Genomic DNA, 230,686 nt, shown 5'->3' with positions numbered 1-230,686 from the left:
CGAAAGCCGGGTATGGCTGGCTCCGGCCTTTCCCGCCCAGGTTGCTCCTCACGGCAGCGGCATCGCGGTCCGGATCAGGGATGCAAAAATTCTTGAAGCATTGGTCGACGAAGCCAGTTCCTGGGAATAAACATTACGGCTCAATGGCCCGGCATTGGCTGCCCGCCTGCGCCTGACACAGATCAGTCCGAACAATGTAAATAGGGGTAAAGCGAGCCGTGCATCACTTGCCCTGACCGGCACCTTGCCTATCATGCTCACGCCCGCCCCTGTCATCGTTCTGCCGGATTCCGCCATGCCCGTCATTCATCGCCTGAGCCTGCTGTCCCTTCTTGTCCTGGCTGCACCGCATGCCGGCGCCGAGTCGCTCGCCGACTGCCGGCGCATCGCCGATGCCGGCCAGCGCCTCGCCTGTTACGACGGGCTGGACAAGGAAATACCGACGGAAATGGCGCCTGCCGCAACGTCGACCGTTGCGAACCTCAAGCCGCCAGCCGCCGCGCCGCAGGAAAGCGCCGACTCCCTGCTCGGCAAGGCCTGGGAGCTCGATCCCGGCGAGCGCGGCCACATCCTGCGCATCCGGCCGTACAAGCCGGTCTATGCCCTGCCGCTGTTCCACGCGACCAACGCCAACCGCAAACCGAGTTCACCGGCGACCGGCCACAGCAGCGAAGATGTCGATCTGAGCAGCAACGAGGCCAAGTTGCAGATCAGCCTGAAGAGCAAGCTTTACGAAGACATTTTCGGCAGCAATGGCGATCTGTGGTTCGGCTATACCCAGTCGTCGCGCTGGCAGGTTTACACCGGCGCCAGTTCGCGCCCCTTCCGCGAGACCAACCACGAGCCGGAAGCGATGCTGGTCTGGCGCACCGACTACAACCTGGCCGGCTGGCGGGCGCGCTATGTCTCGCTCGGCGTCAATCACCAGTCAAACGGCCGCTCGCTGCCGCTGTCACGCAGTTGGAACCGGGTGATTGCCGCGCTGGCGCTGGAAAGGGACGACTGGACGCTGACCCTGCGCCCGTGGTGGCGGATTCCGGAAAAAGCCGCCAACGACGACAATCCGGACATTTCCAGCTATCTCGGCCGGGCCGATGTGCAACTGGTCAAAAGCTGGGGCAAGCAGCAGTTTTCCGTGCTGCTGCGCCACAACCTGGAAGGCGGCCGCAACGGGCGCGGCGCCCTGCAACTCGACTACGCCTTCCCGATTGCCGGCGAACTGCGCGGTCATCTGCAATGGTTCTCCGGCTACGGCGAGAGCATGATCGACTACAACCACCGCGCCAACTACTACGGCGTCGGCGTCTCACTGCTCGAGTGGTACTGAGCCTGGTTGTGAGATAACTGCCGCTTCGGCGCCGGCAGCACGTCGCGCCTGCTTGTCGGCATACATCGCCAGATCGGCGGCATGCATCAGGTCGGAAGCGCGCAAACCGCTGTCCGGGAAGCTGCCGACGCCAATGCTGCAACGGGCCGTGACCTGATCGCTGCCAAAGCGAATCTGTGGCGTTTCGATGGCCAGGCGCACGCGCTCGGCCAGTTCCAGCGCCTCGGCATAGCTCGTCGTCAAGGCGATGATGGCAAACTCATCGCCCCCGATCCGCGCCGCCAGGTCGCTTTCCCTGACCACGCTGGTCAGCGACTTGCCGACGCTGATCAGCACGGCATCGCCGGCCGCGTGGCCATACACGTCATTGACCGACTTGAAACGATCGAGATCGATCAGCAGGACCGAAAACCCGGCCGCGCCCGCCTGCGCATCCTGACTGGCGCGCTCGATGGCGGCATCGAAATGGCGACGATTGAACAGTCCGGTCAGGGGATCGTGCAATGAGATCTCGCGCAATTGCGCCTGCGAATTGCGTACCTGCCCGAGCAGGCCGTTGAAGTTGTCGGCCAGGCCACGGATTTCCTTGGGCCAGTCGTCGCCCGGCACCACGTCACGCGAAAAATCAGCTGCGCCGGAAATTTCCGAAACATGCCCGGCCAGCTCGACAATCGGCTGACTGACCCGGCGGCGCAGGGCGAAAAAAATCACCAGCAACAGCGTCATCACCAGGCCCAGCGCCAGATACATCAGCGGATAGGCAAAGGCGGCCAGCGGCTTTTCCAGCGCAGCCAGCGGCACGCTGACCGAAATCACGCCATTGACTTCGCCAACCTCAGCCTGCGAATGGCAAGCGACACACTCGCCGGTGACCCGCACCGGGAACAGGTAGCGCAAATTGTTGCCGAGGAATCCCGAATATTCGTCGCCGCTTTTCAGGGCACTCTGCAGCGCCGGGTCATGGGCGCGCAGTTCGGTCTGTCCGGGACGGCCGCCGAACTGACGCACGACCGGTTCGCCGCGAATGATCGTCACTTCGTAATTGGGCAACTGGTTCTGGATGTGATGCACCAGATCGTCGATCTCGTCACGACTGGCACCCTTGCGCATCACCGAATAGAAGTGCTCGAAAACGAGGTGCGAAATGCGTTGACCGTCGGCCTTGGCCATTTCCCGGACTGCGCCGACGCGATAGGAAACGAAGGTCGAATACACCGCCAGCGAGGAGGTCAGCAAACCCACCAGGAAGATCACCAGTAACAAGTGGCTGATCGAAACCCGGCCGATGATCGAAACGTGGGGGTCGCTGGCTTTTTGCGGCATGCGGCAGATTCCATAGTCTGTTATTCAACTTCAAACTTTATCCTGTAAATTCCATGCCATGAGGTTTTGGTGCCTCCCGCTTTCCCCTATCATGCGCGGCATGACGGTAAAAACGATCAGCTCCCTCCTCATCGGCAAAGGAAACACCATGGCCGCCCGCATGCTCAGCCCCGCCCTCGCCATCCTGCTGTTCGCCGCTTCGCTCGGCGGCGCCGCAGCCCAGACCTACGCCCCGGCTTACCGCGCCGACAGCCTGGGACAACAGGCACTGCGCGGCGACAAGATCCTCGTTACCGGGAAGTCGCTACCGCCCTCCGGTGCTTACGAAGTCATCGAATCGATCTGGGCGTACTCCCGCTGGTTCGGCAACAAGGACGACGTGATCAGAATGCTGCGTGAGCAAGCCCGCAGCCTGGGCGCCAACGCCATCGTCGAAACCGGCACCTGGTACGCTCCGGCCTTCCCGAGGACACTTGCACCGCATGCCATGGGCACGGCCGTACGCATCCGCGAAATCGAACTGCTCGAAGCGATGACCGACAGCAGCAGCACCTGGGAATAAAGCCGGCTCCGGCCCGGGTCACCGGTCAGGCAAGATGACCCGGCGTCACAAGCGGATACCATAGCCGCCCGGCGAACATGGGAAAATCGCCGCCTGCCACTCACCACGCCCTCCCATGCCCGCTCAGATCATCTCCTCCCTCGCCGCAACACGCCGGCGCATCCTGCTCGCCGGCGCCCTGCTCTGTCTTGGCGCCTGCACCACGCTGCAGCCCGGCAAACCGCAGGCGACAGCGGTCGACCCGCCGCGCAAGCTGAAAATCGGCCTCGCCCTGGGCGGCGGTGCGGCGCGCGGCTTTGCCCATATCGGCGTGATCAAGATGCTGGAGTCGCAGGGCATCGTCGCCGACTACGTGGTCGGCACCAGCGCCGGCGCCGTCGTCGGCTCGCTCTACGCGGCCGGCAACGATGCCTTCGCGATGCAGAAAATCGCGCAGCAGCTCGACGAGAAAATCTTCGCCGACTGGACACTGGGCGGACGCGGCCTGCTCAAGGGCGAAGCGCTGCAGGATTTCATCAACCAGCACCTGCACAACCGGCCGCTGGAAAAACTCGGCAAGCCGTTTGCCACCGTCGCCACCGACCTGAAGACCGGCGAGCGCGTCGTCTTCCGCACCGGCGACACCGGCATGGCGGTACGCGCCTCGGCCGCCGTGCCCGGCGTCTTCCAGCCGACGCAATTCCGCGGCCACAGCTATGTCGATGGCGGCCTGACCAGCCCGGTACCGGTGCAGGCAGCACGCGAGATGGGCGCCGATTTCGTCATCGCCGTCGATATTTCGGCCCAGCCGGAAGGTCAACCGGTGGACAGCCTGAGCAGCATCCTGTGGCAGACGACGACCATCATGGGCGGCGTCATCGGCCGCAACGAAATGCGCGATGCCGACATCGTCATCCGCCCCAAGCTGCCCTACGTCAAATCCTGGGACTTCACCGCCCGCCACGACGCCATGCTCGAAGGCGAGCGCGCCGCGCTGGCGGCGCTGCCGGCGATCCGCCAGAAGCTCGGGCGCTAGGCGTAGCGGTCGACGCGCCGCCTAGCCTTATTTTGCGGCGCGCGAAGTTTCGGCGTAGTCGCGCACATACTGCGCGCTGGTCGCATCGAGCACCTGGGCGATGCGTTCGCTGCTCGTCGCGACATCGAGTACTGCCTTGCCGTCACGGCTGGCGTTGCCCATGCGGCTGATCGCGCTGTCGAAGAAAATCCACTGATTCCGGGCCAGCGCGATGTTCTCGCGGCTGACCGATGAATTCTCGCGCGCCGTATCAAGTTCGTGCAAGCCGGTCGCAAATTCCTTGCGCGCCTGCTCGATGTCGGTCAGCACGCCCTGCGAACGGTCGCCGCCCTGCGCCTGCAGGTAAAGCCGGGCGAGACGCTGGGCCAGCATGTTGAGGCGTGACGACTGGTCGAGCAGCCGGCCGACCGGCGTTTCCGCCTCGGCCTCGATCTGCATGGCGAGCTTGCCGGTGTGCAGCATCAATTCGTCGGCGAGTTGATTGACCCGCTCGGTCGACGCCGCATTCGGGGCCTTTTTCAGCACCGCGCGCAATTCCTGCCACAGTGCATCGCTGCGCGACCAGGTGCGCTGTATCGCAGGCTTCTTGCCGTAACGCGCGAGGCGGCCGAACTCGCTGTCGGCGTCGCCGACGGCCAGCGCGATCTGCTGCTGCGCCGGCGTGGCGTTGAGGCCCATCACCGCCTGCTGGTAGAGCTTGGCGAGACGCTGCGACTGCATGCGCAACCGCCCGGCGGCGGCGATATCCTGCGCCAGCGGGCTGCCATCGGCCGTGCGCACGGCAGGCACGGAGGCCACCGACGGCTGCGCGTGCGCAACGGTCAACAGGGAAAAAATGAGGAAAATGCTGCGGCAGGTCGTGCCGGCCAAACGAAATCGGGGCATCGTGAAACAGTATTAAGCGTGATCGGGGTGGGCATTGGAACACGCCAAGATGTCACGCGCTTTACAGCCCCTTGCTATCATTCGCCCCATGCCCGCCACCAACATCCGCGTCCTCGCCGTCATCCCGCCGATGACGCAACTCAACACCCCGTATCCGTCCACCGCCTACCTGACCGGCTTCCTGCGCTCGCGCGGCGTCGACGCGGTGCAGGAGGACATCGCGCTGCAACTGGTGCTCGAACTCTTTTCGCCCGCCGGCCTGCGCGCCATGCATGCAAAGGTGCTGGCCCTGCCGGCGAAGAAGCGCACGCCCAGCCTGCACTGCTTCGTCGACAATTTCGAACGCTATCTGGCCAGCGTCACGCCGGCCGTCGCTTTTTTGCAAGGGCGCGACCCGTCGATCGGGCATCGCATCTGCGGCCGACAATTCCTCCCCGAAGGGCCGCGCTTCGCCTCGCTCGACAACTACATCGACGACGAAGGCGGCGACCCGCTGGCCTGGGCCTTCGGCTCGCTCGGCGTGCAGGACCGGGCGCGGCATCTGGCAACGCTCTACCTCGACGACCTCGCCGACGTGCTGCGCGACGCCGTCGACTCGCGCTTCGAGTTCGTCCGCTACGCCGAATCGCTGGCCCGCAGCCAGCCGACTTTCGAGCCGCTGGCGCGCGCCCTGGCGGCGCCGAAAACCCTGGTCGATGCAACGCTGGAAAAACTCACTTTAGCGGCCGTCGACCGTCACAGCCCCGGCCTGGTGCTGGTTTCCGTGCCCTTCCCCGGTTCCGTCTATGCGGCTTTCCGCATGGCGCAGGCAATCAAGGCGCAGCACCCGGACATCGTCGTCGCGCTCGGCGGCGGCTGGGTCAATACCGAATTGCGCGAATTGAAGGAAGCACGCGTCTTCGATTATTTCGACTACGTCACGCTCGACGACGGCGAGCAGCCCATCATCGCGCTGCTTGAGCATCTCGCCGGCAAGCGGCCGCGCCTCAATCTGGTCCGCACCTTCACGCGCGTCGACGGCCAGGTCCGCTATTTCACCACCGGCGAACCGGACGTGCCCTTCGCCGAAGTCGGCACGCCGACCTGGGACGGCCTGCCGCTCGACCGCTACCTGTCGTTGCTCGACATGCTCAACCCCATGCACCGGCTGTGGTCGGACGGGCGCTGGAACAAGCTGACCGTGGCGCACGGCTGCTACTGGAAGAAATGCAGTTTCTGCGACGTCGGCCTCGACTACATCGGCCGTTACGACGGAATTGCCGCCACAACGCTGGTCGACCGTATCGAAACCATCATCGACGAAACCGGCCAGAGCGGCTTTCATTTCGTCGACGAAGCCGCGCCGCCCAAGGCACTCAAGGCCATGGCCGAGGAATTGCAGAAGCGCAACCGGGCGATTTCCTGGTGGGGCAATATCCGCTTCGAGAAATCCTTCACGCCGGAACTCTGCAACCAGTTGGCCGACAGCGGCTGCATCGCCGTCTCCGGCGGCCTTGAAGTCGCTTCCGACCGGCTGCTCAAGCTGATGAAAAAGGGCGTCTCGGTCGATCAGGTCGCCCGCGTCACGCGCGCTTTCAGCGAATCCGGCATTCTCGTGCACGCCTACCTGATGTACGGCTTCCCGACGCAAACCGTGCAGGACACGGTCGATGCGCTCGAATACGTGCGGCAGCTGTTCGCCGAGGGCTGCATCCAGTCCGGCTTCTTCCACCGCTTCGCGTGCACCGTGCATTCTCCCGTCGGCCTCAATCCGGCCGAGTACGGCATCAAGCTCAAGGCGCTGCCGCCGATCACTTTCGCCACCAACGACGTCGAATTCTTCGACCCGACCGGCGTCGACCACGACAGCCTCGGCCGCGCGCTGAACAAGGCGCTCTACAACTACATGCACGGCATCGGCCTGGATGAGGATGTGCGGGCGTGGTTCGACGAACGCGTGCCGAAACCGCGCGTCGGGCGCAATTTCATTGCAAAGGCGCTGAGCGACCGCTCGGCCTACTGAACGCCGGCATGGACGCGCTGCTCTCCCTGACCCAGACCGCCGGCCTCCTGCTAGCCGCGCTGCTGGTCACCCTCGCGCCGGGCCCCGACAACCTGCTCGTGCTCAGTCTCGGCATGGCGCGCGGCCGGCGCCAGGGCATCGCCTTCGGCCTGGGCTGCGCCGCCGGCTGCCTGAATCACACCCTGCTCGCCGCGCTCGGCATCAGCGCGCTGATCGCCGCCTCACCGTCGGCCTTTGCCGCGCTCAAGGCGGCCGGCGGCCTCTACCTCGTCTGGCTCGGCGTCCAGGCCATCCGCAACGCCCGCCCGAGCGGTGCGACGGCCCCGGCCGGCGCGCCGGAAAGCAACGTTCAGCTGTTCCGCAAGGGATTGATCGCCAATGCCATCAATCCCAAGGTCGTGCTGTTCTTTCTCGCCTTCCTGCCACAATTCGTCGATCACGCGCGCGCCGACGCCGGCCTGCAGATCGTCCAATTGGGCCTGCTGTTCACGCTGCAGGCGGCACTCGTCTTCGCCGGCATCGGCTGGTTTGCCGGCCGCATCGGCGAGCGCCTGGCGCGCAGCCCGCGCCTCGCGCTGTGGCTGGATCGTGTTGCCGGCGGCGTTTTCGTGCTGCTCGGGGCGCGCCTGCTCAGCGACGGCTGAACCTCAGGCCGCGGCCAGCGCGGCGGCGATTTCAGCGAACAATGGCCGCTGTTCGGGGATTGCATCGAGGCAACGGCGCTGCAAAACAGTGAGCATTTTTGCCGTTTTTTCCGCGTCGACCGCTGGCCGGCAGCGGGCAAGCAATTCCTCGAGCAGGCAGCCAAAGGCGCGCACCTCGATGCGTTCCAGCGCCAGCGCCTGAGCCGCATCGCCGCGGTCGACCGGCGACGCGGCACCAAAATCACCGAGCAGCGCCGTACCGTCGGCCAGATGCAGGATGTTGTGGGCGTAGAGATCGCCATGCGCGATGCCCTGCGCGTGCAGATGCGCCGCCGCGGCAGCGATGCCCAGTGCCAGGCGCAGCGCGGCATCCGGGCTGAAAGCGGCATCGGCGGCATAGACGTCGCGCGTGCAGGAATCGAGGCTGGGCGGCCCGGCCAGATTCCTGAAGCCGTGGCCGATCAGGGCCATGACCAGGCCGTCGACATTGCCCGGATGATCGGCAACCTGCCCGAGCACCGGGATCAGATTGGGATGTTCCCCGGCCGCCAGACAGGCGTGCATTTCGCTCTGCGGCAGGCCGTCGCTGGTCAGCGCGCCCTTGAACAGCTTGACCGCGACCGGCTGCGTCGTTTCACCGGCCTGCCAGTCGGCACGATGAATGACGCCGGAAGCACCCTCGCCCAGTTTTTCGCCGAGGGTCAATTTTGCCCAGTCCACACGGTCGACCGCCACAAAAGGCAGGTTTTCGCAGAAAGGATTGCCGGCATAGGCCAGCCATGACAGGCGCGGTAGAGAAAACAGCCAGTCCGGCAGTTGCGTCAGCCGGTTCGCCGCGATGCGCAGCAATTCGAGATTGCGACATTCGGCGAGTTCCGCCGGCAATGAGGTCAGCCGGTTGCCGGCCAGCATCAGTTTTTGCAGGCGCGTGCAGCGGCCGATTTCAGGCGGCAGTTCGGCAACCGCGTTATCGGTCAGGATCAGCCAGCGCAGCCTTTCCGGCAGCGCGGCGGCCGGCACCGACTCAATGCGGCAGGACTTGAAGCCGACCATTTCGAGCTGCGGGCATTGCCCGAGCACGGCCGGCAATTCGGTAAACGGGTTGTTCGAGCAGAAAATCACCCGCAGTTTGTGCAGGCGCGACAGGTCGTCGGGCAGCGCGGTCAGCGCATTGCCGGAGAGATCGAGGATTTCCAGCGAGTCGGCGAGCGTGAAGATCTCGCGCGGGAATTCCGTCAGGCCGCAGTTCAGTTGCAGGCGGCGGGCGCCGGCCAGTTCGCCATTCCTGAGTTGTTGCAGCGTATTCAAATCCAGCCCGTCCCATGAAAAAGGCCCGCACCGGGCGGGCCTTCGGAATCGGGCAACAAGCGCTCAGAGCAGATCGGCCGGGATATTACCGCCGTTTGCCGCGAGCTTCTGCAGCACCGTCTTGTGCAGCCACATGTTCATCTGCGCCGAATCGCCCATTTTCTCAGCCGGACAAGCCAGTTCGGCCGCCAGTTCCTTGCGCGCCGCGAGGCTGCTGTCGAGACCGAGCAGCTTCAACAGATCGACGATCGAGACCTTCCAGTTGAGCTTTTCGGCATGCGCCTTGGCCAGCGCTTCCAGCTTGGCCACGACATCGACCTCGCTGATCGCCACCGGTGCGGCAACTGCCGCTGCTTCGACAGCGGCCGGCGCTGCGGCAACGGCCGCTTCCTGCTTGTCTTCGCCAAAACCCAGTTTGGCCATGATGCTGCTGAAGATTCCCATAGTCTTTCCTTTGCGACAGATTGATCGAACAGATCCGGGAGACCCCGGACCGCTTCGATCCTAGCGAGACTTCAAGACAGACTCGGTGAATTTATATGAAGCGCGCTTTACAAATCCGCACACGGCGGCGGGCATTTTTGCCTTTTTTGGACGGTCGACCGCCCGCCGCAGCTCAAATCACCCGCAAGGCCTGCAGCGTCGCCAGATCGACGATCTCGGCGATGCGGTCACCCAGACCGGCAAGCACCCCGGCGTGCACCTGCGCCGCCGTGATCGTCATGCCGCCCGGCCCCGGCAGGTCGCGCGTGGCGCTGGCATCGACGACGACGCCGACCTTGTAGCCACGATGGAAGGCTTCGCGCGCCGTTGAGTCCACGCAGTTGTGGGTCATGTAGCCGGCGACGAGCAGGTTCTCAATGCCCTTCGCCTGCAGCACTTCGGCCAGTTCGGTGCCGCTGAAGGCCGAGGGTAGCTGCTTGTAAATCACCGTTTCGCCGGCCGCCGGGACCAGGCCGGCGAGCGGTTCGGCGCCGGGCGAGTCGGCGCCGAACAACAGCGCGCCGGCCGGGGCGCGGTGCAGGACGTGGATCACCACAATGCCCGATGCCTCGGCCCAGGCGCGCAGGCGGCAGGCGATGGGCGTGACGCTCGCCTCGTCGGGCAAGGCGAGCGGGCCGCTGCGGTATTCGTGCTGGTAGTCGATCAGCACGAGCGCGGTTTTCGCCGCCGGCAGCGTCGCGCCGGCCGTCAGGCTTGGCGCGAGGCCGACGATCTGGCGCAGGGTCCGGGCGCTCATGCGGCACCGCCGGCTTGTTGGGCAGCATCGCGCTTCACCTTGCGTGCCGCCTGCGTCCGGCCATCGTAGCCCCAGCTCGTCGCCGGCAGTTCGTGCAAGGCAACGTAGAGCGGCGCCGGCGACGCGGCAAAAGCCGCGGCCCATGGGCAGGCGGTGCGCGTAGCGGTCAACATCGCTTGCGCGGCAAAAATGAAATCCGCCTTTTCCGCGTCGCTGTTGCTGCCAGCGGTAATCAGCGCCTGCAAGCTGGCCGCCGCGGCGAGCGCGGCGCCGCCGACGGCATGGCTGCCGGCCGGCGCCTGCGTCACGCTGACCACGGTCAGCGCCGCTTCCTTGCGCAGGATGCGCGCCATCAGTTCGGTGGTTTCCTGCTGCAGGGCGTGGAGGGTGGCCGGCGCGGCGGCCGGGCCGCTGAGGACGATCTGGATCAAGGGCATGGGTTTCTCCTGGGGTATGCACGCCACCATCATTGCAGCCGGGCTTTGTGGATACAATCCATCTATCGAACAACAGTTTGTTGCTCCATGGAAACAATTAACCCGCTCGACCATCTCTCCGATCTCGCCGTTTTCGTGCGCGTTGTCGATACGCAGGGCTTTTCATCCGCGGCGCGCGCCATGGGGCTGACCAAGTCGGCGGTCAGCAAGCGCATCAATCGCCTGGAAAAGCAGCTCGGACTGCGCCTCTTGCAGCGCACGACGCGCGCCATGTCGCTGACCGAGGCCGGCCGCGTGCTTTACGAGCGCGCCGCGCAGGGCGTCGCCCTGCTCGACGAGAGCGCCCGCCTCGCTGCCGGCCTGATCGAGGCGCCGCGCGGCATCCTGCGCGTCACCGCCTCGGTGACTTTCGGCAAGCTCTGCCTGGCGCCGCTGATCCCCGAATTTCTCGCCCGCTATCCGGAAATCGAGCTGCAACTGACCCTGCTCGACCGCTTCGTCGATCTTGTCGAGGAAGGCTACGACGTCGCCCTGCGCCTGACCCGCACGCCGCCCGAACAGGTCGTCGCCAAGGCGCTGATGCCGGTGCGCTACCGCCTGTGCGCAGCGGTCGACTACCTGAAAAACCGCAAAATCGAGACACCGGCCGACCTCGCCGGCCACAACTGCCTGCATTACGGCCTGCGCGAGCTGGGCAGCGAATGGCGCTTCCAGCGCGCCGGCGAAGAGGCGCGCGTGCAGGTCAAAAGCAATGTCGTGGTCAATAACAGCGAAGTCGTGCGCGACCTGCTGCTGGCCGGCCTGGGCATCGGCCTGGTCTGGAACTACGCCGTGGACCGCGAGATCGCCGATGGCCGCCTCGTGCCACTGCTACCCGAGTGGTCGCCGGTCGGCCCCTTCGGCCAGACCGCCTACGCGCTTTGGCTGCCGCAAACCCACTTGCCGCCCAAGACGCGTGTCTTCATCGACTTCCTGGCGGAACGGCTGCGCGAGACGCCGGAGCGCGCCGGATGAACCACTTGCGCGCCTCTTCGGCCAGCCCGAGGAAGAGCGCGAAGGGCAAGGCGTAGAGGAACACCGCCAGCGGCAAAGGCGCCGTGCCGAACAGGCTGTTACCCCAGGGCGTGTAGAGAATCACCGCCATTAGCGCCACTTCGCTGGCCAGGCCGGCCAACAGCCAGCGGTTTTCGAAGAGCGGGAAATGCCAGGCCGGCAGGCGCGGGTGGCGGCAGACGAAGACATTGACCATCTGCGCCAGCACGATGGCCATCAGGCAGGCGGCGGTCGCCTGCAGGTAGCGCGGATCGCCGATTGCCAGCGTTTCGCCGTACTGCCAGCCGAAGCCGTGCAGCACGAAGAAGAAGGTGGCCAGCGCGCCGAGCGCTTCGAGCGGGCCGAGGAACAGGTAGGCGCGGACGAGCAGGCCGCCCGAAAGCAGGCGTTCGCCGCGCGGGCGTGGTGGGCGCTGCATGATGTCGGGCGACGGCTTTTCGGCGCCGAGCGCGATGGCCGGCAGCATGTCGGTGCCGAGATCGACGGCGAGGATCTGGATCACGGTCAACGGCAGCGGGATGCGGAAAAGCACGAAGGCCAGGTAGGGAATCAGCTCCGGGATGTTCGAGGTGAGGATGTAGGTGATGAACTTGCGGATGTTTTCATAGACCGCCCGCCCCTCCTCGATGGCATTGACGATGGTGCCGAAATGGTCGTCGAGCAGCACGATGTCGGCCGCCTCGCGCGCCACGTCGGTACCCGAGAGGCCCATGGCGATGCCGATGTCGGCCAGACGCAGCGCCGGCGCATCGTTCACGCCATCGCCGGTAACCGCGACGATCTCGCCCTTGGCCTGCAGGGCCTGCACGATCAGCATCTTCTGCTCGGCGCTGACGCGGGCGAAGAGGATTTCCGGCGCATCGAGCGCGATCTGCAATTCGGCGGCGCTCATCCGGCGCACCTCGTCGCCGGTCAGCACGCGCGGTGTCGCACCGCGGATCAGGTCGGCCTCACGGCCGAGCGCCAAGCCGGTCGTCGGATGATCACCAGTGACCATGATGACGCGCAGCCCGGCCGTGTGGCAGCGCCCGACCGCTTCGCGTACGTCGGGGCGCAGCGGGTCCTCGAGCGCGATCAGGCCGCACAGGGCGAGGTTTTCTTCGTCTGCAGCGGCGTCGACCGCCAGCGGCTTCCAGGCGCAGGCGAGCACGCGCAGGCCGCGGCTGGCCAAGTCTTCGTGCGCAACGCGGTAGGCCTCGCGCGCTTCGGCATCGAAGGGGCGCGAGGTATTGCCGGCCAGCCAGGTCGTGCACAGCGGCAACACGTTCTCCGGCGCGCCCTTGCAGAGCAGCACGCCACTGCCGTCGGCGGCACGGCTATAGACCGACATGCGGCGCCGCTCGGCGTCGAAGGCGATCTCGCCGGCAAATTTCCAGTCCATCGGCAATTCGCCGGCAAACTGCCAGAGCGCGACTTCCATCGGGTCACCGCTCGGCTGGCCGTCGGTAAACTTGAGGCTGTGGCAGAAACGGGCGACGGCGCGCAGATGCGGCTCGCGCGCTGCCGGCCAGTGTTCGGCTGCGAGATGGTGACGGCCACCGGCAAACCACTCGCGCACCGCCATGCGGTTCTGCGTCAGGGTGCCGGTCTTGTCGGTCAGGATCACCGTCGCGCAGCCCATGGTCTCGACCGCCGGCAGATGGCGGACCAGCGCATTGCGCTTCGCCATGCGCTGCGTCGCCAGCGCGAGCGACAGGGTCACCGTCGGCAGCAGGCCTTCCGGCACGTTGGCGACGATGATGCCGATCGCGAACATCAGATTGACCCAGAAATTGAGGCCGATCGCCTGACCAAGCGCAAAGAAGACGACACCGAGGCCGAGCGCGAGCAGCGCCAGCAGGCGCGAGACACGGCGGATCTCGGCCTGCAGCGGCGACTCGGTATCGCCTGTGCTTTGCGTCAGGTGCGCGATATGGCCGAATTCGGTACGCATGCCGGTGGCGTACACCACGGCGCTGCCCTCGCCGGAAACAACCAGCGTGCCGGCCAGCAGCAGGCAGTGGGCGGCCAGCGGATCGACGGCACCGGCCGGTTCGGCCGCTTCGCTGCGCGCCTTGGGATAGGTTTCGCCGGTCAGCGTCGCCAGGTTGACGCGCAGGCTCCAGCTTTCGATCAGCCGGCAATCAGCCGGCACCTTGGCGCCTTCGGCGAGCAGCAAAATGTCACCGGGCACCAGTTGGTCGGCGGCAATGTCCTGCTCGCGGCCGTCGCGCCGCACCTTGACCTGCTGCGGCAGCAGTTTTTCCAGCGCAGCCAGCGCCTGCTCGGCGCGATAGCTCTGCCAGAAGGAAAAACCGCCGTTGATCAGGATCACGCCGACGATGGCCAGGCCGAGCTCGAACATGCCTTCGCCCGGCTGCATCCAGGCGGCGGTGAAGGCCAGCCCGGCAGCCAGCCAGAGGATCAACGCGAAGAAATGGATGAACTCGCCGAGCAGGCTCAGCCAGGCCGGCTGGCGCGCCGCCGCGGCCACCCGGTTGGCGCCGAATTCGCCGAGGCGACGCGCCGCTTCCGCACCACCCAGCCCCGCCGCGCTGCTGTCCAGTGCTGCCAGCGCCTCGGCCGGTGCGAGGCGGGCGATCTGCATGCCGGTGTGTTCCATGATTCAACCTGACCAGGACATTCCGAAGGAATACTAATAGCAAGTCCGGGCGGGTCCGTCCAGCGGCTTGTTAACACAGAGGACAAATGCCGCCCCTGCCCTTGTCAAAGCACACCCGCCGATCAATTGACTGGCTCACGACATCTTCCTCCTGCAGCTAAACCTCTTTCGCCCACGCCGGCTGCAAGGCCGCGATCTTGCGGACTTCCGCCTCGGCCACACCAGCCGTTGCGGCGAACTCCGGCCAGCGGGCGACGGCCTCGCGGATCTGCTGCAAACGTTCGCGGGCGCGGCGGATGTCGTAGGTCTTGGCAAGCGCCAGCAGATCGTCGACGCCGATGTCCCAGGTCTTGCCACCGACCTGCATCTGGTGCTGGCGCGTCCATTTGCCGGCGCCCGGATTGTGTGCAAAGCAGGTGTCGTAGGCCGGGGCAAGCCGCCACTGGCCGGCGCTGTCCATCAGGAAACCGAAATTCTTGGTGTGGTCGTCGCAATTGACGATGGCGACGTTGAAGGCACAACGCGCCCAGGCCTGTTCCAGCGCATCGGCGCCAAGGCGCAGGCCAAGCACGCTGCGCAGGCATTGCTCGTAGCCATGCACGTAGGGCATGTTGAAATCGAGATGCAGCAGGCCGCACAGCGACTGGGCGTGCAGCTTGGCGTTGCCGTCGCGGTCGAAGCGTTTGGTCATGAAATGCGCCCGGCCGCCCTCTTCGAGCAGGCGGCATTCGCTCATCTCGATGCCGGCCGCCGCGGCCATCAGCGCGTGCGCGTATTCGATGCGGCCGAAACCGGCCGTGGTGCCGAGTTCGCCGTCGCCGCCGACATCAAACTTGAGCAACCAGTGCTCGAAGCCATCGGGTACGTCGAATTGTCCGGACACCACCTGGTTGGTCTGGCGGTTCCAGCCGATCACCGCCTTGGCGCGCGCCCCGCCGGCCGAACTGCCGATGTCGATGATGTCCTGGGCGATGCTGGAAAACTCGCCCTTGAGCGCCCGCCGCGCATCCTCGACCAGGTGCGCCATATCGAGCGGCAAGCTGGCCGCGGCGCCGCGCAAGGCCTTTTCGGCCGGCTCGAATTCGAGCGCGCCCATGCTGCGCCGCCCAACGTAAAGCAGGCGTTGCAGAGTAGTGATGTCACCGGGCAGGATGCCACGCCGGGCCAGGTATTCGTCGATCAGCGCATTGCCGAACTTGTCAGGCAGCGCATCGGCGAGCAGGCCGGGCAGACCGTGGAAAGTTTCCCGGGCCAGCGCCGGAAAGCTGAAACGCCGCTTCGCCTTGAGTGGCATCAGGATGGGCGACAGCTCCAGCCCGCGCTTGGCAAATTCCGGCGCGTAGCTGAATTCGTAATAGCCGGGCTTGTTGCGCAGCGGCGCGACGGCACCGGCGAACTGGCCCCATATATTGACCTGAACGGCACGGATGTCGTCCATATTTACGCCTTATGCGAGCGCGGCGCGCGCTGGCGGACCCGTGCCGATTTTTTCTGCGCCGCAGCCAGCACGTCGAGCGGGCTCGGACTGTCGGCGTCGGGCACGAGATTCTGCAGGCCGTCGAGCAGATCCAGCGCGCGCAGGATGGCGATCAGGTTGCGCAGCGTGATGGCGCCGGTTTTCTCGAAGCGCTTCAACGGCGTCAGGCCGATGCCGCTCTTCTGCGCCAGGTCGGCCTGGGTCAGCGCCGCACCGTTGGGCGAAACGCGCCAGGCCTTGAGGCTGGCGGCCAGTTGCGCGGCCAGCTCATCGTTGGTCATCCGATAGATATCCATAGCCTATTTTTAGATCATTAAATTCAATTAGACAGCCTTACGGACTAATTTTAGTTCACAAATCGAATACAAGAAACAATAGTCTTATTTTAGATCGTTAACCGCATATTCAAGATTTAAAAGACTAATTTTGGATCTTTAAACAACAAACAACATCGAAGCAGCTGAACAAGCGGAACGCCACCAAACCAATGCCGCCGTCGTCCAGCCGGCGGAATTGCCCTTGCCGCCCGCCACCCTATGATAAATTTGCGCCCGACTCGATTCAGGATTTGCCGCAACACCATGACCGACCAGCTCAATCTCTTCGATGCCAGCGCCAAAGCGGCGGCCGGCGAAACGCAAACCGTCGCCGCCGAGGCCGCAGCGCAACCCCTTGCCACGGCTGAGCCGGCGCCCGCCGATCTGCCCGATTTGCCGCCCGACAGCGGGTTGACCGTACCGCCGGCACTGCCACCGTCGGCCTCCGGCCCGGCCGACGACATTGCATCGCCCGCCGACTACGCCGCCCGCCGCTATCTCGAATACGCGATGAGCGTCGTCACCGGCCGCGCCCTGCCCTCCGCCGCCGACGGCCAGAAGCCGGTGCAGCGCCGCATTCTCTACGCCATGCACCGGATGGGCCTGTACAAGAGCCCGCGCCACGTCAAATCGGCGCGCGTCGTCGGCGACGTGATCGGTAAATATCACCCGCACGGCGATTCCTCGGTCTATGACGCGATGGTCCGCATGGCCCAGGACTGGAGCCTGCGCTACCCGATCGTCGACGGCCAGGGCAATTTCGGCTCGCGCGACGGCGACAACGCCGCCGCCATGCGCTACACCGAAGCCCGCCTGACACCGATTGCCGAACTGTTGCTCGCCGAACTCGACGAAGGCACGGTCGACTGGAAGCCCAACTACGACGGCGCCAACGACGAACCGGCGCTGTTGCCGGCGCGTTTGCCCTTCTGCCTGCTCAATGGCGCGTCCGGCATCGCGGTCGGCATGGCCACCGAAATCCCGGCGCACAACCTGCGCGAAGTCGCCGCCGCAGCGGTCAACCTCGTCAAAAACCCGGATTTCAGCGAAGACGAAGTCCTGGCGCTGATTCCCGGCCCCGATTACCCGGGCGGTGCCCAGATCATTTCCTCGCCCGAGGAAATCGCCGCCACCTACAAGAGCGGCCGCGGCAGCCTGCGCGTGCGCGCCAAGTGGAAAATCGAGAACCTGGCGCGCGGCCAGTGGAAGCTGGTCATCACCGAACTGCCGCCGGGCGTTTCCACCGCCGCGGTGATGTCGGAAATCGAAGCCTGCTCCAACCCGGTCGCCAAGGAAAAGGCCGGCAAAAAGGTATTCACGCCGGAACAGCTCAATCTCAAGGCCGCCTTCCTGTCGTCCATTTCCGAATCCGGCGTGCGCGACGAGTCGGGCAAGGAACACGCCGTGCGCCTGGTCATCGAGCCGGCCAGTTCGCGCCAGGGTCAGGACGACCTGATCCGCATGCTGCTCGCCCACACCAGCCTGGAAACCAACGCCTCGATCAATCTGACCGTCCTCGGCGTCACCGGCACGCCGCGCCAGGCCTCGCTGTACAGCATGATCGCCGAATGGTGCCGCTTCCGCCTGGCCACCGTCGAACGCCGCACGCGGCATCGCCTGACCGCCGCCGAAAAGCGCATCCACATCCTCGAAGGCCGGCTCGCGGTTCTGCTCGATATCGACAAGGTGATCAAGGTCATCCGCGAATCGGACGACCCCAAGGCCGACCTCATCGCGCATTTCAAGCTGTCCGAGATCCAGGCCGAAGACATCCTCGAAATCCGCCTGCGCCAACTGGCCCGGCTGGAAGGCATCAAGATCGGCGAGGAACTCGCCAAGCTGCGTGAAGAAGCCAAGGGCCTCAATCACCTGCTCGACTCCGAACCGGCGCTGCGCGCCTGCGTCGCCGCCGAGATCGAGGCCGACGCGAAGAAATACGGCGACGAGCGCCGCACCCTGATCGAGGCCGACGCCAAGGTCACCATGTCGGACGCCAAGACGGTCTCCATCGTCGACGAGCCGACCACGCTGATCGTCTCGAAACACGGCTGGCTGCGCTCGCGCCAGGGCCACAACATCGACCCGACGCAACTGACTTTCCGCTCCGGCGACAGCCTGCTCGCCTGTCTGCCCTGTCGTACGGTCGACCACCTGATTTTGCTCGATTCCAACGGCCGCGCTTACTCGATCCCCGCCTCCGACATTCCCGGCGGCAAGGGCGACGGCATCCCGGCCACCTCGCTGGCCGACTTCCAGGATGGCGGCAAGCCCTGCCTGGCGCTAGCCGTCAAGAACGAGGTGCTCTACCTGGTGGCTGCCGACGGCGGCTACGGCTTCCGCTGCAAGGGTGAGGATTTCATGTCGCGCGGCAAGGCCGGCAAGGCTTTCCTGACCCTGGGCGAAGGCGAAACTCCGGCCGTCTTCATGCCGGCCCCGAGTGAAGGCGAAATCGCCTGCACTACCAGGGATGGCCGCGCCCTCGTCTTCAACATCGAGGAAGTCCGCCTGCTCGCCAAGGGCCGCGGCCTCAAGCTGATTGACGCCGCGCCGGGCAAGACCGCGCTCGACGACATCATTCCGGTCGTCGATGGCGCCGCCGCCAAGCTCAAGGGCGAACGCCTGGAAATCTGCCGTGGCAATCGCGGCGGCAAAGGCAAGCTGGTACGCGCCGCGCGCAAGTAGGCTGCGCCCGCCGGTCAACGTAAAAAACAGGGCAAAAATGCCCTGTCCAGCTTGTTCCCCCCCCCTGAATCGGCGAAAATTCAGGGTTCCAGGCTTTTGCCCCGCAGCAACCTCATTTCCAAGGATTTTTCATGTCCAACGCCGAACAGCAAGCCCCGGTCCAGCAAGACGAAAACCAGCTCATCGCCGAGCGTCGCGCCAAACTGGCCGAATGGCGCAAGACGGGTGCCGCCTTCCCGAACGACTTCCAGCGCGAGAACACCGCGCAGAAGCTGCATGATGGCTACGGCGAAAAATCTGCCGAAGAACTCGAAGGCATGCCGGTCGAGGTCAAGGTTGCCGGTCGCATGATGTTGAAGCGCGTCATGGGCAAGGCCTCGTTTGCCACGGTGCAGGACCTGTCCGGCCGCATCCAGCTCTATGTCGCACGCGACAAGGTCGGCGAAGACGTCTATGCCGCCTTCAAGGGCTGGGACTTGGGCGACATCGTCGGTGTCGTCGGTACGCTGATGAAGACCAAGACCGGCGAACTGTCGATCCAGGCCAGCGAGATCCGTCTGCTGACCAAGTCGCTGCGCCCGCTGCCGGACAAGTTCCACGGCCTGGCCGACCAGGAAATGAAGTATCGCCAGCGCTACGTCGACCTGATCATGAACGAGGAAACGCGCTTCACCTTCCGCGCCCGTTCCGCCATCGTCTCGTCGATCCGCAATTACATGACCGGCCACGGCTTCATGGAAGTCGAAACGCCGATGATGCACCCGATCCCGGGCGGCGCTTCGGCCAAGCCCTTCATCACGCATCACAACGCGCTCGATATGCAGCAGTTCCTGCGCATCGCGCCGGAGCTTTACCTCAAGCGCCTGGTCGTCGGCGGCTTCGAGAAGGTCTTCGAAATCAACCGCAACTTCCGTAACGAAGGTCTCAGCCCGCGCCACAACCCCGAATTCACGATGATGGAGTTCTACGAGGCGTATGCGAACTACCACACGCTGATGGACTTCACCGAAGGCCTGCTCCGTCACGCCGCGCGCGAAGCGCTGGGCAAGGAAGTCTTCGTCTATCAGGGCCGCGAACTCGACCTGTCCAAGCCTTTCCATCGCCTGACCATCAACCAGGCGATCCAGCGCGAACATCCGGAATTCTCCGATGCCGAGCTGGCCGATGCCGAATTCCTCAAGACCAAGATCAACGCCTTCGGCGAGAAGGTCAAGCCGGGCGGTCTGGGCAGCCTGCAACTGCAGTTGTTCGAAGCCTGCGCCGAAGCCCAGTGCTGGGAACCGACCTTCATCATCGACTACCCGGTCGAAGTCTCGCCGCTGGCGCGTGCTTCCGATACCAATCCGGAAATTACCGAGCGCTTCGAGTTGTTCATCGTTGGGCGTGAGATTGCCAATGGCTTCTCCGAGTTGAATGATGCGGAAGACCAGGCAGCACGTTTCCATGAGCAGATGAAGGCCAAGGATGCGGGGGATGAGGAGGCGATGTATTACGACGCCGATTTCATCCGCGCGCTGGAATACGGGCTGCCCCCGACCGGCGGCTGCGGCATCGGGATTGACCGGTTGATCATGCTGCTGACGGATGCAGCGGCGATTCGCGATGTCATCCTTTTCCCCTCCATGCGCCCCGAGTGATACGTGGCTGCGCTTGTCATAACTGCGTTGCACGGCACCTTGCATAGCGCTGCTATGCGGCGGCGCCGTGCGCCTTGTTCTGACTGCGCTCGCGCACGTATCGGTTTGGAATCGGGCGAGGCAAAAGACTGATGTCTGTTCGCCAGCTGCAAATCGCCAACGACAGCGTGCAGGACCGGCTGGTTATGCGTATTGCGACGGATGACAACGAAGAAGTCCGCGTTTTTCTGACGCGGCGCTTCTTGCGCGAGATCTGGCCGCATCTGAGCCGGATGCTGGCCAAGCAGTTGGCAAATCCCGCGCCGCAGGCTGACACTACTTCCGAGCATGAGCCGTCCAGCTTTGAGCAACCGTTCCGGGAAGACAATCCGGTCTTTCCGCTCGGTTCGAAGCCGCTGCTCGCCTCCGAAGCGACCTTCGAAGGCAGCGAGGATGGTTTGGGCCGGATGATCCTGCGTGAAGGTCGGGAGCGCTATTTCAGCCTCAACCTGAACGGCGAGCTGTTGCAGGCCTTGTGTTCGATGCTGCGCGCCGCCAGCGAGCAGGCCAAGTGGGATCTCGGGCTCAGTTACGATGCTCCGGCCACGCTGACCACTCCTCCGGGCAAATCGCTGCTCCACTAGTGGCCAAACTCCAGCCCGCCCGCCTCGAATTTGCGCCGGACGGCACGCCCTTCTCGGTCGCCTACGGCGATGTCTATCACTCGCCGCACGGCGGCCCGGCGCAAGCCCGCCACGTTTTTCTCGCCGGCAACGATCTGCCCGCTCGCTGGCAGGGTCGCGACCGCTTCGTCATTCTTGAAACCGGCTTTGGTCTCGGCCTCAATTTCCTGACCACCTGGCAGGCCTGGCAGGACGACCCGCAACGCTGTCGCCGCCTGCATTTCGTTTCTTGCGAAAAACACCCGTTCACCGCCAGCGACCTGGCCGTCGCACAGCAGGCTTGGCCGGAGTTCGCCGAACTCGCCGCCGAACTGCAGGCGCAATGGCCGCTGCTGACGCCGGGCGTGCATCGTCTGCACCTGGACGGCGGCAATGTCATCCTGACCCTGTTCTTCGGCGATGCGACGCAACAGCTGCGTACGGTCAACGCCGCCGTCGATGCCTTTTTCCTCGACGGCTTCGCGCCGGCCAAGAACCCGGAGCTATGGACGCCGCAGCTGTGCAAGGCGCTCGCCCGGCTGTCGTCCGAAGGCACGACGCTGGCGACCTGGGCGGTGGCCGGACAGGTGCGTCAGGCCCTGAAAGAAGCCGAATTTGAGCTGAAGAAGCGGTCCGGCTTTGCCGGCAAATGGCAGATGCTGACCGGCCGTTTCCGCTCGCGCCGGCCGAACCGCCACCAGCCGCCGGCCGAACGGCGCGCCATCGTGATCGGCGCCGGCATCGCCGGTAGTGCGACAGCCTATGCGCTGGCTGCCGCCGGCTGGCAGGTCACGGTGCTGGAACAGGCGGCAACGCCGGCCACCGGCGCTTCCAGCAATCTGGCCGGGATGCTGCGGCCGCTGCCCAGCGTGGACGACAACCGCATCTCGCGCCTGACCCGGGCCGGCTTTTTCGCCACCCGCGCCCGCCTCGCCGCCCTGTCTGACGCACGCTGGTCGCCCTGCGGCGTGCTGCACCTCGGGCGAGATGCCGAGCATGCAGCACAGCAGCGCAAGGCCGTCGAAAATCTCGGCCTGCCGGACGAACTGCTGCAATTCGCCGAGCCGGCAAAAGCCTCGGTTTTGGCTGGTCGACCGGTGGAGATCGGCGGCTGGTGGTTTCCGCAAGGCGGCTGGGTGCAGCCGCCCTCGGTCTGCCGCGCCGCGCTGGCCGCCTTCCCGGAGCAGATTGATTTACGCTGCCGGACAACGGTCGACCGTCTGGAAAGGGCCGAAAACGAGTGGCGTGCTCTCGATGCAACGGGCGCCGTGATCGCCGCGGCGCCGGTGCTGATCATGGCAAGCGGTGCCGCTGCGACGCGTTTTGCCCAATTTTCCTGGCTGCCGCAACAGCCGGCACGCGGCCAGGTCAGTCATTTGCCAGCCGCCGCAACGCCACCGCTCGACATCGTCGTCTGCCGCCAGGGCGGCTACGCCATGCCGACAGTGGACGGCCTGCGCCTGATCGGCGCCACCAGCCAGCTCGACGACACCGACCCGGACGAGCACCTCGCCGATCATGTCGAGAATCTCGCCAAGCTTGAATTCAGCCTGCCCGGCTTCGGCACCGGCATCGATCCCGCGACACTGCACGGTCGCGTCGGTTTCCGCCCGATGTCGCCGGATCGCCTGCCCATTGTCGGCCCGGTGCCCGAACCCGGCTTTGCCGGTTCGCCACGCCTGCACGCCCTGCCTCGCCAGCCCGGCCTGTGGTGCATGCAGGGCTTCGGCGCGCGCGGCATCGTCTGGTCCATGCTGATGGCCGACCTGCTGCTCAGCCAGCTCGAGGGCGAACCGCTGCCGCTCGAAAGCGACCTGGTCGACGCCATCGATCCCGGCCGTTTCCTGCTCGGCGATGAGCCGAAAAAGCCGCGTTCATGAAGCAAATAAGCAAATTCGGTTTGCGTCTAAGCTGCGCCTTTTGCCAATGCTAAGATCATCCTGTTGACGTTAACGTAACCTTCCCGAGGAGAGAGACCAATGAAAATCGAAACCATCGCAGTCCATGGCGGCTACTCGCCGGATCCGACCACCAAGGCCGTCGCCGTGCCGATCTACCAGACGACGTCCTACGCCTTCGACAGCACGCAGCACGGCGCCGACCTGTTCGACCTCAAGGTCGCCGGCAACATCTACACGCGCATCATGAATCCGACCCAGGACGTCCTGGAAAAGCGCGTCGCCGAACTCGAAGGCGGTATCGCCGCGCTGGCCATGGCCTCGGGCATGGCAGCCATTACCGCCTCGATCCAGACCATCGCCGAAGCCGGCGACAACATCGTCACCTCGAGCACGCTGTACGGCGGCACCTACAACCTGTTTGCGCACACCCTGCCGCAATACGGCATCGAAGTCCGCTTCGCCGATTACCGCGATCCGGAAGCCTTCGAAAAACTGATCGACGCCAAGACCAAGGCCGTGTTCTGCGAATCGGTCGGCAATCCGCTCGGCAACGTCACCGATTTCGAAAAGCTCGCCGAAGTCGCCCACAAGCATGGCGTGCCAGTCATCGTCGACAACACGGTGCCCTCGCCCTACCTGTGCCGCCCGTTCGAGCACGGTGCCGACATCGTCGTGCATGCGCTGACCAAGTACCTCGGCGGCCATGGCAATTCGATCGGCGGCATCATCGTCGATAGCGGCAAGTTCCCGTGGGCCGAACACAAGCAGAAGTTCAAGCGCCTCAACGAGCCGGACGTTTCCTACCACGGCGTCGTCTATACCGAAGCGCTCGGTGCCGCCGCCTACATCGGCCGCGCCCGCGTCGTGCCGCTGCGCAACATGGGCGCCGCGATCAGCCCGTTCAATGCCTTCCTGATCCTGCAAGGCATCGAAACCCTGGCCCTGCGCATGGACCGTATCTGCGAAAACACCCTGGCCGTCGCCAAATTCCTGCAAAATCACCCGAAGGTCAATTGGGTCAATTATGCCGGCCTGCCGGATCACAAGGATCACGCGCTGGTCCAGAAGTACATGGGCGGCCGCGCTTCCGGCATCCTGACCTTTGGTGTCAAGGGCGGCCTCGCCGGTGGCGGCAAGTTCCAGGACGCACTGCAACTGTTCACCCGCCTGGTCAATATCGGCGATGCCAAGTCGCTGGCCTGCCACCCGGCCTCGACCACGCACCGCCAGCTGTCGCCGGAAGAACTGGCCAAGGCCGGCGTTTCCGAAGACATGATCCGCCTGTCGGTCGGCATCGAACATATCGACGACCTGATCGCCGATCTGGATCAGGCGCTGAACGCCGCCTGATCGAACCAGACCTTCAGGACAAGCCCGGCCAAGCGCCGGGCTTTTTTATGCCGAAAGCAAGGCTGAAATTAACCATTGATCAAACAATTTATTTAAACAAAACAACAATTTACCAAGACAAGATACGACCGGAAATAGCACACCAACTCTTGATCTGGATCATAAGAAAGCGCTTATCCGGCGCAGAGAATGGCCCCCTTGCAGACAAACGCTTGTATGCGGCACTGACAAAATCATTAAACCAAGAAGGGGAGAAGCCATGCAGCAACCAATCAACGAAACCAGAATCGTCATGTCCGACCCGACCGCCCTCGGCGTGTTCGGCCTTTCCATGGTCACCTTCGTCGCCGCCTCGGCCAAGATGGGCTGGACCAGCGGCGTCGTTTACCTGATTCCGTGGGCACTGTTCCTCGGCTCCATCGCCCAGATCTGGGCCTCGGCGGTCGACTTCAAGAAAAACAACTATTTCGGCGCTATCGTGCTCGGTGCCTACGGCCTGTTCTGGATTGCCGTCGCCATGCACTGGGCGATCAGCCTCGGCTGGCTGGGTGCCGTTGGCGACAAGGCCGATCCGAAGCAACTGGCTTTCGCCTGCATCGGCTATTTCATTTTCTCGCTGTTCATCATGGTCGCCGCTTTCGAAGCCAACAAGGTGTTTGCCGCCATCCTGGTATTGATCAACATCCTGCTGCCGTCGCTGGCGCTGTCGATTCTCGGCATCAATCACGAAGTCTTCGGGCCGCTCGCCGCCTGGTCGGAACTGGGCATTTCCCTGCTCGGCTTCTACGCCGCCGGCGCCAACTTCCTGAATAACTTCTTCGGGCGCACCGTGCTCTCGCTCGGCGCCCCGTTCGGCTGGATCAAGAAGGGACCACTCCCCATTACCAAGCCGCAAGTCGTCAAGGCCGCCGCCTGAAACATGGCAGGCAGTAAAACGAAGGCCGCCTCGAGGGCGGCCTTTTTCATTGGCGCTGGCCGGTCCTATTCGACTTCCTCGACCATCAGCCAGACCGCACGGTTGTCACGCGCCTCGCTGGTCGACAGGCTCATCGCCCCACCCTGGTTGCCGGCAGCCTGGCTGCCGCCGCCACCCAATTCGATCCATTCACCGAGTCGACCGCTGACCGTCGTCGACAGACGCTGCGTATTGATCGCACCGCGCCCGTAGGCATCGGTACTGTCGGCCTGCTGGCTGATTTCCAGGCTGACGCGCTTACCGTTCAGACGCGGCACGGCATAGAAGCCGCGCCCGACATCGCGATAGACCACCGTTTCATTGACTAGCGCCCCGCCCGGCCCGACCATCACCTGCCGCATCGGGATCGGCAGCGAGCGCCCGATCTGGATGAAGGCACGCCCGCCCTCGACGGTTTGCACCATCTGCGCCGCACTCTCGCCGCGCACGCTCTTCGTGTCCCACACCCGCGCCTCGGCCTGCGAGCGACGTCCCGTACCGAGCGCCAGTTGTCCGCTCGCCTCGACACCGCGCGCACTGTCTTCGCCCTGGCGATTCTGCGAGACACGGATGATCAGGCGCCGGGTCGGCGTATCGATGGCAGCCAGCACGCGCTTGATATCGGCCCGGTTTCGCGCCGAGCTGCGCAGGAAAAGCTGGTCGTTCATGCCGGTCAGCGTGCCACCCGGCTCGACCAGCGGCAACAGGGTCGGCAAAACTTCCTCGACCGTCTTGCTGCGCAGCTGGATGATTTCCATCTGCTGCGCCCAGAGCGGCGTAGTGAAGAAGAGAACCAGCAACAGAAAAACACGTGCCATGAAAAAGCTCCATTCCGGCCGGTCGACCGGTCAATCCATGCACAGGGCAACGCGGTGACAATTAGCCAGATCGGCCGCCACCAGTGCGACGATACCGGGATCGGCCTGCCCGCGGTCGGCCCTTTCCTGCAGCACGGCCATGATCTCGGCTGGCTGCATCGGCTTGCGGTAAGGCCGATCCTGCGCCAGCGCCTGGAAGACGTCGGCAACGTTGATGATGCGCGCTTCGAGCGGCAAGGATGTGCCGCCGATGTGGAAGGGATAGCCGTGACCATCCGGTGTTTCATGATGGAAGGCCGCCCAGTGCGCGATCTCCTCGATCGCTGGCAGGCGCTTCAGGACCTGCAGCGTGGCGTAGCTGTGGCTCTTCATGATGTCGAACTCATGCGGCGTCAGGGCGTTCGGGCCTTCGATGATTTCGTCGGGAATCTGCAGCTTGCCGATATCGTGCAGCAAGCCGGCAACCTCGATCTTCTCGCAGGTCACCGTGTCCAGCCCGAGACGCTCGGCCAGATGGCGTGCCAGGCGGGAAACCCCGCGTGAATGACGCTGCGTGTAGGGCGACTTGGCGTCGATGATGCGGGCGAATATTTCGGCGCACTGCTTGAACTGCGCCCAATCGATTACTTGCAGCGTGCCGTGCGTTTCCATCTCGCGCTGGTATTGCTGCACCCAGTCGGGCTGCAGCGCCAGCCAGAAGGCCTCGCCTTCGGAAAACTTCTCGAATGCCTCGACCAAGGCCGGCGAAAACAGGCAGCCGCGCTGGTCGGCGAGGCGCGAGCGGATCTCGTCGGCATGCGACAGCACCGTCTGGTCGGCGTGATAAGGCGCCGCCAGGACATCAACCCGGTCGGCCAGGTAGATCAGGTTGGCAAAACGCGCCGTATCACCAAGCTGCGTTTGCTGCGCCAGCCACTCCCAGCGGCTGTGGTGGTATCGGATGATCGGTGCCAGGTGCGCCAGCGGCGCAAAATCGGCAAGCAGGTCCTGGCCGGCGACACAGTGTTCTTCGGCACCCGACCATTCGAGATCGACCACCAGCCGGTGATGCACCCGCGTCGACGAAACACCGCAATCGTGCAGCAGGCCAGCATCGTAGAGCAGTTGCTGCTCGGCTTCGGGCCAGCCCATGAAGATGGCCAGTTCGCGTGCCAGCATGCCGACCCGGCGACCGTGCAGGACATCGTCCACACCGACCAGATCGACGGTATGGGCGATGGTGATGACCAGTTGCCGCAGGTCAATGGCAAGGTCGGCGGGTTGCATTGGCTGTAACATGATTTCAGCTCACCAGGTGCGGCAGGGTCAGATACTCCCGCGAATGCATTTCGGTCAGCCGGCTGACCGTACGGAAGAACTCGCTGGACTGGGTTCCTTCGGTGTAGAGGGCGTCGGGTTCACAATCGGCGGTAGCGATCAGCTTGACGCGATGGTCGTAGAAGACATCGACCAGCCAGGTGAAACGGCGGGCTTCGGAAGCCTGGTGTGCAGTCATTTTCGGAATGTGCGAGAGCAGCACCGTGTGGTAGCCGCGGGCGATTTCCAGATAATCGTTCTGCGAGCGCGGTCCACCGCACAAGGTACGGAAATCGAACCAGATCACGCCATGCCCGCGCCGGATGGTATCGACCTGACGCCCGAGCACTTCGATATGGCCGCCCTTCTTGCCCTCCTCGCCCGCCACCATGCGGAAGTAGTCGAGCATTTTCTTCTCGGCGGCGGCGTCGACCGGGTGGTGGTAGATCTCGACCTGCTCCAGGGCGCGCAGGCGGTAATCGACACCGGCATCAACCTCGAAGACATCGAGATGTTTGAGCAGCAGGGCGATGGTCGGCAGGAAGCTCTCGCGGTGCAGGCCGTTCGGGTAAAGCTTCTCCGGCGGGTAGTTCGAGGTCATGACGATGATCACGCCATTGGCGAACAGCCCGTCCATCAGGCGGCCGAGAATCATCGCATCGGCAATGTCGGAGACGTGGAATTCGTCGAAACAGAGCAGGCGCACTTCGCGCGCAATCTGCTCGGCCAGGCGCAGCATCGGATCGGGCTCGCCCTTGTATTTTTCCAGGTCGCGATGGATCTGCTGCATGAAGGCGTGGAAGTGGATGCGCTTCTTGCGGCGGTAAGGCACCGAGTCGTAGAAGCAATCCATCAGGAAGCTCTTGCCGCGCCCGACGCCGCCCCAGAAATACACGCCCTTGGGCGGCTTCGGCGGATTGAGCAGGCGCTTCAGGGTGCTGCCACGACCGACCTTGAACGACAGCAGGTTAGTGTACAGCTCCTGCAAGGCCGTCGCCGCGCGCATCTGGGCTTCGTCGGCGGAATAACCACGGGCATCGAGCAATGACTTGTACGCGTCGAGCATGCCCATGGCCGCGACGTTCAGTTTTTTATGTGGCATCTCTGTGAATCAGTGTTGGGTAGAAGGCTATTCTAGCCAAAATAAAAAAGGCGGGTGCGTTTCCGCAACCCGCCTTTGGCGCAACCAGTGCCGCTTAGAAGTGCAGCGAGCGCTTGTCGCAGGCCAGGGCTGCTTCGTGCACGATTTCCGACAGGGTCGGGTGAGCGTGGCAGATGCGGCCCAGATCTTCGGATGCGCCGGCAAATTCCATGGTGACGACGGCTTCGGCGATCAGCTCGGAAGCATTGTTGCCGATGATGTGTACGCCGAGGATACGGTCGGTCTTGGCATCAGCCAGAACCTTCACGAAGCCGCTGGCATCACCGTGACCCAGGGCACGACCGCTGGCCATGAACGGCACCTTGCCCGGCTTGTAGGCAATGCCTTCAGCCTTGAGCTGCTGCTCGTTCTTGCCAACCCAGGCAATTTCCGGATGGGTGTAGACGACGCCCGGAATGGTGTTGAAGTCGCAATGACCGGACTGACCGGAGATCAGCTCGGCAACCATGACGCCTTCTTCGGAAGCCTTGTGGGCCAGCATCGGGCCGCGCACGACGTCGCCGACCGCCCAGACGTTCGGCAGGTTGGTCTTGCAGTGACCGTCGACATCAATCTGACCGCGATCATTGATCTTCAGGCCGACGGCTTCACCGTTCAGACCGTCGGTGTTCGGGATGCGACCGACCGAAACGATCAGCTTGTCGCACTCGAGCTTCTTGGCGCCATCCTTGTCTTCGTAGTCGACCGTGACGCCCTTCTTGGCGACGGAGACCTTGTTGATCTTGATGCCGGTGGTGATCTTCAGACCCTGCTTGGTGAACAGCTTGAGGGCTTCCTTGGCGATGTCCTGGTCAGCGAACGGCATGAAGTCCGGCGCGGCTTCGAGCACGGTGACGTCCGTACCGAGGCGACGCCAGACCGAACCCATTTCGAGGCCGATGACACCAGCACCGATGACGCCGAGACGCTTCGGGGCAGCATCGAAATCGAGGGCACCGACGTTGTCGCAGATGACCTTGTTGTCGACCGGAATGCCATCGAGGTGACGCGGCTTGGAACCGGTCGCGATGATGACATGCTTGGCCAGCACTTCTTCTTCGCCAACCTTGACCTTGTACAGGTCGCCTTCCTTGCCGGCGAAGCTGCCGTGGCCGTTCAGGCTGGTGACCTTGTTCTTCTTGAACAGGCCCTTGATGCCACCGGTCAACTGCGTGACGATGGTGTTTTTGCGGCCGACCATGGTCGGCACGTCAATCGCCACGCCCTTGGCGGAAATGCCGTGCATGGCGAAGGAGTGATGAGCTTCTTCGAACAGTTCGGAAGAACGCAGCAGGGCCTTGGACGGGATGCAGCCCACATTCAGGCAGGTGCCGCCGAGGCGCGGTTCGCCCTTGGGGTCGGCATAGGCATTGGATTCGGCACAAGCCGTATTGAAACCGAGTTGGGCGGCACGAATGGCGGCCACATAGCCGCCGGGACCACCACCGATGACGAGTACGTCAAATTGCTTGGACATGAATATCCTTTCAAATCTCAGATGTGCAAAAGGCGCCAGTCCCCCGACAGGGAACTGGCGCCGGCGCAGAATGATTAGACGCCGAGCAGCAGGCGCGACGGATCTTCGAGCGCTTCCTTCATGGTCACCAGACCAAGGACGGCTTCGCGGCCGTCGATGATGCGGTGGTCGTAGGACATGGCCAGATAGTTCATCGGACGCACAACGACCTGACCATTTTCAACCATGGCGCGATCCTTGGTGGCATGGATGCCGAGGATTGCGGATTGCGGCGGGTTGATGATCGGGGTGGACATCATCGAACCGAAGATGCCGCCGTTGGAGATGGAGAACGTACCGCCGGTCAGGTCTTCGATGGTCAGCTTGCCATCCTTGGCCTTGGCACCGAATTCGGCAATCTTCTTTTCGATATCGGCGATCGACATCTGGTCGGCATTGCGGATGATCGGCACAACCAGGCCGCGCGGCGAACCGACGGCGATACCGATGTCGATATAGCCGTGATAGACGATGTCATTGCCGTCAACCGAAGCGTTCAGGACCGGGAACTTCTGCAGGGCGGCACAGGCAGCCTTGACGAAGAAACCCATGAAGCCGAGGCGAACGCCGTGGGCCTTTTCGAACTTCTCGCCATACTGCTTGCGCAGCGCCATCATCGGGCCCATGTTCACTTCGTTGAACGTGGTCAGGATGGCGTTGGTTTGCTGCGATTGCAGCAGGCGCTCAGCGATCCGGGCGCGCAAACGCGACATCGGCACGCGCTGTTCGGCACGATCGCCGAGAGCGACGGCAACCGGCGGCGTCGGCAGGGCTGCCTTGGCAGCGGCCGGGGCAGCAACCGGACCAGCCTTCGGCGCGGCGGCAACCGCATCTTCCTTGGTAACGCGACCACCACGGCCGGACCCGGCGACGTCGGCGGCAGCGATGCCCTTTTCGTCGAGGATCTTGCGGGCCGACGGGCTGGCCGTACCAGCCGGTGCAGCAGCGGCCGGTGCAGCAGCGGCCGGAGCCGGAGCGGCAGCAGGTGCAGCCGCCTTCGGTGCCTCGGCAGCCGGTGCAGCAGCGCCGGCCTTGGCTTCGGTGTCGATACGGGCAATCAGTTCGCCGGAGACGACGGTTTCACCGTCGGCCTTGACGATTTCGACCAGCACGCCGGCACCCGGTGACGGCACTTCGAGAACGACCTTGTCGGTTTCGATATCGATCAGGATTTCGTCACGGGCAACGGCGTCGCCGATTTTCTTTTTCCAGGATGCGAGCGTGCCTTCGGCGACCGACTCGGAGAGCTGGGGAACTTGGACTTCAATAATGCTCATAATGACTCCACTCTGCTTTAGTTATTAGTACTCGATTTTGCCCAGTGCGGACTCGATCAGTGCCTTTTGTTGCTCGTTGTGCTTGGCCAGATAACCGACGGCTGGCGAAGGCGAAGCCGGACGGGCAACCAGCAGCAACTTCTGCTTGGAATCCAGACCGGTATCCAGATGATGACGCGAGGCGAACCAGTACCAGGCGCCCTGGTTGCGCGGCTCTTCCTGCGTCCAGACGATCTCGGTAGCCTTCGGATACTTGGCCAGTTCCTTGGCGAGCGAGTCCTTCGGGAAAGGATAGAGCTGTTCGATACGCACGATGGCGATATCGGTGATCTTCTTCTCGCGACGGGCAGCGACCAGATCGTAATAGACCTTGCCCGAACACAGGATGACGCGCTTGACCTTCTTCGCATCGAGCTTGTCGACTTCACCGATGACGCGCTGGAACTCGCCATTCGCCAGTTCTTCCATGGAAGAAGCGGCATCCTTGTGGCGCAGCAGCGACTTCGGCGTCATGACCACGAGCGGCTTGCGCTGCATGCGGACCGCCTGACGGCGCAGCATGTGGAAAACCTGGGCGGCGTTGGACGGCACGCAGACTTCCATGTTCATTTCGGCACAAGCCTGCATGTAGCGTTCGAGGCGGGCGGAGGAGTGCTCCGGACCCTGACCTTCGTAACCGTGCGGCAGCAGCATGACCAGACCGCAGGCGCGGCCCCACTTGGCTTCACCGGAAGAGATGAACTGATCGATAACGACCTGGGCACCGTTGGCGAAGTCGCCAAACTGGCCTTCCCAGACCACCAGCTCGTACGGGTTGGCGGTGGCGTAGCCGTAATCGAAAGCCAGAACGGCCTCTTCCGACAGCACCGAGTCGTAGCACTGGAAGCCGGCCTGCTTTTCCTGCAGGTTCTTCAGCGGGTGATAGGTGCCCTCATCCCAGTTTTCACGATTCTGGTCGTGGAAAGCAGCATGACGGTGGAAGAAGGTACCGCGACCAACGTCTTCACCGGAAATACGCACGCCGTAGCCGGAAACCAGCATTGAGGCGTAGGCGAGATTCTCCGCCATACCCCAGTCGACCGGCAGCTTGCCCTCGCCCATGGCGGCGCGATCTTCGGCAATCTTCTTGACGCGCGAATGCAGCGTGAAACCTTCAGGGAAGGTGGTCAGGCGCTGCGACAGGCGCTGCAGTTCCTTCATCGGCACCGTCGTATCGCAGGTCTCGATGTAGTTCTTGGTCAGGAACGGCGTCCAGTCGATCATGTTCGGGTGCTTGTAGCCAGCCAGAACCGGGTTGTACAGCAACTCGCCCTTGTCCAGATGCTCGCGGTACTCCTTGATCATCGTGTCCGGACCATCAGCCGGCAGCACGCCTTCGGCGATCAGCTTGTCGCCGTAGACCTTGCGGGTACCCGGATGCTGGGCAACCTTCTTGTACATCAGCGGCTGGGTGACCATCGGCTCGTCCTGCTCGTTGTGACCGAGCTTGCGGAAGCAGATGACGTCGATCACGACATCCTTCTTGAATTGCTGGCGGAACTCGACGGCGAGCTGGGTGACCAGTGCAACGGCTTCCGGATCGTCACCATTGACGTGGAAGATCGGCGCATCGGCCATCTTGAAGATGTCGGTACAGTAGTGACCGGAACGGTAATCGCGCGGGTCGCTGGTAGTAAAACCGATCTGGTTGTTCACCACGATATGCAGCGTGCCGCCCGTGCCGTAGCCGCGGGTCTGCGCGAAATTGAGCATTTCCTGGTTGACGCCCTGACCGGCCACGGCGGAGTCGCCGTGAATGATGACCGGCAGTACCTTGGACTTGCTGCCTTCGCCACGGCGAACCTGGCGGGCATAGACCGAGCCTTCGACCACCGGGTTGACGATTTCAAGGTGCGACGGGTTGAAAGCCAGGGTCAGGTGGCACGGACCATTCGACGTCGAGACGTCGGAAGAGAAGCCCATGTGGTACTTGACGTCGCCAGCCGACAGGTCGCTCTTCTTCTTGCCTTCGAATTCGGAGAACAGCATGGACGGTGCTTTGCCCAGCGTGTTGACGAGCACGTTGAGACGGCCGCGGTGGGCCATGCCGATGACGATTTCGTCGATGCCGCAGTTACCGCCGGTGCGGATGGCTTCGTCCATGGCAACGATCAGCGATTCGCCGCCTTCGAGCGAGAAACGCTTCTGGCCGACATATTTGGTATGCAGGTAGCGTTCCAGGGTTTCTGCAGCGGTCAACCGCTCCAGAATGCGTTTTTTCTGATCGGCGTTGTAAGTCGGACGCGAACGGATGGTTTCCAGTCGATCCTGCAACCAGCGCTTCTCGGTGTACTCGGTCATGTACATGTATTCGACACCGACCGAGCCGCAGTAGGTCTGCTTCAGGGTTTCGAGAATATCGCCGAGCTTGGCAGTTTCCGGCAGCCCCTTCAGGGAGCCGACGCTGAAAGTCTGGTTCAGGTCGGCATCGGTGAAGCCGTAGAAGCCCAGTTCCAGCTCTTCAATCTTCGGACGAGCCAGACGCTTGAGCGGATCGAGATCGGCCCAACGCGTGCCCATCGAACGGTAGGCCGTAACCAGTTGGCCAACCGCCGATTGTTTCTTGTTGTCGCCGCCACTCGGGGCAGCCTGACGGAAACCACCGTCCTTGCCCAGTTCGGCGAAGGCAGCGATGACCGGGGCGTGCGCCACGTCACGAGCAACAAAGCCCGGCATCTGGGCCAGGCGGTCGAAATAGTCGCGCCATTCAGCCGGCACGGCAGTCGGATTATCGAGATAGTTTTCGTACAGCTCTTCAACGAACGGCGCGTTGCCGCCGAAGAACATCGTGCTGTCGAACAGGTTATTCATCGTAGTCATAGGCGTCCCCTTGAGGGTATTGTCTTTCTATGTAGCTGCGGGTCACCGGACATTCAGGTCCGGCGGGTAAAAAAAGGGCGGCCACACGGCCGCCCGTTCTTCAGCTTAGCCGCGTTGGGCAAGCGGCACAACGTCGCGACGAGCGGCACCGATGTACAGTTGACGCGGACGACCGATCTTGTATTCCGGATCGGTGATCATTTCTTCCCACTGCGTCATCCAGCCAACCGTACGGGCCAGCGCGAAGATGCAGGTGAACATTTCGGTCGGAATGCCGATGGCCTTCTGAACGATACCCGAGTAGAAGTCGACGTTCGGATAAAGCTTCTTCTCGACGAAGTACGGATCTTCCAGAGCAATACGCTCCAGTTCCATGGCCAGCTTGAACAGGCGATCGTTTTCGAGACCCAGTTCGGTCAGAACTTCGTTGCAGACCTTGCGCATCAGCTTGGCGCGCGGATCGAAGTTCTTGTAAACACGGTGACCGAAGCCCATGAGCTTGAAGGAATCGTTCTTGTCCTTGGCGCGGGCGATGAATTCGGGAACGCGCGAAACGTCGCCGATTTCTTCCAGCATCTGCAGACAGGCTTCGTTCGCACCACCGTGTGCCGGGCCCCACAGACAGGCGATACCGGCAGCGATACAGGCGAAGGGATTGGCACCGGAAGAACCAGCCAGACGCACCGTCGAGGTGGAGGCATTCTGTTCGTGATCGGCGTGCAGCGTGAAGATGACGTCGAGCGCGCGGACCAGCACCGGGTTCGGAACGTACTTTTCGCACGGATTGCCGAACATCATGCGCATGAAGTTGGCGGTGTAATCCAGTTCGTTGTCCGGATACATGAACGGCATGCCGGTGTTGTACTTGTAGGCCATCGCGACGATGGTCGGCAGCTTGGCAACCAGACGGTTGAAACTGACATTGCGATGCTCGGCGTCGGAAAAGTCCATCGCGTCGTGGTAGAAGGCGGAAAGCGCGCCAACCACACCGGTCATGACAGCCATCGGGTGAGCATCACGACGGAAACCGGAGAAGAACTTCGACAACTGCTCGTGCACCATCGTGTGCTTCTTGATGGTGGTTTCGAAATCAGCCTTCTGCTGGGCATTCGGCAGCTCGCCGTTCTTCAGCAGATAGGTGACTTCGAGGAAGTTGCAGTTTTCAGCCAGTTGTTCGATCGGGTAGCCGCGATACAGCAGTTCGCCCTTGTCACCATCGATGAAGGTAACCTTGGATTTGCAGCTGGCGGTAGAAAGAAAACCGGAGTCGTAGGTGAACAAGCCGGTCTTGGCGCCCAAAGTACGAATATCGACGCAGTCGTTGCCATGCGTCGGGGACATGATCGGGAAATCGACGGGAGCCTGTCCGTCAATTGTCAAAGTTGCCTTGCGTTCGGTCGTCATGGATTTTTTTCCCTGTTCAGGTGTTAGTTGTCACTGCACTGCCAAAAAAGCGGTAAACATTAGCAAGTTAATCTTCAAACCTTACTTAACTCTTACGAAGCAGCGCCACGATGTGCGCCAATCGAGGATCATCAATCTCTGCCTTGCCGGTCAGCAAGTCCCAGACATCATAATCCTCCATATCGGCAAGTTCCACGAACGCCTGCTGTTCCTCGTCGTTAAGCTTTTCGAAGCGACCATCATCGAGAAAACGCGTCAGCGTAATATCGAGCTCGAGAAGCGCACGACGGATACAGCGCCAACGCAGGCGTTCGTAGTCCTTTCTTTCCATCAGACGGCGCGACGAACCATCATGTCCTTGATCTTGCCGATGGCCTTGGTCGGATTCAGACCCTTCGGACATACGTCAACACAGTTCATGATGGTGTGGCAACGGAACAGGCGGTACGGGTCTTCGAGATTGTCGAGACGCTCGTTGGTTGCCTGGTCACGCGTATCCGCAATGAAACGGTAAGCAGCCAGCAGGCCGGCCGGGCCGACGAACTTGTCCGGGTTCCACCAGAACGACGGGCAGGACGTGGAGCAGCAGGCACACAGGATGCACTCGTAAAGGCCATTCAGCTCTTCACGATCTTCCGGCGACTGCAGACGTTCGCGTTCCGGCGGCGGATCGTTGTTGATCAGATACGGCTTGATCGAGTGATACTGCTTGAAGAACTGGGTCATATCGACGATCAGATCGCGGATGACCGGCAGACCCGGCAGCGGACGCAGCACGATCGGCTGCTTCAGGCTATCGATATCGGTCAGACAGGCCAGACCGTTCTTGCCGTTGATGTTCATCGCATCGGAACCGCACACACCCTCGCGGCAGGAACGACGATAGGAAATCGCGTCGTCCTTGGCCTTGAGCTTGGTCAGCGCGTCCAGCAGCTTGCGGTCAGTCGGTTCGAGTTCAACCGAGATGTCCTGCATGTACGGGGCGTCGTCCTTGTCCGGATCGTAGCGATAGATACTGAATTGAACCATGCGTTTGCTCATTCTGGACTCCTTTAGTACGAGCGCGTCTTGAGCGCTACGGCCTCGACGGTCAGGGGTTGCATGTTGACCGGCTTGTACGTGATCGAGTTATCCACCGGCGAGAACAGCGTGTGCTTCAGCCATTCCTTGTCGTTACGACCATTCGGGAACTCGGCCGTATCCGGGGCATCGTCGCGCACGTGGGCACCGCGGGATTCCTTGCGGGCTTCGGCGGAAATCATCGTGGCCTTGGCGACTTCGATCAGGTTTTCCATTTCGAGCGCTTCGGTGCGAGCCGTGTTCCAGGCCATCGACTTGTCCTTGATTTCGAGCTGGCGAGCCGCCTTTTCGACCTCAAGAATCTTTTCGACGCCCTGCTTCAGCATGTCGCCAAAACGGAATACACCGGCGTGATCCTGCATGGTGCGCTGCATGGCCAGACGGGTTTCGTGCACGTTGGCACCACCCTTGCGGTTGTCCAGAGCAGCGATGCGGGCCAGAGTCTTGTCGGCAACATCCTTCGGCAGTTCGCGATGTGCGCGGCCAGCCTTGAGATCTTCGACAGCGGAGTCACCAGCCGACTTGCCGAAGACCAGCAGGTCGAGCAGCGAGTTGGTACCGAGGCGGTTTGCGCCGTGCACCGAGGCACAAGCACATTCACCACCGGCGTAGAAGCCCGGCACAACCGAATTCACGTCGCCATCCTTGGGCATCACGACACGACCGGAGTAATGGGTCGGGATACCGCCCATCTGGTAGTGACAGGTCGGCACGACCGGCAGCGGCTCTTTCAGGCAATCGACACCGGCAAACTGAATGCCGATTTCGTGGATACCAGGCAGGCGCTTCATGATGGTGGCGGGATCGAGGTGGGTGATGTCGAGCAGGACGTAGTCCTTATTGACGCCACAGCCGCGACCTTCCTTGATTTCGGTTGCCATGGCGCGCGAAACCACGTCACGCGAAGCCAGATCCTTGGCGTTCGGCGCATAGCGTTCCATGAAGCGTTCCTTGCTGGAGTTACGCAGGATGCCGCCTTCGCCACGCACGCCTTCGGTAATCAGCACGCCGGCACCGGCCACGCCGGTCGGGTGGAACTGCCAGAATTCCATGTCTTCGAGCGGAATGCCGGCACGCGCCGCCATACCGAGACCGTCACCGGTATTGATGAAGGCATTGGTCGAAGAATAGAAGATACGGCCGGCACCGCCGGTCGCGAAAATCGTGGCGCGAGCGTGGAAAATCACGATCTGGCCGGTTTCCATTTCCATGGCGGTGACGCCGAGGACGTGACCTTCTTCGTCACGGATCAGGTCCAGCGCCATCCACTCAACGAAGAACTGGGTGTTGGCCTTGACGTTGCGCTGATACATCGCGTGCAGCATGGCGTGACCGGTACGGTCAGCAGCGGCACAGGAACGACGCACCGGCTTTTCGCCGAAGTTGGACATGTGACCACCGAACGGGCGCTGATAAATCTTGCCATCATCGGTACGGTCAAAAGGCATGCCGTAGTGCTCGAGCTCAACGACGACTTCGTTGGCCTTCTTGCACATGAATTCGATCGCGTCCTGGTCGCCGAGCCAGTCGGAACCCTTGACGGTATCGTACATGTGCCACGTCCAGTGATCTTCCTCGGAATTACCGAGGGACGCAGCAACACCGCCCTGCGCCGCAACGGTGTGCGAGCGGGTCGGAAAAACCTTGGAAAGCACAGCGGTCTTCAGGCCGGCTTCGGACAATTGGATTGCGGAACGCAGACCGGCGCCACCGGCACCGACAATGACCGCATCAAACTTGAGAACAGGAATACTCACGCTTACAGCCTCCAGAGAATCGCAGCAGCCCACGCCGTGTAACCCACCAGCGCAGCAATGGTCAGAACGTGCAAGGTCAGGCGAATGCCCGTCGGCTTGACGTAATCCATCCAGATATCACGCACGCCAATCCAGGCGTGGTAAAAAAGGCTGACAAAGAACAGGAAGGTCAGGAACTTGATGACACCGTTCGAGAAAACACCTTGCCAGGCCTCGAAAGTACCCGGACGAACAACCAGCAGGACAGCAGCAATCAGGACCGAATAAACAGCCATGATGACCGCCGTGGCACGCTGGGCAATCCAGTCTTTCAGACCGTAATGGGCACCGACAACAATACGGTTAATCACAGCAGAACCCCCCAGAGGATCAGGGTCAGCGGAATGCTGACCGCAAACACCACTGCTGCGGACTGACGCGCAGCCTCTTTCTCGATACCGACATGCAGATCAAGCAGCAGGAAACGAATACCTGCACAGAAGTGATGCACAAAGGCCCAGAGCAGACCCGCAACAATCACCTTGGCCGGCAAGGAGGCGAAAATCGCCTTGAAGTCAGCAAAGGTTTCTGCCGAAGTCAGGCTGGCGGAAAACAGCCAGAGCATTACCGGGAGAAACAGGAACAGACCGACACCGCTGACGCGATGGAGAATCGATACCTTGCCGGGTAAGGGCAACCTGATACTAGTCAAGTCCAAATTTTTTGGACGTTGTTTCTTGATGCTCATTTCTGCCATGAACGTCATCCCTCGCGAAAGTGTGCGGTTTTCCGCTTTTACGTGGTTCAAAAAGAACCATAATTATACATTCAAAATCGGCCGAAAGTCGCCGTCTTGGGCGACTTTGGAGCCAACTCCCCTGCCGGACAATCAGCCCAGATCGTTGCGGTAATAATGCGAACGCGTGCAATAAAGACCGCGTCGCCACTCCACTGGTTTATTGCCGTAGGTGTAGGCAGTACGCTCCACCAGAAGCAACGGATCTCCCGCCTGCACACCCAGCAAACCAGCACTGTAAGCATCTGCTGCAACAGCCCGCAGGTGCTCTTCGGCGTGAATCATGCGCACACCGAAATCGCTTTCAAAAAGACTGTACAGCGAACGCTCTCCGCCGCGCAGTCGCTCCAGCGACAAACCTTCAAAAAGTTCGGCCACCAGGTAAATCTGATCGAGAACTACCGGCTCGCCATTGAAATGCAACAAGCGCTCAACACAGACCACCTTCTCGCCAGCCGGAATACGCAGCACCGCTGCAACCTCAGGCGTAGCCGAGATAATCGAGCAAAGACGCGGGTCACTGACCGCATGCGCCACCAAACCATCATCAGGCACCAGGCGCAGGAAGCGATAGAAAGAGCGTGGGTCACTGTGCGTAGCGACGAACGTCCCCTTACCCTGACGCCGCACCAGCAGGTTCTCTGCCGCCATTTCGTCAATGGCCTTGCGCACGGTTCCCTGGCTGACATTGAAGCGCGTCGCAAGCTCGCCCTCACTGGGAATGGCATCACCCGGCCCCCACTCACCCGCCTCCAGGCTACGGATCAGAAAATCCTTGATCTGCCGGTAGAGCGGACTGAAAGTTGGCGACGGAGAGCGACTGGTCGAACGGAAGGCTTCTCGATTCATGGCGCAAATTTCAGCACATTTCGGCCACAGCGTCCACGAAAAGTTGTCTTATATAAGACACATGATGCAATTGACAGCCAGCGCCCGAACTTCTAACATCGTCGTCTTCTCGCGCCCGCTAGCGAATTCACCCGCGAGCACCCGAGCAAATCCGAACAATTTCAATCACGCTGTTTCAAACAGGAGCGACATATGTCCAAAGCCCCCATGCGCGTTGCCATTACCGGTGCCGCCGGTCAGATCGGTTATAGCCTGCTGTTCCGCATCGCCTCCGGCGAAATGCTCGGCAAAGACCAGCCGGTCATCCTTCAGTTGCTCGACCTGCCGCAAGCTCAGCAAGCCGTGAAGGGCGTGATGATGGAGCTGGAAGACTGCGCCTTCCCGCTGCTCGCCGGCATGGTTGCCACCGATGATCCGAACGTCGCCTTCAAGGATGCCGACGTCTGCCTGCTGGTTGGCGCCCGTCCGCGCACCAAGGGCATGGAACGTGCCGACCTGCTGACCGCCAACGGCGCCATCTTCACGGTGCAAGGCAAGGCCATCGCTGAAAACGCCAAGGAAGACGTCAAAGTCCTGGTCGTCGGCAACCCCTGCAACACCAATGCCTTTATCGCTGCTGCCGCCGCCAAGAAGGTTGGCCGCACCAACCCGAACAACTACCACGGCATGCTGCGCCTGGACCACAACCGCGCCCTGTCGCAACTGGCCACCAAGGCCGGCCGCGAAGTTTCTTCACTGAAGAAGCTGGTCGTCTGGGGTAACCACTCGCCGACGATGTACGCCGACTACCGTTACACCACCTCCAATGGTGACAGCGTCAAGACCCTGATCAACGATCACGCCTGGAACAACGACGTCTTCCTGCCGACCGTCGGCAAGCGCGGCGCCGCCATCATCGAAGCCCGTGGCCTGTCCTCGGCCGCTTCCGCTGCCAACGCTGCCATCGACCACGTGCGTGACTGGGTCCTCGGTTCCGACGAATGGGTCACCATGGGTGTTCCTTCCGACGGCTCCTACGGCATTCCGGCCGGCATCGTGTTCGGCTTCCCGTGCGAATGCAAGGGCGGCAAGTTCTCGATCATCCAGGGCCTGGAAATCGACGAATACAGCCGTGAAAAGATCAACTTCACGCTCAAGGAACTGACCGACGAAGCTGAAGCCGTCAAGGACATGCTGTAAGACAAGCTGTTAGCTGGTAGTTGTTAGCTACCAGAAAAACAAGCAAGGGCCGCGGTAAAATACCGCGGCCCTTTTCGTTTTTATTCCGCCACCACCATCTCGATCCTGATCGCTAAAAACATGCGCCATCCGAAAATCGTTCTCTTTGCCGGCGAAAAGCCTTTCCCTGTTCTCCCGGCGGTCGACCACTACGCCGGCTCGGAAAAGCTGATGCAGAAAGCGCTGTTGCTGCAAAAAGAACTCGGCCCGATCTTCGACATCACCTGCGACTGCGAGGATGGCGCACATGCCGGCGCCGAACGCGAGCACGCCGAAATGGCGGCTCGATTGATCATGTCTGACGACAACCTGTTCAATCGGGTTGGTGCGCGCATTCACGACATCACGCACGCCCACTGGCAGCAGGATCTGGAAATCCTGGTCCGCATCGCCGGCAACCGCCTCCCCTTCATCACGCTACCCAAGCCGTGCAGCGCCGAAGATGTGCAGATCCAGATCGAAGCCCTGCGGCAAATCGAGCGAAAATTCGGTGTCGACCGACGCATTCCCGTGCACGTACTGATCGAGACCCACGGCGCCCTGCGCGAAGTCTGGGAAATCGCCGCCCTGCCCGGCGTCGAATCGCTGGATTTCGGCCTGATGGATTTCGTCTCCGGTCACCACGGCGCCATTCCCGGCAGCGCCATGAAGAGCCCGGGCCAGTTCGAACACCCGCTGGTGACCCGCGCCAAGTGCGAGATCAGCGCCGCCGCGCTGGCCAACGGCATCGTGCCGGCACACAACGTCACCACCGAATTGAAAGACATCGAATACATCAGGAATGATGCCTTGCGCGCCCGTCGCGAATTCGGCTATCTGCGCATGTGGAGCATCCACCCGAACCAGATCCTGCCCATCGTCGAAGCCATGCGCCCCGATTTTTCCGAAGTACAGGCCGCGACGGAAATCCTGATCGCCGCCCAGGACACCGACTGGGGCCCGATCCAGCATGCCGGCAAACTGCATGATCGCGCTTCCTACCGCTACTACTGGGAATTGCTCGAACGCGCCCACATCACCGGCATGGAACTCCCTGCCGAGGCATCGAGCCGCTTCTTTGGCTGAAGACGACAACAACAGCGCAATCAGGGAAGAGCTGCCGATTCTCTACCGCGACGAATACATCGTCGTCGTGGACAAGCCCTCCGGCCTGCTCGTCCATCGCTCGGAAGTCGACCGTCACGAAACGCGCTTCGCGATCCAGATCCTGCGCGACCAGATCGGCCAGTGGGTGTGGCCAGCACATCGCCTCGACCGCGGCACCTCCGGCATCCTGCTCTTCGCGTTGTCGCAGGAAATTGCCGGCCAACTTGGCAGGCAATTCGAAGCGGGCAGCGTCAGCAAGCGCTATCTCGCCGTCGTGCGCGGCATTCCGCCGACTGCCGGCAGCATAGACCACCCGCTGACCCGCCAGCGCGAGCGCCACGAATTCGTTGGCGAGCAGAGCAGCCATGAAGCACAAAGCGCCCTCACCCACTATCGGCGACTCGCCGAAATCGAGCTACCTTTTGCCGTCGACCGCTACCCGAGCAGCCGCTACGCCTTGCTCGAACTCGATCCGCAAACCGGCCGCAAGCACCAGCTGCGCCGCCACCTCAAGCACATCGCCCATCCGATCATCGGCGATGCGACGCACGGCAAGGGTATCCACAACCGCTTCTTCGCCGAACACTTCGGCTGCCAGCGCATGCTACTCGCCTGCACGCAACTGGACTTCGACCACCCGATGGACGCCCGCCGCATGCAAATAAACGCGCCAGTGTCCGGCGAATTCGCCGCCACACTGGCGCAGTTGGGCTGGGCAACCCCGGATCAATAACCGATCGAGGTTTCCAGTTCTTCGAGGCGACGCATGTCGCGCTCGAGATCAACCAGATCCTGCCCCAGCGCATCGCGCGCCGAGACCATACCGACCGGCGCACCGTCGACATCGACCACCGGCACATGGCGGAAGCCACCTTCGGCCATCATGTGCAGCGCGTAAGCCAGCGGCTTGTCGGCGCGGATGGTTTGCGGATCACGCACCATGACCTGTGCGAGCAGGGTTTTATCGGGATCCAGACTGGCCGCCAGCACCTTGTTCAGTGCATCGCGCTCGGTAAAGATGCCGGCAATCCGACCCTGCTCGACGACCAGCAGCGCCCCGATCTTTTTCTCGGCCATCAGCCGACTGGCCGCCCTGACCGTGGTATTGCCGCTGGCCGTGACCAACGTGCGGCCAGCGAGGATATTGCCTATGATTCGTTTCGGCATGTTTGTCTCCTTTATTGATTTGAATGCAAGCACAAGGTGCTCGAGTCGGAGCTTACACGCCTACACCCCGACCGATCATGACCGGATGACGACAAACGCCATCTGCTCAATGCTAATGACCGGAGACCACCGGTAAATGTTCAACGCCAATTGAAAAAATGCTCAGGGCGCCAGTTCGTAGACGACCCGCACCCGCGCGTCCGCCTTGGCCAGATCGACGAAACCGATGCCACCGGGGTGGGAGCTGACCCATTTCAGCACCTCTTCCGTGCTGTTCACGCGCGGCGGCGCCTGCATGCGCCCGGAAAACACCTGACGCGACCAATAGGCATTGACGTCGGAAATATCCTTGCCGACGAGCGCCGCATAAAAGCGCGCCCGATCAGGATGACTGTCGATCAGATCGACCGGCTGCGCCTCGACGCCATTGAAGAACTGACGGTAGCGCCCGAAGAAGATATTGGTCACCTCGTTGCGCGTCATCACGGCAACACCGTTACGGGCATTGACCACAACCACCAGATCGGCCACAGCCTCCCGCACCGGCAGGAACGCCAGCCAGAAAAGCAAAACGAGGGAATAAGGACGGGACGACTTCATGATTTCAGAAGACGAAATCCATGGTCAGACTGAAGACGTCCATCTTGCCCGACCAGCCCGCCTGCTCATTGCGGAACGGAAAAATCGACTGCGCTTCGCCACGAATGCCGTCCCACTGCGCCTTGAGCGCCACATTGCGCGCCACATCCCAGCGCGCACCAAGAATGGTCGTATTCTGGTGCGCATGCGCATCCGCCATGATCACGTCTATCACCGGATTCAGCGTTGCAGCGCGCGACTCGGAACGAATCCAGGAAAAACCGGCATAGGGCGTCACCGAACCGATCCGGTAACCCGCCAGCAGATAACCCGCCGATGAACTCTGAAAAATGCGACTGCCCTGGGTAATCTTGTTGAGCATGATCTGCAACTGCCAGGGACCGTTGTCGTAAATCGCCCCCACCGAATAATAGTGGCTGCGGGTATTGTCTGCCGCCAGATAGTCACGCGCCTGCGCAGCCTCGACCGACGTCATCGCGCCAGCCAGAACAGCTGATGCCAGATCCCCCTCAATCGGCATGTTGTGATTGAAGCGGATATTCGCGTAGCTGGCACGCAACAGCCAGGAGCCCAACTGGTAATCGAGGTAACCACCGACCATGGCCGAGCCATCCAGACTCCACTGCTTGTCGGCCAGCGGGATATTGCCCTCGGAAATCCCGTAATAGAGCTTGCCGCGCAGCACATCTTCACCCACCGGCACGGTCAACGCCGCATCCACCCCGTTAATGCTGGAAAACGGCAGGTACCAGAAGAAATCGCCCGGCGGCCGCACCGGCAGATAGGAATAACCGACCTGACGCGAATCGGCCATCATGAAGAATTCGGTACCGAGACGCCCGGCCCGCAGGCTCACTTGCGGCGTCGGATCGTACTTGACGTAGGCCCAGGAAACCTCGGGCTTGAAGCTGCGATCGTAGCGATAATGACTGATCGCCTGGACGACCGCCTCCAGATCCGGCGTCAGGCGCCAGCTGGCCTGCAGACCGAGAATGCTGTCCACCTTGCCATCCCAGCGGTTGCTCGCTCCCTTGGGCTGGGAAAGATCACGGACAAACTCCGCATCGGCCGTCGAGGTTCTCGTTGCACCAAGCGTGCCAAACCCGTGCAGGGCAAAAGCCGATTCCTCTTCCGCCCCCGCCTGGCCGACGAAAACCAGGGCTGCCAGCGCGGCAAGGAGACGCAACCCCCTGGCCGCTGCGAGAAAAATATCCGTTGATTGGTTTTGCGACATGTTTGCACCAGAAATGATGACGTCCTGCCCGGAAAGGCCAGAACTATATCGCATCATCATTAACTCCCGGTATGACTGTCTCATCAAAAACACTTTTCCCGACTCGGGCAAGCGGCAAAATCAAATGACCAAGCAGAAAAAAACCCGGCCAGAAATGCGCCGGGTTCCCTTTACGCACTCGGCAAGCGAGGATCAGGCCGTCTGCTCCTGCGGCAGCGGCAGCGCCACCTTGTTGTCGGTACTGAACTGGTAATCCTTGAAAACATGCTCGGCCGACAGGATCTGGTAGCTGCCATCAGCCAGCTTGTTGGTCGTATCCTTGAGACGGTAGGTCAGGTGACCGCAGGTCCACAGATCGAAGTTGCGCATCTGCGTGCACAGACAGGTCTTGTCCATCACCGAGACCTTGCGCGCGCCCGGATGAGCCGCCACTTCGCGGTTGTAGGCGGTCACGTAGGAACACTTGCCGTTGGCGTCGAGCAGGTAACCATAGGCCTCGCAATTCGGGCGAATGCCATCGCCGATCGCCGGGCTGCCCTTGAGCATGCGCATCGGGTAGCCGGTCGGGGAAATCTGGTTGACCTCGATATCGTCTTCGCTGGCCTTGAAGTATTCCTGCTGCACCTTCTCGGGCAGGCCACATTCCTTGGCGACAGTAAAGCGGGTAGCAACCTGGACGGCGGCAGCGCCGGCCTCGAGGAATTGCGCCGCGTCGGTGCCGGTAAAGATGCCACCGGCCGGAATGACCGGAATCTCGAGATGCTCGTTCTTCAGGAACTGCATGACTTCGGCAACGATGGTCGCCAGGTCGTACTGCGCCCAGTCCATGCCGAAACCCAGGTGACCGCCGGCAAGCGGACCTTCGACAACGACGTAGTCGGGCAGGCGGTTGGTGCGGGCAACCTTTTTCAGGAACAGTTGCAAAGCGCGCACCGAGGAAACGATGATGCCGAGCTTGGCATCGCGAAAACGCGGGTGATCCTCGATCAGCCCGAAGGAGCCGAGATGCAGGCCGGCAGCCAGCGTAATGCCGTCGATGCCGGCATCGAGCGCCGCGGTCATGCGGACCTTGAGCGTCTCTTTCGGCGCATTCATGGTCAGCTTTTCCATGCAGTTCACGAAAACCAGGCCGGAGCCCTGCTTGCGTTCCATGGTGCCGGCGACGTGCAGCTTGGTCGCCTCGGCAATCTTGCCGAGGTCGAACTTGACGTCCGACTTGTCTTCGTTTTCGGCGTTGTACTTGTAAAGCGCGAGCTTTTCCTTGACGAACTTGGTCTTGTAGCGACGGTCCGTGACCGTCTTGATCATCGCATCCGAGATATGGCCGACGCCACCCAGACGGGCAACCTCCAGGGCCAGGTCGGCCGTCGAAATATCGACGCCCATGCCGCCAATCATGATTGGTACAAGTTCATGCTTGCCCAACTGCAAGCGGAAATCATCCACGCGCTTCATTGCTATCCTTCAGAAAAGCAGCCCGGCCCGATCGCGATATCGCGCGCCTGACTAAGCCCGGAATTTTACGCGAATGTGAAGCCTCTTGCTCGACGAGCACGGGATAAATCAAAGTTGTGATGTGCGTCTGTGGCTAAACTCAATACAACAGGCACTCGCCATCCCGAAAGGTTCAACATGCAACTCGCGAAACATCCCCTCTGGCTGGCCGGCTTTCGTCCGTTCTTCACCCTTGCCTGCCTCGCCGGCATGATCCTGCCGGTCGCCTGGGCGCTGATATTCAGCGGTCGCCTGCCGGCCCCGGCAAACACTTTCACCCCGACGCAGTGGCACGCCCACGAAATGTTCTTCGGCTTCGGCTGGGCGGTGCTTGGCGGTTTTCTGCTGACCTCGACCAAGAACTGGGTGAATATCCGCGGCTATCACGGCCCGGCCCTGATGCTGCTCGCCGCCGCCTGGCTGTTCGAGCGTCTCGGCATGAGCGCTGGTGGCGACTGGCCGCGCGCCCTCTTCCTGCTCTCGAACAACGCTTTCCTCGGCTGCATCAGCGCCATGCTGATGTGGACGCTGATCCGCCACCGGGCGCGCGACAGCTACCGCGACAACGCTTTTTTCCTGGTCATCCTGCCCGCCTTCCTGGTCGCCAAGTACCTGATGCTCAACGGCGACAACTTCACCGCCGGCTACAGCATGAGCATGGGGCTCTTCCGCCTCGCCTTTCTCGTCATGCTCGAACGCACGCTGACCGGGTTCATGAAGGCTGCCTTCCAGATCCAGATCCTGCGCCACCCAAAACTCGACATGGCGATCAAGCTGCTCGGCCTGATCCTCGTCATGGAAATGGCCCTGCCGCGACCGTTGACCGCTGCGCTCTCGTTGGCGCTGGCCGTACTCCTCGGCATCCGTTTCGTGTTCTGGAAACCGCAGCTCGCCGCGCGCCGGATCGACATCGGCATCATGTACGTCGGCTACCTCGCCATCGTCGGCCAGTTGCTGATCGAAGCGCTCGGCCATGTCGTCGATTTCGTCTGGATCGGCAGCGTTTCGGTGCACCTGTTCACCTTCGGCGCCATGGGCTGCGTCATTCCGGGCATGCTGATCCGCATCAGCAAGGGCCACACCGGGCGCAAGGTCGTCTTTGATACGCTCGACAAGGCAACGCTGTACATCATGCTCGGCGCGCTCGCACTGCGCATCGTGCTGCCGCAGCTTTATCCGGCGCTCTACCTGCTGTGGATCCAGCTTGCCGCCGCCTGCTGGTTTGCCTGCTACGCCATCCTCGCTATTCACCACGTTCCCGCCCTGCTGCAGCCGCGCATCGACGGCAAGGAACATTGACGGTTTTCGGCCGAAAAAGGCCGTCGACCGCTCAGAGCACGGCTTCGAACAATTCGAGCTGCGGCGGCCCGAGATAGAAATCGCGCGGCGAATTGCCGGCCGCCATGTGCGCCTTGCGGAAGGCCTCGGACTGCGTCCAGTCGGCAAACGCCTGCTCGGATTCCCAGACCGTGTGCGAGGCGAACAGCGTGCGCTCCTCGGTGGTGTCGCCGCGCAGCAGATTGAAGCTGATGAAACCCGGCACTTCGCTCAGGTAGCTGTTGCGATTGCGCCAGTGCTCGACAAACGCATCCTCCTTGCCGGGCGCGATGCGAAAACGGTTCATGGCGAGAAACATGCGGACCTCCCGGATTGAGTCGAAACGATCATGTCAGGCCACCACTTCCATGCCGCGGAACATCGAGCAGCGCCGAAAAACATCGAGTCCTGGCGCCACCTGCTTCTGGTTGCAGTATTTGGCGACCAGCTTGGCCAGGCCCTTGATGTCGCGCCCGGTCGCTTCCGGAAAGATGTCGGGCAGGCGCTCGAGCAGCTCCGGCGCGACGGGCAAGCCGAACTGCTCGCTCATGACGCCCCAGATCTTGCGCCGATCGGCGCGCGTCGGCGGGTGGAACTTGATCAGCGCGATGCAGCGCGAGACGATGGCTTCGTCGATGTCGTCCACCCGGTTGGTGGTCAGGAACAAGAGCCCGTTGAAGTACTCCAGCACACGCAGGAAGACGCCAACCACGGCATTCATCGTGATGTTGTCGTCGCGCTTCTTGATGTACACGTCGGCCTCGTCGATGAGCATCACCGCCCCCCAGCGCTGGGCGCGGGTCAGTACCTCCTTGAGCGCCACTTCCATGGCCGCGACATTGAGCCCCAATTGCCCGGAATGCACGCGATAGAGCGGGCGCTTGATGATTTCCGAATACACCTCTGCCGTCAGCGTCTTGCCGACGCCGGCCGGCCCGGCGCAGAGCACCGTCGTGCCGCCCGACTTGCCGGCGACGATGTCGTCCATCAGCACGTCCATCTCGGCGGTCAGGATGTCGATCAGGTCCGTCTGCTCGGGCGGCAGCACCAGCTTGTCCTTGAGTTCCGGCTGGTAGACATAAGGTTCCATGTCGTCCACATGCACCCAGACGTAATGGTGCAGTTCGAGGTGGAACATCAGGATGTAGAAATGCACCGGCAGTTCGGTAAACATCCCTTTCGGCATGCTGGCCTGGGTTTCCTCGACTTCCGCCTCTTCCTTGTTGGAAAGCCGCGAATTGCGCGCCACCCGGCGCACGAACTTGGCCATGATGTCGCCCGTCGCATCGAGCGCCAGCACGCGCTCGCCGAGGATGCTTTCATCGTTGACCAGGCGCGACGGGCTGCCGGTCGAGGACAGGATGATCATGTCCTTGCGCGTGTAGTCGGTATCGCGATGCGTCGCCGTCGGGTTCTCGGCGAAATAGCCGACGCCGGTGCCGGCGAACTGCGCGCCGTACTGCGCCCGCCAGTCGAAGTAGCGCGCCGCGCCCTCGTCGTAGCTTTGCAGCAATTCCGGCGTCTCCTTGACGAAGCCCTTGGCGGCGAGGATTTCGGCGATATTGCGGCCGGCGATGTCCGGCCCGGTGATGCGCACCGTCGCCGTCGCCATGCGGGCGCGGGCATTGGCTTTGAGTTCGACGAAAATCTTGCCGGTTTCCTCTTCCGACGGCGGCGTGTAGTCGAGGCGCGTCACCACGTAAGCCAGCGGCTTACCGGTGATGGTCGCCGAAAACACCCAGCCGCGCGTCGAGCCTTCGGCCAGATAGCGGGCAATGGCCGGCACTGCCATTTCCAGCTCCTCCGGCGCGAAACGCCGGCCGCCCTCGCGCATCGCCTTCTGCAAGGTGGCAATCTGCGCGCCGCGCGCCCGCAGCTCCGGCCCGCCCTTGGCATACAAGTCTTCGAGGAAGGCGAGTTCCGCGTCGGCCAACTGGCTGAAGGAAAGTTCGACCTTGTTGCCGAAGCGCAGTTGCTCCCGGACAAAATCGAGACGCGGAAAAGCCTGGATCATCGCCTCGATATGCGGGCGTTCGATTTGCAGTTTCATGGGGGAAGACTCCGTTGGGGACGAATTTGCGAACATCAGCGAATTTCGTGCCCAGCGGTCGACGTGCAAAAACAGCCAAAAAACAATTGCTTGCCCGCAAAACCACCTTGTCGTTCTTGCAACAATGATCCTTGAAACCTTGGTTGGACGCGGCTGTTGGTGCGTTTGGGCGGGATGACCAGCGCGAAGCGACGACGCGGCAGGCTCATGCCTGCAAGGAGGAGCGACAAAGCTGGGCGCCCGCCCAGATGTGCCAGCAGCCACGTAGCGCTCACACCCATTGGATCAATTGTATCGAAGGCACTCAAATCAGCGCTTATGAGATTTCCCTGGGATGGACAAGCGGTCAACTGAGGTTTCAAGGATCGTTCCATGGGATACTCCGCCCCCAGCAAAATGATCGGAACGCGCATGACCACACCCGCCCAGAAACCCGGACTGCACCCGCGCAACAAGAATGCGGCCGGCTACGATTTCGCCGCGCTGACTGCCGTCGCGCCCGGTCTGGTCAAGTTCGTGATCACCACCAAGGCGGGCACGCCGGGCATCGATTTCGCCAACCCGAGCGCCGTCAAGGCCTTCAACCGCGCCCTGCTCGCCCTGCATTACGGCATCAAGGGCTGGGAAATCCCGGCCGGCTACCTCTGTCCGCCGATTCCCGGTCGCGCCGACTACATCCACCACGCCGCCGACCTGCTCGCCACCTGCAACAAGAAAACGATCCCGACCGGTGCCGGCGTGCGCGTGCTCGACATCGGCGTCGGCGCCAACTGCGTCTATCCGCTGATCGGTGCCGCCGAATACGGCTGGCACTTCCTCGGCGTCGATATCGACGAAACGGCGCTGGCCAATGCGCAGATGATTTTGGGCAAAAACGAGCAGTTGACCGGTATGGTCGAACTGCGCCACCAGCCGGTCTGGGAAAACATCTTCACCGGCCTGCTGCGCTCCGGCGAAAACTTCGAACTGAGCATCTGCAACCCGCCCTTCCACAATTCGCCGGACGACGTGCATGCGGTCAGCCAGCGCAAGTGGAACAACCTCAACAAGCCGGGCGCGAAAAAGGGCGCGGTACAGCAGCCGCGCCTCAATTTCGGCGGCGGCGGCACCGAACTGTGGTGCAACGGCGGCGAACGCGCCTTCGTCAAGAACATGATCGAACAGAGCGCCAACATCCCGAAGCGCGTCATGTGGTTCACCAGCCTGGTCTCGCAGGCCGACAACCTCGTGCATATCGAAGCCGCGCTGAAAAAGGCCAAGGTCGTCGAATCGCGCACCATCGCCATGGCCCAGGGCCAGAAGCAGAGCCGCTTCGTCGCGTGGACCTTCTGCGGCAACGGCGAACGCGAGAAGTGGCGCAAGGAGCGCTGGTCGGTGATGGCACCGACGCCCAACCAGGCACCACGCTTCCCGGTCAGCGCCGAGTCGGTCGCGTCGGAGCCGGCGACAGAACAGCCGCCGGCCGGCAACAGCGACTAGGCTTCGCCCTCGCCGCGCGCCGTCGCCAGGTAGTCGCGCCAGAGATGGCCGTAACGGTCGTCAAAAGTTGCGGCTATCAGCTCAACCGTCAAAATACGATCGACGCGGAAGGTCCGGAAGGACTGGCGCAACTCGCACCAGGCACCAAGCGTCCAGCAATGTCCCCAGAACACCAGGCCAAGAGGCCAGAGCGTGCGCTGCGAGACTTCGCCGTCGGCCCGCCGGTAACTCACCGCCACCTTGCGGCCGCTTTCCATGCCGGCCCGCAACAAGGCCATCGGTTCGCGCAGCGGCGCCGGTTGCAGGCAATCGAGCGCCAGGAAACGCCGGCTCGACGCGCCGACCCGCTCTTCCAGCGCGCGCGGCAAAACCGCCTCGATGCGCGCCATGGCCTGCGCCGCCGCCTTGCCCAAGGCCGAATCGCCCCAGGCGCTGACCAGCTTGGCGCCAACCACCAGCGCTTCGATTTCGTCGCCGGTGAACATCAGCGGCGGCACCTGGTAACCGCGACGCAGGCGATAGCCGACGCCGGCCTCGCCATCGATCGGCGCCCCGGATTTCACCAAGTCGGCGATGTCGCGGTAGATGGTGCGCTCGGAAACCTCGAGTGCCTCGGCCAGCGCGGCGGCGGTGACGACGCGGCCGTTGCGCAGCAAAAGGATGATCTGGAACAGTCGGTCGGCCGGGCGCATGTCATGACGGGGAATACGGGAATTTCAGCATAACACGCCGTTTTGCCGGGCACGCCAAGCCTCCTGACACCATGCTGTCAGGAGCCCCCGGCCAGAATGCGCTGCATCAACGGCATCCCGCCGCTGAACTTTCCGGAGATAAACATCATGGACAATCCGCTGCGCTGGTTTGAAATTGCCACCACCAACCTCGACCGGGCCGTCGCCTTCTACCAGGACATTCTCGCCATCGAATTGCGCCGCGAAACCTGCGGCGACATCGCCATGGCCATTTTCCCTTACGCCGAGCCCTACCCGAGCGGCGCGCTGGTCGCCATGCCGCAACTGCAACCGCGCGACAACGGCACGCTCGTCTATCTCGACGGCGGCGCCGACCTCAACACCGTGCTGGCCCGCATTCCGGCAGCGGGCGGCCACGTCGTCATGGCAAAAACGGACATCGGCAAGGACATCGGCCATATCGCGCTCTTCATCGACAGCGAAGGCAACCGCGTCGGGCTGTATTCGAAGGACTGAGTCCGGCACCGATTGAGGATGGCAGGGACATAGGAGGCAAAGCGGCGAACCCGTATAATCGCGGGTCGCCAATTTACCGGTTTCCATCGTGTCCGACCGCCTCGCCGTACTGCCCCAATACCTGATCCCGAAACAGGCGCTGACCATCCTCGCCGGCAAGCTCGCCAGCAAGGAGGCCGGCACGCTGACCACCCGCGTCATCCGCTGGTTCGTCGGCCGCTACAAGGTCAACATGGCCGAAGCGGCCAATCCGGACATCACCAGCTACAAGAGTTTCAACGAGTTCTTCACGCGGCCGCTCCAGCCCGCTGCCCGGCCGCTCGCCGAGGCCGCATTTCTCAGCCCGGTCGACGGCGCGATCAGCCAGTTCGGACCGATCGAGCGCGACCAGATTTTCCAGGCCAAGGGCCACAGCTACTCGACCACCGCGCTGGTCGGCGGCGATCGCGAACTGGCGAAAAAATTCGAGAATGGCAGTTTCGCGACACTCTATCTCAGCCCGCGCGACTACCACCGCATCCACATGCCCTGCGACGGCAAGCTGAGCCGCATGATCTACGTGCCCGGCGCGCTGTTCTCGGTCAATCCGACCACGGCGCGCGGCGTGCCCGGGCTGTTCGCGCGCAACGAGCGCGTCGTCTGCGTCTTCGAGACGGCCAGCGGCCCCTTCGTGCTGACCCTGGTCGGCGCCACCATCGTCGGCAGCATGGCGACCGTCTGGCATGGCCAGGTCAATCCGCCGCGCCCGGGGGTCGTGCGCGAATGGCGTTATGACGACCGCAACATCGTGCTGAAAAAGGGCGAGGAAATGGGCCGCTTCCTGCTCGGCTCGACCGTCGTCATGCTCTTCCCCAAGGACACGCTGACCTTCAACCCGGAGTGGACGCCGACGCGCGCCATCCGCATGGGCGAGGCAATGGGAGCAGCCGCATGAGCCGGCGCCGCCTGCCGCTGCTGATCATCCGCGCCGTGACCGGCCTGGCGCTGATCCTGCCGGCCGCCTGGCTGGCGTGGACGCAAACGCCGGTGCCGCTGCTGCTCCTGGTCGCGGTCGCCGCCTCCCTGGTTTCGATCCGCATCGGCCAGCAGGGCGAGGCGCGTTACGGTCGACGCGTCCCGGTCACCGAAATGTTCAGTCTCGGCCGCAAGGAAAACGACCGCCAGATGCAACTCGGCGGCCTCGCCGGTTACTTGATGCTGGCCTGCCTCGGGCTGGCCCTCTGGGCGGCGCTTTAAGCCGCCCCGATCAGGCCGGCATTTGCCGGCCTGTCATCAAATCGAATTCCACTCCGCATTGTCATCGGCGGGCGCCGAGAGTACGGCCTTGCTGCCCGGCCCGGGCTTGGCCGTCCGCCGCGGCGCAGCCAGTCTGGCCCGCCCGGACAGGACCTTGTCCAGTTTGAAGCGGGCAACCTGTTCCTGCAACTGCTGCGCCTGATCTTCCAGCGACTCGGCTGCCGCAGCGGCCTCCTCGACGAGAGCGGCATTTTGTTGCGTCACTTCGTCCATCTGGGCGACGGCCCGGTTGACCTGCTCGATACCGGCCGTCTGCTCAACGGAAGCCCGGCTGATTGCGGCCACAATGGCCGTGACCTTGCCGATCGACTCGACGATCTGCTCCATGCGCACACCGGCTTCGCGCGCCTGCGTCGAACCGCGTTCGATCTTGCTCCCGGAATCCGAAATCAGGGCCCCGATTTCCTTGGCCGCCATTGCGGAGCGCTGCGCCAGGGCACGCACTTCCGTTGCCACCACGGCAAAGCCCTTGCCCTGATCGCCGGCGCGTGCCGCCTCGACCGCCGCGTTCAGCGCCAGGATATTGGTCTGGAAGGCGATCCCTTCGATGACGCTGATGATATCGCCCACCTTTTTCGAACTGCTCTGAATGTCGATCATCGTCACCGCCGAGGCCTTGACCACTTCACCGCCCTTGATCGCCATCTCCGATGCCGCCAGCGCCAGCTCGTTCGCAGCCCTGGCACTGGCCGTGTTCTGCTGTGCGGTCGCCGTGAATTGCTCGATGCTGGCGGCCGTCTCCTCAAGACTGGAGGCCTGCTCTTCGGTACGTGCCGAGAGATCGGCATTGCCGGCTGAAATTTCCTTGGCGGCGGTGGTGATCGCGTCAACCGCAGCAACCACGTTGCCGATCACTTCCTTCAGGTTATCGACCGTCGTATTGATGCCCTGTGCCGTTTCGCCGAACAGGCCCGGATACTGTCTTTCGATGCGTTGCCGCAAGTCGCCGTCCCCCAGCGTTCCGGCAACCAGGGAAATATCCGAGAGCGCCTGGTGCGCCGTGATGCCCAGGCTGTTGAGCAGTTCGGCCAGGGTTCGGGCGTAACCGCGTTTGCTGGCGACATCGATCTGCCGGCTGAAATCGCCCTGTGCGGCGGCATTGACGATTTCGCGAACCTCTTCGACCACCTGCGTCAGGGCCTGCACCGTGGCATTGATCGCCCCGGCGGTCTGGCCGAAGGCACCGGGATAAACGGCCACCACCTTCTGCGACAGATCGCCCGCCGCCAACGCACCGGCCACCCGGGAAACATCCTGCAGGCTGGTATCGGTCACCACCATCAATTGATTCAGTGCCTCTCCGATTTCCCTGCCAAAGCCCTGCTTGTCGGCAAGCTCGATCCGCCGCCCGAGATCGCCGTGCTCGGCAGCCCGCACCATGTCACGAATTTCGCCGACCAGGCTGGCCAGGGAATCCTGCATCGATTTCATCGCTGCCAGCATGCTCGATGAGTCACCCTGCGCCAGTTCGATCCGGCCGCCCAGATCGCCACCGGCAATCCGGCTGACCACCGCCACGGCTGCCGCCGGTTCGCCGCCAATCCGGCGAAACAGCGTGGACGACAGCGAACGCATGGCCAGCACGATGAGCAGGCAACCTATAACGATCGCCGCCGACATCGCCAGGCTATCTATCCAGCTGGTATCGGTCAGGTTCTTCAAGGTCGATTCGGCAAACTGGTTGGCGACGACAACGGTCGCCTCAACGCCCACGCGATGCGCCTCGTAACGCTCGCGCATCTGGCGCAGCGAACTTTCCATGCGCACCGTGTCGTTTGCCGCCAGCGCCGGCAGGAAGACATTCTCCAGTTCGGCCCAGAACAGTTCGCCCTGCGTCTTCTGCTCACCCAGCAATTTTGCTTTCAGACCGGCATCGAGTTCCGAATCGCTCCAGAACTGGTTGCGGGCAACATAGTCCTTCTTGAGCTGCTGCAATTTCTCCAGCAATTTCGGACGCTGCGCATCCGTTGCCACAGCAATGTCGTAGGCGGTCAACTGCGCCTCGATGACAAAAAGCGGCGGCGGCAGGATATCGGCCACGACATCCTTGCCCTCGCCCATTTTGGTGGCCGACGAGGAGATTCCCTGCAGGGCGGCAATACCCACCGCGCCAACCACCACCAGGATCGCGAAAACCATTGCGGAAACGAGGTTCAGATATTTTTTCAATGACAGGTTTTCGAGGGAGATCATGATCGTCCAGGTACTCTGTTGTGAATGAAGCGCCATGAGACGCACGCCAGGGCGCAAGAGTATCAAACAAACAGAGCGCCCCGACAGTCGGCAAGAGCCGCCGAGACCGGCAAAATCTGGAGTGCATGCCCGGCAACAAGCCGCCATCGCGCTCGGCAATGCATGCGGCAAGCTCGCTGGCCGTTCCCTGCCACCATGGAAGCGCTTTTGCATGCGCCGGCGGACAGCATTTTCTGCTCTTCGAGAGGGTCGACCGCCAGACGGTCGCCCCTCTCGAAATCGCCAAAATCAGCCGCCGCTCACTCGCCGCGCGCCACCGACCAGACCAGGGCAGCCGGCGCCAGGTGGCGGCGCAGCGCGGCCGTCACTTCCGCTGCCGTAAGCGCTGCGATGCGCCGATCGAACTCGGCCTGCCAGGCAAAATCGCGCCCGCTCTGCATACCCTGCAGCAACTGCCCGACCAAGGCACCTTCGCTGGCCAGCGATCTGGCCCGCGCTTCCTGCCAGGCGGCCTGGGCGCGCTCGACCTCGGCCGCCGTGAAACCTTCGGCCAGGGCCTGCGCCACTTCCTCCTGGAGCAGCGCCAGCGCGGCCGCAGCCTGGACGCTGGCGACGCTGCTGCTTACCGCCAAGCGGCTGCGCGGCCCGAAATCACCACCGCTCAGCGTCGCGCCGGCCGTGTAGGCGAGGCCTGCGCGCTCGCGCAGGCGCTGCCGGATGCGACTGTCGCTGCCGCCGCCGAGCAGGCTGACGGCGATTTTCAGGGCCGGGTAATCGGCGGCGTCGGGCGAGATCGGCAACAAGGCAAGGCCGCGCACTTCGGCATTCGGGCGTTCGACCGCCACGAACTCGAGCGGCGTGCGATCGACTGTCGGCGGCGGCGCCGCTTCGCCGATGCGCTGGTAGGGCTGGCTGGCCGCGGGCAGCTCGCGCAAGCGCGCCCAGGTTGCCGCGACATCGGCTTCGGAAAAATCGCCGACCATGGCCAGGCGAATCTGCGAACGCCCGCCAAAATCAGCCAGGCAGGCCCGCACGTCGTCCATTTCGACCTTTTCCACGGCGTCGACCGCCTGCGCCAGCGAGCGCGTCTGGTAGGGATGGCCGGCCGGGTAATTGTCGAAACGGCGGGCGACGGCATTCGCCGCGAGTTGCACCGGGTCCTTCTGCGCGGCCCGTAGTTGGGCCAGGCGCGCCCGCTTCTGACTTTCGAATTCGGCGGCCGGCAGCAGCGGCGACTTCCAGGCGTCGAGCAGCAAATCGAGTGCCGCCTCGATATTGGCGCGCGGCGCTTCCAGGGAAAGACCGCCGAGACCGAGCGTCCACCGCGCCTGCAAGGCTTCCAGGCGACGCTCGAACTGGTTGCGACCGAGGCCGCCACCACCCTGGGCGAGCAGGCTGCCGGCCAGGGCACAGGCATCCCGGCGCCCGGTCAACGCCGGCAAATTGCCGTAATCGTTGGCGATGCTCAGCCAGGCCTGGTTGCCGCGCGTCTGGCGGGCAAGCAGCGCGGCTTGTCCGGCATCGGGGAGCGGCAGGCTGACCACCTGTTCGGCCAGTTCGTCGAACGAGGCCGGCAAGGCGGCGCCGCTCACGGCGATGGCCGGCCAGTCGCGCCCCGCCAGTTCGGCGAGCGCCGGGGCGGGCGGCGATGGCGGCAACTTGCGACCGTCACACTGGCGAAGCAGGACATCGCTGCGGTTGATGTCGATCAGCCAGGTGCGCAGGGCCGTATTGACCTCGTCCAGCGTCAGTTCGGCAAGAATCTCGCGGCGCCGGAAAAACAGCCGCCAGTCGCCGGCCACTTCCGCTTCGGCCAGTTGCGCCGCCAGCGCCTCGTGCGACTGGCCGAGCCGCGCCAGGGCGGCGAGCGCCTTGCTGCGGGCGCGTTCGAGTTGCGCTTCGCCAAGCCCGCTCCGGACGACTCTTTCCAACTGCCCGTGCATGCGCCGCATCAGTCCATCGGCATCGGCCTGCTCGCCGGCGCTGGCCCGCGCCACAAAGAGGCTGTAGTCGGGCCAGGCATCGACATGACACGTCATGCCGAGCGCGGCCTGCGGCACCTCGACCGCTTCGCGACGCAGTTTTCCCCAGGCGGCGGCGCACAGGGCCGGACTCGCCAGATCGATGGCGAGCGTCTGGCGCAGCTTGCCGCCCGGCAGTTTCCAGGCCGAGGCGGCGATCACCTTGCCGGCATCGCCGAACAGTTCGCTGCGATTGGTCTGCGGCCGCGCCTCCTCGCGCGTCCAGTTGCCGGGGAGCGGATCTGCCGGCCGCGCGGCATGACCGAATTCGGCCTCGGCCAGGGCGAGCACGCGGGCCGCGTCGATCTGGCCGGAAACGACCAGCAGCGCGTTGTCGGGCCGGTAATACCTGCGCTGAAAGGCCTGCAGCGCCGCGAAAGGCGCCCCTTCGATGTCGCTGCGGGCGCCGATGGTCGGTCGTCCGTAGCCGTGCCAGAAATAGCTCTGGCGCCGCAGGGCACGCGTCACCAGGCTGTCCGGATCGCTGTCCCTGCGCTCCAGCTCGTTGCGCACCACGGTCATCTCGCTGGCCAGGTCGGCCGGCGCGAAGTTCGGCCGCAGGAAGCGGTCGGCCTCGAGCCGGATCAGCGCGTCGACCTTGGCGGGATCGGCTCGCACCGTCGCGAAGAAATTGGTCCGCTCGGCCGTCGTCGTGCCGTTCCAGGTCGCGCCGAGCGCGTTCAGCGCGCTCTTCAGGTCGGCATGCCGGCCGGCACCCTTGAACAGCATGTGTTCGAGCAGGTGCGCCATGCCCGTTTCGCCGTAGCCTTCCTGCTTGCTGCCGACCTTGACCAGCAGTTCGACGCGGGCCGTGGCGGCATTGGCAACCGGCAGCAGGATGATCTTGAAGCCGTTGTCGAGCACATGTGCGCTGACGCCCGCCGCCTGCGCCTCGAGCCGCGCGGCGGCGCGCGCCGGGCCGGACAGCAGGCCGGCCGCGCCCAGCAGCACGACGGCAAGGCGAAATGCCTTACAGGACATTGAGGAAAGCCTCGAGGGCCCGGATTTCTTCTTCGTTCAATTCGAGCGGTTTGAGCAACTCGGAATTGACCGGAAAACGCGGGTCGACCGCCTGGGCTTCGTTGGCCGGCTTGGGCCGCGGCATGCCGGCGTTGTACATGTTGAGAATGCCGCGCAAGGCCGGGAACAGGCCGTTGTGCATCCACGGTCCGCTCTGCGCCACGTTGCGCAGGGTCGGCGTCTTGAACTTGCCGACATCCCTGACGTCGCCGCTCACCTTGTAGCACCCGAGATCCTCGTACTTGCGCCCGAACCAGGTCAGGCCGAGATTGTGGAACTTGTTGTCGCTGAGCGCCGGGCCGTGGTGGCAGGTCATGCAGCCGGCCTTCGTGCGGAACAGGTACAGACCGAGCAGTTCCTTGTCGTCGAGCGCCTGCGCCTGACCCTTGAGGAAGGCGTCGAAGCGGGTCGGCGTCGGCACCAGCGTACGTTCGTAGGCGGCCAGCGCCGACTGGATACGCGGCAGCGTCACCGCGTCGTCGCCGTAGGCGCGGCGGAAGTCCTCGCGGTAACCGGCAATGGCGGCAAGCTTGGCAGGCAGCTTGTCGAGCGCCATCGCCATTTCGGCCGGATCGGCCACCGGGCCGAGCGCCTGGTGCTCCAGCGTCGGCGAGCGGCCGTCCCAGAACAGGCTGGTCGCGTGACTGACGCCGACCAGCGCCGGCGCATTGCGCATGCCCTTGCGCCCGGCATGGCCGGGCGTCACCGGCAGCGTGTCGGCAAAGGCATGCTCGGGCCGGTGACAGGAAGCGCAGGCGATTTCCCCCGAGTCGGAAAGCGCCTTGTCGTAAAACAGCCGGATGCCCAGGCGAAGCAGCGCATAGGGCACGGTTTTGGGCAAATCGGGCGGGTTGACCGCTGCCATTTCCCGCCACTCGCCGCCGCCCTCTATACGCGGCGCCGGCCAGGCCTTGAGCGGCACGGCGTAGCGCTGGCGCAGGCAGGCGACGTCCCAGGCCGCCTCCTGGCGGCAGGGCTCGGCGGAAAAGGCCGCCGCCGAACACAGGCAGGCGGCGGCCAGGAAAAACAGTTTGCTTGCTCGATGCATCATCACCTCAGAATTTGAGACCAACTTCCAGCCAGAACTGGCGGCCTTTTTCGTAAATCAGATAGGAACCGGAGTTTTCGATCGCGTTGGTCGCGTTGAGCACGTTCTCGATGCTCAGCATGACGAAGGGCTTTTCCCGGGTCGCCACCGGCACGTCCCAGTTGATGCGCATGTCCCAGGTCAGCGCCGGGTCGAAGGATTTGCGGTCGTAATTGGTATAGGTCACGCCGCCGACATCCTTGGTGCCGTTCTGGACCACCTTCTGGTAACCGGCGCGATAGCGGAAGAAATTGCCGATGCTCAGGTTGGCGGCGGGGATTTCGGTCATGAACAGCAAGCGGCCCGTCCACGGCCGGTTGTAGTTGTCGGCCGGCTTGTCGAGCGGGCTGATCAGCTTGCCTTCGTAGACGATGTAATCGAGACCGCGGTTGTCGTTGTAATCCTGGTCGCTGGTGTAGTAATCGGTGTGCGAGGTGTGCGACTTGATCTGTTCGATCCCGGCCATGACCGAAGTTCGCGTCCCCCAGGCCGCAAACGGGCGCTGCGTTTCGAGCGTCATCGACAGGGTCTGCGCATTGCTGCTGCCGGTGTTCTCGAACCAGTAATCGCCGGCCGCGCGCAGCACGCGCACGACCTGGTCGCGACTGCGCCGGTCGACGTACTTGATGCCGAGCAGCGTGCTGCCGATGCACTGCTTGAAGGCGAGCATGGCTTCGTCGTCGTAGGGCACCTTGAGATCCTCGAAGTGGTACATCGAGGACGTCGTGCTCATCACCAGCGGCCCCCAGTCGGTCAGACTGTTCCGGGTCAGCACGGCCGACTGCAGCGACAGGCGGTTGGCCGTCATGTAGTAGGTCATGAAATTGCGCCCGTAGTAGCGGTTGGCGCCGGCCTCGAAGCGCGTACGGCCGTCGCCGAACAGGTCGTAGAAAAAGGCGGCGCGCGGCGCCAGGGTGTCATCCTTGGCCAGGCTGCTCGAGTCGAAGCGCAGGCCGAGCCGGGCCATGAAATTGCCCTTGCGGATCTCGTCCTGCAGGAAGAGGCTCTGCATGTCTTCCTTGACCGTGAACTTGCCGGCCAGATAGACAACCTTGCTCTTCAGGTACTGGCCGGCCCAGCCGTTCGAGGTATCGGCCGTCGAGCAGTAGGGATCGACCGTACCGTCGCTGCGCAGGCAGTTGCCGCTGTAGGAAGCCGGCGTGTAGTAGGACTCGTACTGCGTCTTGCGGTTGTAATAGGACTCCTTGTGGCCGAGTTCGAAGCCGGCCTGCAGGCGGTGCTCGGTGCCGAACAGCGCGAGCGGCTCCCAGTCGATCCTGGCGCTGTAGTTCTGCGCCGTCTGTTTCTGTTCGACATCGCCGTAACCGCCTTCGTTGCTCAGGGTGCTCGTCCCCCAGTTCTTGTCATCGGCCGAATAACGCCAGGTCTTGTAGAGGCTGGAGTCGCCGTCGCGCGAGCTTTGCATCTCGGTCATCGTCAGGCGCTGGCTGAGCACGAAATGGTCGAAGCGGCTGGCAATGCCGCCGTTGAGACCGAGACCGCCGGCGTTATAGGTGTAGTGACTGTCCTTGATTGCCGAAATGAAACGATCGTCGGCAGTCGGCGCGTACTGGACGGAGAAGTCGACATTGTTGTCGGGAGTCGCCTTCCAGAAAGCCTTGACGAAGAAATTGTCGGTACGTCGGGTTTCTTCCGGCGTGCCGCCGACGCCGTTCTTATAGGCTGAGTCACCGTTGAGCGGGATGGTCGAGGTGCGCCGGATGAAACTGCCGATCAGGCCGAGATTCTCGGTCGGCTTGCCCTGCAGCGACAGCTTGTAGGTCCATTTCTCGAAGGCGCGTGCATAGTTCGAACTGGTCGTGTTGTCGTAAGTCCCCTGCTGTTCGGGCGCAATCTTGTATTCCATCCATTCCGAGCGGGTCGTGCCGATAGAGGCCTGGCCGGAAAAGGTCCTGGTCGGGGCGCAGGTGTCGGCGGAGACGACGCCGCCGGTGAAGGCGCCGTACTCGACCGGCACGTTCGAATCGCGCACGGTGATCTTGCACAGCAGGCTGCTGTCGATCGCCATGCCCTGGCTGGCCGAGGTCACTTCGGTGATTGACGAAGACTTGTCGCCGCTCGCCGGGTCGATGTCGTTGTTGAAGGACATGCCGTCGAGCTGGTAGAGATTCTGGTAGAACTTGGCGCCGTTGATGCTGATGTCGGCCGGCGAGATTTCGCCCTGGCGACCGGTGTGCAACTGGTTATTGTCGAACTGCACATTCGGCATGACGCGCAGGATGCTGGTGATGTCGCCGTTGCCGCCGGTCAGCGCATCCATCACGCGACGATCGATGACCGTGGTACCCGAGGACTCTCGCTGCTCGACGACCACGGTTTCGGCCAGCATCGGATCGTCGCGCTCTCCCTCCGGCGCAGCCGTAACCGACTTGGGCAAGGGAACGAGCAGGTAACCGGCCGCCGTCTTGCTGATCCCGTAGCCGCTATGGCGCAGCAACGCGCTAAAGCCCGCCTCGACGTCGTAACGCCCGTGCAGACCGGGGCTCTGCAAACCACGCAGTTTTTCCGCATCGAGCACGATGGCGACCCCGGCCTGCAGCGCGAAACGATTGAGCGCCTCGCCGAGCGGCCCGGCCGGAATATCGTACACGGCGGCCTGGCTCGCCGACTGGGCGAGCGCCGGACTGGCGGCAATGCCACACAGCGCCAGGTGCAGGGCAAAAACAAGGGGTTTGAGGGTTCCGCCGGCAATGCCGGCGTACGGGCCTGGTTTGATGTTGAGCATGAGCGTCGGCTTCCTGTTGGCAATTGATCCCCAAGCGGGGCGAAGGACGCGACGCGAAACTGGCTAACGCACCTGTCCAACAGGAAATGCCTGGCGGCCGATCGTGTCCTTCATCTGACTTGACGCACGAGACGGCGCAAGCGGAACCAGAAAAGCAAAAAAATTTACCGGCCCGTGGTTTTCGGGCTTTTCGGCATGTCGACCGTCACCAGATAAGGCGAGTAGCTGCGGATGCTCAATTCCGGGAAATTGTTGACCAGCAGTTGCAGGGCGCGGTCGGTGTCGGTCAGCGGCAGAACGGCCGTCACCTTGAGCCCGGCCAGCGCCGCCCGGTCGAAAACGATGCGCCCCGGGCGTTGCCGGTCGAGTTCATCGAGCACGTCGGGCAGCGGCATTTCCTGGGCGACGAACTGGCGCTGCGCCCAGGCGCGCCCGACGCTGGGCGGATCGACCGGCTCGGGCGACAACAGGCGGTCGGCATTGAAGCGGACGCGTTCGCCGGCCTGCACGACAAGCACGCCGGCACTCCCTGCATCAGCCTCGGCCGGGCGCACTTCGACGCGCGAAGCAAGCATGGTGACGACCGTCACCTCGGCCTCGCGCCGCACCGTGAAGCGCGTGCCGAGCGCCCTTACGCTGCCATGTTCGGTCTCGACAATGAAGGGCCGCGTTGCGTCGTGCGCGACATCGACCAGGATCTCGCCCTGGACCAGTTCGATGCGCCGCGTTTTGCCATCAAAAGCAAGGTTGACCGCACTGAGCCCGGCCAGCGCGATGATGCTGCCGTCAGCCAGGCGGGTCGTCGGCCACTCGCCGGCGGCCGAGTGCAGATCGGTCAGCCAGTAGCCCGGTGTCTGGCCGGCCAGACCGAACCAGGCGGGAAGAAAACTCAGGCCAGCGAGCAGCAGCACGAGCGCGACACCGCGCCGGGCACCGCCGCGCCCCTTACCGCCCAGCGCGGCACGCAGCGCCCGCCCGGCCGGGCGGGCGGCACCGCTGCGGCGCACCGCCTGCAACTCGCCGAGCATCGCCTCCATGCGCCCGGCGGCCGCCTCGTGCCGGGGATCGGCAGCGCGCCAGGCGGCGAAATGCTGCGCCAACTCGGCCTGCTCGCCGGCCTCGTCGGCACTCAGGCGGACTATCCACTCGGCGGCCTGGGCGGCGACCGGGTCGGCTCCGGCATGCATGCCCGGGCTCAATCCGGGCGCGCCGCAGCGCACTGGACCAGGCATTGCACCAGGTATTTGTGCACCATGCGGGTGGAGACCTGCAATTGCGCGGCAATCTCGGCATGCGAGCGCTCTTCCAGGTAATGCAGCAAGAAGGCCTCGCGCGCCTTGGTCGAGACGCCGGCCAGGAGATCGGCAATCTGCCCGAGCGCTTCCAGGGTGAGCAGGATCTGTTCGGGCGACGGGTGCGTCGGCGCGTTTTCCATGACGATGGCCAGCTCGGCGAGATAGGTGCGCTCGATCACTTCGCGCCGGATGCGATCGACCATCAGCCGCTGCGCCGTCGTCGTCAGGTAGGCGCGCGGCTCGCGCATGCCGCACAGAGCGTCGCGCGAGGCGAGAATGCGCACAAACACGTCCTGCGCCAGATCGGCAGCGCCGTGCCCACAGCCGAGCTTGCGGCGTAACCAGGCATGCAGCCAGGCGTGGTGACTCGCATAGAGCTGACCGATGGCATCGGTGGGATTGGCCGCGATATTCACGAATACACCCTGTCGGAAAAATTCATTTTATTGAGAATCGTTCTCATTATCTCAATCAAAGCCAGGCGCGTCAATCCAACGATGTCTCAGCCATGGGATACTTACCCTCCCCCAACCAGGAGAACGCCATGATCCACAAGCCCCAAGCGCTGGCCCGCCTGCTCCTTGCCGGCCTCGGCATCCTCGTCGCCGGCATGCACCTGGCCTTCTCCCGCATCGGCCATGCCCGCAAGGAACAAAAGAGCGGCTATGCCTGGGTGCCGGCCGAATTTGCCCCGCTGGCGACATCGACCGCAGGGAAATAAGCATGCAGATCTGGGTCGATGCCGACGCCTGCCCCGGCGTGATCAAGGAAATCATCTTCCGCGCTGCCGAGCGCCGGCAGATCCAGACGACGCTGGTTGCCAACCAGATGCTGCGCACACCGCCGTCGAAGTTCATTCGCGCCATCCAGGTGCCGAGCGGCTTCGACGTCGCCGATGCGCACATCGTCGAACAGGTGCAGCCGGGCGATCTCGTCATCACCGCCGACATCCCGCTCGCCTCTCTGGTCATCGGGCGCGGCGGCCACGCCCTCAACCCGCGCGGCGAGATGTACACCACCGCCAACATCCGCGAACGCCTCGCCATGCGCAACTTCATGGAAGAACTGCGCAGCGCCGGCGTCGACACCGGCGGCCCCGCCGCCTTCGGACAGGCTGACCGACAGGCCTTCGCCAATCAGCTTGATCGCTTCCTGGCGAGAATTCCGGCCGCCTGAAAAACGGCGGTCCGTACCGGTCGACCGGTAAAAACCGGCGAATTTTCCGGACATGACGAAACGGAGCAGCCTCCTTGAGCAGCACATATCCGCCAGATAGCGTGCGCCACAAATTCACAAAAACACGAATAAATGAAATTTTATGGAGACATAAGTTTCATATTATCGATTAAATATCATTTTTTGCTCAATAATATTGTCTGGTCACCAAACCATTCAACAATCATAGGGAGCAGAAATGGCTAACGACAAAACAGGACAAGGCATCAAGCTGGCCGCCATCTCGATCGGCGTCGGCATGTTCGCACTCAGCCTGAGCAGCATCTTTTCCGACTTTTCCGGCGCACAGGCTATGCCGGCAGCCCCGGATGCATTGCTCCAGGCCCTGCCGCCGGCGGCAGGCACCCCGGCGCCGGCCGGCGAACGCCTCGCCACACCCTCCGAAAAAGCCGAAGGCGAACTGCGCAACCTGCTGCAAGCCTGGAGCAAGGCCTGGTCGGAACAGGACACCGCGACCTACCTCGCCTTCTATGTGCCGGGTTATGCCGGCAACAGCGGCAGCCCGGAAGAATGGCGCGCCACCCGCAAGCGCATCATCGGCCAGGCCAGGTTCATCGATCTCAAGATCGGCGAAACCGCCATCGAACTCGGCAACAACGACCGCGCCACACTGAGTTTCGCCCTCGACTACACCTCCGACCGTCTCGAAGACCACGGCACCAAAACCCTGGAGGTGCGCCGCAACAACGGCCGCTGGCTGATCGAAAACGAAGCCTTCGCCGCCAACTGAGCGCCGCCATGGCGTAAAACAAAAAGCCCCCGCCGCTCAGTTGCCACTGAGCCGACGGAGGCTTTTTAGCGGTCGACGCTGCAAAAGCGTCGATTTTCGCGATTTACATCTCGACCGTAGCCGCCTGTTCCACAAACTCCGGACACGCTCAGAACCTGTTCACGATTTTCTGAAAATCATGAAACAGGCTACGGTATTAACTGATACGTCTGTAAAGCCCCTCCCAACCTCCCCTTAACAGGGGAGGAGCCCCCCAAATCGCGCTCGGACAGGCTCCCTCCCCTGTTAAGGGGAGGGCTGGGGATAAGCAGAGACTTAGCCGCCGTAGTTTGGCGGCTAAGTCGGTTGCTTAGTAGTTTCGTCAGGGGTTTGAATGACAAGCGAAAAATCATGAACAGCTTCTCAGGAAAAGGGCTACTTACTATCTAACCATTCGATTAATTCCTTTGCCGCTACATCGATAAATACACGCAGCTTTGGAGTAATGAAACGTTGTCGCGGGTATGTGGCCAGGATCTGCGCTTGCAAGCTGGCCAGCGCATCACCTTCGACCTTCCGGAAGGGCATACCACGGCGCTCTTCCTGACGCGGGGGACGATCCGTCTCGACAAGCGTCACAACGTAGGGGCGGCCGAACTGGCGGTATTCGAACGCGACGGTAATCGGCTGGAATTCGACGTCCTCGAAGACACCACTTTGCTGCTTCTCAATGGCGAGCCGCTCAACGAACCGGTGGTCGGCTACGGCCCTTTTGTAATGAACAGCGAAGCGGAGATCCGCCAGGCAATCAACGATTTCAACAGCGGCCATTTGGGACAGATCGGCCATTAACCCGCAGTGCCACACCACCTGCGAAGGAGAGAAACCATGAGCAAGCCCTACGTCAAACTCGACAAGAACAACGCCGCAGTCCTGCTGGTCGATCATCAGGCCGGGTTGTCTTCGTTGGTTCGCGACATCGATCCAGACAAGTTCCGCAACAACGTCTTGGCCCTGGCCGATCTGGCCAAGTATTTCAATCTGCCGACCAGCTTCGAGAACGCCCCGAACAGCCCCTTGATGACCGAGTTGAAGGAAACCTTTCCGGATGCGCCGTACATCGCCCGCCCAGGACAGATCAACGCTTGGAACAACGAAGATTTCGTCAAGGCGAAGGCCACCGACAAGACATCGCCGGCATCGTCACCGAAGTCTGTGTGGCCTTCCCGACGCTGTCGGCACTGGAAGAGGGTTACGAGGTCTTCGTCATTACCGACGCCTCCGGCACCTTCAACGAAGTGACCCGTCACTCGGCCTGGGATCGCATGTCAGCCGCCGGCGCCCAACTGATGACCTGGTTCGGGGCCGCCGGCGAACTGCATCGCAACTGGCGTAACGATGTCGAGGGGCTGGGTGCATTGTTCGCCAATCACATTCCTGACTATCGCAATCTGATTAATAGCTATACCACCGTTCCGAATAGCAAGTAATCTGCAACCATCCGCTGGGCAGACAGGTAGTGACTGTCGAGCGGATTTGCACAGACTTAAGCCCCCCAAAACTTCTCGGGATCAAACTAATACCTATCAACAGGAAGAAAAATGTCTGTCATCCCCACCGTCAAAGCCACGCTTGAAGAAACTCCATATATCGTTTCGTTCATCGACGACCTCGGCCACACCTGGACAGCAGATGAGCCTAGCGAGGTTGGCGGTGGCAATACCGCCCCGACACCGGATCGGTTGATTCTGGCCAGCCTCGGCGCCTGTACGGCAATCACACTGAAAATGGTCGCCACTCGGCGACAACTGCCCGTAACTGGCATCCAGGTAGAGCTACAACTCAATCCGGATGGCAAACCGGCCAACGGAAACGACATCGTTCGCCAAATTACGTTACACGGCAACCTGAACGATGAGCAGCAGGGACAATTGCTCAAGGCCGCGAATGCTTGTCCGATGCACAAATTGCTCACAGGTGAGATTCGTGTTCAGACCCAGATCAAGGTCTAAACACCATTCATTGAATAGGCGACAAAATGGGAAAGAATCGGCTGGAAGCATTCAGTGATGGGGTTTTAGCGATCATCATCACCATCATGGTTTTGGAGATGAAGGTTCCGCACGGCGAAGCTTTCAGCGATCTATCGTCCGTGGTGCCGGTTTTTCTCAGCTACATACTCAGTTTCGTATACGTTGGCATCTACTGGAACAATCATCACCATCTACTCCACACCGTAAAGCGGGTTTCGGGCCCTGTCTTATGGGCTAATCTGCATTTGCTGTTCTGGCTGTCTTTGTTCCCGTTCGCTACTGGCTGGATGGGAGAAAACCATTTCGCGCCGTCCCCCTCCGCACTCTATGGCGTAGTCCTGTTAATGGCCGCATTCGCCTATTTGCTATTGCAATGGGCAATCATTGCCTGCGATCCCGAAAACTCCCTCCTCAAGCAGATACTGGGATCTGATTGGAAGGGGAAGACATCCGTCATTTTCTACATTGCGGGCATTTGTACAGCGATGCTCTGGGAATCCTGGATCGCCCAAGCACTCTACGTCATCGTTGCGTTCATGTGGCTCATTCCGGATCGTCGTATTGAGCGAACTTTTCAAAACGCCAACAATTAGAAGGAGCATATCGATGTCCTCCATTGCTCGCATCACCGCCCGCAATGCCGACTTAGGCGACGGCATGATGGTTCGCCGCGTTCTGCCCAGCCGCCAGCAGCGCATGGTCGGCGCCTGGTGCTTCCTCGACCACGCCGGCCCGGTGGATTTTGCGTCAGAGCGCGGGATGCATGTCGGCGCCCATCCACATATCGGCCTGCAAACCTTCACCTGGCTGATCGAAGGCGAAGTGTTGCACCGCGACAGCCTGGGCAATGCACAGATCATCCGTCCTGGCCAGGTCAACCTGATGACCGCCGGACATGGCGTCGTCCACACCGAGGACTCTCTGGTAGACGGCAGCCGCCTGCACGCTGCCCAATTGTGGATTGCACTACCGCCAGAGGCCCAGGACTGCCCGCCTGATTTTGCCCACCACCCCGAACTGCCCCAATGGTCATCGGATGGCACAACACTGACCCTGCTGGCCGGGAACTACGCCGGCCATGCCGCCCCTACCCAACTGTACTCGCCGCTGCTGGGCCTCGATATCGCCAGCGCAACAACGGCAGCGGTTGACCTCGATTTACGGGCCGATTTCGAATATGCGCTGCTGCCGCTCACCGGTTCGGTCAGCTTGGATAGTGAGAACTTCCGGGCCGACGAATTCGCCTATCTCGGCCACGGTCGGGAAACGCTGCGGCTGGAGCTAGCTGCCGACAGCAAAGTCTTATTGCTCGGCGGCGAACCCTTCGCCGAACCCGTATTGATGTGGTGGAATTTCGTCGGCTTCGACAAGGCGACAATTGCCGCGGCGCAACGCCAGTGGGAAAGCGGCGACGCACGTTTCGGTGTGGTTGGTGATGGCCTGGCACCTCGCCTGAAAGCACCTCCCCTGCCCTGGTCCCAATATTGATGTCGACATGAAAAATTCTTGCGATTCGCACCAGCTTTGGCACTGCTCGTTCTTTCGTTGACTTGGGGTTACAACTGGGTGCTAGCAAAGCAAGGCTTGGCCTATGCCTCTCCATTCGCCCTCTCCATTCGCCCTCTCCGTCCAGCGTTGCGTCGGCGGTGCCATCGCCTTGCTGCTTGCGCTGAAATGGCTAAAACACCCGCTAACCTGCCGGCTCCCGGCACGATTTTGGCAATCGGAATCATCCAGGGCGGAGGGTTCATAATTTTCCAGACTTGGGCACTAGCCTTCGAGGACCTTGCCGGCAGCACGGAAGTGGCCGATGTGGGTCATGCAGGAGTCGATGAAGACTTCGTCGATCTTGGCGCCGGCGACTTCGGACAGGATCTTGACGTCGTCCGGATCGTTCGGGCAGGCCAGGATCGGCTCGGTGACTTCGGCCAGGTCGATTTCGATGACTGCGGCGTACTGGGCGTTGGCATCAGCCTTGAGCAGTTTGCCGTCGGCAGCGGCAAAGGCGAGCAGACCGGAACCGGCCGGGAAGGAAAAGCCGATCGGGTAACAGGTGTACGAACCCCGCCGGTGCCGACGGTATCGGGCAGCAGCAGGCGGTTCAGCCAGGAGTGGAGACACCGTCGCCCGGACGCAGCGAGACGCCGCCACGGGTGCTGATGAAGGACGGCAGTTCGCGGTGCATCTCTTGACGTCGACCAGTGGTGTTCTATTGTGTTGGCACGGTAACCGGATGCGGGGCATTGAGGGGACATCGAGGCACCGTCGATGCAGAACTGCTCACGCCCCTTCGCAAGCGAATCGGTTCATCTCATGTTGCAGTCGCGACGAAAGTGTGTGGTCTTTTGTCTGCTTCACTTTCTCCAGAAGTTGCTCGCGCGGATAGCACCGCAACTGCTTGACAATGGGGCGCCAATCTTCTGGCGGGAGCCAAGTTAACAGGGAGTCAAGCGTGGCTGCATCGTAGGCCGCGCGGGGACTGCCCAAGGCCAATATCCACGCCGCGCGCCGACGCTTGTCTATCACGCTCAACGCACGCGCCTCACCCAAGGCGCGCAATCCGGCCGAGAGCCAATGCGAGAATAAGCCTTCCTCACGCATGCGGATCAGGCTTGCACGGTCATTACTCAAGAGTGCGTCCAAAAAGTCCTGTCGGGCTTGCGGCCAATAGGTGTCGGCAAACTGCGCAATACCGCGCGACTCGTCATCCTGCAGAGCCTCCTTCAATGCTTCGCACCCGTCTAGTAGTAGTTCGCTGCCACAGCGCTCCATCAGACTGATGCGTCCTGGATGATCGGTTGGCAAGGGTTCGAGCACGACGGTATTGTTGTGCTGCAGGCGCGCTCGAAAAATATCGTTGGAGAACTGTCCCCAATCTACGCTCCCCGAAATGGCGACCCAAGGAGCTAGTTGCCCCGACTGGTGCATGAGCATGGCTTCGCCGGAGTTGGGCTCAACACCGGAATCCAAGAATGTCTGCTGAGCACGGTGCCAAAACATGGCAGATCGGTGTCCGTCTGCGGCGTTTGCCCGTTGCTCAGTTTCGCCTTCAAAAAAATCGTGATCGATCCACGAATGTCTACCCGGAAAGCGTCCACCGACTTTCAACCACTGACAATCGCCCAACCCGGTCACCTGAACGGGTACCAGGTACTCCGAATCGCCTCCATCTGGATCGCCCCCCTGCCCACTTGTTGCAAGTGCGCGGCGCAATCCACTATCCACTTGCTTGTGACACGTCAGCAGCGGCTTGGTCCATTGGACAGAACCCGGGTTAGCGGTATCCGTTTCTGCGGTTGTATTGGGCGGAGCGATCAACCAGGCATTCTGGATCGCTTCCTGTAGCGACGGAGCTGACCTGTCCGCTTCAGACAAGTTCTGGATGGGGTAACGTGGATGCCGAGCTTTATATCCTAGTCCTGCCAAACTGCGCACTCGATCCCATACTCCGGAATGCGACCCGAAGCGGTTTAGGGATGGCGGCGTCAACGCTAAGGCCACGGCGTCTGGGGTTGGGCCAAACGACAAAGGCGCCAGTGCCCAATCCATGAAACGCGGCAACAAGTCTGGGCGCTGCGCCTTAGCCAGCGCCAGAAACCCAGGCAACTCCTGCGGTTTAGCCCGCAACAACAAGCCGGCCCAGTCCGTCTCTGTGGGCCAGTCTTCTGGTGCAGCCCCTTTGAGTTGGCGCGCCGCCGCAAGGCCCTGTGCCAATTCTGGGATGGGAATGGACGCCAACAGGTGGCTCCATGTGTAAGTAAATTGCCCCGGTGCAGTGGACCGTTCGCGCGCCGGTAGCGCACCCAAGGCCATCCATTTTGACCACAGGGCATAGGGGAGGGACTTTGGGTACCCATAGGGGATGGCGAGCGGTGCAACCAGGTGGGGCGTCAGTTTTTCCCAGTGCGCGGCGCTTACACGATCAGGCCATTGGTGCAGTTGCTCTTGCACCTGTTTGATGAGGGATGGGGTTAGCTGAGCAATCAGCCATTCCAGGTCCGCCAAAGGCCAGGCGCCTGCGTGCAGCAGAGCAACGCCCCCCAAGGGATCGTTATAGTGGGTAAAGTGAAACCTTAGTCGGGTTTGGGACGCCTCAAGCACCTTCGGCAGATCGTTTTGCGGAATCAGGCGCAACAGGGCCGGCTCCTCACCCACCGGCGTGTCGCGGCGCGACAAGACAGCCAGGAAGTAAATTGTGGCGAGCTCCTGGCTCGACCACGGCGCGCGTAGACCATGGCCGATGCCTGTGCGCAAGACGGCTTTGCCTTTGCCACTAGGCAACAACGGAACAAGGGGCAGCAACACCGGGTTGGGCAGCAAGGCATCGAGTGCGCTCCAATGCGGCATGTCTGCCACCTCGGGCAATACCTCCGCCGAGCGACGGCCATTGAAATGAGTCGGGCAGGTCCAATTGGCATCGGCGATTTCGACCGGCGCTGCCCTCCCCCACGGCAGGGCTTTGACAATATCCAGTGCCGCCTTGGCTTTCCCGCTGCATAGCAGTTCGCCATACTTCTTACCCCATGCCTTGGGCGAAGGTTTCCATCCCACCTTTTTCAGCAAACGTTGGTACTGCGCAGCCTTGTCGCCGACATCTGCTACCTGGGATGCCGCGCTTTCCACCGACGCGTGAATCTGCGCTTGTTGCTTTTCAGAAACGCTCGCGGTGCCGAGTAGTCGCTGATAGTGCTTCAGCACGGTGTTTGCCACCTCCCAGTTTTCGGTGCGTACCGCAACACCGAGCGCATCGTACCCACTGGCCTCAAGAAAAGGATCAGCGCCATTGCGCAGCAACCAAAGCACTTCGGTGTTCCAACCTGCGCACGCTGCATGGTGCAAGGGTGTTCCCTGGCGAAAGTAGGCATTCAGGTCGGCGCGCTGGCGCTTGTATTGATTGAGCAAAAGCAAGAGCTCAGAGCCTTCGAGCAGGTCTTTTTCAGCGTCAGTCTGTTCACCGGTGTCTCGCTTGGCCTCGAGTACCTCACTGCAGATGGGAAACCGGTATTGCAGTTCCATGGTGGCATCATCAGGCTTCGCCGCTTGCACGGACGCTGCCGCAAATATGGACAGCGCGAAGGCGATGCCTGTTTGGAGGGTGTGTTTCGTCATCATCGCTACCAGTCTCTGTCTTGTAAAAGGATAATGGATAGGAAATTCCACTCCCCAAAGTGAGTATCGTCGCGCTTTTCGCTTCATGTCAAACGAGTACAACGAGAATATTCATCCGGAAATCGCACTCTCCCAGTCGGAACCAGCATCTGAAAGCGCAAGGCCGGCCGAATTTGGCCGGCCTTGCGCTTTCAGATACGAGCCCCCCGCGACAAGCCTCAACCCTTGTCGTTTTCGTCCCTACCAAACGACGCGCTAATCAAATTCATATCTTGGTACCGTTTTGGCCTACGGGGTCGGTTTCCCGCTCGGCCTGTTCGGTTGCCGGCAACGCCCACAGTGGTGGACAGCGCGCGGGCGCCAGACTTGAGGCTGAGGTTGGCTCGCCCAAGTGGCCGAGAGTTTCGCGAATCACCGGGACTTCGTTGATGAAGGCGATGATCCGCAGGTCAACGCCGCATTTCGGGCTGACCAGAGGAAGAACTTCACAGATGCGTGCCAGCAAGAGCGCCCATCCTGATCGGAGGAATCGGGATGGATAGCTGTATATATACAGGTCGTGGTGCAAAACGTGGCGTAGCGCCCCACTGGCACAGGTCAAATCGAGTTGCCTCACGCACGCCGCCTACTGATCCAGCAAAAAGCCCCCGCCGGTTTCCCGACGGGGGCTTTTTAGCGGTCGACGTTGAAAAAAAGTCGATTTTCGCGATTTACATCTCGACCGTAGCCGCCTGTTCCACAAACTCCGGAATCTGATCAAAGTTCATGTAGCGTTAATTTCGATCACGCAACCACGGGGTTTACAGGCCGATTTGTCTAAAGTTGTCTAAGAAATCTCGTTTATCTCGGAATGTATGCAACGTGGCCGGCACAGAGACTGCCACTCCGCCAAAGCTGCCAGTATGCGGCTTTTTTCGCCTTTCCCCCTAATTACTGTTGCTCCCAAACCTTCTTTGGCAGGACGGCAGTCGCCTGTCGATATTGCAAATCCGTGACACCCGTGACGACCCATTGACATATCTTCCCCAAGACAATAAAGTGATATCCGTGATGACCAACTAAAACAAAATAGGGAGCAGCGATGATTAAGTTCAGTAAGGCAGAAATGAAGGAAGAGTTCCGTGAGGTCGTTTATCAGTTCGCCCGCTCGGCGAGCTACTGCCTTGACCCTGAGGCCGGCTACCGCCTGCTGTTCGACCGCAAGCCAAAGAGCTTCGATGATGTGCTTCACTTTATGAATCCGGAAGTTAATTCACGAACCTACGATGAGCCTTTCTCCATTGACCACTTTCAGGCCACACAATGCATTGAGCAGTTCTACGACTACGGCTTGCTGGGCATCCGCTGCATGCCTCCCGTTGATAGCGGCGGTGCCAACGAATGGACCTTCGCCTACGGGATGGTCTGGGACGCATCCAACTCATTCCTGATCTCCGAGTCGTGTAACGGCGATCCAGTACAGGCCGATAAGTGCCTGTATGCCGGCAAAGCGTTCTTTGCCCGCTTGGTTCTCGATGGCGGTCACCGCACGTATTTGTATGGCGATGAAGGCGCGCCGAGCGACATGCTGACGATCTCTGAGGTGGCCATCCTCGCAGGACTTGATGACAGGACTGTGCGGAATGCCACCAGCAAAAGCGCAGCCAATCGACTTGAAACGACCGTGGTAGATTCGAACATCTTCATTCCCCGGGAGGCCGCCAAAGCATGGCTTAGCACCAAGCGCGGATTCATCCCTACGCGGGTTGGAGACGATCTGCCAAGTATTGCTGTGCTGAACGACTCTTTTATTGGTCAGGAAGAAGCGGGCGATTACGTCCGCAAGACCAGGGAGCGGTTGAACCTGGCCCCCAAGGCTTTGCTTGAGAAAGCCAAGCTCAATGTCGGGGTGAAGTGGCTGGCGCAGCTTGAAAAGGGAGACATTCCCCACGATGAAGAAATGCTGACTGCTTTAGGCGCAGCATTGGGACTGAATGGGACGCTGTTTGCACTACGCATGCTGGAGGCCAAGCAGAAGGACGATTTTTCCAATCTTCAACGCCGCATTTTCAGCGAAACCAACGCTTGATGTAGCCACGAATTGCTAGAGAAAAAAATGAACAAGAGCCTTCCCGCATCAGGCCAAATCGCCTGTGCTCGTTGCTTCAGCAGTTGTGGCGCCTCAATCCAGTTTGATCAAACCAAACGAACTGTGGGTGACTGGAGAATCACGGCCAATCCGATGGCTTGGGGCAACGTGACCCCTGAGATTATGGTACTTGGATTCTCCAAGGGGCCAACCCAAGCCGGAGCGCTAGTGAGTACTCCGCACAATGAGATCGCCTACAAAGGAGGGCGCCATAACGTCGGGAAAATCCTGGCTCATGTTGGGCTGATTGCAGGGGACGATCCAGCCAATCTGTCGCTGGCGGTGTCCCAAGCCATCTCGGATACGCAGGGCCGGTTTCACTTTGGATCGCTCATCCGTTGCACTGTGGAGCGGTATGAATCGGGCAGTTCAGTATGGAAAGGCTCCGGCGGCGGGATGCTCGACAAGTTCGTTGCCACGCCATTTGGCCGAGAGGTCGCCGGCAACTGCGCCGATCAGTTCTTGGCTGCACTCCCCTCAGTCACCAAGCTGGTCGTGATGTTCGGGTTTGGCACCGCACTCAACTACGTCCGCGAGTCGTTCAAGCTTTATGAGCGAGTACGCAAAGGCTCGTGGAAGTGGCTCAACGATGTTTCCTATACCGACGGCAAGATCATTGTTGTCCACGTCGAGCACTTTGCTTCTCAAGGCCCGCTGATTAATCAATGGAGAGGTGTCGATGGACATTCACGAGGTCGTTACGGCCGCATGGCTCAAGAATCCGTAGCTCTCGCGACAGGAAAGCCGCAATTCAGGGGCACTACTCCGACAGCTATTCCAGCTACCGCCAACAAAATGAAGGAAGTAAAACCAATGACTGCAAAGACCGCTGCCCCGACTGCGAACGCCGTTACCGAGACGCTACTCAAGGCTTTCCGTGACGCCAACTACATGGAAACTAAAAACATCGTGTATGTCGCTGGTTTTAAATCCAAGGCTGGACAGGTCGTGTACATCGTAAAGCAGACTTCGAAGCTCAACCGGATTAACGTCATGGTGCATCCGGACTTCTCTCCTGAAATGTTGCGAGGGCTGGACGGTGTCGATTCGGTTAGCGACGGACACGTGTTTCATTCCAATTTAACCGGCTACCCAAAACGCTTCAATGGTGGAGAAACGCCGACGGCGCATGGATGGCAGCTCACCTTTAACACCCTGCAAAACCTGAACAAGTTCCTTAAAGCATTCAGCGTGCAGACCTTGTGACGCAGCTAAATTCCGATCATCTGAACGCCGGCTGCTAGGCGTGACACCATGGAGAGCCATGGACCTTTCGTAGTGGTAACTTTGCCCGCCGGGGAAACTCGGTGGGCTTTTTTTCTTACTTGGCTAATGCGGTGACAAGCATTAGTTGTCAATTTTTCGGCCATTGCAGCCGCTCAGCACCTCCTTCGTGAACGGCTGCAGTAGTGAGCAAAACTGACTCCGCTGCCTCTACAAAATCGGGGGCGATTCAGTTGTACTGAAATAAAAATACACATAGCATTTAAAAAGCATTGATACCTCTCTTTGTGTCTTGGATCGGGTCCTAGACAACGACTTCGTCGGTGGGTTCGTACCGCTGCGGAAACGACCAGAATGTCAGTTCAGACTCCACGCTTAGCTTTGCTCCAGGCGCTTCCCAGACCCGAGGGAAGTAGTGGCGGTCTGTTCTGGCTTAACCTGAAGGAGCAAACCTATGAGTCATTCCCTGCCAAAAGCCGACATCGATCGTCGGTCTGAGCATCTCAACTCAACCTCACCGCAGTACTACCGGGATCGGGGTTACTCTCCTCAGGACGCAACTGCGTTGGCAACACTCACGCAGCAGCGACACCAAATCGAAGCCTCCCATCTGAAGCAGACGCAGAAGCCTTAAGGCGACTGATCGCTTTACTTGCCAGAACTCTCCTTGCGAGAGTTCTGGCGCTCATCTTGGGAAAATCATGACAAAGAGAGTACTGGTCACCGGCTCACGCGGCCTGGTGGGGCGACGGCTTTGCGCGTCGCTCAGAAATGACGGGTTTTCGGTAAAGGAACTGGATCTGCTTGGGCGCGGGTCAAATCACGGTGATTTGACCCGCCTGGCCGACATTGAGACGGCCATTCAGGGCTGCGTCGGTGTTGTTCACCTGGCGGCAGTTTCAAGGGTTGTCTGGGGGCAGCGAGACCCTGACCTGTGTTGGCGCACAAACGTCACAGGCCTTCAAAACCTCGTTCATGCGGCATTGGCCCAGAGTTCCAGACCGTGGATTCTGTTCTCGAGCAGCCGAGAGGTCTACGGGCAGGCTCCATCACTCCCGGTTGCTGAGACGACCGCGTTGAATCCGCTCAACGTCTATGCGCGCTCCAAGGCAGAGGGCGAACGCGTCGTTCTGAATGCGCGCAGCCAGGGCCTTCAAACGGCTGTCGTTCGGCTGTCGAACGTGTACGGATGCACGAAGGATCACGCAGATCGAGTCATTCCTGCATTTGCCAGGGCTGCGGTCGAAGGCTCGCCCTTCCGCGTTGAAGGCAGCAACCACACCTTCGACTTTACGCACGTCAATGATGTCGTTCGAGGTATTCGTGCCTTGATCGGACTGTTGGAGTCCGGCGAGCAGTCATTGGCCCCAGTGCATCTGGTATCAGGGCACCCAACCTCTTTAGGCGAGCTTGCTGCGATTTGTTGTCGACTGGCGGAGAGCGACTCAGTCGTCACTGAGGCTGCGCCTAGATCTTACGACGTGGCGCGTTTCTATGGAGATCCGGCGAGAGCACGTGAGATTCTCGGCTGGGCGCCTGAAATTTCATTGGAAGCCGGCCTGGTACATCTCATTGAAGACTTCAGGCAAGAACACGCATTGCATGGCGTCGCGGAGGCATCAGCATGAAAATTTTGAAAGTGATTCACGGTTATCCGATGCGCTACAACGCCGGTTCAGAGGTCTATAGCCAGACGTTGTGTCAGGGGCTGGCTGATCGACATGAGGTCCATGTTTTTACCCGCGAAGAGGATCCCTTCGCGCCGGATTACCGCCTTCGTCAGGATCGAGATCCTGATGACGCAAGGATCACCCTGCATCTGTTGAACAACCCGAGGTTAAAGGACAGATACCGGGCTGAAGGGGTCGATCAGCGTTTCGCCGATGTATTGGCCGAGGTGCAGCCCGATGTTGTGCATGTCGGGCACCTCAACCACCTCTCGACGTCCTTACTGAAGGAGGCAGCCAATCGTGGGATACCAATTGTCTACACGCTTCACGACTACTGGGTCATGTGTCCGCGCGGCCAGTTCATGCAGACCCTTCCAGAAGATCCTGACAATCTGTGGGCGGCCTGCGATGGGCAGGAGGATCGCAAGTGTGCCGAGCGTTGCTATGCGCGATACTTCAGCGGGGCTCCCGATGAATACGAAGCGGATGTGGCTTACTGGCAAGACTGGGTGAAGCGCCGCATGGCACACATGCGCGAGATGGCCGAACTGGTGGATGTGTTCGTTGCCCCGGCGCGTTACCTTCTGGAGCGCTATCGCCATGACTTCGGCCTGCCCGAGCGCAAGCTCATCTATCTGGATTACGGTTTCGACAGAAAGCGTTCCGCTAACCGTAACAGGGTTCAGGAATCGGATTTCACGTTTGGGTACATCGGCACTCATATTCCGGCCAAGGGAATTCATGACCTGATCCGTGCCTTTGGGCGGCTCACAGGCAAAGCCCGACTCAGGATCTGGGGGCGCCCGCGTGGTCAGGAAACGGCCGCACTGAAAGACATCGCAGCGAGCCTCCCTGCCGAGATCGCAGACAAGATCGAATGGATGCCTGAGTACAGGAATCAGGACATCGTTCGCGATGTTTTTGATCGCGTGGATGCGATTGTTGTGCCATCGGTATGGGTGGAGAACTCGCCGCTGGTTATTCATGAGGCCCAGCAAGCTCGCGTACCGGTGATCACGGCCAATACAGGCGGAATGGCCGAGTATGTCCATCACGAGGTCAACGGACTCTTGTTCGAGCATCGCTCATACGCTGCTCTGGCGGAGCAGATGCAGCGTTTTGTCGATGCGCCTGAACTAGCGACAAAGTTGGGAAGTCGTGGCTACGTTTTCAGCCTGGATGGTGACATTCCCGATATCGATACCCACGTGCAGGATATCGAAGCCTTGTATCAGCGAGTCCTTCGTCGGCGGGACAGAACAAGGCTTGCACATGCGCAAGCACCCTGGCGGATTACGTTTGATACCAACCCGGATACCTGCAACCTCAAGTGCGTGATGTGCGAGGAGCATTCACCACACAGTGCGTTGCAGCCACTGCGCAAACTGGATGGGCGTCGTCATCGCCGCATGCCCTTCGAGATGCTGAAGCGGATCGTCGAGGAAACCGCTGGGAAAGGGCTGCGTGAAATCATCCCATCAACCATGGGTGAGCCTTTGCTCTATGAGCATTTCGAGGACATCCTGGCTTTGTGTGCGAAGCACGACGTCAAACTGAATCTGACGACCAACGGAACCTTCCCGAAGTATGGGGCTAGCGATTGGGCTGCCCGCATTGTGCCGGTCACCTCCGATGTAAAAATCTCCTGGAACGGTGCCTGTAAGACCACTAATGAATCGATCATGCTGGGCTCGAAATGGGAAGAATCACTGCGCAACTTGCGTGAGTTCATTGCGGTGCGTGATGCGCATGCTGCGAATGGCGGCAACCGTTGCCGCGTGACGCTCCAGCAGACCTTTCTGGAGTCCAACGTCGAGGAGCTGGCCGATATCGTACGACTCGGTATCGAACTCGGCGTGGATCGTATCAAAGGCCACCATCTCTGGGCGCATTTTCCTGAAATCGAAACCTTGTCGATGCGCCGCAATGCAGACACGATCCTCCGCTGGAATGTAGCTGTCGAGCAGGCTCGAAAGATCGCTCTGGAACAGCCTCTCGCGAATGGGCGTGCGATCCTTCTGGAAAACGTCTTTCCGCTGGACGAAGGATCGTCACAGGAGCTTACACCTGATGGCCTGTGCCCCTTCTTGGGACAAGAGGCATGGGTCAGTTCTCAAGGGCGATTCGATCCATGCTGCGCGCCGGACGCGCAGCGTAGGACTTTGGGAGAGTTCGGCTACTTGGAGGATGCATCCCTTCTTGAGGTCTGGCGGGGGGATGCTTATAGCGCGCTGGTGTCTAGTTACAGAAACCGTTCCTTGTGTGCCTCGTGCAACATGAGGAAGCCTGCGGGAGAAGGTCTATGAATTGGCGCGATCTGAGTGTGTCGGCCTGTGCAACGCACCATGAGTGCGATGGGCAGCCCGCTTACTTCGAACGCTTCGACGAAGTGCTCAAGTTCCACGCGCCAGGCCTTGCACCGGTGAAACTCGGAGAGAAAGCGTGGCACGTCAAACCAGATGGTCAGGCTGCCTATGCGTGTCGCTTCATTCGAACGTTTGGTTACTATGAAGGCTTCGCTGCAGTACAAACCATGGATGGATGGCATCACATTCGTCCAGACGGAAGCGATGCCTATCCTGAGCAGTATGACTGGTGCGGAAACTTTCAATGCGGTCGCTGTACGGTGCGATTGCGTGATGGCCGCTATCGACATGTGCGCTCGGATGGCTCATTCGCGTATCCAGAAACCTGGCGCTATGCCGGGGACTACAAGGACGGATTCTGTGTCATCCAGAGTGACGCAGGCCTATGCACGCATTTGGATCTGAACGGTAAGCCGTTGCATGGCAACTGGTTCATTGATCTAGACGTTTTTCACAAGGGCTTTGCACGCGCGCGTGATGGTGATGGCTGGATGCACGTTGATCTGCGTGGAGTGCCTGCGTATACGCGACGATTTGCGGCTGTTGAACCGTTCTACAACGGTCAGGCAAGAGTGGAGCGACTTGATGGCGGTCTGGAGGTCATCAACGAACAGGGGCAACGTCTGGTTGAACTTCGCCCTGCCAGACGGTCTGAATTTGCGGCACTTTCAGGCGATATGGTTGGTGACTGGCGCACAAAGACGATTTCGGTTGCAAGTAATACACGCCCTCTACTTGTGTTGATCGGCGCACTAGGTACGGGCAAAACAACTCTAGCAAAGGCTCTGCACGCATGCACTGGCATGCGGTTCGCCTCAATTGATGGTGAGCGTACCGTTCATGGAGATGGCTCAACTTCAGGTGAGATGCGCGCTTGGGCAGCGCTTCTGGGGAAGATTGAACAGGGAGCTTGCGACGCCGTAGAGTTTTCTGGATCAGGTCCGCTAGTTTGGCACGTGCAGCAAGCGATCAGGAACGCGAGGCGGTCGTACCGCGTAGTTTGGGTTAGGTCGCCTCTTGAGATTTGCTTGGATCGGGTTCAAGCGCGCAAAACAGCGGTACCTTACCCTTTCAGTGCCGAAGCACTGGAGAAGACCACACGCGAGCTACACGCCAGACTTGAGCGCGAAATGGCGGATGAAACGTATTGGAAATTTCATTACGTTACACACATTGACGGACTCCGACCGATCGAGGATCAGATCGCCGACGTGATTTCTTTTGTCAGCAGGCCGAAACCCGGCGAACTTTAAACGAACTCATGAACGAACTTATCTCAGCGCAGGAAAAGATACTAGAGTGGGCAAAACAGGAGACGCTCGTGCGCGCCCTATTTTGGTATGGCTCTTACTCGATCAAAAAAGAAAAGGCAGATTCCGACTTGGATGTCGCGGTGCTGTTCGAACCGCGTACCACTCCCAACTGGGAAACACTCGCACGCATGATCGGCGACGTGCGTCTTTCGCTTGGTCTCACTTCGAGTGCCGGTCGAGCGACGTTCTTTGTCGGCGATAGTCTGCGAAGGGTAGATGTATCTTGGGCGACGACAGAAGCAGAGCTTTTTTGGCTGGCAGACTGTCCAGAGGTTCCACAGCCGCGTCTGGTTCTCGCTTTTGATCGCGATGGAGCGGGGCGTCCGCTGGCGTTACGGGCATCAGCACAACTCACTATCGATCCAGTCAGGCGCTCGCATGAGGAGATCGAAAAATTCATTGAGGCTTTTGAGGCGGCCTCACGTTCGCATTCACGCAGCGATGCCTATGCGTTTTACTTTCATTACAATCTCGCGCTTCAGCGTCTGGCTCGACTGGTGGCAATTTCGCGGAATGGATTGCCACGACTGTATCTCACCCCACAATTAACAAACACCCTCTTGGCCGAATGGGAGCGTGCCACCTTTGTAGCGTTAAACGCTCCGATGGACTTGAAGCAGGGCAATCAAGCGAAGCTTCGCCTCCAGCAGCAGTTTCTCAAATTTGTGGGTGAACTCGTGCATGGGCCACAGAAGTTAGATGTGGATATCGAATCACTCAGTAATTTCCTCGATTCGGTACGGACTCGCGATGCAATGTATAACGTGCGCGACGTCGGAGTTTGGCTCGGGCATTCATTAACGAAGGGGCGCTTGTTTCGGGCGAGCGTACTGAGTCGGTGGCAGGAAGAGCCATTTTTGAATCAGTGGCTGCGGGCCAATCGTATTGGTCGAATCGTGGATTTGCGGGTGGATAAAGAAAGTGAAGGTCCGGCATATACCCAAGATACGTTGGTTGGACTGGACTACCGTCGGTTCCCGGTCGGTTGCCCAGGTGGGCGGACGCTAGGCACTGAGCACCCCAAAGAACTGTGTTACTTCCCTGTGCTTGAAAAATATTCGCACGCGTTTGTGGAAGCCTTACGAAGCCTGAACGGCGATGCTCCACCGACGGTGGTTCATTGCAAAGCTGGCATGGATCGCACGGGGATTTTTGTCGCCCTGGTCGGGCTGCTTTTGGGTGTATCAGAGGATCTGATATTGACTGATTATGAGGCGTCTGGCGTAACGGTTTCGCGCGAGTGGATGGAACGATTTTGTGCCGAGGTCCGCTTAGGCGGGGGGGCTCAGCTTGTCTTGGGACGCTATGGGTGGACGAAGGAAGATACGGAGCAACTGCGTCAATTTTTCAGACGCTAAAGACATCATGAGCGAGGTCCTCAAAGCATATCGTTTTCATCGTGGCGAAGCATTACGCATGGAAGGCGAGGCCTGGGAAAACCTCGGAGATGTCGAGCGAGCGTTCGCGGCTTACATGAGTGCATCCCAAGCGGAAGGCCGCGCAGAACCGCTCTGGCAGGCCGCTCGCTTGGCGCTTCGGATCGGTGACTGGGCGCGCGCCGAGGAGTGGGCAGAGCGGGGGGCTAAGCTCGCGATGTCCCCACCGCGCGAGAAACAGCCATTTGGGGGGATCGATTATCCTTATGTCCTCGATTGGCGGAGCTACGGATCAGAGTGCCAGCAGGAGCTTAAACAGCAGATTCTTTCCAATAACTTCTCCGAGCATCCTTCATGACCAGTAACCATGTCGGCTATCTGACGTATTGCCGCCTGATTCGGGCTTGATGCTAAACGGCAGGATTGGCCGAAGAGCCACCGCAGGCGGATTACCGGTTCTCGGCCATTGCGGACTGTCGTGCGCGTGGAAATCGACGGCGGCTTTACACAAAATTCCGGACACCCGGATCAATCCGATCCAGCGCACCGCGGGACTAAACACCTAGCGCAAGGCTCTTACCAAGACGATCCGCCGACCACTGAAGCCCCTTGGTGATAGCCTCAAACACATCCATTGGGTACCCATCGGTCAGCGATGCCCCTGCCTTATCAACCACGCTCGGCGTCATCGAGATCAGCTCCTCGATAAGCCGTATTGCGGGATCACGCGGAATACGGCACCGCGCCGCCAAGTGCACAAAATGCCTGGCCTGTACCGTTTCCAGCTGGTAGTGTGCATTCGTGCTGCGGAGCGCCATTGCCAGCTTGAGCTCTTTGTAGTTAAGCAAATTGGCCCCCTGCCCGGTCACCGGCCATGCAGAAAGCACGTCGTACATCGGCGTCATTTCGTACGCCGAACCCGGTAGCAGCCGGATCGAGAAGTTTTTGGCGTGGCCATCTGTTGCCGCCAACATCCAAAACAGGACCTGCGTACGGAAAAAGGTCTCGAGGTCTCGGCCATTGCGCGAATACACCAGTTTTTCGACGATTTCCGCGTGCCCAGGCCCACCATCGCTTTCGTACTTCAGCGCACTCTGACAGCCGAGTGCCTGGCAAAAATCTTCCTGTGGCAATCGCAGCCAGTATCCCTCCGCCATCCGCTGGCGGTCAAAGCGGGTAACCAGTAGTGCCTTTTGATCTTCGAACATCGCCATCGCAGTCTCGGCGACCGGAATGCCGAACAAATCCAGCAACTGAGCGCACAGCCACTCGTTTTCCACTGACGTGCGCATATCTGCTTTGCGCGCACCGACCAGGCCCAGGGGCAATTTGAAGATGTGCGTCGTCGGTGTGGCCCCGTGAGGCAGGCACCACTGGCCGTCAATCAAGGTCAGCGCAGTTTTTTCCTGCGCACCCGCAATCGAGATACGAAAATTCGCTTGATCCTCACGGTGGATTCCGCCACTGGGCAGGATCGTGTCGCGTAGCACCTGCGCCACCTCGGCCTCGGTCAGGGGCGTAGCTTCTGTTTTTCGGTAATCGCTTGGTTCGCTGCCCAAGGGCATCAGTTGGACCGCACCCACGCAGTCCTGGCCGATCGCTTCCAGCAAATCGAAAGCGCCTCGCGTTGCGGTCCCGAACCGTGCCTGCAACCGTTTGCGGATCGGGTCGCTGTCCGGCAGCAGGTTGTCAAAATATGCCCCTACTGCCGAACTCCGGATGACGCTGGTTTGCAGCGGTAGCGACAACGACAGCGGTCGCAGGCGCTCAGACTGCAGCCATTCCTCGTCGTATCGCAATTGATCGTAGCCATTTTGCGATATCGTCCAGTACGCTACCCGGCTGCCATTCATCCAAAGCGCCAAGACCCGCTGATGTGACTTGCGCCCCATCACCAATCCTCGCCTGGTGTGCTGCTGGGGCTCGCCTCCTGCGCGCGGAGCATCACTTCCAGCCCCAGCGTTTTTGCGAGCACCAGCAGTCGGGCCAGATTAAGCTCCGCCGGGTTCTGCTCCAACTCAGAGAACCAACTCTGGCCGATGTTAAGGCGTGTCGCAACTTGACTTTGCGACATCTTCTTCGCGCGGCGCTGGTCCCGCAAGATGGCGCCCAACTGCTCCGGTGTGTGAATAGTAGTTAACGAGGTTAGTAAAGACATGCGTGCCTCGGATATCGGTAATGGCGATATCTTAACTTTATCGCCAAAGGCAATAAAACGCAAATATTGTTAATGGCGATAAATCACAAATATCGCCATCGGTCATAAACCAAACCCGATAGCGCTCCATCAGCGACTCTGGTAACAGTGTGAGAGGCTCAAAACCGAGCGTAATTATGATTTCCGAGCTCGGTTTGGCATCGCAACCTTGGTCTCCTTACTGCGAAGATACCGTTTGTGGCTGCTTTCAGTGGTGTGTCCAAGGAGCGTCATGCTATCCAACCCTTGCGCCTTCGCATCAGTAGCTGCCGCCGCCCTGATATCGTGGAAGTTGGCATTTTCGACTTTTGCCAAATCGCAAGCCTTTCGCCACTGGTGGTACAGCGTTCCGTAGGGAATTGGTGCGCCATCCCGCTTATGAAACAAGGTCAGCCCTTTGACTGACTGATGAAGCATCTTTGCCCTCGAGATGACCTCCTCCAGGTCAGGCGTCATCGCGATCAACACCCTCGCCCCTGTCTTTTGCTGTTTCACATACACACCCGCTTCGCTGATGTCGGCATAGCGAATGTGCCGGCAATCACCCATTCTCTGGCCAGTGATGTAGGCCAAATCCATCAGGCAAGCTAATGTCAGCGTAGCGTTGTCACGTATCCGTTTGTATTCGTCAGAGGTGATGTAACGGTCCCGCTTACCAGTCTTGAATTGATCGATGTCCCGCACAGGGTTTGAATCAACGACTCCCCATCTGACAGCCCGCTGGAATACGCCCTTCAGAAAGGACCGCAACAGGTTGGCCATGCTCGGCGTCGACTTGTTGTCATCCAGGAAACGAGCCACATGATGCGGCCTGATTTGCTGCGGATTGAACTCCGCGAATGCCTCGAGCACCCGTCTGGAGCAAGTTGTGTAATTTTTGAAGGTGCTGCTGGCCACGGTCAACTTCATATCGTTCAATGCCTTGCTGACCAACTCGCCCAGCGCACCTTGGGCACCACCTGAAGTCAGCCGAGCATACTCAACCAATGCGTCATGCAGATTACCCGCCAAGCGATGCCACTTGTTCCGACGAACAAGATAGTAGGCCCCATGCTTTTCGTGCATCCACCGAGGCAGCGATCTAGCCATTCCGCAGTCTCAATTGCGGCTCTACGGAGGCAGGAGCCAGCTTACCCCCCATTCGCTCCATGATGATTGCGCTGAGAACACGAGGCCAGCCATCCGCTCCGGTGAGATAAGGAATCCGGTGTTCGGAAAGGAAGCGGCAAATTGCTGATGGCCGCTGTAGGCCAGTAATCAGTTTTAACTCTTCTGGCGATGCTGTGTTGAGGGTCATAAATTCACCTTGCATTTAACAAGTCGCTACCGACTTCAGGAAGTCTAAGGAATTGAGCCTGCTCGATCTGATTTATCTGTATCAAGCCATGTATTGAATTATCACGACCGACTTCCGCCTCGACCATCGACAAATGCAGCAAAAAATGGGGGGTTAGGCGTAGGAATGGACTCGAACTCAAAGAAATCTGCCACAACGCTAGCTAAAACACCGGATCAATGTTCCGTTCGGTTTTTTGATCATCCTGGCCAAAAAACTGACTGAATTTATCCATTCCTACGTCTAACCCCGGTTTTTCGACTGCATTCCTGCATTGCCGTCACCCCGTCCGTCGATCAGCATAAAAAAACAATTTTTCGACGCATGGAGTAAAGGATGGCGACACCAACTGAAGCACCTGGATTTGGAGTTTTTCCCTTCTCCCTCCAACCCACCACGGGTGGTTTGAAGCTGTAAATCATGAGGGAGAAATCAATCATACCGACCAATCTGCTCGACTGGCCGCGCGTCTCCGGCTTGCTACCCGAAATCAAGCTCATTCTTGGAATGGGATTCTGGGGTGGGCGCTACACGAACTTGATCGGAGTTGCCGAAATCCCCCTCAGACCGCTGGCGGCAACACTCGGTTTGGATCCTGCTGCACTTCAAACAGGAATCAAGACGTTGTGTGGAGAGAAACTTCTGGTCGGTGATTTTGATCGATTCCAATTCTTTATTGCCGACTGGTTCCGCTTCCATACGTTTCGCGGGCATGGCGTCCAGATCGCCAAAAGAGAATTTCTAAAAATTAGTTCAAGTGCTTTGGGCAACGCAGTGCTGAAAGCAGCTCCTTGGCTTGAGCCTGACCAGACTCCGCCGAGGCAAGAATCGCAATCCCTTTTAAAACAGGAACATTGCCTGCCAACTGCAACAGCAGCAGCAAATCCAATTTCTTCTGCTGCAGAAAAAATACGGATTCGGCGCCCAAGCGGCATCGTGACCTTTACTCCTACAGACCCAGAGCGCGCGACTCAGCTCGAGTTGATGTACCAACCAGCACAGATCGCCAATGCCATTAAGGTCGTTGAAGAGCGAAACAAGGAGCCAGTCCCGGGGCTGGTCCAAAAGGAAATTGAGCGTCAAATCGCGGCCGCCAATCGCAAGGCATCTCGCATTTCTGATGCGCAAAAGCAGAAACAACAAGCCGAATCGTTTGGCGATGCGAAAGCTGGAATCGCTTCCGCGTTGGCGGCGCTGGGCCGCTTGCCACAACAGGACACGTCTTTGCCCACATTCTCGCCTAATTCAAACAAATGAACGGAAAAACCAGACATACATCACTTCCCGCACCATTACTGGGATACGTGCAGTTTTTAAAACCTGCTTTTCACCAGAACAAAGTTTTAATGGATGTCAGGGAGGGACGGAAATGAGTAGAACCTCCCTTGCGGACCAACTATTACCCAAGCGTTTCAGGGATGAGTTGGATCGGATTATCAATCACAACAATCAGAAAAATCACTCTCGCCTTCGCGACATTCCGCGAGACAGCAGCCGGAAAACCCGCCGCGAGCGTCGCGGCAACCTGCGGCTGATATTTGCCCAGCTTCGCCAACTCGGATATCGCCTAGAAAGTCCGACTCATCTGAAACCGAAGCATGTGCAGGCAGTATTCACCCATTGGATGGAAAAAGGACTGGCCGCGAAGTCCATTCACGGCTTGTTTTCGAACTTGCGTTCTTTCTGCAGATGGATCGACAAAGAAGGAATGATCGAGGACATCGGGGTTTATGCCGGCGGCCGTGAGCATCTCGTCCGGAAAACCGCAGCCACCGAAGACTTGTCGTGGGAAGCACAGGGAATCGATGTGGACAAGTTCATTCAAAATGCCGGCCAGCTTGACCCACGCCTCGCTGCCCTCCTCCAGTTGCAACGCTACTTTGGTCTTCGTGCAAAGGAGTCACTCGAGCTGCGTCCTTGGCGAGCAACCGCACTAGGCCAAGATCACCTCTACATCACCGACGGCACCAAAGGTGGGAAGCATCGAATGATCCCGATCCGTACCGAACGGCAACGGGAAATCGTTGATCGAGCCAAGGAAATTGTCGGCAAGCAGCTAAATGCCCAAATGCGCTGGCCTGATAAGACATGGCGCCAGGCCCAATCCCATTTTTACTACTTGATGGGTCAGCTAGGCGCCACCAGGGAAGAACTGGGTGTAACGGCGCACGGACTCCGTCACGGATTTCTACAGGATGAATACGCTTACTACGCCGGTGTAGCAGCCCCCATAAAGAACCACGGAATCCTGCCTACAGACAGGCTGGAACACAAAAAGGCAATGCTCGCCGTTTCCCTAGAGGCAGGCCATTACCGCGAATCAGCGACCGGCATGTACTGCGGCAGCGTTGGACACCAACTTCGCCCTAAATCCGTCCCTTCTATCACTGCACCATCCCTTAATGACAAGGAAAATATCAATGAAGAAAGAAGCTCTGACTATCCCGACCAAGCCCATGGATGAAAAAGACATCCTTCCATTGTGCGGGATGAAACCCCCGGCATTTTTCCTCCAAATTGACTGGATGACATTGGCTTGTATGAGAAAGCCGCTCATCAAGCTTTCATTCGACAAAAAATCCGCAGAGGACTGGCTGCTATACGACCAGATCGAGATTCTGGCGGAAAAAATGGACGTCGACTTTTGTGATGCCGCTCACTGGGGATTGCGCCGTGCGCTGGGAGTTCAATTCGAGTCGGTTCGCCGAATGAATAAAGGAAGAGCTCCTTGGAACGATGACGTCCGTTACATCTGCCGAATCTTCGCACTGCAACTTTGCAATAGTCGCCGCTTCAAGAATGCATACCAAGCGAGCAACCTGGACAACGTAATTGCCGAGCTCCTGGTAACCGACGAAGAACTATTACTTGAGGCTAAATCTGGCAACACCCTAGCGATCTGAGTGCAGCAGCTCACTTCATTCATCTAAACCGACGGGCAGCCAGACATCACTTGGCTGCCCGGCTCGCCCAATCATGGAGCGGTATCTACCGCTGTTAGGAAAGTTAAATGGACATCTTAGACATGTGTACCGACGTTGGCAGAACGAAAGCTACTGAACACGATCACCGCAAGAAAGAAATGGTCGCTAAAGGACAGCAGCTTTACGCAACGATCAAGCGATCAAGCGATCAAGCGATCAAGCAAGTATTACAACCAGAATGCCTTGGCTAAAGCCGAACCACAGAGATGGGGAGGATTTCCGTTCCTTGTTATGGTGCATCCTGCCTATGGAGAGTATTGCATCCAAGGCGGCCCCGGTGGTCAATACCGATTACGCGACGTCACTCTATACGTTCGACGTCCCCCCGGAATTGAGTAGCGCCTGACTTTAGAGTCCAATTCACCACGACAAGGAGATTGGACATGAAGAAGCGATTCACCGAAGAACAGATCATTGGCTTCCTGCGGGAAGCAGAAGCAGGAATGCCGATAGCGGAGTTGTGCCGCAAGCACGCCTTCTCAGAGGCAAGCTACTACCTCTGGCGCAGCAAGTTTGGCGGAATGAGCGTGTCGGACGCTAAGCGGCTCAAGGAGCTCGAAACGGAAAACACGCGCTTGAAGAAGCTGTTGGCCGAAACGATGCTGGAAAACGAGATCGCTAAGGAAGCTCTGCGAAAAAAGTGGTGAGCGCACCGTCACGACGTGATCTGGTGCGCTACCTGATCGACGAGGGGCTCAGCGAGCGAAAGTCATTGCGGTTCGTTGGCATGAGTCCGAGTTCATTCCGTTACCAGCCGGCGGCGGATCGCAATGCTGCTTTGAAGGAGCAGATCGTCACGCTCGCCCAACGTCATCGGCGCTACGGTGCCGGGATGATCTACTTGAAGCTGCGGCAGGCCGGCCTGGTGGTGAATCACAAGCGGGTGGATCGGCTCTACGCCGAGGCCGGTCTGCAAGTGAGAAGGCGAAAGCGGAAGAAGATTCCGGTGTCGGATCGTCACCCACTAGAGCGCCCTTCGGCCGCCAATCAGGTCTGGTCAATGGATTTCGTGTTCGACCGGACGGCGGAAGGGCGAGTCATCAAAAGCCTGACCGTTGTCGACGATGCGACGCATGAAGCGGTCGCGATTGTTCCGGAACGCGCAATCGGCGGCATGCAACTCACCCGAACGCTCGATCAGTTGGCCAAGACGCGAGGCTTGCCCAAGGCCATTCGGACGGATAACGGCAAGGAGTTCTGTAGTCGGGCCATGCTGACCTGGGCGCATGCCCGTGGCGTCCAACTCTTTCTCATTGAGCCAGGCAAGCCGAATCAGAACGCCTATATCGAATCGTTCAATGGGCGTTTCCGGGATGAATGCCTGAATGAGCACTGGTTCACCAGCCTGCGCCATGCCCAGGTCGTCATCGAAGGCTGGCGCCGCGAGTACAACGAGGAGCGACCGAAAAAATCCCTGGGCGGTTTGACGCCCGCAGCCTATGCAAAATCACTCACCCAGAAATCAGGTAAATTACCCCCGGACTCTAAAGCCCTCTGCTACTGAAAACGGGGGGACGTCGACTCATCCCTACAGCAAATCGCCAAATACCCTCCTGAACATGGACCTAAGTCGTCCAGAAATACGCTCAGCTATGGAAAGATTCGCTGGAAAGGGGGCTTTACGGAGCACCTGAAATTTTGTCTGCTCAGGTTTCCACATCTCAGCGTCGGCCAGCCTTTGCCGAATTTCTTCCGCAAAGTCGTCATCCAGGGGAGCCTGTTCGAATGTCGCGAGGAAATAGTCAACGGAAAAGCTATCCTCTTTGCTAGGTTCAAATCCGATACCGACCACCTCGACAACATTTTGGAATCGTAGCTTGCAGCCGTATGAGTACAGGAGGAGGTCTCCCCTCCTAAGTTTCTGGTATTCCTCATAGCCGCATTCTGGCTCCCGGGGTAGCGACATGATTACATATGCGCGCCGGCCCTTTTGACCACATAGAACGGTACGCGTAAATCGTTTTCCCTTTTTATTGACGCTTCTTGCCCGGTCAATACTTGCGCCAAGAGTACGTCGTGTCAGCCTATCTTCTTCAGCCATGGATCGCATTACGCGCTCGTACATTGCGGGCGACGCATCGCCAAAGAGAGATGACGCAGTTCCCGAGATAATGTGTTGATTTTGAAATTCGATTAGTTCATCCCAGAGATAGCTGATTGCATTTTCCCTGCGTCTGGTCTGGTAGGGCTTGCTCGCTAGGAGCTTTGTCCAATCACCCTCACGCATGACAACGAAAGCGTCCGAGGGCACTTCCGGTAAGAAATGGTGGCTCTGAACGGGATTAAAGCTTCGTAAATAAAGCGCCACAAGTTCCTCCTCGCCGGGAATAAGAAAATGTGTTCCCGGTTTTGTTAGTCGCTCATGCTTCTGAGTCAGATAAGCAACAAAGTCGGAGACTGTATCTAATTCTCCAAGTAGGATGTCTAGTGTGGTTTCGTCGAAAACGTGGACGAACCTTCGGTTTGGAAGGATCCACCCCACCCGAAATGGGGACGTACGATGGTCACTAAGTACCAACTGAGTGTCGAGCATCAGGCTACCGGAACTGCCCCCACCCCAATATGCCTTTACGTGTTCACTTGACCCACGTGTGACTGCGATCAAGTGCACTCGCCTATCGCTAACGTCAGGTAGCCTGATTGGTAGAGGTATCTTGCATGAACAGTCGAGGAAGACTCGATCGGGGAATCGGTTTAGCCATGCTTCAGCTCCAGCCAATTGACGCGCTGACTTCTCTACCGCACGCTTGTACCATCGACTCCAGGCTACGTTGATGTCGTTGTGAGGAATGAATTCACAATGCTTGTCGGAAAAGATCAGAACGTCATTTCCGAATACGATTAAGAGATCGCAAAGCTCTTTACCGTCGCCTTTACCTCGGCGGCCCTCATCTGTATAAACATTGGGGTAACTCCATAGTGACAGGAAAGCTCTTCGCGCCAAGCGAACTAGATACTGCTCCGATTCCGTTGAACCAGATGTAGTCCCAAAGTCACCCCATGCTTCGATGTTCAGCTGTTCAGTGATATTGAATGCCTTTGCGTTTACTTTTAATCGCCAGCAACAGACCTTCCGGTGCTCGGCCGAAACAGTCTTTCCTCGCAGCCAATCGCAATGGCTGCTTTACACAAAATTCAGGACACGCTCGATTCCCCGGTCTACGCTCACCGCCCTATCCGTTGAATTCCAGGCTCACCAAATCTCGCTCAAACGCGATGGCGACCACACCAATTCAACTAGCGCCGCAACGAGCTTTCGTCGTTTTAGCTGCTCACTCTTGGTGAAATTGTCAAATGATTCGAAAGGTAGCTGATTGGCATCCGCAAACTGAAGGAACTGAGGCTGATGTTGGTAGGCACCAGCGTCGAGACTTGCCGCATAGAAGTTCTGTTTGGCATAGTGAGGCCGCTTTTGTTCGTAGGGCTTATCTTGCAGACTGCGATTCACATCGGCCGGCAGGAGCAACAACGACGCCACATGATCTCTCCACTCCTGGAATTCCGTTTCGCTTGCGAAAAGTGATTTCACATCGTCGTAGTTGTCGGCCCAGATATGCTCGATATCAAATGGATTCTTGACGTCACGAACCACTAACTTATCGAATGATTGAGTTCGCCCGGAGCCCGCTTCTGTCGCCGCAGTGATGCGCGCCAGCAAGTGATAGATGTAGCGGCGGCTGAACTGATTCAATCCCAGGCCGTCGATCCCGCTTCGGTTCTTGCTCAGGCTACCCGCAAAGGTCACATCATCGTCAGCAAGTTTTTTTGCGAGGATCGTTTGCAGCTCGGGGAGAGGCTTACGACGAATATCGCGGCAAAGTAGCCACATAGCGTAGGAGACACTGGAGTATCCAACACGAATGTAATTGACCACTCGGCGCATCAGCCAGATATCCAGATAGGTGGCTGTCACTGCGAGTTTTCGCCTTACTGTTTCGTCATCGTCCGATTCACACAGCGACGCCAAGAGCACGGTGCTCTGCCACGTGAAATCGTTGTGTGCGTTGTAGTAGATCGCCTCCAGCCCCGGAGTGAAGTGCTTACTGGCATCCAAAATTCGGCGGTAGGCCTTTGCAAAAAACGGGAAGCTTTCGGCCATCATCTTCAGGTTAGCGGCCGCTTTGCCTAACCCCAACTGCTCGCTGTGATCGCGTACCCAGCGGTGAAAAACCGTACCAATCAGTTCCCAATCTTTGTCGGTGGAACCTGCTTTCCGTTCGCGAATACTTTCGGCGCACTGCGCACGCAGCCATGCCTTGATGCAATTTGCGTCGCGCTCTGGCTCGTGCTCGCCCCCCCAGGAGATCAACTCCAGCACGTTTTGCTTCCAGGTTTGATTTGCCATTGATCGAGGCTGTGCCTCCTCGATGGGTGCTAATAGATAGGCTTTAAGCATGTCCACGGGGCTCAATGGCTTACCCCGGTCATTCATCGTCTCGAAAATCGCGTAGGCATAGCTATCGTTGTCGGTGGCGATTTCAATCAAACCAACCCGCGTTAGTAGCCAATAGATGAAATGCGGCAGCGCTTCCTTTAGCTCGTCAAAGAGGTCATTGTCCGTGATGTCTTGATAGCGCGCATACATAGTTTGAATGGACTCATCCTTGCCATCAGGATTAAACGACTGCCCCTCAAACAACGTCTTGATGACCGGCAGACGTTCCGGAATGTCGAGGTTGAATTTCGGCTGCCCGAGATTGTCGCTAAAGATCAAGGGCGCAATGGTTTGAACCACCGGCAAACCGTTTGCCTGCGCTGCACGATAAAGGCAGATCAGCAATAAGGTTAGCGAAGTCACTCGCTGCTGGCCGTCAATTAGGTAGTTCTTGCCGCTGCGCTTGCTGACAATGATCGAACCAAGGAAATACTCGCCATAAGCACTGACCGAGGGCGTCTCGTCCCCCTGCTTATAGTGGCTAAAAAACTTTGCCTGCAAATCCGACAGCAGTTCGTCGATATTCTCCTTTCCCCATTTGTACTCACGCTGGTACTCATCAATGGAAAACGACTGACTTTGCAGCAACTGCTGCACGGTTCGGTAATGCGGCGTTATAGCACTCATACGAGACGAGTCCTCCCGGTTAGTAGATATTGACGGCCGTCATTTCGTATTCGTCATACGGCGAAAATGTGGACTTTAATCTAAGAGGGCCGGCAGTCGTAGCCCACTCGCCAACCGTTTCATCCCCCGGTCGCACCCAATACCTACAATACCTCTGCACCGGCCTGGATTGACTCGCTTTCGGTAGATACTGCAGCAAGTTGAATGTACATTACCGGCGCGTTGCCGCCTGAGAGTGGCCTTATCGGCAAAGGCAGCACTGGCCAACTAACAGCCCACCACAATTAAATGACGATTGAATATGTTGCTGTCTACAAACAAAAACCCCCGCCAGTAACGGCGGGGGTTTTCAGGCGTTGAAATAACCGCGATTCTTAGACGTTACATCTCAACTTCTGCTGCAATTTCAACGAATTGCGGGATCTGATCGAAGTTCATGTAGCGATAGACTTCACCGGCCTTGGCGTTCACCAGCTTGATCTGCTCCATGTATTCCGCAACGGTCACGATCCGGCCGGCCAGGGCGCACATGGCGGCCAGTTCGGCGGAACCGAGGTACACCTGGGTGTCGATACCGAGGCGGTTCGGGAAGTTGCGGGTGGAGGTGGAGATCGCCGTGGAACCCTTGCGGATCTGTGCCTGGTTACCCATACACAGCGAGCAGCCCGGCATTTCCATGCGCGCGCCGGACTTGCCGAGGACGCCGTAGTAGCCTTCTTCGGTCAGGATCAGCGCATCCATCTTGGTCGGCGGAGCGATCCACAGACGGGTCGGGATGTCGGACTTGCCTTCGAGGACCTTGCCGGCGGCACGGAAGTGGCCGATGTTGGTCATGCAGGAGCCGATGAAGACTTCGTCGATCTTGGCGCCGGCGACTTCGGAGAGGATCTTGACGTCGTCCGGATCGTTCGGGCAGGCCAGGATCGGCTCGGTGACTTCGGCCAGGTCGATTTCGATGACCGCGGCGTACTGGGCGTTGGCGTCAGCCTTGAGCAGTTCACCGTTGGCGATCCACTCTTCCATCGACTTGATACGACGCTTCAGGGTGCGTGCATCGGCGTAGCCTTCGGCGATCATCCACTTCATCAGGGTGATGTTCGAACGCATGTACTCGACGATCGGTTCCTTGTTCAGGGCGATCGCACAGGCGGCGGCGGAACGCTCGGCGGCGGCGTCGGACAGTTCGAAGGCTTGTTCGACCTTCAGATCCGGCAGGCCTTCGATTTCGAGGATGCGGCCGGAGAAGACGTTCTTCTTGCCCTTCTTCTCGACGGTCAGCAGACCAGCCTTGATGGCGTACAGCGGAATGGCATTAACCAGGTCGCGCAGGGTGATGCCATCCTGCATCTTGCCCTTGAAGCGGACCAGCACCGATTCCGGCATGTCCAGCGGCATGACGCCGGTGGCAGCAGCAAAGGCAACCAGACCGGAACCGGCCGGGAAGGAGATGCCGATCGGGAAACGGGTGTGCGAGTCACCACCGGTACCAACGGTATCCGGCAGCAACAGGCGGTTCAGCCAGGAGTGGATAACGCCGTCGCCCGGACGCAGCGCAACGCCGCCACGGGTCGAGATGAAGGACGGCAGTTCGCGGTGCATGCGGACGTCGACCAGCTTCGGATAGGCGGCGGTGTGGCAGAAGGACTGCATGACCAGATCGGCGGAGAAGCCGAGGCAGGCCAGGTCTTTCAGTTCGTCGCGGGTCATCGGGCCGGTGGTGTCTTGCGAACCGACGGTGGTCATCTTCGGCTCGCAGTAGGTGCCCGGCAGGATGCCGGTCACGCCGCAGGCCTTGCCAACCATCTTCTGGGCCAGCGAGTAGCCCTTGCCGTCGTCGGCCGGGTTTTGCGGCAGGCGGAACAGGGTGGATTGCGGCAGGCCGAGGAATTCGCGCGCCTTGGTGGTCAGGCCGCGACCGATGATCAGGGGGATACGGCCGCCAGCGCGGACTTCGTCCATGATGACCAGGGTCTTCAGTTGCGATTCGGCGATCACGGCACCGTTCTTGGTGGCGGTGACCTTGCCGGTTGCCTGATCGACCTTCAGTTCGATCTCGTCGCCCATGTCCATGGCGCTGCAATCGATTTCGATCGGCAGGGCACCGGCATCTTCCATGGTATTGAAGAAGATCGGGGCAATCTTGGAACCCAGGCAGAAGCCGCCAAAACGCTTGTTCGGCACGAAGGGAATGTCTTCGCCGGTAAACCACAGCACCGAGTTGGTGGCGGACTTGCGCGAAGAACCGGTACCGACCACGTCACCGACGTAGGCGATCAGGTTGCCCTTGGCAGCCAGCTTTTCCAGTTGCTTCAACGGACCGCGCGAACCCGGCTCGTCGGCTTCGATACCCGGACGCGGATTCTTCAGCATGGCCAGGGCGTGCAGCGGGATGTCAGGACGCGACCAGGCATCCGGTGCCGGCGACAGGTCGTCGGTATTGGTTTCGCCGGTGACCTTGAAAACGGTCAGCTTCTGCGAAGCCGGCACTTCCGGACGCGAGGTGAACCACTCGGCGTCGGCCCACGACTGCATCACGCCCTTGGCGTTGGCGTTACCGGCCTTGGCCAGTTCGGCGACATCGTGGAAGAAGTCGAACACCAGCAGGGTCTTCTTCAGGCCTTCAGCAGCGACGCTGCCGCAGGTCGGACAGGCGAGCAGGTCGATCAGCGGCTTGACGTTGTAACCGCCGAGCATGGTGCCGAGCAGTTCGGTAGCCTTTTCCTTGGAGATCAGGGCACAGGCTTCTTCGCCCTTGGCGACCTTGGCCAGGAACTCGGCCTTGACCTTGGCGGCATCATCGACACCGGCCGGAACGCGGTAGGTGATCAGCTCGACCAGAGCGGCTTCTTCGCCCTTCGGCGGATTCTTCAGCAGGCCGACCAGTTCGGTGGTCTGTTGCTTGGACAGGGGCAGCGGCGGGATACCGAGGGCTGCACGCTCTGCTACGTGGGCGCGATAGGCTTCAAGCACGGCGACTTCCTTTCGTAAAGGGTTGCTCTAGGGAAACGGGTATTTTACGACAATGGCGGCGACCAAATGGTTCGGCTTGTTGCATCCCCAGGCCGGCTCGCAAGTCTTATATATTATATGTTATCTCATCGATTTTGCCATCGCCCAAAATCGACATGGGCAATCCAGGCGGTCGACTGCCCAAAAAACAGGCAAACCGGTAAAACCCTTGTGCCGTCAATGCCTTGCCGAATCTACCCAGAGCTTATCCACAGACTTACCCGACAAAAACGGGGATAAACCGTTCGCGCCACGCAGGCGAGAAAATCGCCCATTTTTTAGGCGATTCAAAAAAACCACTAATCAGTCAATGACTTGCGCAACCCATCCAGAGCTTATCCACAGGCTTACGCGACCTGAACGGGGATAAGTGTTGTTTATCCCCAGTGCACCGCAAAAACACTCAACTGCCGCGCAGACGGCGCCGGGTCACGCTTTCGCCGCCGATACCCCAGTTGTCGGTATCCACTTCGTCGATGACGACGACCGTGGTCTGAGGGTTCTTGCCCAGCACATCGCGCAGCAAGTCGGTGACGCCGGCGATCAGTTCGGCCTTTTGCTCAGGCGTTGCGCCTTCACGGGTAATCTTGATATTGACGTAGGGCATGGGCTTCTTTCTCAGCTTGGGAACTTGAGCTTAGCCAACGTAAAAATTCGCGTAAATTGAATTATTGCGATAGCTGCCATCTCGGATTCAGATCAATCAGCCCACCGCCTAATCGCCCATATTTTAGGCAGCGCCTTTTTCCCCTTGCAAGACAAGGCATTAGCTGACCTGTCCAGAGCTTATCCACAGACTTGCCCGACCAGAACGGGGATAAATACAGTTCGTCCGCACGCCCTGCTAGACTGTGACTTTGTGCTACCCAGCCCATTCATGAAACAGAAAACCGCCGCTTTTCTTCTCGCCGCCCTGCTCGGCTATGCCTCGAGCGCACTGGCCGGCTTTCTCGATCGGGAAATTGCCTTCTCCGAAGTGCAGATCCAGAATGCACTGGCCAAATCGGGCAGCCAGCCGCGCAATTACGGCGGCCTGATGACGGTGGCGCTGGCCGAAGCGCCGCACATCGTGCTCGGCACACCGGAAAACCGCGTCGGCATCAGCGCCCGCGTCAATATCGCCCTGCTGGGCAACCCGGCGATCCCGGTCGATGTCACCGGCAACGCCGGCATCCGCTACGACGACAACGCCAAAGCCTTCTTCCTGGAAAATCCCGTCATCGATACGGTCGAATCCATGGCCCTGCCCCGCGAGTCGGAAGCCTCCGCCCGCCGCGTGATCAATTCGCTGATCATCACCTACTTTCGCAGCAAGCCGGTCTACACCCTGCGCGAAAACGGCAATGCCCAGGAACTGGCGGCGCGCTGGCTGCTGCGCTCGGTGCGCATCGAACCGGGCAAGGTCGTCGCCACCCTGTCGCCCCTGTGAATCAACCCACGAATTCATCCGGAAATCGTATGTCCCAGCCCATTTTTCCCCAAACGCCGCGGTTGACCGGTAGCGATGCCGAGCAGATGCGGCAGCAGATCCTCGCTTACTTTCACGCCACCTTCGACCGCTACGAGCAACTGTTCGAGGTGCTCAAGGACGACGCGGCCTACACCGTCAAGCCGATCGCGCTGCGCCATCCGCTGATCTTCTACTTCGGCCACACCGCGACCTTCTTCATCAACAAGCTGGTGCTGGCCGGCCTGCTTGAAGAACGCATCAACCCGCAATTCGAGTCGATGTTCGCCATCGGCGTCGATGAAATGAGCTGGGACGACCTCAACGACGCGCGTTACGACTGGCCGACCGTCGACGCGGTGCGCGCCTACCGCAAGCAGGTGCGCCAGGCGGTCGACTGCCTGATCCGGACGCAAACGCTCAGCCTGCCGATCAACTGGGACAACCCGTGGTGGGTGATCCTGATGGGCATCGAGCACGAACGCATTCATCTCGAAACCTCGTCGGTGCTGATCCGCCAGCACCGACTCGACTACGTGCAGCCGCACCCGGCCTGGGAACCCTGCCGCGAAAGCAGCCTGGCGCCACAAAACACCCTGGTCGATATTCCCGCCGCCAGCTTCCGCCTTGGCCGCGACCGCAGCGAACCGCAAATCTACGGCTGGGACAACGAATTCGGCCGGCATCCGGCGTCGACCGGTAACTTCCAGGCCAGCCGCCATCTCGTCTCCAACCAGGAATTCCTCGCCTTCGTCGACGCCGGCGGCTACGCCGACGACGCGCTGTGGACGGAGGAAGGCCGCGCCTGGAAGGCATTCGCCAGGGCGGAACAGCCAAGCTTCTGGATCCGCCAGGGCCGCCAGTGGCGCCTGCGCCTGATGCTCGAAGAAGTGCCGATGCCCTGGAACTGGCCGGTCGAAACCAACCAGCACGAGGCCAAGGCGTTCTGCAACTGGCTGGCCCGCCAGACCAACCAGCCGGTACGTCTGCCGACCGAAGACGAATGGCAGGCGCTGCGCCTGTTCGCCAGCATCCCCGACCTGCCCGGCGACGGCCCGGACGCCAATCTCGGACTGGCGCATTTTGCCTCCAGTTGCGCGGTCGACCGCTACGCACACGGCCCGCTCTTCGATGTGATCGGCAACGTCTGGCAATGGCTGGAAACGCCCATCTATCCCTTCCCCGGTTTCGAGGTCCATCCCTGCTACGACGATTTCACGACGCCGACCTTCGACGACCGCCACAACCTGATCAAGGGCGGCTCGTGGATTTCCTGCGGCAACGAAGCGGCGCCGGTCGCGCGCTACGCCTTCCGCCGCCACTTCTTCCAGCATGCCGGTTTCCGCTATGTCGTCAGCGACGCGCCGGCCGGCCGCCCGGCCTCGCATTACGAAACCGACCACCTGGTATCCGAGTACATCGAATTCCACTACGGCGCCGAATACTACGGCGTACCCAACTTCCCGCAGACCCTGGCCCGCATGGCGATCAGCGCGATGGGCAACAAGCCGGCCGGCAAGGCCCTCGACCTCGGCTGCGCCACCGGCCGCGCCAGCTTCGAACTGGCGCGCCATTTCGCACAAGTCACCGGCATCGATTTCTCGGCCCGTTTCATCGGCATCGGCACGCAACTCATCGACCAAGGCCGGCTCGGCTACACCCTGGTCGACGAAGGCGAACTGCTCAGCCACAAGGAATGCAGCCTGGCCGAGCACGGCCTCGCAAACTTTGCCGGCAAGGTCGAATTCTTCCAGGGCGACGCCTGCAACCTCAAGCCCATCTTCACCGGCTACGACCTGATCCTCGCCGCCAACCTGATCGACCGCCTGTACAGTCCGGCCCGCTTCCTGGAAAGCGTGCACGAGCGCCTCAACCCGGGCGGCCTGCTCATACTGACCTCGCCCTACACCTGGCTGGAAGAACACACCCGGCGCGAAGAGTGGATCGGCGGCTTCAAGCAGGACGGCGAGAACGTGACCACGCTGGACGGTCTGAAAGCCATGCTCGGCGAGCATTTCCGACTGGTCAGCGGGCCGCTTGAAGTGCCCTTCGTGATCCGCGAGACAAAACGCAAGTTCCAGCACACGCTGGCCGAAGTGACGATCTGGGAACGGCGTTGAAAAAGCGTGGACAGGAATACCTTGCCCGGCGCGGACGCAATTGTCTTTCCGTACCAAGGCAACGTAATATTCCTCTGACCCCAATATCCACCAGTGGCATGCAGCATGTGCCGGACAACACCATGCAGCAGCGCCACCAATTACTCGTCAATCACACCAGATCGTTCTGGACGCTGCTCCTGCTGCTCGCCTGGGCGACCGCATCCTTCGCCCAGACGCAGGTCGTAGACCTGCAGTTGCGCTGGCATCACCAGTTCCAGTTTGCCGGTTACTATGCCGCGCTGGAAAAAGGTTATTACCGGGAAGAAGGCCTCGACGTCAGGCTGCATGCCGGCGACCCGCAGCACCAGCCTGTCCCCGAGGTACTGGCCGGGCGGGCCCTGTATGCCGAAGGCAACAGCGAACTCCTCTACCAGCGCCTGCAGGGCAAACCGCTCGTCGCGCTGGCCGCGATCTTCCAGCACTCGCCCTCGGTGCTGCTGACCCTGGCCAGTTCGAACCTCGGCTCGGTACACGACCTGATCGGCAAGAAAGTCATGCTGATGAACATGACCGAGGACGCCGACTTCATTTCGATGTTTCTCAGCGAAGGCGTCGCCCTCTCGCAACTGGACATCATCCCGAGCAGTTACCAGCTCGACGACCTGATCAGCGGCAAGGTCGCCGCCTTCAACTCCTATCTGACCAACGAACCGTATTTCCTGCAGCAGCACGGCATTCCCTACAAGATCATCGATCCCGGCAGCTACCGCATCGATTTCTACAGCGACATCCTGTTCACCTCGGAAAACGAACTGCGCGAGCATCCCGAGCGCGTCGCCGCGATGCGCCGGGCAACGCTCAAGGGCTGGCGCTATGCGATGGATCACCCTGACGAAATCATCGACCTGCTGATCGAGCGCTACCACGTCGACAAAACACGCGACCACCTGCAATTCGAAGCGGCGGAGATGCGCAAGCTGATCTTCCCCGATCTGATCGAGATCGGCCACATGAACCCCGGCCGCTGGCAGCACATGGCCGACACCTTCGTCAAAGCCGGCCTGGCCAAGGCCGGCTATAGCCTCGATGGCTTTATCTACGACCCTGCTCCGCAACGCGTTCCGGCATGGATAACACCGACCCTGATCGGCCTGCTTTGCATCCTCGGCGCCGCCTTGCTCGGCAGCTTCCACCTGCATCGTCTGAACCGGCGTCTGGCCAGCACGCGCCTCACGCTCAAGGAAAGCGAAGAACGCTACAAGGCGCTGAGCGACGCCTCAAACGGCGGCATCTTCATTCACGAACGAGGCATCATCCTCGAATGCAACAAGGGACTTTCCGACATCACCGGCTACAGCCGGGAAGAACTGGTCGGCATGAACGGCTACCTGTTGATTGCAGAAGAGTCGCTCGCCCTGGTCAAAAGCAACATCCGGAACGGTTATGACCAGGAATACGAAATCACCGGCCTGCGCAAGGACGGCTCGCGCTACCCCCTGATCATCAAGGGCAAGAACAGCACCTATCGCGAGCGTCCTGTCCGGGTCATCGAATATCGCGACATCAGCGCGCAAAAGCAGGCAGAAATCATGTTGCGCGAGAGCGAGCAGCATTTCCGCAACCTCGCCAACGGCGGCTCGACCCTGATCTGGGCCTCGGGCCTCGACATGCTGTGCAATTACTTCAACGAACCCTGGCTGCGCTTCACCGGACGCACACTCGAACAGGAATATGGCAACGGCTGGGCGGAAGGCGTGCACCCGGACGACTTGGCCGCCTGCCTGCAAACCTATGCCGACGCCTTTGAACAACACCGGGCATTCAGCATGGAGTACCGCCTGCGCCACACCGACGGCTCGTATCGCTGGCTGCGCGACGACGGCACCCCGCGCCACGACAGTCATGGCACCTTCCTCGGCTACATCGGCTTCTGCGTCGACATTACCGAGCAGAAGGCCACTGCAACAGAGCTCGAAAAGCATCGTACCCACCTCGAATCGCTGGTTGCCGAGCGCACCGCCGCGCTGCTCGTCGCCAAGGACCAGGCAGAAGCGGCCAACCGCGCCAAGAGCACTTTCCTGGCCAACATGAGCCACGAACTGCGCACGCCGATGAACGCCATCATGGGCATGACCGACCTGGTCATGCGCCGCAGCAGCGATCCGAAACAACTGGACCAGCTGGGCAAGGTCAAGCAGGCATCGCGACACCTGCTCGACATCATCAACGACATTCTCGATCTCTCCAAGATCGAAGCCGGACGCATGGGACTGGAGAGCATCCGCTTCACATCGGACGAGGTACTCGACGAAGTCAGGGGGCTGATCGCCAACGAAGCCGCGGGCAAAGGCCTGCAATTGCATATCGGACTCGCCCCGGAACTGGCAGGCGAGCAATTTCTGGGCGACCCGCAGCGCATTCGCCAGGTTCTGCTCAACCTGCTCGGCAATGCCGTCAAGTTCACCGCCAGCGGCTCGGTCAGCGCCACGGTCGAAACACAGGAGCGCCACCTGGACAGTACCGTTCTGCGTTTTATCATCCGCGATACCGGCATCGGCATTGCCGCCCGTGATCTGGACCGCCTGTTCACCGCCTTCGAACAGGCCGATGGCTCGACGACCCGCAAATACGGTGGCACCGGCCTCGGCCTGGCGATCAGCAAACGCCTGGTCGAGATGATGGGCGGCGAAATGGGCGTCGTCAGCACGCCGGGGCAAGGCAGCACCTTCTGGTTCACCCTCCGCCTCGGCAATACGCCAGCCGGTTTGGCGGACGACAACCTTGCCAGCCAAGGTACCGCCGAGGCGCGACTGCGCAAAGAGTTTGCCGGCCGCCGTATCCTCCTCGCCGAAGATGAACCGATCAACCAGGAAGTCTCTCGCGAGTTGCTCGAAGATGCCGGCCTGCACGTCGACATCGCCGGCAACGGCGGCGAAGCCGTCGCACTGGCCGCAGCCGGCGACTACGCACTGATCCTGATGGACATCCAGATGCCGGTCATGAACGGCATGGAAGCAACGCGCGAGATCCGCGCCATTCCCGGATACGAACAGGTTCCCATTCTCGCCATGACAGCCAACGCCTTCAGCGAGGATCGCCAACTCTGCCTCGATGCCGGGATGAACGACCACATCGGCAAACCGGTCGACCCGCAGTGCCTGTTCGAAACGCTGGTCAAATGGCTGGTCAAGACGCGACGCTAAAAACGCCGGCCAGCGGTCGACGGCCGAAAACAGGCAAAAATCACGGAGGCGAAACCATGCAACGTTGTCCCTGGTGTGAAGGTTTTGACCTCTACCGCCAATATCACGACCAGGAATGGGGCGTGCCGCTACGCGACGACCAGGCGCTGTTCGGACTATTGCTGCTCGAAGGCGCGCAAGCCGGCCTGTCGTGGGCGACCATCCTGAAAAAGCGCGAACACTACCGGCGCGTCTTCGACGACTTCGACCCGGTCAAAATTGCTGCCTACGACGACGCCAAGGTCGCCGCCCTGCTCGCCGATCCCGGCATCGTGCGCAACCGCCTCAAGGTCGCCGCCGCGATCCGCAACGCGCAGGCCTTCCTGGCACTGAGCGCCGACGGGCAAAGCTTTTCAGACTTCCTGTGGAGTTTTGTCGGCGGCCAGCCGATCCAGAATCACCGGTCGGCGCTGAGCGAGGTGCCCGCGCGCACCCCGGAATCGGATGCAATGAGCAAGGCGCTCGCCAAGGCCGGCTTCAAGTTCGTCGGCTCGACCATCTGCTACGCCTTCATGCAGTCCTGCGGCATGGTCAACGACCACCTGACCAGTTGCCCGCGCCACGCCGAAGTGCAGCAGGGCAAGAACTGATCAGCTCTCGAGGCGGCGGACTTCCCGGTATTCACGCACGACCACCGCTTCGCCCTCGATGATGTCCGCGTCGCGCTGGCTGCGGATATCCGCCATCGCCTTGCGCAGCGCCCGCGTCTTCCACCAGAAATAACCGACGCCAATGGCTCCGAGCAAGGCCACGACCGGAATCAGTACGACGGAAAACATCACGCCTAGCACCAGCGTCGCAAGACCAAGCAGCGTGGCAACAACTTTCTGGAGAGGATTCAGCGAACTGGTCTGGATGGTGATCATGGTTACCTGAGGCTTGCCGGCGCAGGATGCCTGGCGCTGGCTGGGTGGATGAAAGGTGGGTCGGCAATTAAATCGTGCGACCACAGCAGGAAGATACGGGCGGCCCCGGGCGTTTTCAAGTAACCGATTGCAACGGGCTGTACCGGTGCTTCAAGGCGCCTGCTGAATCACGGGGTTGGCGAGCGGGGGAATCATCAAATCGACGGGGCCAAGTTGAGCGGCGGTTCCTTGTCCCAAGCGGATAAAACTCACTACAAAAAAAAGGCCTTGAAGGTATCAAAAATCAAACGGCCAGAAATTGCTAGCGAGCATATGAACAAAAGAACAACAAATCTCTGCGCGTCTGCAATTACGAAACGACTACCAGAACCCCTTTCTTCTGGTGGCAGTTCTTTCTTCCCATTCAATCCAACTAACCTCTCAGTCTCGCCTTCCGAGTAGTTACGTATTAAGCCAATCCATTGAGCAAACTGAATGTTGAAAAATACGGATAGAGCACTAAGCACAAGAAGAATCCATTTATCCATAGTCCCTCCAAGGCAAAGACAACAGCATACACGTGTTGTTAGCCACTCTTAACCGACACCCGTCAAAGACCTCGCCTTGCCTCCGCGACAGCTCTCTCGCCCCCCGGACTCGCTGGCAAGAAACCAAAAACCACCAGGGTAAAAAACCTCAAAGCGCCGCCAGCCCGCAACGCTGGCGCGCCCTATTGCAGGCCGCGTGCTCCGTGTCAAATTCGCGGCACGGCGACGGTCTACCGTCGTAAATCGTGCAATTTACCGCTTCGCCGACCTGGCCGGCGAGCGCGATGCAGCGCGGTGGCGCGTCGTCGGTGCCGCGCATGCGCACGATGTTGGGGGTGACCGGCAGCGTCATTTCGAGCGGTACGCCCTCGCCCCAGGCGAAGGCGCCGCCGGCCAGTTCGGCCGGATGGAAATCAACACGAAAACTGACGCAGCAGGCGCCGCAGCTCTGGCAGACGCTCATCCGAGATCGACCCGGCAACGCCACAGCGCGTGGCCGGAAGCGAGGTATTTCTTCTCGAAAGGTGTCATCGGCGCGTCCGTCACATAGGCTTCGGCCGCCACCGGCTGGCCGCTCAGCCAGCCCAGCGCGAGCGCCATTTCCTCGATGTAGATGTGCCAGTTGCTGCGGCATTCGAGCACGCCGCCCAACTCTTTCCATACGGGGAAAACAGCGTGCCCCTGCCAGCGCCGCGCCAGGTGGCCGATCTTCGGCCACGGGTTCGGGTAGAGGTTGTAATGCCGCGCCAGACGGATGCCGTTTTCGCCGAGCAGGCGCCAGAAGTCGACCAGGTCGGCGCGGATCAGCACGGCGTTGGCCGGCATTTCCATGGGTTTGCCGCGACTCAGGCGGTCGACCGACTGATCGACGCCAAAAACAAAATGCTCGGGAAACTGCTGCGCGATGTTCAGCGTGCTCCAGCCGACGCCGCAGCCGGCATCGAGAATCAGCGGCGCGCTGCGGCCGAACTGCTCCCAGGCAGCCAGGGCAGCGGCAAACGCCTCACGGTTGTAATCGGCGACCGGCTTCCTGAACGGATGCGCCAGATGCCGGCGGACCAGCGCTTCCAGGTCGCGATGCGGGCCGTCCTGGGCGCTGCTGATGAAACGCGAGTTGCCTTCGTTCATGCCGCGAGTCGCTCCGGGCTCAGGATGCCGGCGGCGAGCAGCGCCGCCTCGATATCTTCGGCTGCCTTGATCGGGCGCAACAGCTGATAAAGCACCTCAGCCTCGGGATAATTGCGGCGCAACATCGCCAGCCATTGCTTGAGGCGCCCGCCGGCGTGAAAAGGCACCACCTTGCGCTTGATGCCCAGCCAGTAATTGCCGACGCCGGGCAGGATTTCCTCCCAGCCGCCGACGGCCTCGCCACGCACCTTGCGGGCGAGCAGCGGATCGGCGACGGCACCGCGGCCGATCATGATGTCGGCGCAACCGGTGACCTGCTGGCAATTGCGAAAATCCTCGACGGTCCACACTTCGCCATTGGCGATCAGCGGAATGTCGATCGCGGCGCGCACCTTGTCGATCCACGCCCAGCGCGCCGGCGGCCGGTAGCCGTCGGCCTTGGTGCGGCCATGCACGATCAGCTCGTCGATGCCGGCAGCGGCGAGTGCCTGGGCGTTTTCCACGGCCCGGCTGGTGTCGTCGATGCCGAGCCGCATTTTGGCGGTAAACGGGATGTCGACCGGTACGACGGCGCGCACCGCGGCGGTGATTTCATGCAGCAATTCCGGCTCGCCGAGCAGCGCCGCACCACCGCGATGGCGATTGACGGTTGGTGCCGGGCAACCGAAATTGAGATCGACCCCGGCCGGCTTCAGCGAAACCAGCCGGCGCGCATTCTCGGCCATGAAATGCGGGTCGGAGCCGAGCAACTGCACGCGCATCGGCGTACCACTCGCCGTCCGGCTGGCATTGAGCAACTCCGGGCAGATGCGCTCGTAGGTCTTGGCCGGCAACAGCGTGTTGGAAACCCGGACGAATTCGCAAATCCCCCAGTCGTAGCCGCCGATATCGGTCAGCACGCCGCGCAATAAATCGTCGGCGAGGCCTTCCATCGGGGCGAGAAGAATGCGGGACATGCGGCGGAATCCGGGTGAGAAAAAGAAGGGGCGCATTATAAGCCGGGGCGTAAAGGCTGCTTCGCGAGTTGGCAGAAACCGAGAGGAATCAATACCGAAACACAATATCGAGCCGTGGGTGAACAACGACACAAAGTTGAAAACCGGCTTCTGCAGAGACCGTCCAACAAGCCATTCCCTGCCCCGCAAACAACAACCCAACGTCATAGTCGATGCGTTATCATCACCCAAGCCGATTTCACCCACCAACCCGCGAAGCACACCTCAATCCTATGAAAACACATGGACACAGCAAGCTTTGGCTCGTGCTTGCGCTCGGAATGCTGGCCAGCCTGAACGCCCTTGGCGACAACGTTTACCGCTCGCTAAGCCGGGATGGCAAGGTCACTTACAGCGACCAACCACCATCCACCGGCAAGGTCCAAAAAATCTATTCGTTTGAAAACCTTCCCTCGTCACCGGTTCCGGATCGCCCCAAAACCCAGGAAAGTGTCGGTCAGAAAAAGCCGTCCCCCCAAGCCCCAACGATGACCGGCACTTACATGTATTCTGCCAACTGGTGTGGCTACTGCCGTAAAGCCAAAGCTTATTTGAACCAACGAGGCATCGCCTACCAGGAAATTGATATCGATACAGCTGAGGGCGGAGCGGCATTCACTACCGAGGGAAGAGGCGGCATCCCGTTGCTGGTACGGAATGGTCAGCGGGTAAGGGGCTTTTCCACCGCCGCCTACGATGCCCTGTTTTGAAAATTGAAAGCAGCAATCACAAGGACTGACTGAAGCGTACTGGCCGCAGCTTCGTGCTCAAGTAAGCAATTCCGGAATGGCTGCTCCTCGGCCATGCCCGCAGTGTCAAAACGGCACTCGACGATAAACGCTTCGCCATGGATTTCCGGCGCAAACGTCCGTTGTTCGGGCAAATCATCGCTATGCCGGAACTTTCCACGCCTGAGCAAGGCGCGGGGCCATGGCATGGCGCTTATAATCCGCGCCATGCTGCGCTTCGTCCTCGATACCAATGTCGTCCTCGACCTTTTCCACTGGGCCAATACCGATGCCGTGCCTATCATGGCGGCGCTGGAGGCGGGGCGGATCGAGTGTTTTGTCGATGAACGCACGCTCGACGAGTTGCAGCGGGTACTGACCTATCCGCAACTCAAAATGACCCCGGAAATGATCGTCGACCGCTACGCCCGCTACAGCGGCCTGGTCAAATGCGTGCAGGCCGGCGAGGCACCCCACCTGCCGCGCTGCAAGGATCGCGACGACCAGAAGTTCCTCGAACTCGCGGCGCGCTGCGGCGCCGACGTACTGGTCAGCAAGGACAAGGCGCTGTTGAAGCTGCGCGGGCGCACGACGCTGACTTTCCAGATCATGAAGCCGGCGGCGGCTTCGGCGCTGCTCGCTGGCTGAGGCGAGGCCGGCCTACTCCTGACGCCGGCGGAACACCCAGCTCTTGTCGTCGGAAGCTTCCGGCACGTAAGCGTAGCCGTCGCTGTCAAAGTCCTTCAGGCCTTCCGGATCGGTCAGGCGGTTGAGCACGGCGTAGCGCGTCATCAGACCGCGCGCCCGTTTGGCATAGAAGCTGATGATCTTGTAGCGCCCGCCCTTCCAGTCCTCGAACACCGGCTGGATCAGTTGCCCCTTGATCTTGCGCCCGACCGCTGCCTTGAAATATTCCTCTGAAGCGAGGTTGACCGCTACGGGATGCGGCATCGCGTCGAGTTCGGCATTGATCGCGTCAAGCAGGGTTTCACCCCAGAAGGCGTAGAGATCCTTGCCCGCCTTGTTGGCAAATTTGGTGCCCATTTCCAGGCGGTAGGGCTGGATCAGGTCGAGTGGTTTCAGGATGCCGTAGAGGCCGGACAGGATGCGCACCTGGCTTTGCGCGAAGTCGAGATCGTCGGCGCTCAGCGTCTTGGCGCTCAGACCGTCGTAGACATCGCCGTCGAAGGCGAGCACGGCCTGCTTGGCGTTGTCAGGGGAGAACGGCAGCGACCAGTCGGCGTAGCGGTTGAAATTGAGCAGCGCCAGCGGATCGGACAGGTCCATCAAATTGGCGATGTCGGCCGGCGACAGCTTGCGCAGCTGTTTGATCAGCGTTTCCGACTGTTTCAGGTAGGCCGGCAGGCTGTGCGTGGCGACATGCGGCGGCGTCTTGTAGTCGAGCGACTTGGCGGGGGAGAGGAAGATCAGCATGTTGCCAATCTTACCGGAAGCCTTTCAGGCGTGCAGCGCCAGCCGGCGGATGGCGCTCGGCGCGAAGCCGAAGCGCCGGCGAAAGCGCACGGCAAAGTGTGACGGCGACTGGTAGCCGACCTGCAGGGCGATCTGCGTCACTGGCTGCGCGCTGCATTGCAGCAGGTTGAGCGCAAACGACAGGCGCGCATCGACCAGGATTTCCGACAGGCTGGTCTCTTCGTCGGCCAGGCGCCGGCGCAGCGTTGCCTCGCTCATCGCCAGCTCGGCAGCGACGGCGGCGGCACTCCATTCCTGCGCCAGATCGCGGCCGATCAGACGGCGCACCTTGAGCGCAGCGGTCAACGCCTCGAAAGGGGCAAATTTGCCGCCGTGCGCACCTATCCACAACAGCATTTCGGCGGCCCGGTGCCGGGCAATGTCGAGCGGCATGTCGGCATCCTCGACGGCAGCGACCGCGCGCTGGAAGGCAGCCATGAACTCGGCGGACCGGGCCGGCAGCGGCAAGGCCTGGCGGATCACTGGCTGCGCCGGATGTGCCGCGGCGTGCGCAGCGATCAACGAGGCATCCCAAGCCAGCCAGAAAGCGCGGTAGCTGCCGTCCGCGGCCGGCTGGTTGATGATGTCCACCGTCTGGCCGCCAGCAATCGCCACCGCCTCGCCAGCGCCGATGACGCATTCGCCCTGCGTCCGGCGCAACGTCTTGCTGCCGCGCTCGACGACGATCAGCACCGGCTGCTCGATGCACAGGCGCTTGAATTCGAGCGCCTGCTTCTGCAGCACACTGGCCGTGGTGGCGACGCCGGGGCGATGGAGGATGCGCGGTTGCATGCGGTTCCCGTTCTGGTTGGTAAAAGGCCGACGATGGTTTTTGCCATTTTGGCAGCGTCGACCGCTGGCCGCATCATAGCGGCCAGTAAGCCCAACGCTCAACGCGCTCCCTGCAAAGTCAGGCTGGCCTTGCCCAGACCGTTCGCCCAGCTCATGAAACCGACCAGCGCCGGCGTCGCGTTGGGCGGCAAATCAAGCTTTTCGACCTTGAGCGCATGCACGGTGATGACGTAGCGGTGATTCTGCCCGACCGGCGGGCAGGCGCCGAGATAACCGGGCTGGCTGGCGTCGTTGGCGATGCTCAATGCCCCGGCCGGCAGCTTGCCGCCGGCACTGCCGGCGCCGGCCGGCAATTCGTTCACGCTGGCCGGGATGTTGGCCGTTACCCAGTGCCACCAGCCGGAACCGGTCGGCGCGTCGGGGTCGTACATGCTGACGACGAAACTTTGGGTGCCGGCCGGCGCGCCGGACCACTTGACCTGCGGCGACTGGTTGCCGCCCTGGCAGCCGAACGTGTCGGCGTACTGCGCGGCGGGTAGCCGGCCGTCGATCTGGCTGGCGCTCTCCACCTTGAACTCGGCGGCCTGGGCCAAACCGGCGGCCAGCGCCAGAACGGTCAACAGGCTGAAATTGCTGTTTTTGCATTGCATGTTATTTCTCCTTGCGGGTTGGGACTGTCCGCAGTTTGCCGACGCCGCCCGCCCAGCGCTGTCCTGCAACGCTCAAGCATTGTTGCGATCCGCTCAAGTTGCGGCCGATCAGGCGCGCCACGCGTCTGGCGGATAGCGTCACAGGCAGCGATGGCCGCCGCCAATCGCCGCCCGGCTGGTAAAATCCTGTCTTTGTATTTACTGGAACACCCATGAAACGAACCCGCTTCGGCTCGCGCGACCGTCTTTCCCGCGATGCTGCTGAACTCCAGCGTCTGTCCACCGGCCTTTCCGAATCCGGCGGCAAGCTTGAAGACAGCTATTGGGAAGCCCAGCTCGGCGAAATGGTCGACAGCCTGTTGAAGAACGGCGCCGAGGACGACATCAATACCGCGCTCGACCGCCTATTCGAGGCCAACCCGCGCGCCCACGACGAACTCGCCGACATGGTCGAAGCGCGCGCCGAAACCATGCGCATGGAAGCCAAGGGCAGCGAATTCGACATCATGCTGTTCACCGCGCCGGTGCTCGCCTGGTCGCGCTTCTCGATCCCGTCCTGCCCGGTGCCCAAGGCCACTGTCGAAGCCCTCGCCACGCAACTGGGCGCCCACGTTTTCGGCGCCGACAGCCGCGTTGCGCTGGCCGATTTCCTGTTCAGCCCGGACCAGTTGCCGCGCAGTTTCTGCGACACCTGGCTGCTCACCCAGTCGCTCGGCGAAGCCGCGCTGGCCGGCCAGCACCTGGCGGTCGACAGCAACGGCATGCCGGAAACCAACCGCTTCCTCTCCGACGTGCGTTACCTGGTCGGCGCCATCGCCATTCCGCGCGGCAAGCCGCTGTTCCGCTGGAACGAGAAGGACGGCAGCAAGGAAGGCGCGCTCAAGGAATGGATCAAGCAGGGCAGCCCCAATCTCGAAGCGCTGCTCACCGGCTGCGCCTGGCAACCGCTGCTGCCTGACGCCTACCACGCCGGCTGCCGCAATGCGGACCGTCTGTCGCGCCCGTATTCGCTGAAAGCCTCGGTCGCCTTCCTGCAGACCATGCTCGGCCTGATGCCGGCCGACATCCGCGCCGTCGTCGGCCCCTGCTACGACCGCCGCATGGAGGAATATCGCGTCGGCCTCGGCCCCAAGGATGCTGACGACACCTACCACGGCATCGTCTGGCCGCTGCTCGGCGCCGAAGACGAAGCGACCGACGCCGCCGGCGAGATCGAAGCCGTGCTGCGCGAATGCGGCGTCAAGGATGTGCTTTTCCTCGACCATCATTTCCCGATGGAATTCTGCGACGACTGCGGCGCCCCACTCTTCCCCAACGCCGAAGCCGAACTGGCGCACGCCGAAATGCCCGAGCAGGCCGCCGCCAACTCGCAAGCCCTGCATTGACCGACCCACGGGCTGGCGCGCGCAGGCGTGCCGGCCCGAATTCGCCGACACCATGAGCAATTCATCCAATTCCGACTGGCTGGCGCGCAGCCAGGCCGCCGTCTGGCATCCGTGCACGCAGATGCAGCACCACGCCAACGCGGCCTCGCCGGCGCATCTGCCGCTCGTCCCGATTGCCCGCGGCAGCGGCGCCTGGCTCTACGATTTCGACGGCAGGCGCTACCTCGACGGCATCAGTTCGTGGTGGACCAACCTGTTCGGCCACGCCAACCCACGCATCAACGCGGCGCTCAAAGAGCAACTCGAGACCCTCGAACACGTCATGCTGGCCGGCTTCACGCACCAGCCGGTGGTCGAGCTTTCCGAGCGTTTGAGTGCGTTGACCGGTGGCGCGCTCGGCCACGCCTTCTACGCCTCGGACGGCGCCTCGGCGACCGAGATCGCGCTGAAGATGAGCTTTCATTACTGGCGCAACGTCGGCCGCCCGGAAAAGGCGGAATTCCTCTGCCTGGCCGGCAGCTACCACGGTGAAACGGTGGGCGCGCTGGCCGTCACCGACGTCGCCATCTTCAAGGATGCCTACGCGCCGCTCGTCCGTCATGCCGCACACGTCCTGCCCTCGCCCGATTTCCGCTTGGGCGAGCCGGGCGAAACGCCGGCCGACGTCGCCCGCCGCGCCGCCGCCGGCCTCGCCGACTGGCTGGAGAAAAACGGCGAACGTACCGCCGCGCTGATCGTCGAACCACTGATCCAGGGCGCCGCCGGCATGGCGATGTACGACCCGGAATACCTGCGCCTCGCCCGCCAACTGTGCGACCAGCACGAAGTGCACCTGATCTGCGACGAAATCGCCGTCGGCTGCGGCCGCACCGGCACCTTCTTCGCGCATGAACAGGCCGATATTGATGGCAACCCTATCCGGCCCGACCTGATGTGCCTGTCGAAAGGCATCTCCGGCGGCTACCTGCCGCTGTCCATCGTCCTGTGCAGCGACACGATCTACAACGCCTTCCTCGACGATTCGGTGGCGCGCGCCTTCCTGCACTCGCACAGCTACACGGGCAACCCGCTGGCCTGCCGCGCCGCGCTGGCGACGCTCGACATCTTCGAAAAAGACGACGTTTTAACGGTTAACCGCGACAAATCGGCCAGAATCGGCGCCGCGCTGGCGCCGCTGCTCGACCACCCGCAAGTCAGACACCTGCGCCTGCGCGGCATGATCGCCGCCTTCGACGTCGCCACCGACGACCCGCACTTCTCGCGCAAGTTCTACCGCGCCGCGCTGGAACGCGAAGCGCTGCTGCGGCCGATCGGGAATACGGTTTATCTGATGCCGCCGTATGTGGCCAGCGACGAGGAAATTGCGCAACTCGGACGGGTTGCGCAACAAGCGCTCGACACTGCCCTCGCCGGAAAAGCCTGAGCACTCCAGGCTTCTTGCACCGGGAAGCACTTTGTATTACCGTTAATACAAACCTTCCCGGAGCCTGCCATGACCACCACCGTTCGCCTTCCTTTGCGCCTTGAACAGACGCTGGGCCGCTACTGTGTCGAGCATAGACGCAGCAAATCCGAAGTCATCATCGAATTGCTGGAACAACGTTTTGCCGCCGAGCAAAGCGAAAAAACGCCTTACGAACTGGCTTGCGAAGCCGGCTTTCTCGGCGCCATCGAAAGCGACGAAAACACCGCCAGCGAAGCGAATACCCGCGTCAAGGCCGCCATCGCCCGCAAACACGCCCGGACAGACGCTGTATGAACCTGCTGCTCGTCGATACCGGGCCGCTCGTCGCGCTGGCCAATCAGCGCGACAAACACCACGCGCCCTGCCGCGAATTTCTCAAGAACTACCGCGGCCGCCTGCTCACCACCTGGGCCGTGCTCACCGAATTCTCCCACCTCGCCGGCTCGGTCAAAGCCAGCGTGGCGCTCTACCAGTGGATCGAGCGCGGCGGCATGGAAATCGCCAACCTCGGCCGCGACGAACTGGTCAGCACCATCGACTGGATCACCCGCTACGCCGACCGCCCGATGGACCTGGCCGACGCCTCGCTGGTCATCACCGCCCTGAAAACCGGCTGCTGCGATGTCTGGACGCTGGATCGGGCGGATTTTGAGACTTATCGGCTGCCGGGTAGGAAGAAGTTTCGGTTGGTGTGAATGAAAGATGTCGCATTTCCCTCAATTGCTGCGTGAGAAGGAAAATGGAATGAATCCAATACTGAAAAAGGCGATAGAGACGCTATCCCATGTCGTTAATGTTTCGACAGGACTTGCTCACCCTCTCGATGACTCAAGAGCGAAGGAACTGTTTAAAGCGCTTCACAAACACGGCATTCCATTAAGCTCAAGTGACGTGTATTCGATAGCAATTAACAACTCATGGTCTGAGCGTCATGCTAAAACTCTATCTGAACTCGCAGAGAAAATAGGAAATGGGGGGCGAGTTCAGATTAAGCACCCTAAAGAATGGGGGGAGCCAACAGTCAAAAAGATAATTTCCGAATTAATTGAACTCTGACTCGCACCAGCTTTACTAGACATCACACCAAAGGCTCCCCATGGCAATCGGTTGGCTAAGCATTCTCAAGGCAGTTCCCTGGACCGACGTGGTCAGCAATGCGCCCAAGGTTGCCGATGGCGCGAAGAAGTTGTGGGAAACGGTCGCCCGCAAGAAAGCGCCGACCGGTACTTCGGCCAGCGCGACAAGCGACACCTCCAGCCCGGCCGGTCAGGAAGCGCGGATCGCCGAATTGGCGGGCGAACTCGACCGGTTGCAGCAGGAAATGCTCGCCTCGTCGCAACTGCTCAAGACCTTGGCCGAGCAGAACGCGCAACTGGTGCGCCGCGTCTATTGGCAAAGCCGCCTGCTGCTCGTGGTCGGCCTGATTGCCGTAGCCGGCCTGACGCTGGTCCTGCTGCGCTGAAAGCGCCCCAAGGCCAAGCCGTATAATCCACGCCCCGCCAGCCGGCACGGCCCAGCCGCCATTCAAGAAAACCATGATCGAAACCCGCCTCACCACCGAACTCGAAGAAATCGCCGCCACCGGCCTGACTCGCCGCCGGCGTGTGCTCACCTCGCCCTGCGGCCGGCTCGCAACGGTCGACGGCCGGGAAATGCTCAATTTCGCCAGCAACGATTATCTCGGCCTCGCCGGCAACGCAGAAATCGCCCGGGCCATGGCCGACGGTGCGCTGCACTGGGGCGCCGGCAGCGGCGCGTCGCACCTGGTCAGCGGCCACCTGGCGCCGCATGAACAGATTGAAAAGGACATCGCCGCCTTTGTCGGCTTTCCCCGCGCCCTGACCTTTTCCACCGGCTACCTGGCCAATCTCGCCATCGTGCCGACGCTGGCCGGGCGCGGCGCGGCGGTCTTCGCCGACAAGCTCAACCACGCCTCGCTGATCGACGCCGTGCAACTGGCCAAGGCACAGGGCGCCGACAGCCAGCGCTATGCGCACAACGACATGGCGGCGCTCGAACGCCAGTTGGCGGCGAGCCAAGCCAGGACCAAGGTAATCGTCAGCGACGCGGTGTTCAGCATGGACGGCGATCTCGCGCCGCTGCCGCAACTCCTCGCGCTGGCCGAACGTTTCGACGCCTGGCTGGTGATCGACGACGCGCACGGCTTCGGCGTGCTCGGCGCACAGGGCCGCGGCAGCCTGAGCCATTTCAACCTGCCGGCAGCAAAGCGCATCCTGCTCATGGGCACGCTGGGCAAGGCGGCCGGCGTTGGCGGCGCCTTCGTCGCCGGTTCGGAAATCGCCATCGAATACCTGCTGCAGCGGGCGCGCAGCTACATTTTCACGACCGCCGCACCGGCACCGATTGCCTGCGCGCTAAGCAAAAGCCTCAGCATCATCGAACAGGGCGAAGCGCTGCGCGCCAACCTGTTCGCCCGCATCGCCCAACTGCGCGACGGCCTGGCCGGCCTGCGCTGGCAATTGCTGGCCTCGCCGACCGCCATCCAGCCGCTCATCGTCGGCGAAAACGAGGCGGCACTGGCGCTCGCCAAGGCGCTCTGGGAACGCGGCCTGTGGGCGCCGGCAATCCGCCCGCCGACCGTGCCGAAGGGTACGGCGCGGCTGCGCATTTCAGTCTCCGCTGCGCACACCACCTCCGACATTGCATGCCTGATTGACGCATTGCGGGCCGAAGCGGCGGCGCTGGCGGGTTAAAATTCCGCCCTTGCCCTGATTTTTCTCCCGCGATGTCCGCTCCCCTTTATTTCATTCCCGGCTGGTTCCTCGGCCGCGGCCCGCTCGCCGCAGCGGTCGACGCGCTGCACGGGCAGTTTTTCGATCTGCCCGGCTACGGCGCTGAGCCGCTGATCGCCGATTTCGACGCTGCCGCCGCCGATATCGCGGCCCGTCTGCCGGCCGGCAGCACCTTGTGCGGCTGGTCGCTCGGCGCCCAACTGGCACTCGCCGTCGCGGCGCTGGCACCGGAAAAGGTCGGCAAGTTGGTGCTGGTGGCCGGCACGGCCAGCTTCGTGCAGCGCGAAGGCTGGCCGCACGGCATGCCGCCGGCGATGCTTGCCGAATTCACGACCGGCATTGCCGCCGATGCCGAGGCCATGCTGCCGCGCTTCGTCGGCGGCTTCAATCGCGGCGACGCGCGCGCCAAGGCCGTGACGCTGCAATTGCTCAAGCTGACCGACCCGCGCCCGGACGCTACCGTGCTCGCCTGTGGCCTGGAATGGCTGCGCAGCGTGGACCTGCGCAACGCGGCCCGCCAGGTCAGCGCGCCGACTCTGCTCCTGCACGGCGCCAACGATCCGCTGATGCCGCTGCCCGCCGCCGAGGCGCTCGCCGCGCTGATTCCGGGCGCCCGCCTTGAAGTCTTTGCCGATTGCGCGCACGCGCCCTTCATCTCGACGCCGGCCGATTTCGTCGCCCGCCTCACCGCCTTCGTCAATGCATAAACCGGCCAAGGCGCGCGTCCGGCAGTCTTTCGAGCGTGCCGCCCCGACTTACGACAGCGCCGCCGACGTGCAGCGCCGCATCTGCGACCACCTGCTCGCCGGCCTGCCGGACATCCGGGTCGACCGTCTGCTCGATGCCGGTTGCGGCACCGGCTATGCGCAGGCCTTGCTGCAGGCGCGCTTTCCCGCCGCCCTGGCACTCGCCCTCGATCTGTCGCCGGCCATGCTGGGCCGCGTCGCGGCGCCGTGCTGCCGCCTCGCCGGCGATCTCGAACATCTGCCGCTGGCCGACGCCAGCCTCGACCTTTACTGGTCCAGCCTGGCCGTGCAGTGGTGCGAACTGGCCCTGGCGCTGCGCGAGGCGCGGCGCACGCTCAAGCCGGGCGGCCGGCTCGCCCTGGCCAGCCTCGGCCCGGCGACTTTCCACGAACTGCGCCATGCCTTTGCCGGCGTCGACGAATACCGTCACACGCTCAGTTTTCACAGCCCGGACGAAATCCGGCAGATTGCGCTGGAGGCCGGCTTCGCAACGGTCGACGTGCAAAAAAGCACGGAAATCACCTGCTACCCGGATTTCAAATCGCTGCTCAAGGCAGTCAAGGCGGTCGGCGCCAACCAGGTCGGCGACGGCCAGCGGCGCAGCCTGATGAGCCGCGCCGCCTTCGCACGCGCCGAAGCGGCCTGCGAAACCTTGCGCACAGCGGCCGGCCTGCCGCTCACCTACGACGTCATCGCGCTCTACGCCCAAGCATGAAAAAAGCCTATTTCCTAACCGGCACCGACACCGAGATCGGCAAGACCTTCATTACCTGCGCCCTGCTCCACCGCGCGGCGCAGGATGGCCAGAAGGCCGCCGGCCTCAAGCCGGTCGCGGCCGGCACCGATGCCGCCGGGCAAAACGAGGATGTCGAGCAGATCCTCGCCGCCAGCAATCTGGCGCTGCCGCGCGATATCGTCAATCCCTATTGTTTCGCTGCGGCCATCGCGCCGCACATCGCTGCCGCCGAAGCAGGTCGCAACATCGATTTCGCCGTGATCAAGGCAAGCTGCGCAGAGGCGATGGCCGCCGCCGATTTCCTCGTCGTCGAAGGTGCCGGCGGTTTTCGCATTCCGCTCGGCGTCGACCGGGACAGTGCCGACCTGGCGGTCGACCTTGGTTTACCGGTCATTTTGGTGGTCGGCATGCGCCTGGGCTGCATCAGCCACGCGCTGCTCACGGCCGAAGCCATCGTCGGCCGCGGCCTCAGGCTGGCCGGCTGGGTCGCCAACCGGATCGACCCGGCAATGTCACGCTTTGCAGAGAATCTGGCGACGCTGCAGGAATTGCTGCCGGCACCGCTGCTCGGCGTCGTACCGCACGCGCCGGAAGGCGGCGCGGCCGGTGCGGCAAGTTTCCTGAACCTACCCGGCTAACACGCCGGCGACTTCACGCAGGCGTGCCTGCAGCGCAGCAATGTCGTCGGCGAGCCCCGTGGTCTGCCCCTGCTTGACCTTGTGCTCGACAACTTGTGCCTCTTCGGCACCGGCATCATCCGAAAAGGTCGCGAGCAGCCCCTTGACGGTATGCACTTCGCGCTGCAGATCCGGCATCGCAGCGGCGGCCAGGGAGGCGGCCAGGGCCATGCAGTTGTTTTCGACATCCTGCAAAAACATGTCGACCATCATCGTATAAATTTCCTCGTCGCCACCCAGACGCTCGAGAATCACTGCCTTGTCCAGCTTGAAAGCTGCTGTCATTCCTGTCTCCATCCTTTATTCACCAACGCCGGCTCAAAGCATCGGCGCGTCTTCATCCTGAAAGCGTTGCCGAATGTCGAGCACGATATCCCAGGTTGCCAGAAAAGCCTCCACGCACAGCGGATCAAAATGCTTGCCACGGCCTTCCTCGAGGAAATGCACGGCATCCTCAAGCGGCCAGGCTTTCTTGTAGGGACGCTCCGAGGTCAGGGCGTCGAACACATCGGCCACCGCGACGATACGGCCAAACAAGGGAATATCATTGCCTTTCAGGCCGCGCGGATAGCCGCTGCCATCGTACTTTTCGTGATGGCTGATGGCGATCTGGGCGCCGGCACGCAGGATTTCCGAACCGCTGTTGTTGAGCAGTTCATACCCGAGACGGGCGTGTCCTTTCATGACTTCGAACTCTTCCGGCGTCAGCTTGCCCGGCTTGAGCAGGATGTTGTCGGGAATGCCGATCTTGCCGACATCGTGCATCGGCGCCGCTTCGAGAATCAGCTTCTGCACGGATTCGTCGAGATCCAGCCCTTTGGCGATGGCTTGCGAGTAATAGGCCATGCGCTGGATATGGGCGCCGGTTTCCGGATCGCGAAACTCGGCAGCACGCGACATGCGGAAAATCAGTTCCTTCTCGCGATCGCGGATTTCGCGGGTCTGCTCATCAACCAGTGCTGCGAGGTGCTGGGCGCGGTCGGCCAGGAACTTCTGACCGGTGCGCAGCGACAGCATGTTGCGGGCCCGGGCCCCGAACTCGACACGATCGATCGGCTTGGTCAGGAAATCGTTGGCACCGCCGAGCAGCGCCTCGTAGCGCACGTCCCGCTGGTCGTTGGCTGTCACCATCAAGATCGGCACTTCATCGCGACCGTGCAGGGCACGGAAGGCGCTGATGAAACGCAAGCCATCCATGTCCGGCATCATGTAATCGACGATGACCAGATCCGGCACATTTTCCCGGCACCAGTCGAGCGCTTTCAGCGGATTTTCGAACAGGACCGGGCTGCATTCACCCAACTTCATGACCAACGCCCTGATCAGGGTCAGGTTGATATCGCTGTCGTCGATGATCAGCACGGTATGCATAAACGTTCTCGGATACGGATGGGTTGATTCCGGAGTATATAATGCGCCGCCATGAAACTGCTTTTCGACCTCTTCCCCGTCATCCTCTTCTTTGTCGCCTTCAAGTACTCCGAGAAAAGTCCGGAGCTTGCGGCAAGCTGGGTTGCCTCCCTGCTCGGCTCGGCTACGGTCGACCTCAAGCAGGCGCCGATTTTGCTCGCCACCATCGTCGTCATTGCCGCAACCGTCGCCCAGATCGTCTGGGTCCGGCTGCGCCACGGCAAGGTGGACAAGATGCTCTGGGTCAGCCTCGCGCTGGTCAGCATCTTTGGCAGCCTGACCCTGATCTTCCAGAACGAGGCCTTCATCAAGTGGAAGCCGACCATCCTGTACTGGGTGTTCGCCGGCAGCATCGCCTTCTCATCCTTCATCCTGAAAAAGAACGCGATCAAGGCCATGCTCGGTGAGCAACTGACCCTGCCCGAATCCGTCTGGAACCGACTCAGCCTGTCCTGGGTGGCCTTCTTCCTCTTCATGGGCTGCCTGAACCTGTTTGTTGCCTTCAATTTCTCGACCGACACCTGGGTCAATTTCAAACTGTTCGGCGGCATGGGCCTGTTGTTCGTCTTCATCGTCGGGCAAGGTCTGCTGCTGTCGAAATACGTGCAGGAAGAAAAATAATGCTCTACGTCATCATCGGTGAAGACCGCGCCGGCTCGCTCGAACAACGTCTGGCCGCCCGCCCCGCCCATCTTGAACGCCTGCAGGCCCTGCAGGCCGAAGCCCGCCTGATCCTGGCCGGCCCCTGCCCGGCGATCGACTCGCCCGATCCCGGCCCGGCCGGCTTCTCGGGCAGCATCATCATCGCCGAATTCGCCTCGCTGCCTGCCGCGCAGGCCTGGGCCGACGCCGACCCTTACGTCGCCGCCGGCGTCTATGAAAAAGTCGTCGTCAAGCCGTTCAAAAAAGCACTGCCGGCGTGAATACGGTCGAACTGCTGCGCCAGCGCCTGGCCGTATTGCAGGCGGAATCGATCGCTATTGAAGATGAGTCGCACCGTCACGCCGGCCATGCCGGCGCCAAGGATGGCGGCCACTTCGTGGTGCACATCGTCGCCGCGGTTTTTGCCGGCAAGAATACGGTCGCCCGCCATCGCCTGGTTTATGACGCGGTCGGCGACCTGATGCGCGGCAAAATACATGCTTTGGCCATCAACGCCCGCACGCCCGACGAAGTATAATTTTCCGGTTTTCCCCCACCCCAAGGATAAATTACATGCTCAAACTTTCCCGTCTGGCTGCCCTGCTCGTTGCTGGCGCCATCGTTTCGGCGCCGGTGCTGGCTGCTGAAAAGGGCAAGCCCGTCGCCACGGTCAACGGCGTCGCCGTTACGCAAGCAGTGTTTGATGCCTTCCTGGCCGAGCAAAAGGCCCAGGGCGCTCCTGACTCGCCCGATCTGAAAAATGCGGTCAAGGAAGAACTGGTCCGTCGCGAAGTCATCGCCCAGGAAGCAAAGAAAAAGGGCCTCGACAAGAAGAGCGAAGTCCAGGGCCAGATCGATCTCGCTCGCCAGGCCGTGCTGATTCGCGCCTTCCTCTCCGATTACTCGCGCGCCCATCCGGTCACCGATGCCCAGCTCAAGGCTGAATACGACGGTATCAAGGCGACCCTCGGCAATACGGAATACAAACCCCGCCACATCCTGGTCGACAAGGAAGATGATGCCAAGGCCATCATCGCCAAGCTCGACAAGGGCGAGAAGTTCTCCGAACTGGCCAAACAGTCGAAGGACCCGGGCTCCAAGGACAAGGGCGGCGAACTCGACTGGAGCACCCCGAGCTCCTACGTCAAACCGTTTGCCGAAGCGATGGCCAAGCTGAAAAAGGGTGAGTACACCAAGGCACCGGTCAAGTCCGATTTCGGCTACCACGTCATCCAGCTCGATGACTCGCGTTCGCTGACCCCGCCGCCGTTCGAGCAGGTCAAGCCGCAACTGCAACAGCGCGTCACCAACCGCCAGATCGAACAACTGGTCAAGGATCTGCGCGAGAAGGCCAAAGTCGACTGAGCTCGCCTGCCGCATGCGATAATGCCCGCTTGCAAGCGGGCATTTTTGTTTGGGGGAACGGGGTTGTTCAGCTTGAAAAAAATCTTCGCCGGTGACCCCGGCGCGTTGGTCGAAAACCAGCTTCAGAACGACATTCTCTACGACCAGGGAAAGACCGCCCTGCTCTGCCGGGAAGCCGTGTTTGACCGACAGAACCGTCTGGCCGGCCACCTCTTCCGCCTCTACCGATCCGCCCTGCTGGCCAATGGCCCGGACGACGTCCAGCACCTGATCGACGACCTGCTGCTCAATACCCTGCTGGCCAGCAGCGCCGCCTGGAACACCTTGCCGGCTTTCATCCCGCTATCCTCGATCTCGCTGCGGCAGGCAACGGTCGATCGCCTGCCCGGTGAAAATGTCGTGCTCCTGCTGCACCTCTCGAATCGCGACACCGACACGGCGGCACTGCACGAAAAAATCAGCCGCCTGCGCCAGCGCGGCATCGGCATCGGCCTGGCCCATCGCCCCGGCCATCCAGCCTTCAGTCTTTTAGCCCCGCTGGCCAACTACGGCGTCATTGATGTTGCCGGCAGCGACGCCGGCAATGTCCGCGACATCTCCATGGCGTTCCGGGCCAGCGGAAAACAACCGCCGGCACATCTGTTTGCCGCCAATATCGACACGCTGGACGAGCACCGCCTCTGCCAGCAATGGCATTTCAACTTCTTCCATGGCAACTTTGCCGCCACCGCCCCGGCCAACCCAGGGGCACGCCAGGTCGACCCGCACAAGATTCACCTTCTGAACCTGCTGCGCCTGGTCCAGGGCGAAGCCGAAACGCCGGAAATTACAGCAGCGATGAAGCGCGACCCGGTATTGACCTTCCGCATCCTGCGTTACCTGAACTCGCCGGCGATCGGCCTCAACCACCGTATCGACTCGATCAGCCAGGCCTTGATCATGCTCGGCCGGCAGCGCCTGACGCGCTGGCTGGCCATCCTGCTCTTTTCGGTGAGTGAAGCCAATTTTGCGGACTGGATGCTGGTCGAAAGCGCGCTGACCCGCGGCAAGCTGATGGAGGAGCTGGCGATGCTGAGTTCGCCGCCCCTGCCGCCTGACCCGCTCTTCCTGACCGGAATTTTCTCCTGCCTGGAGCGTCTGCTGCAGCAACCCTTGCACGACATCATCGAAGAGCTGCCGCTAGCGCAGGAAATCAGCCAGGCCCTGCTCGAGCGGAACGGCCCTTACGCGGCACTGCTCGCCGTGGCCGAAGCCAGCGAGAGCCACGATCCCGTACAACTGCAGGATGCAGCGGTCGACGCCGGAATCAGCCCGAAAAGCATCAATAGCGCCCTGCTCGGCGCCACTGCCTGGGCCAGCGAAGTCACCGAACACTGGGAATAGCCAGGACCGGAAAAACCAGACAGATACTGTGCCGGCGCTTAGGCCAAACAGGTGCAAAGGCTGGCTAGGCCAGCCACTCGCACATATCCTCGATGAGGTCATCAATCGCCACCAGCGACAAGCCCAGGCTTTCACAGGCGACGGAAGCTGCCTTGTGCCACTCCTGTTCGCCATGATCACCCACCTGCAGGCGGATGATGTGTTCGGCAAGAACGACTATCGAGATCAGGCGTTTTACATCGTCGGAAACACGCCCCGGCTCGGCCAACAGACGATAGTCGTGATGGTGCAGGATGCCTTCGGCAACGAATGACGGCAAATGCCAGCGGCGCGCCAGGAAATAACCGACCACCGCATGATTGGTGCCGAGATGACGTTCTTCCACCTCGGTGAAACTCTGCTCATCCGCCACGTTGGCCTCGGCCAGCGCGGCCCTGGCCTGCGGAAAGCGCTTCATCAACAGCGGAATGCCGCAATCGTGGAAAAGCCCGAAGGTGTAGGCCACGTCGGGCCGCACGCTGCGCAGGCGGCGCGCCAGTTCGGCGGCAAGGCGCGCGGTCCGGGCAGATGAATCCCAGAAACGATCCAGCGGCACATCGGGCGCACCGGACAGGGCCACCTTCAGCAACTGGGTCAGCAGCAGATTGAACACCTGCTGCGTGCCCAGCACCTGCAGCGCCTGGGTTATGGAGTTGAGCGCTCGCCCCGTCGAAAAGGCAGGTGAATTGGCGACCTGCATCAAACAACCGGAGAGCGCGACATCGGTGCTGATGTGACGCGCAATTTCCCGTGGATCCGGGATTTCCTTTTTCAGTTCGGCATCAACGGCCAGCAAGACGGCGGGGCAAGGTGGAAAGTCGACACCCTGCAACAGACTCAACAACTCTTTCTCTTCGGATACGGCATTCATGCGGACGGCTCCTGGTTGGCCGTTGCAGCTTACCGTCTCAACAAAAACAGGAAAATACGACAAACGTCATAGCTGATATTCCGCCCCACCGCCCTGCATGGCCATTTCGACGACATGCCGGGAGAGGTGCGGTGCGAATCCGGCAATCAGGTCGTAGTCGTAACGGCGCAAATACGTGCCGCGGCGCAGGGCAAGGCGCGTCGTGTTCGACTCGAACAGATGCGCGGCATCCATCGCTACCAGACCGCTGTCGCGCTGGGCGTCGAAAGCCAGCCCGGAAATGATGCCGAGCCCGAGCCCCAGACTGACGTAGGTCTTGATCACATCGGCATCGAGGGCGGTAAGCACGACGTTGGGCTGCGCACCGACCCGCTCGAATGCGCGGTTGATGCGCGAGCGACCGGTGAAAGCCGAATCGTAGGTAACCAGCGGCCAGCGCACCAGTTCGTTGAGCGACAAAGGTTGCGTCGCGAGGATCGGATGACCTTCCGGTGCAATCACGCAATGACTCCACTGGCGCACCGGCAGTGTTACGAGCTGCGGATACTGGTCGAGCGACTCGGTGGCGATACCGATATCGACTTCGCCATTGACCACCCACTCGGCAATCTGGGTCGGGCTGCCCTGGTGCATCTCGAGCTTGACGGTCGGATGCTTGGCGACGAAATCGCGCACCACGACCGGCAGCGCGTAGCGTGCCTGGGTGTGCGTCGCACCAAGAATCAGGCGACCGCTGTCACCGGTGGCAAACTCGGCACTCGCCCGCTTGAGGTTTTCGGCTTCGCGCAAGATGCGCTCGGCGATCGCCAATACCGACTTGCCAGGCTCGGTAACGCCGGTGAAGCGCTTGCCGCTGCGCTCGAAGATGGAAATCCCCAGTTCGTCCTCGAGCAGCTTGACCTGCTTGGAGATGCCCGGCTGGGACGTGTAGAGCGATTCCGCCGCCTCCGAGACATTGAGTCCCTGGCGCTGGATTTCGACGATGTAGCGTAGTTGTTGAAGTTTCATTTCTGGATCGAGGATTGAGGACTACGGATCAAGGACTAAGGATCGAGGATCGAGGATCGAGGATCGAGGATCGAGCGCTGTTGCTAACAGCTCAATCCTGGATCCTCGCCCTCTTAATAACCTTTAGCTATACCAATCTAACCCAATATTCTTTTTGTTTCAAATGGCCGCTGCTACGATGCGCGCCATGGATTATCTCTACACCCTTTCCGGCTTTGCCGTTGGTGCCATTGTCGGTCTGACCGGCGTTGGCGGCGGCTCGCTGATGACCCCGCTGCTCGTGCTGCTGTTTGGCGTGCATCCCGCCACCGCGGTCGGCACCGACCTGCTCTACGCGGCCATGACCAAGGCCGGCGGTACCGTCGCGCACGGCAGGAAGGGCCATATCGACTGGGCTATCACCGGCCGCCTGGCGCTGGGCAGCATCCCGGCCGCGACCATCACCATCATCGTGCTCTCGCAACTCCCCAAGGGCAGCAACGTGCTCGGCCAGATCATCTCGAACGGCCTCGGCTTTGCGCTGGTGCTGACCGCGATCGCCATCCTGTTCGGCCGCAAGCTGCGCGATTACGCCGGCCAGCATGAAGAATCGGCGCTGCGCAAATGCTGCCTGGGCAAGATCACCGTGGCTGTCGGCGCCATTCTCGGCGTCCTCGTCACCATTTCTTCCGTCGGTGCCGGTGCGCTCGGCGTCGCCGCCCTTTACTTCCTCTACCCAAAACTTTCGCCGATCAAGATTGTCGGATCGGATGTCGCCCATGCCGTGCCGCTGACCCTGGTCGCCGGCCTCGGCCACTGGACCATGGGCGGGGTCGACTGGTCGCTGCTCGGCAGCCTGCTGCTTGGTTCGCTGCCCGGTATCTGGCTGGGCACCCAGGTTTCGACCAAGGTACCGGAACATATTTTGCGTCGTCTGCTGGCCACCATGCTCGTGGTCATCGGCGGCAAGCTGATCGTTGCTTAAGGAATTTTCATGTACAAATACGATGCCATCGACCGCCAGCTGATCAACGAGCGGGTCGAGCAATTCCGTGACCAGGTCAGCCGCTGGCAAGCCGGCGAACTGGCTGACGACGAGTTCCGCCCGCTGCGCCTGCAGAACGGCCTCTACATCCAGCGCCATGCGCCGATGTTCCGCATCGCCGTGCCCTACGGCATGCTGAACGCCGCCCAACTGCGCCGCATGGCCCACGTCGCACGCAAGTACGACCACGGCTACGGCCACTTCACGACCCGCCACAACCTGCAGTTGAACTGGCCGAAGATCGAAGACGTGCCCGACATCCTGGCCGAACTGGCCGAAGTCGAGATGCACGCCATCCAGACTTCCGGCAACTGCCTGCGCAACATCACCACCGACCAGTTCGCCGGCGTCGCCGCCGACGAAATCATCGATCCGCGCCCGCTCGCCGAAATTCTGCGTCAGTGGACGACCTTCCATCCGGAATTCGCCTTCCTGCCGCGCAAGTTCAAGATCGCCATTTCCGGCACCGAGCAAGACCGTGCCGTCACCTGGTTCCACGACATCGGCCTGCATCTCAAGGTGGTCGACGGTCAGGTCGGTTTCACCGTCATCGTCGGCGGCGGTCTTGGCCGCACTCCGATCCGCGGCGAGGTCGTACGCGACTTCCTGCCCTGGCAGGACATCCTGACCTATTGCGAAGCCATCCTGCGCGTCTATAACCGCGCCGGTCGCCGCGACAATGCCTACAAGGCGCGCATCAAGATCCTCGTCCAGGCGCTCGGCGTCGACGCCTTCGCCAAACTGGTCGAAGAGGAATGGGCGCACGGCAAGGGTGGCCCGGCCACCATCACGCAGGCCGAATACGACCGCATCGCCGCACATTTCACCGCACCGGCTTATGAAAGCCTGGGCGAAACCGCCCTGCCCGAGGAAAAAGCCTTCCGCCGCTGGGTCGACCGCTGCACACAGCCGCACAAGGTCGCCGGCTACACGGCCGTCACCCTGTCGCTCAAGGCGCACGGCGTTGCACCGGGCGACATCACGTCCGAACAGATGGAAGTCGTTGCCGACCTCGCCGACCGCTACAGCTTCGGCGAACTGCGCATCAGCCACGAGCAGAACATCATCCTCGCCGACGTCAAGCAAGCCGATCTCTACGCCGTCTGGCAGATCGCCAAAGAAAATGGTCTGGCAACGCCGAACATCGGCCTGCTGACCAGCATGATCTGCTGCCCGGGCGGCGATTTCTGCGACCTCGCCAATGCCAAGTCGATTCCCATCGCGACCGCCATCCAGGCCCGCTTTGACAATCTCGACTACCTGTTCGACATCGGCGAGATCGATCTCAACATTTCCGGCTGCATGAATGCCTGCGGCCACCACCACGTCGGCCACATCGGCGTGCTCGGTGTCGACAAGAACAACGACGAGTTTTACCAGGTCACGCTGGGCGGTCGCCAGGGCAACCAGGCGAAGCTCGGCAAGGTGATCGGCCCGTCGTTTGCAGCAAACGAGATGCCGGACGTCGTCGAGAAGATCATCAAGGTTTACCTCGAACAGCGCAGCGACGAGGAGCGCTTCCTCGACACCTTCGATCGCATCGGCATCGACCCGTTCAAGAACCGCGTATATGAAGGCCGCGCCCACGGCAAGGCCAAGGCAGCAGACAAGGAGACCGCATAATGGCCCAACTGATCAAAGACAAGACCATCGCGGTCGACACCTGGAAAACGCTCGAATTGGCTGAGAGCGAAACGCCGGAAACGGTTGCCCTGCCCGCCGGCGACATCATTTTCCCGCTGCCCGTCTGGCAGGCGCGCAAGACCGAGATCATCTCGACCTGCAAGCGCATCGGCCTGCTCATCCAGCCCGACGAGCGCGTTGAAGACGTGGCCGGCGACCTCGAATACTTCATCGTGATCGCCGTCAATTTCCCCAAGTTCGTCGATGGCCGCGGCTACTCGACGGCCAGCCTGCTGCGCCAGCGCTACGCCTACCAGGGCGAACTGCGCGCCGTCGGCGATGTGCTGCACGACCAGCTTTTCTTCATGCAGCGCGTCGGTTTCGACAGCTACGCACTGAAGGACGGCAAGAATGCGGCACACGCCGTCAACAAGGGCTTTTCCAGCTTCGGCGATGTCTACCAGGCCTCGACCAGCCAGCCGCAACCGCTTTTCCGCCGCCGTTCCTGAGATTTCCCGATGACGCCCAGCCTGCTCAAGATCACCCCCGAACTGACCGCCAGCGTCGCCGCCAAAACGGCGACGGCGCAAGCCCTGCTCGCCGACATCGCCGGCAACTGGACACCGGCCGCCTTTGCCAACAGCCTCGGCGCCGAAGACATGGTGCTGACCGACCTGATCGTCAAGGCCGGCCTGCCGATCGAGATCTTCAGTCTCGACACCGGCCGCCTGCCGCTCGAAACCTACGACCTGATGGCCGCCGTGCAAGCGCATTACGGCCTCAAGCTGAAAATCTACTTTCCGCAGGCGTCGACCGTTGAGGACTACGTACGCGCCAACGGCATCAACGCCTTCTACGAGTCGATCGAAATGCGCAAGGGCTGCTGCTACGTGCGCAAGGTCGAACCGCTCAAGCGCGCCCTGGCCGGCAAGAAAGCCTGGATCACCGGCATGCGCGCCGAACAGGCGGCAACGCGCGGCAACCTGGCGACGCGCGAATACGACGAAGGCAACGGTCTGGAGAAATTCAACCCGCTCGCCGACTGGTCGGAAAAGGAAGTCTGGACCTACATCAAGCAGAACGCCGTCCCCTACAACGCGCTGCACGACAAGTTCTACCCCAGCATCGGCTGCGCCCCCTGCACCCGCGCCATCTCGCTCGGCGAAGACGTCCGCTCCGGCCGCTGGTGGTGGGAATCGCCGGACTCGAAAGAGTGTGGCTTGCACGTAAAAGGCTGATCCGGCGATCTGCGCAGGCTAATTTCGCAACGCGAAGTTAAGGAGCAACGCTCCGGCCGCAGCTAAAGTGCTGACACCAAGGAATGTGGCCTTCACCTGAAGGCCACCTCCTGAATCAGCGCTTCAGCGCAGGCTAAACGCGCAGCGACGTTAAGCCCCGTCAGGGGCGGCCGTAGCTAATCGCCGGACTCGAAAGAGTGTGGCTTGCACGTAAAAGGCTGAGATAAAACTGTAACCCAAGCAAACTTTGCTGCACCGCAGCAACAATGATAGTCTCTCGCCTATAAAAATCCGTTTTAAGCGAGAAACAGCATGAGCGAAATTGATCTGAAGCGCTTTTTCCTCGAACAGGTCCGCCTGTTCGAGAACTTCCCAGCCGACAAGGTCGAGGAAATCGTCATCAAGTCGCGCCTGGCGACTTACGAGGGCAACGAGGCCATTCTCGAAACCGGCGACGAAGGCCGCTTCATCGGCGTCATGATCAGCGGTCACGCCGAGATTTCGATGACTGACAACACCGGCACCCGCTCGGTGATCGCCCAACTCGGCGTCGGCGATGTCTTCGGCGTCATGTCGCTGCTCACCGGCGACCGCATCGTCGCCGACGTGATCGCCGGCAATCGCTGTTTCGTGCTGATGATTCCGCAGGAAGTCTTCAACTCGCACATCCTGACCAACCCCAAGGCGCTCGGCTACCTGTCGCGCCTGCTCGCCGACCGCACCCGCGTCATGTCGGTCGACCTGGTCACCGCGCAGGCCAACGCCGTCTGCAAGTCGAGCGATCCCTACGCGCTGTCGCTGACCACCAAGGAACCGGGCAAGGTCGTCGTCCTCAATGTCGGCATCAGCCAGATCCATTTCGGCATCTACGACACGCTGGAAAGCGGCGCCGATGTGCATGGCGTGATCGATCATGCCGACAAGCAGGTCGCCAGGATCACCGTGACCGTCGGCCCGCAGCAGAAGGTCATCGAGCATGCGCCGTTCAAGCTCTCCGACCTGTTTGCCGTGATGACCGAAGCCACCGCCCTGCTCGGCCCGGCCTTCACCTTCCACCCGGAGGATGTCACCGCGATCGGCCACCGTGTCGTGCATGGCGGCAACAAGTTCTCCAGCTCGGTCGTCATCACCCCGTCGGTAATCGCCGATATCGAAGAACTGGCCGTCTTCGCGCCACTGCACAACCCGGTGAATGTCGCCGGTATCCGCGTCGCGCAAAAGCAGTTCCCCGGCATTCCGCATGTTGCCGTGTTCGACACCGCCTTCCACCAGACCCTGGCGCCCTACGCCTACCTCTACGGCCTGCCCTACGATCTGTACAAGCAGCACGGCATCCGCCGCTACGGCTTCCACGGCACTTCGCACCGCTATGTTTCGCTGAAGTCGGCGGAAGTCCTCAAGCGCCCGCTCGGCGAACTTGAAATCGTTTCCTGCCACCTCGGCATTGGCGCCTCGCTGTGCGCCATCGATCACGGCCGTTCGATCGACACGACGATGGGCATGACGCCAACCGACGGCCTGATCATGCCGAGCCGTTCCGGCAGCATCGATCCGGCAGTGATGATCCACCTGATGGAACAGCACGGCATGTCGCCGGAACAACTGTCCACGCTGATCAATACCGAGAGCGGCCTCAAGGGCATCTCCGGCATTTCCAGCGACATCCACGAGATCGAAGCCGCCGCCAATGCCGGCGAACACCGCGCCCTGCTCGCGCACAAGGCTTTCTGCTACCAGGTGCGCAAGAACATCGGCGCCTACGTTGCCGCGATGGGTGGCATCGACGTCCTCGCCTTCACCGGCGACATCGGCGAAACCAGCGCCACGGTGCGCAGCCTGGCCTGCCAGGGCCTTTCCTACATGGGCATCAAGCTCGACGAGGAAAAGAACCGCAACCTCGGCCAGTTCGAAGGCTACGCGGTCATTTCCGCCGAAGACTCGCCGGTCACCATCCTCGTCGTCGCCAATGACGACGAGCGCCTGGTCGCCTGGGAGGCCCTGCGCGCCATCGAACGCAACCAGTTGCTGCAGGAAGCCAAGGCCGACGACACGCCGGCCATTCCGGTCGAAATCTCGGCGCACCACGTGCATCTGTCGCAAGCCGACGTCGAGAAGCTGTTCGGCCCCGGCCACCAGCTGACGCCGATGCACGAGCTGTCGCAACCGGGCCAGTATGCCTGCGAAGAGCAGGTGCACCTGGTCGGCCCGAAGGGACGCATCGCCAAGGTGCGCGTACTCGGCCCGACCCGCAAGGAAACCCAGGTTGAAATCGCGATGACCGAGCAGTTCAAGCTCGGCGTGCAGCCGCCGATCCGCCAGTCCGGCGACCTCGCCGGCACGCCCGGCGTGACGCTGGAAGGCCCGTATGGCAGCTCGACCATAGAGCGCGGCGTGGTTTGCGCCCAGCGCCACATCCATATGTCACCGGAAGATGCGATGCGTTTCCGGGTGCGTGACAACTACATCGTCCGTGTCCGTGTCGAAGGCGAGCGCGAGCTGATCTTCGGCGACGTCGTGGTCCGGGTCAATCCGGCTTTCCGCCTGGCCATGCACATCGATACCGATGAAGGCAATGCCGGCAATCTGAAGACCGGCATGCTCGGCTACATCGAGGAAATCCAGAGCCGCGCCTGATCAAGGCAACATAAAAAAGGGGGATGACCGGCAACGGTCATCCCCCTTTTTGCTTTCAAGCTTCAGGAATGGCGGCGATATTGGCGCAAACCGCATCCAGCTCGGCCGCCAGCGGCAAAATGGCCGCTTCGACGAGGTCGACCGCTGCCTGATCGCGCAACAGGCTGTTGAGCTGCGTCGCCAGCCGATAGACTTCGTTGATGCCCAACGAGCCGGAGGCGCCCTTCAGTGCGTGTGCAATCCGTTCGGCTTGTACCGGCTCGCCCTGCGCCAGCAACTCGCTAATCTGCCGCACGTCACTACCGTGATTGGCGACGAACAAGTGCAGCAGATGCAGCAGCCGCTCGCGCTTGCCGCGCGTAATCGCCAGGCCAACACTCAGATCCACGCCGGGAATCACGAAATCCTCCGGTGCCGCATCTGGCGCAACCGGATCAGGCGACACAAGCGGCGCTTCGCTCGCCGCCGGCAACCACTTGAGCAAGGCGGCATAAAGTGCAGCCGGATCAACCGGTTTGGCGACAAAGTCATTCATCCCCGCAGCCAGGCAAGCCTCGCGATTTTCGGCAAAGGCATTGGCGGTCATCGCCAGGATCGGCAACGCACGCATCCCGGGCAGCGCACGAATCCGGAGGGTCGCTTCCAGGCCGTCCATGACCGGCATCTGCATGTCCATCAGGACCAGTTCGTAGCGTGCAGCCTGCAGCTTTTCCAGGGCCTCGGCACCATGTTCGGCAATATCGACCACGATGCCGGCATAGTTGAGCAATTCAAGCGCGACTTCACGATTGATCGCGTTGTCTTCGCACAACAGGACGCGGTGGCCGGAAAAATCGCGCCGCAAACGCTGTTCCGCAGCCTCCTCCCCCGCCTCGACCGACCGCTCGGGCTTGCTGCTGGCGATGACCAACTGGAAGCAGGCGGTGAACCAAAAGGTACTGCCTTCGCCTGGTACGCTGCGCACCCCGGCCTCACCGCCCATCAGTTCGGCCAGGTGACGGGTAATGACCAGCCCCAGCCCCGTCCCGCCATAGTGGCGGGTCGTCGAGTTGTCGGCCTGCTCAAAAGCATTGAACAAACGGCCCATGACCTCGGGCTCGACACCGATGCCGGTATCGCTGACTTCAAAACGCAGACTGACCACATTGCCGGTGATCTCAAGCAGGCTGCAGCACAAGCTGACCGTTCCCTGTTCGCTGAACTTCACGGCATTGCCGAGATAATTGAGCAAAGCCTGCTTCAGCCGGGTCGGATCGCCGCGCAGCCGTCCACCCAGCTCGAGCGGTGCTGCGACATGCAGGGCCAGTCCCTTGGCTTGCGCCTTGTGACGCATCAGGGCTCCGGCGCTTTCCAGCAGTTCGCCCAGATCAAACTCGATGGTTTCAAGCTCGAACTTGCCGGCCTCGATTTTCGAGATATCGAGAATGTCGTTGATCACCCCGGTCAGGTGGTCAGCCGATTGCTTGATCTTGCCCAGCTTGTCGAGTTGCTCTTCATCCTGACAGAGCCGCAGGAGCAGATGGGTCAGCCCGGCAATTGCATTCATCGGCGTACGGATTTCGTGGCTCATGTTGGCCAGGAAAGCACTCTTCGCACGACTTGCCACTTCGGCCGCATCCTTGGCGGCAAGCAGCTCGCCGGTACGCTGTTCGACCAGTTCCTCGAGATGGTGACGATGCTGCACCAACTCCTCGTTGATGCGTTTCTTCTCGGTAATGTCCTGCTTGATCGCCAGGTAGTGGGTCACCTCGCCATCGGGCTGGCGAATCGGCGAAATCACCGCATGTTCGTAAAAGATTTCGCCATTCTTGCGCTGGTTGATCAGCTCGCCGGTCCACACCTGCCCTGCCAGCAATGCATCCCACAAGGCGACATAGGTGGCGGCCGGCGTCTGCCCTGAACCCAGCAAACGCATGTTGCGCCCGACCACCTCATCAAACGAATAACCGCTGGTCTCGACAAAGGCCTGATTGACGTACTCGATATCAGCCTCGAGGTTGGTAATCACAACCGTCTCCGGACTTTGCTCGACCGCCTGCGACAGCTTGCGTAACTGGCCTTCGATCAGTTTCTGATCCTCGAGCATGCTGAGCAGGGCCAGACGTGTGCTTTCCGCTTCCGCCAGCAAGCGATGCGCCTCGTTGCGGGCGGCGCCGGCCGCCTCCTGCGCCGCCAGGCGGTCGCTGACATTGCGCGACAACACCATGAAGCGCCGCGGCCGGGCATCCCCCGCCTTGAGCGAGGTCGACAATTCGAACCACTGCCGACCAAGGTCCGGCAGATCGAGCGAAATCAGCTGCCCGCGACTATCCCCCGTTTGCAAGGCTTCGGCCAGCGCCCCCATGACCACCTTCACCGCAGCCTCCGGCATCACTTCCGCGACCGTCCGCCCGATCAAGCTTTCCCGGCTGGCAAGCAGTTCATCTTCGCGCGCCTGGCTCCAGACATTGCAATAGCGCCCGTTTTCATCAATCTCAAAGAGCAGGTCGGGAATTGCCCGCAAGGTGGCCGCCAGTTCGTCACCCAGATCGCGCACCGCCTTTTCGGCCCGCTGCAACTCGGTAATATCAGTGGAGACACCCAGCAGACCAATGATCTGACCGTCCGCATCGCGCATCGGCACCTTGACGGCAACATAGCTGCGGCTTTCACCATCGATTTGCGTGATCCGGTTTTCGATATGGCGCAGGCTTTCACCCTGCTCCATCACCCGCCGGTCGTTGGTGCGCAAGCGTTCCACCGATTCGGCATCGAAGAAATCCTCATCCGGATGACCGACAACCTCTTCATACGAACGCCCGAACAATTCACAGGTCGCGCGGTTGGCAAACTGGTAGCGATAATCGCGGCCCTTGATGAAAATATAGCCGCCAACCCCGTCGACAATGGCACTCAGGCGCTCGCGCTCCTCGCTGAGCTGCCTGGTCCGGCGCCCGACCAGGCGGCGCAGCAACAGGTTCCAGACCAGGAGCAGCAGCGCCAGCGCCACGACGGCGGCAAAGCCGAAGATCAACTCACTGCGATAAGACGCCAGCCCCAGTTCCCGTCCCATCCACTTGTCGTGCAAGACCTTCTGCTCGCTCTCGGAAATGGCCGCAAAACCGCGGTTGACCGTTGCCAGCATGGCAACATCGCCTTTTTTGACAGCCCGGTGCAATTGACCGGTGTACAGATTGAAAGCCTGGCGAAATGCCGTGTCCGCATCGAACCGGCGCAGCAGGAAATTGGCCGGCGCTTCGTCAAGACAGAAAATGCGCACCTCGCCAGCCACGGCAGCATTCACCAGCGCCGTGTAACTCGGATAGGGATCCAGGCGCAGGACGCCTTGTGCCTGCAAAAAATCGCTACAGGCGTCGCCCTTCTTGACGCCAACCGCAAAGGCCTTGAGCGTTTTCAGTCCGTCGATGCCCTGGATGCTGTGATGCACATAAATCGGTACCGGCAAATCCGCATAGGGCGCGGTGAAATCCATCTTCGCCTCACGCTGCGGCGTGCGGAAAACGGTATCGATGACATCCGTCTGCCCCGCGGCAAAATGTTGTTGCGCGTCAGCCCAGTCAACAGCGTCGATGTCGACGGCGATCCCGGTCTTTTCCTGCCAGAGCGCCCACAGATCGATCAGGTAGCCCTTCAGCCTGCCTTCATTATCGCGAAAGACATAGGGCGGATAATTGTCGTCCATGCTGACGCGCAGATGCTGCGCCCCGTCGGCCAGGGCGCTGTTCAGGCCTGGCAGCACAAAACAGGCGAATAAAAGCAGTCGACCGATAGCTTGTCGCAAAACCTTCATGCCGCATCTCCACTGCCGGCCACACTGTCATAGCGCGGCGCCTCACCAAGACGGGCAAGCAAGGCATTGACCTCGCGTTTCAGTTCGATCACCCGCCCCTCGCGCCCCAGGGTCGCCAGTTGCCAGCGCCGCAATTCATCGATCCGGCTGCGCAACTCGTCGTTGCGCAAGCGGCTTTCGATGGCGACGCCGGCCAGGGCGGTTGCGGCGCCAACATAGAGGGAGACATTGCTGCCCACGTCCAGGCGCGGCTTCAACCAGTACACAGCGAAGGTCCCCAGCACCTTGCCGGCGGTCGACTTGATCGGCGAGGACCAACAGGCGGCAAGACCATGTCCGAGTGCGAGTTCCTTGTAATCCGCCCAGAGCGGATCGCTGGCGATGTCGCCGACAAATACCGCCTCGCCGCGATATGCCGCCGTACCGCAGGAACCGACCACGGGCCCGATGGCAACTCCGTCAATCGCCTGCGAATAGGCGGCAGGCAAATCAGGTGCGGCGCCATGCCGCAAATGCTGGCCAAGCTCGTCGAGCAAGAGCACGGAACAAACGATGCCGGGTTCCACCGCCTGAATCTGGCGAACGATGAAATCGAGGACCTCACTGAGCGGCGAGCCGCGCGAAATGCGCTCGAGAATGGCGTTGCTGAACTCCAGCATCGACTGTTGCCGCCGCCGCTCGGTCACATCGGTCAGGATGATCAGAAACTCGTCGCTCAGCACGATGCCGGAAAACTCGATCAGCCGCTGACTGCCATCCTTGCAGGTGACATAGCGCACGAAAGGCTGCAACGTCCCGTCAGGTGCCATGGCTGCCTTTTCCTGCCAGGCCACGCGAAACTCGTTGCGCCGCTGCGCATCGGGGTAGGCCAACAACCACCAGGCGGCGAGATTGGGCAGATCTTCCTGGGTATAACCAAAGAGCCGTACGAAGTGGGCATTGAGAAAGACAACGTCCTGGTGTGCATTCAACTGGGCAACCGCCAGCGGCACCTTCTCCATCAGACCACGAAAGCGGGCCTCGCTCTGGCGCAACAGGGCCTCGGATTCCTTCTGGGCCGAGATATCGATCGCCACCCCGGCCGAACGCACCGGCCGCCCGTCGGCATCGCGCTCCAGCACCTTGCCGCGGATCGAAACCCAGCGCGGCTTGCCTTCGCCGTTGCGGATACTGCAATCGAGGGAAAAATTCTCCTGTTCACCCCGTCGCATCCGTTCCAGACCGGCGACGAGAAGTTCACGGTCGGCCGGCTCAAGGCGCTGCAAGACGCTGTCAATCGCCTCCAGCGTGCTGCCGGAAACGCTTTCCATCATGCCGTTCAAGGCGGAACTGCGCACCAGTTGTCCGCGGATGTCGTCAAACTCCCAGGTACCGACGCCGGTCGCCTCGAGCACCATGCTCATGTGGTCCTCGAGTTGCAGGCGACTTTGCCCGATCAGTGCGATGCCCAGTTTTTCCAGCATGCGATGCTGACTGACGACACCAATAAACATGCCGTCACGGTCGACCACGCCAAGATGGCGAAAACCGGACTCATCCATGCACCGGGCCGCCTCATCGACGGAAGCATCAATGCCGATCGTGAGCAGCGGCGCCTTCATGACCTCGCCCATGCGAACCAGATGGGGATCAACATGCTTATCCAGCAATACCGGCACGTCCCGCTCGGTCAGAATGCCCTCGGCCACACCGTCGCGCCCGACGATGACATGATCGAGCTTGCACGACGCCATGGTTTCCAGCGCGAAAGCCAGGGTCCGGTCCGGGTGAATCAGCTTGCCGCCCTGGTCGATCACGGTATTGAGACTCTGGATCAAGGCCAGCAGATCGGTCCCCAGATGCCGGCGAAAATCGGTTTCGCTGGCCAGACCGCACAAGGCGCCGGCATCATCGACCAGCACCAGGTGGCGGATACCGCAATTGGCCATCATCACCTGAGCCGACGAAAAATCGAGATCGTGCGGCACGGTCAGCAGCGGCGAGCTCATCACCGAGCGCACCGGGCGCCCGTCGGCAGAACCCGTATACATCAGACGCACCAGGTCACGTTCGGTGACGATGCCCACCGATCGGCCGTTCTCGACGACCACCAGCGAGGAAATATGCCGCTCGGCAAAGCGGCTGACCGCCTCGTCAAGCGGCGTATCAGGCGACACGGTCGACACTGCCTGCGTGGCAATATCGGAAAGTTTCAGATGGGACACCGAGTTCATGGGCGTTTGATGCGCGGGCGCGACAAGAGTGGTTTTCGGGTAGTACTCAGCATCGAGTGTACTCCCTGTCGGTAGCAGCAGAGCATTCCGGAAGGCTCCCGATCGCCATTTCTGCGCCACCTTGGCGTAAACTGCCCGCCTCAATTACCAGCCAGGTCGCCCGATGCAAAACGAACATTTCATTCCGGGCAAAGATGCCTCCCTCGAACAGACCATCGCCACGCTGCTGGCCAGGCTGGCGGCGCGCGGTTTCGAACTCGAGGAGTGCTCCTGGCTCAACCCGGTCGACAGCGTGTGGTCGGTGCATGTCCGCAACCGCGCCTGTCACCTGATGTTCACCAACGGCAAGGGCGCCAGCCGACTGGCAGCACATGCCAGCGCGCTCGGCGAGTTCTGCGAACGCCTGGCCTGCAATTATTTCTGGAATCACTACTACCTCGGCGCTGCCGTCGCCCATGGCGAATTCGTGCATTACCCGCGCGAGCGCTGGTTCCCGGCGGTCGACGCCGCCTGGCCGGCCGAATTGCTGACGCCTGAACTGCAGGCCTTCTACAACCCGGACAACAGCATTCCCGCCGCGTTGCTGGTCGACATCAACAGCGGCAACTTCAAGCGCGGCATCTGCGCCCTTCCCTACATTCGCCAGGCCGATGCGACCGAGGTTTTCTTCCCGGTCAATATCATCAGCAATCTCTACGTCAGCAACGGCATGGCGGCCGGCAACACGCCGGCCGAAGCGCGCGCCCAGGCGCTCGGCGAAATCCTCGAACGCCACGTCAAGTTCAAGGTCATTGCCGAAGGGCTTTGCCTGCCGGACGTGCCGGACGAAGTCATCGCCCGTTATCCGGGCATCGCCGCCGGCATAGCAGGCCTGCGCGCCGCCGGTTTCGGCATCCAGGTCAAGGATGCTTCGCTCGGCGGCAAGTACCCGGTGCTCTGCGTAACCCTGCTCAATCCGCGCGACCAGGGAATTTTTGCCAGCTTTGGCGCACATCCGCGCTTCGAAATCGCCCTCGAACGGGCGTTGACCGAGTTGCTGCAGGGACGTGCCCTCGATGCGCTCGACGGCTTCCCGGCCCCCGGCTTCAATCTCGAGGAAATCGCCAGCGCGCCGAACCTCGAAATCCACTTCGTCGACTCGAGCGGCCTGATCAGCTGGGAATTCCTCGGCGAGGAAGCCGATTTCGCCTTCGTCGACTGGAACTTCAGCGACAGTACCGCCGGCGACTACGCCTGGCTGTGCGACTGCATCCAGGCCGCCGGCCACGACATCTACATCGCCGACTTCGACCACCTCGGCGTATACGCCTGCCGCATCCTCGTGCCCGGCATGTCGGAGATCTATCCGGTCGACGACCTGGAATGGGAAAACAACAGCCACGGCGCCATCGTGCGCCCGGCCATCCTCAACCTGGCCGAACTCGACGACGACGAATGCGTCGACCTGCTCGACACCCTGAACGAACTGAACATCGCCGACGAACGCCCGGTCGCCGCGCTGATCGGCCTCGCCCCCGATACCGGCTCACTGTGGGCCGACCTGCGCGTCGGCGAACTGAAAACCATGCTCGCGCTGGCCATCGGCGATGGCGCTGCAATCCGCGAGGGTTGCGCCTGGGTGCGCCAGTTCGAGCAGCTTGACGCCGACCGTCGCCGCACCTACGACTGCATCGAAACCCTGCTCGACATGGCCAACCCCGACAATTTCGAAAACGCTCTCGTCACGCTCTACGGCGACGCAACGCTCGACCTCGCCACCGACCTGATCGACGGCGATATCCGCTTCTTCGGTCTCGTCTCACCCGGCCCCGACCTGGCCGGCTGCGCACAGCACCAGCAACTGTTGCAGGAATACGCCAAGGCGCGCGCCGACGCCTGAAAAACGTGCGGAATGTGCCATGGGAATAACCCTAAGGCATAACCCGCACACCGTTTTTCCCCTTATCATTACCGCTCAAGCTTGCCCTGCCTGACGCGCCTTTGCGCTGCGTCAGGCCTTTGATCAACCAGGAGCGGAAATGATCAGGACCTTTTGGCGCCAACGTGCCCTGATACGCTGTCTTGTCCTTGCCGTATCCGGCTATCTCCTCTCGTCGCACGCCGCGGCCGGCGACGCACCGCCGCTCCCGACCCGACCGGCGGCAATCACCGTTGTCGGCGACGACAACTACCCGCCCTTCCTGTTCCGCACCGACGCCGGCGAGGCCGCCGGCTACCTGCTCGATTACTGGCAGCTGTGGGAAAGGAAAACCGGCGTCAAGGTCAATTTCATCGCGATGAACTGGGCCGATGCACAGAAAGTCATGCAAAAAGGTGGCGCCGATGTCATCGAAACCATCTTTGCAACGCCGGGCCGCGCCCCTTATTACGATTTTTCCCCGCCCTACGCCAATCTGCCGGTCGCCATCTACAGCCATGCATCGATTTCCGGGATATCCGGCAGCGAAACCCTGAAGGGCTTCCAGGTCGGCCTGATGGAGGGCGATGCCTGCATCGAGGCGCTCAATGATGAAGGCATCGTCAATCACCGGTACTACCGCAGCTATACCGAACTGATCCAGGGCGCCGTGACCGGCGAGGTCAAGGTCTTCTGCCTCGACGAATACCCGGCGAATTTCTACATGTACCGGCTCAAGGTCGAATCGCAATTCCGCAAAGCCTTCAATCTGCAGCAGGGGCAATTTCACCGGGCGGTCAAAAAGGGCGATGCGGCAACGCTGGCCCTGGTCGTCGCAGGCATGCGCGCGATCAGTCCGGAAGAAGACGCCGCCCTGCGCCGGAAATGGCTGGGCACGCCACTCGACTTCAGCACCTACGGGCGTTATGCCGGCGGCGCACTGCTCGTCCTGTTGGCACTCGGCACCCTGCTTTTCATCTGGAACCGCACGCTGGTCCGCCGCGTTGCAAACAAGACGCAGGCGCTGAAACAAACCCTGGACGAACTCGAAGCCGCCCGTGCTGCAAGCGAAAGCGCCAAGGAAGACCTGGCGGCGACCCTGGAAGCCATTCCCGACCTCCTTTTCGAGCTCGATGGCAGCGCCCGCTATCTCGATATCCACGCCAGCAAGGAAAGCCTGCTTGCCGCGCCCCGTCAGGCACTGCTCGGACAAACAGTGGACGACGTACTGCCCGCCGCAGCGGCGCTAACAGTGCATCAGGCACTGGCGGCGGCACGCGAGCACGGCACCGATTACGGCCGGCTGATCATCTTGCCGATCAACGACCAGCCACACTGGTTCGAGCTTTCCGTCGCCCAGATGAAAACTGCCAGCACAGACAACGAGCGCTATCTCATGCTCTCGCGCGACGTGACCTCCCGCCTGAAGGCCGAGCAGGCACTGGCCGCGGCTCGCCAGGCAGCAATCAGCAGCGAAAACGACCGCCAGTTGCGCGAACTTTTCGAGGCAGCCCCCATTCCCATGGTCTTCCTCGATGGCCAGCGGATTGCGTTCTTCAACCGGCGCTTCACCGAAACCTTCGGTTATGCACCGGAAGAGCTGCCGACGCTTGACGACTGGTGGCAACTCGCCTATCCCGACCCAGCCTACCGTCAATGGGTCCGGATGACATGGGAAAAAGTCCTTATCCAGGCCCGGCAAAAAGATGGCGAAATCGAGGCCCGGGAATACCGCGTCAATCGCAAGAACGGCGAACAGGCCACCATGCTGATTGGCGGTCGCTTTCTCGACAACGGCCTGCTCGCCACCTTCACCGACCTGAGCGGCTACCGCGAACTGGAGGACCAGTTGCGTCAGAGCGAGGAGCGCCTGTCGCTGGCCATGGAGGCCTCGACCGACGGCCTCTGGGACAGGAATATCACGACCGGCGAGTGCTACTGCACCCCGGCCTATTTCCGCATGCTGGGCTACGACCCGGCCCTTTTTGACAACTCACTGGCCAGTTGCTGGCTGGACCTGCTGCATCCGGAGGAGCGCGAGCGAGTAGCCGCCGAAGCGCAGCGCCGCCTGAACCAGATCGGGCATTACGAACTGGAATTCCGGCTGCGCAGCGCCAACGGCAACTACCTGTGGATACTCAGTCGCGCCAAGGTGGTCAGCCGTGACGCGAACGATCGCCCGACCCGGGCGGTCGGCACGCATACCGACATCACCGAGCGCAAGACCCTCGAAATCGAACTACGCAACGCGAACATCGAGCAACGCGCCATTTTCAACTCGGCCAGCGTTGGCATCGCGCTGATCCGCGACCGCATCATCCAGCGCTGCAACCGTCAGCTCGAAACCATCTTCGGCTACGGACCGGGCGAATTCGACGATTGCTCGACCCGCCTCTGGTATATCGACCAGGCGGGCTGGGAACAAGGGGGCGCTGCCGCCTATGCCGAAATGGCGCTCGGCAAGGTGCATTGCCGCGAGCAGGAAATGATCCGCAAGGACGGCACGACTTTCTGGGCCCGCGTGCGCGGCCAACTCCTCGACCCGAGCCAGCCGGAACGCGGTGCCATGGCCATCATCGAAGACATCACCAGCGAACGGGAAACACTCGCCGTGCTGCGTCAGGCCAAGGAGACGGCCGAAATCGCCACACGGACCAAGTCCGAATTTCTCGCCAACATGAGCCATGAAATCCGCACGCCGATGAATGCCATTCTCGGCATGGCGCGCATTCTCGGCCGGCAAATCAGCGATCCCGGACACGTCGACCGCCTGCGCAAGATCGCCACCTCGGGCAACCACCTGCTGGCGATCATCAACGACATCCTCGATTTTTCCAAGATCGAGGCGGACAAGCTCGAACTCGAAAAACGCCCGCTCGACCCGCGCGCCCTGAGCGTCAACATCATCTCGATGCTGACCGAAATCGCCGAAGAAAAAGGGATAGAACTTCGCGTCGACAACGACCAGGACCTGGGCACGCTGCTTGGCGACTCGACCCGGCTGACCCAGGCCTTTCTCAACCTGGCCAACAACGCGCTCAAATTCACCGAACGTGGCAGTGTCACACTGCAAGTCAGGAAACAGTCGGAAAACGAAAGTCAGGTGCTGGTCCGGTTTGCCGTCAGCGATACCGGCATCGGCATCGCACCCGAGGCCCAGGCCAGGCTGTTCAATGCTTTCGAACAGGCCGACGGTTCGACCACCCGCAATTTCGGGGGCACCGGCCTCGGCCTCGCCATCACCCGGCGCCTGGCCGAATTGATGGACGGCGAAGCCGGTGTCGAAAGCACGCTCGGCGCGGGCAGCACCTTCTGGTTTACCGCCAGACTGGACAAGACAAACACCGACGCCGCCAGCCTTGAACCGGTCGCGACCGATGGCAAACACGAGAACACCTTGCGCCGGGACTACCCCGGCCGACGCCTGTTGCTGGTCGAGGACGATCCGATCAACCAGGAGGTTGCCTGCGAACTCCTGTGCGACGCCGGCCTGGAAATCGATGTCGCCGAAGACGGCCAGGTCGCTGTCGACATCTTCCGGCAGAGCAGTCAGGCTCCCTACGCGCTGATCCTGATGGACATGCAAATGCCGCGCATGGACGGGCTGGAAGCCACCCGCCAGATTCGCGCCTTGCCCGGCGGCCAGGACATTCCGATCATCGCGATGACCGCCAATGCCTTCAACGAAGATCGGGAACGTTGCCTGCTTGCCGGCATGAACGACTTCGTTTCCAAACCGGTCGTTCCGGACCGGCTCTACCTGAGCATCCTGAAATGGTTACGCCAGGCTGCGCCATCCTGAAACCGCGGTTTTTGCCCAAAATTCGGGGTTGACCGCTGCGCCTGCGCCGAAACACGCGCCTTTATATCAAATCACGATAAACAGATGCTCACATGTTCTTAATTGAATATTAAGGCCTTGCTACAATGGCGCCCATTCGACAATCCCTGCGGATTACCCAGCAATGACCCAACGCTCCACCTCCTCCACGCTCAGCCATCTCGACTGGCTCGAAGCCGAAGCCATCCACATCATGCGCGAAGTGGCCGGCCAGTGCTCCAACCCGGTGCTGCTCTTCTCCGGCGGCAAAGACTCGCTGTGCCTGCTGCGTCTCGCCGAAAAGGCCTTCCGCCCCGGCAAGTTCCCCTTCCCGCTGCTGCACATCGACACCGGCCACAACTACAAGGAAGTCATCGCCTTCCGCGACCAGCGTGCCGCCGAACTGGGCGAGCGCCTGATCGTGCGCTCGGTCGAAGATTCCATGGCGCGCGGTACGGTCGTGTTGAAGCATGAAGGCGAATCGCGCAACAAGCACCAGTCGGTGACCTTGCTCGAAGCCATCGAGGAGTTCGGCTTCGACGCCTGCATCGGCGGCGCCCGTCGCGACGAGGAAAAGGCCCGCGCCAAGGAACGCATCTTCAGCTTCCGCGACGAATTCGGCCAGTGGGACCCGAAGAACCAGCGCCCGGAACTGTGGAGCCTGTACAACGCCCGCAGCCACAAGGGCGAGAACATTCGCGCCTTCCCGATCTCGAACTGGACGGAAATGGACGTCTGGCAATACATCGAACGCGAAGGCCTGGAACTGCCGTCGATCTATTTTGCCCATACCCGCCCGGTCGTCATGCGCCAGGGGTCCATCGTGCCGGTCAATGTGCCGCTCGTTTCCGGTGAACTCGCCAACCCGGTCAAGGCCGGTGAAGAGGTCATCGACCTGCTGGTGCGCTTCCGCACCGTTGGCGACATCTCCTGCACCGCACCGGTCGAGTCGGATGCCGACAACGTCAGCAAGATCGTGCTCGAAACCGCCACCACCACCATCACCGAGCGCGGCGCAACGCGTCTGGACGACCAGACCAGCGACGCCTCCATGGAACAACGCAAGAAAGAAGGGTACTTCTAGGATCGAGTTATTAGGATCGAGGACCCAGCAAAACCGCGGCCCACTCGATCCTCGATCCTGAATCCTTGATCCTTACGGAAAAAAACATGACCACACAAGACAAAATCGAAGATCACGGCCTGCTGCGCTTTTTGACCTGCGGCAGCGTCGATGACGGCAAGAGCACCCTGATCGGTCGCCTGCTGTACGACACCAAAACCATTCTCGCCGACACCCTGTCGGCCATCGCCAAGACCTCGGAAAAACGCGGCCTCGGCGCCGTCGACCTGTCGCTGCTCACCGACGGCCTGCAAGCCGAACGCGAACAGGGCATCACCATCGACGTTGCCTACCGCTATTTCTCGACCGGCACGCGCAAGTACATCATCGCCGACGCACCGGGCCACGAGCAGTACACCCGCAACATGGTGACCGCCGCCTCCACGGCCAACCTCGCCATCATCCTGATCGATGCGCGCAAAGGCATGCTGACCCAGACCCGCCGTCATTCCAAGCTGGCTTCGCTGGTCGGCATCCCGCACCTGATCGTCGCCATCAACAAGATGGACCTCGCCGACTATTCGCAGGAAACCTACGAAAAGATCAAGGCCGACTATCTTGAATTCGCCGCCAAGGTCGGCATCGAAGACATCCGCTTCATTCCGCTTTCCGCCTTGAACGGCGACATGATCGTGGACCGTGGCGACAACCTGAACTGGTACGAAGGCCCGACCCTGCTCGAAATGCTCGAAGCCGCCCCGGCCGCGCATACCGAGCACACCGAGAAGTTCCGCTTCCCGGTCCAGTACGTCTGCCGCCCGCAGGATTCCGCCAACCCGGAACTGCACGACTACCGTGGCTTCATGGGCCGCGTCGAAGCCGGTTCGATCAAGGTCGGCGATGCCGTCACCGTTTTGCCTTCCGGCCGCGAGTCGACCGTCAAGGCCGTGCAACTGGGTGGCATCGATATCGGCGAAGCCTTCACCGAGCAATCGATCACGCTGCTGCTCGCCGATGAAATCGACACCTCGCGCGGCGACATGATCGTCAAGTCAAACGAAGTGCCGGCCGCCGTCAAGCAGATCGAAGCCACCGTCTGCTGGATGGCCGAAGCGCCGATGGACCGTGCCCGCACCTACCTGATCCGCCACACGACGCGCGACAGCAAGGCCAAGCTCGCCGCCATCGACCATCGCCTGGACGTGAACACCCTGGAAAAAGTCCCGGCCGAAAAGCTGGCGATGAACGACATCGCGCAAGTCACATTCAAGCTGGCCCAGCCGCTGTTTGCCGATCCCTACCTGGAAAACCGCGGCACCGGCGCTTTCATCATCATCGATGAAAGCAACAACAACACAGTTGGCGCCGGGATGATCCTGTAACGGTCGACTGCGCAAAACAAGCAAAAACGCCTCCGTGATGGAGGCGTTTTCGTTCCATAGCCGAATTTCAGTGAATCGTCTGCATATCAAGCAAGGCAACTATTTCCTGGAGTTCTTCCTTAGTTCCCATTTGGCGCTTCTTCTGCTCCCGCATGTAGCCGAGCCAATCCTCGTAATTTTCAAGGATGCCCCGTGCCATATCCAGCGGCGTCAGCCCTTCAGCATTTTTATGCCCAGCCAGTCCTGGATAGGCTTCGACAATCATCCTCACGCCAATCAACCAAGCAAAACGAACGGCAGTATGCAAAGCGGTGTTCCCCTCCCCCTCACTCACCTTCAGCACGTCGGGGTTCGCGTCTAGAACCGCACCAAGACAAGGGCTGGAAAGCCCGGCCACTGCCGCGTGCAGCGCCGTTCTTCCGAGGTAGTCCTGAGCATTGATGTCAGAAAGTGGAACAAGAAGGCGGGTCAAATCGGCGCTACCGTTATCTGCTGCCAGCATCAGCGGCGTCTGTTTCTTGAAATCGGCAATCCGGGCTTGCTCCGGCCAAGCCTCCAGCAACAGGCGAATGGCCTCCCGGCGGTTCTGCATGTGTGCCTCAGCCTTGCCGAACCCACCTAATAACTGAGGAGGCACCATCGAGCGCATCATCGGCATCTTGTTCTCAAATTCATGAAGTAGCTTGAGCCACTGCATCAACACGCTACTCCGGCGGGCATCCTTCAAGTTGTCCTCGCGGAAATGGCGCGCATTTCCTGCCATCCAGTCGCGCAACCCATCCCAATTCGCCGTCTCGATCAAACCGAACGTTTCCTCCACGATGGCGACGAAGTTTGCCTTTCCCGGCCCCTCAAACGGTTCAACACCCGGATATGGTTGATAAAGTGTTGTCCCGAAAAACCCCTCGCATTCTGTAGCGGCATCCTCGAACGAAGGAACGCCATTGGGGAATTCCATGAAATGCAGCATGTTCCGGTAATACGGTGCGTGATTTTTTGGATTAAAGGCTCCACGCACTATCGCGGTAGCGAAGCCGTCTCGGGCGATCTCACCCCGTAACCCGCCGTAAGCCCGTTCTGAACATGCCTCCAGTGCTGCCTTGAAATCTTTTTCGGCCTCGGCCGCACGACTCTCGAACAAAGCATGTTTGGCCCGGAAGCGCAGCAAGGGCGCTTTCCATTGCTCCCAAGCCTTGGTATCCGCCTGGGCGGCATCCAGCAATACCTGAACTTGCTCGCGGGTATCTTTCGGGCGCAAACGCGGATCCACGTTAAGCAGAAAACCGAGTTCCAGCAAGCGGACAGACCCCTGTTCCAGAGGTGAAGCGGCCAGTTCTTTCATGCGTTCCAAGGCACATTGACGTATCCAGTCCGTCAGTCCCTTCGACTGTACGAACTGGCTCAATACCCAAAAGCTGTTTATTGCCTGCATGGCGCGCTTTGGTGAGCCGGCCCTGACCTTCTCCCGCAAAATCTCAAGGCTTTTGTCCTCTTCAAGCTCTGACTGAATGCGTTTTAGCCAGGGTTTGAGTGTTGAAACCCACTCCTCCTTCTTCGCTGCAACAAAATCCTCCAGCCCATCCTTCGGCTGTAGTAACAGGAAATGCCGAGTCAAACGTTCCGCAAGAAGACTTACTCGTGCCGGCCAATCAAGCGAAGGCTGGATTACCAGCAAGCGGTCGTAAAACGACAGAGGAGGAAACTGTGCCTCGAACCATTCATCCTGCTCGGCTTCGGTTTCGCGGCGATCCGAAGATGCCTGAATGCTCTTGTTGTAGATCGTCTCAAAAAGACTAATCAGTTGTAGCACCTTGTTTTGCTTGGGATCGTGTGCTTGCTCTGGCTGCAACTCTGGACAGAGGTACTTCACCAAATCCTGATACCCCGCCTGTGCCAGCCTTGCCACACGCAAACGTTGGCGCACGGTTGCCATATCAGGAGCGGCGTAGCGGATGGCAATATTCCGAACAAACGTTTCTTTTTCGTTGTCGCTCGCGCTGCCATCGAAAATCAGGCACAAACGTTCCGGCTTCATGGGAATTTGCTCGGAAATCTGCTCGACACTCAACCTCCTGTGATCTACGACAAATTTCAGAGCATTTTCGAACTGTTCGTCGGTTGTCCAAGCTTCATCAAACGCAAGAGCGCCAACGAAAGACAAGGACGCATCGTTTGGGAAAACTTCCTCAATTTTTTCAGCATTATTGGGAACGACTCCCGCCAACCAGTTACGCAAGGTACGCACCGCCGCGTCGTTCCCTCCTTCCCTTTCGCGCAGATTTTTATTGCCGATTGCAATACTCAGATCGTCAACAGATGGCGCCGCCAGCAAATCAAGCAACCACTCGATCACTTTAGTTATCGGCAATTTGACTTCCCCGGTTTCTGGATCGCCGCTCGGCAAGAACCAGAACTCCCCACCGGGCATGCCTGCGTCAATGGGCGGTAAATCATGCTCTGTATTGGCCTGCGACCAGAACGCAATATTCCGCGCCCAAACCGGCACATGGATACACGCCAGCGTGTGCCACAGCACCTGCTGCTGACTAGCGTTGCCTGTCCATGTCTTTAGCTCAATGGCTTTCAGAATGCCGCCCAGTTTCTCGACTACTCGCAATGCATCCCGACGAGCACTCTCATCGAGTTCCAAGGCGTCGAAAATTTGCTGCAAGAGCGACTGAATCCGGTTGACATGACCGTCCACTTCCATTTCGTAGCCAGTAAATCTCAATTTATTGGGTAATGCTTTCAAGCCAAGACGAGTGTGAACTTCATTCAGCATTTCTTCAAAAGTCGGCAGATGAGCCATGATTTTCTTCGCGTGATTGATGACGATCAGATTTAACCAAACAGCTTATCAGTCCCTCAAGGAAAGATCGCGAACACACCCACTTTTTGTCTGACCAGCCGTTAAAAAGGTGTGTTCGCGATCTTTCCGTGTCTTTCTCCGCCGCAATTTCGACAATGCCATCCATCGCAGGCAAGTCGCCTCCGATTCCACCCCGGCCTTCCCTCAAGCCCCGGCGGATTGTACGAGGGAATTCATCAGGAGAAACACCATGAGCAATAACACCCCGAACTGGCCCAGCAAGGTACCCAACGCTCCATCTGGCAACCATCGCACCAACAACCCGCCAGCTCCCAAGAAGTAAGCAACCCTAACCACGGGCGCTCTTCCCGGAGCGCCCGTACAAAGCACTGTCGCCAGAAAGGCCAAACTCATGTTCAAAAAACTCATCGCCGCCCTACTCTCCCTGTCGCTGCTCACCCTCAGCGCCTGCGGCACATCCGGCCCGAAATACCGCAACGTCCGCTCCTACAGCGAAGGTCTCGCCCCCGTTCAGACCCAAGGAGGACGCTGGGGATTTATCAATGAAAGGCAGGACTGGGTTATCCAGCCAAGATTCGAAGATGCCCGCGAATTTCAGGGTGGCAAGGCTGCTGTTCGTCAAAACGGCAAATGGGGCTTCATCAACCGGCATGGAGAATGGCTGTGAAACCCGCCAGCGAACTGGTTATCAACTGGCACCTGACCGAAGCCTGCAATTACACCTGTCGTTATTGCTATTCAAAATGGCACGCAGATGGCGCAGGCAAGGAACTCATTCACAACGCCGCCAGCAGCGCGACTCTGCTAGCGGAGATTTATCGCCACTTCGCCCCGACACCCCGCAACCACGCCCGGCTGGGCATGAAATGGCAGTCGCTCCGCCTAAGCATCGCAGGCGGCGAGCCGCTGCTCTACGACCGGGAGATTGTCCGGATTGCCACGCAAGCCAAGGCTATTGGCTTCAACGTATCGCTGATTACCAATGGCAGCCGCCTGACTCGCCCTTTGATGGCGGAATTGGCACCACAACTTTCAGTGCTCGGACTGAGTCTGGATTCTGCCCTGCCCGCAATCAACCGCGAAATCGGTCGGGCAGATCGGCATTCGCTGGTTCTCTTGCAGGAAGAACTGAGCGAGATTGTTGCGTTGGGTCGAAAACTGAATCCCGATCTGCGTCTGAAGATCAACACCGTGGTCAACGCCCTCAACTTCACGGAAGACATGAGCCCGCTGATTCGACAATTGTCGCCGGACAAATGGAAGGTGCTGCGCATGTTGCCGACCGTTACCAGCGACCTGTCCATTGCCGACTACGAATTCGCGGAATTCGTTGATCGCCACACATTGCTCGGCAACATCATCAGCGCCGAGGACAACAGCGACATGGTTGAGTCGTACATCATGATCGACCCGCGTGGCCGCTTCTTTCAGAACTCGCTGAGCGGAGGCGGCTACCGTTACAGTGCCCCCATCCTCGACGTTGGCGGCGAAGCTGCGTTTCGCCAGATCAACTGGCTGGCCAAAAAATTCATATCCCGGTACACAGCCGAAGCCAGCGAGTACATGGCATGAGATATTGCAAGCTCAAAGAAATCAACGCGCTGGTCAAGCAGTTGGTTCGCCAGGGATGGTCGTTCCAGCGAGGTGGTAGACATGGACGGCTGCGCCCGCCCGGCGGACAAACCACATTGACCGTTCCATGCACACCTAGCGATCGACGGGCATTTCTGAATTTCAGACGGGATGTCCGGCATATGGCGGGGTAACTCGAACGCCCCCCCGCCGAGCCCCAATTCAGCTCAACCAACCCAACAAATCCTCCGGCAGCATCGGACGGGCGAAGTAGTAGCCCTGGATATTGCTCACCCCTTCGTTTTTCAGGAACTCCATCTGTTCGACGGTTTCGACGCCTTCGGCGACGATTTCGACCTTGAAGCTCGAACCCAGCGCGAGGATGGCGCGCACGATGGCGACGTCGGCGGCATTGCCAGGAATGCCATCCACAAAAGATTTGTCGATCTTGAAACAGGTGATCGGGAAGAGCTTGATGTGGGAGAGCGAGGAATAGCCGGTACCGAAGTCGTCGACCGCAAGCAGCGTCCCGAGCGCGCGCAGTCCGGCCGTAATGCGGCGGGCGGTTTCGCCCGATTCGAGCGCGCCTTCGGTGATTTCCAGTTCGAGTCGGGCCGGGTCTATACCTGACTTCCGGATCGCCGCCTCCACCTCGCCAATGAAGGAATCCTTGAGCTGGGCCGGCGCAACGTTGATGGCGACCTTGGGAATCGGCAGCGCCTGTTCACACCACAGCCGCATCTGGCGGCAGGCTTCGTTGAGCACCCAGAGTCCGAACTCGCCAATCAGCCCCATCTCCTCGATCATCGGCAGGAAAGCCGCCGGCGGAAGCACGCCGCGTTGCGGGTGCCGCCAGCGCGCCAGCGCTTCGACGCCCTTGACGCTGCCATCGGCCGGATCAACCTGCGGCTGGTAGACCAGGAAAAACTGCTGCTCCAGCAAAGCGTGACGCAGCTCGCTGGTCATCTGCAACTTGTCGTTGAGCCCCTGCACCATGTCCTGCGAATAGAACTCGTAGCAGTTGCGGCCGCGCTGCTTGGCGCCATACATCGCCGTATCGGCCGCCTTGATCAGTTCCGATGAGCGTCGGCCATCGTTCGGATAAATGGCTATCCCGATACTCGCCGTCGGAATCAGCTCATGCCCGCCCATCAGCAGCGGTTCGGCCAGGCCGGCGAGCATGCGAGTCATCGTCTCGCCGATCATGTGCACGTCATCGAAGCCCTCCATGAACAGCACGAACTCGTCGCCGCCCCAGCGGGCGAGAACATCCTGCTTGCGCGTCGCCGCCTGCAGGCGCTCGGCGACAATTTTCAGATACTTGTCGCCGACCGCATGGCCCAGGGTGTCGTTGATGATCTTGAAACGATCGAGATCGATGAAAATCACCGCGGCACCATAATTCTGGCGCTTGCAGCGCTGCAGGCTCTGATCCAGGACTTCTGTGAAATTCATCCGGTTGGGCAGGCAGGTCAGCGGATCGTGATTGGCCAGATGGAAAAGCCGCTCCTCCGCCTGCTTGGCCTTCGAGATATCGGAAAACACCGAAACGTAGTTCTGCACGTTGCCGGCATTGTCGAGCACGGCCGATATGCTGCCCCACTGCGGATAAATCTCGCCATTCTTGCGCCGATTCCAGATTTCTCCGGACCAGCGCCGCTTTTCCTGCAGGAAGCGCCACAATTCGGCATAAAAATGTGGCGTATGCACCCCCGACTTGAGCAGGCGCGGACTCTGCCCGAGGGCTTCATTGCTGCTGTAGCCGGTAATTTCGGTAAAGGCCCGGTTGATCGAGGTTATCCGACCTTCGCTGTTGGTCACCATGACCGCCTCGGCCGCCTCGTCGAGAATCACCTCGGTCGGCAGGCTTTGTCCGGCCTCGGCCTTGGGGGCGATTTCACTGAACACCACGACGCAGCCACTGACCTGCTGGTGATCGGACAAGGGCGTGCACACATACTGCAGCAACATGTTCGGGCGCCCCACGCCAGCCTCGACCAGCTGCGTTCCCTGGCGGGTTTCGCCATCCTTCAGCGTGGCGATGAACGGGCAGCCAAAGCCTGCGTCAGTGCCGCAAGCCTCCGGAACCTCCCAGCAAAAGACCTCGCAGCAATAACGTCCGACCAGTTCCTCTTCGTCGTGCCCGAGGAGTTTGACGGCCACCTCGTTGGCGTAAACCACATTGCCGTGATTGTCGATGCTGACCAGGCCTTCGCCCGCCGCTTCAAGAATCTGCGTGTGGCGACGATGCACATCCTCGATCGCCAGCTGATAGTTGTAGCGCTGTGTCACATCGCGCGCATTGAGCAGGATCTCGCTCTCGCCATGCGCACCGATGGTGTGCTTGAGGGTCGCTTCGACCCATAAATCGGAGCCGTCCAGCCGCCGCCCCCGCATCACCCGGGTCGTCATTGCACCAAGCGACTGCAAGGATTGCAGCAGGCTGGCGATCACCTCGGGCTCTTCATCCACGACATCGCTCAGGCAGAGGTCGTTCAACTGCAGACTCTCGCGCCCGAACAACTCACGGCAGGCAGGGGAGGCAAAACGGAAATGACCGTCCAGTTGCAGGCGGGCAATCATGTCGGTCGAGTTTTCAGCGAGCAGGCGGTAACTCTCCTCGCTGCTTTTCAGGGCTTTCTGGGCCAGCACCTCGATCAACGCGAGCGACAGCGAATTGGCCGCATCGATCTCGACCTGGGACCAGGGCATCGACTTGTCGTGGTAGGTCTGGATCCAGGTATCAAAAGAAGTCCGCGGCGAGATCCGCAAACCGTCGGCGTCGCGAATCACCGTCTTTTGCGGGTTGCCGGCCCAGCGCAAGGTACGCAGGATGCCGGGACGGAACCAGATGACGAAGTTGTTCAGCTTGTGATCGAGCGGCGCCACCATCATGCCGCTCAGCGCATCATCATCGACACTCAGGCCCGCGCCTTCGAGCAACTGGCGCAGATCGTCGGTATGAAACACCGGTGCCACCGGCAGTTCGCGCAGCAGGCCGATCAGACGATCAAGCAACGCAGGCGGCGGCACATCGCCCAGCAGGTGACGAGTCCCCTCAATGGTGACGACGGCGCCCTCGGCACGGACCAGGCCGAGCAGTTTTTCCTTGAGCAGCACGATGATCGAATCAAGCTCGTCCGACGTCCGGATCAGGCTGGTCAACTCGTAAAGCAGGTCGCGGATGCGCAGACTCATCGCATCGCGCTCCACGGCATCCATGTTGATCAGTTTCAGGGAGACCACGCGACCGATGAACTCGTCGAGTTCGCGCGAACGCAGGCTGACATAGCGCGGCGTGAAATGGTGACAGGCAATCAGCCCCCACAGCCGGTCGTTCTGCACCAGCGAAATGCTCAGGCTGGCGCAGACCCCCATGTTGCGCAGGTATTCAACATGCACCGGCGACATGCTGCGCAACCAGGAATGGCTCAGATCGATCGCCTGCGCCGGTTGCTTGCCATCGACCGAGAGCAGCGCCACCGGCTCGGCATTGACGTCGGCAATGACGCGCACCAGGTTTTTTGTGTACAAGGCGCGCGCCTGCGGCGGGATGTCGGAAGCGGGAAAATGGTTGCCAAGATAGGAGTCGGCTTCCTCGATCTTGCTTTCGGCAATCACCTCGCCATCCCAGTTGGCGTCGAAGCGATACATCATGACCCGGTCAAAGCCGGTCAGCGAACGGACCTGCTCGACCGCCATGCGGGCGTACTGATCGAGATCGTTTTCCGCATCCAGCTTCCACAGCGCATCACGAATCGGGATGAACAGCTTGTGAAAGACGTCGCCGGTCGATGCCTGCGCCTGCTCAACCTCGATCACGAAAAGATCGCCGGCGAGAAAGACCTGGGCATCGTAAGTACGCAATTTGCCATCAAATGGCAGGTCGACCGACCAGACCTTGGCCCCGCCCCAGTCACCGAGCTCAATCAGCGTGTGCAACCAGTCCAGCTGCTCGGCACCGATCAGCTTGGCCAGCGGCTCGCCAATCACCGCACCGGCGGTCGACGGGAAAATACTGTCCAGATTCGCGCTCGCCGCCCGGATGATGAAGCTTTGTCGATCAACCGCCAGCAACACACCCACCGGCTGAATGCTGCCGATCAGGTGAATCGGTTCGCTGGCGCAAACCTTCAGGGCTTCTTCAAGCGCCGCTTGCTGACTGGCTTCGGGCAAGGTATTCATCGAGAACTGCTTCCATCGTGGCAAATGTCGTGCGGGCGGCCTGCAAGGCACTCTGGCGAACCGCTTCGTGAGTCAGGGCAGCATTGATAAAACTGTCGAACTGCTGCCACAGTGGCATGGTTTGATCGCCATAGCCGTAGAAAAACCGCGCGCCCTGGTCCGGCGAGAGCACCAGATGCGTCGCCAGATGCCGCGAAATGACCTGGCCGCCCAGCGAAGAGCCTTCAATGGTGTAGAGCGCGCCCAGCAACTGCCCCTCATCGGTCAACGTCATCGCCGGCAGTGAAATGCCGGCTTGCCGGAAAGCAAGCTCGGGATCGATGCCGAAATACGCCAGATCTTCCACCAGCCAGGGCAATTTGCGCCGTGGCGCATACACGAAGCGGCTCAAGCCGGCGGCCAACGCCTGGTCGATGGCTGCCTCGAGGGCGCGGTAAAAATGGAAGTAGGCGGTCAGTACGAGCTGGTATGTCGTCAAGGCATAGTCAGGCCGGGTAATACCCGCCAGCAGGGGATGCTGATTCAGTCGGACATGTTCGGCATGGGTGCCATCCCGCAACAGGCGGCGGACAGCGGAAAGATCGGTCGGCGTGGCCAAATTCAAGCTACCTTTGCCTGATCGGCCGCGTCAGTCATTTTGGCGCTCTGCTCAAGGGCCGCCACCGCTGCGCGCAAGTCGGAAAACACACGGATCCCGCGCGACGGGCGTTTGATGAAGGAGACACCAGCCCCGCCGGCCCACAACGCCACTGTCGCCGGGAGACTCTGGCGCAAATGTGTCAGGAGCGGCCGCACCCGCCATTCGGGATAGGAAAAACTGAACGACAGGGCAACGATATCTGCCTGACAGGCCCGTGCAGCCGATGCCAGCTCACTCGGCGGCACATGCGGGCCGATATCGGTACACCAGGCCCCCGCATCCGCCAGCACGGCCTGGACCATGTACAGGCCGAGCACATGCAACTCGTCGCTGGGTGTGGCAAACAGGACGCGCGGGTAACCGGCTTTCGGGATCGCTTTGCCGATTTCTGCAAGCAGCAGGCGACTGAGGATGCCGGTACATAGATGTTCGTGGTAAATCTCGATTTCACCCCGTGCCCAGGCATCACCGAGCCCGGTGACCAGCGGCGAAACCGTGTCAATGACGAAATCGTGCAAGCTCTGCCGCTGCCGCTCGGCCAGCAGGAAAGCATCGAGGCCGGCCAGGTCGAATTGTTTCAGTAAATCCAGCGCCTGCCGGGTCGATGCCGATTCCGATTGCTCATTGCCGGCGCAGGCCGCCACCTGAGCCAGTTGCTGCAACTCTTCCAGCGACTTGCCAACCACCTGCCGGGCGCGATAACCGGTGTTCTGCAGACGCTTGATCAGGCGCAGCTGGGCAACCTGCTCGCGCGGATAGCCGGACACCCCGTCGCTACCGGACAAGGGGGTCGGAAAACCGTAACGGGACCGCCATTTGCGCAAGAGATCCTTGCCCAGACCGGTTTCACGCTCAAGCTCCGCGGCGTCGACGACACTGGCTGAATTCATGGCCCCGGATGATACGCCTTTCGTCAGTGTCCGTGACACATTGTCACGGACAGATTCGAAATTTACCCACCATAACCATCCATGCCGGGCGAGAGTAGAATTTCCGGAAACAATTCAAAAACTCTGCCTCCGGTCATCCCGAACGGCGCCGGAGGTTTCGTGGCAGGGCATTCAGGGAGTCTTTCACATGCAGGTCAGGTTCGAGGCGACAGGAACGCTCGCTGCGCTGACGCCGATTCTCGACGCACTCGACGCACAACCCGAAATCGCCGGCTTGTTGCTGCTGACCTGCGACGACAACGGCTTTTCGCCGGCAGCTCTCGACCCGATCCTGCACAAACTCGGCAAGCCCGTTTTTGGCGGCATCTTTCCGCGCCTCATCTTCGGCTGCGAGCACTTTGCCCGCGGCAGCATCGTCGTCGGCTTGCCGGTACGCCCCGACATCCGCCGTATCGGGCAACTGAGCGATGCCGCACTCGACATCGACCAGGCGGCAGCGGCCTGTGCCGACCTGCGCGCCGCACAAGGCAGCCTGCTCATTTTCGTAGACGGCTTTGCCGGCCGCATCGGCGATCTGATCGGCGCCCTGTTCGAGCATCTCGGACTGGGCATGAACCAGATCGGCGGCGGCGCCGGCTCTCTGTCGCTGATGCAGAAACCTTGCGTGATCAGCAATGCCGGCCTGCAACAGGATGTCGCCCTGCTGGTTCATCTTGAAATCGACAGCCGCATCGGCTCCGGCCACGGCTGGACCGTCATCTCGGACTCGATCAAGGTCACCGCGGCCCACCAGAACACCATCCAGCAACTCAATTACCGGCCGGCGCTCGAGGTCTACCGTGAAATCGTCAGCGCCCATGGCGGCACCGAACCCGGCCCGGACAACTTTTTCACCGTCGCCAAGGCCTACCCCTTCGGCATTCACAAGCTCGGCAGCGAAGTCGTGGTGCGCGACCCGATCAGCGTCGGCAGCGATGGCAGCCTGACCTGTGTCGGCGAAGTCGCACCCGGCGCATTTGTCCATGTTCTGCACGGTGAACCGCTGGCGCTGATCGCCGCCGCCGGCGAAGCGGCCCGCCGCGCCTGCGCCGGAGCCAGGCCGGGCGAACTGCGCCTGTTCATCGACTGCATCTCGCGCGTTCTCTTTCTCGGCGAGCGCTTCACTGAAGAGCTTGCCATCGTCCAGGGCGAGGAGCCGCTGATCGGCATGCTGGCGATCGGCGAAATCTGCAACAACGGACGTGACTACCCCGAGTTTCTCAACAAGACCGCCGTGCTCGGCCTGCTGGCCAGACCATGAATACCTGCCTCGAAACCGAAATTCTCTACCAGATCTCCCTGGTCATCGGATCGAGCACCGAACTCGGCCCGATGCTGCGCCGCACCGCCAGCACCCTGCTGCGCCTGCTCAACGGCACCAGCTGCGCCATCCTGCGCGCCACGCCGGCCGCCCACGACGGCCAGCCAGCCGAAGCCGCCTGCCTACTGCCGCGCCATCCGCTGGCCAATCCGAGTTTCCATGCCTTCCTGCTTTACGGCGCCGGCCTGAGCGAGCAGCAGAGCGCCCCGCGGGTGCGTGAAATCGGCGACACGCACTTCCATTTTTATCACCTGCCCGGCTTCGGCACGCTGGTTTTCGGCCGCCAGGGCGAAGCGCTCAGCCAGACGCTGCAACTAGCCTTTCTGCCGCTGGCCGAGAAGCTGGCCCAGGCTGCGGTCGTCTGCCTGATCAAGGACAGCATGCAACTGGCCGCCAGCGTCTTCGAGAGCAGCCAGGAAGGCATCATGATCAGCGATGCCGACAACCGCATCGTCGATGTCAATCGCGCCTTCTCGCGGATCACCGGTTTCGCGCGCGATGAAGTCGTCGGCCGCGACCCCAGGCTGCTCAGTTCCGGCATGCAGGAAGCCGCCTTTTACCAAACCCTGTGGCAGGATCTCCAGAAGCATGACAGCTGGCGCGGAGAAATCTGGAACCGCCGCAAAAGCGGCGAGATTTACGCGGAAATGCTGTCGATCGCGGTGATTCGCGACCCGCAAGGTGCCGTCAAGAACCATCTGGCGGTATTTACCGACATCAATCACTTGAAGGAGCACGAGGCCGAGCTTTACCGCATCTCGCACTTCGACCCGCTGACCGCATTGCCCAATCGCCGCCTGCTCGACGACCGCCTGCGCCAGGCGATGGCGCATGCGCACCGCACAGATGGCTCGCTCGGCATCTGCCTGCTCGACCTCGACGGTTTCAAGGCGGTCAACGATGCGCACGGGCACAAAACCGGCGACATCCTGCTCAGCACCATCGCCACCCGCCTGCAAGCCAGTGTCCGCGAGGACGACACCATCGCCCGCCTGGGCGGCGACGAATTCGTGATCGTCCTGCAGGGAATCTCCGACCCCGGCGAGTGCGACGAAATCATGCGCCGCATCCTGTACGCCGCCGCCACGCCGGTCAGCCACGGCGACATCACTTGCCAGGTCTCGGCCAGCATCGGCGTCACCTTCTTCCCGAGCGACGACGCCGATGCCGACACCCTGATCCGCCATGCCGACCAGGCGATGTACCTCGCCAAGCAGAGCGGCAAAAATCGCTACCAGCTCTTCGATACGCAGCAGGACCGGCAGGTTCAGGCGCACCGCGAATCGCGCCTGCGCCTGGCCTGGGCGCTGCAAAACGACGAGCTATGCCTTTTCTACCAACCCAAGGTCGATCTGCGCAGCGGCGAAATCGTCGGCCTCGAAGCCCTCATCCGCTGGCAGCACCCGGAACTGGGCCTGCTCGCACCGGCCAACTTTCTGCCCGCCCTGGCCGGCACCGAGCTGGAAATCGGCATCGGTCAATGGGTCATCCACCAGGCCCTGCGCCAGCTAGCCCAATGGCAGGCCGCCGGGCGAGAGTTCGGGATCAGCATCAACATCAGCGCGCACCACCTGCAACAGCCCGATTTCACCCGGCAACTGCAGGATGCCATTGCCCGCGTTGACGGCATCGACCCGCGCGGCCTCGAACTCGAAATCCTTGAAACGGCGGCCATCACCCGCCTCGAAGACGTCTCGAAGACCCTGCTCGAATGCCGGGCGCTCGGCATCAGCATCGCCCTCGACGACTTCGGTACCGGCTATTCGTCGCTGACCTACTTCCAGCGCCTGCCGATCCAGACACTCAAGATCGACCAGGGCTTCGTGCGCAACATGCTAACCGCACCCGGCGACCGCAGCATTGTCGAAAGCGTCATCCGCCTGGCGCAGGCCTTCGAGCGCGACGTCATTGCCGAAGGCGTCGAAAGCATGCAACACGCCGCCAGTCTCTACCAGCTCGGCTGTCACATCGTGCAGGGCTATGGCATCGCCCGCCCGATGCCGGCGGACAACCTGCCGGCGTGGATGGACAAATGGGAGCAGGAAGCCAGCTGGCTGAGTTTGCCTGCGCCGGGCCGGACAACAACAATGGAAGGCTGACGGCGGTTTTCGCCATTTTTTCGGCGTGGACCGCCTGGCGACCGGGCGCCACCAAACAGTGCGCCCGCCTAGCTCTTTCTGACGTAACGGGCCAATCTGAGCAGATTCGAGGCCGGACGCAGGTTGAGGCGACGGCACAGGTCGAAATTGACATCGAAGGCGAGGCGCTGATTCTCGAGCACCAGCACCACCCCGACCTTCGCCAGTTGCGGCACATCGGTCATGGTCAGGACAGGCTCATCGCCCAGTTCGCGCTCGATCCGGCCAAGATTGACCACCTCGTCACCGCCGACATACAACACCTGGCACTTGCGAATCGCCACCGGGGTGGTCAACCCGGCCACCGCAACGCGCCGGTTGCCGATATTGCGTCCCTCGTATTTCCTCAATGCCTGGACGATGTTGTCATCACCCAGCACACACAGGTTGAAGCTCTCCTGATCCGTGTCCGGCCACTCGGTATATTGCGCGATGCGATAGATGTAGGCCGCCTTCATGTCGTGCTCGCTTACCGGCCCGGCATGCGCCGTCAGGCTCAGGCAGGCAAGGAGAAGGAGGAGAAGGTGGCGCACGGTATCTGGCTCAGAGGTCGTAGTTGAGCTGGAACCAGAAAGTCCGGCCGTCCATGCGCAGGCTGTCCTGCGAAATACCGCTGTCCGGCCGCCAATCAAAGGGCGACACCACCTCGTAGTGCCGGTCAAACAGATTACGGATGCTCAGAGATGCCGACAGGCCATGCCACTTCTCGATACTGGAGAAAGTCAGGTTGCTCAGCGCAAAGCCACCCAGGTGACGCCGCTCCAGCGTCTGGCGCGAACCGGTGTACTGCGCTTCGTAGCCGGCGCGCAGACCGCTGCCGCCGAGCGGGAAAGTCACATTGAACTTGCCCAGCACATGCGGCGAATTGGCCAGCGGCGCCCCGTCGGTATCGACCGCATCCTGCCAGGCGGCACTGGTGCGCAGACGCAGGCCGTTATCCCAGTTGCTTTCGAGCTCGATCTCCAGCCCGTGGGTATTGCTCGAACCGGTGGCGACATAGTCGTCGAGGATGGCGCTGTACTGCATCTGGTTGCTGCGCCGGTAGCGATAGAGCGAGCCGGTGAAGCGCATGCCCGGCGACAACTGGTGCTGCAGCACCAGCTCGCTTGCCGCGACATATTCGGGCGCAGCCAGTGCGCCATAGGCCGAGCGGTCATTTGCATTCGGCATCCGGAAGGCCTCGCTGTAGGAAGCCTTCACGGTGGTCCGGAAATCCGGTTTGTAGATCACCGCCAGACGCGGACTCCAGTTGCCCGGCAGATCGCTGGCATCGTCATAGCGAGCGCCAAGGTTGATCGACCATTGCTCGTTGATCCGGTATTCGTCGGCCAGGTAAAAGCTGCTCGTGCGCCGCGCATAGGTTTCCTGACGCTGGCGGACGACGGCACCGGCCGGCGAAAGATAATCCCGGAGGAATCCCTGGCGGTAATCATTGCGCCACTCGACCCCGAAAATGATCGAGTGATCGCGGAACCAGTTGCCGACGAACTTCTGGTCGAAGCCCCACCACTTGCCCTCGAACTGGCGATGCCCGTATTTTTCCCCGTCGCTGTCATCGGCAAACTCGCGAAAGCTCTCGTATGCGTAGTAGCCGTGATAAAAGCGCGACGACGAGTGCAGCAGCAAACCCAGATCGGTGTCGTAACGGGCATTGACGAAGCCGTTCTCGTCGCGCATCGAGAACGGCCGGTTGAAGGCGGTGTAGCTGTTCGGATTATTCGGCACCATCTTCTTGCGGTCCACATAGGCGCCCTCGATGCTCCAGCCGGCGTAAGCCAGCTTGCCGAACAATCGCCAGTTGCGGTCTGCATCCTGATGCTCGGCAATGCCGTTGTTGGTGGCCGGGGTGTCGTAGGCAGGAAAATGCAGCCGGCTCTGCCCCTTGACGTCGAATGCAGAGGCCGACAACAGCAGATCGAGTCCGCTCTCGAAGCGCTTGCCGTAGGTCAGGCGCTCCTTGCGCCCGCCATGGCTGGACAATTCGCCGGAGACCTGGGCCGCATTGAAGTCGTGCCCCTTGCGGGTGACGACATTGATGATGCCGAGCATGGCATTGTTGCCGTAAGTCACGGAGCCGGTACCCGGCACATATTCGACACGCTCGACCAGTTCGAGATCGATCAGGCCGGATTCGTCGATATAGGCCTGATTGAACACACTGTCCTGCGTTGCGTAACCGTCGATCAGCAGCATGATGCGGCCGGCGTAGTCACCGGGCGCCCCGTGCGCCCGCCCGCCCGGATACTGGTAGCGGAAATCGTAGGTGGTGTACAGGCCACGCATCGAATTGATCACGTCAGCCAGTGTCCGGTAGCCGTAGGCGCGAATGTCGGCGGCGGTGACGATGGCCACGGCAGAGGGTGAATCGCTGACCTGTTGCGCCAGCCGGGAGGCCGAGACCACTTCATGCTGCAACAACTGTTCAAGCGGCAGATCGGCCAGCCCGGCCTTGTCGCTCGCCTGGGCAATACCGCCCGAGACAGCGAGAAGGACAGCAAGAACCAATAATCTCTGATTGAAAAAGTGCATCAGCAGGAGCGATTCCGGTTAAATCGGCCAAAATTGGACGGCAACCGCCCATTGTCCCATACAAAACCGGCAAAACGGCCACGGGACAAGCACCCTGGAGGAATCATGACATGGCACTAGACCAACGGAATACAGGATGCTGCAAAATCCAGGAGCAGAGCGGTCGACGCCACCCAAAGCCCGTTTTCTAGCGGCGGATGACAATCTTCTGGTAAAGCTCGCCGAACGAAGTGCTTTTCTTGATCGACGCCGGCACCACGCCGGCCGGCAGCCAGCTGACGATCTCGTGCCGCCACAGGTCGAGCGCAAAAGGCTCCAGGGTTTTCAGCACCAGATGCATGACGTAGCGCAGCGGATTGCTGGCATGCGGCTTGTGGTAATCGACAATGACGATCTGCCCGCCCGGTTTGGTGACGCGCAGCGCCTCGGCCAGCGTCGCGGCGCGTACCGCGGCCGGCTGTTCGTGCAGCAGGAAGAAAAGCAGCGTCGAGTCGAAGCTCGCTTCGGCAAAGCCCAGGGCGCTTGAGTCCTGCCGGGCAATGTGGATGCGCGGATCGGGCGCCAGCTTGCTGCGCAGATTGGCAATCTGGATCGGTGCCACATCGATGATGTCGAGGCGGGCCTCGGGTGCCAGGCGGGCCGCGATGCGCTGGCTGAAATCACCATAGACACAGGCGACCTGCAAACAGCGGCCATGGATGGTCGGCCCCAGTTCGGCCAGCGCCGTATCGCGCAGGCGACGGAAATTGCCCCACAAAATCAGGTTGACCAGCCATTCACGCTCGAAGAAGCGCACGGCTCTTGGGTGCAGGTAGGCCCACCAGTAATGCTGACCGAGATATTCCGGAATATCGGCAGCCGGTTCAACTTCGGGGAAAGCGCGGTCACAGTCGTACGGCGCGGCAATATCTGTGGCGTTTGGCTTCATAGTTGCATTCTCTCCCGGTTTAATGCCTGAAAGCACTCGTTATTTTGGGGTGCCAGCCCTTACACTCTCACCCTCACCGAAAAGCACTGCTTTCCATCCGCGCCTCCCTACGCCCGGATGTTTGGTGCCCGCACCCGGCCGGCACCCATTTCACAGAATTTCAAAGGTCAAAGATGCAAGCCATTCATGATGTAGACGTCCTCCTCCTGCTCGCCACGATGCTCGGCGCCAAGAGAAAACCCGCCGAACTGCTCGACATTGTCGCCGCCATCGACCTGCTGCAAGGCAATGTCCCGGCTGCGCCGAAACTGGCCGAAGCCTTCTCCCGCCTCGCCGCCAACGGCCTGCTGGTGCAGGCCGGCGAAGGCTTTTCGCTGACCCCGGATGCACAGGAAATCGTCAACAAGCTGCCGAAAAAGGCCGACACCGCCGAACGCCTGTTCATCATCCGCGACAAGCTCTCGATGTACGCCAGCAAGGGCGAACACGCTGCCGTCACGGTTGAGGAAGCCGCCGTCAACGCCGCCATCACCGCGCACCGCGCCGCCGCGGCCAGCCCGGTCAAGAACCTGCTGGTGCCGAAGCCGAAGCCGGAAGACAAATCGGCGCAGCGCCCCGGCCAGCGCCAGCGCAAGCCGATGCCGGCGCGTCGCCGCAAGGACTGAGATGAGCGAAATCACCGAAACCGCCAGCCCGTCCTTCGCCGAGCTGCCTTTGCCGGCCGCCATGCAGGCGACCCTGCAGCAACTCGAATACCACAGCATGACGCCGATCCAGGCGGCCAGCCTGCCGCTCGCGCTGGCCGGCAACGACCTGATCGCGCAAGCCAAGACCGGCAGCGGCAAGACCGCCGCCTTTGGCCTCGCCCTGCTCAACAACCTGAATCCGAAGCGCTTCGCCATCCAGGCGCTGGTGCTCTGCCCGACGCGCGAGCTGGCCGACCAGGTGACGCAGGAAATCCGTCGCCTGGCGCGCTTTGAAGAGAACATCAAGGTCCTGCCGCTGTGTGGCGGCTCGGCCATGCGCAACCAGATCACCAGCCTGGAAAACGGCGTCCATATCGTGGTCGGCACACCCGGCCGCATCATGGACCACATGCAGCGCGGCAGCATCCGCCTTGAAGAACTCAACACCCTGGTTCTCGACGAAGCCGACCGCATGCTCGACATGGGCTTTCACGACGACATCGCCTACGTCGTCAAGCGCCTGCCGGCCGAGCGCCAGACCCTGCTCTTCTCGGCGACCTACCCGGAAGGCATCGCCCAGCTCGCCAAACAGTTTCTGCGCCAGCCCAAGGAAGTGAAACTCCTTGAACAGCACGCCGAAACCAAGATCCGCCAGCGCTTCTACGAGGTCAAGAACGAAGAGCGCCTGCAGGCCGTCGCGACGCTGCTCAAGCATTACCGCCCGGTCAGCACGCTCGCCTTCTGCAACACCAAGCAGCAATGCCGCGACCTGCTCAACGTGCTGCGCCATGAAGGCATCCAGGCCCTGACCCTGAACGGCGACCTCGAACAGCGCGAGCGCGACCAGGTACTGATCCAGTTCGCCAACCGCAGCGTCTCCGTGCTCGTCGCCACCGACGTCGCGGCACGCGGCCTCGACATCGCCAATCTCGAGGCGGTGATCAACGTCGACGTGACGCCCGATCCGGAAATCCACATCCACCGCATCGGCCGTACCGGCCGTGCCGAGCAGGATGGCTGGGCGCTCAGCCTGTGCAGCAACAGCGACCGCCGGCGCATCACCGCGATCGCCCAGGCAATGAACTGCCCGCTCGAAGTCGATAGCCTGAGCGATCTGAAAAACGACGACAGCTCGCCGCTGGTGCCGCCGATGTCCACGCTGCAGATCCTCGGCGGGCGCAAGGAAAAGATCCGCCCCGGCGACATTCTCGGCGCACTGACCGGCGAAGCCGGCTTCACCCGCGAACAGATCGGCAAGATCACCGTCACCGACCAGAGCAGCTACGTCGCCGTCAATCGCGACATCGCCCGCGACGCCGTGCGCAAGCTCTCGGCCGGCAAGGTCAAGGGCAAGACGGTCAAGGTGCGTACGCTGTAGAAATCGCGCTTTTCCAGCGGTCGACCGCTGGAAAAGCGCAAAAAACAAAATGGCGCGGAGCGTAATCCGCGCCATTTTTTTGCCCGCAACCACACGACGGCACGGAGAGCGCCTCGCCTCTTTTGCACAGAAACGATTAAATTGATAATGCAGTATCAATTTAATCGTTTATTTGCGTTATGATTTCGTCTGATGGTTGATATCCCGACCACTAGCCAGGCCAAGCCCGAAAACCGAAAGGAGAGGCAGGAATGACAATCAGACAACCGAAACTTGTTTTCAAGACCGGCGAACAAGCGCGCCAACTGAGGAAACAATTAGGCATGAGCCAGCATGAATTCTGGGCACGCGTATCAGTCACCCAGTCCGGCGGATCGCACTATGAGGCCGGGCGCGACATCCCGAAGTCGGTGCAATATCTGTTGCAGATTGCCTTCGGTTCGGAAAAGCAGTTCGGCGAACTCCTCGACTGGCTGCAACGTCCCGATCGCAAACAGCTTGCGCTGCTGGCCCAGCCAACCCGCGGCGGCACGCTGAGCATCAAGCGGCCGCGGCCCGCCGGCACTGCAACGACCAGTCTGTCCGCCGCAATCTAGGCATCCGCTACCAGACTGTCGGGCGTTGCCGGCCACAGCGCACGCCCGCCGGCATCGAGATGGCAAAGATAGGTGCGCAGGTCGAACTCCAGTTGGAAGTAATCCGGCGCCATGTGCCGGCACAACTGGTAAAAGGCCTTGTCGTGCGCGCGCTCCTTGGTGTGGGCAAGTTCATGCACGACGATCATGCGCAGGAAATCCTCCGGCACCTCGCGAAACAGCGTCGATACGTGGATCTCGCGCTTGGCCTTGAGCTTGCTGCCCTGCACCCGCGCAATGCTGGTGTGGGTGCCGAGCGCATTACGGATCACATGCAGCTTGCTGTCGAAAGCCACCTTGCTGATCTGCCCGGCGTTGCGCAGATAGGTGTTCTTGAGGTCCAGCACGTAATCGTAAAGCGCCCGGTCAGTGCGCACGGCATGCGGCTGCGGATACTTCTTGAGCAGGATGCCGGCCAGTTGATCGCCCTCGATCAAGGCTTGCACCTGCGCCACCAGGTCGGCCGGATAGCCGGCCAGATAGGGTGTCGGAGACTTGTTTGCGGTCATTGCGGCATTGTAAGTTGTTGCTGCAAACGACGAGAAGCGCTCGTGCGCAACAGGCCAACTCATCATGCAAGCTCGCCGGCATCGGCCCGCCATGTACCCCCCGGAATACCCGACAATTTTTTATGCTAGATTGACCGCCCGGACGACCGGCCCTCGCCTGTCACAAGCAGTCAGCCCAATTCCATTTCCCAACTGCGCGCTCTCAGCGCCAGCAACGCATCACCACGAAGCGCATTCTCCGGCGACAGGAAGACCAATAGCCGATCCCTATCAATCGAATCCGACCAATCAATTAGATAAAAAACCCCGCCTTTTCTAAGATGACCGTGTTGCCTCAATTAACGCCACACACTCAGGAGAGTAGAAAAATGGATCAGAAAAACGCAAGTTCTGCCGGCAAGTGCCCGGTCATGCACGGCGGCGCCACCTCGGCCGGCGTCTCGAACATGGAATGGTGGCCGAAGGCCCTCAATCTCGACATCCTGCACCAGCACGACAGCAAGACCAATCCGCTCGGCGCATCCTTCAACTACCGCGAAGAAGTGAAGAAGCTCGACGTCGCGGCCCTCAAAAACGACCTCAAGGCGCTGATGACCGACAGCCAGGACTGGTGGCCGGCCGACTGGGGCCACTACGGCGGCCTGATGATCCGCATGGCCTGGCACTCGGCCGGCACCTACCGCATCGCCGACGGCCGTGGCGGCGCCGGCAAGGGCAACCAGCGCTTCGCGCCGCTCAACTCGTGGCCGGACAATGCCAACCTCGACAAGGCACGCCGCCTGTTGTGGCCGATCAAGAAAAAATACGGCAACAAGATCAGCTGGGCTGACCTGATGATCCTCGCCGGCAACATGGCCTACGAGTCGATGGGTCTCAAGATCTTCGGCTTCGCCTTCGGCCGCGAAGACATCTGGCAACCGGAAAAGGACATCTACTGGGGTTCCGAGAAGGAATGGCTGGCCCCGACCGGCGCCGCCGGCAGCCGCTACTCTGGCGAACGCGACCTGGAAAACCCGCTCGCCGCCGTGATGATGGGCCTGATCTACGTCAACCCGGAAGGCGTGGACGGCAAGCCCGACCCGCTCAAGACGGCGCAGGACATGCGCGTCACCTTTGCCCGCATGGCGATGAACGACGAAGAAACCGTCGCCCTCACGGCCGGCGGCCACACCGTCGGCAAGGCGCACGGCAACGGCAGCGCGGCCAATCTCGGCGCGGCGCCGGAAGCGGCCGACGTCAATGAACAGGGTCTGGGCTGGAACAATCACAGCAGCCGCGGCATCGGCCGCGACACCGTGACCAGCGGCATTGAAGGCGCCTGGACAACCAACCCGACGCAGTGGGACAACGGCTACTTCGACCTCCTCTTCAAGTACGACTGGTGGTTGAGCAAGTCGCCGGCCGGCGCACATCAGTGGGCACCGATCAACATCAGCGAAGAAGACAAGCCGGTCGACGTCGAAGACGCCTCGATCCGCTGCCTGCCGATGATGACCGACGCCGACATGGCGCTCAAGTTCGACCCGGCATACCGCAAGATCGCCGAACGCTTCCGCGACGATCAGGCCTACTTCTCGGAAACCTTTGCCCGCGCCTGGTTCAAGCTGACCCACCGCGACATGGGCCCGAAGGTGCGCTACATCGGCCCGGATGTACCGGCGGAAGACCTCATCTGGCAGGACCCGGTCCCGGCCGGCCGCACCGATTACGACGTCGCCGCCGTCAAGGCGCAGATCGCCACCAGCGGCCTGTCGCTCGCCGAGATGGTCGCCACCGCCTGGGACAGCGCCCGTACCTTCCGCGGTTCGGACAAGCGCGGCGGCGCCAATGGCGCCCGCATCCGCCTCGCCCCGCAAAAGGACTGGGAAGGCAACGAGCCGGTGCGTCTGGCCAAGGTCCTGGCGGTCTACGAGCAAATTTCGGCAAAAACCGGCGCCAGCGTCTCTGACGTGATCGTGCTCGCCGGCAATGTCGGGGTCGAACAGGCTGCCAGGGCTGCCGGCTACGCGGTCGATGTGCCCTTCGCTCCCGGTCGTGGCGATGCGACGCCGGAAATGACCGATGTCGAATCCTTCGCCGTGCTCGAACCGCTGGCCGATGGCTTCCGCAACTGGCAGAAGAAGGACTACGTGGTCAGCGCCGAGGAAATGCTGCTCGACCGCGCGCAACTGATGGGCTTGAACGCCCATGAGATGACCGTGCTGATCGGCGGCCTGCGCGTGCTCGGCACCAACCACGGCGGCAGCGCCCACGGCGTGTTCACCGACCGCGTCGGCGTGCTCAGCAACGACTTCTTCGTCAATCTGACCGACATGGCCTACACCTGGAAGCCGACCGGCCGCAACAGCTACGCCATCGTCGAGCGCAAGAGCGGCGCCACCAAATGGACGGCGACCCGCGCCGACCTGGTGTTCGGCTCCAACTCGGTATTGCGTGCTTATGCCGAGGTCTATGCCCAGGACGACAACCGTGAGAAGTTCGTGCAGGACTTCGTCGCCGCCTGGACCAAGGTCATGAACGCCGACCGCTTCGACCTGGTCTGAGCCCGGCCAGGCATATCAACTGCAATCCAGCCCCCGATTATTCGGGGGCTTTTTTTGATCAGGCCGCCCTGCCCCGCGCCGCGTGCAGCTTCTTGTAGCTGTCGATCAGCCGCTGGTGGCGGTCCAGACCTTCGAGCGCCAGGCTGGTCGGGGTCAGTCCGTGGAAGCGCACGCTGCCGTCCACCGAGCCGAGCACCGCGTCCATGCGCGGGTTGCCGAACATGCGGCGGAAATTCACCACGTAATCGTCCAGTTCCAGTTCATCGTCGAGCAGCACTTCGAGCACCACGTTGAGCGCCTGGTAGAACAGGCCGCGCTCGACGGTGTTTTCGTTGTATTGCAGGTAGGCCTCGACCTGTTCCTTGGCCGCCGCGAAATCCTGCAGCGCGAGATTGATGAGGAGCTTGAGTTCGAGGATGGTGAGCTGCCCCCAATCCGTGTTCTCGTCGAATTCGACGCCGATCAGCGTGATGATGTCGGTGTAGTCGTCGAGTTCGCTCTCTTCCAGGCGCTCCAGCAAGGCTTCCAGCGCCTCATCGTCGAGGCGGTGCAGGTTCAGGATGTCTGCGCGGAAGGCCAGCGCCTTGTTGGTGTTGTCCCAGATCAGGTCGTCGACCGGATAGATTTCCGAATAACCCGGCACCAGGATGCGGCAAGCGGTGGCGCCAAGCTGGTCGTAGACCGCCATGTACACCTCCTTACCCAGGTCTTCGAGGATGCCGAACAGCGTGGCGGCCTCGTCGGCGTTGGAATTCTCGCCGTGGCCGGAGAAATCCCACTCGACGAAGTCGTAATCGGCCTTGGCGCTGAAGAAGCGCCAGGAGACGACGCCGCTCGAGTCGATGAAGTGTTCGACGAAGTTGTTCGGCTCGGTGACCGCGTTGCTCTCGAAGGTCGGGCGCGGCAGGTCGTTGAGGCCTTCGAAGCTGCGGCCCTGCAACAACTCGGTCAGGCTGCGTTCGAGCGCCACTTCCAGGCTCGGATGCGCGCCGAAGGAGGCAAACACGCCGCCGGTGCGCGGGTTCATCAGGGTCACGCACATCACCGGGAACTCGCCGCCCAGCGACGCATCCTTGACCAGCACCGGGAAGCCCTGGTTTTCCAGCTCGGCAATTCCGGCGACGATGCCCGGATATTTGGCCAGCACCTCGGCCGGCACGTCGGGTAGCGCGATTTCGCCTTCGAGGATTTCGCGCTTGACGGCGCGTTCGAAGATTTCCGACAGGCACTGCACCTGCGCCTCGACCAGCGTGTTACCGGCGCTCATGCCGTTGCTGAGGAACAGGTTGTCGATCAGGTTGGTCGGGAAATAGACCGTTTCCCCGTCCGACTGGCGCACATAGGGCAGCGCGCAGATGCCGCGCTCGGTGTTGCCGGAGTTGGTGTCGAACAGGTGCGAGGCGCGCAGTTCGCCGTCCGGGTTGTAGATGTCGAGGCAGTAATCGTCGAGCAGGCCCTTGGGCAGCGCATCCTTCTTGCCCGGCTTGAACCAGCGCTCCTCCGGGTAATGCACGAAGGGCGCGTTGGCGATCTCCGGGCCCCAGTAATTGTCGTTGTAGAAATGGTTGCAGCTCGCCCGCTCGATGTACTCGCCGAGCGCCGAAGCCAGCGCGCTTTCCTTGGTCGCGCCCTTGCCGTTGGTGAAGCACATCGGCGAATGCGCGTCGCGGATGTGCAGCGACCAGACATTGGGCACCAGGTTGCGCCAGGAGGCGATTTCGATCTTGATGCCCAGCCCGGCGAGCAGGCCGGACATGTTGGCGATGGTCTGCTCGAGCGGCAGATCCTTGCCGGCGATGAAAGTCTGGGTGCCGGCATCCGGGTTGATGGTCAACAGCGCCTGGGCGTCGGCGTCGAGGTTCTCGACTTCCTCGATGATGAACTCGGGGCCGGTCTGCACGACCTTCTTGACGGTACACCGGTCGATGGAGCGCAAAATACCCAGCCGGTCCTTGGCGGAAATGTCCGGCGGCAGCTCGACCTGGATCTTGAAAGTCTGCTGGTAGCGGTTTTCCGGATCGACAATGTTGTTCTGCGACAGGCGGATGTGCTCGGTCGGAATGTTGCGCGTGTCGCAGTAGAGCTTGACGAAATAGGCCGCGCACAAGGCCGACGAAGCCAGGAAGTAATCGAACGGCCCCGGCGCCGAGCCGTCGCCCTTGTAGCGGATGGGCTGATCGGCGATGACCGTGAAGTCGTCGAACTTGGCCTCGAGACGAAGCTTGTCGAGAAAATTGACCTTGATTTCCATGCGGGAATTCCAGAAATGGCGTGAAGAAACGGATTGGGCGCCATTATCCGGGTTTCTTGGGAGGAAGCGGGGTTGTATGAAGGGTCGCGGGAAACGGGCGTGGCACAAAGCTTGGGCAAAAAAACGGGCATTGTGAAAAATGCCCGTTTTGAGCGGTCGACCGCTCAAAACCATTAATTTCCGGCTGCTGTTCGGCCAAAGCCGTCGGTCGGATACCGATAGAAAAAAGGCCGGTTCTGATTAGAGACCGGCCATTTGTATTTTGTAAGAAATCGATGCCCCCCCCGGACGTTAAAGCCCACTGCTACTGAAAACGGGGGGGGCGTCGAAGCACTCACAACCAGTTTCCCATCAGGATGAATGGCGCCCAGAAGTAGGGATGGTCGGTGGCATCCACCGGTGCCGTCTTGCCTGCCTCCCTCCGTTTCGCCCCGCGGCTGACCTCAGCCAGCGCCGACCCGACCCGGCCCTCGATAAAGGCCAGCTGAGCCAGCTGCATCGCCGCCGCCTTGGTCATTCCCGGATTCTTCTGGCGAATGCCGTAGAAGAGCTGCATGAACTGCCCGGTGCTTTCGTCGGCCACCGGCCACAAGGTCGCCAGTACGCCCTTGGCCCCCTGGTTCTGGGCCAGCGCCCCAAAGCCCTCGACCTCCCGGCCATTGGCATCCTTGCCGCCACCTACGGCGGTTTCGCAAGCGGAGAGCGTCAGCAAATCCAGATTCACGAACTCGTAACCATCCTTGATTTCCTTCAGCGACAGCCGCTGGCCATCCCCCAGCAACAGGAATGAATTTGTCTCATTCCCCGGTTCGAACACAAAGTGACTGGCCAGATGCACCACCGGCGGCTCGTTCTCCAGCCCGCTTTTGAATGCCTGGGCGGTAAACGCCTGGTCGAACTTCACCTGCCCCGGCATATCCAGCAGGATGCCCTCCAGTTCGCTCTTCACCGACGGCAAGGCACTGAAATCCTCCACCTTGCGGGTCAAGCCATAACCGGCCAGCGACCAGGACGCCTGCGGCTTGTCCTTCAACTTGTCCGTGGCTGCCGAGGTATAGAGCGCCAACTGATAACGCTGAGCCACGAACCGCTCGCCGTCGTACAGTGCCGCCATCGGCAAATAACGCAGGCTGCCGTCGAGCGACAGCATCAATGTCTGTGCCCCAGCCTGCTGCAGGTCATCGGCCACCGGTCCGATCAAAAGGGCGTACAGCGCCTTGCCTAGTTCCTTGATCTTGGGATCACGTCGGGCAATGGCCTCGCGGTATTGACCGATCTGACGGTTGAGGTCGGCGGCGTTGATGGCAGCCTCCCGCTTCAACTGCACGGTTGGTGTGGTCAGCAGAATCCACAGCCGCTTGTCGGTCATCAGGTAATGCAGCGTCACCGCGCCATGCCCCAGATCGCGCAAGGTGCCCTGCAAGGCGCGCAGGCTGGCCAGGTTTTTCTCGCCGAACTCCTGCTGACGGTCGGCACCCGTGTTTTGCGTGAATTCCTTCTTCAAATCGACCATGAAGGCATCGTAGGCTTGGCGGGCAACGGCGAGGTCGGCATCGATCTTCTCCTTGCGCGCCAGTTCGTCCGCCGCCAGAGTCTCGCCATTCTTCACCCGCTTGAGCAGCCCCTCGCGTTCCTTGCCCAAAGCGGCCAGCTGATTGCTGATCTGGTTGTACCGCTCGCTCCACGGGCGTTCCTGCTCGGTAAAGCCGGCCTGGGTCTTGCGCGGATCGCTGGCGCTGCTGCGCTGGACGAAGTCGAAATACTCGGCTTCCTTCAACATGGCGAGAACCTGCTGGCCTTCGGTCAGGCGACCTTGGGCAAAGAGCAGGTCGGCCAGGGACTTGTAGGTGGTTTCGTTTTTCTCGAGGAAGGACTTCTGAGTTTCCTTGTCCAGCCCCGTATTGCCGGCGCGGACGGATTGCAGGGTGTTGACCGCTTGTTTGCCGTACCAGATGGCGAGGTCGGGTTGGGTGTCGGTGTAGAAGGCAAGGAGCAGTTTTTGTGCAATCCATGTGTTCGAAGGATTCCCAGCGTTTGTCGCGATACGCCAGGCACGCAGCAAGAGAGGCTCGGCGCGCGTTGGTTTCTTCATGGCCTCATACAGTCCGGCCAGATTGTTCAGTCGAATGCCTGTCGATGGGTGCTCCGGGCCTTCGACCTTTTCCGAAATGGCCAAGGTGCGCAACATGAGCGGTTCGGCTCGGGCGTATTGTCCTGTGTAGTAATAAAGCAATGCCAGGTTGTTGATCCATACACCCGCATCGGGGTGTTCTGGCCCCAAGTATTTTTCACCGATGGCGAGGGCACGGCGAGCGAGAGGCTCGGCGTGCTTGTATCGACCCATGACTTGATAAAGCAATGCCAGGTTGTTGAGTTGTCGGGCGGTGGATGGATGGTTGGGGCCGTTGGACTTTTCCGAGATGGCCAAGGCTCGCGAATAGAGCGGCTCCGCTCGATCATACTGACCCAATTGTTGGTAAAGTCCGGCCAGATTGTTGAGCCAGACACCGGTATCCGGGTGCGTAGGACCTAGGTGTTTTTCGCCAATGTTTACGGCTCGGATAAATAGCTCTTCGGCCTTGGCGAACTGCCCGATGGATTGGTACAGCAACGCCAAATTATTGAGGGAAATGCCTGTAGTCGGGTGTTCCGGACCGAGATGCTTGTCTGTAATGCTTATGGCGCGGAGATGGAATGCCTCAGCCCGGGCGTATTGGCCCATGGCCTGATAAAGCAAGCCCAAATTGTTCAGGACGTTGCTGGTTGACAGGTGTTCCAGGCCATTTGCGGCTTCCGAGATGGCGAGGGCGCGGATATAGAGAGGCTCGGCGCGAGCATATTGACCCATGGTGCGGTATAGCTCCGCCAGATTGTCGAGAGAGATTCCTGTATCGGGATGTTCCGGGCCAAGAATTTTTTCTGTAATGGCAAGAGCACGGACAAATAGCGGTTCGGCATGGGCATTGCTACCGGTCAGCTGAAGAAGAATGGCAACGTCGCTTAGGCGGAAGCCTGTTATAGGATGGAAATTTCCGAGCGTTTTAGTTGTTGCTTGTAAGCTTTGTCGGGCCAAAGGCAAGGCTTGACGATATTTTCCGGCAGCCTTTAGCTGATCCGCTTCGTTCTTGAGACGCATGGCTGTTTGCCAATTAGGCCATGCCTGCATGAACCAGGTTCGAGCCTGACGGCATTCCCTTACCTTCCAGCCTTTATCAATAAAAGTATTGAAATCGGCCAAGGGGCCGTTTTCGAAGGCGCGGTCACTATCGATGTAGAGCAGTGCCATTTGGTACCAACCCTGGGCGGATTTTGCATCGCCCTGAAGCAGGAAAGTGTGACCGAGATTGACCAAGGCAGGCCAATTAGTCGGGTCGAGGCTGGCTGCTTTTTCGCAGGCCGACTGGGCCTCTGCCGGCTGATTGGCTAGGATCAGCGTCCAGCACAGACCATTCCAGTTATCAGCATAATCAGGCTGTAATTCGGCGGCACGACGACGGGGAGGTATGGCGCGAGCGATATCCCCCATTTGTGTCAAGGCCAACCCCAGCCAGTGGTGGCCATCTGAATTCTGCGGATCTTGATCAACCATACGCTTGGCCAGTGTGGCCATGTGGGGCCAGTTCTGGGCGTTCATGGCTTCGTTGACTTCGCTTTTAAGCGCAGTGATGCTCGTTACCGGCATGGTTGCCACGGCGGTTTGGGCCTGGGCTGGCGGTAGGGCAACTGGCAGGCTGAAGGCGAGCAGGAGAGCGAGGGTGATCGGGCGCATGGGTTTTCCGGACGAATGGTTTGAGCCTTCATGTCAGTATACGCACGGCTGAAGGGCGCCGCTCACGGATCTATCTGAAGACTGGCGTTGACTCGCTACTTAGCCTGACGCAGCAGGCCGCAAAAGTGGAGTATTGTCTGGAAGATGCAATGACAAAGTCAAAGTTAATCAATACCTGATGGGATACCATTTTAACGGTAGCAGTGTTGAACTGCCGCCAGTGAATGGCCGCCCCAATTGACTTCACAAATCAGATACCAGTCGCTAAAGCAGGATAGGGTCGAATTGCGGATCAGGGCAGGGAGTAATCATTCGTCGGTAACGGAAGCGTCCATTTAAGGGGAGTGCCGCTTCAACGTCAGCAACCTGCGCGACACCGGCCACTCAGCAGAGCCTGTCCAACCGGCGGCATTTGCCGAGATCCAGCCTCATGCGAGCAACATCAGGCAGCACCTCTGCCAAAGCGGTTGTTGGCCCATCAGCCGGTGTCAGGCTGCAATCTGGCGCAGACCTGCCGCTCAGTGTCTGATGGCCTCAACACTCAAACGGTGCTTTTCCCATTCAGAGAATGCGAACTATCGACCCAAAGCGGCAAGTCCTGAATTGTTGAAGCGGATGTTCTGGAATAAGCCGCGCAGGAAAGCGGCGTCGGCTTAAATGAATTGTTAGCTTCGTGCTGATTAATACGCCGAAAGACCATCGTTTTCCAAAACAAAATTCTCCACCAAGCCCATCCCGGTTATGCTTTGTGCAAGTATTTTGAAGTTGTACTCCTCTGGAGGCTCCGTGCTACGACCTTCCTGCTTATCGAGGCCAACGATGTATTGGATTAATGCATCTAAGCTCTGTCTATTAATGCAGCATTCATTGCGCGTAAGGAGCACATTGAGCCGTTGGGCACGACAAGCACGATTTTTGAGGTCTGCTATCACCTCCTGGTTGACGTCGTGCATACCGGTGCGAATGGCGCCAATTCTGCTTCCAATATCAGTGTATATCTCGGAAAACTCAGCAAGCTCCTCCAGATACTTTGGGCGATATGCAATTCCCTCAATTTTATTTATGCCATTCGAGAGCTTGTTTTCTGGAGGAATTCGAACTGTTATTGAATCCTCCATGTCCTCCCGCCACATTGGGGTCTCGCGATCCATGACATCCTTGATGTAACGTTGAATCCAAAGGAAATAAATCGACTGAGGATCGGTGACGCTCACACGAAACAGAAGAAACGGGGTGCTGAATTTCTCCACGTAAGAGAGCGATTTCTTATCGATGCAGTAGTTGATTGTGCCTGCGTGGACAGGCTTAAGCGACTCTTCAGTGCCCTTGATCTGAATATGGAAAACGGCCCCAGTTGCAGCGAAAGCATCCTTGCCCTTTGCATCTTTTAGACCCGGTGCAAAAATTTCCACCATCAGATCGATGCCATAGTCACGCTCGGTCAGTTCTCGCACGACCCAATGGTCCGGCAACTGTCCCATGACGGCCTTGATGGCCCTGGAATCGACGATGTGCGTTTGAGTTCTCATCCAAGAAGCTAACAGTTAAATGAGAGACCTCGCGCAGTTTTATGCGCGAGGTCCGCTCGATTGATGGGGTTATGCGGCATTTGATGCTTTGTGCCAAAAACGTACAGCCATTTCTCATTGTGACGAGGATAGCGGTTAGACGTCCTGTTGAACCGACCTCCGCAGCGTTGGTATTTCAACGCCTCTTCATTATTGAATCTCTGATGATGGCGTAACGGCAATTGATCGAATGTCTTTGACTTCAACTACTCTGAATTGCCTTTGATTCTCTTTTGCATCGAGTCTTACAAGTAGTGCTTTGTCTTGGAGCAGTTGTACCAGCCGCCAAACATTCGCGGGTTGTATGGAATCGACTGCGACAAATGGTAATGGTGAGTTGGTTACGTCCATGTCACGCATGGATTGAGCTTGACCTAGGCGTTCAGGAGCCCAGAAAAGGCCAGGTAGCACGATCCAGTAGACAAGCCACAGATGCCCTGATGAGAGGGGGGCGTGAATAGCCTTAGTGTGTCCGTAGAGTTCAGCCACAGTAATCCCCGCAGCTACCGCACACAGCAACGACCCAATGCTTGCAAACGTGTAAGGCCCCGGGGATGGGAGCTTGCCAAATGTGCCCTGTGAGGCAAGCAGGCATACCGAAGAAGTCAGCAGGAAGGCTGCGCAAGCCCAGCTAAGTTTGCGTGTAGTAATCTTATTATCATTGAGCAGTGTCAATGAGTAAAAGGCGCCAAATGCGATTGCAATGATGGTATTCGCACTTTGTTGAAGCAAGGTTAGCGGAGGCACTGATGCGGCTGCCCAACTCGCGCCAATTGACGTGTAATAAGCCTTCGTTTCCTTCCAGCCGACGAAATACCCAATCGCAGAAAGAGATACAACAGTGCTTATCGCCTTGGGCAACAAGTCCCATAGACGGTTCGATTCGACGGATGAATGGGGGGCGTTCATGGCTCTTGATCAAATGTTTGAAATCACCAGCGCTGCATGGTCTTGTCGCGTAGCAGATGTGTGAATTGTCGGGTTAATTAGAGCTTCCACCAGACTCGGCATCCGCATATGCAATGATAGTATGCCAATGAGCATTGGGTAGCGGAGAAAAACATGCCAAACGTAACACTGGAACATTTTGAACGAGCCGCTGCCGACATCGGGGCACATGGCGATAACGATATGCTTCCGTTCGATATCGACACCCGCTTCGTTTCGCACAAGCAAGCGGAACTAGCACACGCGGCATTTGCGTTCTTTGAACAGTTGCAACGCGATAGCGAACAAAATAGTTCGACCAAGGTAACAGCACTTAGTGTTTTCAGTGAGCGTCTCTTGGCTCCGACAGGTCCGACTGGGTTCCGCGTGGCAACCAAAATTCAGCCGTTCTGGAATATTTACCTCAATGGGCTAGGGGTAGCAATTGCAGACGCGCTGGAAGATGATCGTGACGGCCGAGTTCATTCATACCGCTTCCTACGTAATGGTGGACACGAACTGTTCGACAGAACTTTTTCATGGAAGGCATTCCGGGAGGCAACAGTTGCCGATGCAAGCGCTGGAGGGCCAGGCACAGTCATTGTTCAAACCGATATATCGAGTTTTTACCAGCACATATCTCACCATCATATTGAAAACTTTATTGATGACCTTTTTCCAGAAAACGAGCGCATCGGTAACCAAATAAACGCGCTTCTCAATAAATTCTCAAGTGGCAGGTCGTTTGGCCTTCCGATTGGGGGGCAATGCTCTCGAATCCTTGCGGAGTTATTTCTCAATCCAGTTGACCACCGGATGACAGGGGCCGGGATTCAATGGCATAGATATGTCGATGACTATGTTCTGATTGCCAGGTCCCAAGCAGATGCTTATCGGGCGCTTTCCTTTCTTTCGCACACTCTCGCTGATTACGGATTGACGTTGAATAAGACGAAGACCGTGATGTTTGCATCGAGGCATTACCTTGACTACGTAATTTCTCAGCTTGGCGCCGACGATGACGAAGCGCGACAACTCAGGCAAATTGACCTGCACTTTGATCCTTATTCGGATACTTCAGTCGACGATTACGAGTCGTTAAAGCAAACAGTCGAGAGTCTTGAGGTCCAGAAACTTCTTAATCGCGAGTTGGAGAAAGCTTTGCCGGACACCTTTTTGGTAACTCAGATTGGACGTACACTCAAGCTGCAGGAGCCCACCGTTGCTATTCAGCTTGCAACCACCCTCCTGAGTCAGGGAAATTTGCATGCCTTCCGCGCCTCTTGGTCAACGATTATGCGAGGGGTTGCAAACCTCCGTGCTACCGAAGAATTTACCGACATTTTCATTACCCTTGACCAAATCCTGGATGTCATTCCGGAACATTCAGCCCACCTGCTTCAGGCGGAAGCAAGCCTTCTCCACTATCTTCGAACCCTGCGTTTCAAGCGGACGCCGCCCAGAGCTGCATTCGTACAACAAATCTATGATGCCACTCGCTCCGACACAGTAAAGAGGGCATGCATCGACTGCTGGCGGCAATGGAAAGACCGGGGAGGGTTCACCTTCATTCGAAATCGCTGGAATGAGTTGAGTGCCGATTGCCAGCGCCTGGTATGGCTAGCGGCCTCTGCCTTTGGTGATCAAGGTGAGGGATTTAAGCGTCAGATTCGTCCAAACCTAGATCACGCATGGAGACTGGGTATTGAGCGTCAGAACACAGCCAGTTATGCTTCAATATATCAGGAGTGGTGCGATGACCCGCAAGCCAGTGCCTGACCCTAGAACCGTCGCCCGTAATATCCCAGGTGTTTTCGATTCAATATTTCCGCAGCTAACACCTAGCGTCATAGCCCACTTCAATCAAACTGCGGAGTCGTCAAACTGCAATCCAGTTCCACTTGAAATGGTGCAGGAGTCTAAGCTTCAGAAGGCCATGCTCTTTGAGCTTGGTTTTGCTGTTGGTGAAACTCTGCTAGCTACTAGCAGCGATATCGACTGGAGTGACTGCGTGCAGGTTTCCGTTGCTCGTCAGAGACGTTACTTTGACGCGGAAATCCCTAATGAAATTACCGAGCTCGATAGGCGCATCGCCGAGATGGTCGGCAATAATATTGCGTCGATGATATTGGAATTAGCACTAGAGCGGGGCCACTCCATAACGGCGGCGCCTCTCATTCCTGGTTTTCAGTGGATTGCGTCAGGCCAGGGCGACTTTGCTGCAGGTCCAACGCTTATTGAAGTGAAATGTAGCAATAAGAACTTTTCAGCCTCAGACTATCGACAAATAGTCATGTATTGGCTTTTAAGCTTTTCTGCATCAGTGGAAGTGGAGAGGAACCGGCCCGAGTGGTCCGAGGGGATACTCTTAAATCCTCGTTCAGGGAAATATGTTGCCTTACGATTCGATGATTTCTTGCATGTAATAAGCGCAGGACGAACCAAGGTAGAAATTCTCCAACTTTTCTCGTCAATGGTCGGAACCCGCGATCTTAAATAAGTTAACTCGACACAGACTGTTTTCATGAGCCCATCCGAGATGGAGTCCGGGAGCGAACGCTTCGGTCGAGGAGTGGGCCAACATAAAGACCTTGTGACTGGCAGCTTGATATTTTTAAAGCTGCCATTACTCATTGAAAATGTCATCAGACCGGTTGGGGTCGATAGTTCGCATTCTCTGAATGGGAAAAGCACCGCTTGAGTGTTGAGGCCATCAGACACTGAGCGGCAGGTCTGCGCCAGATTGCAGCCTGACACCGGCTGATGGGCCAACGACCGCTTTGGCCGAACAGCAGCCCTCCCCAAAAAAAACGGGCGCCCCAAAAGCGCCCGTTTCCACCGGTCAACCGCTAAAAACCCCTCATTTCCCTACATCCCGAGATAAGCCGCCCGCACCTGTTCGTTGCTGATCAGTTCCTGGCCGGTGCCGGTCAGGGTGATGTGGCCGGTTTCGAGGACGTAGCCGCGGTCGGCGATGGCGAGCGCGGCGAAGGCGTTCTGTTCGACGAGGAAGATGGTCATGCCTTGGGCTTTCAGCGTTTTGACGACGTTGAAGACTTCTTCGACGAGCAGCGGCGCGAGGCCCATTGACGGTTCGTCGAGGAGCAGCATTTTCGGGCGGCCCATCAGGGCGCGGCCGATGGCGAGCATCTGCTGCTGGCCGCCGGAGAGCGTGCCGGCCGGCAGGTTGCGCTTTTCCTTCAAGATCGGGAACATCGCGAAAATCTTTTCGAGATCGCCCTCGACCTGCCCTTTCGGCTGGGTATAGGCGCCCAGGCGCAGGTTGTCCTCGATGCTGAGCGGGCCGAAGACCTGGCGGCCTTCCGGGCTCTGGCAGATGCCGCGACGCATGCGCAGGTCGGCGCGCAGTTTGCTGATGTCTTCGCCGTCGAACATGATCTGGCCGGCACTCATCGGCTGCACGCCGGAGAGCGTGCGCAGGAAGGTGGTCTTGCCGGCACCGTTGGCGCCGACCAGCGCGACCAGTTCGCCCTTGCGCACTTCGAGGTCGATGCCCTTGAGCGCCTTGATCCGGCCGTAGCAGCTTTCCATGCCCTTGACCGAAAGCAGCACGTCGCCCGGCCCGCTGGCGGCGCCCGGTTGCAGTTCGCCGGCGCTATGCGCGCCGAGGCCGATCGATTCCGGCGCCAGGCTGGCGATGCGGTGGAACAGTTCGCGGAATTCGGCGCGCGCCTTGCCGCCGAACAGCGGGTCGTCGTTGTCGAGAAAGGCGCGGTCGATCTCGGCCCAGTCGTCGCCGGTCAGCACCTCGCGGGCGAGCGGCATGGCGTCCTTTTCCTCGCTGCGGATGTGGTTCTTGATCGCCGACGTGTAGTTGCGCAGCGCCGCCGTGAAGGCGGCATTGCTTTCGCCGCCGCCAGCGGTCGACGCCAGTTTTGTGCGCAAATCGCGCAGCACTTCCGGGCCGTTGACGTGCTCGACCTGCAAGCGGTCGAGAATCGCCGCCGCATCGGGCGAGCGCAGGCGCAGCGCCGGGAACAGGAAGGCGTCTTCCTTGGCGTGGTGGGCGCGGTCCATGAACTGCTCGATGTAGTCGAAGACCGAGCTGAAAAACGGCGTCTCGACCTTGCTGCCGGCGTCGATCTCGTCCGCCACCATGTCCAGCGTGGTGGCGATACGCCAGAGGTTCTGGTGCTCTTCGGTGATGATGCGTAGTGCTTCCATGTTCTTTCCCTTCTCAGAGCCGGTTCATGATTTTCGGAAGATCATGAAAACGGGCTGTGGTTTTGTTTGATGCGTCTGTAAAACCCCTCCCGGCCTCCCCTTATCAGGGGAGGAGCACCCCAAATCGCGCGCCGGCGAGCTCCCTCCCCTGTCAAGGGGAGGGCTGGGGTGGGGTTTGAATGACAAACGAAAGATCACGAGTTGCTTCTCAGGCGTGAGCGCCGAGATAAGCCGCAATCACATCGGGATTTTTTCTGATTTCCTCGCCCGTGCCCTCGGTCAGCTTCTTGCCGTAATCGAGCACCAGGATGCGGTCCGACAGGTTCATGACCATTTTCATGTCGTGCTCGACGAGGACCACGGTCACGCCGGAATCGGCAATCTTGCGCACCAGGTGGTCAATCTCGATGGTTTCCTTGGGATTCAGGCCGGCGGCCGGTTCGTCGAGGAAAATCAGGCGCGGCTGCATGGCCAGGGCGCGGGCGATTTCCAGGCGCTTCAGGGCACCGTAGGACATCGCGTCGGCACGGGTTTCGACGTACTGGCCGAGGCCGACGAAATCCATCAGTTTGGCCGCTTCGGCGCGCATCTCGCGGTCACGCTTTTTCAGGCCGGGGAAGCGCAGGGCCGCCTTGACCAGGTTGCGATCCAGACGCAGATGGGCGCCGACCATGACGTTTTCGATGGCCGTCATGTTCATGCAGATCTGCAGGTTCTGGAAGGTGCGTGCCACGCCGCGCCGGGCCAGTTCGTTGGGCGACTTGCCGTGGATGGCTTCGCCGTCGAGACGGATTTCGCCCGTGGTCGGCTTGTAGACGCCGGTGATCAGGTTGAACAGCGTCGTCTTGCCGGCGCCGTTCGGGCCGATCACCGAGTAGACGATGCCGGCGTCGATGTTGAACGAGACGTTCTGCACCGCCTTGACGCCACCAAAATGGATGGACAGGTCCTTGACTTCGAGTAGCGACATGTTCAGTTCCCCTTGCCGAATTTGGCTGCCAGCGTCGGCACCAGGCCCTTGGGCAGGAAGATCATCGAGAGCATCAGGATGGCGCCGAAGACCACGGTTTCCCAGCCTTCGAAGGTGGCCAGCGCCTGCGGCAGCGCGGTCAGCAGCACGGCGCCGACCAGCGAGCCGTACACCGAGGCCATGCCGCCGATCACGACCATGGTGACCAGTTCGATGGAGTGGAAGAAGTCGGCGAAGTTGGGGCTGACGAAACCGACGTAATGCGCCGTAACGCTACCCATCAGGCTGGCGAAAACGGCGGAGAGCACGAAGATCGCCACCTTGTAGCGCACGATATCGACGCCGACCACCTGCGCCGCGACTTCGGAGCCATGCAGCGCGCGCAGCGCCCGGCCGAAGGGCGAGTCGATCAGGTTGAGCGAAGCCCACACCGACACCGAGAGCAGCAGCGCGACGACCCAGTACCAGTGCTTGTCGCTGGCCAGCTCGAAACCGAACAGGCCCATGCCCGGCACCGGCATGCCGTCCGGCCCACCCGTCCATTGCGCTTCGTTGCGCAGGGCGATGTTGATGATGATGCCGAGGCCGAGCGTCGCCATCGCCAGGTAGTTGCCCTTGAGCTTGAAGATCGGGCGCGCCACCAGCGCGGCAAGAATGCCGGTGGTGGCAGCGCCGGCGCCCATGGCGAGCAGCGGATGCCAGCCGAAATGCGTCGGCAGCACAGCCGATGCGTAGGCACCGATACCGAGGAAACCGGCGTGGCCGAGACTGATCTGGCCGGCAAAGCCGATCAGCAGGTTGAGGCCGAGCACGATCACGGCATTGATCGCCATGCGGATGACGAGATCGAGGTAGAAGCTGTTGGGCAGCACGAAAGGCAGCACCAGCAGGATGGCGATGACCAGGTAAAGGCCGTTGTAGACAGATTTCTTCATGTTATGCCTCGCGAAGGGCCGCCCCGAGGGAGGCATGCGCCCCCTTGGGGGGCAACGAACGAAGTGAGTGTGGGGGTCGTTTCATCTCACACCCGATCCGTCGATTTGCCGCCGAACAGGCCGCGCGGCATGAAGAAGAGAATGAACAGGATGAGCACGAAAGGCATTGCGTCCTTGTAGGCGGACGAAATGTAGCCGGCGCCCATCGCTTCGAGGATGCCGACGAGCAGGCCGCCAACCACGGCACCGAGGCCGTTGCCCAGACCGCCCAACACGGCGGCGACGAAGCCCTTCAAACCGAGCATGATCCCGACGTCGTAGGAAGTCAGCGTGATCGGCGTCAGCAGAATGCCGCCCAGCGCGCCGAGCGCCGCCGACATCGCGAAACTCATGAACAGCACCCACGACGTGTTGATGCCGACCAGTTCGGCCGCCAGACGGTTGAACGAGGTCGCCAGCATGGCCTTCCCGTGCAGCGTGCGGTTGAAGAAATACCACAGCGCCAAGACCACCACGGCGGTCACGCCGAGTACCCACAGGCTCTGCGGCAGCAACGTCGCACCAAGGATCTCGATCGGCGCATCGCCCGAGAAAGCCGGCAGGCTGTGCGTGCCCTTGCCGAAGATCACCGCGCTCAGGCCGCGGATGACCAGCGAGGCGCCGATGGTGATGATGATCAGGGTGACCGGTTCGGCGCCCTTGACCGGCTCGATGGCGAGCTTTTCGATCAGCACGCCGACGATGGCCGGAATCAGGATGGCGAGCATCAGCGCGACCGGCAGCGGCAGGCCGGCCTGCGTGAAGAACACGGCAAGCATGCCGCCCAACATGATGAATTCGCCCTGGGCGAAGTTGATCACGTTGCTGGCGTTGTAGATCAGCGTGAAGCCGAGCGCGGCCAGCGCGTAGGTGGCGCCGACCGTGATCCCGGAAAAGAGGAATTGCAGGAACTGGGCAAGCATCACAGCCTCCCTGCCCGCGGGCGATGGTTGTTCATGTCGTCTCCGTTTTTATTGTTTTGCAGCGGTCGACCGCGGCAAATGGGCAAAAATCGATCAGTGGGCCAGCAGATGGTCGGCATCCGCCGTCACCGGCTGCTGCTGCGCGAAGAAACCCTCGGTGTGCACCAGGTCGTCCTGCGCGCCGAGTGCCTTGACGGCGGCAACGCCGGCATCGACGAACTCCGGGCTGCCGGCAATGAAGATGGTGTGCTTGGAGAGATCCTTGAACATCTGCGGCAGCACGACATCGATGCGGCCCTTGAGGAAACCCTCGGCTTCTTCGCGGGTCAGCGTCACCTTGTAGTCGAAGTTGCGATGTTTGGTGCGCCACCAGGCCATCATGCCCTGGCTGTAGACGTCAGCCTTGGTACGCGCCGAGAAGAGCATGGTCACCGGCTTCTTGAAGCCGCGGCGCAGTGCCGCTTCGGCCAGCGCCAGCACGGGCGCCAGGCCGGTGCCGGCGGCGATGCACAGCACCGGCGTATCGACCGACGGGTCGCCGATGAAGGTGCCGTAGGCACCGGAAACCTTGACGCCCTCGCCGACCGCAAGCTGGTCATGCACCCAGTTGCTGGTCACGCCGCCTTCGGCGCGGGCAATTTGCAGCACCAGCTCGCCATCCGGGCGCGGTGCATTGGAAATAGAATAGGCGCGGGCCGGAATGTCGGCGCGCGGGTTGCCGAGCGTCACGTACTGGCCGGGCCAGTAGCGGATCGGCTGGCCGACCGGGCGCAGGCGCAGCTCGACGACGCGGGCGGCGATCTGTTTCTTGTCGGTAACTACAAAGAGCGCGTCTTCGCGCGGCGGGAAGAGTTTGGGCTTGGCGTCCTCGGTGCCCCACTCGATGCTGATTTCCTCGGAAATCGGCTTGGCCATGCACATCAGGCCATAGCCCTGCTTGCGTTCGTCCTGCGACAGCGCCATGTCGAGCACCATGCCCTGGTCGAACTGGCCGGTTGTGACTTTGACCTTGCATTCACCGCAGGCACCGGCGCGGCAGTTGTTGGGCAGCGCGTAGCCGGCCTTCTCCAGCGCCATCAGAACGGTATCGCCATAGGCGCAATCCACGGACTTGCCGGACGGTTGCATGATGATACGAGCCATTTTGTCTTCCCCTTTTTTGTCTTGGTTTCTCTGTTGCGGCAAGGCCGGAACCCCTCGCGGGGCACCGGCCGTTTTGGCTTCTTTTACGCGGTCGACCGATTAGAAGACCGGAATGATGTCGTCCAGATCGACGTCGCTGACTTCCTGGCCGGTGATGCCGACTTCCGGAATCGCCGGGAACGGGATGTTGTAGCGGTCGAGCACGCCCTTCAGGTTGATCATCGCGTTCTTCCAGTTTTCCAGCTTGGCTTCGTAGCTCGGGATGCCGAAACCGGCGCCGCGGGCCACTTCTTCGCCTTCACGCTGGTTGGCGATGAAGTCTTCCGGCAGGTCCCAGAATTCCATCGGCGGCTCGAACAGCACGGCCGACAGGAACAGGTAACCGGCGCGGATCTGCTTGGTGACGATGGACTTGGTTTCTTCCTTGAGGCCCGGGTAGTCGCGTTCCATGACGGCCATGCAGATCGCCATGTGGCGGCCTTCGTCGCGGCCGATGTTCTTGAAACCTTCCTTGAAGACGGCTTCGCGGGAGTTGTCGAACATCTGCTTGAAGATGGTGGCGGCAGCGATCTCGCCCATCAGGAAGGAGCTGAACAAAACCGCCAGGTCGTACTTGGGCACGGCCTGCTTGTAGCCGGTCCAGTAACGGGCGCCGTTGAAGTACAGCCACTTGACGTTCTTCTGCAGGCGCTTGCCCAGTTCGGTCTTCGGCTCGTAGGTGATCGGGTCCGGATGGCCGAGCAGCTTGGTGATGGCCAGGCCGCACATGATTTCGTGGTTCTGTTCGTCGCGGGTGACCGAGAAGAAGCACTTGCGGACCGGATCTTCCTCATGCACTTCATAGGTCTTGACCAGCGCTTCGGCGAAAACCGGCGGGGCGGACGCATCGAATACGGAGAGCAGGCTCCACCAGTAGGCGATGGATTCGCGCTCTTCCCAGGTGTAGCTGTCTACATCCAGCGTATCCCAGGGCAGCTTTTCCGGATCCCAGTTCTCGCGCAGCGAGGCTTCCCAGACTTCCTGCAACTTCTTGGTCTTGCTGTTCCAGGACAGCGGATAGATGTTGGGCTGCTGGATTTCCGGCGGGAATTCCATCTTGTCGGCAAAACGTTCCTTGTTGCTAGCCATATCTCCTCCTTGGCGGGGTTTTCGTCTCAGGTTGGTAAGTCATCCAGGTGCCCGGATGGCGTGGATCGAATAATGATACTTACCAACACCGCGTGTCAACGTTTTTTGTATCGCTTTGTGCAAAATATTTTTCAGAACAAATTTTACATTTCAGAATCTCGAAAGAAATTTTGCGCACAAAACATTTTTTACCATTGTTTTAATTCGTTTTTTGCACTGCGTCAAAATCGTTTTTACTAAACATAACATCACAAAAACTGTATTTTTACGATACAAACAATTGACAATCGCCGAGCAAGTTCGTATCGTTCGCTCAGATTCGCGCCGCACTGCAGCGCACTTGCCCAAGAAAAAAGCCCCAAGGAGATATGGATGTCCGCCCAACTACTGGAAAAACACCGCGCCACGCTCGACGGTGCCCTCAACGCCATTCACACCCGTGGCTACTGGTCGGCCTATAACGAGATGCCGAGCCCGAAGACTTATGGCGAAACGGCGGCCGAAGATGGCAAGAAAGCTTTCGAGGCTCACCTCGGCCGGAACTTCGAACTCGGCCAGCCTGGCCAGAGCGGCTGGACCGGTGGCGAACAGTCGCCCTACGGCATCGACCTGAATGTGCAATATCCCGTCTGCGACCACGCCGCACTGATCGCCGCCGGCCAGCAGGCCATGCTCGGCTGGCAGAAAGCCGGCGCCGACGGCCGCACCGGCATCTGCCTGGAAATCCTTGAGCGCCTCAACAAGCAGAGCTTCGAACTCGCCCACGCCGTGATGATGACCACCGGCCAGGGCTGGATGATGGCCTTCCAGGCCGGCGCCCCGCACGCCCAGGACCGTGGCCTCGAAGCCGTCGCCTACGCTTACCGCGAACAAAGCTTCGTGCCGACTGAAACGACCTGGGAAAAGCCGCAAGGCAAGAACCCGCCGCTGGTCATGAAGAAGCACTTCGAACTGGTCGGCCATGGCGTCGGCGTCGTCGTCGGCTGCGGCACCTTCCCGACCTGGAACACCTACCCCGGCCTGTTTGCCGCGCTGTCCACGGGCAATGCCGTGATCGTCAAGCCGCACAGCAACGCCATCCTGCCCGCCGCGATCACCGTGCGCACCATCCGCGCCGTGTTGGCCGAGAACGGCATCGATCCCAACCTGGTCACGCTGTGCGTTGCCGACCGCGCCACGACGCAAAAGCTGGTGACCGATCCGGCCGTCAAGTCGATCGACTTCACCGGCAGCAACGTCTTCGGCCAGTGGCTGATCGACAACTGCCGCCAGGCCCGCGTCTATGCCGAGCTGGCCGGCGTCAACAACATCGTCATCGACTCGACCGACGCCTACAAGCCGATGCTGCGCAACCTGGCCTTCACGCTGGCGCTCTACTCCGGCCAGATGTGCACCACCTCGCAGGCGATCTTCGTGCCGGCCGGCGGCATCGAAACGGAAGACGGCCACAAGAGCTACGACGACGTCTGCGCCGACCTGGCGAAAGCCGTCTCCGGCTTCCTGTCCAAGCCGGAAGTTGCGCTCGCCGTGCTCGGCGCCGTGCAATCGGCCGATACGCTGAAGCGCATCAATGAAGCTGACAGCGGCGCGCTGGGCAAGGTCATCCTCGCCTCGAGCAAGCTCGACAACCCGGAATTTCCGAAATCGGCAGTGCGCACCCCGATCCTGCTCGCCTGCGATGCCGCCGACGAGAAGGCCTACATGGAAGAGCGCTTCGGCCCGATCAGCTTCATCGTCAAGGTCGCCGATACCGCCGCCGCGATTGCGCTGTCCGAACGCATCATCAGCACCCACGGCGCCCTGACCGCCGGCATCTATTCGACCAGCGCCGACGTGCTCGACGCGATGACCGCCGCCACCATGCGCTCCAAGGTCGCCCTGTCGATCAACCTGACCGGCGGCGTGTTCGTGAACCAGTCGGCGGCCTACTCTGACTACCACGGCACCGGCGGCAACCCGGCGGCCAATGCGTCCTATGCCGATGCGGCTTTCGTCGCCAATCGCTTCGTTGTCGTGCAACGCCGTTATCACATCTGAGTCGCAGCCCATGACCTACGAAAACATCAAGTTTGAAGTCGAGGCCGGCGTCGCCCGCCTGACCCTGAATCGCCCGGACAAGCTGAACAGCTTCACCGGCGCCATGCATGCCGAACTGCGCGATGCGCTCGACCGTGTCCAGAGCGACAAAAACATCCGCGTTCTGGTGTTGACCGGTGCCGGCCGTGCTTTCTGTGCCGGCCAGGACCTGGCCGACCCGGACATGGCCAGCGTCAACGGCAAGATGCCGGACATCGGCAATGTCGTCGAAGCCAATTACAAGCCGCTGATCCTGCGCCTGCAGAACCTGCGCGTGCCGACCATCGCCGCCGTCAACGGCATCGCCGCCGGCGCCGGCGCGTCGGTCGCCCTGGCCTGCGATCTGGTGCTCGCCACGAAATCCGCCTCCTTCCTGCAGGCCTTCTCCAAGATCGGCCTGATTCCGGACACCGGCGGCACCTGGTTCCTGCCGCAGCGCGTCGGCATGGCGCGCGCCATGGGCCTCGCCCTGCTCGCCGACAAGCTGCCCGCCGAAAAGGCTGCCGACTGGGGCCTGATCTGGCAATGCGTCGAGGATGCCGAGTTCGCCGCAGCGGTCGACGGCCTGGCAAAGCAACTTTCCACGGCGCCGACCAAGGCGCTGGTGCGCACCCGCCAGGCCATGCATGCCGCCCCCGGCCACACGCTGGAGCAGCAACTGTCGCTGGAAGGCAGCTACATGCGCGAGCTGGGCTGGAGCCCGGACTACGCCGAAGGCGTCGCCGCCTTCATGGAAAAACGCGCCCCCAAATTCACCGGAGAGTGATGGCGTGAGCAACACACCCCTACCCCAGCAGAGCATCGTTGCCGTCGTCGGCACCGGTGCAATGGGCGCCGGCATCGCCCAGGTGGCAGCCGCCGCCGGCCATGTCGTGCGTCTGCTCGACAACCGGCCGGGCGCCGCCGCCAAGGCCATTGATGGCATCCGCGCCCAGTTCGGCAAAATGGCCGAAAAAGGCAGGTTGACCGCTGAGGCGGCCGCGGCCGCCGGCGGGCGCCTGCAAGCGGTCGAAAACCTCGCCGATCTAGCCGGCTGCGCGCTTGTCGTCGAAGCCATCGTCGAGAATCTCGAAGCCAAGCAGAAGCTGTACGCCGACCTCGAGGCCATCGTCGCCGCCGACTGCATCTTCGGCACCAACACCTCGTCGATCTCGGTCACCGCCATCGGGGCCGCGCTCAAGCATCCGGAACGCCTGGCCGGCCTGCACTTCTTCAATCCGGCGCCGCTCATGGCCCTGGTTGAAATCGTCTCCGGCCTGGCGACCGAGCGCGCCGTCGCCGACACCCTGTTCGCGACTGCCGCAGCCTGGGGCAAGACGCCAGTGCATGCCAAATCGACGCCCGGCTTCATCGTCAATCGCGTCGCCCGCCCCTACTACGCCGAGGCCCTGCGCCTGGCGCAGGAAGGCGCTGCCGATTACGCCACCATCGACGCCGTGATGCGCGAGGCCGGCGGTTTCCGCATGGGGCCGTTCGAGTTGATGGACATGATCGGCCACGACGTCAATTTCGCCGTGACCAACTCGGTCTGGCGCGCCTTCTACAACGACCAGCGCTTCCTGCCCTCGCTGATCCAGCAGGAACTGGTCGATGCCGGTTTCTACGGCAAGAAGACCGGCCGCGGTTTCTACGATTACCGCGATGGCGCCGTGAAACCGGCCGCGCAGACCGAAGCGGCGCAAACGCCGGCCGGCAAAATCACCGTTTTTGGCGAGTCGACCGCTGCCGATGCACTGGCTGACCGTCTTTCGCACAGCGGCCTGTCCTTTTCGCGCGCGCCGGAAACCGATGGCCGCATCGCCGATATCGGGCTGGCCACGCTCTATGTCACCGACGGACGCAGCGCGACGCAGTGCGCTGCCGAATCCGGCGTCGCCAATACGGTATTGATCGATCTCGCGCTCGACTACGCCACGGCCAGCCGCATTGCGATTGCCGCTGCCGAACAGTGCGAACCGGCCGCCATCAACTCGGCCGTCGGCCTGCTGCAAGCCGCCGGCTTTGCCGTCTCGCGCTTTCTCGACGTGCCCGGCCTGGCCGTGATGCGTACCGTCGCCATGCTCGCCAACGAAGCGGCCGATGCGGTCAACCAGGGCGTTTGCTCCGAAACCGCTGCCGACTCTGCCATGCGCCTCGGCGTCAATTACCCGCAAGGGCCGCTCGCCTGGGCCGATGCTGTCGGCGCCGGCAACATCTGCGACGTGCTCGCCAACCTCGGCACCTGCTACGGTGAGGACCGCTACCGCATTTCGCCGCTGCTGCAGCGCGCCGTGTTTGCCGGAAGAAACATCCATGACTGAACACCACCTCTCCCCGGCCGAGGCGCAAGCTCTGGCCGAAGCCACCGCCACGGCGATGTTTTCCCGTGACCGCGCCGCGCAGGCGCTGGGCATGAAGATCGTGCGCGTCCAACCGGGCGCCGCGCTGCTCACCATGACGGTGCGCGGCGACATGGTGAACGGCCACCACATCTGCCACGGCGGCATGATCTTCAGCCTGGCCGACACCGCCTTCGCCTACGCCTGCAACAGCTACAACAAGAACACCGTCGCGTCGGCCTGCCACATCGACTTCCTCGCCCCGGCGAAAGAAGGCGACACGCTCGAAGCCGAGGCAGTCGAACGTTCCGCCGCCGGCCGTACCGGTGTTTACGACATCAGCGTGCGCGTGGCCGGCGGCAAGACCGTCGCGCTGTTCCGCGGCAAGAGTTATCGCATCAATGGCGAAGTGATCGCCGGACTGCAACAGGCCGACTGAGCCTGGCCCACCCAAGAGAGGAGACAAACATGACCGCCAAGAAACCCCTGCCCGGCGAACTCGATGCTATCGAGACCGCCAGCCGCGACGAAATTTCGGCCCTGCAACTCGAACGCCTGAAATGGTCGGTGCGCCACAGCTACGACAATGTCGAGCCGTATCGCCGCAAATGCCTGGAAAAGGGCGTGCATCCGGACGACCTGAAGACACTGAGCGACCTCAGTAAATTCCCCTTCATGACCAAGCTCGACCTGCGCGACAACTATCCGTTCGGGCTGTTCGCCGTGCCGCGCAACAAGATTGCCCGCCTGCATGCGTCGTCCGGCACGACCGGCAAGTCGGTGGTGGTCGGCTACACGCAGAACGACCTCAACAACTGGGCCGACGTCGTCGCCCGCTCGATCCGTGCGGCCGGCGGCCGCGCCGGTGACATGGTGCATGTTGCCTACGGTTACGGCATGTTTACAGGCGGCCTCGGCGCCCACTACGGCGTCGAGCGCCTCGGTTGCTGCGCCGTGCCGATGTCGGGCGGCCAGACCGAGAAGCAGGTACAGCAGATCATGGACTTCAAGCCCGAGATCATCATGGTCACGCCGTCCTACTCGCTGGTGATCGCCGAAGAGTTCGAGCGCCTCGGCATCAAGCCGGACGAAATCTCGCTCAAGGTCGGCATCTTCGGCGCCGAACCCTGGGGCGAAGGCATGCGCAGCGAAATCGAGCGCAAGCTCGGCATCGACGCAATCGACATCTACGGCCTGACCGAAGTCATGGGCCCCGGCGTCGCCTGCGAATGCATCGAAACCAAGGACGGCCCGGTAATCTGGGAAGACCACTTCTACCCCGAGATCATCGACCCGGAAACCGGCGAAGTGCTGCCCGACGGCTCGGAAGGCGAACTGGTGTTCACCTCGCTGACCAAGGAAGCCTTCCCGGTCATCCGCTACCGCACCCGCGACCTGACCCGCCTGCTGCCGCCGACTTCCCGCTCCTTCCGCCGCATCGGCAAGATCACCGGCCGTTCCGACGACATGCTGATCATCCGCGGCGTCAATGTCTTCCCGACCCAGATCGAGGAACAGATCCTGCGCGACAAGCGCCTGGCCGGCAATTACCAGGTCGTCGTCACCCGCGACGGCCACATGGACAACCTCGAAGTGCGCTGCGAAGTGCAGCGCGAGCTGTCCGGCAAGCTGCCGCAGAGCGAGATCCAGCAGATCAGCAAGGAACTGCAGCACCGCATCAAGACCATCATCGGCGTGTCGACCAAGATCACCGTCATGGAATTCGACGCCATCCCGCGCACCCAGGTCGGCAAGGCCAAGCGCGTGCTCGACGAACGCCCGAAACGCGACTGAGGCAGAGAACCAACCCCTCCCCGGCCCTCCCCTTGTCAGGGGAGGGAGATATAGCTCCCCCCTGACAAGGGGGGCTGGGGGGGTTAAGGAACGCCAGCTTAATGAAGAAAGAATGAACATGACTCAAGCCTTTATCTGCGACGCCATCCGTACCCCGATCGGCCGCTACGGCGGCGCGCTGTCCGGCGTGCGCGCCGACGACCTCGGCGCCATTCCGCTCAAGGCGCTGATGGAACGCAATCCGCAGGTCGACTGGACAGCCGTCGATGACATCATCTACGGCTGCGCCAACCAGGCCGGCGAAGACAACCGCAACGTCGCCCGCATGTCCGGCCTGCTCGCCGGGCTGCCCATCGAAGTGCCGGGCACGACGGTCAACCGCCTGTGCGGCTCCGGCATGGACGCGGTCGGGCTGGCCGCGCGCTCAATCAAGGCCGGCGAAACCTCATTGATGATTGCCGGCGGCGTCGAAAGCATGTCGCGCGCCCCCTTCGTGATGGGCAAGGCAGACTCCGCCTTCTCGCGCAATGCCGCGATCTACGACACGACCATCGGCTGGCGCTTTGCCAACCCGCTGATGAAGAAGCTCTACGACACGCATTCGATGCCGCAGACGGCCGATAACGTCGCCGAGCAGTTCGGCATCAGCCGCGCCGACCAGGACGCCTTCGCGATCCGCTCGCAGCAGCGCTGGGGTGCGGCCGATGCGGCCGGACGTTTTGCCGACGAGCTGGTGCCGGTGGTCATCGCCCAGAAAAAAGGCGATCCGAAAGTGGTCAACCGTGACGAACATCCGCGTCCCGAAACGACGCTCGAACAGCTCGCCAAGCTCAAGGGCGTGAACGGCCCGGAACTCACGGTCACCGCCGGCAATGCGTCCGGCGTCAATGACGGTGCCTGTGCGCTGCTGATCGCTTCGGAAGCCGCCGCCGGCCAGTATGGCCTGAAGCCGCTGGCCCGCGTCGTCGGCATGGCAACGGCCGGCGTGGCGCCGCGCATCATGGGTTTCGGTCCCGCCCCCGCGGTGCGCAAGGTATTGGCGCAGACCGGCCTCAGCCTCGCCGACATGGACGTCATCGAACTCAACGAAGCCTTCGCCGCGCAGGCGCTGGCCGTGTTGCGCGATCTCGGCCTGGCCGACGATGCGGCACATGTGAATCCCAACGGCGGCGCGATCGCGCTCGGCCACCCGCTCGGCATGAGCGGCGCCCGGCTGGTCACCACCGCCGCCTATGAACTCCAGCGCCGTGGCGGCCGCTACGCCCTATGCACGATGTGCATCGGGGTCGGGCAAGGCATCGCCATGGTGATCGAGCGCGTCTGAAATCCCGCCGCCCGGTCCACGCTTGTAAACCGGGCAAAACCGTTTTAACCGCAGTACCGACAACACCCCGTGGAGGAGACAAACCCATGAATAAAAGCATCAAAAAGCTTGCTGCCGGCGCCGTCCTGATTCTTGGCGCATTCAGTGCCTTCGCTGCCGACCCGATCAAGATCGGTTCGGTCCTTTCCGTCACCGGTCCGGCCGCCTTCCTCGGCGATCCGGAACTGAAAACCCTGCAGATGTACGTCGAAGACATCAACAAAAAGGGCGGCGTACTCGGTCGACCGCTGGAACTGGTGCATTACGACGACGGTAGCGATGCCGGCAAGGCCAACGGCTTCACCAAGCGCCTGATCGAGGACGACAAGGTCGACGTGCTGGTCGGCGGCACCACCACCGGCGCCACCATGTCGGCTGCTCCGCTGGTCGAGAAGGCGGGCATTCCGTTCATCTCGCTGGCCGGCGCCGTGGTCATCGTCGAGCCGGTCAAGAAATGGCTGTTCAAGACGCCGCACACCGACCGCATGGCCGCCGAAAAGGTCTTCGAGGACATGAAGAAGCGCGGCATCAGCAAGGTCGCCCTGCTCTCCGAAACCAGCGGTTTCGGCGGTTCCGGCAAGAAGGAAAGCGAAGGCGTTGCCGCCAAGTACGGCATCACGCTGGTCGCCAACGAGACCTACGGGCCGAAGGATACCGACATGAGCCCGCAGCTGACCAAGATCAAGGGCACGCCCGGCGTGCAGGCGGTATTCATCTTCGGTCTCGGCCAGGGGCCGGCGATCGCCACCAAGAACTTCAAGCAGTTGAGCGTCAATCTACCGCTCTACCACGCGCATGGCGTCGCTTCCGAAGAGTTCATCAAGCTCGCCGGCCCGGCTGCGGAAGGCATCCGCCTGCCGGCTGCCGCCCTGCTCGTCGCCAACAAGCTCAACGACAAGGACCCGCAGAAGGCAGTTGCCGTCGGCTACAGCAAGGCTTTTGAAGCACGCTGGAAAACCGATGTCTCGACCTTTGGCGGCCATGCCTACGACGGCCTGATGCTGGCGGTCGACGCGATCAAACGTGCCAATTCCACCGACAAGGCCAAGGTCCGCGACGCCCTCGAAGCGACCAAGGGCTACGTCGGCACCGGCGGCATCGTGAACATGTCGGCTACCGACCACATGGGCCTCGACCTTTCCGCTTTCCGCATGCTCGAAGTCAAGAGCGGCGACTGGACCATCGCCCAGTAATTCGATCTTCCCTGCTGCACTGTTCGGCCGCCAGGGTTAACACCCGGCGGCCATTTTTTCGGAGAACACCATGAACCAGACAGTCCTCACCGAAGTCATCGGCAAGGTCGGCCTGATCCGCCTCAACCGCCCGGAAGCGCTCAATGCGCTGAATACCGACGTGATCGCCGGCATCCATGCGGCGGTCGACACCTTCGAAGCCGACGAAAACATCGGCTGCATCGTCATCACCGGCAGTGAAAAAGCCTTCGCCGCCGGCGCCGACATCGGCGCGATGAAGGATTACGACTACATGCACGCCTACAAGAACGACTACATCACCCGAGGCTGGGAGCGCATCAAGACGGCGCGCAAGCCGGTGATCGCGGCGGTGGCCGGCTTTGCGCTGGGCGGTGGCTGCGAGATGGCGATGATGTGCGACATGATCTATGCCGCCGACACCGCCAAGTTCGGCCAGCCGGAAATCAAGCTCGGCACCATGCCCGGCCTCGGTGGTTCGCAGCGCCTGCCGCGCGCCGTCGGCAAGGCCAAGGCGATGGACATGTGCCTCTCGGCACGCATGATGGATGCCGCCGAAGCCGAACGTGCCGGCCTGGTCGCCCGCATTTTCCCGGCCGACACCTTGCTCGAGGAAACCCTGAAGGCCGCGCAGACCATTGCCGGCTACTCGCTGCCGGTGATCATGATGATCAAGGAATCGGTCAATCGCGCCTTTGAATCGTCGTTGAATGAAGGCCTGCTCTTCGAGCGCCGCGTCTTCCACGCCACTTTCGCGCTCGAAGACCAGAAGGAAGGCATGGCCGCCTTCGCCGAGAAGCGCAAGCCGAGCTTCAAGAACCGCTGAGAACCATCATGTACCAGACCCTCGAAATCGAACGCGCCGGCCGGATCGCCACGATCTGGATGAACCGCCCGGCCGTCCTCAATGCCTTCGACGAACAACTGATCGCCGAACTCGCCGCCGCCTGTCGTGAACTTGATGCCGATGCTTCGGTACGGGTCGTCGTCCTTGGCGGGCGCGGCAAGCATTTTTCGGCCGGCGCCGACCTCAACTGGATGAAGCGCGCGGCGCAATTCACGCCGGAACAGAATCTCGACGACGCACGCCGGTTCGCCCGCATGCTGCGCACCCTGGCGCAGATGTCAAAACCGACCATCGCCCGCGTCCAGGGTGCCGCGCTGGGCGGCGGCACCGGCCTGACTGCGGCCTGCGACATGGCGATTGCCGACACGACGGCCGCCTTCTCCACGTCGGAAGTAAAGTTCGGCATCATCCCGTCGGCGATCAGCCCCTACGTACTGCGCGCCATCGGTCCACGCCACGCCTTGCGCTATTTCCAGAGCGCCGAGCGGATTAGCGCCGAACGCGCCCTGGCGATCGGCCTGGTCGGCGAAGTGGTCGCCCCCGAGGCGCTCGACGCCGCCGTCGCACAACTCGCCGAGACCCTGCTGCAGGGCGGCCCGCAGGCACAGAAGGCAGCCAAGGATCTGATCGCAGCGGTCGACGGGCAAAAAATCGACGAAGTCATCAGCGAGGAAACCGCCCGCCGCATCGCGCGGCAGCGCGCCACCGACGAAGCGAAGGACGGCATCGCCGCCTTCCTCGACAAGCGCCCGCCGGCCTGGCTGGCCTGAACGGCAGAACGCTTAACGGCACGGCGCCGGGTGATGCTCGACCGTCACCCGGCTGAAATATCCGGCGGCTAAGCTGGCCGCCCGGAAAGTCCGTCAGGATGGGTCGAGACGATGAGCAAATTCCATGTCGAAATGCTGGATACGAGCAGCGTGCCGCTGGTCGAGGCGGCCCTGGTGCTGCTCGTCAATGCCTTTGCCGAACCCGAGCATTATGGCCAGCGCCGCCTGCAGGACGAGTTGCAGGCGGTCGACGGCCGTCTTTACCGGCAATTCTTCATCGCGCAGAAGGCCGGCAAGATCGTCGGCATCGGCGGCGTCAAGGCCGCCGACTGGGCGAGCAAGACGCATCTGCTCTATCTCTCGGCGGTGGCCCAGGAACATCGCGGCCAGGGCATCGGTCGCTCCCTGCTCGGAGCGCGCATCGAGTGGCTGGAAAAGAACTTCGCCAACGGTCGCATCCTGGTCTCCAGCGCCAAGGCCAAACGCTTTCGTGACCATGGTTTCACGCTGGTCCCCGGGAGCGGCGTCGATGGCCGCTACCTGATGCTGCGCCGCTTTGCACGCTGATCGGTGTCACAAGCCTGTCACGTCGCGGCAACATAATCGCGCGATTACATTCCGGATCATGCCAAGGTGAGGTTTTCGTTCGCGCTCTGCTGCAAGGCCTGGTTGCTGCGTCTGAGCCGGAACGACTGGCGTGCCCTGCTCGTTGGCTGTGTCGCACTGAGCCTGGCATTGCTGGCCCTGGCCTGGGGCATCACCTGGCAGCGCCTGGACGCCGAAAAGGCGCTGGTCGGCACGAATGCCCGCATCCAGCAGGAAAACCTGGCGACGATCATTTCCGAGAATCTGGCGCAGGTACTCGATCGCGGCCAGTTGATGGCGATTGCCGCCAACGAATATTTCGAAGGCGAACGCGGCGATGCGACCAGCCGCCTGACGGCAATGCGCGCCACCGACCGCGCCTATCTGCGCCTGGCGCTGTACGACAACAACCTGCACCGGGTGTATGGCTCTTCGCCGGGCAAGGATGCGCCGGAACTACTCGCCGACCTGCGGCAACTGTTGCGTGATTCTGCCGGCGAGCAGCCGCTCGGCATGCGCGTCGCCACCCTGCCCGCCTCGGACGAACACGCCTGGCAGGTGCCGCTGCTCTATCCGGTACGCGGCACGGATGGCCAGCCCCGGGGCGTCCTGCTGCTCGTTCTCGACCTTGGCTATTTCCTCGGCTTCTACCAGAACATCGACATCGGCCCGTCGGGCGTCATCCAGATCCTGAAAAGCAGCGGCGAAAACATTGCCGAGATCCGCCAGGCCGGGCTGGTCCTCAAGCCGGCCGGGCCGGGTCGTCTGCTGCCGGCCGGCGACGTGCAGCAGGGGTCGGTGACGGTCGACCTGTTCGGCGAAGGCAATTTCTACCTGGCCAGCTTCCGCGCCCTGCCCCGGCACCCCTTCAGCGTTGCGGTCAGCCGCGATGTCGAGGAAACCCTGGCCAGCCACAAGGGCAACCGCAACCGCTTTCTTTTCGTGCTCAGCATCCTGAGCGCAATCATTGCGTTCGCCACCTACTGGGTGGCGCGCAGCATCCGTCGCCAAGGCCAGTTGTATTCGGCGCTGGCCATCGCCGATGGCGAAAAGCTCGGCCTGATCGAACAGCTCGAAGAAGAAAAGCGCCGCGCCTTCAAGCTCGCCGCCCACGACCACCTGACCGAACTGCCCAACCGCCGCATGTTCCATGAGCTGGTGATCAGCCACCTGTCGCGCGCCAAGCGCAGCCGCAAGCATTACGCACTGCTCTATCTCGACCTCGACCGTTTCAAGTTCATCAACGACACGCTCGGTCACCATGTCGGCGACCTGTTGCTGCAGGCGGTGGCGGCCCGGCTGCGCTCGGCGCTGCGCGAATCCGACCTGGTCGCCCGCCTCGGCGGCGACGAGTTCGCCGTGCTGCTGACCGGCCTGGAAAGCGTCGAGGACACGGCGACGATTGCCACCAAGCTGGTCGAACAGATCGGACACCCGTTCAACAAGCTCGACGGCAACGACATCCTGGTCAGCACCAGCATCGGCATCGCCCTCTTCCCGCGCGACGGCCACGACTTCGACACGCTGTGCCGGCATGCCGATGCCGCGATGTACCAATCGAAACGCAGCGGCCGCGGCAAATACACCTTTTACGACCCCGACCTCAATCCGGCCGGCAACCGCCTGTTCAATCTCGAACAACGCCTGCCCAGGGCCATTGCCGAGCATGAGCTGGTGCTGCATTTCCAGCCCAAGGTGCGGCTTTCCGACTATCGCATCGTCGGCTTCGAGGCGCTGGTTCGCTGGCAGCACCCGGAGTTCGGCCTGATCTACCCGAACGACTTCATTCCGCTCGCCGAGCACGCCGGCTTCATCATCGACCTCGGCGACTGGGTGGCCGAGGCCTGCTGCCGCGAACTGGCGGCCTGGCAGGCAGAAGGCCTGCCGCTGGTACCGATCGCCTGCAATGTCTCGGCCCGGCAACTACACGACGAGAAGCTACCGCAGCGCCTCGCCGGCTTTCTCGCCAGGCACGGCGTGGCGCCGGCACTCCTCGAAATCGAGGTTACCGAGAGCAGCCTGGTCGAATCCTTCGAAATGGCCGGCAAGGTATTGCGCGAAGTCGAAGCGCTGGGCATCGGCATCGCGCTCGACGACTTCGGCAACGGTTTCTCGAACTTCGCCCACATCCGCACGCTACCCATCCACTGCCTGAAAATCGACAAGGAATTCATCGGCAGCCTGCGCAACAGCCCGGACGATGCAGTGATCGTCGCCTCGATCATCACCCTGGCCCACAACCTGCGCATGCGGGTCATCGCCGAAGGTGTCGAGCTGCTCGACCAGTTGGTGCACCTGAAAACTGCCGGCTGCGACGAAGCCCAGGGCTATTTCCTGAGCCGCCCGGTTCCCGGCGACGCAGCCCGCCGCCTGCTGCAGACATCGACACTCGCCCCGACATGAAAAACATACTCTCCTGCCTGACACTCGCCTGCGGCCTGCTCGCCAGTCTGCCCGCATGCGCCGCCCCGGCCTGCGACGATCCGCGCCCGCTGCGCTTCGCCCTGACCCCGTTCAAGAACCCGGCCGCGCAACTCGTCCAGTACCAGCCGTTGATCCGGCAACTGGAAAAAGCCCTGGAGCGGCGCGTCGAAGTCATCCCCTCGCCGTCCTACAGTACCGCCATCGAAGGTCTGCTCGGCGAAAGCATCGACCTCGCCGAGCTTGGTCCGGCCTCCTATGCCATCGCCGTCAGCCGCGGCGCCCGAATCACGCCTTTTGCCACTTTTTCGAGCGTCAACCGGAGCAGCCCGGAAACCGCAGCCAGTTACCACTCGCTGCTGCTGGTCCGACGTGAGCGCGGCATCGACAAGCTGGAACAACTGCGCGGCAGCACACTTGGCCTGACCGACCCGGCCAGCACCTCGGGCGCCATCCTGCCGCGCCAGGCAATTGCCAGACAGACCGGCATGCCCGCCGAAGCCTATTTCAAGCGCATCACTTTCTCCGGCTCGCACGACCGCTCCATCGAGGCCGTGCAAAAAGGCCTGGTCGATGCCGTCTTCGTGGCCAGCAGCGTTTTTGACGAAGCGCTGCGCCAGGGCAAGGTCAAACCGGATGAACTGCAGCTCATCTGGCAATCGCCGCCCATTCCCTACGACCCATTCGTCTTGCGCGACCGCCTGTGCCCCGCGCTGGTCGCAAAAATCAGACAGGTTTTCCTCGGCGACACCACGCCGCTGGCCGGCATGCTCCAGGAACTCAAGGCAAGAGGCTTCGTTCCTGCCTCGGACGAGCACTACCGGGAGATCAGGAATCTGTTCGCCAATCCCCGCTGAAGGCAAAAGCTGGCGGCAAGGTCAGCGCGTGGCTGTCGACAACCACTTGAGCAGTGCTTCGTAAAGGACCTCCGGCACCACCGGCTTGCCGATATGATCGTTCATGCCGGCTTCCTGGCAACGCTGCCTGTCCTCGCTGAAGGCGTTGGCCGTCATTGCCAGAATCGGCACATCCCGGTTCAGTGATTCGCCACGGATCGCCCGCGTCGCATCGACCCCGTTCATTTTCGGCATCTGCATGTCCATCAGGATCAGGTCGTAGCGCCCGGCCTGCGCCAGGCTCAGGGCCATCTCGCCATCCTCGGCCAGATCGACCTTGAAGCCGACTTCTTCAAGCAGCCCGCGCGACACCTCCTGACTGATCGGTTCATCTTCCACAAGCAGGATGCGGGCGCCCGCAAACTCGCGCAACAAGCGGCTTTCCGCACGTTCCCGGACGGGCTGCGGCAAAGGCAAGGCACTGCCCGCTGCCTTGCCCAGGCAGACGGTAAACCAGAAAGTACTGCCTCGTCCCGGCTCGCTGTCGACGCCTATCCTGCCGCCCATCATCTCGACCAGGCGCTTGCTGATTGCCAGGCCGAGGCCGGTGCCGCCATATTTTCGCGTCATCGAGCTGTCGGCCTGCTCGAAGACGGCAAACAGGCGCTCGCGTTGTTCGGCGGTGATGCCGATTCCGCTGTCTTCGACGTCGAAGCGCAGGACAACGCCCCCCGGCGTCTCTTCCTGCAGACGAATGCACAGGCTGACGCCGCCCCGTTCGGTAAATTTGACCGCATTGCCGGCCAGATTGAGCAGAACCTGGCCAAGCCGCAGGCTATCACCGAGCAGCGTGCGATCCAGTAAGCCGGGTTCGGCATTGACCTGCAGGCTCAGCCCCTTGTGTTCGGCAGACAGGCCGACCAGGCTGACGACGTTGTCGAGCACCCGGTCAAGCTTGAAGTCGGCGACATCGAGGACCAGGCGATCCGCTTCGATTTTTGAGATGTCGAGAATGTCGTTGATGATCAGCAACAGACGGTTGGCCGACTCCCGGGCCATGTCGAGCTGGCGTTGCGCCTTGGCATCGCCGACCCGGCCGCGAACCAGCTGGATCATGCCCATGATCCCGTGCATCGGCGTGCGCAGCTCATGACTCATGTTGGCGAGGAAAACCGATTTGGCGCGATTGGCCGATTCAGCCGCCTCCTTGGCGAGCAGCAGGGTCTGATTGAGCGTTGCCAGGTCGACATTGAGCGCCTGGATGCGTTGCTCCGACCTGGCCCGCTCCTCGACTTCCACTTGCAGCCGCTCATTGCTGCGCCGCAAGTCGGCCGCCTGCTTCTCCAGGCGATCGGTATGCTGCTGCAACTGGGCTGCCATGCCACGCATTGCATCGAACAGGGACGCGACTTCATGGATCGGGCTCGCCTGGCTGACCTCGAGCTGCCAGCGGCCGGCAACCAGCCGGGCGGCGGCGCGCGACAGATGAATCAGCGGCCCTGACACCCACTCGGCGGCAAGCAGACCGACCAGGACACTGAACAGCATGACGATCAGTACCAGATACATGATGTTGCGCAACATACTGCTGAGCAGGCCATCGAGATTGTCATTCGGGACGATGACCCCGATGGTCAGTTGCGGCCCTTGTTCCAGCTGGTGCCTGCGCCAGTCGATCAGGTAATCCTTGCCGTCGAGCGTAAGCGGCACCGTCCCCTCCGGTTGCGCGGCACTATTCAGGGCCAGACCCGCGGCACGGAGCAAGGGGTTGCTGCTCCCGGCGAGATCCTGACGCCCGCTTTCGCCGCTCTTGCTGCGGTTGACCGTATCGAAAGATGACGTTGCCAGCAGCTTGCCGCCGCTCTCGGCGATGAAGGCCACGCCATTCGAATTGGCCGTCAGTTCGCGCAGGAACTCGGCCAGCTGCGACAGGGCGACATCCGCAGAGGTCACGCCGATCAGTTTCCCGGTGGCATCGTAGAGCGGCGCTGACATCCCGACCCCCCAGGTGTCATAGGCACCTTCGGCATCGTTGATGACGTACTGGTAAGCCGGATACCAGGCCATGTGCCCGGCGCTGATCGCGGCCTTGTACCAGGGGCGGGTGCGCGGATCGAAATTGCTGTTCCCCTTGCCGAGCAGGGAAGCCGGCCGGATCGCATCATCGACTCGATAGATGTACAGGGCCCCCGCATCGGCATTCCGGACGCGAATCATGCGCAAGCCCTTGTCCGGACCCAACGGCGGACGACTCCCGCCGTAGTATTCGCCATCGGCCAGGCCGACCGAAATGAAGGTCAGCAGAGGCTGCTGACGGATTTGCAGGAGAAAGCGCTGCATCATCTGCTCGCGCGCATTAACGTCGAGCAGTCCGGCTCTTGCCTGTTCGACATTGAAGGTAACGACCCGCCGCGGCACCTCGAAGAAATCGGTGACCCGGTCATGGATGCGCTCGCCGAGCGAACTGGCAAGCGACTGCGAAAACTGCCCGGAAGACTGCCGCGCATTGAGATAGGAAAGCCAGCCGCTGATCGCGATGATCGGCAACAGGACGAGCAGCAATGCACCGAGCAGGAAGGTGCGCAGGCCAATCCGCCCCTTGCCCGGCCCATTTTTACCAGATACCTCGTCCAGCCCCGGGCAGTCATCCGTTGCCGGCAGCGACTGGCGCTGCCGAGCCAGCAGCCAGAGCATCGCAATCACCGTCAGCAGGAAGCCGATACCGCGAATCAGCCAGGGACGCAGGACATCGTCTTCGCCACCGGGTTTGGGCATCGCCGCCAGATGCCATTGCCCACCCGGCAGATTCAGATCGACGGCAACATGCGGTCGCTTGAACAAGCCGGGATCGCCGTGAAAAACTTCACCCTGTGCGCCCGTACCGTCGCGCCCGCGCACGGCAACAACAAAAGACATGGCAGGACCAGCCAGGCCGGCATCCGCCAGCAAACCCGCGAAATCGATGGCCGTCGATACCACCCCGGCAAATTCGCCCGGCTTGCCATCGGCACGCGCCGGGAACACCGGGGTGCGCGCCACCAGACCGGGACGACCGCTTTGCACGAGACTGATCGGCCCGGCCACGATCGTCTCACGCGCCTCGATGCCGCGCTGCAAGCTGCTCATGATGTACGGACGATTGGCGTAATTCATGCCCATCACGGCCTCGTTTCCCTTCACGGGAAAAACGAAAACGACGTCCAGCTTGTGCGACAGGGTGACATTGATCAAACGTGGATGCGCAGCCAGCAGGCGCCTGGCGACACCATCGAGAGCGGCCTGATTGACCGACAGGTCGGCCGGCAAGGCTGCCGCGAAGTCGTAATTGACCTGCAGGAGCTGGCCCAGATTCTTTTCCAGGCGCAACGCGGCACTGCGCAGCTGCGCTTCGATCCGGTTCATTTCCGCCTGCTCGCCCAGCTGGTGATCGTAGCGCTCGCTCGCGAACGTCAACAGCCCCCCCAGGACGACGACGGCAAGCACCTGCAGCCAGGTAGTCACGGCAAAGCGATGTTGCACAGCCACTGCGCGTGCTCCGGGATTTTTCGAAGGCTCAAGAATAGCAGCAGAAATCGGCCTTGAGAGGTGGCGTTATCCCTGACTCAGGGCGATGCGGCCACTGCGAATCAGGGTAGGTACTTTGACTGGCTGTCCGGATGCGCCGGCTCAGGAGAAAGTATCCCGCTGGGCAGTAGCAGCCTTGAGCAGGGCCAGCGCACCGTCGAAGTCGTAGTTTTCAACGGCTTCCTGCATCAGCACGAACTGTTCGCCGAGGAGGCCGCGCAGGAGGCCGGCATGTTCGCGCAGCGTATTGGCGCAAAGGAAATCCGCCGCCTGCAGTTGGCCAGCCAGGCGCGAGCAGATTTCCCCTGTTTTTGACGCGTCGACCGCTGTCGCTACGCCAGTCTTCACTTCGCCCGGCAAGCGGGCAGCGATCGCAGGCAACAGATCGTCGAGCAAGGCTGTGATGTCGGCCAGCCCGGCATGCAGCGTCGCGGCTGCCTCCCCCTGCCGCAAGGCCTTCTCGAGAGAAGCCGCCCGCTCGCCGAGCAGGCTTGCCCCGACCTGCGCCGCCACGCCTTTCAGGGTGTGAGCAAGCAACTCGCCGGCAGGCCCGTCTTCAGTCTGCAAGGCACTGGCCATGCGGACAGCGAAATCGCTCTGACCGACGACGAAACGGCGCAGCAAGGAGATGTACAGCGCATCACGCCCCATCGCCTGACGCAATCCGATGGCGACGTCGAGTCCGGGAATGTCGGCAAAAGCCCTGGCCGCCTGCACCGCTGGCGAACTTTCTCCGGTCATTTCGCTTGCCCCTTCATCCGGCGACAAATTGCCGGTCCGGTTCGGATCTGGCGCTATCCAGCGCTGCAGTTTGCGCCACAGGTCGTCCGGATTGATCGGTTTTGCGACGTGGTCGTTCATGTCGGCATCAAGGCAACGCTCGCGATCACCGGCCATCGCGTTCGCGGTCATGGCAACGATCGGCAGTGTGCAGCCCTGCGCCAGGGCACGGATTTCACGGGTCGCCGTGATGCCGTCCATGACCGGCATCTGCATGTCCATGAGCACGATGTCGTAATAACCGGCCGCGGCCCGCGCCACCATATCGACGGCGATGGCGCCGTTGTCGGCAACCTCGACCAGGAAGCCGGCTTCCTTGAGCAGTTCGCTCGCCACTTCCTGGTTCAGGTCGTTGTCCTCGACGAGCAGGACGCGGCTGCCGGCAACGCTGCTCAAATCGACACTGGGCGCCGCTACGGTGAAGGCGAAGCGGGTTTCGCTCGGCCCGCCGCCGAGGATGCGCATCACCGTATCGAAAAGCAGCGAGGAGGTCACCGGCTTGATCAGGACATCCTCGAAGCCGGCCTCGCTGGCTGCCTTCATCACTTCGTCACGCCCGAAGGCGGTGACCATGACCAGGTGCGGCATGGCCGTGGGCAGGCTCTGGCGGATCGCGCGCGCCGTCATCAGGCCATCCATGGCCGGCATCTGCCAGTCGAGGAAAACGATCTCGTAAGGCGCGTCGACCGCTGCGGCACGAACGATCTCGGCCACCGCCTCGGCCCCGCTGGCCACCGCGTCGACGTCGAGCGACATGGTGCGCAGCAGCTCGCAGATGACATCACGAGCCGACTCGTTGTCGTCAACCACCAGCACGCGACGATTGCGCAGGTCCGGATCGGGCTGCAACAGGCGCGACTTTTCCTTGCCGCGCCCGAGACGGGCGGTAAACCAGAAATCGGAGCCGCTTCCCGGCGTGCTGTTCACACCAACCGTGCCGCCCATCAATTCAACCAGCTGCCGCGAAATGGCAAGACCGAGCCCGGTGCCGCCGAACTTGCGCGTCGTCGACCGGTCGGCCTGCTCGAAGCTCTGGAACAGACGGCCGCGCTGTTCTTCGTCGATGCCTATGCCGGTATCGACGACCGAGAAATGCAGCAGCAGATCGTGCTCGCTTTCTTCGGCGACGACAACATGGATGGCGATTTCGCCCTGCTCGGTGAATTTGACGGCATTGTTGGCGTAGTTGATCAGCACCTGCCCGAGGCGCAGCGGATCGCCGATCAGCGAGCGCGGCACGCCGGCCGCCACATCGACGATCAGTTCCAGCCCCTTGGTGGCCGCCTTTTCCGCGATCAGGCCAGCGACGTTCTCGAAGACCCGGTCGAGCTCGAATTCGATGTGCTCGACGACCATCTTGCCGGCCTCGATCTTCGACAGGTCGAGGATGTCGTTGATGATGCCGAGCAAATGCTGGCTGGAGCCCTGGATCTTGTTCAGGTAGTCGCGCTGGCGCGGCGTCAGGTCGGTTTTCATCGCCAGGTGCGACATGCCGATGATGGCGTTCATCGGCGTCCGGATCTCGTGGCTCATGTTGGCCAGGAAATCCGACTTCATGCGCGCGGCCGCCTCGGCCAGCGACTGCGCCTCGCGAATCTGGAGGAGTGCCGCCCGTTCAACCGCGACATCCTCAATCACCCAGACCGTCCCCTTGGCGCGATCGGTGATGTCGACCGCAGTACCGGTCAGGCGCGCCCAGAACATGCTGCCGTCGCGGCGCATCAGCTCCTGCTCGCGGCGATGTACCTCGCCGCGCCAGATCTGCGCATACACCTCGCCGCCGCCCGTCGCCTCGGCCGCCTCATCGGCATACCAGACCGCCGTGCGCTGCCCGATCATCTGCCCTGCCGGCCAGCCGAACATCTCGTGCAGGCGGCGGTTGCCGCGCAGGATGACGCGCTCGCGGATCAGGGCGATGCCGGAATTGGCAGTATCGAAAATTGCTTGCTGTTCCTCGGCCGCCAGGTGCAGCGCCTCGGCCGCTGCCCGCTCGGCGGTAATATCCTCGAAGATGCCGACCATCCCCTTGCCGAGATCGCCGACATCGACAGCATGCCCCGACATGCGCGCCCAGAAGCGGCTGCCGTCCTTGCGCACGAGCAGTTGTTCCCGCACATGGATTTCGCCGCGCCCGATCTGGGCATAGACCTCCTGCCCGGACTGGACGTAGGCTGCATCATCGACATACCAGATGCGCGTCGACTGACCGATCTGCTCGCCCTCGGCATAGCCGAACATTTCATCCATGCGGCTGTTGCAGCGCACGATGTGCCGTTCGCGCATCAGTACGATGCCGGCACTGGCCGCATCGAACAGGGCATTCTGCTCGCTCAGGGCCGTATTGAGCTCGGCCGTGCGACTGGCAACCAGCGACTCGAGATGCTTGCGATGGCGTTCGAGTTCGTCGCCCATCTGCTTCTTGAGCGTGATGTCTTCCTTGATCGCGACGTAATGGGTGACCGCACCATCCGGCTGACGCAGGGGAACGATGATCGAGGACTCGATCTGTTCACGCCCGTCCTTGGTCTGGTTGAAAAAGGTTCCCTTCCAGGCGTTGCCGCTATTGAGCGCCTCCCACATCTCGATGTAGGTCGCCGTCGGCGTATAACCGGACTTGAGCAGGCGCGGTGTCTGGCCGACCGCCTCGGCCCGGCTGTAGCCGGTATTCAAGGTGAAGGCGTCATTGACGTATTCGATCCGGCAGTCGAGATCGGTGATGATGATCGGACTCGGACTCTGCTCGATGACCAGCGACAGCTTGCGGATTTCTGCCGCAGCCCGTTTTTCTTCGCTGATGTCACGCCAGACGCCAATCAGGTAATCGCGATTGTTCTGGCGAATGCTCCGGACACTGACCCGGACGTCGATCAGTTCGCCATTCTTGCAGCGATGCCGATTCTCGAACTTGCTAACGTCGTCGGCGGTGATCCGACCGGCAATTGCGGCCAGATCATCCGCCGTCATGCTGGCCTGGATCCGGGCCAGCGGCATGCCGATCATTTCTTCGCGCCGATAGCCCAGCATGTTGCAGCTGGCGGCATTGACCTCGACAAAACACAGGGTCTCGGCATCGATCAATTCGATCGCGTCCGGGGCACCGGAAATCACCGCATCGAGCAAGGCCTGCCGGTCGCGTTCGGCAGCCACCACACGCCGCCGCTCGATGGCGCTGCCCAGATGGTTGGCGACCGCTTCAAGCAATTTGCACTCTTCATCAAGGAAAGTCTCCCCGGCATCGCCCGGTAAGGCACCGGCATACACGACACAAACCCGGGCCGGACTCCCCTGCGGACCGACAAAGCTGGCAGCAAGCACCTCGCCGTCTACCGCTTCACCGAACAGCCGACCGCCACATTCGATATGCCCGCTGGCCAATTCCGGAAAACGCATCGCCGCCGGCAGACGCTCGGCCACGATTGCCAGCATCGCTTCCAGTTCAAGATCCTCACGATGAGTAATCCGCGCCACCTCGAACAGACAGGACAACTCCTTCATCCGCTCGTCAAGTTCGGTACGGGAGCGGCGATGGGCCATGATGCTCTCGCGAAAGGCGAGAACGGCGTGGGCAAAATCGCGCAGCAAACTGCGCCGATCATCGGCGACGCGCTGCACCGCCGGCAAACTCTGCGGATTGGTCTCGCCACCGGCCAGTTCATGCAGCGCAACGCTGAGTGCCTCCAGGCGCTGGGTCAGGCGCCGGATCAGGATGATCGCAACGAGCAGCAGCACGAGTACCAGTACGCCCCCGAGCATGAGATTGTCGAAAGCATGCTGCTCGAGCAGTTGCTCCTGCTCGACACCGCGCTGCAAGGCGTCATCCACCGCCTGCCTGGCCACTGAACGGGTATGCTGGGACAGGAAGAGATACTGGTTGGCGGCCTGGTAGGCACTGCGCATGGCGCCCGCCGGATCAATCGCAGCCAGGTCGCTGGCCTGGATGATCAGCTTGCGATATTCCTGAAAGTGTTCTTCGACCTCACGCAGCGTTGCTGCGTTGGTGCTATCGCGCAAGGCCGGCAAACGCTGCTCGAGAGCAGCCAGACGTTCGACCACTTCGCTATGCGCGGTATAGATCAGCGCTTCGTCAGCCTGTCCTGCTGCCGCCTTCTCCAGCGTCGTTGCGATCAATTCCTGTATCGCCGCGACGTCCTGGTTGAAGCGGGTCGTCTGCTGGATTTTCTCGATATCCTTGCCCTGCAGCAAACTGGTCGCCAGATGATCCTGGCGCAGCTTGTAGAACGAGAACAGGTTGAGCCCCCCGGCCAGCAAGGCAACCAGCACTACCGGCAGAAAAAAAATCAGCAGGTAGGGAAGGAAACGCTGGCGGCGCAACATGCCTGCCCCCGTCAGTGCAGCAAATCAGGCCACAACGTCGGCGGAATGCTGGCGACGTACTGGAATCCTGCGGCACCCAGGGGACGAAAAACGACCAGGGTGCCCTCTTTCGGAAAATAGCCGATCAAATCCATCAGATTCGGCGCGTGCGCGATGAGCAGGCGGTTTTTCCCCGCAGTCACCGGCTCGGCGAGCAGACGCCGGGTATTGGCCAGAATCGGCACTTTCTGTTCGCTGGTCAGGTTGGCCGTGTACATCAAGTCGTGGTCGATGCTCACAGGCTTGCCGGGAAAGGCAGCCGCCGCCGACTCATTGACCCGGCAGAGCGGGCTGATGCGAATCTCGCCAAGCGGAATGGCGGCCTTGCGCATCGCATCGCCGACCAGGGCCGCCTGCTTGCGCCCCTCATCGGTCAACGGGCGCTGCGTGCTGCAATCGTTGAGATCGACCGCAGGAAAGCGGTCAGGGCGGGTATTGTCGGTCGAGCCATGCCGCAGATAGAGCGTGTAACCGCCGTCGCGCAGACGATTCAGCGTTTCGCTGGTGGCCGGCTGCTCGACAAATTTTTTCACCGCAACCGGCGGCGGCACCAGCGTATCCTGCGCCAGAGCCGGCAGCGGCAAGACAAGCCCGGGCAGCAGGGCAAAGGACAAACAGAACACGGGCCTCATGGCATTCTCCATGGAATCAAGCAGCCTCTTCGGCATCGGGAAAGCGCGCAGCAATTTCGGCGAAGCTGTCGCGACAGGCGACAAAGGCGTCGACCACAGCAGGATCAAAATGGTTGCCGCGTCCATCGAGAATAATCTTTGTCGCCTCATCGAGCGTCATCGGCGGCTTATAAACACGACGGCTGATCAGCGCATCGAAAACGTCGGCCAAGGCCATCAGCCGCGCCGAGACGGGAATCGCCGCGCCGACGAGACCGGCCGGATAGCCGCTGCCGTCCCACTTTTCCTGGTGGCCGAGCGAGATTTCCTGAGCAACGCGCAGGAAGGCGAAGGCACCGTGTGCCAGTTCATCGGTATCCGGGTCGGCGCCGGCCACCGCCTGCAGCATCGCCCGACTGATTGCCTCGGCCCCGATCTTCGGGTGCGTCTTCATGATTTCGAATTCTTCAGCGGTCAACCGTCCCGGCTTGAGCAAAATGGCATCGGGAATGCCGACCTTGCCGATATCGTGCAGCGGTGCCGCCTTGACCACCATGTCCAGGCGCGGCCCGGCCAGCGCCTCGCGAAAGCCGTCATGGCCGGCCAGGTGGCGGGCCAGCACATCGACGTAGAGCTGGGTACGCACGATATGGTTGCCGGTCTCGTTGTCGCGCGCTTCGGCCAGGCAGGCCAAGGCGCGCACACTGAGTTCCTGGACGAGCAGGTTCTCGCGCATGCGGCGCGCCACTTCATGTTCGAGCCAGTCGTTTTCGCGCGCCAGGCGGTCGCGCGCATCCTTGAGTTCGAGTTGGGTGCGGACGCGGGCAAGGACGACAGCCGGACTAAAGGGTTTGGTGATGTAATCGACGGCGCCGAGTTTGAGGCCGCGTTCTTCGTCTTCCGAAGCCGACATCGCGGTGATGAAAATGACCGGTATGTTGCGCGTGGCAGCATCCTCACGCAGACGGCGCAGCACCTCATAGCCATCCATGCCGGGCATCATCACGTCGAGCAGGATCAGGTCGGGGCGATTCTCTGACTGTGCGATGCGCAGGGCCCGCTCACCCGAATTGGCAGCCTTGACCAGGTAACTGGAACAGAGCAATTCACCAAGAATCGTCAGGTTCTGCGGTGTGTCATCAACTATCAGGACGGTGCGCACCGGAGGCGAGCCTTGCGCTTCCTCTTGCGATGTCATGGTCATAGATCTCCTCTTTTACGAATAATAACCCCAAACCAAGGGTCGACGCATGAGGTTTTCAAGAATTTGATATTTTTAATATTTACGTAACACACCCTCTTCGGCAAGAAGATCGCCCCCTCCTAGACCGGCACCTTTGCCTCGCCGTGCGCGCCAAGCCGCAAGGACAGGGCTTCGGCGTGACGCAGCAGGCTTTTGACGACATCGCCATCAGGGCGCGTATCGAACATGCCCTGCACGCCAACCACCAGCACCGACATCGTGATTTCGTTCTTGAAATTGAAGACCGGTGCCGCTACCGCCTCGACGCCGGGCACCCGATGAAAACCGTCGGTGGTGGCGAAGCCCTTGGCACGGATGTCGGCCAGCATGGCTTCGATACCGCTTTTGGTTTTGAGTTCAGCGGGTACGTCGACCGCCTTGAGCTCGGCCGCAATCAGCGGCGCCACCGTCTTCTTCGGCATCCAGGCGGCAAAGACGCGGCCGGTCGCGGAAGAGAGCAGTTCAAGAACGGTGCCGGTAATCACGTTGACCGTAATCGGCCGGCGCGGCCGCTCCCAGCGCACGATGACCGGGCCGCGGTCGCCCCAGACCGCGAGCGCCGTGGTCTGGTTGATTTCGTCGCGCATCTCGGCGATGGCATTGAGGCCGAGACGTACGCGGTCGAGACGATCAAGCGCAACGAGACCGATATTCATCGCAAAGGGACCGAGATCGTAACGCGAGGTCATCGGGTCCTGTTCAACCAGGCCGGCGCGGATCAGGCTGACCAGGTAACGATGCGCCTTGGAAGGCGGCATCGCAGCGGCCGCCGCGATTTCCTTGAGCATCATCGCGCGCTGGCCATCGACCATGGCACGCAGAATGCCCATGCCGATCTCCAGTGACTGTACGCCGTGCTTGCCATCCGCTTCGTCGATCATCTCGCCCTCCGAGTTACGTTATTCGAAACTGATTCTATAATAATGCACTTCAGTCAAAAGCGAGCCTTCTTCATGTCCCTGCGTGTTTATGCCATTGACGGCATCGTCCCGGTTGTCGATCCCACCGCCTACGTTCATCCCAGCGCCGTGCTGATCGGCGACGTCATCGTCGGCCCGGGCTGCTACGTCGGCCCCTGCGCCAGCCTGCGCGGCGATTTCGGCCGCCTGATCCTGGAAGCCGGCGCCAACCTGCAGGACACCTGCGTCATGCACGGTTTTCCCGGCACCGACACGGTGGTCGAAGAGAACGGCCATATCGGCCATGGTGCCGTGCTGCACGGCTGCCGCATCGGCAAGAATGCACTGATCGGCATGAACGCGGTGATCATGGATAACGCGGTGATCGGCGAAGCGAGCATCGTCGCCGCCTCGGCCTTCGTCAAGGCCAGCCAGGTCGTCCCGCCGCAGGTGCTGGTCGCCGGTGTGCCGGCCAAGGTAATCCGGCCGCTGACGGAACAGGAAATGCGCTGGAAGGCGGACGGCACGCGCACCTACCAGGAACTGACCCGGCGCTGCCTGGCCAGCATGGTCGAAACCGCACCGCTGACGGCGGTCGAAGCCGACCGCAAGCGCATCGAAATGCCCGATGTCGTGCCGTTGACCGAGTTGAAGGCGCGCGGCTAGGCGGCGCGTTCGAGCGGGTCGTACTGCGGGAAGCGCTCGGCCAGGCTGGCATCCTCGGCCGGCACGCTGCCGTCGGCGAGGCACAGCACCTGGTCGAGATGGCGTGCCGAGAGGGGCTCCAGGCGCTTGTACAACTCCTTGCAGAGCAGGCGCGCCTGCTGCCCCGGCCAGTCGAGCGGCAGCAGCACTTCCGGCAGTTCCGGATCGCGCAGCAACAGACGCCGGTAATCGTGGATGAGCAAGGTGCGCAACAGGAAGGCATCCTGCGCGCTGACTTCGCCCAGTTGATCGTGCTGCAAATCGGTCAGGATCGGCTGGTAGACCGCCACGAACGCGGCATAAGCCTCGCCCAGGGCGCCGAGATCCCAGGCCCGGCGCACCAGGTCGGAATCGCTCGCCGAACGGGCCGAGCGCGAATCGGCGGCAAACAATGGCAGCAAGGCGCCGAGCGCATCACCCAGACCTTCGGCGATCAAGGCATCGAGCACGCTCGACAGTTCGGCGCTCGGGTGCACGAAACAGTCACCGCCGAGCGCACCGAAGCCCTGCCAGAACAGCGCACGCCGCACCTGCTCGCGGACCTTGGGCTCCAGATCGCCGACCACCAGGATCAGCCGCCAGCGGCGATCCCAGAGCGGTGCGTGCGCTGCATAAATATGCCGCGATGCTTCTTCGAAACGGCGTCGACCGGAAGCGGTCAGCACGTAATCGGCGCGCCGGCCGCAGGTTTCGGTGCGCAGCCATTCTTCCTTGGCAAGGCGGAAAACCGAGGTACGCACCAGGCGTTCGTTGAGTTCGAGCGGTTCGAGCAGGCGGATCAGGCTGCCCAGCCAGATGCGGCCGCCGCGCGGCAGGATGGCATCGCCAAAAACGGAAATGATCAGCGAACCGGCCTGAACCCGGCGCTGCTGCCGGAATTCATCAAGGCGGTTTTGGATGGAGTTGCTCACGGGATCGACGGCCAGATCGGAAGGTTCAACAGCAAAACCGGGAAGCCGGCCGACATCGAACGTCTGCTCCGCCCTCCCCGGCGTATCATTTTCAGCAAGGCGGAAGGATAGCAAAGTCGCCACCTGTTTAGCCAGAAATCAGGCCAAACCAGCCAACACGATACAAATAAGCACATAAGCTTTAATTATTTGTAGTGCTTTTAGCATACCCCACCAGGGCGCAGAAAGATTGCCGCGGCGGCTCGCCCCGGCTAAAGTCGGAATATTCGCGGGCGGTCCACCGCCCCGCCACAGGAAATTCCATGAGCCTGCTTGAAAATTCACTGATCATCCTGCTGCTGATCGCCACCAGTGCCTTCTTCGCCGTCTCCGAAATCGCGCTGGCCGCTGCCCGCAAAATCAAGCTGGAACAACTACTCGACGAAGGCGAACCGCGCGCTGCGCGCGTTCTCGCCCTGCAGGCCCAGCCCGGCCACTTCTTCACCGCCGTGCAGATCGGCCTCAACGCGGTCGCCATTCTCGCCGGCGTGCTCGGCGAAGGGGCTTACGCGCCGAGCTTCGCGCAACTATTCACCCGGCTGGTCGAGCCCGACACCGCCCAGACGCTGGGCTCGCTGACTTCCTTCCTGCTCGTCACGGTCGCCTTCGTGCTGGTCGCCGACCTCATTCCCAAGCGCATCGCCATCGTCGCGCCGGAAGCCATCGCGCTGCGCATCGCCGGCCCGATGGTCTTCTGCCTGCGTCTGCTGACGCCGCTGATCTGGGCGCTGAACGGCATCGCCACGCTGGTCATGACGCGCCTCGGCCTGCCGGCAACGCGGCCCGAAGACGTCACGCCTGAGGATATCGTCGCAATGGCCAATGCCGGCGCCGAAGCCGGTGTCGTCGCCCGCCAGGAGCGGCAGATGATCGAGAACGTCTTCGAGCTGGAAATCCGCACCGCGCCCTCGACGATGACCGCGCGCGAAAGCATCGTCTGGCTCGAACAGGGCGACAGCGAGGAAAACATCCGCGCCACGATCAGCGCCCAGCCGCACGCCAAGTTCCCGGTGTGCACCGGCGGCATCGACCATGTCATCGGCTATGTCGACTCGAAGGACATCCTCAGCCGCCTGCTCGACGGCAAGCCGCTGGCGCTGCGCGGCGAGGGCCTGTTGCGCAACATGCTGATCCTGCCGGAAACCCTGACCCTGGCCGAAATCATCGAGCAGTTCAAGGCGCAGCGCGAGGATTTTGCGCTGATCATCAACGAATACGCATTGATTGTCGGCCTGATCACCCTCAACGATGTGACCAGCACGCTGATGGGCAACACCATGCTGGCCCCCGCCGACGAGCAGATCATCCAGCGCGATGTCGATTCCTGGCTGGTGGACGGCATGACGCCGGTCGGCGACCTGGAAACGGTACTCGGCATCGAGCCATTCCCCGACGACGAGCAGTTCGAAACCATCGCCGGCTTCCTGATGTACACGCTGCGCAAGCTGCCGCGCCCGACCGACTCGGTCGAGCACGCCGGTTTCAAGTTCGAGGTCATCGACGTCGACAACCACAAGATCGACCAGCTGCTGGTGACGCGGATCAGGACCTGAGCCCGCGCCGCAGCCCCCCGGCCGCGGCGCCCCGCGTTCAGGCGGCGGACACCTTGAACTGCGCCATGGTCTGATCGAGCTTGCCGGCGGCGAAGGTGGTCAATTCGGCACTGCGCGCCGAAGCCAGGGTCGCCTCGCGCATCGCGTCGGCCGCCCCGGAAATCGCCTCGACCCGGTCGCCATAGGCATGCGTCGAACTGGCAATCTGGCTGATCGTCACGAACAGGCGCTCGACCACCTCATCGACCTCGCGCTTGTCGGAAGCCGCCGCACTGGCCAGGCGCAAGCCCTCTTCCATCTCGCTCATGCCAGTTTCCATGGTACGCACCGCCTGTTCGGCCTGGCTCTGCACACCGTTGATCATGCTGCCGATATCCGCCGTCGCGCCGCGCGTGCGCTCGGCCAGTTTCCTGACTTCATCGGCGACAACGGCAAAGCCGCGTCCGCTTTCGCCGGCCCGGGCTGCCTCGATCGCCGCATTGAGCGCCAGCAGGTTGGTCTGCTCGGCAATCTCGTTGATCAGCGTGACGATGCGCCCGATATCGAGGGTGCGCCGTTCGAGCTGGCGAATCGTGTCAGCCGACAGCTTTACCGACTCGCGGATACTCTGGCTACGCCCTTCGATCAGCGAAAACTGCGCCCGCGCTTCCTCGCTGGCACGCTGCACGACATCGCGCATGGCGTGCGTGTTGCTGGTCGCCGCATCGATTTCGCCGAGCTGGCCGCGGATCGCCGCCAGGATGTCGGCAACCGAGCCCTGCATGTCAACCGACACCGCGCCGGCATGGATATTCTTCTTCTGCAGCGTGCCGCTGGTTTCGCTGATCTCGCCGGAGGTCTTGGCGACCACGTGGATCATCTGCTCCAGGTTGTCGATGAAACTGTTGGTCCATTGCGCCAGCACGGTCGCCTCATCCACCCGGCCGTTGCTGCGCGGCAGGCGCTGCGCCAGGTTGCCGCCGCCTTCCGCCGTGCTGCGCAGGATGCGCGTCGCTTCGCGCAGGCGGTCGCTGATCGGTCGACAGCCAAAATATTCGAAAAACAGGGCGCCGCCCATCTGCAACAGACAGCCGGTCAGCATCGCCGGGCCGGCCCCGACATTGAGCAGTCCGGCCAGCGCAAATGCCACGCCCCAGGCCGCCACGGTGCTGAACAGGTAAAGACGTTGCAGGCGATAGGAGATGCTGCGGTAGCGATAGACCTCTTCGAGATCCGCCTCGCACATCATGCCCCAGGTATCGGGCGAGCCCGGCAGCTGGAAGGTGACGCCCTTGCCGATGACCGGAATGTGGCGGTAATCGGCATAGCCGGGATAGGTCACAAACAGGTTCTCGCCCTGGCGGATCGTCTCGCGCACACCGGGATGCAGCTGGCCGCTGGCCGGGTCGTTGAAAACCAGCTCCAGTTCGGTATGTTCCTTGACGCGGACCACGCCGAAATCGGTACGCACGCCGTCCTTCAGGTTGTCGCCATGGCTGAAGGTGTTGTCCTCGAAGCGCGAACGCGACAGGGCCGTGCCCTGGCGGATCGCCGGGTCAAAAACCGAATTGACCATGAACAGGTAGTTGTCGCCCGACTCGTGAAAAATGTGGCCGGCCTCGCGCTGGATCAGGTCGCCGAGCACGTCGTTCGGCACCCGGCCGCAGACGATGCCGACCACCGCGCCATCGACCACGATGGGCTGGTAGAACATCAGCGTCACGGCATCGTGAAAGCGCGAGGTCGACGGCGGCAGGCTCTTCGTCACCGGATCGCGATACGGCCCGTGCAGGAAAGGTGCGCGCAGGCCGGCCGCCACCGCCTGTGGCGCAGCGGCCTGCGCCCCTTCGCGCCCGGCATGTGACGAGCACAGCACACGACCGTTGGGATCCAGCACGAAAACCTCGGAAAACGCCTCGGCACGCTGCCGGCAATGGGCCAGGGTTTCGCGCCGGGTCTGCGGCCAGCCACCGGCGATCTCGCGCGCCAGGCCGTCGAGATAGGCCCAGTGCTGCTCGGTCCAGTTCATCAGGATGCGGACCCGTGTCCGGGCAAAGGATTCGAAGGTCTGCTCGATGGCCGGATAACGCTTGACGTTGCGGGCAGTCGCCCAGCGCATGGCCAGTTTGCCGTTGCGCCCCAGCCAGGGCAACCAGCCGCGCTCGGCGGTCGACAAATTCATCCGTTGACTTTTCAACATGGTGATTCCACTCCGGTAGCTAGACGATTGCTGCAATGCAATATCCGTACCGATGCACCATGCTGGCGTATTTCTTGATAAAAACCGTCGCCAAATCAGAGGCATGCTTGCACCATACCGGGGCGATTTGGCAAAAATGCAAGCCAGGCAAAAACCTGGAACATATCGACGCACCACCAAGGTGCAAGCATCGCACTCCCTGTTCCTGCAAAAAGGGCACGCATCGAAGGTCGACCGCCGGAATCCGACACCGGCATTGTTCGCACGGCGCAAGCCTACTAAAGTGAGGGCAACGCCGCTGCATCATCAAACAGGAGCCAGCCCCATGCCGATCCGCCCCCGCTTGCTTGTCCTGCTCGCCCTCGCCTGGAGCGCCGGCGCCCAGGCCGATATCTACAAATGCCGTACGGTCGACGGCAGCGTCGAGATTTCCAACACGCCCTGCGCCAGCCCGGCCAGCACGCTGAAAAGCCAACGCGACGAGCCGGTATCGGAAGCACAACGCCGCGAAGCCGAACGCGAAGTGGCGCGCATGAAGGAATTCGTCGAGAAACGCGAAGCGGCGCAACGCGCCGATGCCGCAGCCGAGCGTGAAACGCAGGCTACCCAGGCAGCCCAGGCGGCGGCATCCGCAAGTCAGGGCAATGCACAGAACATCGACGACTGCCTGCGCCAGCTCGACAGCCAGGCCGTTCCCCTCGGCCAGCGTTCCCAGATGGAGGCGGCCTGCCGCAGCGGTCGTCAGCCGGTCGTCGTACCGGTCTACACTCCCGGCTACGTGCCGGGTTATGCGCCGGGTTATGGCAATGGCGGCAACGACTGCGTCAGCAACGTCATGCGCCAAAACCTGCCGGCCGCCGAACGGCAACGCCGCATCGCGCAATGCCAGGGCGGCTCGATATCGATCCAGATCGGCGGCAGCCACCGGCCCGAACCGCGGCCGCAGGTGCCGGTGAAGTCGAGCCCGACACCACCGCCGGCCCCGACGCTCTCAGTCCCGCCCTGCCCGGCCAACAAGCCCAACTGCCGCTAACGCGGCAGCGCTCAGGCCGTGGTGTGTTGCTCGCCGTCCTTGCTCTGGCTGCCCAGGGTCAGTTCGGAGTTTTCGCTGAGCGCGAAGAAGAAGGCGTCGACCGCTTTCGGTTCGCCGGAGGCGGCGAAGGTTGTCTGACCGCATTCACACTGGCCGACCCAGATCGCTTCGATGCCGCGCAGGCCGCGCGTATCGACTGGGTGAATTGCCGTGACGTCGGCGCCGCAGCCGTTACAGACCAGCTTTTCCGGCTTGCTGGCGGCGATTTTGGCCTGCGCCTGGGCAATGCGTTCGGCCTGCGAACCGCGGTTTTTGGCTTGTCCCATGGGAATCCCCTGAATTTTCAAAGCGCGCAGGATAGCTGCCGGGCGCGCCGCTGTCGAATTCGCGGCGCGCTGTGGCACACTCGCCATGCTCGCCGCATGCCCATCGACTTTCTGCCCGCACCCAGACCATGACCACACTTCGCCCGCTCGTTCTCGCCAGTTTCCTGCTCGTCAGTGCCGCCGCCCAGGCCGCCACCGTCCAGCAGTTCCAGCCGCAGGGGAAGGTGGCTAGCCAGAGCCGCGTCACAGCGCGTTTCAGCGGCCCGCTGGTGGCGCTCGGCGCGACATCGGCGCCCGCCCCGTTCGCCATCGACTGCGCCGGCATTGCCGGCGAAGAGCGCTGGATCGACGAGCGAACCTGGGCCTGGCAGATGGCACGGCCGCTGCAACCCGGCGAGCGCTGCATTTTCACCCTCAAAAGCGGGTTGACCGCTGTAAACGGCGAGGCGGTCAACGGCCGCAACCGCTTCGAATTCAGCGGTGCCGCGCCGCGCCCGTGGAATCTCCGCCCGGCGCCCGGTTCCGGCATCGAGGAAGACCAGGCCTTCGTCATCAACGGCGGCGCCACGCTCGACCCGAAGTCGCTCGACAACAACCTGTGGTGCGAAGCCGAAGGCGTCGGCCAGCGCATCCCGGCGCGGCCGGTGAGCAAGGACATCCGCACCGCCGTGCTCGAACACGTCGGCGGCATGGGCAGCGCGCCGCTCGTCGTCGCCTGCGCCGAACGCCTGCCCAGCGGCAGCAAGATGAAACTGGTCTGGGGCAAGGGCATCCAGGCCAGCAACGGCACGCCGACCGAGAAGGAAGAAAGCTTCACCTACAAGGTGCGCGAGCCGTTCAAGGCGACGCTGAACTGCGAGCGCGAAAAGGCCGGCGCGCCCTGCTCGCCGCTGTCGGCGCTCACCCTCAATTTCAACGCGCCCTTCGATGCGAAGCTTTTGGCCAAATTCCGCCTGTTGACCGCTGACGGCCCGCGCGCCCCGCTCGACCCGAATGCCAAAAACGAAACCCGCGAAAGCACCTTCCAGAGCGTGACCTTCCCCGGTCCACTGCTGCAGAACGCGGAAATCACCGTCGAGATTCCGTCCGGCCTCAAGGACGATGCCGGCCGCTCGCTCGCCAATGCCGCCAGTTTCCCGCTCAAGACGAAAACCGGCGGCCTGCCGCCGCTCGCCAAGTTCCCCGGCGGCTTCGGCATTCTTGAACTGAAGGAAGGCGGCCTGCTGCCGGTCACCCTGCGCAATGTCGAGGCGGCGCTCAAGACGGCCCGCCTGGCGCTACCCGGCAGCCATCGTTTCAGCGAACAGCGCCTGACCGAAGACGCCGACGTGATCGCCGCCATGCAGGCCCTGGAAAAGTTCGAGCAGCAAAGCGGCAAGGTTCGCCTGCTCATCGACGGCAAGATGGAAGAGCGCTACGACCCCTACTACGCCCGCGAACTGTCCTTCCTCGCCAAACGTCCCGGCGTCAGCCGCCAGGACCTGCCCAAGCCGGGCGGCAGCAGTGAATTCGAGGTGGTTGGCATTCCGCTCGCCAAACCCGGCTACCACATCGTCGAAATCGAGAGCCAGTTGCTCGGCACGGCACTGCTCGCCACGCCCAAGCCGATGTACGTGCGCGCCGCGGCGCTGGTCACCAACCTCGCCGTGCATCTGAAAACCGGCAAGGACAATGCCCTGGTCTGGGTCACCGCGCTCGATTCCGGCAAGCCGGTGGCCGATGCCGCGATCGCCATTTCCGGCTGCGACGGCAGTTCGCTGTGGCAGGGCAAGACCGACCGCCTCGGCCGCGCCCTCGTCGAGCAGGCGCTGCGCGTGCCGAATTGCCGCAACGGCAGCAACTTCCTGTTCGCCAGCGCGCGCCTCAACGGCGACTACAGCTTCGTGCGCTCGGACTGGAACGAAGGCATCGAACCCTGGCGCTTCGGTGTCGAAACCTGGGGCGAGACGGGCGACTTCAAGATCCACAGCATCCTCGACCGCAGCCTGTTCCGACCCGGCCAGACGGCCTCCTTCAAGCACATCGCACGCAGCCGCAACAGCCGCAGCTTCACGCTGCCCGAGCTGGCCGGCCTGCCCGACAAGCTGGTCATCCGCCACAACGAAACCGGCACCGAATTCACCCAGCCGATCAGCTGGGATACGCAGGCCTCAGCGGTCAACAGCTGGAAAGTGCCCGAATCCGCCAAGCTCGGCACCTACGAAATCGTGCTCTCCGGCGGCAAGCGCGGCGAAATCTACAGCGGCGAATTCCGCGTCGCCGACTTCCGCCTGCCGGTGTTCACGGGCAGCGTGCAAGGCGTACCCGGCCGCCAGGTGGCGCCAACCAAAGTGCCGCTGGCGCTCGGCCTGTCCTTCCTCAACGGCGGCGCCGCGAAGAACGCGGACGTCGAAGTCTCCGCCACGCTGCGCCCGCGCTGGCCGGTGTACAAGCATTACGAGGCCTACAGCTTCCAGCTCGGGTTCAACGACGAGGAACGCGCCGCCTTCAAGATCGACGGTGACAGCGAGTCCGAAACCCTGATCCTCGACCGCCAGGCGCTGACGCTCGACAAGGCCGGCGCCGGCAAGCTCGACGTCACGCTGCCGGCCAAGCCGAAAGGCCCGAGCGAGGTCTATGCCGAGATGAGTTTTGCCGACCCGAATGGCGAAATCCAGACCATCCACGGCCGCGTCGAACTGTGGCCGGCCGCGCTCACCGTCGGCATCAAGGTTGCCGACTGGGCGTCGAGCGGCGGCAAGAACCGCGTCGAAATAGTCGCCCTCGACACCGCCGGCAAGCCGCTCGCCGGCCAGCAGGTCAGCGTCAAGGCCAAGCGCCGCATCGACAGCAGCCACCGCCGGCGCATCGTCGGCGGCTTCTACGCCTACGAGAACAACAGCGAATACAAGGATCTCGGCGAAGTCTGCGCCGGCACCACCGACAGCCGCGGCCTGCTGCTCTGCGAACCGAAGGGCGGCGAATCCGGCTCGATCTACCTGCTCGCCGAAGCCAAGGACAACGCCGGCAACATCGCCCGCGCCGGCACCAGCTACTGGGTCACCGGCGCCGGCGACCTGTGGTTTGCCGCCGGCAACCAGGACCGCATCGACGTCATCCCGGAAAAGAAGGCCTACGCGCCCGGCGACACCGCGCGCTTCCAGGTGCGCACGCCCTTCCGCGAAGCGACCGCGCTGATCTCGGTGGAAACCTCCGGCATCATCGAAACCTTCGTCCAGCCGCTGTCGCGCTTCAAGCCGGTGGTCGAACTACCGGTCAAGGCGGAATGGGGTCCGAACGTTTTCGTCTCGGTGCTCGCCGTGCGCGGCCGCGTCGAGCCGCTCAAGTGGTATTCGTTTTTCGACTGGGGCTGGCGTGAACCGCTGAGCTGGTTCAAGGAATGGTGGAACCCGGAACAGCCGACCGCCATGGTCGACCTGGCAAAACCCGCCTACCGCCTCGGCCTCGCCGAAATCGCCGTGGGCACCGAGGGCTTCAGGCTCAAGGTCGATATCAGCAGCGACAAGACCGACTACCGGCCGCGCGAAGAAGCGACGGTGAAGATCAGGGTCACGACGCCGGACGGCAAGCCCGCCCCGGCCGGCACCGAAGTCGCCTTTGCCGCGGTCGACCAGGCGCTGCTCGAACTGCGCCCGAACGACAGCTGGAACCTGCTCGACGCGATGCTGCAAAAACGCGGCTACGAGGTCGAGACGGCAACCGCGCAATCGATGGTGATCGGCAAGCGCCACTTCGGCAAGAAAGCCCTGCCGCCCGGCGGTGGCGGCGGCCGCGCCCCGGCCCGCGAGCTGTTCGACACCCTGCTCAAGTGGCAGCCGCGCGTCGTGCTCGACAACACCGGCAGCGCCACGCTCAAGGTCACGATGAACGACTCGCTGAGCGAATTCAAGCTGGTCGGCATCGCCACCGCCGGCGCCGGCCTGTTCGGCACCGGCAGCGCCAGCGTCAAGACCAAGCAGGACCTGCAGGTCATCTCCGGCCTGCCGCCGCTGGTGCGCGAAGGCGATACCTTCAAGGCGCTGCTCACGCTGCGCAACGGCACGGCGCGCCAGATGGTCGTAGCGGTCAACGGCAAAAACGGGGCCAATTTGCTCGCCGCGCAAAAACTCACGCTCGCCCCGGAAGGCGCCGGCGAACTGAGCTGGAACATCAGCGCTGCCGAAGGTGTGAGCAGCCAGCAATGGGAATTCAGCGCGAAAGAAGACGGCGGCAACGGCCAGGACACGCTGCGCATCACGCAGCAAATCGCCCCTGCCGTGCCGGTCACCGTGCAACAGGCCAGCTTCACGCGCATTGCCGGCAGCTTTGAAGTACCGGTCACGCCGCCGGCCGGCGCGCTGCCCGGCAAGGGCGGGCTGGAAATCAGCCTGTCCCCCAAACTCGCCACGCCGCCGCCCGGCCTCAAGCGCTTCTTCGAAGAATACCCCTTCGGCTGCCTGGAACAGAAAACCTCGGTTGCCGTCGGCCTGCACGACGAAAAGCGCTGGCAGGAAATCGCCAACACCCTGCCCGGCTACCTCGACAACAACGGGCTGGCCAGCTACTTCCCGGGCAGCGGCGGCAGCGCCACGCTCACCGCCTACCTGCTCGACCTGGTCACGCTGGCCGGCTTCACGTTGCCCGAAGACAGCCGCCAGCGCATGCTGCAAGGCCTCACCGCCTTTGTCGAAGGGCGCATCAAGACCAACGAATGGGCGCCCGGCGACTACTCGCTGGCGCGCCGCCTGAATGCGCTCGAAGCCCTCGTCCGCCAGGGCAGCAAGCCGGCCCGCGCCGCCGCAGCGCTGGAAATCGACCCGCTGCGCCTGTCGACCGCTGCGCTGATCGACTGGGTGCAGATCGCGCGCGCCCTGCCCGAACTGCCGCAACGCGACAAGAAGCTCGCCGACGCCAAACAGGAACTGCGCAACCGCCTCAGCTACGCCGGCAGCCGCCTCGTCTTCACCAGCGAACGCGACGACTACGGCTGGTGGATGATGCTCAGCGCCGATGCCAACGCCTTCCGCCTGATCGAAGCCATGCTCGATGACCCGGACTGGAAGGACGACCTGCCGCGCCTCGTGCAGGGCGCCATGGAACGCCAGGTGCGCGGCCGCTGGCTGACCACCACGGCCAACGCCTGGGCGCGCGTCACGCTCGACCGGTTTGCGCAGAAATTCGAGCGTGAACCGGTGGCCGGCACCACCCAGGCCAGCCTCGCCAAGGCGAAAGCCGAACTCGACTGGAAGAAACTCGCCGCCGGCGAAACCGCCGCCCCGCTCAACCTGCCCTGGCCGACCGCGCCGGGCAAGGACGACAAGCTCAACATCAGCCACCAGGGCAGCGGCAAGCCATGGGCGACGATCCAGCTGCTCGCCGCGATCCCCGACGGCCCGGCCCGCGCCATGGGCTACCGGATCAGCCGCAAGGTCACGCCCATCCAGGAAAAGACGCCGGGCAAGATCAGCCGCGGCGATCTCTGGCGCATCACGCTGACCGTCGATGCCGACAACGCCATGAGCTGGGTCGCCCTCTCCGACCCGATCCCGGCCGGTGCGCGTATCATGGGCGACGGCGACGGCCGCGACTCGGCCATCGCCGGCCTCGACGAAAACCGCAGCAACCGCGGCATGTGGCCGACCTACGTCGAACGCAGCTTCAGCGCCTTCCGCGCCTACTACGCCATGCTGCCGAAAGGCCGCTTCAGCATCGAGTACACCCTGCGCCTCAACAACGCCGGCAACTTCGCCCTGCCGCCGACCCGTGTCGAAGCGATGTATGCCCCTGACGTTTTTGGCGAAATGCCGAATGGAAGGGTCGTCGTGGGCGAGTGAATGCTTGCGCCATATGCAGCGGTCAATTAACCTGACCGTTCCTCCTTCGTCGTCCGGAAAACGATGACCGCTGCACCACCCCGCCCGACGCTGTCTCCCGAATACCTCGACGACGCCCGCATCCTCACCCAACTGCCGCCCGGCGCCCCCGGCACCGGGCCGCTCGTCGACCGCTACGGCGACGCCCTGCTCTGCATCCGCCAGCGCCTCGACCCGCAACAAAAACGCAAGCTGACCACGGTCGAAATCATCGTCGAAACCCAACCGGCAGAACCGGAACCCACCGCCTGGCTACGCATCGGCTACGGCGAAACCGAGCTGCGCGAACGCGTCAAGGAAGCGGGCGGGGAATGGCATCCGGAGTGCAAGCTTTGGCGGCTGGCGCAAAAAAGCGTTGCGGCGATGAGGCTGGAGATGCGGGTGGTGGCGGGTGTTTAGATATGGAAATGTGTTGATGTCCAGTATTGGAATGATGTGTCCGGATTTAGCTATTAATGGCTAGATTTGGATTTTTACTATGGCGTCTACTTCACGTTGGGGGTCATAAGCGATGGCTGATTTAGAGTTCATCTCGCCAAATGACGGTTCAGTTTTGTCGCTTACTGTCACACAGTGCAATGGAGGCGAAACTGACTTTGAAGTTGCGGTCAAAACCCCATGGTTTTCGGGTGTCGCTCCGGCTTCAACCTATATGAACGGTTCTCCAGCGGTGATGTTTTGTGAAATGGCGAACGCCTGGACCGGATGGAAAGGCCAAAAGAAATGGAGCGACCTTGAGGGTCGTGTTGAGTTTCTTGCTTCCTCTGACTCAACCGGGCACGTTGCCTTGACCATAAAACTCGTTGGCCAAAACTACGACTCCGATCTGCTTGTCGTTCTAAAGTACGACGCCGGGCAACTAGATGGAATGGCAAAAGCAATTTCCCGGTTACTGGGTGCCAAATGACCCCCAACCCTGCGGTCGACCTCGCTCCCTTCGGTCGCTGGACGCTGCGCGATGAAGCCGCGCTACGCCGCTCACCTCTACGTTGGGCGTCTTTAACTCGGAAGGAATACGATCTGATATGAATACATTTCTGGCTCCGCTGCTCTCGATAGTTCTGCTGGCGCTCTCAAACGTCGCAGCGGCTGATTGGTTCCTTTCATCGGAAACCAAGGCGCTAATTGTCAAAGCCGAAGCTGGCGATATCGATGCCCAGCTTCGTGTTGGTGCTGCATACGACTTCGGGAAAGGCGCACCCCGCGACGGAACCGAAGCAATGAGGTGGTACCGCATGGCTGCTGATCGCGACAACGCAGAGGCTCAAAATAGCGTTGGAAGCGGACTCCAAGCAGAGAAGCGCTACGAAGAAGCGCTGCCTTGGTACGAGAAGGCATCCGCACAGGGGCATGCGCTTGCCACCAACAACCTCGCCTATCTTCACGACCTCGGCTTGGGAGTAAAGCAAGATCGTCGCAAAGGCTTCGAGCTGTACTCCCATGCGGCTGATCTTGGTTGGGCCGAAGCTATGTGGAACATTGCGAATATGTACGGCGCGGGCCAACTCGGAGAGAAGGACATGGTGAGCGCTTGCGTTTGGGCAATGCGGGCACGCAAGTTTTCTGCACCGCAGGAGCGCCAGCTACAAAACCATCTTAGTCGGGTCATTCCTCAACTTGAAGGCATGCTGTCCCCCGAGCAGTTGGCATCATGCAATCAGCAATCCGAAAACTGGGCACCGATAGCGTTTCGCAAAAAAGACGCCCAACCCGGCAATCAACAGGACGCTGCGCGATGAAGCCACGCAGCGCCTGTTACTTAGAACGTTGGGACTCATGAAAATCACACTCGACTCTGCTCGCTCACTCGTCGCCCAGATAGATGCAGCGAGCGCAAAGTGCTCCGAGTCACTTTCCGTTGTCCGCGCCAACGAGGGACTGGGAGAACTCGAGGTCTATGCCAAATTGGTTGGACTCTTCTTAGGTCACAGTTACACAAACATTTTGGCGCCCATCTGGGATCGCTTCCCGGAACTTGAGCCCGAATCGTTTAAGGAGCCATACCAAGACAAGAGCGAAAACCGAGTCTCACGCCTCAATCCCAAAGGGCAATTGCCGACTTCCTCTCTTTGGCAGTTCCCGCGCTTTCTGAAGCTCAACGATTGCTTGCCGGGTCACAGGCCGAAGAGGCACTTCCTTTTGGTGGCTTGCCAGAAATCGAGCGTTCAGTCGCGGAGATCGATGAATTCTTGCGCAACCCACGCTTCCGCGACCTCACTCCGTAATGCAATAGGGGACAGACCATGATTTTTCCCGCACCAGTTTTTTTAAACCGTGGCCTGTCCCCTTGGGTCTTGTAACTTCAAGCAACTAAAGGGGTCGGGTTGAAGAAAGCGCCCCCTGATAATCCAACCAAACAATCCATCATCAACCGGACCTGTGCAAAAGCCGCACAGACTGACAATCTTCCACAGTATTTTTCTGAAAAATATGCTTACCCCTCTTAAAGTCCTCACAGTTATTTGCGCATTAATTCTGACCGGATGCGCGGCAACCGTTGAACGCACCGCGAACTCGGAGAGCCGACTAGCAATCAGCAAAGGTGATGCCAATAGCATTGTGCTAGCTGTTAGAGGCTCTGATATCGCAACAACGTCGGAAGATTGGGAAAAGCTTCGCCAGGAATGGCGGGAAGCAATGAAAGATGCGGCGGAGGAATATGGAATGGCAATTTCATATCAGGAATCAAGTGCCGAATTGTCGCAAAAGAACCAGACACTGGTCGTCATCAAGGTTAATGATTACCGCTATGTCTCGCAGGGTGCTAGATTCATGCTCGGAATCATGACAGGGAACGCATTTGTTGATGCAGATGTATCGTTCTTTGAATTACCTAGCAAGACACCTGCCGGCACGCGAAACTACAAAACATCTTCTTCTGCAGGTAGCGGAATTTTTGCCCCAATGATTAGCAAACAAATCCGGAGTATTTCAGGTGAAATCGTGCGGGAAATAAACCAGAGATAATGGCAGTGGCAACCAATAACAATTGAATTGACCAGATTGAATTAAAAATTATTTAGCGGCTAATTTAATCAATGGAATCGTTTTTTTCCGACTTCTAAAAATCGCATCACCATACAAACATGAGACTCCTAAAACTCTTCTTCATTGCTGCATTAATCGTCGGTTTGGGAATTTTCTGCTATGACCGGCTGCCTAAAAAATATAGATACGAAATTGATGACTGGTATGCCCGACTGGGTGAGCCAACATTTATCGAGTCGCCGGACAGTTTCACAAACCGGCCGCAGGATGACCTGATCAGAGAGTACAAAAATCGCGGCCACAAGCTGAAGTGCTACGGAAATCTTCAGCATGAGGAGAGAATCACGGCCCAGAATGATTTTCTTTGTTTAGCGCACATCAATACTGCCTATGACGGAATTCCGGCACGACTTGTCACCTTTTTCTTCACGAAAGGCGAGCTCAGCGAGGTCAGACTTGAATTTCCCAGTTCTTCATTCAAGAAACTAATGAGCTATCTCTCCAGAAAGCTCGAAAATCGCAGGCGCCTGGACAGAATTCCCGGAAACAATTTCGGAACAGATAACATGGGTGGAAAACTGATGGTCTGGGAGGTCCCCACCGGAGTGCTGGTCACCTCCGACAGCGAGGTTCCCGGTGACATCACTGTCTTGATTTGGCTTAGTAAAAAGTCTTTGGCACGCTAACTTTACGATTAACCGACAATTCGAAAAATTAGTTAGATTTAATTAAAAATAAATCACCCACCTTTCAATTGTTTTTTATCTACAGCCTCGTCAAGCTATCTAAAATTACCCGACATGATTAACCCAAAACACTTTTCACATTTTTTTTGCAGTTTGATTGCGACTTCATCGGTCCTTGTATCTGGATGTGCCCTCCGTCCTGTTGGCATCATTGACGACCGGTCTACTGCGCCATCCGACGCCGAAGCCGTAGTTGTTCATGGCATGAAACAACCGGGATTTCGTTATGTCTTCGTCAAAGGGAAAATTGAAAACGGAATGTTTCAACAAACGAAACATGTTGGCGTGTTGATAGATAAGCCAACCAATGGCTATCTCGTTGGCAAGATTGAGGCGGGAGATGTGATCGCCTTGATCCTGGCTGGGCGCACTGAAAGAGAAGATAACGGGCCAAACCATTTTAGCTTGGGATGTGGGACGCCAGTTCGCGTTTTCACTGTACCAGGAGGCAAGGTGAGCTACTTGGGCGACGCTGCCATGTCAATTATTAGGGA

General features: G+C 61.2%; 190 protein-coding genes and 1 pseudogene (2 of these 191 running past the window's edge). 104 read left to right on the top strand and 87 right to left on the bottom strand.

Annotated features, from left to right (window positions below; genetic code table 11):
• Nucleotides 1-130 carry the 3' end of a hypothetical protein gene (locus KIG99_RS17900; RefSeq protein ID WP_226461394.1) on the top strand. The gene continues 275 nt to the left of window position 1, outside the view, so only the last 130 of its 405 coding nucleotides appear in the window; its start codon lies beyond the left edge, outside the window; it ends in the stop codon at nucleotides 128-130.
• 165 nt (nucleotides 131-295) lie between these two features.
• A complete protein-coding gene (locus KIG99_RS17895; RefSeq protein ID WP_226461393.1) occupies nucleotides 296-1,327 on the top strand; it encodes a phospholipase A in 1,032 nt (343 codons plus the stop codon).
• On the opposite strand, the gene KIG99_RS17890 is transcribed toward KIG99_RS17895, so the two are convergent.
• Nucleotides 1,307-2,650 carry a diguanylate cyclase gene (locus tag KIG99_RS17890; RefSeq protein WP_226461392.1) on the bottom strand — a complete coding sequence of 448 codons (1,344 nt, stop codon included), beginning with the start codon at nucleotides 2,648-2,650 and terminating at the stop codon, nucleotides 1,307-1,309. The genes KIG99_RS17895 and KIG99_RS17890 overlap by 21 nt on opposite strands.
• A gap of 148 nt (nucleotides 2,651-2,798) precedes the next feature.
• Between KIG99_RS17890 and KIG99_RS17885 the strand changes: the two genes are divergently transcribed.
• The gene (locus KIG99_RS17885; RefSeq protein WP_226461391.1) at nucleotides 2,799-3,212 is read left to right on the top strand and encodes a hypothetical protein; all 414 of its coding nucleotides are present in this window, start codon (nucleotides 2,799-2,801) and stop codon (nucleotides 3,210-3,212) included.
• Nucleotides 3,213-3,327: 115 nt separating this feature from the next.
• The gene (locus KIG99_RS17880) at nucleotides 3,328-4,227 is read left to right on the top strand and encodes a patatin-like phospholipase family protein (RefSeq protein WP_226461390.1); all 900 of its coding nucleotides are present in this window, start codon (nucleotides 3,328-3,330) and stop codon (nucleotides 4,225-4,227) included.
• Nucleotides 4,228-4,254: 27 nt separating this feature from the next.
• Here the strand turns inward: KIG99_RS17880 and KIG99_RS17875 are convergent, their stop codons facing one another.
• Nucleotides 4,255-5,112 carry a type IV pili methyl-accepting chemotaxis transducer N-terminal domain-containing protein gene (locus tag KIG99_RS17875; RefSeq protein WP_226461389.1) on the bottom strand — a complete coding sequence of 286 codons (858 nt, stop codon included), beginning with the start codon at nucleotides 5,110-5,112 and terminating at the stop codon, nucleotides 4,255-4,257.
• A gap of 88 nt (nucleotides 5,113-5,200) precedes the next feature.
• On the opposite strand from KIG99_RS17875, the gene KIG99_RS17870 reads away from it, so the two are divergent.
• Together KIG99_RS17870 and KIG99_RS17865 are read left to right on the top strand one after the other, a co-directional pair.
• Entirely contained in the window at nucleotides 5,201-7,114 is a 1,914-nt protein-coding gene (locus KIG99_RS17870) for a B12-binding domain-containing radical SAM protein (RefSeq protein ID WP_226461388.1), read from the top strand.
• 8 nt (nucleotides 7,115-7,122) lie between these two features.
• Nucleotides 7,123-7,758 (top strand): LysE family translocator, encoded by a 636-nt coding sequence (locus tag KIG99_RS17865; RefSeq protein ID WP_226461387.1) that lies wholly within the window; start codon nucleotides 7,123-7,125, stop codon nucleotides 7,756-7,758.
• A gap of 3 nt (nucleotides 7,759-7,761) precedes the next feature.
• On the opposite strand, the gene KIG99_RS17860 is transcribed toward KIG99_RS17865, so the two are convergent.
• From KIG99_RS17860 to KIG99_RS17845, 4 genes are all read right to left on the bottom strand, one after another.
• A complete protein-coding gene (locus tag KIG99_RS17860) occupies nucleotides 7,762-9,066 on the bottom strand; it encodes a leucine-rich repeat-containing protein kinase family protein (RefSeq protein WP_226461386.1) in 1,305 nt (434 codons plus the stop codon).
• A gap of 63 nt (nucleotides 9,067-9,129) precedes the next feature.
• The gene (locus KIG99_RS17855; protein ID WP_226461385.1) at nucleotides 9,130-9,510 is read right to left on the bottom strand and encodes a DUF3597 domain-containing protein; all 381 of its coding nucleotides are present in this window, start codon (nucleotides 9,508-9,510) and stop codon (nucleotides 9,130-9,132) included.
• Between the two features lie 172 nt (nucleotides 9,511-9,682).
• Complete coding sequence (locus tag KIG99_RS17850) at nucleotides 9,683-10,306, bottom strand: cysteine hydrolase family protein (protein ID WP_226461384.1); 624 nt, start codon at nucleotides 10,304-10,306, stop codon at nucleotides 9,683-9,685.
• The gene (locus KIG99_RS17845) at nucleotides 10,303-10,743 is read right to left on the bottom strand and encodes a tautomerase family protein (RefSeq protein ID WP_226461383.1); all 441 of its coding nucleotides are present in this window, start codon (nucleotides 10,741-10,743) and stop codon (nucleotides 10,303-10,305) included. The genes KIG99_RS17850 and KIG99_RS17845 overlap by 4 nt, the downstream gene beginning before the upstream one ends.
• An 87-nt stretch (nucleotides 10,744-10,830) precedes the next feature.
• Between KIG99_RS17845 and KIG99_RS17840 the strand changes: the two genes are divergently transcribed.
• Entirely contained in the window at nucleotides 10,831-11,757 is a 927-nt protein-coding gene (locus tag KIG99_RS17840; RefSeq protein WP_226461382.1) for a LysR family transcriptional regulator, read from the top strand.
• Here KIG99_RS17840 and KIG99_RS17835 read toward each other — a convergent pair.
• The 3 genes from KIG99_RS17835 to KIG99_RS17825 all read right to left on the bottom strand — a co-directional run bounded on the left by KIG99_RS17835 (nucleotide 11,705) and on the right by KIG99_RS17825 (nucleotide 16,156).
• Nucleotides 11,705-14,398 (bottom strand): cation-translocating P-type ATPase, encoded by a 2,694-nt coding sequence (locus KIG99_RS17835; RefSeq protein WP_226461381.1) that lies wholly within the window; start codon nucleotides 14,396-14,398, stop codon nucleotides 11,705-11,707. The genes KIG99_RS17840 and KIG99_RS17835 overlap by 53 nt on opposite strands.
• Before the next feature lie 157 nt (nucleotides 14,399-14,555).
• Nucleotides 14,556-15,836, bottom strand: coding sequence for a type II toxin-antitoxin system HipA family toxin (locus tag KIG99_RS17830; RefSeq protein ID WP_226461380.1), 1,281 nt, complete (start codon nucleotides 15,834-15,836; stop codon nucleotides 14,556-14,558).
• 2 nt (nucleotides 15,837-15,838) lie between these two features.
• Nucleotides 15,839-16,156 (bottom strand): helix-turn-helix domain-containing protein, encoded by a 318-nt coding sequence (locus KIG99_RS17825; RefSeq protein ID WP_226443263.1) that lies wholly within the window; start codon nucleotides 16,154-16,156, stop codon nucleotides 15,839-15,841.
• A 300-nt stretch (nucleotides 16,157-16,456) separates the two neighbouring features.
• Here KIG99_RS17825 and parC point away from each other — a divergent pair, with 300 nt between their 5' ends.
• The 6 genes from parC (at nucleotide 16,457) to KIG99_RS17795 (ending at nucleotide 25,319) form a co-directional block, all read left to right on the top strand.
• Entirely contained in the window at nucleotides 16,457-18,874 is a 2,418-nt protein-coding gene (parC, locus tag KIG99_RS17820; protein WP_226461379.1) for a DNA topoisomerase IV subunit A, read from the top strand.
• Between the two features lie 131 nt (nucleotides 18,875-19,005).
• Entirely contained in the window at nucleotides 19,006-20,511 is a 1,506-nt protein-coding gene (gene lysS, locus KIG99_RS17815) for a lysine--tRNA ligase (RefSeq protein WP_226461378.1), read from the top strand.
• A 131-nt stretch (nucleotides 20,512-20,642) separates the two neighbouring features.
• The gene (locus tag KIG99_RS17810) at nucleotides 20,643-21,134 is read left to right on the top strand and encodes a hypothetical protein (RefSeq protein WP_226461377.1); all 492 of its coding nucleotides are present in this window, start codon (nucleotides 20,643-20,645) and stop codon (nucleotides 21,132-21,134) included.
• Nucleotides 21,134-23,032 (top strand): bifunctional tRNA (5-methylaminomethyl-2-thiouridine)(34)-methyltransferase MnmD/FAD-dependent 5-carboxymethylaminomethyl-2-thiouridine(34) oxidoreductase MnmC, encoded by a 1,899-nt coding sequence (gene mnmC, locus KIG99_RS17805; protein ID WP_226461376.1) that lies wholly within the window; start codon nucleotides 21,134-21,136, stop codon nucleotides 23,030-23,032. The genes KIG99_RS17810 and mnmC overlap by 1 nt, the downstream gene beginning before the upstream one ends.
• A 99-nt stretch (nucleotides 23,033-23,131) precedes the next feature.
• Nucleotides 23,132-24,403: a bifunctional O-acetylhomoserine aminocarboxypropyltransferase/cysteine synthase gene (locus KIG99_RS17800; RefSeq protein WP_226461375.1), complete on the top strand. Its 1,272-nt coding sequence runs from the start codon at nucleotides 23,132-23,134 to the stop codon at nucleotides 24,401-24,403.
• A gap of 259 nt (nucleotides 24,404-24,662) precedes the next feature.
• Nucleotides 24,663-25,319: an acetate uptake transporter gene (locus KIG99_RS17795; RefSeq protein ID WP_226461374.1), complete on the top strand. Its 657-nt coding sequence runs from the start codon at nucleotides 24,663-24,665 to the stop codon at nucleotides 25,317-25,319.
• Between the two features lie 65 nt (nucleotides 25,320-25,384).
• Here KIG99_RS17795 and KIG99_RS17790 read toward each other — a convergent pair whose 3' ends face one another.
• The 13 genes from KIG99_RS17790 to KIG99_RS17730 form a co-directional block, all read right to left on the bottom strand.
• Nucleotides 25,385-26,176: a type II and III secretion system protein gene (locus tag KIG99_RS17790; protein ID WP_226461373.1), complete on the bottom strand. Its 792-nt coding sequence runs from the start codon at nucleotides 26,174-26,176 to the stop codon at nucleotides 25,385-25,387.
• Between the two features lie 30 nt (nucleotides 26,177-26,206).
• Complete coding sequence (locus KIG99_RS17785; protein ID WP_226461372.1) at nucleotides 26,207-27,442, bottom strand: HD domain-containing phosphohydrolase; 1,236 nt, start codon at nucleotides 27,440-27,442, stop codon at nucleotides 26,207-26,209.
• Between the two features lie 16 nt (nucleotides 27,443-27,458).
• Complete coding sequence (zapE, locus tag KIG99_RS17780) at nucleotides 27,459-28,574, bottom strand: cell division protein ZapE (protein WP_226461371.1); 1,116 nt, start codon at nucleotides 28,572-28,574, stop codon at nucleotides 27,459-27,461.
• 94 nt (nucleotides 28,575-28,668) lie between these two features.
• On the bottom strand, nucleotides 28,669-30,090 hold the full coding sequence (gene lpdA, locus KIG99_RS17775) for a dihydrolipoyl dehydrogenase (RefSeq protein ID WP_226461370.1): 1,422 nt from the start codon (nucleotides 30,088-30,090) through the stop codon (nucleotides 28,669-28,671).
• A gap of 74 nt (nucleotides 30,091-30,164) precedes the next feature.
• Complete coding sequence (gene odhB, locus KIG99_RS17770; protein ID WP_226461369.1) at nucleotides 30,165-31,406, bottom strand: 2-oxoglutarate dehydrogenase complex dihydrolipoyllysine-residue succinyltransferase; 1,242 nt, start codon at nucleotides 31,404-31,406, stop codon at nucleotides 30,165-30,167.
• 24 nt (nucleotides 31,407-31,430) lie between these two features.
• Nucleotides 31,431-34,265 carry a 2-oxoglutarate dehydrogenase E1 component gene (locus KIG99_RS17765; RefSeq protein WP_226461368.1) on the bottom strand — a complete coding sequence of 945 codons (2,835 nt, stop codon included), beginning with the start codon at nucleotides 34,263-34,265 and terminating at the stop codon, nucleotides 31,431-31,433.
• A 105-nt stretch (nucleotides 34,266-34,370) separates the two neighbouring features.
• Nucleotides 34,371-35,669, bottom strand: coding sequence for a citrate synthase (gltA, locus tag KIG99_RS17760; protein ID WP_226461367.1), 1,299 nt, complete (start codon nucleotides 35,667-35,669; stop codon nucleotides 34,371-34,373).
• An 85-nt stretch (nucleotides 35,670-35,754) separates the two neighbouring features.
• A complete protein-coding gene (locus KIG99_RS17755) occupies nucleotides 35,755-36,000 on the bottom strand; it encodes an FAD assembly factor SdhE (RefSeq protein WP_226461366.1) in 246 nt (81 codons plus the stop codon).
• Nucleotides 36,000-36,710: a succinate dehydrogenase iron-sulfur subunit gene (locus KIG99_RS17750; protein ID WP_011288590.1), complete on the bottom strand. Its 711-nt coding sequence runs from the start codon at nucleotides 36,708-36,710 to the stop codon at nucleotides 36,000-36,002. The genes KIG99_RS17755 and KIG99_RS17750 overlap by 1 nt, the downstream gene beginning before the upstream one ends.
• A gap of 11 nt (nucleotides 36,711-36,721) precedes the next feature.
• Complete coding sequence (gene sdhA, locus KIG99_RS17745; RefSeq protein ID WP_226461365.1) at nucleotides 36,722-38,506, bottom strand: succinate dehydrogenase flavoprotein subunit; 1,785 nt, start codon at nucleotides 38,504-38,506, stop codon at nucleotides 36,722-36,724.
• Between the two features lie 2 nt (nucleotides 38,507-38,508).
• A complete protein-coding gene (sdhD, locus tag KIG99_RS17740; RefSeq protein ID WP_226443245.1) occupies nucleotides 38,509-38,856 on the bottom strand; it encodes a succinate dehydrogenase, hydrophobic membrane anchor protein in 348 nt (115 codons plus the stop codon).
• Entirely contained in the window at nucleotides 38,853-39,242 is a 390-nt protein-coding gene (gene sdhC, locus KIG99_RS17735; protein WP_226461364.1) for a succinate dehydrogenase, cytochrome b556 subunit, read from the bottom strand. Before sdhC ends, sdhD begins: the two co-directional genes overlap by 4 nt.
• A 132-nt stretch (nucleotides 39,243-39,374) precedes the next feature.
• Nucleotides 39,375-40,130 (bottom strand): GntR family transcriptional regulator, encoded by a 756-nt coding sequence (locus KIG99_RS17730; RefSeq protein WP_226461363.1) that lies wholly within the window; start codon nucleotides 40,128-40,130, stop codon nucleotides 39,375-39,377.
• Nucleotides 40,131-40,322: 192 nt separating this feature from the next.
• Between KIG99_RS17730 and KIG99_RS17725 the strand changes: the two genes are divergently transcribed.
• From KIG99_RS17725 to KIG99_RS17715, 3 genes are all read left to right on the top strand, one after another.
• Entirely contained in the window at nucleotides 40,323-41,309 is a 987-nt protein-coding gene (locus KIG99_RS17725; RefSeq protein WP_226461362.1) for a malate dehydrogenase, read from the top strand.
• A gap of 120 nt (nucleotides 41,310-41,429) precedes the next feature.
• A complete protein-coding gene (locus KIG99_RS17720) occupies nucleotides 41,430-42,413 on the top strand; it encodes an HpcH/HpaI aldolase/citrate lyase family protein (RefSeq protein WP_226461361.1) in 984 nt (327 codons plus the stop codon).
• A complete protein-coding gene (locus KIG99_RS17715) occupies nucleotides 42,406-43,167 on the top strand; it encodes a tRNA pseudouridine(65) synthase TruC (protein WP_226461360.1) in 762 nt (253 codons plus the stop codon). The genes KIG99_RS17720 and KIG99_RS17715 overlap by 8 nt, the downstream gene beginning before the upstream one ends.
• Here the strand turns inward: KIG99_RS17715 and KIG99_RS17710 are convergent.
• The 4 genes from KIG99_RS17710 to KIG99_RS17695 form a co-directional block, all read right to left on the bottom strand.
• On the bottom strand, nucleotides 43,161-43,601 hold the full coding sequence (locus KIG99_RS17710; protein ID WP_226461359.1) for a CBS domain-containing protein: 441 nt from the start codon (nucleotides 43,599-43,601) through the stop codon (nucleotides 43,161-43,163). The genes KIG99_RS17715 and KIG99_RS17710 overlap by 7 nt on opposite strands.
• Before the next feature lie 162 nt (nucleotides 43,602-43,763).
• Complete coding sequence (locus KIG99_RS17705; protein ID WP_226461358.1) at nucleotides 43,764-44,201, bottom strand: substrate-binding domain-containing protein; 438 nt, start codon at nucleotides 44,199-44,201, stop codon at nucleotides 43,764-43,766.
• 4 nt (nucleotides 44,202-44,205) lie between these two features.
• The gene (locus tag KIG99_RS17700; RefSeq protein ID WP_226461357.1) at nucleotides 44,206-45,435 is read right to left on the bottom strand and encodes a porin family protein; all 1,230 of its coding nucleotides are present in this window, start codon (nucleotides 45,433-45,435) and stop codon (nucleotides 44,206-44,208) included.
• 192 nt (nucleotides 45,436-45,627) lie between these two features.
• Nucleotides 45,628-46,890 (bottom strand): nitronate monooxygenase, encoded by a 1,263-nt coding sequence (locus tag KIG99_RS17695; protein ID WP_226461356.1) that lies wholly within the window; start codon nucleotides 46,888-46,890, stop codon nucleotides 45,628-45,630.
• Nucleotides 46,891-47,067: 177 nt separating this feature from the next.
• Here KIG99_RS17695 and KIG99_RS17690 point away from each other — a divergent pair, with 177 nt between their 5' ends.
• Nucleotides 47,068-48,228 (top strand): NnrS family protein, encoded by a 1,161-nt coding sequence (locus KIG99_RS17690; RefSeq protein ID WP_226461355.1) that lies wholly within the window; start codon nucleotides 47,068-47,070, stop codon nucleotides 48,226-48,228.
• Between the two features lie 31 nt (nucleotides 48,229-48,259).
• Here the strand turns inward: KIG99_RS17690 and KIG99_RS17685 are convergent, their stop codons facing one another.
• Genes KIG99_RS17685 through KIG99_RS17675 form a run of 3 tightly spaced genes read right to left on the bottom strand, consistent with a single transcriptional unit; the run spans nucleotide 48,260 to nucleotide 50,709 of the window.
• On the bottom strand, nucleotides 48,260-48,565 hold the full coding sequence (locus KIG99_RS17685; RefSeq protein ID WP_226461354.1) for an antibiotic biosynthesis monooxygenase family protein: 306 nt from the start codon (nucleotides 48,563-48,565) through the stop codon (nucleotides 48,260-48,262).
• Nucleotides 48,566-48,598: 33 nt separating this feature from the next.
• Complete coding sequence (locus KIG99_RS17680) at nucleotides 48,599-50,296, bottom strand: AAA family ATPase (protein ID WP_226461353.1); 1,698 nt, start codon at nucleotides 50,294-50,296, stop codon at nucleotides 48,599-48,601.
• Between the two features lie 35 nt (nucleotides 50,297-50,331).
• Entirely contained in the window at nucleotides 50,332-50,709 is a 378-nt protein-coding gene (locus tag KIG99_RS17675; protein WP_226461352.1) for a hypothetical protein, read from the bottom strand.
• On the opposite strand from KIG99_RS17675, the gene rlmF reads away from it, so the two are divergent.
• Nucleotides 50,708-51,775 carry a 23S rRNA (adenine(1618)-N(6))-methyltransferase RlmF gene (rlmF, locus tag KIG99_RS17670; protein WP_226461351.1) on the top strand — a complete coding sequence of 356 codons (1,068 nt, stop codon included), beginning with the start codon at nucleotides 50,708-50,710 and terminating at the stop codon, nucleotides 51,773-51,775. The genes KIG99_RS17675 and rlmF overlap by 2 nt on opposite strands.
• Here rlmF and KIG99_RS17665 read toward each other — a convergent pair.
• Nucleotides 51,772-52,467, bottom strand: coding sequence for a helix-turn-helix transcriptional regulator (locus tag KIG99_RS17665; RefSeq protein ID WP_226461350.1), 696 nt, complete (start codon nucleotides 52,465-52,467; stop codon nucleotides 51,772-51,774). The two genes, rlmF and KIG99_RS17665, sit on opposite strands and share 4 nt — an antisense overlap.
• Nucleotides 52,468-52,614: 147 nt before the next feature.
• On the opposite strand from KIG99_RS17665, the gene KIG99_RS17660 reads away from it, so the two are divergent.
• The 3 genes from KIG99_RS17660 to KIG99_RS17650 all read left to right on the top strand — a co-directional run bounded on the left by KIG99_RS17660 (nucleotide 52,615) and on the right by KIG99_RS17650 (nucleotide 54,219).
• Entirely contained in the window at nucleotides 52,615-52,983 is a 369-nt protein-coding gene (locus tag KIG99_RS17660) for a VOC family protein (RefSeq protein ID WP_226461349.1), read from the top strand.
• A gap of 88 nt (nucleotides 52,984-53,071) precedes the next feature.
• The gene (gene asd, locus KIG99_RS17655) at nucleotides 53,072-53,917 is read left to right on the top strand and encodes an archaetidylserine decarboxylase (RefSeq protein ID WP_226461348.1); all 846 of its coding nucleotides are present in this window, start codon (nucleotides 53,072-53,074) and stop codon (nucleotides 53,915-53,917) included.
• A complete protein-coding gene (locus KIG99_RS17650) occupies nucleotides 53,914-54,219 on the top strand; it encodes a hypothetical protein (RefSeq protein WP_226461347.1) in 306 nt (101 codons plus the stop codon). Before asd ends, KIG99_RS17650 begins: the two co-directional genes overlap by 4 nt.
• Before the next feature lie 36 nt (nucleotides 54,220-54,255).
• Here KIG99_RS17650 and KIG99_RS20805 read toward each other — a convergent pair whose 3' ends face one another.
• The 6 genes from KIG99_RS20805 to KIG99_RS17620 all read right to left on the bottom strand — a co-directional run bounded on the left by KIG99_RS20805 (nucleotide 54,256) and on the right by KIG99_RS17620 (nucleotide 65,057).
• Nucleotides 54,256-56,508, bottom strand: a complete 2,253-nt coding sequence (locus KIG99_RS20805; RefSeq protein WP_319002409.1) for a methyl-accepting chemotaxis protein — start codon at nucleotides 56,506-56,508, stop codon at nucleotides 54,256-54,258.
• 263 nt (nucleotides 56,509-56,771) lie between these two features.
• Complete coding sequence (locus KIG99_RS17640) at nucleotides 56,772-59,474, bottom strand: M16 family metallopeptidase (RefSeq protein WP_226461346.1); 2,703 nt, start codon at nucleotides 59,472-59,474, stop codon at nucleotides 56,772-56,774.
• Nucleotides 59,464-60,561 carry a cytochrome-c peroxidase gene (locus KIG99_RS17635; RefSeq protein ID WP_226461345.1) on the bottom strand — a complete coding sequence of 366 codons (1,098 nt, stop codon included), beginning with the start codon at nucleotides 60,559-60,561 and terminating at the stop codon, nucleotides 59,464-59,466. The genes KIG99_RS17640 and KIG99_RS17635 overlap by 11 nt, the downstream gene beginning before the upstream one ends.
• A gap of 7 nt (nucleotides 60,562-60,568) precedes the next feature.
• The gene (locus KIG99_RS17630; RefSeq protein ID WP_226461344.1) at nucleotides 60,569-63,346 is read right to left on the bottom strand and encodes a TonB-dependent receptor; all 2,778 of its coding nucleotides are present in this window, start codon (nucleotides 63,344-63,346) and stop codon (nucleotides 60,569-60,571) included.
• A 164-nt stretch (nucleotides 63,347-63,510) separates the two neighbouring features.
• Nucleotides 63,511-64,533, bottom strand: coding sequence for a FecR family protein (locus tag KIG99_RS17625; protein WP_226461343.1), 1,023 nt, complete (start codon nucleotides 64,531-64,533; stop codon nucleotides 63,511-63,513).
• An 8-nt stretch (nucleotides 64,534-64,541) separates the two neighbouring features.
• On the bottom strand, nucleotides 64,542-65,057 hold the full coding sequence (locus KIG99_RS17620; RefSeq protein ID WP_226461342.1) for a sigma-70 family RNA polymerase sigma factor: 516 nt from the start codon (nucleotides 65,055-65,057) through the stop codon (nucleotides 64,542-64,544).
• A 128-nt stretch (nucleotides 65,058-65,185) separates the two neighbouring features.
• On the opposite strand from KIG99_RS17620, the gene KIG99_RS17615 reads away from it, so the two are divergent.
• The 9 genes from KIG99_RS17615 (at nucleotide 65,186) to KIG99_RS17575 (ending at nucleotide 70,107) form a co-directional block, all read left to right on the top strand.
• On the top strand, nucleotides 65,186-65,362 hold the full coding sequence (locus KIG99_RS17615) for a hypothetical protein (protein WP_226461341.1): 177 nt from the start codon (nucleotides 65,186-65,188) through the stop codon (nucleotides 65,360-65,362).
• Between the two features lie 2 nt (nucleotides 65,363-65,364).
• A complete protein-coding gene (locus KIG99_RS17610) occupies nucleotides 65,365-65,817 on the top strand; it encodes a YaiI/YqxD family protein (RefSeq protein WP_226461340.1) in 453 nt (150 codons plus the stop codon).
• Nucleotides 65,818-66,055: 238 nt separating this feature from the next.
• On the top strand, nucleotides 66,056-66,607 hold the full coding sequence (locus tag KIG99_RS17605) for a L,D-transpeptidase Cds6 family protein (RefSeq protein ID WP_226461339.1): 552 nt from the start codon (nucleotides 66,056-66,058) through the stop codon (nucleotides 66,605-66,607).
• Between the two features lie 522 nt (nucleotides 66,608-67,129).
• Nucleotides 67,130-67,438, top strand: coding sequence for a pirin-like C-terminal cupin domain-containing protein (locus tag KIG99_RS17600; RefSeq protein WP_264180437.1), 309 nt, complete (start codon nucleotides 67,130-67,132; stop codon nucleotides 67,436-67,438).
• 36 nt (nucleotides 67,439-67,474) lie between these two features.
• The gene (locus KIG99_RS17595) at nucleotides 67,475-67,888 is read left to right on the top strand and encodes a cysteine hydrolase family protein (protein ID WP_226461868.1); all 414 of its coding nucleotides are present in this window, start codon (nucleotides 67,475-67,477) and stop codon (nucleotides 67,886-67,888) included.
• A complete protein-coding gene (locus tag KIG99_RS20800) occupies nucleotides 67,804-68,076 on the top strand; it encodes an isochorismatase family protein (RefSeq protein ID WP_319002407.1) in 273 nt (90 codons plus the stop codon). Before KIG99_RS17595 ends, KIG99_RS20800 begins: the two co-directional genes overlap by 85 nt.
• A gap of 111 nt (nucleotides 68,077-68,187) precedes the next feature.
• Nucleotides 68,188-68,598 (top strand): OsmC family protein, encoded by a 411-nt coding sequence (locus KIG99_RS17585; RefSeq protein WP_226461337.1) that lies wholly within the window; start codon nucleotides 68,188-68,190, stop codon nucleotides 68,596-68,598.
• A gap of 26 nt (nucleotides 68,599-68,624) precedes the next feature.
• Nucleotides 68,625-69,212: a TMEM175 family protein gene (locus KIG99_RS17580; protein WP_226461336.1), complete on the top strand. Its 588-nt coding sequence runs from the start codon at nucleotides 68,625-68,627 to the stop codon at nucleotides 69,210-69,212.
• Nucleotides 69,213-69,225: 13 nt separating this feature from the next.
• Nucleotides 69,226-70,107: a pirin family protein gene (locus tag KIG99_RS17575; RefSeq protein WP_226461335.1), complete on the top strand. Its 882-nt coding sequence runs from the start codon at nucleotides 69,226-69,228 to the stop codon at nucleotides 70,105-70,107.
• Nucleotides 70,108-70,392: 285 nt separating this feature from the next.
• On the opposite strand, the pseudogene KIG99_RS17570 reads toward KIG99_RS17575, so the two are convergent.
• The 3 genes and pseudogenes from KIG99_RS17570 to KIG99_RS17560 all read right to left on the bottom strand — a co-directional run.
• Nucleotides 70,393-70,807, bottom strand: a pseudogene (locus KIG99_RS17570) (bifunctional aconitate hydratase 2/2-methylisocitrate dehydratase); the annotation flags it as partial.
• Nucleotides 70,808-70,899: 92 nt separating this feature from the next.
• Complete coding sequence (locus KIG99_RS17565; protein ID WP_226461334.1) at nucleotides 70,900-73,731, bottom strand: ankyrin repeat domain-containing protein; 2,832 nt, start codon at nucleotides 73,729-73,731, stop codon at nucleotides 70,900-70,902.
• 262 nt (nucleotides 73,732-73,993) lie between these two features.
• On the bottom strand, nucleotides 73,994-74,233 hold the full coding sequence (locus KIG99_RS17560) for a hypothetical protein (protein WP_226461333.1): 240 nt from the start codon (nucleotides 74,231-74,233) through the stop codon (nucleotides 73,994-73,996).
• A 576-nt stretch (nucleotides 74,234-74,809) separates the two neighbouring features.
• Here KIG99_RS17560 and KIG99_RS17555 point away from each other — a divergent pair.
• The 7 genes from KIG99_RS17555 to KIG99_RS17525 all read left to right on the top strand — a co-directional run bounded on the left by KIG99_RS17555 (nucleotide 74,810) and on the right by KIG99_RS17525 (nucleotide 84,163).
• Entirely contained in the window at nucleotides 74,810-75,796 is a 987-nt protein-coding gene (locus tag KIG99_RS17555) for a helix-turn-helix domain-containing protein (RefSeq protein WP_226461332.1), read from the top strand.
• Between the two features lie 27 nt (nucleotides 75,797-75,823).
• Nucleotides 75,824-77,062, top strand: a complete 1,239-nt coding sequence (locus KIG99_RS17550) for a hypothetical protein (RefSeq protein ID WP_226461331.1) — start codon at nucleotides 75,824-75,826, stop codon at nucleotides 77,060-77,062.
• Between the two features lie 719 nt (nucleotides 77,063-77,781).
• On the top strand, nucleotides 77,782-78,708 hold the full coding sequence (locus tag KIG99_RS17545; RefSeq protein ID WP_226461330.1) for an NAD-dependent epimerase/dehydratase family protein: 927 nt from the start codon (nucleotides 77,782-77,784) through the stop codon (nucleotides 78,706-78,708).
• On the top strand, nucleotides 78,705-81,056 hold the full coding sequence (locus KIG99_RS17540; RefSeq protein WP_226461329.1) for a glycosyltransferase: 2,352 nt from the start codon (nucleotides 78,705-78,707) through the stop codon (nucleotides 81,054-81,056). Before KIG99_RS17545 ends, KIG99_RS17540 begins: the two co-directional genes overlap by 4 nt.
• A complete protein-coding gene (locus tag KIG99_RS17535; RefSeq protein WP_226461328.1) occupies nucleotides 81,053-82,369 on the top strand; it encodes an ATP-binding protein in 1,317 nt (438 codons plus the stop codon). Before KIG99_RS17540 ends, KIG99_RS17535 begins: the two co-directional genes overlap by 4 nt.
• Nucleotides 82,370-82,377: 8 nt before the next feature.
• A complete protein-coding gene (locus tag KIG99_RS17530) occupies nucleotides 82,378-83,787 on the top strand; it encodes a tyrosine-protein phosphatase (RefSeq protein WP_226461327.1) in 1,410 nt (469 codons plus the stop codon).
• 7 nt (nucleotides 83,788-83,794) lie between these two features.
• The gene (locus KIG99_RS17525; RefSeq protein WP_226461326.1) at nucleotides 83,795-84,163 is read left to right on the top strand and encodes a tetratricopeptide repeat protein; all 369 of its coding nucleotides are present in this window, start codon (nucleotides 83,795-83,797) and stop codon (nucleotides 84,161-84,163) included.
• A 196-nt stretch (nucleotides 84,164-84,359) separates the two neighbouring features.
• Here KIG99_RS17525 and KIG99_RS17520 read toward each other — a convergent pair whose 3' ends face one another.
• The 4 genes from KIG99_RS17520 to KIG99_RS20910 all read right to left on the bottom strand — a co-directional run bounded on the left by KIG99_RS17520 (nucleotide 84,360) and on the right by KIG99_RS20910 (nucleotide 87,299).
• Complete coding sequence (locus KIG99_RS17520) at nucleotides 84,360-85,697, bottom strand: type II toxin-antitoxin system HipA family toxin (RefSeq protein WP_226461325.1); 1,338 nt, start codon at nucleotides 85,695-85,697, stop codon at nucleotides 84,360-84,362.
• Complete coding sequence (locus KIG99_RS17515; RefSeq protein ID WP_226461324.1) at nucleotides 85,697-85,963, bottom strand: helix-turn-helix domain-containing protein; 267 nt, start codon at nucleotides 85,961-85,963, stop codon at nucleotides 85,697-85,699. The genes KIG99_RS17520 and KIG99_RS17515 overlap by 1 nt, the downstream gene beginning before the upstream one ends.
• Nucleotides 85,964-86,137: 174 nt before the next feature.
• Nucleotides 86,138-87,091 carry a tyrosine-type recombinase/integrase gene (locus KIG99_RS17510; protein WP_226461323.1) on the bottom strand — a complete coding sequence of 318 codons (954 nt, stop codon included), beginning with the start codon at nucleotides 87,089-87,091 and terminating at the stop codon, nucleotides 86,138-86,140.
• On the bottom strand, nucleotides 87,084-87,299 hold the full coding sequence (locus KIG99_RS20910; protein ID WP_226461322.1) for a DUF4224 domain-containing protein: 216 nt from the start codon (nucleotides 87,297-87,299) through the stop codon (nucleotides 87,084-87,086). The genes KIG99_RS17510 and KIG99_RS20910 overlap by 8 nt, the downstream gene beginning before the upstream one ends.
• A gap of 459 nt (nucleotides 87,300-87,758) precedes the next feature.
• Between KIG99_RS20910 and KIG99_RS17500 the strand changes: the two genes are divergently transcribed.
• The 5 genes from KIG99_RS17500 (at nucleotide 87,759) to KIG99_RS17480 (ending at nucleotide 91,826) form a co-directional block, all read left to right on the top strand.
• Nucleotides 87,759-88,595 (top strand): hypothetical protein, encoded by an 837-nt coding sequence (locus tag KIG99_RS17500; RefSeq protein ID WP_226461321.1) that lies wholly within the window; start codon nucleotides 87,759-87,761, stop codon nucleotides 88,593-88,595.
• A gap of 112 nt (nucleotides 88,596-88,707) precedes the next feature.
• Nucleotides 88,708-89,802: a tyrosine-type recombinase/integrase gene (locus KIG99_RS17495; protein WP_226461320.1), complete on the top strand. Its 1,095-nt coding sequence runs from the start codon at nucleotides 88,708-88,710 to the stop codon at nucleotides 89,800-89,802.
• On the top strand, nucleotides 89,759-90,241 hold the full coding sequence (locus tag KIG99_RS17490; protein ID WP_226461319.1) for a hypothetical protein: 483 nt from the start codon (nucleotides 89,759-89,761) through the stop codon (nucleotides 90,239-90,241). Before KIG99_RS17495 ends, KIG99_RS17490 begins: the two co-directional genes overlap by 44 nt.
• Nucleotides 90,242-90,348: 107 nt before the next feature.
• Entirely contained in the window at nucleotides 90,349-90,513 is a 165-nt protein-coding gene (locus tag KIG99_RS17485) for a hypothetical protein (protein ID WP_226461318.1), read from the top strand.
• Nucleotides 90,514-90,705: 192 nt separating this feature from the next.
• Nucleotides 90,706-91,826 (top strand): IS3 family transposase gene (locus KIG99_RS17480; RefSeq protein WP_226458267.1). Its coding sequence is split into 2 segments (ribosomal slippage): nucleotides 90,706-90,958 and nucleotides 90,958-91,826, totalling 1,122 coding nucleotides; the frame shifts between segments, so codons are not numbered across the junction.
• A 24-nt stretch (nucleotides 91,827-91,850) separates the two neighbouring features.
• On the opposite strand, the gene KIG99_RS17475 is transcribed toward KIG99_RS17480, so the two are convergent.
• The 4 genes from KIG99_RS17475 to KIG99_RS17460 form a co-directional block, all read right to left on the bottom strand.
• Nucleotides 91,851-92,855 carry a hypothetical protein gene (locus KIG99_RS17475; protein WP_226461317.1) on the bottom strand — a complete coding sequence of 335 codons (1,005 nt, stop codon included), beginning with the start codon at nucleotides 92,853-92,855 and terminating at the stop codon, nucleotides 91,851-91,853.
• A gap of 660 nt (nucleotides 92,856-93,515) precedes the next feature.
• Nucleotides 93,516-95,354 carry a DUF262 domain-containing protein gene (locus KIG99_RS17470; protein WP_226461316.1) on the bottom strand — a complete coding sequence of 613 codons (1,839 nt, stop codon included), beginning with the start codon at nucleotides 95,352-95,354 and terminating at the stop codon, nucleotides 93,516-93,518.
• Nucleotides 95,355-95,765: 411 nt separating this feature from the next.
• Nucleotides 95,766-98,354, bottom strand: a complete 2,589-nt coding sequence (gene acnB / locus KIG99_RS17465) for a bifunctional aconitate hydratase 2/2-methylisocitrate dehydratase (RefSeq protein WP_226461315.1) — start codon at nucleotides 98,352-98,354, stop codon at nucleotides 95,766-95,768.
• Between the two features lie 442 nt (nucleotides 98,355-98,796).
• Nucleotides 98,797-99,000 carry a tautomerase family protein gene (locus tag KIG99_RS17460; protein WP_226443210.1) on the bottom strand — a complete coding sequence of 68 codons (204 nt, stop codon included), beginning with the start codon at nucleotides 98,998-99,000 and terminating at the stop codon, nucleotides 98,797-98,799.
• A 270-nt stretch (nucleotides 99,001-99,270) separates the two neighbouring features.
• Here KIG99_RS17460 and KIG99_RS17455 point away from each other — a divergent pair, with 270 nt between their 5' ends.
• From KIG99_RS17455 to KIG99_RS17440, 4 genes are all read left to right on the top strand, one after another.
• Complete coding sequence (locus KIG99_RS17455; protein ID WP_226461314.1) at nucleotides 99,271-99,822, top strand: DUF1439 domain-containing protein; 552 nt, start codon at nucleotides 99,271-99,273, stop codon at nucleotides 99,820-99,822.
• 29 nt (nucleotides 99,823-99,851) lie between these two features.
• Nucleotides 99,852-101,960 carry a 5-histidylcysteine sulfoxide synthase gene (gene ovoA / locus KIG99_RS17450; protein ID WP_226461313.1) on the top strand — a complete coding sequence of 703 codons (2,109 nt, stop codon included), beginning with the start codon at nucleotides 99,852-99,854 and terminating at the stop codon, nucleotides 101,958-101,960.
• Nucleotides 101,961-102,082: 122 nt separating this feature from the next.
• Nucleotides 102,083-105,145, top strand: a complete 3,063-nt coding sequence (locus KIG99_RS17445; protein ID WP_226461312.1) for an ABC transporter substrate-binding protein — start codon at nucleotides 102,083-102,085, stop codon at nucleotides 105,143-105,145.
• 56 nt (nucleotides 105,146-105,201) lie between these two features.
• The gene (locus KIG99_RS17440; protein WP_226461311.1) at nucleotides 105,202-105,774 is read left to right on the top strand and encodes a DNA-3-methyladenine glycosylase I; all 573 of its coding nucleotides are present in this window, start codon (nucleotides 105,202-105,204) and stop codon (nucleotides 105,772-105,774) included.
• On the opposite strand, the gene KIG99_RS17435 is transcribed toward KIG99_RS17440, so the two are convergent.
• The 5 genes from KIG99_RS17435 to KIG99_RS17415 form a co-directional block, all read right to left on the bottom strand.
• A complete protein-coding gene (locus KIG99_RS17435; protein WP_226461310.1) occupies nucleotides 105,775-106,050 on the bottom strand; it encodes a hypothetical protein in 276 nt (91 codons plus the stop codon). It lies immediately after the preceding gene.
• Nucleotides 106,051-106,301: 251 nt separating this feature from the next.
• The gene (locus KIG99_RS17430) at nucleotides 106,302-106,577 is read right to left on the bottom strand and encodes a hypothetical protein (RefSeq protein WP_226461309.1); all 276 of its coding nucleotides are present in this window, start codon (nucleotides 106,575-106,577) and stop codon (nucleotides 106,302-106,304) included.
• Nucleotides 106,578-106,725: 148 nt separating this feature from the next.
• Nucleotides 106,726-107,040, bottom strand: coding sequence for a YkgJ family cysteine cluster protein (locus tag KIG99_RS17425; RefSeq protein WP_226461308.1), 315 nt, complete (start codon nucleotides 107,038-107,040; stop codon nucleotides 106,726-106,728).
• Nucleotides 107,037-107,705 carry a tRNA (guanine(46)-N(7))-methyltransferase TrmB gene (trmB, locus tag KIG99_RS17420; RefSeq protein WP_226461307.1) on the bottom strand — a complete coding sequence of 223 codons (669 nt, stop codon included), beginning with the start codon at nucleotides 107,703-107,705 and terminating at the stop codon, nucleotides 107,037-107,039. The genes KIG99_RS17425 and trmB overlap by 4 nt, the downstream gene beginning before the upstream one ends.
• The gene (locus tag KIG99_RS17415) at nucleotides 107,702-108,661 is read right to left on the bottom strand and encodes a tRNA dihydrouridine synthase (protein ID WP_226461306.1); all 960 of its coding nucleotides are present in this window, start codon (nucleotides 108,659-108,661) and stop codon (nucleotides 107,702-107,704) included. The genes trmB and KIG99_RS17415 overlap by 4 nt, the downstream gene beginning before the upstream one ends.
• A gap of 272 nt (nucleotides 108,662-108,933) precedes the next feature.
• Between KIG99_RS17415 and KIG99_RS17410 the strand changes: the two genes are divergently transcribed.
• Together KIG99_RS17410 and KIG99_RS17405 are read left to right on the top strand one after the other, a co-directional pair.
• Nucleotides 108,934-109,410 (top strand): glutaredoxin family protein, encoded by a 477-nt coding sequence (locus tag KIG99_RS17410; RefSeq protein WP_226461305.1) that lies wholly within the window; start codon nucleotides 108,934-108,936, stop codon nucleotides 109,408-109,410.
• A gap of 225 nt (nucleotides 109,411-109,635) precedes the next feature.
• Nucleotides 109,636-110,076: a putative toxin-antitoxin system toxin component, PIN family gene (locus tag KIG99_RS17405; protein WP_226461304.1), complete on the top strand. Its 441-nt coding sequence runs from the start codon at nucleotides 109,636-109,638 to the stop codon at nucleotides 110,074-110,076.
• Between the two features lie 12 nt (nucleotides 110,077-110,088).
• Here KIG99_RS17405 and yaaA read toward each other — a convergent pair whose 3' ends face one another.
• The 3 genes from yaaA to KIG99_RS17390 all read right to left on the bottom strand — a co-directional run bounded on the left by yaaA (nucleotide 110,089) and on the right by KIG99_RS17390 (nucleotide 112,343).
• Complete coding sequence (gene yaaA, locus KIG99_RS17400; protein ID WP_226461303.1) at nucleotides 110,089-110,862, bottom strand: peroxide stress protein YaaA; 774 nt, start codon at nucleotides 110,860-110,862, stop codon at nucleotides 110,089-110,091.
• Nucleotides 110,863-110,886: 24 nt separating this feature from the next.
• Nucleotides 110,887-111,693 carry an AraC family transcriptional regulator gene (locus KIG99_RS17395; protein WP_226461302.1) on the bottom strand — a complete coding sequence of 269 codons (807 nt, stop codon included), beginning with the start codon at nucleotides 111,691-111,693 and terminating at the stop codon, nucleotides 110,887-110,889.
• 98 nt (nucleotides 111,694-111,791) lie between these two features.
• Complete coding sequence (locus KIG99_RS17390; protein ID WP_226461301.1) at nucleotides 111,792-112,343, bottom strand: YbhB/YbcL family Raf kinase inhibitor-like protein; 552 nt, start codon at nucleotides 112,341-112,343, stop codon at nucleotides 111,792-111,794.
• Nucleotides 112,344-112,555: 212 nt separating this feature from the next.
• Between KIG99_RS17390 and KIG99_RS17385 the strand changes: the two genes are divergently transcribed.
• The 10 genes from KIG99_RS17385 (at nucleotide 112,556) to bioD (ending at nucleotide 120,066) form a co-directional block, all read left to right on the top strand.
• Complete coding sequence (locus tag KIG99_RS17385) at nucleotides 112,556-113,728, top strand: DUF2863 family protein (RefSeq protein ID WP_226461300.1); 1,173 nt, start codon at nucleotides 112,556-112,558, stop codon at nucleotides 113,726-113,728.
• A gap of 52 nt (nucleotides 113,729-113,780) precedes the next feature.
• A complete protein-coding gene (gene bioA / locus KIG99_RS17380) occupies nucleotides 113,781-115,151 on the top strand; it encodes an adenosylmethionine--8-amino-7-oxononanoate transaminase (RefSeq protein WP_226461299.1) in 1,371 nt (456 codons plus the stop codon).
• 69 nt (nucleotides 115,152-115,220) lie between these two features.
• Nucleotides 115,221-115,487: a hypothetical protein gene (locus tag KIG99_RS17375; RefSeq protein WP_226461298.1), complete on the top strand. Its 267-nt coding sequence runs from the start codon at nucleotides 115,221-115,223 to the stop codon at nucleotides 115,485-115,487.
• Nucleotides 115,484-115,888: a type II toxin-antitoxin system VapC family toxin gene (locus KIG99_RS17370; protein ID WP_226461297.1), complete on the top strand. Its 405-nt coding sequence runs from the start codon at nucleotides 115,484-115,486 to the stop codon at nucleotides 115,886-115,888. The genes KIG99_RS17375 and KIG99_RS17370 overlap by 4 nt, the downstream gene beginning before the upstream one ends.
• A 49-nt stretch (nucleotides 115,889-115,937) precedes the next feature.
• The gene (locus KIG99_RS17365; protein WP_226461296.1) at nucleotides 115,938-116,249 is read left to right on the top strand and encodes a DUF1889 family protein; all 312 of its coding nucleotides are present in this window, start codon (nucleotides 115,938-115,940) and stop codon (nucleotides 116,247-116,249) included.
• Nucleotides 116,250-116,289: 40 nt separating this feature from the next.
• The gene (locus tag KIG99_RS17360) at nucleotides 116,290-116,655 is read left to right on the top strand and encodes a hypothetical protein (RefSeq protein WP_226461295.1); all 366 of its coding nucleotides are present in this window, start codon (nucleotides 116,290-116,292) and stop codon (nucleotides 116,653-116,655) included.
• Nucleotides 116,656-116,728: 73 nt separating this feature from the next.
• Nucleotides 116,729-117,907, top strand: coding sequence for an 8-amino-7-oxononanoate synthase (bioF, locus tag KIG99_RS17355; protein WP_226461294.1), 1,179 nt, complete (start codon nucleotides 116,729-116,731; stop codon nucleotides 117,905-117,907).
• A 32-nt stretch (nucleotides 117,908-117,939) separates the two neighbouring features.
• Nucleotides 117,940-118,653, top strand: a complete 714-nt coding sequence (locus tag KIG99_RS17350) for an alpha/beta fold hydrolase (RefSeq protein WP_226461293.1) — start codon at nucleotides 117,940-117,942, stop codon at nucleotides 118,651-118,653.
• The gene (bioC, locus tag KIG99_RS17345; RefSeq protein ID WP_226461292.1) at nucleotides 118,646-119,407 is read left to right on the top strand and encodes a malonyl-ACP O-methyltransferase BioC; all 762 of its coding nucleotides are present in this window, start codon (nucleotides 118,646-118,648) and stop codon (nucleotides 119,405-119,407) included. The genes KIG99_RS17350 and bioC overlap by 8 nt, the downstream gene beginning before the upstream one ends.
• On the top strand, nucleotides 119,404-120,066 hold the full coding sequence (gene bioD / locus KIG99_RS17340) for a dethiobiotin synthase (protein WP_226461291.1): 663 nt from the start codon (nucleotides 119,404-119,406) through the stop codon (nucleotides 120,064-120,066). The genes bioC and bioD overlap by 4 nt, the downstream gene beginning before the upstream one ends.
• Here bioD and KIG99_RS17335 read toward each other — a convergent pair.
• Together KIG99_RS17335 and KIG99_RS17330 are read right to left on the bottom strand one after the other, a co-directional pair.
• Nucleotides 120,055-120,390: an Hpt domain-containing protein gene (locus KIG99_RS17335; RefSeq protein ID WP_226461290.1), complete on the bottom strand. Its 336-nt coding sequence runs from the start codon at nucleotides 120,388-120,390 to the stop codon at nucleotides 120,055-120,057. The genes bioD and KIG99_RS17335 overlap by 12 nt on opposite strands.
• A gap of 33 nt (nucleotides 120,391-120,423) precedes the next feature.
• Nucleotides 120,424-121,476 (bottom strand): HD-GYP domain-containing protein, encoded by a 1,053-nt coding sequence (locus tag KIG99_RS17330; RefSeq protein ID WP_226461289.1) that lies wholly within the window; start codon nucleotides 121,474-121,476, stop codon nucleotides 120,424-120,426.
• A 51-nt stretch (nucleotides 121,477-121,527) separates the two neighbouring features.
• On the opposite strand from KIG99_RS17330, the gene KIG99_RS17325 reads away from it, so the two are divergent.
• The 5 genes from KIG99_RS17325 (at nucleotide 121,528) to KIG99_RS17305 (ending at nucleotide 124,905) form a co-directional block, all read left to right on the top strand.
• Nucleotides 121,528-122,136, top strand: coding sequence for a septation protein A (locus KIG99_RS17325; RefSeq protein ID WP_226461288.1), 609 nt, complete (start codon nucleotides 121,528-121,530; stop codon nucleotides 122,134-122,136).
• The gene (locus tag KIG99_RS17320) at nucleotides 122,136-122,438 is read left to right on the top strand and encodes a YciI family protein (RefSeq protein ID WP_226461287.1); all 303 of its coding nucleotides are present in this window, start codon (nucleotides 122,136-122,138) and stop codon (nucleotides 122,436-122,438) included. Before KIG99_RS17325 ends, KIG99_RS17320 begins: the two co-directional genes overlap by 1 nt.
• Entirely contained in the window at nucleotides 122,435-122,695 is a 261-nt protein-coding gene (locus KIG99_RS17315; RefSeq protein ID WP_226461286.1) for a BolA family protein, read from the top strand. Before KIG99_RS17320 ends, KIG99_RS17315 begins: the two co-directional genes overlap by 4 nt.
• A 35-nt stretch (nucleotides 122,696-122,730) precedes the next feature.
• Nucleotides 122,731-123,522, top strand: coding sequence for a peptidylprolyl isomerase (locus KIG99_RS17310; protein WP_226461285.1), 792 nt, complete (start codon nucleotides 122,731-122,733; stop codon nucleotides 123,520-123,522).
• Between the two features lie 72 nt (nucleotides 123,523-123,594).
• On the top strand, nucleotides 123,595-124,905 hold the full coding sequence (locus KIG99_RS17305; protein WP_226461284.1) for an EAL and HDOD domain-containing protein: 1,311 nt from the start codon (nucleotides 123,595-123,597) through the stop codon (nucleotides 124,903-124,905).
• 64 nt (nucleotides 124,906-124,969) lie between these two features.
• On the opposite strand, the gene KIG99_RS17300 is transcribed toward KIG99_RS17305, so the two are convergent.
• A complete protein-coding gene (locus KIG99_RS17300; RefSeq protein ID WP_226461283.1) occupies nucleotides 124,970-125,815 on the bottom strand; it encodes an HDOD domain-containing protein in 846 nt (281 codons plus the stop codon).
• A 66-nt stretch (nucleotides 125,816-125,881) separates the two neighbouring features.
• Nucleotides 125,882-126,823 carry a CysB family HTH-type transcriptional regulator gene (locus tag KIG99_RS17295; protein WP_226461282.1) on the bottom strand — a complete coding sequence of 314 codons (942 nt, stop codon included), beginning with the start codon at nucleotides 126,821-126,823 and terminating at the stop codon, nucleotides 125,882-125,884.
• 187 nt (nucleotides 126,824-127,010) lie between these two features.
• Here KIG99_RS17295 and KIG99_RS17290 point away from each other — a divergent pair, with 187 nt between their 5' ends.
• From KIG99_RS17290 to KIG99_RS17270, 5 genes are all read left to right on the top strand, one after another.
• Entirely contained in the window at nucleotides 127,011-127,787 is a 777-nt protein-coding gene (locus KIG99_RS17290; protein WP_226461281.1) for a sulfite exporter TauE/SafE family protein, read from the top strand.
• A gap of 9 nt (nucleotides 127,788-127,796) precedes the next feature.
• Nucleotides 127,797-129,470 carry a nitrite/sulfite reductase gene (locus KIG99_RS17285; RefSeq protein ID WP_226461280.1) on the top strand — a complete coding sequence of 558 codons (1,674 nt, stop codon included), beginning with the start codon at nucleotides 127,797-127,799 and terminating at the stop codon, nucleotides 129,468-129,470.
• Complete coding sequence (locus KIG99_RS17280; protein WP_226461279.1) at nucleotides 129,470-129,979, top strand: DUF934 domain-containing protein; 510 nt, start codon at nucleotides 129,470-129,472, stop codon at nucleotides 129,977-129,979. The genes KIG99_RS17285 and KIG99_RS17280 overlap by 1 nt, the downstream gene beginning before the upstream one ends.
• Nucleotides 129,980-129,988: 9 nt before the next feature.
• Nucleotides 129,989-130,708, top strand: coding sequence for a phosphoadenylyl-sulfate reductase (locus tag KIG99_RS17275; RefSeq protein WP_226461278.1), 720 nt, complete (start codon nucleotides 129,989-129,991; stop codon nucleotides 130,706-130,708).
• 312 nt (nucleotides 130,709-131,020) lie between these two features.
• The gene (locus KIG99_RS17270; protein ID WP_226461277.1) at nucleotides 131,021-133,342 is read left to right on the top strand and encodes an acetate/propionate family kinase; all 2,322 of its coding nucleotides are present in this window, start codon (nucleotides 131,021-131,023) and stop codon (nucleotides 133,340-133,342) included.
• Nucleotides 133,343-133,397: 55 nt separating this feature from the next.
• Here the strand turns inward: KIG99_RS17270 and KIG99_RS17265 are convergent, their stop codons facing one another.
• Together KIG99_RS17265 and KIG99_RS17260 are read right to left on the bottom strand one after the other, a co-directional pair.
• Nucleotides 133,398-137,132, bottom strand: a complete 3,735-nt coding sequence (locus tag KIG99_RS17265) for a PAS domain-containing protein (protein WP_226461276.1) — start codon at nucleotides 137,130-137,132, stop codon at nucleotides 133,398-133,400.
• Entirely contained in the window at nucleotides 137,129-139,345 is a 2,217-nt protein-coding gene (locus KIG99_RS17260; protein WP_226461275.1) for a CBS domain-containing protein, read from the bottom strand. The genes KIG99_RS17265 and KIG99_RS17260 overlap by 4 nt, the downstream gene beginning before the upstream one ends.
• A gap of 163 nt (nucleotides 139,346-139,508) precedes the next feature.
• Between KIG99_RS17260 and ycaO the strand changes: the two genes are divergently transcribed.
• The 4 genes from ycaO to KIG99_RS17240 all read left to right on the top strand — a co-directional run bounded on the left by ycaO (nucleotide 139,509) and on the right by KIG99_RS17240 (nucleotide 147,507).
• The gene (ycaO, locus tag KIG99_RS17255; protein ID WP_226461274.1) at nucleotides 139,509-141,224 is read left to right on the top strand and encodes a 30S ribosomal protein S12 methylthiotransferase accessory factor YcaO; all 1,716 of its coding nucleotides are present in this window, start codon (nucleotides 139,509-139,511) and stop codon (nucleotides 141,222-141,224) included.
• Between the two features lie 139 nt (nucleotides 141,225-141,363).
• Entirely contained in the window at nucleotides 141,364-145,044 is a 3,681-nt protein-coding gene (locus tag KIG99_RS17250) for a PAS domain S-box protein (protein ID WP_226461273.1), read from the top strand.
• A 163-nt stretch (nucleotides 145,045-145,207) separates the two neighbouring features.
• The gene (gene cysD, locus KIG99_RS17245; RefSeq protein WP_226461272.1) at nucleotides 145,208-146,146 is read left to right on the top strand and encodes a sulfate adenylyltransferase subunit CysD; all 939 of its coding nucleotides are present in this window, start codon (nucleotides 145,208-145,210) and stop codon (nucleotides 146,144-146,146) included.
• 86 nt (nucleotides 146,147-146,232) lie between these two features.
• A complete protein-coding gene (locus KIG99_RS17240; RefSeq protein WP_226461271.1) occupies nucleotides 146,233-147,507 on the top strand; it encodes a sulfate adenylyltransferase subunit 1 in 1,275 nt (424 codons plus the stop codon).
• A gap of 67 nt (nucleotides 147,508-147,574) precedes the next feature.
• Here the strand turns inward: KIG99_RS17240 and KIG99_RS17235 are convergent, their stop codons facing one another.
• Nucleotides 147,575-150,316 carry an ankyrin repeat domain-containing protein gene (locus KIG99_RS17235; RefSeq protein WP_226461270.1) on the bottom strand — a complete coding sequence of 914 codons (2,742 nt, stop codon included), beginning with the start codon at nucleotides 150,314-150,316 and terminating at the stop codon, nucleotides 147,575-147,577.
• A gap of 412 nt (nucleotides 150,317-150,728) precedes the next feature.
• On the opposite strand from KIG99_RS17235, the gene KIG99_RS17230 reads away from it, so the two are divergent.
• Entirely contained in the window at nucleotides 150,729-151,004 is a 276-nt protein-coding gene (locus KIG99_RS17230) for a WG repeat-containing protein (RefSeq protein ID WP_226461269.1), read from the top strand.
• A complete protein-coding gene (locus KIG99_RS17225; protein ID WP_404817893.1) occupies nucleotides 150,995-151,909 on the top strand; it encodes a viperin family antiviral radical SAM protein in 915 nt (304 codons plus the stop codon). The genes KIG99_RS17230 and KIG99_RS17225 overlap by 10 nt, the downstream gene beginning before the upstream one ends.
• Before the next feature lie 222 nt (nucleotides 151,910-152,131).
• Here KIG99_RS17225 and KIG99_RS17220 read toward each other — a convergent pair whose 3' ends face one another.
• Genes KIG99_RS17220 through KIG99_RS17210 form a run of 3 tightly spaced genes read right to left on the bottom strand, consistent with a single transcriptional unit; the run spans nucleotide 152,132 to nucleotide 157,624 of the window.
• Nucleotides 152,132-156,094, bottom strand: a complete 3,963-nt coding sequence (locus tag KIG99_RS17220) for an EAL domain-containing protein (protein WP_226461267.1) — start codon at nucleotides 156,092-156,094, stop codon at nucleotides 152,132-152,134.
• Nucleotides 156,054-156,698, bottom strand: coding sequence for a biliverdin-producing heme oxygenase (locus tag KIG99_RS17215; RefSeq protein ID WP_226461266.1), 645 nt, complete (start codon nucleotides 156,696-156,698; stop codon nucleotides 156,054-156,056). Before KIG99_RS17215 ends, KIG99_RS17220 begins: the two co-directional genes overlap by 41 nt.
• The gene (locus KIG99_RS17210; protein ID WP_226461265.1) at nucleotides 156,695-157,624 is read right to left on the bottom strand and encodes a MerR family transcriptional regulator; all 930 of its coding nucleotides are present in this window, start codon (nucleotides 157,622-157,624) and stop codon (nucleotides 156,695-156,697) included. Before KIG99_RS17210 ends, KIG99_RS17215 begins: the two co-directional genes overlap by 4 nt.
• Before the next feature lie 187 nt (nucleotides 157,625-157,811).
• On the opposite strand from KIG99_RS17210, the gene KIG99_RS17205 reads away from it, so the two are divergent.
• Entirely contained in the window at nucleotides 157,812-158,924 is a 1,113-nt protein-coding gene (locus KIG99_RS17205) for an FIST signal transduction protein (protein WP_226461264.1), read from the top strand.
• Entirely contained in the window at nucleotides 158,921-161,083 is a 2,163-nt protein-coding gene (locus KIG99_RS17200) for a putative bifunctional diguanylate cyclase/phosphodiesterase (RefSeq protein WP_226461263.1), read from the top strand. Before KIG99_RS17205 ends, KIG99_RS17200 begins: the two co-directional genes overlap by 4 nt.
• Nucleotides 161,084-161,151: 68 nt before the next feature.
• On the opposite strand, the gene KIG99_RS17195 is transcribed toward KIG99_RS17200, so the two are convergent.
• From KIG99_RS17195 to rquA, 3 genes are all read right to left on the bottom strand, one after another.
• A complete protein-coding gene (locus KIG99_RS17195) occupies nucleotides 161,152-161,655 on the bottom strand; it encodes a YfiR family protein (RefSeq protein ID WP_226461262.1) in 504 nt (167 codons plus the stop codon).
• 10 nt (nucleotides 161,656-161,665) lie between these two features.
• Nucleotides 161,666-163,651: a TonB-dependent receptor plug domain-containing protein gene (locus KIG99_RS17190; protein WP_226461261.1), complete on the bottom strand. Its 1,986-nt coding sequence runs from the start codon at nucleotides 163,649-163,651 to the stop codon at nucleotides 161,666-161,668.
• A 187-nt stretch (nucleotides 163,652-163,838) separates the two neighbouring features.
• Nucleotides 163,839-164,579: a rhodoquinone biosynthesis methyltransferase RquA gene (rquA, locus tag KIG99_RS17185; protein WP_226461260.1), complete on the bottom strand. Its 741-nt coding sequence runs from the start codon at nucleotides 164,577-164,579 to the stop codon at nucleotides 163,839-163,841.
• A 173-nt stretch (nucleotides 164,580-164,752) separates the two neighbouring features.
• Between rquA and KIG99_RS17180 the strand changes: the two genes are divergently transcribed.
• From KIG99_RS17180 to KIG99_RS17170, 3 genes are all read left to right on the top strand, one after another.
• Entirely contained in the window at nucleotides 164,753-165,244 is a 492-nt protein-coding gene (locus tag KIG99_RS17180; RefSeq protein ID WP_226461259.1) for a hypothetical protein, read from the top strand.
• Nucleotide 165,245: 1 nt separating this feature from the next.
• Complete coding sequence (gene dbpA, locus KIG99_RS17175; protein ID WP_226461258.1) at nucleotides 165,246-166,643, top strand: ATP-dependent RNA helicase DbpA; 1,398 nt, start codon at nucleotides 165,246-165,248, stop codon at nucleotides 166,641-166,643.
• A gap of 251 nt (nucleotides 166,644-166,894) precedes the next feature.
• The gene (locus KIG99_RS17170) at nucleotides 166,895-167,239 is read left to right on the top strand and encodes a helix-turn-helix domain-containing protein (RefSeq protein WP_404817892.1); all 345 of its coding nucleotides are present in this window, start codon (nucleotides 166,895-166,897) and stop codon (nucleotides 167,237-167,239) included.
• On the opposite strand, the gene KIG99_RS17165 is transcribed toward KIG99_RS17170, so the two are convergent.
• The gene (locus KIG99_RS17165) at nucleotides 167,236-167,787 is read right to left on the bottom strand and encodes a M48 metallopeptidase family protein (protein ID WP_226461256.1); all 552 of its coding nucleotides are present in this window, start codon (nucleotides 167,785-167,787) and stop codon (nucleotides 167,236-167,238) included. The two genes, KIG99_RS17170 and KIG99_RS17165, sit on opposite strands and share 4 nt — an antisense overlap.
• 368 nt (nucleotides 167,788-168,155) lie before the next feature.
• On the opposite strand from KIG99_RS17165, the gene katG reads away from it, so the two are divergent.
• Nucleotides 168,156-170,330: a catalase/peroxidase HPI gene (katG, locus tag KIG99_RS17160; RefSeq protein ID WP_226461255.1), complete on the top strand. Its 2,175-nt coding sequence runs from the start codon at nucleotides 168,156-168,158 to the stop codon at nucleotides 170,328-170,330.
• Between the two features lie 58 nt (nucleotides 170,331-170,388).
• Here the strand turns inward: katG and KIG99_RS17155 are convergent, their stop codons facing one another.
• The 4 genes from KIG99_RS17155 to KIG99_RS17140 form a co-directional block, all read right to left on the bottom strand.
• Nucleotides 170,389-172,581 carry an OsmC domain/YcaO domain-containing protein gene (locus KIG99_RS17155; RefSeq protein WP_226461254.1) on the bottom strand — a complete coding sequence of 731 codons (2,193 nt, stop codon included), beginning with the start codon at nucleotides 172,579-172,581 and terminating at the stop codon, nucleotides 170,389-170,391.
• Nucleotides 172,582-172,915: 334 nt separating this feature from the next.
• Complete coding sequence (locus KIG99_RS17150) at nucleotides 172,916-176,350, bottom strand: CHAT domain-containing protein (protein ID WP_226461253.1); 3,435 nt, start codon at nucleotides 176,348-176,350, stop codon at nucleotides 172,916-172,918.
• 680 nt (nucleotides 176,351-177,030) lie between these two features.
• A complete protein-coding gene (locus tag KIG99_RS17145; protein ID WP_226461252.1) occupies nucleotides 177,031-177,831 on the bottom strand; it encodes a DUF4365 domain-containing protein in 801 nt (266 codons plus the stop codon).
• 237 nt (nucleotides 177,832-178,068) lie between these two features.
• The gene (locus KIG99_RS17140; protein ID WP_226461251.1) at nucleotides 178,069-178,827 is read right to left on the bottom strand and encodes a hypothetical protein; all 759 of its coding nucleotides are present in this window, start codon (nucleotides 178,825-178,827) and stop codon (nucleotides 178,069-178,071) included.
• 153 nt (nucleotides 178,828-178,980) lie between these two features.
• Here KIG99_RS17140 and KIG99_RS17135 point away from each other — a divergent pair, with 153 nt between their 5' ends.
• Together KIG99_RS17135 and KIG99_RS17130 are read left to right on the top strand one after the other, a co-directional pair.
• Nucleotides 178,981-180,624, top strand: coding sequence for an RNA-directed DNA polymerase (locus KIG99_RS17135; RefSeq protein ID WP_226461250.1), 1,644 nt, complete (start codon nucleotides 178,981-178,983; stop codon nucleotides 180,622-180,624).
• Nucleotides 180,602-181,345, top strand: a complete 744-nt coding sequence (locus tag KIG99_RS17130; protein ID WP_226461249.1) for a hypothetical protein — start codon at nucleotides 180,602-180,604, stop codon at nucleotides 181,343-181,345. Before KIG99_RS17135 ends, KIG99_RS17130 begins: the two co-directional genes overlap by 23 nt.
• A gap of 368 nt (nucleotides 181,346-181,713) precedes the next feature.
• Here the strand turns inward: KIG99_RS17130 and KIG99_RS20795 are convergent, their stop codons facing one another.
• The 6 genes from KIG99_RS20795 to KIG99_RS17095 form a co-directional block, all read right to left on the bottom strand.
• The gene (locus KIG99_RS20795; protein ID WP_319002406.1) at nucleotides 181,714-183,030 is read right to left on the bottom strand and encodes an ATP-binding cassette domain-containing protein; all 1,317 of its coding nucleotides are present in this window, start codon (nucleotides 183,028-183,030) and stop codon (nucleotides 181,714-181,716) included.
• 208 nt (nucleotides 183,031-183,238) lie between these two features.
• Nucleotides 183,239-184,000 (bottom strand): ABC transporter ATP-binding protein, encoded by a 762-nt coding sequence (locus tag KIG99_RS17115; RefSeq protein ID WP_226461248.1) that lies wholly within the window; start codon nucleotides 183,998-184,000, stop codon nucleotides 183,239-183,241.
• 2 nt (nucleotides 184,001-184,002) lie between these two features.
• A complete protein-coding gene (locus KIG99_RS17110; RefSeq protein WP_226461247.1) occupies nucleotides 184,003-184,935 on the bottom strand; it encodes a branched-chain amino acid ABC transporter permease in 933 nt (310 codons plus the stop codon).
• 86 nt (nucleotides 184,936-185,021) lie between these two features.
• Nucleotides 185,022-185,897 (bottom strand): branched-chain amino acid ABC transporter permease, encoded by an 876-nt coding sequence (locus KIG99_RS17105; RefSeq protein WP_226461246.1) that lies wholly within the window; start codon nucleotides 185,895-185,897, stop codon nucleotides 185,022-185,024.
• A gap of 93 nt (nucleotides 185,898-185,990) precedes the next feature.
• On the bottom strand, nucleotides 185,991-187,040 hold the full coding sequence (locus KIG99_RS17100; protein ID WP_226461245.1) for a 2Fe-2S iron-sulfur cluster-binding protein: 1,050 nt from the start codon (nucleotides 187,038-187,040) through the stop codon (nucleotides 185,991-185,993).
• Nucleotides 187,041-187,139: 99 nt separating this feature from the next.
• A complete protein-coding gene (locus tag KIG99_RS17095; RefSeq protein ID WP_226461244.1) occupies nucleotides 187,140-188,168 on the bottom strand; it encodes a hypothetical protein in 1,029 nt (342 codons plus the stop codon).
• Nucleotides 188,169-188,540: 372 nt separating this feature from the next.
• On the opposite strand from KIG99_RS17095, the gene paaN reads away from it, so the two are divergent.
• The 12 genes from paaN (at nucleotide 188,541) to KIG99_RS17035 (ending at nucleotide 202,410) form a co-directional block, all read left to right on the top strand.
• Nucleotides 188,541-190,205, top strand: coding sequence for a phenylacetic acid degradation protein PaaN (gene paaN, locus KIG99_RS17090; protein ID WP_226461243.1), 1,665 nt, complete (start codon nucleotides 188,541-188,543; stop codon nucleotides 190,203-190,205).
• A gap of 10 nt (nucleotides 190,206-190,215) precedes the next feature.
• Entirely contained in the window at nucleotides 190,216-191,010 is a 795-nt protein-coding gene (gene paaG, locus KIG99_RS17085; RefSeq protein WP_226461242.1) for a 2-(1,2-epoxy-1,2-dihydrophenyl)acetyl-CoA isomerase PaaG, read from the top strand.
• 4 nt (nucleotides 191,011-191,014) lie between these two features.
• Nucleotides 191,015-192,544 (top strand): 3-hydroxyacyl-CoA dehydrogenase PaaH, encoded by a 1,530-nt coding sequence (gene paaH, locus KIG99_RS17080; RefSeq protein WP_226461241.1) that lies wholly within the window; start codon nucleotides 191,015-191,017, stop codon nucleotides 192,542-192,544.
• Entirely contained in the window at nucleotides 192,537-193,001 is a 465-nt protein-coding gene (gene paaI, locus KIG99_RS17075; RefSeq protein WP_226461240.1) for a hydroxyphenylacetyl-CoA thioesterase PaaI, read from the top strand. The genes paaH and paaI overlap by 8 nt, the downstream gene beginning before the upstream one ends.
• Before the next feature lie 29 nt (nucleotides 193,002-193,030).
• Entirely contained in the window at nucleotides 193,031-194,356 is a 1,326-nt protein-coding gene (paaK, locus tag KIG99_RS17070) for a phenylacetate--CoA ligase PaaK (protein ID WP_226461239.1), read from the top strand.
• A 118-nt stretch (nucleotides 194,357-194,474) separates the two neighbouring features.
• Entirely contained in the window at nucleotides 194,475-195,680 is a 1,206-nt protein-coding gene (gene pcaF, locus KIG99_RS17065; protein WP_226461238.1) for a 3-oxoadipyl-CoA thiolase, read from the top strand.
• Nucleotides 195,681-195,766: 86 nt separating this feature from the next.
• Nucleotides 195,767-196,912, top strand: coding sequence for an ABC transporter substrate-binding protein (locus KIG99_RS17060; RefSeq protein WP_226461237.1), 1,146 nt, complete (start codon nucleotides 195,767-195,769; stop codon nucleotides 196,910-196,912).
• A gap of 70 nt (nucleotides 196,913-196,982) precedes the next feature.
• Nucleotides 196,983-197,756, top strand: coding sequence for an enoyl-CoA hydratase (locus KIG99_RS17055; protein WP_226461236.1), 774 nt, complete (start codon nucleotides 196,983-196,985; stop codon nucleotides 197,754-197,756).
• Nucleotides 197,757-197,761: 5 nt separating this feature from the next.
• Nucleotides 197,762-198,547: an enoyl-CoA hydratase/isomerase family protein gene (locus KIG99_RS17050; protein ID WP_226461851.1), complete on the top strand. Its 786-nt coding sequence runs from the start codon at nucleotides 197,762-197,764 to the stop codon at nucleotides 198,545-198,547.
• 111 nt (nucleotides 198,548-198,658) lie between these two features.
• Nucleotides 198,659-199,114 (top strand): GNAT family N-acetyltransferase, encoded by a 456-nt coding sequence (locus tag KIG99_RS17045; RefSeq protein ID WP_226461235.1) that lies wholly within the window; start codon nucleotides 198,659-198,661, stop codon nucleotides 199,112-199,114.
• A 66-nt stretch (nucleotides 199,115-199,180) separates the two neighbouring features.
• Nucleotides 199,181-201,535, top strand: coding sequence for a putative bifunctional diguanylate cyclase/phosphodiesterase (locus KIG99_RS17040; protein WP_226461234.1), 2,355 nt, complete (start codon nucleotides 199,181-199,183; stop codon nucleotides 201,533-201,535).
• Nucleotides 201,532-202,410 carry a phosphate/phosphite/phosphonate ABC transporter substrate-binding protein gene (locus tag KIG99_RS17035; protein ID WP_226461233.1) on the top strand — a complete coding sequence of 293 codons (879 nt, stop codon included), beginning with the start codon at nucleotides 201,532-201,534 and terminating at the stop codon, nucleotides 202,408-202,410. The genes KIG99_RS17040 and KIG99_RS17035 overlap by 4 nt, the downstream gene beginning before the upstream one ends.
• A 21-nt stretch (nucleotides 202,411-202,431) precedes the next feature.
• Here KIG99_RS17035 and KIG99_RS17030 read toward each other — a convergent pair whose 3' ends face one another.
• The 5 genes from KIG99_RS17030 to KIG99_RS17010 all read right to left on the bottom strand — a co-directional run bounded on the left by KIG99_RS17030 (nucleotide 202,432) and on the right by KIG99_RS17010 (nucleotide 213,842).
• On the bottom strand, nucleotides 202,432-205,914 hold the full coding sequence (locus tag KIG99_RS17030) for an ATP-binding protein (protein ID WP_226461232.1): 3,483 nt from the start codon (nucleotides 205,912-205,914) through the stop codon (nucleotides 202,432-202,434).
• A 141-nt stretch (nucleotides 205,915-206,055) separates the two neighbouring features.
• A complete protein-coding gene (locus tag KIG99_RS17025) occupies nucleotides 206,056-211,068 on the bottom strand; it encodes a PAS domain-containing hybrid sensor histidine kinase/response regulator (RefSeq protein WP_226461231.1) in 5,013 nt (1,670 codons plus the stop codon).
• A gap of 11 nt (nucleotides 211,069-211,079) precedes the next feature.
• Nucleotides 211,080-211,739, bottom strand: a complete 660-nt coding sequence (locus KIG99_RS17020; RefSeq protein WP_226461230.1) for a histidine phosphatase family protein — start codon at nucleotides 211,737-211,739, stop codon at nucleotides 211,080-211,082.
• Between the two features lie 16 nt (nucleotides 211,740-211,755).
• Nucleotides 211,756-212,916 carry a response regulator gene (locus KIG99_RS17015; protein ID WP_226461229.1) on the bottom strand — a complete coding sequence of 387 codons (1,161 nt, stop codon included), beginning with the start codon at nucleotides 212,914-212,916 and terminating at the stop codon, nucleotides 211,756-211,758.
• A gap of 125 nt (nucleotides 212,917-213,041) precedes the next feature.
• Nucleotides 213,042-213,842, bottom strand: coding sequence for an IclR family transcriptional regulator (locus tag KIG99_RS17010; RefSeq protein WP_226461228.1), 801 nt, complete (start codon nucleotides 213,840-213,842; stop codon nucleotides 213,042-213,044).
• 72 nt (nucleotides 213,843-213,914) lie between these two features.
• On the opposite strand from KIG99_RS17010, the gene paaY reads away from it, so the two are divergent.
• Nucleotides 213,915-214,526 (top strand): phenylacetic acid degradation protein PaaY, encoded by a 612-nt coding sequence (paaY, locus tag KIG99_RS17005; RefSeq protein WP_226461227.1) that lies wholly within the window; start codon nucleotides 213,915-213,917, stop codon nucleotides 214,524-214,526.
• Here paaY and paaX read toward each other — a convergent pair.
• Nucleotides 214,523-215,476, bottom strand: a complete 954-nt coding sequence (paaX, locus tag KIG99_RS17000) for a phenylacetic acid degradation operon negative regulatory protein PaaX (protein ID WP_226461226.1) — start codon at nucleotides 215,474-215,476, stop codon at nucleotides 214,523-214,525. The two genes, paaY and paaX, sit on opposite strands and share 4 nt — an antisense overlap.
• 302 nt (nucleotides 215,477-215,778) lie before the next feature.
• On the opposite strand from paaX, the gene KIG99_RS16995 reads away from it, so the two are divergent.
• Nucleotides 215,779-217,068 (top strand): hemolysin family protein, encoded by a 1,290-nt coding sequence (locus KIG99_RS16995; RefSeq protein WP_226461225.1) that lies wholly within the window; start codon nucleotides 215,779-215,781, stop codon nucleotides 217,066-217,068.
• Between the two features lie 37 nt (nucleotides 217,069-217,105).
• Here KIG99_RS16995 and KIG99_RS16990 read toward each other — a convergent pair whose 3' ends face one another.
• On the bottom strand, nucleotides 217,106-219,247 hold the full coding sequence (locus KIG99_RS16990) for a methyl-accepting chemotaxis protein (RefSeq protein WP_226461224.1): 2,142 nt from the start codon (nucleotides 219,245-219,247) through the stop codon (nucleotides 217,106-217,108).
• A 325-nt stretch (nucleotides 219,248-219,572) separates the two neighbouring features.
• Here KIG99_RS16990 and KIG99_RS16985 point away from each other — a divergent pair, with 325 nt between their 5' ends.
• A complete protein-coding gene (locus tag KIG99_RS16985) occupies nucleotides 219,573-220,280 on the top strand; it encodes a DUF4124 domain-containing protein (protein WP_226461223.1) in 708 nt (235 codons plus the stop codon).
• 11 nt (nucleotides 220,281-220,291) lie between these two features.
• Here the strand turns inward: KIG99_RS16985 and KIG99_RS16980 are convergent, their stop codons facing one another.
• Nucleotides 220,292-220,606 carry a hypothetical protein gene (locus KIG99_RS16980; RefSeq protein ID WP_226461222.1) on the bottom strand — a complete coding sequence of 105 codons (315 nt, stop codon included), beginning with the start codon at nucleotides 220,604-220,606 and terminating at the stop codon, nucleotides 220,292-220,294.
• 128 nt (nucleotides 220,607-220,734) lie between these two features.
• On the opposite strand from KIG99_RS16980, the gene KIG99_RS16975 reads away from it, so the two are divergent.
• The 7 genes from KIG99_RS16975 to KIG99_RS16945 all read left to right on the top strand — a co-directional run.
• The gene (locus KIG99_RS16975) at nucleotides 220,735-226,419 is read left to right on the top strand and encodes an alpha-2-macroglobulin family protein (protein WP_226461221.1); all 5,685 of its coding nucleotides are present in this window, start codon (nucleotides 220,735-220,737) and stop codon (nucleotides 226,417-226,419) included.
• A 63-nt stretch (nucleotides 226,420-226,482) separates the two neighbouring features.
• Nucleotides 226,483-226,857 (top strand): hypothetical protein, encoded by a 375-nt coding sequence (locus tag KIG99_RS16970; protein ID WP_226461220.1) that lies wholly within the window; start codon nucleotides 226,483-226,485, stop codon nucleotides 226,855-226,857.
• 112 nt (nucleotides 226,858-226,969) lie between these two features.
• Complete coding sequence (locus KIG99_RS16965; protein ID WP_226461219.1) at nucleotides 226,970-227,365, top strand: DUF6228 family protein; 396 nt, start codon at nucleotides 226,970-226,972, stop codon at nucleotides 227,363-227,365.
• Between the two features lie 118 nt (nucleotides 227,366-227,483).
• Nucleotides 227,484-228,197: a tetratricopeptide repeat protein gene (locus tag KIG99_RS16960; RefSeq protein ID WP_226461218.1), complete on the top strand. Its 714-nt coding sequence runs from the start codon at nucleotides 227,484-227,486 to the stop codon at nucleotides 228,195-228,197.
• Between the two features lie 640 nt (nucleotides 228,198-228,837).
• The gene (locus KIG99_RS16955; protein ID WP_226461217.1) at nucleotides 228,838-229,425 is read left to right on the top strand and encodes a hypothetical protein; all 588 of its coding nucleotides are present in this window, start codon (nucleotides 228,838-228,840) and stop codon (nucleotides 229,423-229,425) included.
• A 119-nt stretch (nucleotides 229,426-229,544) separates the two neighbouring features.
• A complete protein-coding gene (locus tag KIG99_RS16950; protein ID WP_226461216.1) occupies nucleotides 229,545-230,132 on the top strand; it encodes a hypothetical protein in 588 nt (195 codons plus the stop codon).
• A 114-nt stretch (nucleotides 230,133-230,246) separates the two neighbouring features.
• Nucleotides 230,247-230,686 carry the 5' portion of a hypothetical protein gene (locus tag KIG99_RS16945; protein ID WP_226461215.1) on the top strand. The gene runs 160 nt beyond the window's last position, so the window shows 440 of its 600 coding nt (coding positions 1-440); it begins with the start codon at nucleotides 230,247-230,249; its stop codon lies beyond the right edge, outside the window.

The sequence above is a fragment of the Quatrionicoccus australiensis genome (genome assembly GCF_020510425.1).
Lineage (GTDB): Bacteria > Pseudomonadota > Gammaproteobacteria > Burkholderiales > Rhodocyclaceae > Azonexus > Azonexus australiensis_A.
Note: the sequence above shows the minus strand (reverse complement) of the source record. Positions and strands in the feature narration are given on the sequence as shown.

Bases quoted from the DNA above. Each gene is read 5' to 3' on its own strand.
- KIG99_RS17895 (WP_226461393.1), top strand. From the start codon at position 296: ATGCCCGTCATTCATCGCCTGAGCCTGCTGTCCCTTCTTGTCCTGGCT.
- KIG99_RS17890 (WP_226461392.1), bottom strand. From the start codon at position 2,650: ATGCCGCAAAAAGCCAGCGACCCCCACGTTTCGATCATCGGCCGGGTT.
- KIG99_RS17885 (WP_226461391.1), top strand. From the start codon at position 2,799: ATGGCCGCCCGCATGCTCAGCCCCGCCCTCGCCATCCTGCTGTTCGCC.
- KIG99_RS17880 (WP_226461390.1), top strand. From the start codon at position 3,328: ATGCCCGCTCAGATCATCTCCTCCCTCGCCGCAACACGCCGGCGCATC.
- KIG99_RS17875 (WP_226461389.1), bottom strand. From the start codon at position 5,112: ATGCCCCGATTTCGTTTGGCCGGCACGACCTGCCGCAGCATTTTCCTC.
- KIG99_RS17870 (WP_226461388.1), top strand. From the start codon at position 5,201: ATGCCCGCCACCAACATCCGCGTCCTCGCCGTCATCCCGCCGATGACG.
- KIG99_RS17865 (WP_226461387.1), top strand. From the start codon at position 7,123: ATGGACGCGCTGCTCTCCCTGACCCAGACCGCCGGCCTCCTGCTAGCC.
- KIG99_RS17855 (WP_226461385.1), bottom strand. From the start codon at position 9,510: ATGGGAATCTTCAGCAGCATCATGGCCAAACTGGGTTTTGGCGAAGAC.
- KIG99_RS17850 (WP_226461384.1), bottom strand. From the start codon at position 10,306: ATGAGCGCCCGGACCCTGCGCCAGATCGTCGGCCTCGCGCCAAGCCTG.
- KIG99_RS17845 (WP_226461383.1), bottom strand. From the start codon at position 10,743: ATGCCCTTGATCCAGATCGTCCTCAGCGGCCCGGCCGCCGCGCCGGCC.
- KIG99_RS17840 (WP_226461382.1), top strand. From the start codon at position 10,831: ATGGAAACAATTAACCCGCTCGACCATCTCTCCGATCTCGCCGTTTTC.
- KIG99_RS17835 (WP_226461381.1), bottom strand. From the start codon at position 14,398: ATGGAACACACCGGCATGCAGATCGCCCGCCTCGCACCGGCCGAGGCG.
- KIG99_RS17830 (WP_226461380.1), bottom strand. From the start codon at position 15,836: ATGGACGACATCCGTGCCGTTCAGGTCAATATATGGGGCCAGTTCGCC.
- KIG99_RS17825 (WP_226443263.1), bottom strand. From the start codon at position 16,156: ATGACCAACGATGAGCTGGCCGCGCAACTGGCCGCCAGCCTCAAGGCC.
- parC (WP_226461379.1), top strand. From the start codon at position 16,457: ATGACCGACCAGCTCAATCTCTTCGATGCCAGCGCCAAAGCGGCGGCC.
- lysS (WP_226461378.1), top strand. From the start codon at position 19,006: ATGTCCAACGCCGAACAGCAAGCCCCGGTCCAGCAAGACGAAAACCAG.
- KIG99_RS17810 (WP_226461377.1), top strand. From the start codon at position 20,643: ATGTCTGTTCGCCAGCTGCAAATCGCCAACGACAGCGTGCAGGACCGG.
- KIG99_RS17800 (WP_226461375.1), top strand. From the start codon at position 23,132: ATGAAAATCGAAACCATCGCAGTCCATGGCGGCTACTCGCCGGATCCG.
- KIG99_RS17795 (WP_226461374.1), top strand. From the start codon at position 24,663: ATGCAGCAACCAATCAACGAAACCAGAATCGTCATGTCCGACCCGACC.
- KIG99_RS17790 (WP_226461373.1), bottom strand. From the start codon at position 26,176: ATGGCACGTGTTTTTCTGTTGCTGGTTCTCTTCTTCACTACGCCGCTC.
- KIG99_RS17785 (WP_226461372.1), bottom strand. From the start codon at position 27,442: ATGCAACCCGCCGACCTTGCCATTGACCTGCGGCAACTGGTCATCACC.
- zapE (WP_226461371.1), bottom strand. From the start codon at position 28,574: ATGCCACATAAAAAACTGAACGTCGCGGCCATGGGCATGCTCGACGCG.
- lpdA (WP_226461370.1), bottom strand. From the start codon at position 30,090: ATGTCCAAGCAATTTGACGTACTCGTCATCGGTGGTGGTCCCGGCGGC.
- odhB (WP_226461369.1), bottom strand. From the start codon at position 31,406: ATGAGCATTATTGAAGTCCAAGTTCCCCAGCTCTCCGAGTCGGTCGCC.
- KIG99_RS17765 (WP_226461368.1), bottom strand. From the start codon at position 34,265: ATGACTACGATGAATAACCTGTTCGACAGCACGATGTTCTTCGGCGGC.
- gltA (WP_226461367.1), bottom strand. From the start codon at position 35,669: ATGACGACCGAACGCAAGGCAACTTTGACAATTGACGGACAGGCTCCC.
- KIG99_RS17755 (WP_226461366.1), bottom strand. From the start codon at position 36,000: ATGGAAAGAAAGGACTACGAACGCCTGCGTTGGCGCTGTATCCGTCGT.
- KIG99_RS17750 (WP_011288590.1), bottom strand. From the start codon at position 36,710: ATGAGCAAACGCATGGTTCAATTCAGTATCTATCGCTACGATCCGGAC.
- sdhC (WP_226461364.1), bottom strand. From the start codon at position 39,242: ATGGCAGAAATGAGCATCAAGAAACAACGTCCAAAAAATTTGGACTTG.
- KIG99_RS17730 (WP_226461363.1), bottom strand. From the start codon at position 40,130: ATGAATCGAGAAGCCTTCCGTTCGACCAGTCGCTCTCCGTCGCCAACT.
- KIG99_RS17725 (WP_226461362.1), top strand. From the start codon at position 40,323: ATGTCCAAAGCCCCCATGCGCGTTGCCATTACCGGTGCCGCCGGTCAG.
- KIG99_RS17720 (WP_226461361.1), top strand. From the start codon at position 41,430: ATGCGCCATCCGAAAATCGTTCTCTTTGCCGGCGAAAAGCCTTTCCCT.
- KIG99_RS17710 (WP_226461359.1), bottom strand. From the start codon at position 43,601: ATGCCGAAACGAATCATAGGCAATATCCTCGCTGGCCGCACGTTGGTC.
- KIG99_RS17705 (WP_226461358.1), bottom strand. From the start codon at position 44,201: ATGAAGTCGTCCCGTCCTTATTCCCTCGTTTTGCTTTTCTGGCTGGCG.
- KIG99_RS17700 (WP_226461357.1), bottom strand. From the start codon at position 45,435: ATGTCGCAAAACCAATCAACGGATATTTTTCTCGCAGCGGCCAGGGGG.
- KIG99_RS17695 (WP_226461356.1), bottom strand. From the start codon at position 46,890: ATGAAGCGCGTGGATGATTTCCGCTTGCAGTTGGGCAAGCATGAACTT.
- KIG99_RS17690 (WP_226461355.1), top strand. From the start codon at position 47,068: ATGCAACTCGCGAAACATCCCCTCTGGCTGGCCGGCTTTCGTCCGTTC.
- KIG99_RS17685 (WP_226461354.1), bottom strand. From the start codon at position 48,565: ATGTTTCTCGCCATGAACCGTTTTCGCATCGCGCCCGGCAAGGAGGAT.
- KIG99_RS17680 (WP_226461353.1), bottom strand. From the start codon at position 50,296: ATGAAACTGCAAATCGAACGCCCGCATATCGAGGCGATGATCCAGGCT.
- rlmF (WP_226461351.1), top strand. From the start codon at position 50,708: ATGACCACACCCGCCCAGAAACCCGGACTGCACCCGCGCAACAAGAAT.
- KIG99_RS17675 (WP_226461352.1), bottom strand. From the start codon at position 50,709: ATGCGCGTTCCGATCATTTTGCTGGGGGCGGAGTATCCCATGGAACGA.
- KIG99_RS17665 (WP_226461350.1), bottom strand. From the start codon at position 52,467: ATGCGCCCGGCCGACCGACTGTTCCAGATCATCCTTTTGCTGCGCAAC.
- KIG99_RS17660 (WP_226461349.1), top strand. From the start codon at position 52,615: ATGGACAATCCGCTGCGCTGGTTTGAAATTGCCACCACCAACCTCGAC.
- KIG99_RS17650 (WP_226461347.1), top strand. From the start codon at position 53,914: ATGAGCCGGCGCCGCCTGCCGCTGCTGATCATCCGCGCCGTGACCGGC.
- KIG99_RS20805 (WP_319002409.1), bottom strand. From the start codon at position 56,508: ATGGCGCTTCATTCACAACAGAGTACCTGGACGATCATGATCTCCCTC.
- KIG99_RS17640 (WP_226461346.1), bottom strand. From the start codon at position 59,474: ATGTCCTGTAAGGCATTTCGCCTTGCCGTCGTGCTGCTGGGCGCGGCC.
- KIG99_RS17635 (WP_226461345.1), bottom strand. From the start codon at position 60,561: ATGCATCGAGCAAGCAAACTGTTTTTCCTGGCCGCCGCCTGCCTGTGT.
- KIG99_RS17630 (WP_226461344.1), bottom strand. From the start codon at position 63,346: ATGCTCAACATCAAACCAGGCCCGTACGCCGGCATTGCCGGCGGAACC.
- KIG99_RS17625 (WP_226461343.1), bottom strand. From the start codon at position 64,533: ATGCATGCCGGAGCCGACCCGGTCGCCGCCCAGGCCGCCGAGTGGATA.
- KIG99_RS17615 (WP_226461341.1), top strand. From the start codon at position 65,186: ATGATCCACAAGCCCCAAGCGCTGGCCCGCCTGCTCCTTGCCGGCCTC.
- KIG99_RS17610 (WP_226461340.1), top strand. From the start codon at position 65,365: ATGCAGATCTGGGTCGATGCCGACGCCTGCCCCGGCGTGATCAAGGAA.
- KIG99_RS17605 (WP_226461339.1), top strand. From the start codon at position 66,056: ATGGCTAACGACAAAACAGGACAAGGCATCAAGCTGGCCGCCATCTCG.
- KIG99_RS17595 (WP_226461868.1), top strand. From the start codon at position 67,475: ATGAGCAAGCCCTACGTCAAACTCGACAAGAACAACGCCGCAGTCCTG.
- KIG99_RS17585 (WP_226461337.1), top strand. From the start codon at position 68,188: ATGTCTGTCATCCCCACCGTCAAAGCCACGCTTGAAGAAACTCCATAT.
- KIG99_RS17580 (WP_226461336.1), top strand. From the start codon at position 68,625: ATGGGAAAGAATCGGCTGGAAGCATTCAGTGATGGGGTTTTAGCGATC.
- KIG99_RS17575 (WP_226461335.1), top strand. From the start codon at position 69,226: ATGTCCTCCATTGCTCGCATCACCGCCCGCAATGCCGACTTAGGCGAC.
- KIG99_RS17565 (WP_226461334.1), bottom strand. From the start codon at position 73,731: ATGATGACGAAACACACCCTCCAAACAGGCATCGCCTTCGCGCTGTCC.
- KIG99_RS17555 (WP_226461332.1), top strand. From the start codon at position 74,810: ATGATTAAGTTCAGTAAGGCAGAAATGAAGGAAGAGTTCCGTGAGGTC.
- KIG99_RS17550 (WP_226461331.1), top strand. From the start codon at position 75,824: ATGAACAAGAGCCTTCCCGCATCAGGCCAAATCGCCTGTGCTCGTTGC.
- KIG99_RS17545 (WP_226461330.1), top strand. From the start codon at position 77,782: ATGACAAAGAGAGTACTGGTCACCGGCTCACGCGGCCTGGTGGGGCGA.
- KIG99_RS17540 (WP_226461329.1), top strand. From the start codon at position 78,705: ATGAAAATTTTGAAAGTGATTCACGGTTATCCGATGCGCTACAACGCC.
- KIG99_RS17535 (WP_226461328.1), top strand. From the start codon at position 81,053: ATGAATTGGCGCGATCTGAGTGTGTCGGCCTGTGCAACGCACCATGAG.
- KIG99_RS17530 (WP_226461327.1), top strand. From the start codon at position 82,378: ATGAACGAACTTATCTCAGCGCAGGAAAAGATACTAGAGTGGGCAAAA.
- KIG99_RS17525 (WP_226461326.1), top strand. From the start codon at position 83,795: ATGAGCGAGGTCCTCAAAGCATATCGTTTTCATCGTGGCGAAGCATTA.
- KIG99_RS17520 (WP_226461325.1), bottom strand. From the start codon at position 85,697: ATGGGGCGCAAGTCACATCAGCGGGTCTTGGCGCTTTGGATGAATGGC.
- KIG99_RS17515 (WP_226461324.1), bottom strand. From the start codon at position 85,963: ATGTCTTTACTAACCTCGTTAACTACTATTCACACACCGGAGCAGTTG.
- KIG99_RS17510 (WP_226461323.1), bottom strand. From the start codon at position 87,091: ATGGCTAGATCGCTGCCTCGGTGGATGCACGAAAAGCATGGGGCCTAC.
- KIG99_RS20910 (WP_226461322.1), bottom strand. From the start codon at position 87,299: ATGACCCTCAACACAGCATCGCCAGAAGAGTTAAAACTGATTACTGGC.
- KIG99_RS17500 (WP_226461321.1), top strand. From the start codon at position 87,759: ATGAGGGAGAAATCAATCATACCGACCAATCTGCTCGACTGGCCGCGC.
- KIG99_RS17495 (WP_226461320.1), top strand. From the start codon at position 88,708: ATGAGTAGAACCTCCCTTGCGGACCAACTATTACCCAAGCGTTTCAGG.
- KIG99_RS17490 (WP_226461319.1), top strand. From the start codon at position 89,759: ATGAAGAAAGAAGCTCTGACTATCCCGACCAAGCCCATGGATGAAAAA.
- KIG99_RS17485 (WP_226461318.1), top strand. From the start codon at position 90,349: ATGGACATCTTAGACATGTGTACCGACGTTGGCAGAACGAAAGCTACT.
- KIG99_RS17475 (WP_226461317.1), bottom strand. From the start codon at position 92,855: ATGCTCGACACTCAGTTGGTACTTAGTGACCATCGTACGTCCCCATTT.
- KIG99_RS17460 (WP_226443210.1), bottom strand. From the start codon at position 99,000: ATGCCCTACGTCAATATCAAGATTACCCGTGAAGGCGCAACGCCTGAG.
- KIG99_RS17455 (WP_226461314.1), top strand. From the start codon at position 99,271: ATGAAACAGAAAACCGCCGCTTTTCTTCTCGCCGCCCTGCTCGGCTAT.
- ovoA (WP_226461313.1), top strand. From the start codon at position 99,852: ATGTCCCAGCCCATTTTTCCCCAAACGCCGCGGTTGACCGGTAGCGAT.
- KIG99_RS17445 (WP_226461312.1), top strand. From the start codon at position 102,083: ATGCAGCAGCGCCACCAATTACTCGTCAATCACACCAGATCGTTCTGG.
- KIG99_RS17440 (WP_226461311.1), top strand. From the start codon at position 105,202: ATGCAACGTTGTCCCTGGTGTGAAGGTTTTGACCTCTACCGCCAATAT.
- KIG99_RS17435 (WP_226461310.1), bottom strand. From the start codon at position 106,050: ATGATCACCATCCAGACCAGTTCGCTGAATCCTCTCCAGAAAGTTGTT.
- KIG99_RS17430 (WP_226461309.1), bottom strand. From the start codon at position 106,577: ATGGATAAATGGATTCTTCTTGTGCTTAGTGCTCTATCCGTATTTTTC.
- KIG99_RS17425 (WP_226461308.1), bottom strand. From the start codon at position 107,040: ATGAGCGTCTGCCAGAGCTGCGGCGCCTGCTGCGTCAGTTTTCGTGTT.
- trmB (WP_226461307.1), bottom strand. From the start codon at position 107,705: ATGAACGAAGGCAACTCGCGTTTCATCAGCAGCGCCCAGGACGGCCCG.
- KIG99_RS17415 (WP_226461306.1), bottom strand. From the start codon at position 108,661: ATGTCCCGCATTCTTCTCGCCCCGATGGAAGGCCTCGCCGACGATTTA.
- KIG99_RS17410 (WP_226461305.1), top strand. From the start codon at position 108,934: ATGAAAACACATGGACACAGCAAGCTTTGGCTCGTGCTTGCGCTCGGA.
- KIG99_RS17405 (WP_226461304.1), top strand. From the start codon at position 109,636: ATGGCGCTTATAATCCGCGCCATGCTGCGCTTCGTCCTCGATACCAAT.
- yaaA (WP_226461303.1), bottom strand. From the start codon at position 110,862: ATGCTGATCTTCCTCTCCCCCGCCAAGTCGCTCGACTACAAGACGCCG.
- KIG99_RS17395 (WP_226461302.1), bottom strand. From the start codon at position 111,693: ATGCAACCGCGCATCCTCCATCGCCCCGGCGTCGCCACCACGGCCAGT.
- KIG99_RS17390 (WP_226461301.1), bottom strand. From the start codon at position 112,343: ATGCAATGCAAAAACAGCAATTTCAGCCTGTTGACCGTTCTGGCGCTG.
- KIG99_RS17385 (WP_226461300.1), top strand. From the start codon at position 112,556: ATGAAACGAACCCGCTTCGGCTCGCGCGACCGTCTTTCCCGCGATGCT.
- bioA (WP_226461299.1), top strand. From the start codon at position 113,781: ATGAGCAATTCATCCAATTCCGACTGGCTGGCGCGCAGCCAGGCCGCC.
- KIG99_RS17375 (WP_226461298.1), top strand. From the start codon at position 115,221: ATGACCACCACCGTTCGCCTTCCTTTGCGCCTTGAACAGACGCTGGGC.
- KIG99_RS17370 (WP_226461297.1), top strand. From the start codon at position 115,484: ATGAACCTGCTGCTCGTCGATACCGGGCCGCTCGTCGCGCTGGCCAAT.
- KIG99_RS17365 (WP_226461296.1), top strand. From the start codon at position 115,938: ATGAATCCAATACTGAAAAAGGCGATAGAGACGCTATCCCATGTCGTT.
- KIG99_RS17360 (WP_226461295.1), top strand. From the start codon at position 116,290: ATGGCAATCGGTTGGCTAAGCATTCTCAAGGCAGTTCCCTGGACCGAC.
- bioF (WP_226461294.1), top strand. From the start codon at position 116,729: ATGATCGAAACCCGCCTCACCACCGAACTCGAAGAAATCGCCGCCACC.
- KIG99_RS17350 (WP_226461293.1), top strand. From the start codon at position 117,940: ATGTCCGCTCCCCTTTATTTCATTCCCGGCTGGTTCCTCGGCCGCGGC.
- bioC (WP_226461292.1), top strand. From the start codon at position 118,646: ATGCATAAACCGGCCAAGGCGCGCGTCCGGCAGTCTTTCGAGCGTGCC.
- bioD (WP_226461291.1), top strand. From the start codon at position 119,404: ATGAAAAAAGCCTATTTCCTAACCGGCACCGACACCGAGATCGGCAAG.
- KIG99_RS17335 (WP_226461290.1), bottom strand. From the start codon at position 120,390: ATGACAGCAGCTTTCAAGCTGGACAAGGCAGTGATTCTCGAGCGTCTG.
- KIG99_RS17330 (WP_226461289.1), bottom strand. From the start codon at position 121,476: ATGCATACCGTGCTGATCATCGACGACAGCGATATCAACCTGACCCTG.
- KIG99_RS17325 (WP_226461288.1), top strand. From the start codon at position 121,528: ATGAAACTGCTTTTCGACCTCTTCCCCGTCATCCTCTTCTTTGTCGCC.
- KIG99_RS17320 (WP_226461287.1), top strand. From the start codon at position 122,136: ATGCTCTACGTCATCATCGGTGAAGACCGCGCCGGCTCGCTCGAACAA.
- KIG99_RS17310 (WP_226461285.1), top strand. From the start codon at position 122,731: ATGCTCAAACTTTCCCGTCTGGCTGCCCTGCTCGTTGCTGGCGCCATC.
- KIG99_RS17300 (WP_226461283.1), bottom strand. From the start codon at position 125,815: ATGAATGCCGTATCCGAAGAGAAAGAGTTGTTGAGTCTGTTGCAGGGT.
- KIG99_RS17295 (WP_226461282.1), bottom strand. From the start codon at position 126,823: ATGAAACTTCAACAACTACGCTACATCGTCGAAATCCAGCGCCAGGGA.
- KIG99_RS17290 (WP_226461281.1), top strand. From the start codon at position 127,011: ATGGATTATCTCTACACCCTTTCCGGCTTTGCCGTTGGTGCCATTGTC.
- KIG99_RS17285 (WP_226461280.1), top strand. From the start codon at position 127,797: ATGTACAAATACGATGCCATCGACCGCCAGCTGATCAACGAGCGGGTC.
- KIG99_RS17280 (WP_226461279.1), top strand. From the start codon at position 129,470: ATGGCCCAACTGATCAAAGACAAGACCATCGCGGTCGACACCTGGAAA.
- KIG99_RS17275 (WP_226461278.1), top strand. From the start codon at position 129,989: ATGACGCCCAGCCTGCTCAAGATCACCCCCGAACTGACCGCCAGCGTC.
- KIG99_RS17270 (WP_226461277.1), top strand. From the start codon at position 131,021: ATGAGCGAAATTGATCTGAAGCGCTTTTTCCTCGAACAGGTCCGCCTG.
- KIG99_RS17265 (WP_226461276.1), bottom strand. From the start codon at position 137,132: ATGAAGGTTTTGCGACAAGCTATCGGTCGACTGCTTTTATTCGCCTGT.
- KIG99_RS17260 (WP_226461275.1), bottom strand. From the start codon at position 139,345: ATGAACTCGGTGTCCCATCTGAAACTTTCCGATATTGCCACGCAGGCA.
- ycaO (WP_226461274.1), top strand. From the start codon at position 139,509: ATGCAAAACGAACATTTCATTCCGGGCAAAGATGCCTCCCTCGAACAG.
- KIG99_RS17250 (WP_226461273.1), top strand. From the start codon at position 141,364: ATGATCAGGACCTTTTGGCGCCAACGTGCCCTGATACGCTGTCTTGTC.
- cysD (WP_226461272.1), top strand. From the start codon at position 145,208: ATGACCCAACGCTCCACCTCCTCCACGCTCAGCCATCTCGACTGGCTC.
- KIG99_RS17240 (WP_226461271.1), top strand. From the start codon at position 146,233: ATGACCACACAAGACAAAATCGAAGATCACGGCCTGCTGCGCTTTTTG.
- KIG99_RS17235 (WP_226461270.1), bottom strand. From the start codon at position 150,316: ATGGCTCATCTGCCGACTTTTGAAGAAATGCTGAATGAAGTTCACACT.
- KIG99_RS17230 (WP_226461269.1), top strand. From the start codon at position 150,729: ATGTTCAAAAAACTCATCGCCGCCCTACTCTCCCTGTCGCTGCTCACC.
- KIG99_RS17225 (WP_404817893.1), top strand. From the start codon at position 150,995: ATGGCTGTGAAACCCGCCAGCGAACTGGTTATCAACTGGCACCTGACC.
- KIG99_RS17220 (WP_226461267.1), bottom strand. From the start codon at position 156,094: ATGAATACCTTGCCCGAAGCCAGTCAGCAAGCGGCGCTTGAAGAAGCC.
- KIG99_RS17210 (WP_226461265.1), bottom strand. From the start codon at position 157,624: ATGAATTCAGCCAGTGTCGTCGACGCCGCGGAGCTTGAGCGTGAAACC.
- KIG99_RS17205 (WP_226461264.1), top strand. From the start codon at position 157,812: ATGCAGGTCAGGTTCGAGGCGACAGGAACGCTCGCTGCGCTGACGCCG.
- KIG99_RS17200 (WP_226461263.1), top strand. From the start codon at position 158,921: ATGAATACCTGCCTCGAAACCGAAATTCTCTACCAGATCTCCCTGGTC.
- KIG99_RS17190 (WP_226461261.1), bottom strand. From the start codon at position 163,651: ATGCACTTTTTCAATCAGAGATTATTGGTTCTTGCTGTCCTTCTCGCT.
- rquA (WP_226461260.1), bottom strand. From the start codon at position 164,579: ATGAAGCCAAACGCCACAGATATTGCCGCGCCGTACGACTGTGACCGC.
- KIG99_RS17180 (WP_226461259.1), top strand. From the start codon at position 164,753: ATGCAAGCCATTCATGATGTAGACGTCCTCCTCCTGCTCGCCACGATG.
- dbpA (WP_226461258.1), top strand. From the start codon at position 165,246: ATGAGCGAAATCACCGAAACCGCCAGCCCGTCCTTCGCCGAGCTGCCT.
- KIG99_RS17170 (WP_404817892.1), top strand. From the start codon at position 166,895: ATGACAATCAGACAACCGAAACTTGTTTTCAAGACCGGCGAACAAGCG.
- KIG99_RS17165 (WP_226461256.1), bottom strand. From the start codon at position 167,787: ATGACCGCAAACAAGTCTCCGACACCCTATCTGGCCGGCTATCCGGCC.
- katG (WP_226461255.1), top strand. From the start codon at position 168,156: ATGGATCAGAAAAACGCAAGTTCTGCCGGCAAGTGCCCGGTCATGCAC.
- KIG99_RS17155 (WP_226461254.1), bottom strand. From the start codon at position 172,581: ATGGAAATCAAGGTCAATTTTCTCGACAAGCTTCGTCTCGAGGCCAAG.
- KIG99_RS17150 (WP_226461253.1), bottom strand. From the start codon at position 176,350: ATGCGCCCGATCACCCTCGCTCTCCTGCTCGCCTTCAGCCTGCCAGTT.
- KIG99_RS17145 (WP_226461252.1), bottom strand. From the start codon at position 177,831: ATGGGACAGTTGCCGGACCATTGGGTCGTGCGAGAACTGACCGAGCGT.
- KIG99_RS17140 (WP_226461251.1), bottom strand. From the start codon at position 178,827: ATGAACGCCCCCCATTCATCCGTCGAATCGAACCGTCTATGGGACTTG.
- KIG99_RS17135 (WP_226461250.1), top strand. From the start codon at position 178,981: ATGCCAAACGTAACACTGGAACATTTTGAACGAGCCGCTGCCGACATC.
- KIG99_RS17130 (WP_226461249.1), top strand. From the start codon at position 180,602: ATGACCCGCAAGCCAGTGCCTGACCCTAGAACCGTCGCCCGTAATATC.
- KIG99_RS20795 (WP_319002406.1), bottom strand. From the start codon at position 183,030: ATGGAAGCACTACGCATCATCACCGAAGAGCACCAGAACCTCTGGCGT.
- KIG99_RS17115 (WP_226461248.1), bottom strand. From the start codon at position 184,000: ATGTCGCTACTCGAAGTCAAGGACCTGTCCATCCATTTTGGTGGCGTC.
- KIG99_RS17110 (WP_226461247.1), bottom strand. From the start codon at position 184,935: ATGAAGAAATCTGTCTACAACGGCCTTTACCTGGTCATCGCCATCCTG.
- KIG99_RS17105 (WP_226461246.1), bottom strand. From the start codon at position 185,897: ATGCTTGCCCAGTTCCTGCAATTCCTCTTTTCCGGGATCACGGTCGGC.
- KIG99_RS17100 (WP_226461245.1), bottom strand. From the start codon at position 187,040: ATGGCTCGTATCATCATGCAACCGTCCGGCAAGTCCGTGGATTGCGCC.
- KIG99_RS17095 (WP_226461244.1), bottom strand. From the start codon at position 188,168: ATGGCTAGCAACAAGGAACGTTTTGCCGACAAGATGGAATTCCCGCCG.
- paaN (WP_226461243.1), top strand. From the start codon at position 188,541: ATGTCCGCCCAACTACTGGAAAAACACCGCGCCACGCTCGACGGTGCC.
- paaG (WP_226461242.1), top strand. From the start codon at position 190,216: ATGACCTACGAAAACATCAAGTTTGAAGTCGAGGCCGGCGTCGCCCGC.
- paaI (WP_226461240.1), top strand. From the start codon at position 192,537: ATGACTGAACACCACCTCTCCCCGGCCGAGGCGCAAGCTCTGGCCGAA.
- paaK (WP_226461239.1), top strand. From the start codon at position 193,031: ATGACCGCCAAGAAACCCCTGCCCGGCGAACTCGATGCTATCGAGACC.
- pcaF (WP_226461238.1), top strand. From the start codon at position 194,475: ATGACTCAAGCCTTTATCTGCGACGCCATCCGTACCCCGATCGGCCGC.
- KIG99_RS17060 (WP_226461237.1), top strand. From the start codon at position 195,767: ATGAATAAAAGCATCAAAAAGCTTGCTGCCGGCGCCGTCCTGATTCTT.
- KIG99_RS17055 (WP_226461236.1), top strand. From the start codon at position 196,983: ATGAACCAGACAGTCCTCACCGAAGTCATCGGCAAGGTCGGCCTGATC.
- KIG99_RS17045 (WP_226461235.1), top strand. From the start codon at position 198,659: ATGAGCAAATTCCATGTCGAAATGCTGGATACGAGCAGCGTGCCGCTG.
- KIG99_RS17035 (WP_226461233.1), top strand. From the start codon at position 201,532: ATGAAAAACATACTCTCCTGCCTGACACTCGCCTGCGGCCTGCTCGCC.
- KIG99_RS17025 (WP_226461231.1), bottom strand. From the start codon at position 211,068: ATGTTGCGCCGCCAGCGTTTCCTTCCCTACCTGCTGATTTTTTTTCTG.
- KIG99_RS17020 (WP_226461230.1), bottom strand. From the start codon at position 211,739: ATGAGGCCCGTGTTCTGTTTGTCCTTTGCCCTGCTGCCCGGGCTTGTC.
- KIG99_RS17015 (WP_226461229.1), bottom strand. From the start codon at position 212,916: ATGACATCGCAAGAGGAAGCGCAAGGCTCGCCTCCGGTGCGCACCGTC.
- KIG99_RS17010 (WP_226461228.1), bottom strand. From the start codon at position 213,842: ATGATCGACGAAGCGGATGGCAAGCACGGCGTACAGTCACTGGAGATC.
- paaY (WP_226461227.1), top strand. From the start codon at position 213,915: ATGTCCCTGCGTGTTTATGCCATTGACGGCATCGTCCCGGTTGTCGAT.
- KIG99_RS16995 (WP_226461225.1), top strand. From the start codon at position 215,779: ATGAGCCTGCTTGAAAATTCACTGATCATCCTGCTGCTGATCGCCACC.
- KIG99_RS16990 (WP_226461224.1), bottom strand. From the start codon at position 219,247: ATGTTGAAAAGTCAACGGATGAATTTGTCGACCGCCGAGCGCGGCTGG.
- KIG99_RS16985 (WP_226461223.1), top strand. From the start codon at position 219,573: ATGCCGATCCGCCCCCGCTTGCTTGTCCTGCTCGCCCTCGCCTGGAGC.
- KIG99_RS16980 (WP_226461222.1), bottom strand. From the start codon at position 220,606: ATGGGACAAGCCAAAAACCGCGGTTCGCAGGCCGAACGCATTGCCCAG.
- KIG99_RS16975 (WP_226461221.1), top strand. From the start codon at position 220,735: ATGACCACACTTCGCCCGCTCGTTCTCGCCAGTTTCCTGCTCGTCAGT.
- KIG99_RS16970 (WP_226461220.1), top strand. From the start codon at position 226,483: ATGACCGCTGCACCACCCCGCCCGACGCTGTCTCCCGAATACCTCGAC.
- KIG99_RS16965 (WP_226461219.1), top strand. From the start codon at position 226,970: ATGGCTGATTTAGAGTTCATCTCGCCAAATGACGGTTCAGTTTTGTCG.
- KIG99_RS16960 (WP_226461218.1), top strand. From the start codon at position 227,484: ATGAATACATTTCTGGCTCCGCTGCTCTCGATAGTTCTGCTGGCGCTC.
- KIG99_RS16950 (WP_226461216.1), top strand. From the start codon at position 229,545: ATGAGACTCCTAAAACTCTTCTTCATTGCTGCATTAATCGTCGGTTTG.